This window comes from Alishewanella sp. SMS8, assembly GCF_030737935.1.
Taxonomy (GTDB): domain Bacteria; phylum Pseudomonadota; class Gammaproteobacteria; order Enterobacterales; family Alteromonadaceae; genus Alishewanella; species Alishewanella maricola.
This window is the reverse complement of record NZ_JAPJEA010000001.1, coordinates 1-230,686: the sequence shown is the minus strand read 5'-3', so window position 1 is coordinate 230,686 and position 230,686 is coordinate 1. Positions and strand designations below refer to the sequence as shown.

The 230,686-nt window shown below is 46.0% G+C and carries 210 protein-coding genes, 8 tRNA genes, 2 pseudogenes and 3 riboswitches (1 of these 223 cut by a window edge); of the genes and pseudogenes, 109 read left to right on the top strand and 111 right to left on the bottom strand.

All coding sequences use genetic code 11. From position 1 onward, the window contains the following. The 5 genes from ORJ01_RS01095 to ORJ01_RS01075 all read left to right on the top strand — a co-directional run. A protein-coding gene (locus tag ORJ01_RS01095; RefSeq protein WP_306176653.1) for a S9 family peptidase crosses the window boundary here: on the top strand, positions 1-969 show its final stretch. 1,251 nt of this gene lie to the left of the window's left edge; the window shows 969 of its 2,220 coding nt (coding positions 1,252-2,220); its start codon lies off the left edge, out of view; the stop codon is at positions 967-969. A 252-nt stretch (positions 970-1,221) separates the two neighbouring features. Continuing rightward, positions 1,222-1,896, top strand: coding sequence for a TetR/AcrR family transcriptional regulator (locus ORJ01_RS01090; RefSeq protein WP_226750922.1), 675 nt, complete (start codon positions 1,222-1,224; stop codon positions 1,894-1,896). A gap of 18 nt (positions 1,897-1,914) precedes the next feature. Continuing rightward, complete coding sequence (locus tag ORJ01_RS01085) at positions 1,915-4,230, top strand: acyl-CoA dehydrogenase (RefSeq protein WP_306176652.1); 2,316 nt, start codon at positions 1,915-1,917, stop codon at positions 4,228-4,230. A gap of 115 nt (positions 4,231-4,345) precedes the next feature. Beyond that, the gene (locus ORJ01_RS01080) at positions 4,346-4,840 is read left to right on the top strand and encodes a GNAT family N-acetyltransferase (RefSeq protein WP_306176651.1); all 495 of its coding nucleotides are present in this window, start codon (positions 4,346-4,348) and stop codon (positions 4,838-4,840) included. Positions 4,841-4,879: 39 nt separating this feature from the next. Next, entirely contained in the window at positions 4,880-5,083 is a 204-nt protein-coding gene (locus tag ORJ01_RS01075) for a hypothetical protein (protein WP_226750925.1), read from the top strand. A gap of 333 nt (positions 5,084-5,416) precedes the next feature. Here ORJ01_RS01075 and ORJ01_RS01070 read toward each other — a convergent pair whose 3' ends face one another. Continuing rightward, positions 5,417-6,463: a Glu/Leu/Phe/Val dehydrogenase gene (locus ORJ01_RS01070; protein ID WP_306176650.1), complete on the bottom strand. Its 1,047-nt coding sequence runs from the start codon at positions 6,461-6,463 to the stop codon at positions 5,417-5,419. 383 nt (positions 6,464-6,846) lie between these two features. Between ORJ01_RS01070 and ORJ01_RS01065 the strand changes: the two genes are divergently transcribed. Beyond that, entirely contained in the window at positions 6,847-7,272 is a 426-nt protein-coding gene (locus ORJ01_RS01065; RefSeq protein WP_226750926.1) for a DUF4826 family protein, read from the top strand. 77 nt (positions 7,273-7,349) lie between these two features. Here the strand turns inward: ORJ01_RS01065 and ORJ01_RS01060 are convergent, their stop codons facing one another. The 6 genes from ORJ01_RS01060 to ORJ01_RS01035 all read right to left on the bottom strand — a co-directional run bounded on the left by ORJ01_RS01060 (position 7,350) and on the right by ORJ01_RS01035 (position 13,040). After that, entirely contained in the window at positions 7,350-8,504 is a 1,155-nt protein-coding gene (locus ORJ01_RS01060; protein WP_306176649.1) for a cupin domain-containing protein, read from the bottom strand. Positions 8,505-8,682: 178 nt separating this feature from the next. Continuing rightward, entirely contained in the window at positions 8,683-10,053 is a 1,371-nt protein-coding gene (purB, locus tag ORJ01_RS01055) for an adenylosuccinate lyase (protein ID WP_306176648.1), read from the bottom strand. A gap of 26 nt (positions 10,054-10,079) precedes the next feature. Then, on the bottom strand, positions 10,080-10,703 hold the full coding sequence (hflD, locus tag ORJ01_RS01050) for a high frequency lysogenization protein HflD (RefSeq protein WP_226750929.1): 624 nt from the start codon (positions 10,701-10,703) through the stop codon (positions 10,080-10,082). After that, positions 10,704-11,807 (bottom strand): tRNA 2-thiouridine(34) synthase MnmA, encoded by a 1,104-nt coding sequence (gene mnmA / locus ORJ01_RS01045; protein ID WP_306176647.1) that lies wholly within the window; start codon positions 11,805-11,807, stop codon positions 10,704-10,706. It lies immediately after the preceding gene. Between the two features lie 69 nt (positions 11,808-11,876). After that, positions 11,877-12,332: an NUDIX domain-containing protein gene (locus tag ORJ01_RS01040; protein WP_226750931.1), complete on the bottom strand. Its 456-nt coding sequence runs from the start codon at positions 12,330-12,332 to the stop codon at positions 11,877-11,879. Between the two features lie 42 nt (positions 12,333-12,374). Then, the gene (locus ORJ01_RS01035) at positions 12,375-13,040 is read right to left on the bottom strand and encodes an rRNA large subunit pseudouridine synthase E (protein ID WP_371930703.1); all 666 of its coding nucleotides are present in this window, start codon (positions 13,038-13,040) and stop codon (positions 12,375-12,377) included. Between the two features lie 181 nt (positions 13,041-13,221). Between ORJ01_RS01035 and ORJ01_RS01030 the strand changes: the two genes are divergently transcribed. Then, positions 13,222-15,450: an NADP-dependent isocitrate dehydrogenase gene (locus tag ORJ01_RS01030; RefSeq protein ID WP_306176645.1), complete on the top strand. Its 2,229-nt coding sequence runs from the start codon at positions 13,222-13,224 to the stop codon at positions 15,448-15,450. Between the two features lie 231 nt (positions 15,451-15,681). Here the strand turns inward: ORJ01_RS01030 and cspD are convergent, their stop codons facing one another. Beyond that, positions 15,682-15,894: a cold shock domain-containing protein CspD gene (gene cspD, locus ORJ01_RS01025; protein ID WP_226750933.1), complete on the bottom strand. Its 213-nt coding sequence runs from the start codon at positions 15,892-15,894 to the stop codon at positions 15,682-15,684. Between the two features lie 201 nt (positions 15,895-16,095). On the opposite strand from cspD, the gene clpS reads away from it, so the two are divergent. Continuing rightward, entirely contained in the window at positions 16,096-16,416 is a 321-nt protein-coding gene (gene clpS / locus ORJ01_RS01020; RefSeq protein ID WP_226750934.1) for an ATP-dependent Clp protease adapter ClpS, read from the top strand. A 62-nt stretch (positions 16,417-16,478) separates the two neighbouring features. Further along, on the top strand, positions 16,479-18,743 hold the full coding sequence (gene clpA / locus ORJ01_RS01015; RefSeq protein ID WP_306176644.1) for an ATP-dependent Clp protease ATP-binding subunit ClpA: 2,265 nt from the start codon (positions 16,479-16,481) through the stop codon (positions 18,741-18,743). Between the two features lie 135 nt (positions 18,744-18,878). Here clpA and infA read toward each other — a convergent pair whose 3' ends face one another. The 4 genes from infA to trxB all read right to left on the bottom strand — a co-directional run bounded on the left by infA (position 18,879) and on the right by trxB (position 21,791). After that, positions 18,879-19,097, bottom strand: coding sequence for a translation initiation factor IF-1 (infA, locus tag ORJ01_RS01010; protein ID WP_008610216.1), 219 nt, complete (start codon positions 19,095-19,097; stop codon positions 18,879-18,881). Between the two features lie 95 nt (positions 19,098-19,192). Next, entirely contained in the window at positions 19,193-19,918 is a 726-nt protein-coding gene (locus ORJ01_RS01005) for an arginyltransferase (protein WP_306176642.1), read from the bottom strand. 8 nt (positions 19,919-19,926) lie between these two features. After that, complete coding sequence (gene aat, locus ORJ01_RS01000) at positions 19,927-20,640, bottom strand: leucyl/phenylalanyl-tRNA--protein transferase (protein ID WP_306176641.1); 714 nt, start codon at positions 20,638-20,640, stop codon at positions 19,927-19,929. Positions 20,641-20,834: 194 nt separating this feature from the next. Next, positions 20,835-21,791: a thioredoxin-disulfide reductase gene (gene trxB, locus ORJ01_RS00995; RefSeq protein ID WP_306176640.1), complete on the bottom strand. Its 957-nt coding sequence runs from the start codon at positions 21,789-21,791 to the stop codon at positions 20,835-20,837. A gap of 202 nt (positions 21,792-21,993) precedes the next feature. Between trxB and ORJ01_RS00990 the strand changes: the two genes are divergently transcribed. Next, positions 21,994-22,632, top strand: coding sequence for a hemolysin III family protein (locus ORJ01_RS00990; RefSeq protein WP_306176639.1), 639 nt, complete (start codon positions 21,994-21,996; stop codon positions 22,630-22,632). A gap of 13 nt (positions 22,633-22,645) precedes the next feature. Here ORJ01_RS00990 and ORJ01_RS00985 read toward each other — a convergent pair whose 3' ends face one another. Next, complete coding sequence (locus ORJ01_RS00985) at positions 22,646-23,413, bottom strand: mechanosensitive ion channel family protein (RefSeq protein ID WP_306177507.1); 768 nt, start codon at positions 23,411-23,413, stop codon at positions 22,646-22,648. A 79-nt stretch (positions 23,414-23,492) separates the two neighbouring features. Here ORJ01_RS00985 and ORJ01_RS00980 point away from each other — a divergent pair, with 79 nt between their 5' ends. From ORJ01_RS00980 to ORJ01_RS00970, 3 genes are read left to right on the top strand one after another with little or no spacing between them, the layout of a single operon-like run. Further along, on the top strand, positions 23,493-24,728 hold the full coding sequence (locus ORJ01_RS00980; protein WP_306176638.1) for a glycosyltransferase: 1,236 nt from the start codon (positions 23,493-23,495) through the stop codon (positions 24,726-24,728). After that, the gene (locus ORJ01_RS00975; protein WP_306176637.1) at positions 24,725-25,483 is read left to right on the top strand and encodes a Nif3-like dinuclear metal center hexameric protein; all 759 of its coding nucleotides are present in this window, start codon (positions 24,725-24,727) and stop codon (positions 25,481-25,483) included. The genes ORJ01_RS00980 and ORJ01_RS00975 overlap by 4 nt, the downstream gene beginning before the upstream one ends. A gap of 20 nt (positions 25,484-25,503) precedes the next feature. Beyond that, positions 25,504-26,277, top strand: a complete 774-nt coding sequence (locus ORJ01_RS00970) for a methyltransferase (RefSeq protein ID WP_306176636.1) — start codon at positions 25,504-25,506, stop codon at positions 26,275-26,277. A 334-nt stretch (positions 26,278-26,611) separates the two neighbouring features. On the opposite strand, the gene ORJ01_RS00965 is transcribed toward ORJ01_RS00970, so the two are convergent. Together ORJ01_RS00965 and ORJ01_RS00960 are read right to left on the bottom strand one after the other, a co-directional pair. Continuing rightward, positions 26,612-30,346 (bottom strand): translocation/assembly module TamB domain-containing protein, encoded by a 3,735-nt coding sequence (locus ORJ01_RS00965; protein WP_306176635.1) that lies wholly within the window; start codon positions 30,344-30,346, stop codon positions 26,612-26,614. A gap of 31 nt (positions 30,347-30,377) precedes the next feature. Continuing rightward, positions 30,378-32,081 (bottom strand): autotransporter assembly complex family protein, encoded by a 1,704-nt coding sequence (locus tag ORJ01_RS00960; protein ID WP_306176634.1) that lies wholly within the window; start codon positions 32,079-32,081, stop codon positions 30,378-30,380. Positions 32,082-32,316: 235 nt separating this feature from the next. Here ORJ01_RS00960 and ORJ01_RS00955 point away from each other — a divergent pair, with 235 nt between their 5' ends. Continuing rightward, positions 32,317-33,435: a beta-ketoacyl-ACP synthase III gene (locus ORJ01_RS00955; RefSeq protein ID WP_306176633.1), complete on the top strand. Its 1,119-nt coding sequence runs from the start codon at positions 32,317-32,319 to the stop codon at positions 33,433-33,435. A gap of 91 nt (positions 33,436-33,526) precedes the next feature. Here the strand turns inward: ORJ01_RS00955 and ORJ01_RS00950 are convergent, their stop codons facing one another. Then, on the bottom strand, positions 33,527-33,835 hold the full coding sequence (locus ORJ01_RS00950) for an isoamylase early set domain-containing protein (protein ID WP_306176632.1): 309 nt from the start codon (positions 33,833-33,835) through the stop codon (positions 33,527-33,529). A gap of 395 nt (positions 33,836-34,230) precedes the next feature. Between ORJ01_RS00950 and ORJ01_RS00945 the strand changes: the two genes are divergently transcribed. The 5 genes from ORJ01_RS00945 (at position 34,231) to ORJ01_RS00925 (ending at position 41,393) form a co-directional block, all read left to right on the top strand. After that, entirely contained in the window at positions 34,231-35,463 is a 1,233-nt protein-coding gene (locus tag ORJ01_RS00945; protein ID WP_306176631.1) for an efflux RND transporter periplasmic adaptor subunit, read from the top strand. Beyond that, the gene (locus tag ORJ01_RS00940; protein ID WP_306176630.1) at positions 35,456-38,923 is read left to right on the top strand and encodes an efflux RND transporter permease subunit; all 3,468 of its coding nucleotides are present in this window, start codon (positions 35,456-35,458) and stop codon (positions 38,921-38,923) included. The genes ORJ01_RS00945 and ORJ01_RS00940 overlap by 8 nt, the downstream gene beginning before the upstream one ends. A gap of 19 nt (positions 38,924-38,942) precedes the next feature. Next, positions 38,943-40,523 carry an L-lactate permease gene (locus ORJ01_RS00935; RefSeq protein ID WP_306176629.1) on the top strand — a complete coding sequence of 527 codons (1,581 nt, stop codon included), beginning with the start codon at positions 38,943-38,945 and terminating at the stop codon, positions 40,521-40,523. Positions 40,524-40,544: 21 nt separating this feature from the next. Further along, complete coding sequence (locus ORJ01_RS00930; RefSeq protein WP_306176628.1) at positions 40,545-40,811, top strand: DUF2007 domain-containing protein; 267 nt, start codon at positions 40,545-40,547, stop codon at positions 40,809-40,811. Between the two features lie 105 nt (positions 40,812-40,916). Further along, complete coding sequence (locus ORJ01_RS00925) at positions 40,917-41,393, top strand: hypothetical protein (RefSeq protein ID WP_306176627.1); 477 nt, start codon at positions 40,917-40,919, stop codon at positions 41,391-41,393. 72 nt (positions 41,394-41,465) lie between these two features. Here the strand turns inward: ORJ01_RS00925 and ORJ01_RS00920 are convergent, their stop codons facing one another. From ORJ01_RS00920 to pabB, 3 genes are all read right to left on the bottom strand, one after another. Further along, positions 41,466-42,845: an L-serine ammonia-lyase gene (locus ORJ01_RS00920; protein ID WP_226751001.1), complete on the bottom strand. Its 1,380-nt coding sequence runs from the start codon at positions 42,843-42,845 to the stop codon at positions 41,466-41,468. A 249-nt stretch (positions 42,846-43,094) separates the two neighbouring features. Further along, the gene (locus tag ORJ01_RS00915; protein WP_306176625.1) at positions 43,095-43,673 is read right to left on the bottom strand and encodes a CoA pyrophosphatase; all 579 of its coding nucleotides are present in this window, start codon (positions 43,671-43,673) and stop codon (positions 43,095-43,097) included. Further along, positions 43,651-45,063, bottom strand: a complete 1,413-nt coding sequence (gene pabB / locus ORJ01_RS00910) for an aminodeoxychorismate synthase component I (RefSeq protein WP_306176624.1) — start codon at positions 45,061-45,063, stop codon at positions 43,651-43,653. Before pabB ends, ORJ01_RS00915 begins: the two co-directional genes overlap by 23 nt. 99 nt (positions 45,064-45,162) lie before the next feature. On the opposite strand from pabB, the gene ORJ01_RS00905 reads away from it, so the two are divergent. Further along, a complete protein-coding gene (locus ORJ01_RS00905; RefSeq protein WP_226750955.1) occupies positions 45,163-46,701 on the top strand; it encodes a fumarate hydratase in 1,539 nt (512 codons plus the stop codon). Between the two features lie 51 nt (positions 46,702-46,752). After that, the gene (locus ORJ01_RS00900) at positions 46,753-48,771 is read left to right on the top strand and encodes a S9 family peptidase (protein WP_306176623.1); all 2,019 of its coding nucleotides are present in this window, start codon (positions 46,753-46,755) and stop codon (positions 48,769-48,771) included. Between the two features lie 200 nt (positions 48,772-48,971). Here the strand turns inward: ORJ01_RS00900 and ORJ01_RS00895 are convergent, their stop codons facing one another. Further along, the gene (locus ORJ01_RS00895; RefSeq protein ID WP_306176622.1) at positions 48,972-49,712 is read right to left on the bottom strand and encodes an ABC transporter substrate-binding protein; all 741 of its coding nucleotides are present in this window, start codon (positions 49,710-49,712) and stop codon (positions 48,972-48,974) included. A 150-nt stretch (positions 49,713-49,862) separates the two neighbouring features. Next, a complete protein-coding gene (locus ORJ01_RS00890) occupies positions 49,863-50,414 on the bottom strand; it encodes an NADPH-dependent FMN reductase (RefSeq protein WP_226750958.1) in 552 nt (183 codons plus the stop codon). A 220-nt stretch (positions 50,415-50,634) separates the two neighbouring features. After that, positions 50,635-50,806: riboswitch (cobalamin riboswitch) on the top strand. A gap of 83 nt (positions 50,807-50,889) precedes the next feature. Here ORJ01_RS00890 and ORJ01_RS00885 point away from each other — a divergent pair. The 4 genes from ORJ01_RS00885 to ORJ01_RS00870 are packed head-to-tail and all read left to right on the top strand — an operon-like array spanning position 50,890 to position 54,174. Continuing rightward, positions 50,890-51,717: an ABC transporter ATP-binding protein gene (locus ORJ01_RS00885; RefSeq protein WP_306176621.1), complete on the top strand. Its 828-nt coding sequence runs from the start codon at positions 50,890-50,892 to the stop codon at positions 51,715-51,717. Continuing rightward, positions 51,711-52,721, top strand: coding sequence for an iron ABC transporter permease (locus ORJ01_RS00880; protein WP_306176620.1), 1,011 nt, complete (start codon positions 51,711-51,713; stop codon positions 52,719-52,721). The genes ORJ01_RS00885 and ORJ01_RS00880 overlap by 7 nt, the downstream gene beginning before the upstream one ends. Before the next feature lies 1 nt (position 52,722). Then, positions 52,723-53,328 (top strand): cob(I)yrinic acid a,c-diamide adenosyltransferase, encoded by a 606-nt coding sequence (cobO, locus tag ORJ01_RS00875; RefSeq protein ID WP_226750961.1) that lies wholly within the window; start codon positions 52,723-52,725, stop codon positions 53,326-53,328. Then, positions 53,329-54,174: a cobalamin-binding protein gene (locus ORJ01_RS00870; RefSeq protein WP_306176619.1), complete on the top strand. Its 846-nt coding sequence runs from the start codon at positions 53,329-53,331 to the stop codon at positions 54,172-54,174. Here the strand turns inward: ORJ01_RS00870 and ORJ01_RS00865 are convergent. From ORJ01_RS00865 to ORJ01_RS00855, 3 genes are all read right to left on the bottom strand, one after another. Next, complete coding sequence (locus ORJ01_RS00865; RefSeq protein ID WP_226750963.1) at positions 54,157-54,480, bottom strand: hypothetical protein; 324 nt, start codon at positions 54,478-54,480, stop codon at positions 54,157-54,159. The two genes, ORJ01_RS00870 and ORJ01_RS00865, sit on opposite strands and share 18 nt — an antisense overlap. Positions 54,481-54,571: 91 nt before the next feature. After that, complete coding sequence (locus tag ORJ01_RS00860) at positions 54,572-55,612, bottom strand: patatin-like phospholipase family protein (RefSeq protein ID WP_226750964.1); 1,041 nt, start codon at positions 55,610-55,612, stop codon at positions 54,572-54,574. A gap of 15 nt (positions 55,613-55,627) precedes the next feature. Further along, a complete protein-coding gene (locus ORJ01_RS00855; protein WP_306176618.1) occupies positions 55,628-56,908 on the bottom strand; it encodes an anti-phage deoxyguanosine triphosphatase in 1,281 nt (426 codons plus the stop codon). A gap of 127 nt (positions 56,909-57,035) precedes the next feature. On the opposite strand from ORJ01_RS00855, the gene ORJ01_RS00850 reads away from it, so the two are divergent. Next, positions 57,036-57,374: a YebG family protein gene (locus tag ORJ01_RS00850; protein ID WP_226750966.1), complete on the top strand. Its 339-nt coding sequence runs from the start codon at positions 57,036-57,038 to the stop codon at positions 57,372-57,374. A 146-nt stretch (positions 57,375-57,520) separates the two neighbouring features. Here ORJ01_RS00850 and ORJ01_RS00845 read toward each other — a convergent pair whose 3' ends face one another. Beyond that, entirely contained in the window at positions 57,521-58,915 is a 1,395-nt protein-coding gene (locus tag ORJ01_RS00845) for a sodium:alanine symporter family protein (protein WP_306176617.1), read from the bottom strand. A gap of 114 nt (positions 58,916-59,029) precedes the next feature. Beyond that, complete coding sequence (locus ORJ01_RS00840; protein ID WP_226750968.1) at positions 59,030-60,247, bottom strand: pyridoxal phosphate-dependent aminotransferase; 1,218 nt, start codon at positions 60,245-60,247, stop codon at positions 59,030-59,032. Between the two features lie 226 nt (positions 60,248-60,473). Between ORJ01_RS00840 and ORJ01_RS00835 the strand changes: the two genes are divergently transcribed. Beyond that, entirely contained in the window at positions 60,474-61,349 is an 876-nt protein-coding gene (locus tag ORJ01_RS00835; protein WP_306176616.1) for a glucosaminidase domain-containing protein, read from the top strand. Positions 61,350-61,549: 200 nt separating this feature from the next. On the opposite strand, the gene ttcA is transcribed toward ORJ01_RS00835, so the two are convergent. From ttcA to ccoN, 11 genes are all read right to left on the bottom strand, one after another. After that, on the bottom strand, positions 61,550-62,470 hold the full coding sequence (ttcA, locus tag ORJ01_RS00830) for a tRNA 2-thiocytidine(32) synthetase TtcA (protein ID WP_226750970.1): 921 nt from the start codon (positions 62,468-62,470) through the stop codon (positions 61,550-61,552). A 68-nt stretch (positions 62,471-62,538) separates the two neighbouring features. Next, positions 62,539-63,471, bottom strand: a complete 933-nt coding sequence (uspE, locus tag ORJ01_RS00825; protein ID WP_306176615.1) for a universal stress protein UspE — start codon at positions 63,469-63,471, stop codon at positions 62,539-62,541. Between the two features lie 97 nt (positions 63,472-63,568). Further along, positions 63,569-64,273 (bottom strand): fumarate/nitrate reduction transcriptional regulator Fnr, encoded by a 705-nt coding sequence (gene fnr / locus ORJ01_RS00820; protein WP_226750972.1) that lies wholly within the window; start codon positions 64,271-64,273, stop codon positions 63,569-63,571. 35 nt (positions 64,274-64,308) lie between these two features. Then, positions 64,309-64,983 (bottom strand): sulfite exporter TauE/SafE family protein, encoded by a 675-nt coding sequence (locus ORJ01_RS00815; RefSeq protein ID WP_306176614.1) that lies wholly within the window; start codon positions 64,981-64,983, stop codon positions 64,309-64,311. Beyond that, entirely contained in the window at positions 64,973-65,152 is a 180-nt protein-coding gene (ccoS, locus tag ORJ01_RS00810; RefSeq protein WP_306176613.1) for a cbb3-type cytochrome oxidase assembly protein CcoS, read from the bottom strand. The genes ORJ01_RS00815 and ccoS overlap by 11 nt, the downstream gene beginning before the upstream one ends. Then, the gene (locus tag ORJ01_RS00805) at positions 65,149-67,536 is read right to left on the bottom strand and encodes a heavy metal translocating P-type ATPase (protein ID WP_306176612.1); all 2,388 of its coding nucleotides are present in this window, start codon (positions 67,534-67,536) and stop codon (positions 65,149-65,151) included. The genes ccoS and ORJ01_RS00805 overlap by 4 nt, the downstream gene beginning before the upstream one ends. 8 nt (positions 67,537-67,544) lie before the next feature. Further along, positions 67,545-68,030 (bottom strand): FixH family protein, encoded by a 486-nt coding sequence (locus tag ORJ01_RS00800; protein WP_226750976.1) that lies wholly within the window; start codon positions 68,028-68,030, stop codon positions 67,545-67,547. A gap of 66 nt (positions 68,031-68,096) precedes the next feature. Continuing rightward, positions 68,097-69,071, bottom strand: a complete 975-nt coding sequence (gene ccoP, locus ORJ01_RS00795; protein WP_306176611.1) for a cytochrome-c oxidase, cbb3-type subunit III — start codon at positions 69,069-69,071, stop codon at positions 68,097-68,099. After that, positions 69,064-69,246, bottom strand: a complete 183-nt coding sequence (locus ORJ01_RS00790) for a cbb3-type cytochrome c oxidase subunit 3 (RefSeq protein WP_226750978.1) — start codon at positions 69,244-69,246, stop codon at positions 69,064-69,066. The genes ccoP and ORJ01_RS00790 overlap by 8 nt, the downstream gene beginning before the upstream one ends. A gap of 5 nt (positions 69,247-69,251) precedes the next feature. Continuing rightward, positions 69,252-69,860, bottom strand: a complete 609-nt coding sequence (gene ccoO / locus ORJ01_RS00785; protein ID WP_226750979.1) for a cytochrome-c oxidase, cbb3-type subunit II — start codon at positions 69,858-69,860, stop codon at positions 69,252-69,254. A gap of 11 nt (positions 69,861-69,871) precedes the next feature. Further along, the gene (ccoN, locus tag ORJ01_RS00780) at positions 69,872-71,299 is read right to left on the bottom strand and encodes a cytochrome-c oxidase, cbb3-type subunit I (protein ID WP_226750980.1); all 1,428 of its coding nucleotides are present in this window, start codon (positions 71,297-71,299) and stop codon (positions 69,872-69,874) included. A gap of 284 nt (positions 71,300-71,583) precedes the next feature. Here ccoN and ORJ01_RS00775 point away from each other — a divergent pair, with 284 nt between their 5' ends. Next, positions 71,584-72,009 (top strand): hypothetical protein, encoded by a 426-nt coding sequence (locus ORJ01_RS00775; RefSeq protein ID WP_306176610.1) that lies wholly within the window; start codon positions 71,584-71,586, stop codon positions 72,007-72,009. 84 nt (positions 72,010-72,093) lie between these two features. Here the strand turns inward: ORJ01_RS00775 and ORJ01_RS00770 are convergent, their stop codons facing one another. Together ORJ01_RS00770 and gap are read right to left on the bottom strand one after the other, a co-directional pair. Beyond that, a complete protein-coding gene (locus ORJ01_RS00770; protein WP_306176609.1) occupies positions 72,094-72,945 on the bottom strand; it encodes a D-hexose-6-phosphate mutarotase in 852 nt (283 codons plus the stop codon). Between the two features lie 98 nt (positions 72,946-73,043). Beyond that, positions 73,044-74,051: a type I glyceraldehyde-3-phosphate dehydrogenase gene (gene gap / locus ORJ01_RS00765; protein WP_226750983.1), complete on the bottom strand. Its 1,008-nt coding sequence runs from the start codon at positions 74,049-74,051 to the stop codon at positions 73,044-73,046. A 208-nt stretch (positions 74,052-74,259) separates the two neighbouring features. On the opposite strand from gap, the gene malQ reads away from it, so the two are divergent. The 5 genes from malQ to purT all read left to right on the top strand — a co-directional run bounded on the left by malQ (position 74,260) and on the right by purT (position 83,548). Further along, positions 74,260-76,452 (top strand): 4-alpha-glucanotransferase, encoded by a 2,193-nt coding sequence (malQ, locus tag ORJ01_RS00760; RefSeq protein ID WP_306176608.1) that lies wholly within the window; start codon positions 74,260-74,262, stop codon positions 76,450-76,452. Positions 76,453-76,500: 48 nt separating this feature from the next. After that, positions 76,501-78,690, top strand: coding sequence for a 1,4-alpha-glucan branching protein GlgB (gene glgB / locus ORJ01_RS00755; protein WP_306176607.1), 2,190 nt, complete (start codon positions 76,501-76,503; stop codon positions 78,688-78,690). Between the two features lie 9 nt (positions 78,691-78,699). After that, positions 78,700-80,748, top strand: coding sequence for a glycogen debranching protein GlgX (gene glgX, locus ORJ01_RS00750; RefSeq protein ID WP_306176605.1), 2,049 nt, complete (start codon positions 78,700-78,702; stop codon positions 80,746-80,748). 86 nt (positions 80,749-80,834) lie between these two features. Beyond that, a complete protein-coding gene (gene gndA, locus ORJ01_RS00745; RefSeq protein WP_226750987.1) occupies positions 80,835-82,364 on the top strand; it encodes an NADP-dependent phosphogluconate dehydrogenase in 1,530 nt (509 codons plus the stop codon). Further along, complete coding sequence (gene purT, locus ORJ01_RS00740; protein WP_306176604.1) at positions 82,361-83,548, top strand: formate-dependent phosphoribosylglycinamide formyltransferase; 1,188 nt, start codon at positions 82,361-82,363, stop codon at positions 83,546-83,548. The genes gndA and purT overlap by 4 nt, the downstream gene beginning before the upstream one ends. Positions 83,549-83,650: 102 nt before the next feature. Here the strand turns inward: purT and ORJ01_RS00735 are convergent, their stop codons facing one another. After that, entirely contained in the window at positions 83,651-85,090 is a 1,440-nt protein-coding gene (locus ORJ01_RS00735) for a DASS family sodium-coupled anion symporter (protein ID WP_306176603.1), read from the bottom strand. A 594-nt stretch (positions 85,091-85,684) separates the two neighbouring features. Here ORJ01_RS00735 and msrB point away from each other — a divergent pair. From msrB to ORJ01_RS00720, 3 genes are all read left to right on the top strand, one after another. Further along, entirely contained in the window at positions 85,685-86,068 is a 384-nt protein-coding gene (gene msrB / locus ORJ01_RS00730; RefSeq protein ID WP_226750989.1) for a peptide-methionine (R)-S-oxide reductase MsrB, read from the top strand. Positions 86,069-86,208: 140 nt separating this feature from the next. After that, the gene (locus tag ORJ01_RS00725; RefSeq protein ID WP_306176602.1) at positions 86,209-87,660 is read left to right on the top strand and encodes a glyceraldehyde-3-phosphate dehydrogenase; all 1,452 of its coding nucleotides are present in this window, start codon (positions 86,209-86,211) and stop codon (positions 87,658-87,660) included. A 355-nt stretch (positions 87,661-88,015) separates the two neighbouring features. Next, positions 88,016-88,312, top strand: coding sequence for a hypothetical protein (locus tag ORJ01_RS00720; protein ID WP_306176601.1), 297 nt, complete (start codon positions 88,016-88,018; stop codon positions 88,310-88,312). A gap of 912 nt (positions 88,313-89,224) precedes the next feature. Here ORJ01_RS00720 and ORJ01_RS00715 read toward each other — a convergent pair. Further along, positions 89,225-89,434 (bottom strand): cold-shock protein, encoded by a 210-nt coding sequence (locus tag ORJ01_RS00715; protein WP_027670166.1) that lies wholly within the window; start codon positions 89,432-89,434, stop codon positions 89,225-89,227. Between the two features lie 294 nt (positions 89,435-89,728). Continuing rightward, positions 89,729-90,847, bottom strand: coding sequence for an alanine dehydrogenase (gene ald / locus ORJ01_RS00710; RefSeq protein ID WP_226751454.1), 1,119 nt, complete (start codon positions 90,845-90,847; stop codon positions 89,729-89,731). Positions 90,848-90,981: 134 nt separating this feature from the next. Here ald and lrp point away from each other — a divergent pair, with 134 nt between their 5' ends. The 6 genes and pseudogenes from lrp to serS all read left to right on the top strand — a co-directional run bounded on the left by lrp (position 90,982) and on the right by serS (position 97,663). Next, positions 90,982-91,467, top strand: a complete 486-nt coding sequence (gene lrp / locus ORJ01_RS00705; RefSeq protein ID WP_226751455.1) for a leucine-responsive transcriptional regulator Lrp — start codon at positions 90,982-90,984, stop codon at positions 91,465-91,467. A gap of 177 nt (positions 91,468-91,644) precedes the next feature. Beyond that, positions 91,645-93,946: pseudogene (locus tag ORJ01_RS00700) on the top strand (DNA translocase FtsK 4TM domain-containing protein); the annotation flags it as partial. A 29-nt stretch (positions 93,947-93,975) separates the two neighbouring features. Continuing rightward, the gene (locus tag ORJ01_RS16175; RefSeq protein ID WP_371930714.1) at positions 93,976-94,218 is read left to right on the top strand and encodes a DNA translocase FtsK; all 243 of its coding nucleotides are present in this window, start codon (positions 93,976-93,978) and stop codon (positions 94,216-94,218) included. Then, the gene (gene lolA / locus ORJ01_RS00695; protein ID WP_306176600.1) at positions 94,218-94,922 is read left to right on the top strand and encodes an outer membrane lipoprotein chaperone LolA; all 705 of its coding nucleotides are present in this window, start codon (positions 94,218-94,220) and stop codon (positions 94,920-94,922) included. Before ORJ01_RS16175 ends, lolA begins: the two co-directional genes overlap by 1 nt. A gap of 20 nt (positions 94,923-94,942) precedes the next feature. Then, the gene (locus tag ORJ01_RS00690; protein ID WP_306176599.1) at positions 94,943-96,271 is read left to right on the top strand and encodes a replication-associated recombination protein A; all 1,329 of its coding nucleotides are present in this window, start codon (positions 94,943-94,945) and stop codon (positions 96,269-96,271) included. 102 nt (positions 96,272-96,373) lie between these two features. After that, a complete protein-coding gene (gene serS / locus ORJ01_RS00685; protein WP_306176598.1) occupies positions 96,374-97,663 on the top strand; it encodes a serine--tRNA ligase in 1,290 nt (429 codons plus the stop codon). Between the two features lie 9 nt (positions 97,664-97,672). Here the strand turns inward: serS and ORJ01_RS00680 are convergent, their stop codons facing one another. The 5 genes from ORJ01_RS00680 to ORJ01_RS00660 all read right to left on the bottom strand — a co-directional run bounded on the left by ORJ01_RS00680 (position 97,673) and on the right by ORJ01_RS00660 (position 99,804). Next, positions 97,673-98,014, bottom strand: a complete 342-nt coding sequence (locus ORJ01_RS00680; protein ID WP_267867490.1) for a TusE/DsrC/DsvC family sulfur relay protein — start codon at positions 98,012-98,014, stop codon at positions 97,673-97,675. 31 nt (positions 98,015-98,045) lie between these two features. Further along, the gene (locus ORJ01_RS00675) at positions 98,046-98,309 is read right to left on the bottom strand and encodes a DsrH/TusB family sulfur metabolism protein (RefSeq protein WP_306176597.1); all 264 of its coding nucleotides are present in this window, start codon (positions 98,307-98,309) and stop codon (positions 98,046-98,048) included. A gap of 3 nt (positions 98,310-98,312) precedes the next feature. Next, entirely contained in the window at positions 98,313-98,669 is a 357-nt protein-coding gene (gene tusC / locus ORJ01_RS00670) for a sulfurtransferase complex subunit TusC (RefSeq protein ID WP_306176596.1), read from the bottom strand. Then, complete coding sequence (locus tag ORJ01_RS00665; protein WP_306176595.1) at positions 98,669-99,043, bottom strand: DsrE/DsrF/TusD sulfur relay family protein; 375 nt, start codon at positions 99,041-99,043, stop codon at positions 98,669-98,671. Before ORJ01_RS00665 ends, tusC begins: the two co-directional genes overlap by 1 nt. Positions 99,044-99,135: 92 nt before the next feature. After that, positions 99,136-99,804 (bottom strand): Bax inhibitor-1/YccA family protein, encoded by a 669-nt coding sequence (locus ORJ01_RS00660; protein WP_226751464.1) that lies wholly within the window; start codon positions 99,802-99,804, stop codon positions 99,136-99,138. A gap of 159 nt (positions 99,805-99,963) precedes the next feature. On the opposite strand from ORJ01_RS00660, the gene ORJ01_RS00655 reads away from it, so the two are divergent. From ORJ01_RS00655 to ORJ01_RS00615, 9 genes are all read left to right on the top strand, one after another. Continuing rightward, positions 99,964-100,054, top strand: a tRNA-Ser gene (locus ORJ01_RS00655). A 228-nt stretch (positions 100,055-100,282) separates the two neighbouring features. Beyond that, positions 100,283-100,373, top strand: a tRNA-Ser gene (locus ORJ01_RS00650). A 332-nt stretch (positions 100,374-100,705) separates the two neighbouring features. Then, the gene (gene uvrY, locus ORJ01_RS00645) at positions 100,706-101,356 is read left to right on the top strand and encodes a UvrY/SirA/GacA family response regulator transcription factor (protein ID WP_226751465.1); all 651 of its coding nucleotides are present in this window, start codon (positions 100,706-100,708) and stop codon (positions 101,354-101,356) included. Positions 101,357-101,367: 11 nt separating this feature from the next. Next, positions 101,368-103,185, top strand: a complete 1,818-nt coding sequence (gene uvrC, locus ORJ01_RS00640) for an excinuclease ABC subunit UvrC (RefSeq protein WP_306176594.1) — start codon at positions 101,368-101,370, stop codon at positions 103,183-103,185. Between the two features lie 32 nt (positions 103,186-103,217). Then, a complete protein-coding gene (pgsA, locus tag ORJ01_RS00635; RefSeq protein ID WP_229585985.1) occupies positions 103,218-103,775 on the top strand; it encodes a CDP-diacylglycerol--glycerol-3-phosphate 3-phosphatidyltransferase in 558 nt (185 codons plus the stop codon). Positions 103,776-103,917: 142 nt separating this feature from the next. Beyond that, positions 103,918-103,993, top strand: a tRNA-Gly gene (locus ORJ01_RS00630). A 25-nt stretch (positions 103,994-104,018) separates the two neighbouring features. After that, positions 104,019-104,092, top strand: a tRNA-Cys gene (locus ORJ01_RS00625). A gap of 34 nt (positions 104,093-104,126) precedes the next feature. Next, positions 104,127-104,213: transfer RNA gene (locus tag ORJ01_RS00620), tRNA-Leu, on the top strand. Between the two features lie 35 nt (positions 104,214-104,248). Then, positions 104,249-104,324 (top strand) — tRNA-Gly (locus ORJ01_RS00615). A 174-nt stretch (positions 104,325-104,498) separates the two neighbouring features. Here the strand turns inward: ORJ01_RS00615 and ORJ01_RS00610 are convergent. Continuing rightward, positions 104,499-105,836, bottom strand: coding sequence for a hypothetical protein (locus ORJ01_RS00610; protein WP_306176593.1), 1,338 nt, complete (start codon positions 105,834-105,836; stop codon positions 104,499-104,501). A 219-nt stretch (positions 105,837-106,055) separates the two neighbouring features. On the opposite strand from ORJ01_RS00610, the gene ORJ01_RS00605 reads away from it, so the two are divergent. After that, a tRNA-Gly gene (locus tag ORJ01_RS00605) sits at positions 106,056-106,131 on the top strand. Positions 106,132-106,201: 70 nt separating this feature from the next. Here ORJ01_RS00605 and ORJ01_RS00600 read toward each other — a convergent pair. Then, positions 106,202-106,417, bottom strand: a complete 216-nt coding sequence (locus tag ORJ01_RS00600) for a hypothetical protein (RefSeq protein ID WP_306176592.1) — start codon at positions 106,415-106,417, stop codon at positions 106,202-106,204. Positions 106,418-106,881: 464 nt separating this feature from the next. On the opposite strand from ORJ01_RS00600, the gene ORJ01_RS00595 reads away from it, so the two are divergent. The 3 genes from ORJ01_RS00595 to ORJ01_RS00585 are packed head-to-tail and all read left to right on the top strand — an operon-like array spanning position 106,882 to position 109,770. Then, positions 106,882-108,006: an NAD(P) transhydrogenase subunit alpha gene (locus ORJ01_RS00595; protein WP_306176591.1), complete on the top strand. Its 1,125-nt coding sequence runs from the start codon at positions 106,882-106,884 to the stop codon at positions 108,004-108,006. 21 nt (positions 108,007-108,027) lie between these two features. After that, positions 108,028-108,348, top strand: coding sequence for an NAD(P) transhydrogenase subunit alpha (locus ORJ01_RS00590; RefSeq protein ID WP_226751470.1), 321 nt, complete (start codon positions 108,028-108,030; stop codon positions 108,346-108,348). Between the two features lie 3 nt (positions 108,349-108,351). Continuing rightward, complete coding sequence (locus ORJ01_RS00585; RefSeq protein WP_306176590.1) at positions 108,352-109,770, top strand: NAD(P)(+) transhydrogenase (Re/Si-specific) subunit beta; 1,419 nt, start codon at positions 108,352-108,354, stop codon at positions 109,768-109,770. Positions 109,771-109,929: 159 nt separating this feature from the next. Here ORJ01_RS00585 and ORJ01_RS00580 read toward each other — a convergent pair whose 3' ends face one another. Continuing rightward, positions 109,930-110,100: a hypothetical protein gene (locus ORJ01_RS00580; protein ID WP_306176589.1), complete on the bottom strand. Its 171-nt coding sequence runs from the start codon at positions 110,098-110,100 to the stop codon at positions 109,930-109,932. A 269-nt stretch (positions 110,101-110,369) separates the two neighbouring features. On the opposite strand from ORJ01_RS00580, the gene ORJ01_RS00575 reads away from it, so the two are divergent. Then, positions 110,370-111,449 carry an AI-2E family transporter gene (locus ORJ01_RS00575; protein ID WP_306176588.1) on the top strand — a complete coding sequence of 360 codons (1,080 nt, stop codon included), beginning with the start codon at positions 110,370-110,372 and terminating at the stop codon, positions 111,447-111,449. Between the two features lie 311 nt (positions 111,450-111,760). Here ORJ01_RS00575 and ORJ01_RS00570 read toward each other — a convergent pair whose 3' ends face one another. Then, entirely contained in the window at positions 111,761-113,698 is a 1,938-nt protein-coding gene (locus tag ORJ01_RS00570) for an exoribonuclease II (protein ID WP_306176587.1), read from the bottom strand. Between the two features lie 231 nt (positions 113,699-113,929). On the opposite strand from ORJ01_RS00570, the gene ORJ01_RS00565 reads away from it, so the two are divergent. Next, positions 113,930-116,641, top strand: coding sequence for a bifunctional diguanylate cyclase/phosphodiesterase (locus ORJ01_RS00565; protein ID WP_306176586.1), 2,712 nt, complete (start codon positions 113,930-113,932; stop codon positions 116,639-116,641). 69 nt (positions 116,642-116,710) lie between these two features. Here ORJ01_RS00565 and ORJ01_RS00560 read toward each other — a convergent pair. Then, positions 116,711-117,430: pseudogene (locus ORJ01_RS00560) on the bottom strand (pseudouridine synthase); the annotation flags it as partial. A 133-nt stretch (positions 117,431-117,563) separates the two neighbouring features. Between ORJ01_RS00560 and ORJ01_RS00555 the strand changes: the two are divergent. Beyond that, positions 117,564-118,529, top strand: coding sequence for an aldo/keto reductase family oxidoreductase (locus ORJ01_RS00555; protein ID WP_306176585.1), 966 nt, complete (start codon positions 117,564-117,566; stop codon positions 118,527-118,529). A 67-nt stretch (positions 118,530-118,596) separates the two neighbouring features. Here ORJ01_RS00555 and ORJ01_RS00550 read toward each other — a convergent pair whose 3' ends face one another. Beyond that, entirely contained in the window at positions 118,597-120,243 is a 1,647-nt protein-coding gene (locus ORJ01_RS00550) for an electron transfer flavoprotein-ubiquinone oxidoreductase (RefSeq protein WP_306176584.1), read from the bottom strand. Positions 120,244-120,490: 247 nt separating this feature from the next. Here ORJ01_RS00550 and ORJ01_RS00545 point away from each other — a divergent pair, with 247 nt between their 5' ends. The 3 genes from ORJ01_RS00545 to ORJ01_RS00535 all read left to right on the top strand — a co-directional run bounded on the left by ORJ01_RS00545 (position 120,491) and on the right by ORJ01_RS00535 (position 122,856). Continuing rightward, on the top strand, positions 120,491-121,240 hold the full coding sequence (locus ORJ01_RS00545; protein WP_226751479.1) for an electron transfer flavoprotein subunit beta/FixA family protein: 750 nt from the start codon (positions 120,491-120,493) through the stop codon (positions 121,238-121,240). Then, positions 121,240-122,166 carry an electron transfer flavoprotein subunit alpha/FixB family protein gene (locus tag ORJ01_RS00540; RefSeq protein WP_306176583.1) on the top strand — a complete coding sequence of 309 codons (927 nt, stop codon included), beginning with the start codon at positions 121,240-121,242 and terminating at the stop codon, positions 122,164-122,166. Before ORJ01_RS00545 ends, ORJ01_RS00540 begins: the two co-directional genes overlap by 1 nt. Before the next feature lie 195 nt (positions 122,167-122,361). Continuing rightward, complete coding sequence (locus ORJ01_RS00535; protein WP_306176582.1) at positions 122,362-122,856, top strand: GNAT family N-acetyltransferase; 495 nt, start codon at positions 122,362-122,364, stop codon at positions 122,854-122,856. Positions 122,857-122,919: 63 nt separating this feature from the next. Here ORJ01_RS00535 and ORJ01_RS00530 read toward each other — a convergent pair whose 3' ends face one another. Further along, complete coding sequence (locus ORJ01_RS00530) at positions 122,920-123,945, bottom strand: CNNM domain-containing protein (RefSeq protein ID WP_306176581.1); 1,026 nt, start codon at positions 123,943-123,945, stop codon at positions 122,920-122,922. Between the two features lie 141 nt (positions 123,946-124,086). Beyond that, a complete protein-coding gene (gene fur, locus ORJ01_RS00525; protein WP_226751483.1) occupies positions 124,087-124,527 on the bottom strand; it encodes a ferric iron uptake transcriptional regulator in 441 nt (146 codons plus the stop codon). 152 nt (positions 124,528-124,679) lie between these two features. Here fur and ORJ01_RS00520 point away from each other — a divergent pair, with 152 nt between their 5' ends. Then, positions 124,680-125,150 carry a DUF4442 domain-containing protein gene (locus tag ORJ01_RS00520; protein ID WP_229585883.1) on the top strand — a complete coding sequence of 157 codons (471 nt, stop codon included), beginning with the start codon at positions 124,680-124,682 and terminating at the stop codon, positions 125,148-125,150. Positions 125,151-125,214: 64 nt separating this feature from the next. On the opposite strand, the gene fldA is transcribed toward ORJ01_RS00520, so the two are convergent. The 4 genes from fldA to ORJ01_RS00500 form a co-directional block, all read right to left on the bottom strand. Then, positions 125,215-125,745: a flavodoxin FldA gene (gene fldA / locus ORJ01_RS00515; RefSeq protein WP_226751485.1), complete on the bottom strand. Its 531-nt coding sequence runs from the start codon at positions 125,743-125,745 to the stop codon at positions 125,215-125,217. Between the two features lie 13 nt (positions 125,746-125,758). Then, positions 125,759-126,031, bottom strand: coding sequence for a LexA regulated protein (gene ybfE, locus ORJ01_RS00510; protein ID WP_226751486.1), 273 nt, complete (start codon positions 126,029-126,031; stop codon positions 125,759-125,761). Between the two features lie 15 nt (positions 126,032-126,046). Further along, positions 126,047-126,244 (bottom strand): DUF2788 domain-containing protein, encoded by a 198-nt coding sequence (locus ORJ01_RS00505; protein WP_226751487.1) that lies wholly within the window; start codon positions 126,242-126,244, stop codon positions 126,047-126,049. Positions 126,245-126,308: 64 nt separating this feature from the next. Next, positions 126,309-127,070 carry an alpha/beta fold hydrolase gene (locus ORJ01_RS00500; protein ID WP_226751488.1) on the bottom strand — a complete coding sequence of 254 codons (762 nt, stop codon included), beginning with the start codon at positions 127,068-127,070 and terminating at the stop codon, positions 126,309-126,311. Positions 127,071-127,176: 106 nt separating this feature from the next. Between ORJ01_RS00500 and seqA the strand changes: the two genes are divergently transcribed. The 11 genes from seqA to ORJ01_RS00445 all read left to right on the top strand — a co-directional run bounded on the left by seqA (position 127,177) and on the right by ORJ01_RS00445 (position 141,151). After that, positions 127,177-127,740 (top strand): replication initiation negative regulator SeqA, encoded by a 564-nt coding sequence (seqA, locus tag ORJ01_RS00495; RefSeq protein ID WP_226751489.1) that lies wholly within the window; start codon positions 127,177-127,179, stop codon positions 127,738-127,740. A 16-nt stretch (positions 127,741-127,756) separates the two neighbouring features. Further along, a complete protein-coding gene (pgm, locus tag ORJ01_RS00490) occupies positions 127,757-129,406 on the top strand; it encodes a phosphoglucomutase (alpha-D-glucose-1,6-bisphosphate-dependent) (RefSeq protein WP_306176580.1) in 1,650 nt (549 codons plus the stop codon). 205 nt (positions 129,407-129,611) lie between these two features. Then, the gene (locus ORJ01_RS00485; RefSeq protein ID WP_306176579.1) at positions 129,612-132,092 is read left to right on the top strand and encodes a glycogen/starch/alpha-glucan phosphorylase; all 2,481 of its coding nucleotides are present in this window, start codon (positions 129,612-129,614) and stop codon (positions 132,090-132,092) included. A 132-nt stretch (positions 132,093-132,224) separates the two neighbouring features. Further along, positions 132,225-133,094 carry an ABC transporter substrate-binding protein gene (locus tag ORJ01_RS00480; protein WP_306176578.1) on the top strand — a complete coding sequence of 290 codons (870 nt, stop codon included), beginning with the start codon at positions 132,225-132,227 and terminating at the stop codon, positions 133,092-133,094. Positions 133,095-133,198: 104 nt separating this feature from the next. Then, a complete protein-coding gene (gene astE, locus ORJ01_RS00475) occupies positions 133,199-134,236 on the top strand; it encodes a succinylglutamate desuccinylase (protein WP_306176577.1) in 1,038 nt (345 codons plus the stop codon). Between the two features lie 144 nt (positions 134,237-134,380). Then, entirely contained in the window at positions 134,381-135,565 is a 1,185-nt protein-coding gene (locus ORJ01_RS00470; RefSeq protein WP_226751494.1) for a thiamine pyrophosphate-dependent dehydrogenase E1 component subunit alpha, read from the top strand. Beyond that, positions 135,565-136,542 (top strand): alpha-ketoacid dehydrogenase subunit beta, encoded by a 978-nt coding sequence (locus tag ORJ01_RS00465; protein WP_226751495.1) that lies wholly within the window; start codon positions 135,565-135,567, stop codon positions 136,540-136,542. The genes ORJ01_RS00470 and ORJ01_RS00465 overlap by 1 nt, the downstream gene beginning before the upstream one ends. 10 nt (positions 136,543-136,552) lie before the next feature. Beyond that, a complete protein-coding gene (locus tag ORJ01_RS00460; RefSeq protein ID WP_306176576.1) occupies positions 136,553-138,160 on the top strand; it encodes a dihydrolipoyllysine-residue acetyltransferase in 1,608 nt (535 codons plus the stop codon). 188 nt (positions 138,161-138,348) lie between these two features. Continuing rightward, positions 138,349-138,855 (top strand): energy transducer TonB, encoded by a 507-nt coding sequence (locus ORJ01_RS00455; RefSeq protein ID WP_306176575.1) that lies wholly within the window; start codon positions 138,349-138,351, stop codon positions 138,853-138,855. A gap of 89 nt (positions 138,856-138,944) precedes the next feature. After that, positions 138,945-140,204 (top strand): S1C family serine protease, encoded by a 1,260-nt coding sequence (locus ORJ01_RS00450; protein ID WP_306176574.1) that lies wholly within the window; start codon positions 138,945-138,947, stop codon positions 140,202-140,204. Next, on the top strand, positions 140,195-141,151 hold the full coding sequence (locus ORJ01_RS00445; protein ID WP_306176573.1) for an FHA domain-containing protein: 957 nt from the start codon (positions 140,195-140,197) through the stop codon (positions 141,149-141,151). The genes ORJ01_RS00450 and ORJ01_RS00445 overlap by 10 nt, the downstream gene beginning before the upstream one ends. Before the next feature lie 9 nt (positions 141,152-141,160). On the opposite strand, the gene ORJ01_RS00440 is transcribed toward ORJ01_RS00445, so the two are convergent. The 4 genes from ORJ01_RS00440 to ORJ01_RS00425 all read right to left on the bottom strand — a co-directional run bounded on the left by ORJ01_RS00440 (position 141,161) and on the right by ORJ01_RS00425 (position 147,090). After that, the gene (locus ORJ01_RS00440; protein WP_306176572.1) at positions 141,161-144,244 is read right to left on the bottom strand and encodes an efflux RND transporter permease subunit; all 3,084 of its coding nucleotides are present in this window, start codon (positions 144,242-144,244) and stop codon (positions 141,161-141,163) included. Continuing rightward, positions 144,241-145,317 (bottom strand): efflux RND transporter periplasmic adaptor subunit, encoded by a 1,077-nt coding sequence (locus ORJ01_RS00435; RefSeq protein ID WP_306176571.1) that lies wholly within the window; start codon positions 145,315-145,317, stop codon positions 144,241-144,243. The genes ORJ01_RS00440 and ORJ01_RS00435 overlap by 4 nt, the downstream gene beginning before the upstream one ends. Positions 145,318-145,495: 178 nt before the next feature. Then, positions 145,496-146,143, bottom strand: coding sequence for a DsbA family oxidoreductase (locus ORJ01_RS00430; RefSeq protein WP_306176570.1), 648 nt, complete (start codon positions 146,141-146,143; stop codon positions 145,496-145,498). A gap of 77 nt (positions 146,144-146,220) precedes the next feature. Further along, positions 146,221-147,090, bottom strand: a complete 870-nt coding sequence (locus tag ORJ01_RS00425; protein WP_306176569.1) for a LysR family transcriptional regulator — start codon at positions 147,088-147,090, stop codon at positions 146,221-146,223. Between the two features lie 210 nt (positions 147,091-147,300). Here ORJ01_RS00425 and ORJ01_RS00420 point away from each other — a divergent pair, with 210 nt between their 5' ends. The 5 genes from ORJ01_RS00420 to ORJ01_RS00400 all read left to right on the top strand — a co-directional run bounded on the left by ORJ01_RS00420 (position 147,301) and on the right by ORJ01_RS00400 (position 153,363). Further along, complete coding sequence (locus ORJ01_RS00420; protein WP_306176568.1) at positions 147,301-148,419, top strand: S-(hydroxymethyl)glutathione dehydrogenase/class III alcohol dehydrogenase; 1,119 nt, start codon at positions 147,301-147,303, stop codon at positions 148,417-148,419. Positions 148,420-148,506: 87 nt separating this feature from the next. Then, the gene (gene fghA, locus ORJ01_RS00415) at positions 148,507-149,370 is read left to right on the top strand and encodes an S-formylglutathione hydrolase (protein WP_306176567.1); all 864 of its coding nucleotides are present in this window, start codon (positions 148,507-148,509) and stop codon (positions 149,368-149,370) included. Between the two features lie 249 nt (positions 149,371-149,619). Continuing rightward, positions 149,620-150,039, top strand: a complete 420-nt coding sequence (locus tag ORJ01_RS00410) for an HIT family protein (protein ID WP_226751506.1) — start codon at positions 149,620-149,622, stop codon at positions 150,037-150,039. A gap of 71 nt (positions 150,040-150,110) precedes the next feature. Continuing rightward, a complete protein-coding gene (locus ORJ01_RS00405; protein WP_306176566.1) occupies positions 150,111-152,105 on the top strand; it encodes a bifunctional UDP-sugar hydrolase/5'-nucleotidase in 1,995 nt (664 codons plus the stop codon). Between the two features lie 193 nt (positions 152,106-152,298). Then, on the top strand, positions 152,299-153,363 hold the full coding sequence (locus tag ORJ01_RS00400; RefSeq protein ID WP_306176565.1) for a sulfate/molybdate ABC transporter ATP-binding protein: 1,065 nt from the start codon (positions 152,299-152,301) through the stop codon (positions 153,361-153,363). Positions 153,364-153,386: 23 nt separating this feature from the next. On the opposite strand, the gene mnhG is transcribed toward ORJ01_RS00400, so the two are convergent. From mnhG to cysP, 9 genes are all read right to left on the bottom strand, one after another. Beyond that, entirely contained in the window at positions 153,387-153,761 is a 375-nt protein-coding gene (gene mnhG / locus ORJ01_RS00395; protein WP_306176564.1) for a monovalent cation/H(+) antiporter subunit G, read from the bottom strand. After that, positions 153,758-154,036, bottom strand: coding sequence for a K+/H+ antiporter subunit F (locus ORJ01_RS00390; RefSeq protein WP_229585912.1), 279 nt, complete (start codon positions 154,034-154,036; stop codon positions 153,758-153,760). Before ORJ01_RS00390 ends, mnhG begins: the two co-directional genes overlap by 4 nt. Continuing rightward, complete coding sequence (locus tag ORJ01_RS00385; protein ID WP_306176563.1) at positions 154,033-154,533, bottom strand: Na+/H+ antiporter subunit E; 501 nt, start codon at positions 154,531-154,533, stop codon at positions 154,033-154,035. The genes ORJ01_RS00390 and ORJ01_RS00385 overlap by 4 nt, the downstream gene beginning before the upstream one ends. Next, entirely contained in the window at positions 154,530-156,125 is a 1,596-nt protein-coding gene (locus tag ORJ01_RS00380; RefSeq protein WP_306176562.1) for a monovalent cation/H+ antiporter subunit D, read from the bottom strand. Before ORJ01_RS00380 ends, ORJ01_RS00385 begins: the two co-directional genes overlap by 4 nt. Beyond that, the gene (locus ORJ01_RS00375) at positions 156,122-156,472 is read right to left on the bottom strand and encodes a Na+/H+ antiporter subunit C (RefSeq protein ID WP_226751513.1); all 351 of its coding nucleotides are present in this window, start codon (positions 156,470-156,472) and stop codon (positions 156,122-156,124) included. The genes ORJ01_RS00380 and ORJ01_RS00375 overlap by 4 nt, the downstream gene beginning before the upstream one ends. After that, on the bottom strand, positions 156,472-159,366 hold the full coding sequence (locus ORJ01_RS00370) for a monovalent cation/H+ antiporter subunit A (protein ID WP_306176561.1): 2,895 nt from the start codon (positions 159,364-159,366) through the stop codon (positions 156,472-156,474). Before ORJ01_RS00370 ends, ORJ01_RS00375 begins: the two co-directional genes overlap by 1 nt. 219 nt (positions 159,367-159,585) lie before the next feature. Then, complete coding sequence (gene cysW / locus ORJ01_RS00365) at positions 159,586-160,401, bottom strand: sulfate/thiosulfate ABC transporter permease CysW (protein ID WP_306176560.1); 816 nt, start codon at positions 160,399-160,401, stop codon at positions 159,586-159,588. Further along, positions 160,398-161,234, bottom strand: a complete 837-nt coding sequence (cysT, locus tag ORJ01_RS00360; RefSeq protein ID WP_306176559.1) for a sulfate/thiosulfate ABC transporter permease CysT — start codon at positions 161,232-161,234, stop codon at positions 160,398-160,400. The genes cysW and cysT overlap by 4 nt, the downstream gene beginning before the upstream one ends. Beyond that, positions 161,234-162,235 carry a thiosulfate ABC transporter substrate-binding protein CysP gene (gene cysP / locus ORJ01_RS00355; protein ID WP_226751517.1) on the bottom strand — a complete coding sequence of 334 codons (1,002 nt, stop codon included), beginning with the start codon at positions 162,233-162,235 and terminating at the stop codon, positions 161,234-161,236. Before cysP ends, cysT begins: the two co-directional genes overlap by 1 nt. 343 nt (positions 162,236-162,578) lie before the next feature. Here cysP and ORJ01_RS00350 point away from each other — a divergent pair, with 343 nt between their 5' ends. After that, complete coding sequence (locus tag ORJ01_RS00350) at positions 162,579-162,893, top strand: hypothetical protein (RefSeq protein WP_306176558.1); 315 nt, start codon at positions 162,579-162,581, stop codon at positions 162,891-162,893. Positions 162,894-162,982: 89 nt separating this feature from the next. On the opposite strand, the gene ORJ01_RS00345 is transcribed toward ORJ01_RS00350, so the two are convergent. Together ORJ01_RS00345 and ORJ01_RS00340 are read right to left on the bottom strand one after the other, a co-directional pair. Further along, a complete protein-coding gene (locus ORJ01_RS00345) occupies positions 162,983-164,296 on the bottom strand; it encodes a M20/M25/M40 family metallo-hydrolase (protein WP_306176557.1) in 1,314 nt (437 codons plus the stop codon). A 361-nt stretch (positions 164,297-164,657) separates the two neighbouring features. Further along, entirely contained in the window at positions 164,658-165,632 is a 975-nt protein-coding gene (locus ORJ01_RS00340; RefSeq protein ID WP_306176556.1) for a GGDEF domain-containing protein, read from the bottom strand. A 461-nt stretch (positions 165,633-166,093) separates the two neighbouring features. Here ORJ01_RS00340 and ORJ01_RS00335 point away from each other — a divergent pair, with 461 nt between their 5' ends. Continuing rightward, entirely contained in the window at positions 166,094-166,567 is a 474-nt protein-coding gene (locus tag ORJ01_RS00335) for an energy transducer TonB (RefSeq protein ID WP_306176555.1), read from the top strand. Positions 166,568-166,664: 97 nt separating this feature from the next. Here the strand turns inward: ORJ01_RS00335 and ORJ01_RS00330 are convergent, their stop codons facing one another. From ORJ01_RS00330 to ORJ01_RS00320, 3 genes are all read right to left on the bottom strand, one after another. Further along, the gene (locus ORJ01_RS00330; RefSeq protein WP_306176554.1) at positions 166,665-167,063 is read right to left on the bottom strand and encodes a glutaredoxin domain-containing protein; all 399 of its coding nucleotides are present in this window, start codon (positions 167,061-167,063) and stop codon (positions 166,665-166,667) included. 70 nt (positions 167,064-167,133) lie between these two features. Continuing rightward, on the bottom strand, positions 167,134-168,456 hold the full coding sequence (dinF, locus tag ORJ01_RS00325) for an MATE family efflux transporter DinF (RefSeq protein WP_306176553.1): 1,323 nt from the start codon (positions 168,454-168,456) through the stop codon (positions 167,134-167,136). Between the two features lie 55 nt (positions 168,457-168,511). Continuing rightward, positions 168,512-168,949, bottom strand: a complete 438-nt coding sequence (locus ORJ01_RS00320; RefSeq protein WP_226751524.1) for an Lrp/AsnC family transcriptional regulator — start codon at positions 168,947-168,949, stop codon at positions 168,512-168,514. 138 nt (positions 168,950-169,087) lie between these two features. On the opposite strand from ORJ01_RS00320, the gene astA reads away from it, so the two are divergent. From astA to ORJ01_RS00300, 4 genes are all read left to right on the top strand, one after another. Then, positions 169,088-170,110 (top strand): arginine N-succinyltransferase, encoded by a 1,023-nt coding sequence (gene astA / locus ORJ01_RS00315; protein WP_229585929.1) that lies wholly within the window; start codon positions 169,088-169,090, stop codon positions 170,108-170,110. Between the two features lie 71 nt (positions 170,111-170,181). After that, entirely contained in the window at positions 170,182-170,985 is an 804-nt protein-coding gene (locus tag ORJ01_RS00310; RefSeq protein WP_306176552.1) for a DUF1338 domain-containing protein, read from the top strand. A 167-nt stretch (positions 170,986-171,152) separates the two neighbouring features. Next, complete coding sequence (locus tag ORJ01_RS00305; RefSeq protein ID WP_306176551.1) at positions 171,153-171,710, top strand: sugar O-acetyltransferase; 558 nt, start codon at positions 171,153-171,155, stop codon at positions 171,708-171,710. 66 nt (positions 171,711-171,776) lie between these two features. Continuing rightward, positions 171,777-173,261 (top strand): VCBS repeat-containing protein, encoded by a 1,485-nt coding sequence (locus ORJ01_RS00300; RefSeq protein ID WP_306176550.1) that lies wholly within the window; start codon positions 171,777-171,779, stop codon positions 173,259-173,261. 505 nt (positions 173,262-173,766) lie between these two features. Here ORJ01_RS00300 and ORJ01_RS00295 read toward each other — a convergent pair. The 10 genes from ORJ01_RS00295 to ORJ01_RS00250 all read right to left on the bottom strand — a co-directional run bounded on the left by ORJ01_RS00295 (position 173,767) and on the right by ORJ01_RS00250 (position 187,166). Then, complete coding sequence (locus ORJ01_RS00295; protein ID WP_306176549.1) at positions 173,767-176,937, bottom strand: amidohydrolase family protein; 3,171 nt, start codon at positions 176,935-176,937, stop codon at positions 173,767-173,769. A gap of 479 nt (positions 176,938-177,416) precedes the next feature. Continuing rightward, a complete protein-coding gene (locus ORJ01_RS00290; protein WP_226751530.1) occupies positions 177,417-177,788 on the bottom strand; it encodes a DUF3718 domain-containing protein in 372 nt (123 codons plus the stop codon). Between the two features lie 103 nt (positions 177,789-177,891). Further along, positions 177,892-177,977, bottom strand: a riboswitch (cyclic di-GMP riboswitch). A gap of 162 nt (positions 177,978-178,139) precedes the next feature. Then, the gene (locus ORJ01_RS00285; protein WP_306176548.1) at positions 178,140-179,147 is read right to left on the bottom strand and encodes an ArsA family ATPase; all 1,008 of its coding nucleotides are present in this window, start codon (positions 179,145-179,147) and stop codon (positions 178,140-178,142) included. Then, positions 179,138-179,410: a cory-CC-star protein gene (locus ORJ01_RS00280; RefSeq protein ID WP_229585939.1), complete on the bottom strand. Its 273-nt coding sequence runs from the start codon at positions 179,408-179,410 to the stop codon at positions 179,138-179,140. Before ORJ01_RS00280 ends, ORJ01_RS00285 begins: the two co-directional genes overlap by 10 nt. Continuing rightward, a complete protein-coding gene (locus tag ORJ01_RS00275; protein WP_306176547.1) occupies positions 179,407-181,086 on the bottom strand; it encodes a carbon starvation protein A in 1,680 nt (559 codons plus the stop codon). Before ORJ01_RS00275 ends, ORJ01_RS00280 begins: the two co-directional genes overlap by 4 nt. A gap of 127 nt (positions 181,087-181,213) precedes the next feature. After that, positions 181,214-181,585: a YdbL family protein gene (locus tag ORJ01_RS00270; protein ID WP_226751534.1), complete on the bottom strand. Its 372-nt coding sequence runs from the start codon at positions 181,583-181,585 to the stop codon at positions 181,214-181,216. Positions 181,586-181,595: 10 nt separating this feature from the next. Further along, positions 181,596-181,784 (bottom strand): YnbE family lipoprotein, encoded by a 189-nt coding sequence (locus tag ORJ01_RS00265; protein ID WP_226751535.1) that lies wholly within the window; start codon positions 181,782-181,784, stop codon positions 181,596-181,598. Beyond that, complete coding sequence (locus ORJ01_RS00260) at positions 181,781-184,357, bottom strand: YdbH domain-containing protein (protein WP_306176546.1); 2,577 nt, start codon at positions 184,355-184,357, stop codon at positions 181,781-181,783. Before ORJ01_RS00260 ends, ORJ01_RS00265 begins: the two co-directional genes overlap by 4 nt. 176 nt (positions 184,358-184,533) lie before the next feature. Then, positions 184,534-186,480, bottom strand: a complete 1,947-nt coding sequence (locus ORJ01_RS00255; RefSeq protein ID WP_306176545.1) for a M28 family metallopeptidase — start codon at positions 186,478-186,480, stop codon at positions 184,534-184,536. Positions 186,481-186,569: 89 nt separating this feature from the next. Then, positions 186,570-187,166, bottom strand: coding sequence for a hypothetical protein (locus ORJ01_RS00250; protein WP_226751538.1), 597 nt, complete (start codon positions 187,164-187,166; stop codon positions 186,570-186,572). 76 nt (positions 187,167-187,242) lie between these two features. On the opposite strand from ORJ01_RS00250, the gene ORJ01_RS00245 reads away from it, so the two are divergent. Both ORJ01_RS00245 and lysC read left to right on the top strand, forming a co-directional pair. After that, positions 187,243-187,512: a DUF3081 family protein gene (locus tag ORJ01_RS00245; RefSeq protein ID WP_306176544.1), complete on the top strand. Its 270-nt coding sequence runs from the start codon at positions 187,243-187,245 to the stop codon at positions 187,510-187,512. Positions 187,513-187,630: 118 nt separating this feature from the next. Continuing rightward, a riboswitch (Lysine riboswitch) is annotated at positions 187,631-187,803 on the top strand. Between the two features lie 92 nt (positions 187,804-187,895). Then, positions 187,896-189,245 (top strand): lysine-sensitive aspartokinase 3, encoded by a 1,350-nt coding sequence (lysC, locus tag ORJ01_RS00240; RefSeq protein WP_226751540.1) that lies wholly within the window; start codon positions 187,896-187,898, stop codon positions 189,243-189,245. Positions 189,246-189,383: 138 nt separating this feature from the next. Here lysC and ORJ01_RS00235 read toward each other — a convergent pair whose 3' ends face one another. Then, a complete protein-coding gene (locus ORJ01_RS00235; protein WP_226751541.1) occupies positions 189,384-189,809 on the bottom strand; it encodes a hypothetical protein in 426 nt (141 codons plus the stop codon). Positions 189,810-189,858: 49 nt separating this feature from the next. Continuing rightward, entirely contained in the window at positions 189,859-190,515 is a 657-nt protein-coding gene (queC, locus tag ORJ01_RS00230) for a 7-cyano-7-deazaguanine synthase QueC (RefSeq protein ID WP_306176543.1), read from the bottom strand. Between the two features lie 113 nt (positions 190,516-190,628). On the opposite strand from queC, the gene queE reads away from it, so the two are divergent. Further along, positions 190,629-191,294: a 7-carboxy-7-deazaguanine synthase QueE gene (gene queE, locus ORJ01_RS00225; protein WP_306176542.1), complete on the top strand. Its 666-nt coding sequence runs from the start codon at positions 190,629-190,631 to the stop codon at positions 191,292-191,294. A gap of 30 nt (positions 191,295-191,324) precedes the next feature. Here the strand turns inward: queE and ORJ01_RS00220 are convergent, their stop codons facing one another. The 5 genes from ORJ01_RS00220 to ORJ01_RS00200 all read right to left on the bottom strand — a co-directional run bounded on the left by ORJ01_RS00220 (position 191,325) and on the right by ORJ01_RS00200 (position 194,793). Then, on the bottom strand, positions 191,325-191,903 hold the full coding sequence (locus ORJ01_RS00220) for an LON peptidase substrate-binding domain-containing protein (protein ID WP_226751544.1): 579 nt from the start codon (positions 191,901-191,903) through the stop codon (positions 191,325-191,327). Between the two features lie 113 nt (positions 191,904-192,016). Further along, positions 192,017-192,472 (bottom strand): DUF2069 domain-containing protein, encoded by a 456-nt coding sequence (locus ORJ01_RS00215; protein WP_306176541.1) that lies wholly within the window; start codon positions 192,470-192,472, stop codon positions 192,017-192,019. Next, positions 192,472-193,056, bottom strand: a complete 585-nt coding sequence (wrbA, locus tag ORJ01_RS00210; protein ID WP_226751546.1) for an NAD(P)H:quinone oxidoreductase — start codon at positions 193,054-193,056, stop codon at positions 192,472-192,474. The genes ORJ01_RS00215 and wrbA overlap by 1 nt, the downstream gene beginning before the upstream one ends. After that, positions 193,053-193,397 carry an arsenate reductase (glutaredoxin) gene (gene arsC, locus ORJ01_RS00205; protein ID WP_306176540.1) on the bottom strand — a complete coding sequence of 115 codons (345 nt, stop codon included), beginning with the start codon at positions 193,395-193,397 and terminating at the stop codon, positions 193,053-193,055. The genes wrbA and arsC overlap by 4 nt, the downstream gene beginning before the upstream one ends. Before the next feature lie 19 nt (positions 193,398-193,416). Further along, entirely contained in the window at positions 193,417-194,793 is a 1,377-nt protein-coding gene (locus ORJ01_RS00200; RefSeq protein ID WP_306176539.1) for a M48 family metalloprotease, read from the bottom strand. Positions 194,794-195,111: 318 nt separating this feature from the next. Here ORJ01_RS00200 and ORJ01_RS00195 point away from each other — a divergent pair, with 318 nt between their 5' ends. Beyond that, complete coding sequence (locus ORJ01_RS00195; RefSeq protein WP_306176538.1) at positions 195,112-196,182, top strand: AI-2E family transporter; 1,071 nt, start codon at positions 195,112-195,114, stop codon at positions 196,180-196,182. Positions 196,183-196,184: 2 nt separating this feature from the next. Here the strand turns inward: ORJ01_RS00195 and ORJ01_RS00190 are convergent, their stop codons facing one another. From ORJ01_RS00190 to ORJ01_RS00175, 4 genes are all read right to left on the bottom strand, one after another. Continuing rightward, a complete protein-coding gene (locus ORJ01_RS00190) occupies positions 196,185-198,209 on the bottom strand; it encodes a TonB-dependent receptor domain-containing protein (RefSeq protein WP_306176537.1) in 2,025 nt (674 codons plus the stop codon). Positions 198,210-198,211: 2 nt separating this feature from the next. Then, entirely contained in the window at positions 198,212-199,327 is a 1,116-nt protein-coding gene (locus tag ORJ01_RS00185) for a PQQ-dependent sugar dehydrogenase (protein ID WP_306176536.1), read from the bottom strand. A 112-nt stretch (positions 199,328-199,439) separates the two neighbouring features. Continuing rightward, complete coding sequence (gene bcp, locus ORJ01_RS00180) at positions 199,440-199,907, bottom strand: thioredoxin-dependent thiol peroxidase (RefSeq protein ID WP_306176535.1); 468 nt, start codon at positions 199,905-199,907, stop codon at positions 199,440-199,442. A 9-nt stretch (positions 199,908-199,916) separates the two neighbouring features. Next, on the bottom strand, positions 199,917-200,438 hold the full coding sequence (locus ORJ01_RS00175; RefSeq protein WP_229585957.1) for a glycine cleavage system protein R: 522 nt from the start codon (positions 200,436-200,438) through the stop codon (positions 199,917-199,919). Positions 200,439-200,626: 188 nt separating this feature from the next. Between ORJ01_RS00175 and dapA the strand changes: the two genes are divergently transcribed. The 13 genes from dapA to ORJ01_RS00110 all read left to right on the top strand — a co-directional run bounded on the left by dapA (position 200,627) and on the right by ORJ01_RS00110 (position 214,474). Beyond that, positions 200,627-201,514, top strand: coding sequence for a 4-hydroxy-tetrahydrodipicolinate synthase (gene dapA, locus ORJ01_RS00170; protein ID WP_306176534.1), 888 nt, complete (start codon positions 200,627-200,629; stop codon positions 201,512-201,514). 5 nt (positions 201,515-201,519) lie between these two features. Continuing rightward, on the top strand, positions 201,520-202,587 hold the full coding sequence (gene bamC / locus ORJ01_RS00165; protein ID WP_306176533.1) for an outer membrane protein assembly factor BamC: 1,068 nt from the start codon (positions 201,520-201,522) through the stop codon (positions 202,585-202,587). A gap of 84 nt (positions 202,588-202,671) precedes the next feature. Beyond that, positions 202,672-203,388 (top strand): phosphoribosylaminoimidazolesuccinocarboxamide synthase, encoded by a 717-nt coding sequence (gene purC / locus ORJ01_RS00160; protein ID WP_306176532.1) that lies wholly within the window; start codon positions 202,672-202,674, stop codon positions 203,386-203,388. An 84-nt stretch (positions 203,389-203,472) separates the two neighbouring features. Further along, a complete protein-coding gene (locus ORJ01_RS00155; protein WP_306176531.1) occupies positions 203,473-204,558 on the top strand; it encodes a DUF2066 domain-containing protein in 1,086 nt (361 codons plus the stop codon). After that, positions 204,559-205,251: a DnaA regulatory inactivator Hda gene (gene hda / locus ORJ01_RS00150; RefSeq protein ID WP_226751558.1), complete on the top strand. Its 693-nt coding sequence runs from the start codon at positions 204,559-204,561 to the stop codon at positions 205,249-205,251. It abuts the gene before it with no gap. A gap of 121 nt (positions 205,252-205,372) precedes the next feature. Then, on the top strand, positions 205,373-206,353 hold the full coding sequence (gene pheS, locus ORJ01_RS00145; protein ID WP_226751559.1) for a phenylalanine--tRNA ligase subunit alpha: 981 nt from the start codon (positions 205,373-205,375) through the stop codon (positions 206,351-206,353). A gap of 15 nt (positions 206,354-206,368) precedes the next feature. Further along, a complete protein-coding gene (gene pheT / locus ORJ01_RS00140) occupies positions 206,369-208,756 on the top strand; it encodes a phenylalanine--tRNA ligase subunit beta (protein WP_306176530.1) in 2,388 nt (795 codons plus the stop codon). Between the two features lie 2 nt (positions 208,757-208,758). Continuing rightward, positions 208,759-209,055, top strand: a complete 297-nt coding sequence (gene ihfA / locus ORJ01_RS00135; RefSeq protein ID WP_226751561.1) for an integration host factor subunit alpha — start codon at positions 208,759-208,761, stop codon at positions 209,053-209,055. A gap of 266 nt (positions 209,056-209,321) precedes the next feature. Then, the gene (phrB, locus tag ORJ01_RS00130; RefSeq protein ID WP_306176529.1) at positions 209,322-210,761 is read left to right on the top strand and encodes a deoxyribodipyrimidine photo-lyase; all 1,440 of its coding nucleotides are present in this window, start codon (positions 209,322-209,324) and stop codon (positions 210,759-210,761) included. Continuing rightward, positions 210,754-211,185, top strand: a complete 432-nt coding sequence (locus ORJ01_RS00125) for a nuclear transport factor 2 family protein (RefSeq protein ID WP_226751563.1) — start codon at positions 210,754-210,756, stop codon at positions 211,183-211,185. Before phrB ends, ORJ01_RS00125 begins: the two co-directional genes overlap by 8 nt. Before the next feature lie 45 nt (positions 211,186-211,230). Further along, positions 211,231-212,484: an NAD(P)/FAD-dependent oxidoreductase gene (locus ORJ01_RS00120; RefSeq protein ID WP_306176528.1), complete on the top strand. Its 1,254-nt coding sequence runs from the start codon at positions 211,231-211,233 to the stop codon at positions 212,482-212,484. Next, positions 212,484-213,233 carry a DUF1365 domain-containing protein gene (locus ORJ01_RS00115; RefSeq protein WP_226751565.1) on the top strand — a complete coding sequence of 250 codons (750 nt, stop codon included), beginning with the start codon at positions 212,484-212,486 and terminating at the stop codon, positions 213,231-213,233. The genes ORJ01_RS00120 and ORJ01_RS00115 overlap by 1 nt, the downstream gene beginning before the upstream one ends. Further along, positions 213,230-214,474 carry a cyclopropane-fatty-acyl-phospholipid synthase family protein gene (locus ORJ01_RS00110; protein WP_306176527.1) on the top strand — a complete coding sequence of 415 codons (1,245 nt, stop codon included), beginning with the start codon at positions 213,230-213,232 and terminating at the stop codon, positions 214,472-214,474. Before ORJ01_RS00115 ends, ORJ01_RS00110 begins: the two co-directional genes overlap by 4 nt. Before the next feature lie 149 nt (positions 214,475-214,623). Here ORJ01_RS00110 and ORJ01_RS00105 read toward each other — a convergent pair whose 3' ends face one another. Next, entirely contained in the window at positions 214,624-215,463 is an 840-nt protein-coding gene (locus tag ORJ01_RS00105) for a S1 RNA-binding domain-containing protein (RefSeq protein WP_226751567.1), read from the bottom strand. A gap of 102 nt (positions 215,464-215,565) precedes the next feature. Beyond that, a complete protein-coding gene (locus ORJ01_RS00100) occupies positions 215,566-215,757 on the bottom strand; it encodes a DUF2061 domain-containing protein (RefSeq protein WP_306176526.1) in 192 nt (63 codons plus the stop codon). A 213-nt stretch (positions 215,758-215,970) separates the two neighbouring features. Here ORJ01_RS00100 and ORJ01_RS00095 point away from each other — a divergent pair, with 213 nt between their 5' ends. Then, positions 215,971-216,261, top strand: a complete 291-nt coding sequence (locus ORJ01_RS00095) for a hypothetical protein (RefSeq protein ID WP_306176525.1) — start codon at positions 215,971-215,973, stop codon at positions 216,259-216,261. Positions 216,262-216,275: 14 nt separating this feature from the next. On the opposite strand, the gene ORJ01_RS00090 is transcribed toward ORJ01_RS00095, so the two are convergent. Both ORJ01_RS00090 and ORJ01_RS00085 read right to left on the bottom strand, forming a co-directional pair. Then, entirely contained in the window at positions 216,276-217,784 is a 1,509-nt protein-coding gene (locus ORJ01_RS00090) for a DUF3413 domain-containing protein (protein WP_306176524.1), read from the bottom strand. Between the two features lie 7 nt (positions 217,785-217,791). Beyond that, a complete protein-coding gene (locus ORJ01_RS00085) occupies positions 217,792-218,016 on the bottom strand; it encodes a DUF1414 domain-containing protein (RefSeq protein ID WP_226751571.1) in 225 nt (74 codons plus the stop codon). A 69-nt stretch (positions 218,017-218,085) separates the two neighbouring features. Between ORJ01_RS00085 and yejK the strand changes: the two genes are divergently transcribed. Next, complete coding sequence (gene yejK / locus ORJ01_RS00080) at positions 218,086-219,123, top strand: nucleoid-associated protein YejK (protein WP_226751572.1); 1,038 nt, start codon at positions 218,086-218,088, stop codon at positions 219,121-219,123. Here yejK and ORJ01_RS00075 read toward each other — a convergent pair. Genes ORJ01_RS00075 through ORJ01_RS00055 form a run of 5 tightly spaced genes read right to left on the bottom strand, consistent with a single transcriptional unit; the run spans position 219,083 to position 222,034 of the window. Beyond that, positions 219,083-219,304, bottom strand: a complete 222-nt coding sequence (locus ORJ01_RS00075) for a DUF2897 family protein (RefSeq protein ID WP_306176523.1) — start codon at positions 219,302-219,304, stop codon at positions 219,083-219,085. The two genes, yejK and ORJ01_RS00075, sit on opposite strands and share 41 nt — an antisense overlap. Then, a complete protein-coding gene (locus ORJ01_RS00070; protein ID WP_306176522.1) occupies positions 219,301-219,993 on the bottom strand; it encodes a M15 family metallopeptidase in 693 nt (230 codons plus the stop codon). The genes ORJ01_RS00075 and ORJ01_RS00070 overlap by 4 nt, the downstream gene beginning before the upstream one ends. Further along, on the bottom strand, positions 219,990-221,153 hold the full coding sequence (gene dapE / locus ORJ01_RS00065) for a succinyl-diaminopimelate desuccinylase (protein ID WP_306176521.1): 1,164 nt from the start codon (positions 221,151-221,153) through the stop codon (positions 219,990-219,992). Before dapE ends, ORJ01_RS00070 begins: the two co-directional genes overlap by 4 nt. 11 nt (positions 221,154-221,164) lie before the next feature. After that, positions 221,165-221,521 (bottom strand): ArsC family reductase, encoded by a 357-nt coding sequence (locus ORJ01_RS00060; protein ID WP_306176520.1) that lies wholly within the window; start codon positions 221,519-221,521, stop codon positions 221,165-221,167. 6 nt (positions 221,522-221,527) lie between these two features. Then, positions 221,528-222,034 carry a PTS glucose transporter subunit IIA gene (locus ORJ01_RS00055; RefSeq protein ID WP_226751577.1) on the bottom strand — a complete coding sequence of 169 codons (507 nt, stop codon included), beginning with the start codon at positions 222,032-222,034 and terminating at the stop codon, positions 221,528-221,530. A 528-nt stretch (positions 222,035-222,562) separates the two neighbouring features. On the opposite strand from ORJ01_RS00055, the gene yfbV reads away from it, so the two are divergent. Further along, on the top strand, positions 222,563-223,003 hold the full coding sequence (gene yfbV / locus ORJ01_RS00050) for a terminus macrodomain insulation protein YfbV (protein WP_306176519.1): 441 nt from the start codon (positions 222,563-222,565) through the stop codon (positions 223,001-223,003). Positions 223,004-223,031: 28 nt separating this feature from the next. Here yfbV and xthA read toward each other — a convergent pair whose 3' ends face one another. Then, positions 223,032-223,847, bottom strand: coding sequence for an exodeoxyribonuclease III (gene xthA / locus ORJ01_RS00045; RefSeq protein ID WP_229585975.1), 816 nt, complete (start codon positions 223,845-223,847; stop codon positions 223,032-223,034). Between the two features lie 97 nt (positions 223,848-223,944). On the opposite strand from xthA, the gene ORJ01_RS00040 reads away from it, so the two are divergent. Both ORJ01_RS00040 and deoC read left to right on the top strand, forming a co-directional pair. Continuing rightward, complete coding sequence (locus ORJ01_RS00040; RefSeq protein ID WP_306176518.1) at positions 223,945-224,652, top strand: M48 family metallopeptidase; 708 nt, start codon at positions 223,945-223,947, stop codon at positions 224,650-224,652. Between the two features lie 234 nt (positions 224,653-224,886). Beyond that, positions 224,887-225,618: a deoxyribose-phosphate aldolase gene (gene deoC, locus ORJ01_RS00035; protein WP_306176517.1), complete on the top strand. Its 732-nt coding sequence runs from the start codon at positions 224,887-224,889 to the stop codon at positions 225,616-225,618. A 341-nt stretch (positions 225,619-225,959) separates the two neighbouring features. Here the strand turns inward: deoC and ORJ01_RS00030 are convergent. Further along, positions 225,960-226,044, bottom strand: a tRNA-Tyr gene (locus ORJ01_RS00030). Between the two features lie 108 nt (positions 226,045-226,152). Here ORJ01_RS00030 and ORJ01_RS00025 point away from each other — a divergent pair. After that, positions 226,153-226,629, top strand: coding sequence for a VC2046/SO_2500 family protein (locus tag ORJ01_RS00025; RefSeq protein ID WP_306176516.1), 477 nt, complete (start codon positions 226,153-226,155; stop codon positions 226,627-226,629). A gap of 12 nt (positions 226,630-226,641) precedes the next feature. Here the strand turns inward: ORJ01_RS00025 and ORJ01_RS00020 are convergent, their stop codons facing one another. Continuing rightward, the gene (locus ORJ01_RS00020; RefSeq protein ID WP_306176515.1) at positions 226,642-227,118 is read right to left on the bottom strand and encodes a YchJ family protein; all 477 of its coding nucleotides are present in this window, start codon (positions 227,116-227,118) and stop codon (positions 226,642-226,644) included. A gap of 155 nt (positions 227,119-227,273) precedes the next feature. Next, positions 227,274-227,708, bottom strand: a complete 435-nt coding sequence (locus ORJ01_RS00015) for a SulA-like leucine-rich domain-containing protein (protein ID WP_306176514.1) — start codon at positions 227,706-227,708, stop codon at positions 227,274-227,276. A 152-nt stretch (positions 227,709-227,860) separates the two neighbouring features. On the opposite strand from ORJ01_RS00015, the gene ORJ01_RS00010 reads away from it, so the two are divergent. Both ORJ01_RS00010 and ORJ01_RS00005 read left to right on the top strand, forming a co-directional pair. Continuing rightward, positions 227,861-229,645: a bifunctional diguanylate cyclase/phosphodiesterase gene (locus ORJ01_RS00010; RefSeq protein WP_306176513.1), complete on the top strand. Its 1,785-nt coding sequence runs from the start codon at positions 227,861-227,863 to the stop codon at positions 229,643-229,645. Between the two features lie 49 nt (positions 229,646-229,694). After that, the gene (locus ORJ01_RS00005) at positions 229,695-230,414 is read left to right on the top strand and encodes a DUF3581 family protein (RefSeq protein ID WP_306176512.1); all 720 of its coding nucleotides are present in this window, start codon (positions 229,695-229,697) and stop codon (positions 230,412-230,414) included. Positions 230,415-230,686: the final 272 nt, after the last annotated feature.

The window sequence follows — 230,686 nt, the reverse complement described above, 5'->3', positions numbered from 1 at the left end:
GGCAATATTAAACGCATCACAGAAGCCGGTTATGATCATGCCGTGGTTGTGGCCAAAGATGGCAGCAGTTTTATAGATAGCTTCTCAAATGTCACAACGCCCGATAAAGTAGCGCTGCGTGCCATGGATGGTCAGGTACTCACCTGGTTAGCGCAAAACACCTTGAACGCAGATCATCCGTTAAGCCCTTATCATAGCGAGCTGAATGCCCCGCGTTTTGGCACGTTACAGGCCGAAGATGGTCAAACCTTACATTACCGTATATTTGAACCCAAAAATATCGTGCCAGGCAAACAATACCCTGTGGTCGTCAGTGTCTACGGCGGGCCTCATGCTCAGCGTGTGACGAACAGTTGGAGTCAGCGCAATTTGTATTTGCATTACCTCGCGCAACAAGGCTATCTGGTATTTCAATTAGATAATCGTGGTTCGTACAACCGTGGTAAAGCCTTTGAAGATCCGATCTATAAAAAACTCGGTGAGGTCGAAGTGGATGATCAAATCACCGGTGTTAAGTACCTGCGAACTTTGCCTCATGTCAACCCGCAGAAAATAGCGATTTATGGCCATAGTTATGGCGGTTATATGGCCATCATGACCCTGTTTAAAGCCGGTGATTATTTCACCGCCGGCGTTGCGGGCGCGCCCGTTACTGACTGGGCCTTGTATGATACCCATTACACTGAGCGTTACTTAGGGCACCCACAACAAAACGCCGAGGGTTATCGTGATAGCGCGGTCTTCCCTTATGCCGACGGGCTAAAAGGCGATTTGCTGATTTATCATGGTATGGCTGATGATAATGTGTTGTTTACCCACAGTACTAAGCTGTATAAACACTTACAGGATAAAGGCCTGTTGTTTGAAATGATTGACTACCCAGGCAGTAAACACTCGATGTTTGGTCAGCCGGTTCAAACGCATTTACATAAAAGCATTACGCGCTTTTTTGAGCGTACTCTGAAGTAAAAACCACGCTAACAGGTCGGCGGTTCAGTCGGCCTGTTACTTTGCCTACCAAAAAAAGCGATAACTTGGCGAGATCAACGCGCTAAAACACCGCTATAGAGCGAATGGCAAACTTAACCGCCTGCCTAAAACCCATCATCTTACTCACGCAACATCTCGGCATTACTTACATTCATTGCAGAATGTCACTTGACAGACCAGTGATTCAAACGTACATTTCAAACAGGTGTTTAAAAAGCATGTTTGAATAAAATGAGTGTGAAAGTGAATACACAATTAAAAATTTTGGATGCGGCGCAAAACCTGTTTGCCGAAGCCGGCTTCAATGATACTTCACTGCGCCAGATCACAACCAAAGCGGAAGTGAATCTGGCCTCGGTTAATTATCACTTTGGCTCTAAAAAAGAACTGATCCAAGCGGTGCTACAGCGTTATTTGCAAGTGTTGATGCCGCGGTTAGATCATGAGTTTGTTCAATTACTGGCGAAAACCCAGCCGAATAGCTTACCGGATATCCTCGCTGTTTTCGTAAAGCCCTTGTTAGAGCTTAACCATGTGCAGCGCAAAGGCACCCGTACTTTTTTGCAACTGTTAGGGCGCGGTTATACCGATGTGCAAGGCCACTTGCGTTGGTTTATTAATCATCATTATGGTCAAACCCTAGATAAGTTTGTGTTACTTGTGCAACAAAGCTGCCCACATTTGCCTGCGAGCGTGTTGTTTTGGCGGTTGCATTTTTCATTGGGTTCTATTGTTTTTACCATGGCATCCAACGATGCGTTGGCAGAAATTGCCTTAGCCGATTTTAACGAGTCGGTTGATATCGAAGGCGTGATAGCACGCTTGATCCCTTATTTGGCGGCAGCCATTGCTGCGCCTGTGTTGACGAATGTTATGCCGACAGGCGTAACACAAACCGTAGCCTGATGCTGGAAGGAAGCTGAAATGGTCTTTTTATTATTAATTATCGTTATTCTGGTGGTGGTATTCGGTGTCACCTCTATTCGACGCAGTCTGATCACCAAACCGGTGTTTGGTATTTTCAAAAAAATCTTACCGCCTCTTTCAGATACTGAACGTGAAGCGATGGAAGCCGGTGATGTGTGGTGGGATGGTGAACTGTTCAAAGGTAAACCAGACTGGCAAAAACTGCACAGCATTCCTAAAGCCGAGTTATCGGCCGATGAGCAAGCCTTTATGGATAATCAAGTTGAAACCTTGCTGAAAATGCTGGATGACTACAAGATCGTGCAAGAAGAGCGAGACCTGCCTAAAGCCGTGTGGGATTACATTAAAAGCGAAGGTTTCTTCGCCATGATTATTCCGAAGAGCTATGGTGGGCGTGAGTTTTCAGCGATAGCCAACTCGACAATCGTATCGCGTATTGCGACGCGCAGCTTAACAGCTGCCGTGACCATTATGGTGCCTAACTCTTTAGGCCCCGGTGAATTGTTAATGCACTACGGTACAGAAGAGCAAAAGAACCGCTGGTTGCCACCCTTAGCCAATGGTACTGATGTGCCGTGTTTTGCTTTAACCGGCCCTGAGGCGGGCTCTGATGCGGGCGGTATTCCTGATACCGGCGTGGTGTGTAAAGGCGAATTTGAAGGTAAAGAAGTACTGGGTATTCGTTTGAACTGGGATAAGCGCTATATCACCTTAGCACCTGTGGCAACGGTGTTGGGCTTGGCGTTCAAATTATCTGATCCTGATAAGTTACTGGGTGATAAAGAAGAATTAGGCATCACCTGTGCGTTAATTCCGACCAGCCATCCTGGCGTGCAAATTGGTGATCGCCATTTCCCTATGAATATGGCTTTTATGAACGGTACCACTTACGGTAAAGACGTATTTATCCCGATAGATTGGATTATCGGTGGGCCAGAATATGCCGGTCGCGGCTGGCGTATGCTGGTAGAGTGCTTGTCGGCAGGTCGCGGTATTTCATTACCGGCGCTGGCCACCGCAACGGGTCACTTAGCGGCTCGGATGACGGGCGCTTATGGTTATGTGCGTCAGCAGTTTGGTTTATCAATTGGTAAATTTGAAGGTGTGCAAGAAGGCTTAGCGCGTATCGGTGGCTTAACTTACACATTAGAAGCCATGCGCGTGATGACCGCGGGTGCGATTGATCAAAAACTTAGCCCTGCCGTCGTCACCGCCATTGCCAAATATCACATGACTGAGATGTCACGTATTTTATTAAACGATGCGTTTGATATTCATGCCGGTAAAGCCATTCAGTGCGGACCGATGAACTATTTAGCACACGGTTATATGGGCGTGCCTATTTCGATTACCGTTGAAGGTGCGAACATTTTAACGCGCAACTTGATGATCTTTGGTCAAGGTGCCACGCGTTGTCACCCTTATGTGTTAGCGGAGTTAGAAGCTGCGGCCAACCCGAATGCCGATGAAGGTTTAGCACAGTTTGATAAGCTATTAATGGCGCATGTTGGTTTTGCGGTAGGCAATACGTTTTCAGCGTTATGGCAGGGCTTAACGGCCGGTGCCTTTAACACTGCACCGGTGTCGGGTGACACGGCTCGTTATTACAAGCAATTAAGCCGTATGAGCCGTGCCTTAGCGCTAAGTGCCGATGTATCTATGTTGATGCTGGGCGGTGATTTAAAACGCAAAGAAATGCTTTCAGCGCGTTTAGGAGATGTGTTAAGCCAGTTGTATATTGCTTCAGCCGTATTGAAGTTTTACGAAGATAACGGCCGTCAGCAAGCGGATCTGCCTTTTGTACATTACAGTGTGGCACGTGCTTTATATGAAATTGGTAAAGCCTTTGATGGTTTCTTTGCTAACTTTCCAAATCGCATTGTGGCACGCACATTACGTACCTTGGTGTTTCCATTTGGTATCGGCTACAAACTGCCAACCGATGAAGTGGCGCAGCAAATTTGCGAGACACTGTCTAAACCCAATGTGGTGCGCGATCGCTTAACGCATCTGTGTTATGTCGGCGAAGACGCGGATGATGCTACAGGCCTAATGGAAGCGGCTTTTGTTGCGATGCATGAAGCTCAGCCATTATTGAAGAAAATAGCTCAGGGGCAAAAGTCTGGTCAGTTAGCGCGTAAGCAACCGATGGTGGATACCATTAAGCAAGCGTTAGCGGCGAAGATTATTTCAGAAGCTGAAGCTGCATCGCTGCATAAAATGAATGAATTACGCTTTAAAGCTATCAGTGTGGATAGTTTTAAACCCGGTGAACTAGAAAAATTCAGTTTACCGAGTAAAGATGCAGCGTAATCGCTAACGCTTTAAGAAACCGGAGTATACTCCGGTTTTTTTTCGCCATAACGCAGGCTATAGTAGTATCTTATTTTGAGCCTAGCCTGACATTTTATGATCCCAAAGGTATTTTATGAATAATCACAGCACGATCCGTTTAGCAACCGAGGCTGATTGCGCCTTAATTTTAGCTTTTATTCAGGGCTTAGCTGAGTATGAGAAAATGGCAGATCACGTGGTCGCCACCACTGAAAAGTTACAACAGAGCTTGTTTGGCGAGAAGCCCGCAGCCGAAGTGGTGATTGCTGAGTATCAAGGGCAGCCGGCGGGCTTTGCTTTGTTTTTTCATAATTACTCCACATTTTTAGCGCAACCTGGACTGTATCTGGAAGATTTATTTGTTCTACCTGAATATCGGGGTAAGGGTTTAGGTAAATTATTATTAAGCTATTTAGCAAAATTGGCCGTAAAACGTGGCTGTGGTCGTTTTGAATGGTCAGTGCTGGATTGGAATCAACCGGCAATCGATTTTTATCAAGCGCAAGGTGCCAGTCTTATGCATGACTGGCGGATCACTCGTGTTGCCGGTGCGGAATTACAGGCCCTAGCTGCCTCTTATCCGAATTAATGAGTGGCGTTAACATTTTCTGAAGGATTGCTGTTGAAAATGTCTCAAGTGAAAAAAGCGTCAGCAACGGCCGGGGCGGTGGTTTCCTCTGGTCGTAAGCAACAGACTAAGGTTGTGATCAAACAGCGAGTGAGCAAGGCAAAGCCGCAATCGATGTTTTGGCTACATGTGAGTATTTTTCTATTGATTATTTTATCAATCTTACTAATAGCTTGGGATTTAATCGTTAAGTTTATCTTGTAGGGCTTGAGCTGTTGCGGCGTTGTTTTGTCTTGAAATGGCTAGGCTGGAATGGTGTGGGTTGTCTGTAATAATGAGCCACAAAGAGCACATCAGCGTGGTACTGTGCAGTTAAGTGTGCAAGATTACGCGCTTAAGCTTGTTAACACGCCAAACAGAGAGTTAAATTTTAGCTGCGGTCTACCGTGAAGCACTGAAGGTTAGTGCTGCACGGTCGATTCGAGTAAAGTGCTGCGTTTGCCAGCCATGGCCTTGATGGCTTAAAGCAAACCGCGGTTCATTAACCGCGTCGCCTTAAGCCATCATTTCCTTCATACATTGCTGCACTAAAAAGCGTTATAACAGTTTACCGCGAGCAATAATTTCTTGCGCCATCAAATCCGCTACGGTGCTGGTGGGTAAATTTTCTGCATCAGCACGTTCAAAAATAGTCAGCAAGGTGTCGTAGATTTGCTTCACTTTTGCCGTTGACTCAGAGCTACTATAGCCTTGTGGCCGCATCTCAAAGGCGACATTGATAATGCCACCGGCGTTAATCACATAGTCTGGTGCATATAAAATACCCATTTGACGTAACTTCTGGCCATGCTCTGCGCGCTTTAATTGGTTGTTGGCACAACCTGCGATAATTTTTACTTTTAACTGTGGCAAGGTGTCGTCATTTAATGTGGCACCGAGTGCACAGGGGGCATAGATATCAGCATCAACCGCATAGATGTCATTTAAGCCTACAGCTGTTGCGCCAAATTGATTCACCGCCCGAGTGATGGCGTCTTCATTGATATCAGTAACAATCAGTTTCGCGCCTTCAGCGTGTAAATATTCACACAGGTAAAAACCCACGCTACCTAAACCTTGCACCGCGACAACTTTACCATTCAGATCGGCCGAGCCAAACTGATGCATCGCGGCGGCTTTAATACCTTGGTAGGTGCCTAGCGCAGTAAAGGGAGCAGGGTTACCGCTTTTACCTTCTAAACCGGCCACGAAAGGCGTTTCCTGGTTCACTTGCATAATATCGTGTGTGGTAATGTTCACATCTTCAGCACTGTAATAGCTGCCATTTAAGCGATGGACCATTCGACCAAAGGCACGGAACAAGGCTTCAGACTTGATGGTTTTAGCATTACCGATAATCACAGACTTACCACCACCTAATGGCAAACCGGCCATAGCGTTTTTGTAAGTCATGCCGCGAGATAAGCGTAGTACATCGACCAGTGCATCTTCATCTGAGACATAATCCCACATGCGGCAACCACCGACAGCCGGGCCTAAGCGGGTACTGTGCACAGCAATGATGGCTTTTAAGCCAGATTCCTGATCACTGCAATAAACCACTTGTTCGTGTTGATCAAATTCAGGATGATTAAATACAGCCACAATGAACTCCATTGGAATAAAAGCGGATAAAGCGCTACCGTTTACGTTTACGTAAACTGTAGCCGATGTTTGTGGCGCGGAATTTACCATTTAGTCCTACTTTATGCCAGCTTTCCCACGAAATAATGACTGGTCAGACCGCACTCAGAGACACGTCTGATCTGTCTATTGCCAGCAAAGCATCATTCAGCTCTAAATTGTCTCAGCGTGTGGTCAAATGAGTCTCAGAGTGTGGTCGGACCGGTGTCTGAGTGTGGTCGGAGCTGATAGGGCGTTGATAGGTGAACTTTTTGGATGGGGTGGGCTGATTCTGCGCTATCAAGACTTGATTGTCGGCAGCGAGTCACCTAAAGTAGCGGCAACTACAACATAGGAAGCCGTTTATGAGTGAGTCGTTAACTCAGAATAATGCTGAAATCAGTGATGCGGAGCGCACAGAATGGGTGCGAACGCAGTTTCAAAAAGCCAACGAATACCTTGCCACTAAAGGTATTATCCCCGATAACGTTGCCGTGAGTGAAAGCCGTTACTTACCGCCTTATGTGGCTATTTGGAAACTGAATACCCGCGAGAAAAAATCCTTTTGGGTGATCAGTGGCGACTTACCAACAGACCATATGGCCATCGGCGCAGCACCTAATGCACGTGAAGCGATCCGTGCTTTTGCGTTGCATTGGCAGTTAAAGGCCGAGCAAATTATTCAAGCGGGTGTGTCTGATAAAACTCAGCAAGATTTTGCTAATTTATTGGTTGCTCGTGCGCACGGTTTATATGACTTGTTTGATGACGAACAATTGTGGCAAAGCTAGCACAAGCGCCACTCAAATCTGTATTTTAATCTTTACAAAAAAACCGCTGTTAAGCGGTTTTTTTCTGGGCAGAGAGCTTACTCAACAAAGTACCACAAGCCTTGATTGATCAAATCGGTGAGCAGCAGCAAACGCTCTTCGCGGGCAATAAAATGCATACAGTCTTGCTGACTAATGTTGGGGCTCTGTGTCAGCAGTTGCGCGGTGTGTAATTCCTCTGAGGGTAACACGATTTTCTCACCATCAATAAACAACAAAATATCACAGTCAGGTTTTTGCTGATAATAACTGCAGCGTAAACCGCCGATACTGGCCAGTACGGAGCCTTCTTCTAGGTATTCCGCAATTTCTTCGGCTTGATAATGCGGATCAGGCTCTTGCTGATCTAATTCATGCTTAGCTTGAGTAATGTATTGGCCAAACCATTGCGGGAGTAATTGTCGATCACTAATCAGTTGTAGTAACAATTGCTGCACCTGATCTAAATCTTGTTCACTGATCGCGCCGTTTTGCGGAGTTAATTGCCGAGCAGGATCGGTGAAACGTTTACCAACAATCTCGTGGTCAATTAAATAATCGGTTAAACCGGTAAGTAGATCTTTTTGTGCTGGCGCTCGAAAACCCACAGAGTAATTCAAGCTGTTATCAATAGAGATGCCATCGTGCGGACAACCTGGTGGAATATATAAAATATCACCTGGCTCTAAAATGGCATCAATACAGGCTGTAAAAGGGCTAACTTGTAATAAGCGTGGGTGCGGGCAATGTTGCTTCAGGGAAGCATCGGGCATACCCACGCGCCAATGGCGTTTACCTTCGCCTTGGATAATAAAAACATCGTATTGATCCAAATGCGGGCCAACACCACCACCTGGCGTGGAAAAGCTGACCATCAAATCATCTATCCGCCAATTCGGGATAAAACGAAACGGCTCTAATAACGCCGCCGCAGGCGGATGCCAATGATCGACGGCTTGAACTAACACCGTCCAATCACGTTCACCGTAGCGATTAAAATCTTCAAAGGGGCCGGTTTCTAATTGCCAGTTGCCCGCATGACATTGCACCAGACGTGACTCGACATCTTCATCTAAGGCCAAGCCCGCCAATTCATCGGCGGATAAAGGATCTTTAAATTCTTGAAAACCTTGCTTGATCAGCAGCGGCTTTTTTTGCCAATACTGCTGCATAAAGTCTGCAAGGCTAAGCTGTCCGAGGTGTAATGTGTACATATTTGGGCACCGAATAAAGGATCGAAAGGGTTAGCACAATTGGCCGGTTAGCGTTGAAACGTAAAGCCGCTAACTTAACGTTTCAACGCTTTGCAGCTTGCCAGCTTAAAACGAATAAAGGCGAGTTGCTCGCCTTTATTCGTCAATGCCACATCAAGCTGCAGTGACAACTAAGTGGTTAGTCTAATAACTCAACTAACCGTATCGCATCACCAATATAACCGGCTGGGCTAAGCTGTTTCATTTCCGCTTTAGCCTGCGCCGGTAAGTCTAGGCCATCAATAAACAAGGCGAGATCATTGGCGCTGATCCGCTTACCGCGAGTCAGTTCTTTTAACTTCTCGTAAGGTTTCTCGATGCCATATTTACGCATAACAGTTTGCACCGGCTCGGCCAGTAATTCCCAGTTAGCGTCTAATTCGGCTCGTAAATTGGCTTCGTTCACTTCTAACTTACTGATGCCTTTTAACGTGGCTTGATAAGCAATTAAAGTATAACCAAAACCGACGCCAAGGTTACGTAATACGGTTGAGTCAGTCAGATCGCGCTGCCAACGAGACACCGGTAATTTGGCTGAAAGATGGTTAAACAGCGCGTTAGCAATACCTAAGTTACCTTCTGAGTTTTCAAAATCGATCGGGTTTACTTTATGCGGCATGGTCGATGAACCAATTTCACCGGCAATCGTTCTTTGTTTGAAGTGACCCAAGGCAATGTAACCCCAGACATCACGATCAAAATCCAGCAAAATGGTATTGAACCGCGCAATGGCATCAAATAATTCGGCAATGTAATCATGCGGTTCGATTTGTGTGGTGTACGGGTTCCACGTAATGCCCAGCGAGCTGACAAAACGCTCCGCAAATTGATGCCAATCGATATCCGGATAAGCCGATAAGTGGGCGTTGTAGTTACCGACAGCGCCATTTATTTTACCCAGTAGGCTGATCGCTGCGATTTGTTCACGCTGACGCTTTAAGCGCATGTAAACATTGGCCATCTCTTTACCCATGGTGGTTGGCGAGGCTGGCTGACCATGCGTTCTGGCCATCATAGGAACGGCTTTTAAATCAACCGCTAGCGTTTTCAGTGCGCTAAGCAGTGCATCACACTCAGGTAATAAGACTTGGCTGCGCGCATCGTGTAGCATTAACGCGTGTGATAAGTTGTTGATGTCTTCAGACGTACAGGCAAAGTGGATAAATTCACTGATGGCCGCTAATTCGCTGTTGTTAACAACTTTTTCTTTTAACAGATATTCTACCGCTTTAACGTCATGGTTCGTTGTGCGCTCAATATCTTTAACACGCTGGGCATCGGCTAAACTAAATTCGCTGACAATCTTATCTAAAATGGCATTTGCTTCGGCAGATAACGCCGGTACTTCAGCAATTTTTGGCTCTGCCGCCAGTTGTTGTAACCAACGCACTTCGACAGTGACCCGGTATTTAATTAAACCGAATTCGCTGAAAATTGGGCGTAGGGCAGCCGCTTTGCTACCGTAGCGACCATCCACCGGCGAAATTGCGGTAAGGGCATTAAGTTCCATGAAATCTCCTGAGGTATCGTGCTTAGTTAGATACTGTTTAATGCGGCTTCTGCCGCAGCCAATAATTTACGTCGCTTAAAAACAAAATGCAGCCGGCTTCCACCTGCTTGACGCCAAAGCACTGCTGCTCGCACAGCGGCTAGCAGTAATGCTCGTACCTTATGCTGCACACTGTTTTGACTGAGTAAGTCGGGTTGACCGTAAATTTGAATACGGGCCCCCAAGCTGCTGATACATTCGGTATAGATGTCTGCTAACTTAGCGATTATGTTTTCGTCTGTTACGGTAAAGTGCTGTAACTGACGGTCCATCTGCTGTAACTGATTGCCGAGCTGCTGCATATTCTTGCTGTTTTTATTCAGACGGCGCTCTAGCGCTAATACGCCGACTAAATAGCGGGTTAATTCGACATCTTTTTTTGGTTTATCAGCAAGTTGTTCGATAATGAGTTCAAAACCCTGCCGCAAGTTTTGCATCTCACCGCCATAAATATCGAGCGGCTCAGCCGGGTTAAGATTAACAACACTACCAAGCGCAATGGCTAATTGACCTTGTTGCGATTCGCTGCTGCGAGCAACCGTTTGCACCAATTTTACTGCTTGGCACAGGCCCGCTAAAGCAATTAATTGAGTTTGTAACGATGCTTCCATTTAGTTTAACGCCTCATCAATAATGCCGCCGCCCAAACAGACTTCATTTAAATAAAATACGGCAGACTGACCTGGAGTAACGGCCTTTTGTGGCTGATCAAATTCGACTTTTAACCGACCTTCAGACAACGGCGTAACCAAACAAGCAATGTCGGTTTGACGGTAACGAGTTTTCACCGTTAAGCGCTGCGGTTGTTGCGGCCCCGTGCGATCAACCCAGTCTAATTGCGTGGCAATTAAGCCGCTAGACAACAGGGCCGGATGGTCATGGCCTTGTGCCACTAATAAATGATTTTTCTGAAGATCTTTACCCACCACATACCAAGGTTCGTCGCTGCCATCACGTAGCCCGCCAATACGCAAGCCTTTACGTTGGCCAAGGGTGTGATACATCAAGCCATCATGTTGCCCAATCACTTTCTGATCATCAATACTGACAATATCGCCTGGTTGTGCCGGTAAATATTGTTGTAGAAAATCTTTAAATTTGCGTTCGCCAATAAAACAAATACCGGTGGAATCTTTTTTGTCGTGGGTGATCAAGCCTTGTTGTTCTGCAATAGCACGCACGGCCGGCTTTTCTAGCTCACCTACCGGAAACAACGTTTGCGCAATATGCTGTTCAGCGAGTGTGTATAAAAAGTAACTTTGATCTTTATTTTGATCTAAACCACGCAGCATTTGCCAATGGCCGTCTTGAAAGCGGCGGCGCACATAATGACCGGTAGCAATATAATCGGCTTGCAAGGCTTCAGCGGCAAATTCAAGAAAGGCTTTAAATTTGATTTCTTTGTTGCACATGATATCGGGATTTGGCGTGCGACCGGCTTGGTATTCAGCCAAAAAGTACTCAAACACGTTATCCCAATATTCAGCGGCGAAGTTGACTTTGTGCAGCTTAATGCCGAGCTTATCGCACACGGCTTGCGCGTCGGCCATATCTTCGGCGGCAGCACAGTATTCGTCATTATCGTCTTCTTCCCAGTTTTTCATAAACAGGCCTTCAACCTGATAACCCTGTTGTATAAGTAACCAGGCTGATACTGAGGAATCTACGCCGCCAGACATTCCGACGATGACTTTTTTACTGCTGTTATCTGACATGACACCGCACTTAACTTAGCTGAAAATTAAAGGCGCGGATTATACCACCAAATTTAGTCGGGCAAAATGCTAACGCAGCGGCTCAATCAGATTAAGTGCCAACCGAGTGCCTTGTAAGTAGCTATTGATGGCATCATGCACCAGTCGACTGCGTGCTGGAACGGGGTGCTGGCGTAATTCGTCGGCGCTTAGCCAATGCAAGGCGAGTATATCGTTATCTTGCGGTTGGTAGTGTTGCGGTAGCGAGTCGGGTTCAAATAAAAAGTTAATCCGCACATAAGTATGACCGTTACTTGCCGCTAATTGTGAGATGCCAAGCCAAGCAGTAGGCGTGAGTATTAAACCGGTTTCTTCTGTCACTTCGCGACATACTGCACTGAGTACATCTTCATCTTCTTCCATATGTCCAGCTGGCTGATTCAGTACTTTATGACCGTGTTGCTTGTCTTGCTCTTCCACAAATAAAAAACGGCCTTGATACTGAATAACCGCAGCCACGGTCAAATGTAATCGATTTCTACTCATGCAGTGTCATCCTGTAAAGCAAATAGCCCTTAACAGAGCCGTTTAACGGGTTAGCGGGATAGTACGGCTCATACCCGGTGCTAGATCGGCCAGTTGCCAATCACCAATTTGCCAGCGCACTAAGCGCAGCGTAGGAAAGCCGACCGCAGCGGTCATCCGTCTAACTTGCCTATTACGGCCCTCGCTAATGGTTAAACTTAGCCAACTGGTTGGAATATTAGCGCGATAACGCACGGCTGGGGTGCGAGGCCACAGCTCGGGCTCGGCCATCCGTTGTGCTTGGGCGGGCAGGGTGAGGCCATCTTTGAGTTGCACACCTTGGCGCAATTGCTGCAGTGCCTGTTCGCTAATGTCACCTTCAACTTGTACCCAATAGGTTTTAGGGGCTTTAAATTTCGGATCGCTGATGCGTTGCTGGGTTTTACCGCAGTTGGTCAGTAATAACAGGCCTTCACTATCTCGATCTAAGCGACCTGCCGCATACACATCTGGAATATCAATATAGTCTGCCAGCGTAGCGCGCGGTGGGGTACTGTTGTCGGTAAACTGGCTTAACACATCAAAAGGCTTATTAAAAAGCACTAAGATCGGTGTTGTAACACTCTCGCCATTGTTTTTTTTGAAAAAGCCCTTATGTTTGGATTGGGCTGCTGATGTTGATTTTTTCACACAAATTCTCGACGTTAATCTGGGGCAAACCGCCGCCATTACCAGTAAGCATCCTAACGCGTGAATTAGAACATTTACTGGTCGGTCATACTGCGCCTGTTTTAATCTGATTGATGCTGATATAATCAGTCGGTTTTTTGGCTGCGTTTAAAACAATTTCCACACTCGGGTGGCAATGGCCCTGTCAATGCGATCCGTCGATTACAATACAGGAACTAACATGTCGAATGAAAGTGCAAAAATTATTTACACCATAACTGACGAAGCGCCAGCACTGGCGACCCAGTCTTTATTGCCAATTATCGAGGCGTTCTCTGCCGCTGCCGGCGTAGTGGTTGAAACCCGCGACATTTCATTGTCAGGTCGGATTATTGCCAGCTTCCCTGAGTTTTTGACACCAGAGCAACGGATCAACGACGACTTAGCTGAGTTGGGTGAATTAGCTAAACAGCCAGACGCAAACATTATTAAATTACCGAATATTAGCGCTTCATTACCGCAATTAAAAGCAGCGATAAAAGAATTACAAGCGCAAGGTTATGCTTTACCTGATTACACAGAAGAGCCAAAAACCGAGCAAGAACGTGATGTTAAAGCGCGTTATGACAAGATCAAAGGCTCAGCCGTAAACCCGGTTTTACGTGAAGGTAACTCGGATCGTCGTGCGCCGGCTTCGGTTAAGCAGTATGCGCGTAAAAACCCTCACAGCATGGGTGCTTGGAGCAGCAGCTCAAAATCACACGTTGCCCACATGAGTGCCGGCGATTTTTATGGCTCTGAATTATCTACCACTATGGCGGCAGCGGATGTGTTAAAAATCAGCCTGCAGCAAGCCGATGGCAGCGTACAAGTACTTAAAGAAAAAGTGCCAGTATTAGCCGGTGAAGTAGTTGATGCTACCATGATGAGCGTAGCCGCCTTACGCGAGTTTTACGCCGCTGAGATTGAAGATGCCAAAGCGCAGGACGTGTTGTTCTCGTTACACTTAAAAGCCACCATGATGAAAGTGTCGGATCCAATCTTGTTCGGTCATGCGGTTAAAGTATTCTACAAAGAAATTTTCGCAAAATACGCCACAACCTTTACTCAATTGGGTTTAGATGTTAACAACGGTATCGGCGATTTATACGCCAAGTTACCGCAGTTACCTCAAGCTGAACAAGACGCGATTAAAGCTGATATTGCCGCGCTGTATGCGGATAAACCCGCCATGGCGATGGTAAACTCTGATAAAGGTATCACCAACCTGCACGTGCCAAGCGATGTGATTATCGATGCATCTATGCCAGCGATGATCCGTAGCTCAGGTCAAATGTGGGGTCCAGATGGTCAATTAAAAGATACCAAAGCGGTCATCCCTGATCGTTGCTATGCCGGTGTTTATCAAGAGACTATTGCCTTCTGTAAGCAAAACGGTGCTTTTGATCCTCGTACCATGGGCTCAGTGCCTAACGTTGGCTTAATGGCGCAAAAAGCCGAAGAATACGGTTCACACGATAAAACGTTTGAAATCGCCGCGGCAGGTACTGTTGTGGTAACCAACAGCAAAGGCGAAACCGTGTTCAGCCATAAAGTTGCGGCCGGTGATATTTGGCGTATGTGCCAAGTAAAAGATGAGCCGATCCGTGATTGGGTTAAATTAGCGGTTAATCGCTCACGTTTAAGCAACACGCCAGCCATTTTCTGGTTAGACAACCAACGTGCTCACGATGCTGAATTGATCAAGAAAGTGCATGCTTATTTAGCGGATCACGACACTGATGGTTTAGATATTCAAATCATGTCGCCGGTAGAGGCAACCCGTCATACCTTAGCGCGTATGAAACAAGGTTTAGACACGATTTCGGTAACCGGTAACGTATTACGCGATTACTTAACCGATTTATTTCCGATCCTTGAGCTGGGTACCAGTGCCAAGATGTTATCCATAGTGCCATTGATGAACGGTGGTGGTTTATTTGAAACGGGTGCAGGCGGTTCAGCACCGAAGCACGTTGAGCAATTCGTGCAAGAAAACCACTTACGTTGGGATTCATTGGGTGAGTTTTTAGCGTTAGCGGCGTCGTTAGAACATTTAGCCCAAGTTGCTGATAACAAGGTTGCGCAGATCTTAGCGGATACGTTAGATAAAGCCACCGCTCAGTTTTTAGATAACGACAAATCACCACGCCGTAAAGCGGGTGAGTTAGATAACCGTGGTAGCCATTTCTATTTAGCCATGTACTGGGCACAAGCGATGGCGCAACAAACTGCGGATGCTGCTTTAGCCAGCCGTTTTGCTAAGCTAGCCGACGCTCTGCAGTCTGGCGAGCAGCAAATATTGGCCGAGTTAAACGGTGTGCAAGGTCGTGAAGTGGATATCGGTGGTTACTACCGTCCGGATCAAAGCAAGGCTGCAGCGGCCATGCGTCCAAGTTCAACACTAAACGCTGCCTTAACTGCCCTGTAAGCATTTGGGCAAGTTGTTTGGTTAAGCAAAAAGGCGCAACCCTCGGGTTAGCGCCTTTTTTCTGCCTGTAGTCACTGTAATGTAGAGAGAACAGCCAACGTTGTGAACCTGAAACAGCTCAGCAAGCTTGTGGATTGTACTCGGGCAGTTTAGTAAGCCACATCGGTTATTGGGGCAAGCTAACATTATGGCTAATGAACTTACCGAAATAACCGTAACGTGTTCGCTTACTTATTCTTCGCCAGGAAGTTTGATATTAACTGCATGTAAGCCCTTAGGCCCTTCAGACAAGTCAAACTCGACATCCTGACCCGCTTTTAGCGTGCGGTAGCCGTCCATGGTGATGGTTGAATAATGCGCGAAGATATCTTCGTCGCGCCCATCTTCCCGGATAAATCCAAATCCTTTTGCATTATTGAACCATTTTACTTTACCGGTAGCCATACTACTTACATCCTTCTCTAAGTTTAGCTATATTCTGTATGCTTGAGCTTCATGTTAGAGGAGCTTTTTGGTTGCTCCACTATCTAATGTAGATAATTTGTACAGACAGTCAAGGTATTTGCTGAAATATGCTAAATACTTTTACGCAATTTTAATTGAAGCGCCTTTGCTGGATGGCGCGCGCATGGCTATAGTTTATTTATGAGCGGTAATAACAATCCAAACGTACACTTTGATGACATTGCAGAATTAACGCGGCAACGACTGGCGCCACCCCCTATGTACAAGGTGGTTTTGCACAATGACGATTTCACGCCTATGGATTTTGTTATTGATGTGCTGTCACGGTTTTTTAACCTGCAGTACGAGCAGGCAACAGAAATTATGCTGAAAGTTCATTATGAGGGTAAAGCTGTTTGTGGCATCTACACGGCAGAAATAGCAGAAACTCGCGTACAGCAGGTCAGTGATTATGCCAAGGAGCATCAGCATCCGCTGTTATGCACCATGGAGCGAGCATAATCCAATGGGAACACCGACTGTGGTCGGAGAATTATCTAACTCAGGTGGATTAGGAGTAGTGCATGTTAAATAAAGATCTTGAGTTGACACTGAATGCGGCTTTCAGGTTCGCGCGTGACCGTCGTCATGAATTCATGACAGTAGAACATCTGCTGTTGTCCTTACTCGATAACCCTGCAGCAGGAGCAGCGTTAAAATCCTGCGGGGCTAATATTGATAAATTGCGCCACGAATTGGCCAGCTTTATTGACTCCACTACACCCGTATTACCCGAAGGCGAACTCGAGCGGGATACCCAACCTACTTTAGGTTTTCAACGTGTTTTACAGCGCGCGGTATTTCACGTGCAGTCTTCAGGTAAGTCAGAAGTCACCGGCGCCAATGTGTTGGTGGCGATTTTCTCAGAACAAGAGTCTCAGGCGGTGTATCTTCTGAAAAAAATCGATATCACACGCTTAGATGTAGTCAATTACATTTCACACGGCATCGCTAAAACCGAAAAGCTGGAGCAGCATGACGATACGCCCCCTGAAGATATGGGCGAATCCTCGACTGATGAGCATCGTTATTTAGAAAACTTCACGGCAAACTTAAATCAATTAGCGAAAAATGGTCAAATTGATCCGTTAATTGGCCGTGATGCCGAAGTCGAGCGGGCGGTACAAATTTTATGTCGGCGTAAAAAGAATAACCCTTTACTGGTTGGTGAAGCCGGGGTGGGCAAAACCGCCATTGCCGAGGGCCTAGCGTGGCGTATTGTGCAACAACAAGTGCCTGAGGTGATTGCTGACGCAACGATTTACTCATTAGATATGGGCGCGTTACTGGCCGGTACCAAATACCGTGGCGACTTTGAGAAACGCTTAAAATCGCTACTAAAAGAAGTGGAACAAGAAAAAAATGCCATCTTATTTATTGATGAAATTCATACCGTAATTGGTGCTGGTGCCGCCTCTGGTGGCGTTATGGATGCCTCGAATTTAATTAAACCGTTATTATCCAGTGGGCGTTTACGCTGCATGGGTTCAACAACCTATCAAGAATTTAAAAGTATCTTTGAAAAAGATACTGCCTTGGTACGTCGTTTCCAAAAAATTGATGTGTTAGAACCGAGTGTTGACGACACGACGCGTATTTTAATTGGTTTAAAAGAGCGTTATGAAAAACATCACAACGTTAAATATACCCAAAAAGCGTTGCGTGCGGCAGCGGAGTTATCGGCAAAATACATTAACGAACGGCATTTACCAGACAAAGCCATCGATGTCATAGATGAAGCCGGCGCGTCACAACGCTTATTACCGGCCTCTAAGCGCCGTAAAACGATTAACGTGGCAGAGATTGAACAAGTTATTGCCAAAATTGCGCGCATCCCTGAGAAGTCGGTATCGGCTTCAGATAAAGATGTGTTAGCCAATTTAGATCGTAATCTAAAAATGGTGGTGTTTGGTCAGAACGAACCGATTGATGTATTAACCTCGGCCATTCGTTTATCTCGCTCAGGTTTGGGCAATGAAGAAAAGCCGATTGGTAATTTCTTATTTGCGGGGCCAACCGGTGTGGGTAAAACCGAAGTGACCAAGCAATTGGCAAAAGTGATGGGCGTAGAGTTATTACGCTTTGATATGTCTGAATATATGGAACGCCATGCGGTGAGCCGCTTAATTGGCGCGCCGCCAGGCTATGTCGGGTTTGAACAAGGCGGCATGTTAACCGATGCCGTGTCTAAGCATCCCTATTCGGTGGTGTTGTTAGATGAAATTGAGAAAGCGCACTCCGATATCTACAACATTCTGCTGCAGGTCATGGATCATGGCACCCTAACCGATAATAATGGCCGGAAGATTGATTTTAGAAACGTGGTGTTGGTGATGACCACCAATGCGGGTGTACAAGAAACCATCCGTAAAACCATTGGCTTTAAGCAACAAGATCATAGCCATGATGCGTTAGCCGAAATTAACCGGACTTTTAGCCCTGAGTTTCGTAACCGCTTAGATGGCATTATTTGGTTTAAGCATTTAGATCCTGACATTATTTTGCAAATCGTTGATAAGTTTATCTGTGATCTGCAAGTGCAGTTAGATAAAAAACAGGTGTCGTTAGAGTTAACTGCCGAAGCAAGACAATGGTTAGCAGACAAAGGCTATGATCCGGCAATGGGCGCACGGCCGATGGCGCGGGTAATTCAAGAGCATTTGAAAAAGCCGTTAGCGAACGAAATCTTATTTGGTAGTTTAAGCAGTGGCGGCGACGTGAAAGTCAGCTTAGTTGCTGATGCGCTGCAGTTTGATTATCAATCGAGCCAAGCTTTAGCAGATGCCTGATGAGTAAGCAGTTGCTGCCTAATCGGGTAGTGGCTGCTTGTTTAATTACTCGTCATCAAAAATGATTTAACGCAAAAACCCGGCGAATGCCGGGTTTGTCCAATAAACGAAAGCGTGTTCGTTTTTGGCTAATGCTTAACGCTGACGGAAAACGATCCGGCCTTTGGTTAAGTCGTACGGCGTCAGTTCAACCGTGACTTTGTCGCCCGTTAAGATGCGGATATAGTTCTTACGCATTTTGCCAGAGATATGAGCGATCACAACGTGACCGTTTTCTAGTTCAACTTTGAACATCGTATTTGGCAGGGTATCCAAAATGGTACCTTGCATCTCAATTACATCTTCTTTCGCCATTCAGCGTACTCGCCTCTATAAAAAATTGGGTGCCTTCGAAAAACAGCGCAGATTGTGCCGAAAAGCCGTCGATAAGTAAAGCAGCAAGCGCTTTTTTACGCAAATGAATGCCAGTAACCATTAAAAAAACGCTGATGAGGTCGAAATTCGCTCTTATAGGCCATTTTTTTGCAGCCTTCAATTTGATAGCCAAGATAAACAAAACGCCGATCGGTGGTCGCTGCGAAGTCTAATAGATATAAAATCGCCAGCTTACCCGGTGAAAACCGAGCCCCTTCAGCAGCGAAAAAAGTATAAACCGCGGAAAAACTATCACTAAGATCATCAATGATACTGACTGCCATTAACACATCAGCTTGATACAGCTTTAACAAGCGGATAGGTTGCCAGTAGCTATGTAATAACGAGTGTAATTGTTCATCTGTAGCCGGAAACATCACACTGTCAGCATGTTTAAAAGCGATATAGCGGCTGAATAGGGCAAATAACTCGGTGTATTCTGCGCTATCAATTTGGGGGGCGTCACTCAGTTTATAATGCCAACGTTCGCGCTGTGCTTTATTTAATATGCGTCGCTGTGCGGCACTGGGTTGAAAATCGCTCACCAGTATCCGTAATGATTGGCAGGCACTGCAGTCTGCACAGTGCGGTCGATAAATTTGATCCCCACTGCGCCGGAAATTATAGGCGATGAGTTGGCTATAGGTATCGGCTTCAATTGGCTCAGGACCAATTAATACGGCTAATTGTTCTTGTTGTTCATGGAGATAACTGCAGGTTGTCGGCTGCGTTAAACCAAATTGTAAGGCAATATTTTCCATTCAGGACCTTAATACTGCAACGTTAAGGTTTGCGCTTGCCAATGTTTTGCCGGTGCCGGCAGAGTGCGGAGTTGTTGCAGCAATTCGAGGTAATCGGCTCTTGGCATGGTACTGGCACCTTGTTTTAATAAAAAAGGGTTGGGTAGCTGACAATCAATCCAGCCCGGTGCATAACGCTGTAAATGTTGTTGTAGCGCAACGAGCGCGAATTTAGCGCCATTGTCGATACGGTTGAACATCGATTCTCCACAAAACAACTGGCCTAATTGTACACCGTACAACCCTCCGACTAACTGCTGCTGTTGCCAGATTTCAATACTGTGCGCTAAGCCCTGTTGATGAAGCGCAATATAGGCTTGCTGAATATCAGGCAAGATCCATGTTTGTGCTTGGCTTGGTCGGGGGGCCGCGCAAAGTTTCACCACGGCAGCAAAGTCATGATTAAGGGTAATCTGCAGCTCGGATTTTTGCCATTGTTTACGCAAGGTGCGATTTAATTGCAGCGTGTTAGGAGGAAATACCGCACGCGTACCCGGGCTCCACCATAACAGCGGATCGCCATCGGCAAACCAAGGAAAAATACCAGACTGATAAGCCAACGTTAACCGTGCCACCGATAAATCCCCGCCCATCGCCAACAAACCATCCGGCTCGGTCAACGCTTGACTTACCGGGGGGAAAACAAGTGAATTAACAGTTAGCTCAGGTAAATAAATCGGCATAGCAATGTCCGGTTAAAAAGCACTAAAAACCCCGTTACAACGCCAACCTGTCTCTGAGTGAGGTCTAACCTGTCTCAGAGTGCAGTCTGACCAGTGTCTGAGTGTGGTCTAACCTGTCTCAGAGTGCGGTCTGACCAGTCTCAGAGTGTGGTTGGACCTCACTCTGAGACGTTTAAGGTGTTAACAGGGATGGCTTATTTGGCAAGGGCGTCTAGGTAGCGCTCAGCATCTAGTGCAGCCATACAGCCTGAACCGGCTGAGGTGATGGCTTGACGATAAATATGGTCGGCAACATCACCGGCAGCGAAAACGCCTTCAATACTGGTTTGTGTCGCGTTGCCTTCAGTACCACTGTGTACTTTCAGGTAGCCGCCGTTCATTTCTAGTTGGCCAGCGAAGATGTCGGTATTCGGTTTATGACCAATGGCAATAAAGACGCCTTGTAAGGCGATATCTTTAGTCGCTTTCCCTTGGGTTGAGGCTAAACGTACACCATTCACGCCCATATCATCGCCTAGCACTTCTTCTAAGGTGCGGTGCGTGTGCAGAATAATGTTACCGCTGGCCACTTTGGCCATTAAACGGTCGATTAAGATTTTTTCTGCTTTGAAGGTATCGCGGCGGTGCACTAAATGCACTTCTGCAGCGATATTGGCTAAATACAGCGCTTCTTCCACTGCGGTATTACCGCCACCGATCACTGCTACTTTTTGGTTACGATAGAAGAAACCATCGCAGGTAGCACACGCTGAAACACCACGGCCGCTGTAAGCTTGCTCTGACTCTAAACCTAGATATTTAGCCGAAGCGCCGGTACAGATTATCAGCGCATCGCAGCTGTATTGGCCGTTATCACCCGTTAAAATAAAGGGGCGCTGTTGTAATTGCACGGTATGAATATGGTCAAACACGATCTCGGTATTGAATGCTTCTGCGTGAGCCTGCATCCGTTCCATTAACGCTGGGCCTGTTAAACCATGCGCATCACCCGGCCAGTTTTCGACTTCAGTGGTGGTGGTTAATTGACCACCTTGCTGCATGCCGGTAATTAATACCGGTTGTAAGTTAGCACGGGCGGCATAAACGGCGGCCGTGTAACCGGCAGGGCCTGAGCCAAGAATAAGTAATTTGCTGTGTTTTATCTCTGACATCAGAGCGCTCCATTATCAATCATCAAAACAAGTAGGCGGATTCTACGGCAAAGGCCGAGCAAAGCGAAACCCCGTAAAGCGGATATGCGGGTGTTTTGCTGTAAATAAAGACGAACAGACAGTTAAAATTGTCGACTGTGGTTAGGCATTAGCGATAAAGCTGGTAAGATGAGTTGCATTATCGCACCTATTTTAAGATGTTATGAGTCATTACAGCCGTTTAGAAGATCAATTACACAGTTTAAGCCATGGTATTGGTGCCTTGCTGGCTTGTGTCGGTGGCTATGCCTTGTTTTCACATACCCTAGAGGGGGATGTTTGGCAGCGGGTGGCCGCGCTACTTTATGCCAGTGCTTTGGTGCTGCTGTATAGCAGTTCTTGTTTGTATCATGCGGTGGTGGATCCGGTATTAAAGTTTCGCTTTAGACAGCTAGATCACGCCGCAATTTTTATTTTAATTGCGGGTACTTACAGCCCTATAACCTTAGTCAGTTTGCGGGGGCATTGGGGCTTGGCGTTGTTTGCGCTGGTTTGGGCCATTGCCATTGGCGGCGTGTTGCTAGAATGGCTCACTGCGATGAAATACAAAAAATTGTCGCTGGCGCTTTATCTTGGCTTAGGTTGGGTGGCGGTTTTGGCGTTAAAACCGATGCTGCAGCAATTAGAGCCGGGGGCTTTAATGCTGCTGTTAGCCGGCGGCCTAAGTTATTCGTTTGGTGTCATTTTTTACGTTTGGAAAAGCTTGTACATGCATCATTTAATCTGGCATCTGTTTGTGATGGCCGGTAGTATTTTGCACTTTTTGGCGGTGTACTGGTATGTGCTACCCGCACCCCGCTAAGTGTGATTTAAGCTTATTGAGCAGGCGATTCGGCTTGTTCAACCGGGGTATCATTTAATATTTTTAGCTGGTCTTTTAGCATTTTTAGTTGCTGCTGAAGCAGTTCTTTTTGCTCATCTTTGGCATCGCCTAACCTTTGTTCACACTCGGCAATTTGTGCCTGCAAACCTGCTTTGGCGTTCTCGCGTTGCTCTGCTTCTTCGGCTTTATCAAACACGACGCTTTCTGCCACATTTTCAGTGTGACTCGTTGTAATAGGTTGGTGCCCCACAGGGATCACCTTGCCATCATCCGGCACTTTACGTTGATTCATAAAGCTGGGTGACATAATTTCGATACCCTCACCATGCAGGCCATCTAAAACCTGTTTGCGCAAATTTGAACGAGCACTGAGTAAACTTTTTACATCAACCAACATACCGCTGATTTTATAAGTAATCGCGAAATTACCCAGCTCAAGCACTTGCACAAAGGGATCGGTTAACTGGCTATTTTCCGCTGCTTGCAGCAGCAGCGTTTCAACTTGAGCATGATGCACATCATAGCCCAAAGATAAGGTTGTTGAGACAATACAACCCGAGCTGTGCGTCACAGTAACGGCGGTACTGACCAGAAGAGTATTGGGGATCGCCACCAATTCATGGTTTTCGGTTTGGATTTCGGTATCCAGTAAACCGCGTTCTACCACACGACCGAATAGCTCCCCGACTTGAATAAAATCGCCCGTCCGAAAAGGTTTGGTCACCCTTAGCATAGTGCCGGCCATAATATTCGAAAACACCAGTGAAATACGGGGGGGCAACACAGATGCTATTTACAGGCTTAGCAGGTAGAATATGGCCTTTTGAATAGGAGCCAACATGCCACTGTTAGTGATTATTGGTTACGTTTGGCCTGAACCCAATTCGTCGGCGGCGGGGAGCCGAATGCTCAGTTTACTGCAGTTATTTCAACAGCAGGGCTGGCAGGTGATCTTTGCCAGTGCGGCGGAAAAAAGCCCGCATCGCTTTGCTTTAGAAAGTATTGGTGTTACTGAGCAGAGCATTGCACTGAACGACAGCCGTTTTGATCAATGGATCGCTGAGTTACAACCTGCTGCCGTATTGTTCGATCGTTTTATGTTAGAAGAACAATTTGGCTGGCGCGTAGCCGAGGCTTGCCCAGAGGCTTTACGTTTACTTGATATGGAAGACGTGCATGCGCTGCGCCATGCCCGGCATGAAGCTGTTAAGCAGCAGCGACCGTTGCAGCTAGCTGACTTGAACAATGAACTTGCTATGCGTGAAGTGGCCGCGATTTATCGTTGTGATCTTACCTTGGTGATTTCTGAGTATGAGCTGCAATTATTACAACAGCATTATCAGCTGCCAGCCAACTTACTGGCCTATTGCCCATTTTGGCAAACTGAGCCTGTTGCTAGCGCGCCTGGCTTTGCTGAACGGCAGCACTTTATTAGTATTGGTAATTTCCGGCATTCGCCCAATTGGGATGCCGTATTGTGGTTAAAGCAGCAGTTATGGCCACAGATCCGAGCGCAGTTACCCCAAGCAGAGTTGCATATTTATGGAGCCTATCCGCCACCCAAAGCCACCGCCTTACATAATGCTCGAGAAGGCTTTTTAGTGAAAGGCTGGGTAGATAATGCCGAGCAGGTTATGCGTCAAGCCCGAGTCTGTTTAGCGCCGCTGCGCTTTGGCGCCGGTTTAAAAGGCAAGTTATTGCAAGCCATGCAATGTGGCACACCCAGTGTGACGACGCCTATTGGTGCAGAAGGGATGACCATCGACAGTGGCTGGGCCGGTCAGATTGCCCAGACTAGCAGCGAGCAGGCAGCTGCCGCCTGTCAGTTGTATCATGATGCTGCCGCTTGGCAAAGCGCGCAACAGCAAGGTTTTCACATTTTAGCTACGCGCTTTGACAGTGATCAAGCTCAGTATTTTTGGCAGCGATTACAACCGCTGCTGGTCGAAACGGCTCTAACGCGAGCAGAGCGGCGCGCCAGCAATTTTACTGGCCAGATGTTACAATCGCATGCTTATCGTAGTACCCGTTATATGGGGCAGTGGATAGAAGCGAAAAATAGGAAAATGCCATGATTGAACGCCAACAGTTAGTCGACTATTTGGATCAGTTACTCGACAGTGGGCGCATTAAAGATTATTGCCCTAATGGTTTGCAGGTAGAAGGCAAAGCACAGATCCAAACCGTGGTCACTGGTGTCACTGCCAGCATGGCGCTATTAGAGCAAGCGGCGGCCTTAAATGCCGATGCCATCCTGGTGCATCATGGTTACTTCTGGAAAAATGAAGCGCCCATGGTGGTTGGCATGAAAAAGCGCCGTTTACAGCTTTTGTTAGCGCATGACATCAATTTATTGGGCTATCATTTGCCGTTAGATGTGCACCCAACCTTAGGTAATAATGCACAATTAGCCCAAATTTTACATCTTGAAACGGCCACACCCGTGTTAGGTGTTGAGCCGCTTGGCGTATTGCAACAAGGTAAGTTAGCCAAAGCAACGCCTCTCACCGAGATCGCTGCGTTGTTAGCAGAACAATTGCAGCGTGACCTGTTGGTCGAAGATGTAGGTATTGGTGCAGTAACCAAATTAGCATGGTGTAGCGGCGGCGGCCAAGGCTATATCGAACAAGCCGCAGCGGCCGGGGCACAGCTATTTATTAGTGGTGAAGTTTCAGAGCAAACTATTCACTGTGCGCGCGAGCTGGGAATTCACTTTATTGCCGCAGGCCATCACGCCACAGAGCGTTACGGTGTAAAAGCCTTAGGTGAGCATTTAGCCTCTGAGCTGGGTTTAACCGTACATTTTGTTGATATTGCTAACCCGGCTTAACCTGCCGACAAAGAGGCGCAATGCGCGATAAATTAACCGATCGTAATTTTGATCAATTAGCTGAGCGTTTCCAGCAAAATATTTATAACACCAGCAAGGGGCAGTTGCGCCAAGCGGTGTTAATGCGCGACCTATTGGCGCTCCCGCTGTTAGCTAAGCCTTGTTCGGTGTTAGATGTCGGCGGTGGTCAGGGGCAACTCGCTTTGCGGCTAGCAGCCTTGGGGCATCAGGTGCATTTAACCGATATCTCTGCGGACATGCTGGCGATTGCAAAGGCGCAGGCTGAAGCGGTAAACTTGTTGCAACAGTTTCGCTTTACCCATAGCCCATTACAAACCCTGAGCAGTCAACTTGCCGGGCAACAGTATCCGCTGGTACTTTGTCATGCGGTATTAGAGTGGTTGGTTGATCCAGCCAGCGCAATTCAACAATTACGGCAAGTGCTGGCACCCGGTGGCATTTTGTCTCTGATGTTTTTTAATAAAGACGCGCTTCGCTTTAGTAATATTTTGTATGGCAATTTTGATTACGTAAAAGCCGATATGCGAGTGAAAAAACCGGTACGCTTAAGCCCACAGCAGCCGTTACTGCAAGCGGATGTGCTGGCGTGGTGTCAGCAAGCGGGGTTCAGCGTCATAAGTAAAAGTGGTGTACGCTGTTTTCATGATTATTTACGTGATCGTCAGCTACAAATCACTCAATACAGCGAACTTGAAGCACTCGAGTTACAATACAATCAACAAGAGCCGTATGCGTCGTTAGGGCGTTACACGCACTTATTGCTGCAAGGTTAAGCAAACCGTGATGGGTATTACAAGTGAGTAGACCCTTAATGTTTTCGCCGTTGGCGAGTAACTTTCTTTTGGCGAGACAAAAGAACGTTACTCGCCAACGGCGAAAACAGTTATTTAGATTACAAAGTTGTCTCACTTTAACAATTGAAACCGGATCCACTGGTTGGTATTTCTGTAGTTGCTCCCGCTGAAACTAACAGGTTTTTAAACCCATCACGTTTTCGCCGCATCCTGGGTCTGTAAAGTTAAGTTCATAGGTAACGTTCTTTTTGGCGAAACAAAACAACGTTACCCGTCAACGGCGAAAACGTGGTTCACTTATAATTAAGTTGCTTTAATCAAATTCAAATTTGTAGAGCACATCAACAGCGTTATCTAAGCCTGATACTGCCTCTAAAAACAGGCTGCGCATCAAGCGATAGCGCAGTGTAAACTGGCCAATTGGCTGGAAAATACCAATACCGTATTTTAGTTGTAAATCTCGGGTCAGATAACCACTGACTGTCACCTGTGAGTTATCACCGGCACCTTCTGTATCCAGAGTGAGATCACTGACCCCAAAAGCCTCACCAATTTCCCCAACCAGCTTACCGCTAGACGCGAAGCTCATGCCAATTAAGCTGGTGGTAACGCTGTTGGCGGCATTGCCTGATTCACTGTCAAGATCTCGACCCATAATTAAATAGGAAAGGGCATTGGCTTGGGGTTTAGAGGGCTCGGAGAAAATACTAATCACCGGTTGATCGGCTGGGCCAGTAACGCGAATACCGGCGATCACGTCATCTTCCATATTAATTGGGTTACGAATGGCTTCGACGTTTAAAAACGGCTGATCAGCGGGGCCACTGAACGTCATTTTGCCTTGGCGGATTAATAAGTCTTGGCCATAAGCACGAAAGGTACCGTCTTGTAAGTTCACTTCACCGCGCACGGTGGGGTTAAACTGTTGTTGTTGCACACGTAAGTCACCGTTTAAACGGGTTTTTAAGCCAAATGCGGATAAACTCACCGCTTGCCCAAGTTGCACGCGAATGTCTGTTTCAATGGCAAAAGCCGCTGCTTGCTCTTCGCTGATGGGTTTTAGGCGGCGATCTAAGAGCACCAAATCGTTGGATAAGCCCACGGCATTTTGCGGCAAGCTATCAACGATAATCGTTGCACGCGGGATCTGCACTATACCTGTTATTTTACTGCGCCCGGGTGCGGCGGTGATCTGCAGGTCGGGTTTTACAAACAGTAAGGCTTGTGGGATCTGCAGTTTTAATTCATCCCCTTTAACTTGCACCGTTAAACGCCAATCTTCACGCTGTTGCCAATTAGCATCACCGCTTAAGGTGACCCGGCCTTCAGGGGTGTTGACGATGCCGCTTAAGCTGGCTTGTTCACCGGTAAACTTCACTTGTAAATCGGCTTGCTCAATATCGGTTGGCGCTAATTTACCTTTAACCCGCAGATCGGCAAGGCGCAGCTCACCGGCAATTTGCGGCTCGGCTAAATCGCCGCTGATACTTAATTGGCTGGATAAGGTACCCGCCAGCTCGCTGTATTCATCCAGTAACGGCCGTAAAAAATCTAATGTCAGGTTTTGTAGCGTAATTTCACTGCGTAACGGTTTTTGTTCTTGGTTTAAATCACTGATCAAAGTTTGTGCCTGTAGCAGTCCGTCATTGCCAATACGCAGTTCAAGTTGGCTGCGAAGCTGATGTTGTTCGAGCGAAGCAGTGAGTGATAATGCCGACCAATCTAGAGTCACCGGCACATCCAGTTGTTGTGTAAAACTGCCCGGTTCACCGTTTAATTGTAGCGTTGCCTTGGCGGCTTTGCCTTGTTGCCAATTGGCGGCCAATTGCAGTGAAATGCCGCCTTTTAAACTCGATTGATACGGCAGTAATGGGTTTAATTGTGCTAATTGATAATCTGCTAGCGTTAAGCTGAGGTTGATCGCTTCACGGTTTAAGGTGGTTGCTTCGGTTAAACATAAGGTGGTGGGGGCTTGCTGCCAACAATGCGCGGCCAGGCTTAATTGTTGCTTGATAATATCGACGGTAATAGGCAGCGGCGCAGTTAATTGCCAAGCGCCTGCTGGGCTGGTTAAGGCCACTTGTTGCAGCTCGGCTTGCCAAAGCTGGCGATCGGTTAAGGCTCCTGATAAGTTGATATCGGTACTGAACTCATCCGCGGTCAGCGCCAGTTTTAATTGATGTGCCAACTCGGTGCCGCTTAGCTCAAGCGATAATTGCTGTAAACGTTGTTGTTGATATTGCCCCTTCGTCGCGCTCAGTTTCAATTGGCTGCGGATCGGTTGTGCCAAAGACACCTGTGCGGTTAGGTTCGCTTCGGCCAGTCGAAAATCTTCATAGTTGAGCTTGCTGGCATTAAGTGCGATTGAAATATCAGGCTGTTTCGCCAGGCCGCGTACTGATAAAGCACCGTTTATTGCACCTTTTAAACCCGGGATACTCATTGCTAATTGCGGCAGTGTGATTTCGCCATCCAATTGCCATTGTTCCGCCAGTGAACCTTGGACACTCAGCGTATTGCTGCCGTGACTTAAGGTTAAGCCCGGCGTTGTTAGCTGCCAATCGGCGTTGGTGGGTTGGCCACTTAGCGCTAATTCGCCCTGTATTTGCAGTGCTTGACCACGTAATGGGCCGCTCAAGTTTACTTGTGGTACGTGCAACTCAAGTTGTCCTGCTGTGTTATAGCTGCCTTGGGTTTGCAGCGAGCCTTGCAAGCGACCGGGGAAATCAGGCCAATATTGACCCGGCTGGATATCGCTTAAGGTTAGGGCTAATTGCCAAGCTATCTGCTGCTGTAAGTTGAGTAAACCTTCGGCACTGATCATGCCGCCTAGGGTCGTCAATTGCAGTTGGGCAAGATCAAGTTGTTGTTGCCAATGTTGCCATTGACCTTGCAGCAGCAGTTGACTGTCGGGCAGGTTGCTACCCGTGATGGCGCTGGCTAATGACAGGTTTAAAGCACTTAAACGGCCAGTCACTTTTAATTGGGTGTCTTGCAACTGCATAGTCGGTGCGCTTAACGGCCAGTTCAACTGGGGGCTTTGCAGGCTAAGTTGTAACGGTAAATCATCGGTTAACAACGCCAATTCGCTGTGTAACTCTGCAGTAATAGGCCCTGAAGCCAACAATGACAACGACAGATCCGCCAGATCGCCACCGAGTGTTAACTTTAAGCGCTGTCCTGCAAAATCGCCTTGTTTTAACGTTGCATCAAGTTGTGCTTGTAGTGGGTAGTTAGGTTTAAGCTCGACATTGGCGCTGAATTGCACAGAGGCAAGCGGATGCTCGGCGCTGACATCCAGTAGCCGGATTTGTTGCGGCGTTAACTGGGCACTCAAGGTTAACTTCGCCAGTTGCTGATGCAACGCTGCTTGCTTAAAGCTGAATTCTGTCAGTTGGAAATCTTCTATCAGGATCGATAGCGGCAGCGAAAACTCGGGTAATACTGGCGCGTGATAGCCGGGTAATGCGGCGGTTTCAGTAGCTGCAGGCGCGAGCTCAACGCTTAATTGATGCCAGCGTGTTTCGCTTAAACGCACTCGACTGCCCCAAGCAACCAAGGTGGTACTAAAAGATTGCCAAGCAAGTTGTTGAGTCGGGGTATTTAGGGCCACATCTTCTAATATGATGCGGTTAATGTTAATAGGAATAGGGAGTAAAATACGCCCTGAACCGCTGGCCTCGGCGGGGGCTGCGCTCACCGTGTCTGGGTTGGTTTCTTCTAGGCTAGCGAGATCAATCCGACTACCACGCAGTTTTAATTCAGGGATACACACACGCAACTGTATTATGCAGCGTTTTTGCAGGCGAAAGGTTAGGCTTTCAAGCTGCACATCTGCTATGGCATTTTTAAAGCGAATATCCGCTAAGCTCACCCCACTTAACCAAGCGCCCTCAGTTTTGCCGATGCTTAATTCATCGACCAAGCTATCGGCTATCCAAACGCTAAAACGTAGCCCTGGCTGCGTAAACAACAGCAAGCTGAGTAACAGTAATACCGCTAACAAGGGCAGTACCAGTGTACGGTTTAACCAGCGGCGCACGCGCATTAGACGCTGCTCCTTTGTACTGACCGAGTAATCATAATTCAGGTCCTAAAGAGAAATGGAGTTGGAAAGGGGAGTCAACGGCATCTAAACCCCACGCTAAATCGATACGGACGGCGCCAACAGGTGAGGACCAGCGCACCCCAAAGCCGACCCCGAGCTTCCAGTCTGGGGTATCTGTCCAAGCACTGCCATAATCGGTAAAGCCGGCTAACCACCAGTTCCCTTTTACCCGATATTGATATTCTAGTGAGACCGTTGTCATGTAACGACCGCCAATCAGTTCGCCTTCATCGTTAAGGGGTGAAACAGATTCATAGGCGTAGCCACGTAAGTTGTTATCGCCACCAGCGAAAAAACGGATCGATGGCGGTAAGTTATCGATATCTTCCATCAGCACGGCACCAGCGTCTAGCCGACCGACGAAACGATGATTATTGGCAAAGGTGGTAATGTAGCCCGCTCGGCCTCGTAGCCTAACAAAGCTAGCATCAGAGCCCCAACTGCTATCTGATACTTCCACGCCAAATAACAAGCGATCAGCGCGAGTTGGCATGCCTGAACCCGTTTGCCGGCTGCGCGAGAAACTCATACCGGGTATAATTAAGCTGCTGGTGTCTTGTTGATCGGCTTGGGTGTAATCCTCATACAACCAGCGTAGCGATGCCGTGCGATACCAATCGTTGCTCAGCAGCCAATGCCGTTCTAATGCCAAATTAGACTCTTTTGACAAGGTATCTTGATAATCACGGTTGCGCAGGCCGTATTGTAATTGCCAGAAATCGGTGGCCACGCTTTCTAATGGCAGTTTATAGGCCGCTTGAATACTTTGCTCCGCTCCCGACAGCGCTAATTTGCTGTCTAAGCTATGGCCACGCTTATTTAACCAAGGTTTTAACCAATTGAGCTTTAAGCGCGCGCCCACATCATCTGAGAAACCAATACCGGTCTCGATACTGTTGCGTTTGCGCGGAGCAAGCTCAACATCCACCGGTAAAATATGTTCGGTCACCTGATCGGTATTACCGGTGACTAAAATAGAAGAAAACCAACTGGTGTTGGCAATCGCTTGGTTTAATTCACCCAGTTGAGTTGCCAGATAAGGATCACCTACTTTAAACGGCACTAAACTTTGTAAGCGGGCATCTTCAATTTGATTGCCTTGAAACCTCACCGGGCCAAAACGGTAACGCGGGCCACTGTCAAACGTCAGTTGTACAAAGGCTTGTTTCAGCGCTGGCGCCACTTCTAAACGAGCAAGACTAAAATTTGCTTCAAAATAGCCTTTGCGTAGGGCTAAATTCGTTAGCGCTTTTTTAAAACTGTCATAGCGGCCATGATGCACGGTTTGACCAACTTGGGGGGCTTGTTTTAATAGTGCCAGAAAATCACTATCGTTTTGCGCTTCGCCGTTAAGCAGAATATTGGCTTTGTTGATAAGCGTAGGCTCACCGGCATCCACCTGAATGAGCAGCCGACTATTTTTACCACTGTGTTGAAGTTCAATGCTGACCGTGCTGTGGTAATAGCCCAGTGCTTGCAAAGCCGTGCCAATGTCATCTTCTAAGCGAGATTGAAAACGCAGTGCTGTGGAGATCTCGTCCGGTGTATAACGGTCGAGATAAAGTTTTACATTATCTTCCAGCTCGCCAGATAAACCCGTCAGGCGCAAGCTTGTTTGCGCTGTGGCAATGCTTGGCAGCAGCAACACCATTAAAAACATGATCAGTCGGAACATGACTCTCCTGTGAGGTCGTCGGTTAGCCAACGTTAGGTCGTTAGCAGCAAAAAACCGAACTTCTTAAGTTAAGTGTACCTGATCGCCAGCATGGCGGCAGTAAACAGCAGGTTAACTGCTGAAATATTCTGCAATAAATCAGGCTAAAGCTGAACTGAGCATCACCTCTGACCAGCAAGTTTGTTATACTGAGCCACAAAAGTGACAAAGGTTCACAATTGCACAAGGTGGCGCGATGAAAAACATAGTGATCAGCGGCTCTGGCTTATTTACGCCAGAACTAACCATTAGTAATGAAGAATTGGTACAAAGTTATAATCAGTATGCCGATCAATATAATGCGGAACATACTGAAGCGATTGCCGCAGGCGAGTTAGCGGCACTGGCGTATTCTAGTTGCGAGTTTATTGAAAAAGCCTCGGGCATTAAGTCGCGACATGTGTTGTATAAAGACGGCATTTTAGATCCTGCCGTGATGCGGCCTATTTTTCAAAAACGTGGTGAAGAACACATGCCAGAAATGGTTGAAATGGCGTTGTTTGCCGCGCATCAAGCCTTAGTTCAAGCGAATAAAACACCGGCAGATATCGATTTAATTATTTGTGCGGCGTCGAACATGCAGCGCCCTTATCCGGCTTTATCGATAGAGCTGCAACAGCAGCTAGGGGCGCGCGGTTATGCTTTTGATATGAACGTTGCCTGTTCTTCTGCCACCTTTGCTATTAGTAATGCTGCCAATGCCATTCGCGGTGGCACGGCGAAAACCGTTTTGGTGGTCAACCCCGAGTTTGCTTCGCCACAAGTCGATTATCGTAATCGCGATAGCCACTTTATTTTTGGTGATGTGTGTACTGCAACCATTATTGAAGCGGAAGAAACCGCAAACAGCCCATACGCTTTTCGTATCTTAGGCATGCGCCTGAAAACTGAATTTTCTAATAATATTCGTTGTGATATTGGCTACACCGAGCATTGCTTTGATCAGCATGATGTCAGTACGCCTTTTTTCAAACAACAAGGGCGCAAAGTCTTTAAAGAGTTATTGCCGATTGTCGCCGATGTCATTTTAGATGAGCTTGCGGCGCAGCACATTGCGCCAACTGAGCTTAAACGGCTGTGGTTACATCAAGCCAATATCAATATGAATATTTTCGCTGCGCGGAAAATTTTAGGGCGCGAGCCTTTACCTGAAGAAGCGCCGTTAGTGTTAGATACTTATGCTAATACGGCTTCAGCAGGGTCGATTATTGCTTTTCATTTGCATCAACAAGGATTGGATACGGGTGACAAAGCCATTTTATGCTCATTTGGCGCAGGATACTCTGTTGGCTGTTTAGTTTTAGAAAAGTGCTAACGCTGCGCAAAGGCAACAATAAAGCTTAACTTATTAGGTAAATTGAACGCTTAACGCTATAGGAAATAAGGGGCGATATGCCCCTTGTTAATTAAATTTTTAATACTGAGTTCTGATCATGCGACATATCGCTTTGTGCAAAGCCATCTGCATCATCGTCATTTAACCAAGTGGTACCATCGATAAGATAACGAAATTGATATTCGCTATCTTTGGGTAACGTAATACTGGCACTGAAATCACCGGCTTTACTTTTCTTCATCAAAAGGGCTGCAGGATCCCAATCGTTGAACTCCCCTAACAAAGCAACCTGTGATGCATCGGGCAAGCGGGCAGCTGCCAATTTAAAGGTCACTTTGCAAGCGGGTTTGGTTTTCAAATACTGCTTACTAATGCTCATTGCACACTCCTGTTGCGGCTTAGGGCTTATAACAAATTAATACCAAACATTATATTTGGTACCTCATAACCCTAACGCAATGTAACGATTTTGCCAATGCCTAAAAATTAAGCATGGCAGGTTTTTGGGCATCATTAGTTTGTAACAAAATGTTTTTTGCATTCAGGCGTAATAATACGGCTTGCCAAGGTCTAGCTGCCACTCGCTGTCTGGCGAACAGCGCTAAGCCCTTTGTACTAGCGCCTTTGCTTGCAACAGCGTTTTAAAAGGTATTGGGGACACGGGTTGGCGGCGTATTTTTATCGATACAAAAATTAACAGAGCAATGCAACGATCTGTCGTAATTCTGCGTATGATGGCAAATAGAAAATTTTTATTAAACTCAGGATCATCTTATGTCTTCAAAATTTATGCGGGTCGGTTTGCCGATCATCATACTGGTACTTGCCATTGCCTCCGCTTACGGTTTGTCAAAGTTGCGTAAACCCCCAGCTAAGGTGGCAGAGCAGCGTTTAGCTTTATTAGTCAATGCCGCTGAGTTACCTGCCGAAGACATTACTTATAAAATTGCTTCGCAAGGTACGGTAACGCCAAAGCTTGAAACAACCCTGATCTCTGAAGTTACCGGGCGTATTGTCGCGGTTTCTGAGCAATTTGTGGTCGGCGGTTTTTTTGAAAAAGGCGATTTATTATTTCAAGTGGATCCGGCCGATTACGAAACTGCAGTCAAGGCGGCGCAAGCCTCACTGGCGGGTGCCAAGGCACAGCTAGAAGAAGAAAAAGCCCGTGGCCGCGTGGCTGAAACCGAATGGCGCTCTTTTACCGAAGGCAAAGCCCCGGCGTTAGGTTTGCGCCAACCGCAATTGGCCAGTGCCTTAGCCAGCGTGCAAGCAGCCGAAGCCGAAGTAGAGCGGGCACAGCGTGATCTTGACAGAACACAGATCCGAGCGCCTTATGCCGGTATGGTGAATAGCCGCAGCGCCAACTTAGGGCAATTTATCACTCGCGGTTCTCAGTTAGGGATGATTTACGGCACAGAGATTGCCGAAATTCGTTTACCGTTAACGGATACCGATTTTGGTTTTTTACCGCCAGCCAGCACGCAACAAAGTTTATCTATTCCGGTGAGCTTAAGTACTGTGGTAGCAGGTCAGCCGCAGCAATGGCAAGCCACTATCGTTCGTACCGAAGGCGTGTTAGATGAGCGCAGCCGCGTCATCTATGCCGTGGCAGAAGTCGCCGATCCTTATCAGCGGCAAAATGCTGCCGGCCAGCCGCTACAATTTGGTCGTTTTGTGCAAGCTGAAATCAGTGGTATTGCCGCATCACAAGTGGTCAAAGTGGCACGGCATTTACTGCAAGCGGGAAATCGGGTGTTAATTGTCGATGAGCAAAACACTTTGCAATTTCGCCAAGTTAACCTAGCACGCGCTGATGCTAATTTTGCCTATATCAATGCGGGCTTTATGCCGAACGATCGTTTAGTGGTATCACCGGTCACCAATCCGATTGGTGGTACTGTGGTGCGCGTGGCGGGTGATACGCCCAAGGATGCGTCAGATAATGATTCGCCTGCGGTAACAACCGAGCAACTCGCAAGCGCAACTGAGGCAACCGGCAATGAATAAAGAAACAGGTATTATTGCTTGGTTTGCTCGCAATAGCGTAGCGGCCAATTTGTTGATGATTATTTTGCTGCTCGCGGGTGTTGCGGCGGTTTTAACCATTAAAAAACAAGCTTTTCCAGAAATTCAGCTAGAGCAAGTGAATATTCGAGTGCCTTATTTAGGTGCTGCGCCACAAGAAGTGGAAAGTGGCGTTATTGATAAAATCGAAGAGAGCATTCGGGGTGTTAACGGTATCAAACGTATTCGCTCAACGGCGGTTGAAGGTTTAGGCACGGTGGTGGCGGAAATTGCCTCGGGTTATGACATTACCGAGGTAATGGAAGAGATTAAAACGCAGGTGAACTCTATTTCCACTCTGCCAGAGCAAACCGAGCGGCCATTAGTCTATCGGATTCGTTTTCAAAGTAATGTGATGTTTCTATCGCTCTATGGTGCAGCCTCAGAGGCGGCATTAAAAGAACTGGCGAAAACCATTCGCGATGAAATTAAAAAACAGCCGGGTGTGAGTAAGGTTGATGTCATTTCTGCTCGAAACTACGAAATCTCTGTTGAGATCCCTGAATCACGCTTGCGTGAATACGGTTTAACCTTTGATCAAGTGGTCAGTGCCATTCGCGGCAGCTCGGTCGATTTACCCGGTGGTTCGATCCGTTCAGAAAGCGGCAATATTTTGCTGCGCACCAAAGGCCAAGCTTACGATCAAAACGATTTCGACAACATTGTTCTAGTGAAATACCCTGATGGTACTCGCTTAACATTAAGTGATATCGCGACAGTGACCGATGGTTTTATTGAACGCGCCAGTTTAGCGACCTTTAATGGTCAAAATAGCGTAACGGTGCGCATTGATGCGGTAGGTGAAGACGACACCCTACAAATTGCTGAAACAGTTAAAAAATATGTTGAAAACAAACGCAATGAGCTGCCACCGAGTATCTCGTTAGATTATTGGGGTGATTCGAGCTATTACTTGCAAGGCCGCTTGGATTTAATGACCAGCAACCTGCTGTATGGCGTGTTATTGGTGCTGCTGGCGCTCACGCTGTTCTTAGAGTTCCGCATTGCTTTTTGGGTGATGGTGGGTATTCCAATTTGTTTCTTGGGTGCCTTGGCCATGTTACCGCTGCCCTTTTTTGATGTGTCCATCAATATGATCAGTTTATTTGGTTTTATCTTGGTGCTGGGGATAGTGGTCGATGATGCGATTATCATCGGCGAGAGTGCCTATACCGAAATTGAAAAACGCGGTAAATCAACCGAAGCGGTCATTGCTGGGGCAAAAAAAGTGGCGATGCCCGCCACCTTTGGGGTGTTAACCACCGTGGCTGCCTTTGTGCCCATGCTATTGGTCGGCGGCGCACAATCGGCTATTTGGGGCTCGATTGCTTGGGTTGTGGTGTTGTGTTTATTGTTTTCGATTGTTGAATCTAAGCTGATTTTACCGGCGCACATTGCCAATATGGACACCAAACCTTGGGATCCCGATAAAGGCGGTATTTATGCCTTAGGTCGTTTTGGTAGCAATACCCTGAAAAAAATCCGTGGCGCGGTTACTCGCCACTTAAACCACTTTATTCAACAGAAATACCGGCCTTTTATTGAGAAATGCATCGAATTTCGCTATTTAACCATGGCGGTATTTTTTGCCTTGTTGATTTTAATGTTTGGGGTCATTTCGGCCGGTTTTGTGCGTTGGGTGTTTTTTCCTGATGTGCCGAATGATTTTTTACGCGCTACAGTGCAAATGGAAGAGGGCGCTTCAAACGAAGCAACGGTGCTCGCCATGAAAGAAATTGAAGCAGCGTTAATGCGGGTAGATAAAGAGCTGTTAGCAGAAGGCGAAGATTTAGTTGTTAAACATCGTTTAGTGTTCCTCAGTAGCGATACTGCGGGGCAACTGCAAGTTGAACTGGATAAAAGTGAAGGCCGTGAAGTGGACAGCAACGAGATTGGTCGACGCTGGCGTGAACAGATCCCAGAAATTCCAGGCTTAAAAGCCTTTAAACTCAGTAGCTCTGGTTTTGGTGGCGGGGCTGACATTGCGCTGCAATTACGCGGCAGCAATTTGGCTAATTTGCAATTAGCCACTGCAGAATTAAAAGAGCGTTTAGCCACTTATGAAGGGGTCTTTGATATTGAAGATAACCTGCTCGGCGGCAACGATGAAATTGTGCTGGCGCTAAAGCCCGAGGCCGATGTGTTAGGCATCACTTTAGCTGATTTAGCGCGTCAGGTGCGCTATGGTTTTTATGGTGCCGAAGCGCAGCGTATTCAGCGCAATGGCGAAGAAATTAAAGTGATGGTGCGCTACCCACAAGAAGAGCGTCGTTCAATTGGTGATTTAGAGAATATGCGTGTGCGCACCGCTAACGGCGGCGAAGTGCCATTCTCACAAATTGCCAGTTACACCTTGCAACCGAGCTTTAGTGCCATCAACCGGGTTAATGGTGAACGAGCCGTAACCATAACCGCGGCGGCTGACAAAGCGCGTATTGAACCGGGTAAAGTGGTCGCCGAAGTGCGTAAGACCCTTATTAAAGAGCTGGAACAAAAATACCCAGGTGTCACCGGTGAGCTTGATGGCGCCAGTCAGGATGAAGTGGATGCCATTCGTGATTTATTAATTGCCGGTGCCTTTGCCTTGTTCTGTATTTATGCCTTGATGGCGGTACCGCTAAAGTCTTATGCGCAACCGTTAATTATTATGAGCGTGATCCCCTTTGGTTTAGTCGGTGCGTTAATCGGCCATATGTTGTTGGGGTTAAGCTTAAGTATCATGTCCGTATTTGGTTTGGTCGCGCTGGCTGGGGTCGTGGTAAACGACAGTTTGATCATGGTTGACTTTGTGAACCGGGCACGGGCAGAAGGTATCGCGATTAAGCAAGCGGTGGTGGAAGCCGGTGCGCAACGTTTTCGCGCCATTTTGCTGACGTCATTAACCACCTTTGTGGGTTTAGTGCCGATTGTATTTGAGCGCAGCTTACAAGCAAAAATTGTGGTGCCTATGGCGGTGTCGTTGGCTTTTGGTATTTTGTTCGCTACGGTGATTACCTTAGTGTTGATCCCGGCGCTATATGTGATGCTGGAAGATGCTAAAAAGCATGTACCACAGTGGTTCCGTAACTTTATGCAGGAGTTTGGCCGTTATGCCGATTGGCGTGGTTTAACGGAACGCAAAGCATATGTGCATTTTTATATGCTGCATCTGGTGGTGATTGTCGTGTTCTTAATCATTGATGCCATTTTACGCACTAAAGGCATGGTCGCTTTGACCTATATGTTGTTTATGTATTTGCCAATCACCGCCGCCACGGTTCGTCGTTTACGCAGTATAGGCTGGAATCCGTGGTGGGTGCTTGTTAGTTTTATTCCGACCATAGGTAGATTATTTGTGTTCGTTATTTGTGCCATGCCTAGTCGGCAAGAAAAACAGCAGGCGTCTTTAGTGACCAGCCAGTAATCAGCCAAAGGAGCGTGGCATGACCCTGTGGCAAATTCTGACAGCGGCCATGCCGCTGCTCAGTGTATTTATCTTATTGGTGTTATGTCGCCTGCCAGCAAAGCAGGCGATGCCGCTCAGTTTACTGCTTAGCGCGCTATTGGCTTATAGCGTGTGGCAGATGCCGTTACAGCAATTAAGTGCTGCCGTGTTAGAAGGCTTAGTGATTGCCGCGACCATTATTTGGATTATCTTTGGCGCTATTTTACTGCTCAATGTGTTGAAGCGAAGTGGCGCTTTAGAGGTCATCAAACAGGGCTTTAGTCAGATTTCGTCGGACAAACGCGTACAACTGATCATCATTGCTTGGCTATTTGGCAGCTTTTTAGAAGGTGCAGCCGGTTTTGGTACCCCGGCTGCTATTGCCGCACCCTTACTCGTCGCTTTGGGGTTTCCACCGCTAGCGGCCGTGGTGTTGGCACTGATTGCCGATTCCAGTGCAGTCTCTTTCGGCGCAGTGGGTACGCCGGTGTTAGTGGGGATTGCGCAAGGTGTACCCGGCACTTCATCCAGCGAATTACAGCAGATAGCCCTTATTGCAATTAGTATTGATATGATGGTGGCCTCTTGGCTACCGCTGTTGATGTGTGTGCTGTATACCCGTTTTTTCAGTACGCCTGCCAGTTGGCGCGCCGGTTTTGCTATGGCGCCGTTTGCCCTGTTTTCCGGCTTAGCCTTTACGGTGCCAGCTTATTGGGTGGCGTGGGCGTTTGGTCCAGAGTTTCCCTCTGTATTAGGTGCCTTAGTGGGCTTAGCCTTGGTTTGCACCGCTGCCAAGTATCGGTTTTTACTGCCCGGCACGTTAGCAAATTCATCCCTATCAACAGCGCCAAGCATTGCACCCACCTTAAGTCTTTGGCGTGCCTGGTTACCCTATCTAATGGTCGCGTTGTTGCTGGTGCTAAGCCGCGTGCCGGCTTTACCCTTTAAAAGCGGGTTACAACAAGTGAGTTGGCAATGGCAGGGTATTATCGGTTCCAGCTTAAACGTCAGTGTTGCGCCCTTGTATTTACCGGGCACAATTTTTGTGATCACGGCCATGTTAGCCTGTTTCATGTTGGCGGCACCGCGCCAGACGTTGCACCATGCCTTTAAAGACAGTTACAAGATGTTGCTTCCTTCCGTGATTGCCTTAGCCGCTGCCGTGCCCATGGTGCGGATTTTTTTACACTCTGATTTGAATGACGCGGGTTTACCGGCGATGCCGATGGCCTTAGCCCAGCTAGCCGCAGGCAGTTTAGCAGAGAGTTGGTTATGGCTAGCGCCTTTTGTTGGCGCCTTAGGTTCATTTATCGCAGGCTCTGCAACCTTTTCTAATCTGATGTTTGGCAGTTTTCAGCACGCCATGGCGGTAGAAGCTGACGTGAATAGCCAGTTGGTGCTGGCCTTACAAATGCTTGGCGCCAATGCCGGGAATATGATTTGTGTGGTGAACGTGGTGGCGGCGGCCAGTGTGGTTAATTTAAATGGCCGTGAAGGTGAGATCATCCGCTATACCCTGTGGCCAATGCTGTTTTATTGCTTTGGTGCGGTGCTGGTGGCAAACTGGTTATTCAACTAAGCTCAAAGAAAAGGATGAAGTATGCAAATAGTCTTTCGAGCGCATGAAATAATCGAAGCCCATATCGTTGCCGGTATGTTACAAGCGCATGATATCCCTGCACATGTTGGTGGGCATTATTTACAAGGCGCTGTTGGCGATATTGGCACAATGGGCTTTGCAAATGTATTTGTGGCTGATGAAGACATGCCACGGGCCGAGCAGTTATTAAAAGATTATCAAGCGGCGGAAATCGTTGAGCCTACTGCAGCAGACTGGGATGAAACAGGTTTGCAAGGCGCTAAATAACACCAGACGGTTTAAGAGAGATAAATTAAGCCGCGACAACCGGCTGGTAATCTATCATTGTATGGCATGGGCCGCAGTTATCGCGTTTTATTAACGAACGCGCAAATGAATAAGGACGTTAGCAGTAAAATGACCAAGTTAAGTACGATACCATCGGCTGTGAAGGCTAAAGCTTTTTACCAACAACCGCGCATGATGTTTGCAATCTGGTTGTTATTGAGCATCCTCTACTTAGCGTATCGCTATATAACTGACCAGTTTTGGCTGTTCGAAACGCTCTATGGTTTACTTTTACTGAGTTATCCTTTTTGGCTACCGTCGTTATTTAAAGCACCAAAACCATTGCTGATCAACGATCCGAAGAATTATGTGCGCTTTAATGCTGAGCAAATGCTGATTGGCGAGGCGAATATAGAAATAAAGAAAGTACAAAAAGTGGCGCTAGATGTGGTGGAGCAGCAAGTGTATTTTTCGTTACCTTTTAATAGCAACAAATTACCGAGCTTTGTCTTTGCTTTAGAACAGCTTGAAGATTTTAAAACGCACTTGGTTAAGGGGTTAGGCAAGATTGAGTATGTTTAACTTGCTTAGCAAAGTCAGTGAGGCATAGGCCTTACTGACTTCACTTGAACAAGCAGGGATATTATAAAGCGATTAACACTCAATAATATTAACCGCTAAACCACCACGTGACGTTTCTTTGTACTTGGTTTGCATATCTTTACCCGTATCCCACATGGTCTTAATTACTTTATCTAACGAGACTTTGTGATCGCCACTACCACGGATCGCCAAGCGTGAAGCGTTAATGGCTTTAATAGCACCCATCGCGTTACGTTCAATGCAAGGTACTTGCACTAAACCCCCAACCGGATCGCAAGTTAACCCTAGATTATGCTCCATACCAATTTCGGCGGCGTTCTCGACATGTGAGGGGCTGCCTCCAAGAATTTCCGTTAAGGCGGCGGCGGCCATGGAACACGCAACCCCAACTTCGCCCTGACAGCCCACTTCAGCGCCAGAGATTGAGGCGTTTTTCTTGTATAAAATACCTATAGCCGCCGCCGTTAATAGATAACGCGAGGCGATTTCTGGGGTTACCGGTTGAATAAATTTATCGTAGTACATCAACACCGCGGGGATAATACCGGCAGCACCATTGGTCGGCGCCGTTACGACACGGCCACCGGCGGCGTTTTCTTCGTTGACGGCTAAAGCAAACAGGTTAACCCAGTCCATCACTTGCAGCGGATCATTGCTTTTTTCAGCGATTAAACGTTTATAAAGCCCTGGCGCGCGCCGCCGCACTTTCAGGCCGCCGGGTAAGATGCCTTCAGTTCGAATACCCCGTTCGATACAGGCGCGCATCGTTAGCCAGATATTATTTAACTCACTTTCAATTTGCTGGGTGCTGCGCAGTACTTTTTCGTTTTCTTGCATTAAACCGGCAATACAAAAGCCGTGTTCTTTACATAGCGCGAGTAATTCGGCACCAGATTCAAACGGAAAGGGAGGCGGGTTATCGGCGGCAAATTGGCTGGCCGCTTCTTTTTCTTTGGCAAAATCGCTGGCTTTAACAATAAAGCCACCGCCAATCGAAAAGTAGATTTCGCGCAGCAAGACATTTTTCTCGGCATCAAAAGCAATCAGCTCCATGCCGTTAGAGTGTTCTTTTAACGTTTTACGCCGATGAAACATAATGGCGCCTTCGCGGGCAAAACTGACCGAGTGTTGCTGTGCCAATTGTAAACGCTGGCTGTCGTGTACTTGTTTTAAAATACCGTCAACGGCATCAGGATCAATGGTTTCTGGCAGATAGCCCGATAAGCCTAAAATAACGGCTTTGCCGGTGCCATGGCCAATACCGGTTTGGCCAAGTGAGCCATAAAGCTCTACTTTTACACTGGCTACCTGAGGTAGCATCTCATTGTGTGCTAAGTCTTCGGTAAACTTTTTAGCGGCGCGCATCGGGCCAACCGTGTGTGAGCTAGAGGGGCCGATACCGATACTAAACATATCAAATGCACTGATAATCATAATAAATCTACTTCTGAATTCTCATTGGCTGACGAACAGAGGGCAGGGCTAGCGTGTGGGCAAATCCTTGCACCCGGCCGTTTCCATTTTGGTTTATGCAGGGGTGTTGTTCAGGCCATTGTAGCTGAAGCACCGACAGACTGTAAGCTGCGAGCCGTTGAGCAGAGCTGCCGTCTCTGAGTTTGCCGAAGCAAATAGTACGCTGGTGTATTGAAAACGTTACAGGGTGGCAGGGCTTAAGCTCAGTTAGCGGATGTGTTGCAGTAATTGCGCCATGATGGCTGCGGTGGCGCCCCAAATCAGTTTGTTCTCAAAAGGCATAAAATGCAGTTGTCGAGCCTGCCCGCGCAAAGGCAGCCAAAGTTCATGGCAGTTCCGTGGGTCGAGAAAAAAAGTCAGTGGCACTTCAAACACCGCGCTGACTTCAGCCGGATCGGCAATGATCGGAGTGCCGGCAGGCAATAAGCCCACCCAGGGACTAATTTGAAAACCGGTCAGCGTATGATGTGACCCCAACTGTCCTAATAATTGAATATTGTTTGCTTTGACGCCGATTTCTTCTTCGGTTTCACGTAGCGCAGCGGCCGCATGCGTTTCAGCGTGTTCCAGTTTGCCGCCCGGGAAACTAATTTGTCCTGGGTGATGGGTTAAATGCCAGCAGCGCTGGGTAAATAACACACTGAGCCTGTCGCCATAATCAATAATCGGCACCAGCACCGCACTTTGTTTAACGTGCGTGGCTTGCTCGATAGGCAGTAACTCGCTTTGCGGCGGCAAACCAGGCTGCAGCAAAAAACGATTTTTAAACTGCGCGGCTAACATCATCGTCCTGCTCAGAGCGAGTCGCCGAGAGTACCGGTAAAATGCGGGCAACTTTATCTAAGGTTTCTTGATATTCGCTATCGGCATCAGAGTCTGCCACCAGACCGCCGCCGGCCCAGCAATGCAGTTGTCCTTGTTCGCAAACCAAGGTACGAATGGCAATATTGGTATCCATATTGCCGTTACTGCTGATATAGCCGATAGCACCACAATACACGTTACGCCGATGCGGTTCTAACTGCTCAATAATATGCATAGCACTGATTTTCGGTGCACCGGTGATCGAGCCTCCTGGAAAGGCGCCGCGTAATAAGTCACAGGCGCTGAACGGCGATGCTAAGGTGCTGGTGATAGTGCTGACTAAGTGGTGTACCGCTGGGAAGCTTTCGATAGCAAACAATGCCGGTACTTTCACTGAGCCGGCTTCACTGACTTTACCTAGATCGTTACGCAGTAAATCGACAATCATCACGTTTTCAGCGCGATCTTTTTCAGATAGGGTCAGCGCTTCGGCTTCAGCTTGATCGGTCTCAGGGCAAAGCCCACGCGGTCGAGTGCCTTTAATCGGTTTGGTTTCGATTTGTCGATCGGTAAGTTTAATAAAACGCTCAGGTGACATGCTGATCACCGCACCTTCAGGGATACGAATAAACGCCGAGAAAGGTGCGGCATTTTTCTCACGTAACAGTTTATAGGCTTGCCATTCATCCCCTTGATACGTTGCACTAAAGCGCTGCGCTAAGTTAATTTGATAGCAGTTACCGCTAAGTAACTCTTGTTGTACTTGCGCAAACTTTTTTTGATATTGCTGTTGGCTCATATTGGCTTGCCAAGCTGAGGTTAACTGAAAGTGGCGTGACGTTTGAGGTGCCGCTTGTAAGCGTTGTTGTAACTTATACCAATTTTCTTCGGCATCGCCCGTGTAGTCAGTAAACCACAATTGCTTGCTGTGCTGATCAAAGATCAGTGCCCAGCTGTAAAGCCCAAGTGCCATATCCGGAAGGTGAATGTCCGCGGCTGCCAGGCTAGGTTGTTTTTCTAGGTAACGGCCAAGATCATAAGCAAAATAGCCCAGAGCACCGCCATGAAAGGGCAATTCACTGCTGATTACCTGAGGAAAATACCGTTTTAGCGCACAGTCTAATACCTTAAACGGATCGGTTGTGTAATGATGGGCGCCGTGCTCATCTGTTAAAATTGTTTGTCCGTGCTGACTGGTCAGGGTGGCAATGGGCTCGGCAACCATAATCTGATAACGACTGTTCGGATGGCTGGCATCTGCCGAGTCAAGAAACATTGACCAAGGCTGCTCAGCAAATACCTCGAACAGGCTTAACAGAGAAAATATCGGGTCAGGAACCTTTTTCGCGTCGTAGATTAGATACTGCTGCATGATTGGGACTAGCCGCTGTTTTCGATGCACGCTATCATACCAGTACCTACATAAATAGTTAAATGTCTCGCCAAGTTTGGCGACTGAGGAAGGGTAAGCATGACGGTTATTCGCCAACAAGATTTTATTGATAGTATCGAAGATGCATTACAGTATATCTCTTACTATCACCCACTGGATTTTATCAAAGCGCTGGAAGTGGCTTACCATAAAGAGCAAAACCAAGCGGCTAAAGATGCCATCGCCCAAATTCTAATTAACTCGCGCATGTCGGCAGAAGGGCACCGGCCTATTTGCCAAGATACCGGCATCGTCACCTGTTTTGTGAAGATCGGTATGGATGTGAAGTGGGATAAAACCGACTTGACGGTACAGCAAATGGTTGATGAAGGCACACGTCGTGCTTATCTTAACCCAGACAATCCGCTACGAGCCTCTATTGTTGCTGATCCTGCTGGTCTGCGCAAAAATACCAAAGATAATACCCCAGCCGTGGTGCACATTGATTTAGTCCCAGGCCATCACGTTGAAGTGATGATTGCGGCCAAAGGCGGTGGCTCTGAAAATAAGACCAAGATGGCGATGTTAAATCCGTCAGATTCTATTGTGGATTGGGTACTTGAAACCCTGCCCAAAATGGGTGCCGGCTGGTGTCCACCAGGCATGCTAGGTATTGGTATCGGTGGTACGGCTGAAAAAGCGGCGGTATTGGCCAAAGAATCATTAATGGATCCCGTGGATATTCAAGATTTACTGGATAAAGGCGCAGAGACCGCAGAAGAGAAACTGCGGGTTGAACTGTACGAAAAAGTGAACAAATTAGGTATCGGCGCTCAAGGGTTAGGCGGTTTGACCACGGTTGTTGATATTAAGATCAAATCGGTACCGACCCACGCCGCATCTTTACCGGTAGTGATGATCCCGAACTGTGCGGCTACTCGGCATTTACATTTTCATTTAGATGGTAGCGGCCCGGCTGATATTAAGCCGCCTAAATTGGAAGACTGGCCACAAGTGACGTGGGAGCTGGGCGATAAAGTGCGACGGGTCAACCTTGATACCGTGACACCCGAGGAAGTACAAAGCTGGCAAGCCGGTGAAACAGTATTACTAAGCGGTAAAATGCTCACAGGGCGTGATGCGGCGCACAAGCGTATTGCTGATATGCTGAATAAAGGCGAAGGCTTACCCGCTGGCGTTGATTTTAAAAACAAATTTATTTATTACGTTGGCCCAGTTGATGCGGTAGGTGATGAAGTAGTAGGGCCTGCCGGTCCAACTACCGCAACACGAATGGATAAATTTACCGATATGATGTTATCGCAAACCGGTTTACTGGGCATGATTGGTAAATCTGAGCGCGGTGATAAAACCGTAGCCAGTATCAAGCAACACAAAGCAGCCTATTTAATGGCGGTAGGTGGCGCGGCATACTTAGTGTCAAAAGCGATTAAAAAAGCCCGCGTAGTGGCATTCGCAGACTTAGGTATGGAAGCGATTTACGAGTTTGATGTTGAAGATATGCCGGTGACGGTTGCTGTTGATAGCAATGGTAATAATGTGCACCAACAAGGGCCGGTGATTTGGAAAGCGAACATCGCTGAGTTAGATGCCAAGTTAAGCAAAGGCTCGAAATAATAATAACAGGCCGCAGCAACGACTGCGGCCTTTTGCTAACCGAGGGAACTGATGAAAAAACTGACGTTACTGGCTGCCTGTGTTTTAAGCAGTACGGCCATGGCAAAGGGGCCGCTGACGGTCGAGCACCTAAACCAATTTAATAAAGTGGGTAATGTGGCGTTAGCGCCAGATGGTCAAGCGGTAGTTTACAGCCAGAGCAATGGCGGTTTTGCGCCCGCCGATACCAGCCATGATTTGTATTTAATGACGCTGGGTGAAAATCGCAGTGTGAAACGCCTGACTACACACAGTAGCCGTGAAACTGCAGTGCAGTGGCATCCTAACGGCCAGAGTATTTTCTTTATTGCCAATCGTAGTGGTAGTAATCAAATTTGGCGGTTGTCGTTAGACGGTGGTGAAGCACAGCAAGTCACCCAACTGCCGGTACCTGTGAATGCATTTAAATTAGCCGCTGATGGCAAAACCCTGGCGTTAGCGTTGACCGTGAAACCGGGCTGCCAAACGTTGCATTGCACCTTGGATGCGCAAGCCAAAGACGCCGAGAAAAAAGACAGTGCCTTGGCTTATGACCAGCTTATGGTTAGACATTGGGATCACTGGCGCGATCAGTATCGTGAGCATTTGCATGTTGCTACCCTTGGTGACAAGGTATTAACGGATGCGAAAAATCTGATGGCCGATTGGAACACCGATATTGCCGGGATCAGTGAAGTATCTTTCACGCCTGATAATCAGCAACTGGTGTTTAGTGCCAAGATCCCTGCCGTCGATCAAGCCTGGCATACCAATTACGATATTTTTCAGGTACCGATTAGCGGTGGTGAAAAAGTTAATTTAACCGCCAATAACCCCGCTTGGGATGCAAAGCCAAAATTCTCCATCGATGGCCGTTTTATGGCTTATTTGGCTATGAAAAAACCCGGCGCTGAAGCCGATCGCTTTGGTTTAATGTTGTTGGATCTGGTGACCGGTGAGCAGAAAGAAGTGGCACCAAACTGGGACCGCTCGATTTCTGATTATCAGTTTGGCTTAGATAATCGTACTATTTATGTAACAACCCAAGATGTTGGGCAATATAGCATTTATGCCATCAACACCAGCTTTGGTGATGTCGTCAAAGTGTATGGTGATGGCTATGCCGGTAACTTACAGGTTGCCAGTGATAAAATTGTGTTTACCAATCATCGCTTAAATATGCCAGCAGAGATTTTTCAAACCGGGCCAGATGGTTCGCAATTACAACAATTAACCGATGTTAACGCCACTTGGCGCGAGCAGGTACAATTTGGTGAGTACGAGCAATTTAGCTTTAAAGGCGCAAACGATGCCACCGTATACGGCTATTTAGTGAAGCCGTGGAATTTTGAGCCAAGCAAAAAATACCCGATGGCCTTTTTGGTGCACGGTGGGCCACAAGGTAGCTTCGGTAATATGTTTAACGAGCGTTGGAATGCGCAAATGTATGCGGCTAAAGGCTATGCTGTGGTCATGGTCGATTTCCATGGCTCTACCGGTTATGGCCAAGCTTTTACTGATGCGATTAGCCGTGATTGGGGTGGCAAGCCCTTAATCGATTTGCAAAAAGGCTTTGAGTATATTGTGCAAGCTCAGCCTTGGATTGATGGCGAGCGTGCTTGTGCTCTGGGGGCTTCCTACGGCGGTTATATGATGAACTGGATTGCCGGTAACTGGCCAGAGGGCTTTAAATGCTTAGTGAACCATGCCGGTTTGTATGATATGCCGAGTTTTTATGGCAGTACGGAAGAGCTGTGGTTTCCTGAGTTTGATTTAGGCGGGCCAGCTTGGCAGGCTGAGTCAGATTATCAAAAATTTAATCCGGCGGCGCATGCCGCAAAGTGGCAAACGCCGATGTTGGTGATCCACGGCTTAAAAGATTTCCGTGTGCCTTATGCTCAAGGCTTAGGGGCTTTTACTAATTTACAACGTAAAGGCATTGATTCACGGTTGGTGATCTTTCCAGATGAAAATCACTGGATTTTAAACCCGGATAACAGAGTGCGTTGGTACAACGAAGTGTTTCAGTGGTTAGATAAATATACACGTTAAACATAAGCTCCGTTAAGCTAATGCGCGTGAGTTAAGCATAACACTGTTTTCGCTAAATCAACTGTTGCAGGCCATGGATGGCCGCAAAGAATCCTCAAGAAAGACTTATGGCGTGTTGGCTAAGCAAACCGCGTTATGCTTAACACTAAACTGATCGGTATGACCGCTCTGTGGGGCTTTGTTATGGAATCATGCAGCGGTTAATAGTAAGCAAAGGGTTGCTGCCCCGTTTGTAATTGTCGGCTTGGGGCGGCAATACCAAAATGTAAACGCAAATTTTCGGTGAAGCCTTCACGCTCTAATTGAAACAGCATATTTGCCAAGGGCTGTAATAAGGCGCTGTGGTCGCGATGCAGTAAATGGTAATCAGGTAAGCTAAAAATAAATTGCTCGCTAATCGGGAATTCGCTTTGTGCATTAAGCTGGTAAGCCGCAAAAATCACGGCATCGACTTTGCCGGTTAAAAATAAATTTTTGGTACTTTCGATACTGCCAGAGCTAATCACTTGGCGCGAAGGCGGCAGCTTTTTTAAGATTTCTTCCAGCACCAAAGAGCCACGGACATAAGCCAAGCTTGGCACGTCGTCTAGGCTACATTTTGCACAGCGTTGCTGATTGATATACAAATAAACCTTGGTATCAAACAACACATAGGGTACTGCGACGAGGTTAGGGTAATGCTTAGTGACATCCAGCACCCTAGCTAGCTCACCATCTAAGCTGCCTTTATTCGACTCTAATAAACTTCGGCCAAACGGAATATCAATAAAGTGTGCATCAATATTTAAACGCCGATAGGCTTCAGACAACAAAGCTTGGCTGTATTGCGCTGCAGGTGAGGTTAGCGCTTCGCGAAATTGAAGTTTTGACGGCAATGTCTCTGCCGTTTCGGCGTACGACACACTCCAGATCATTACGCTAAAAAGTAGCAGCCATTTCATCAGATCAATCCGTTTAGTCTTAGCGTTTGCACATCTTGTGAGATGCGGTTCAGCTATTTATGAGTAAATAAAGCAACGTCAGGCGAATAGTGTTACCCGTTCCGTTACAAGAGCGCTAAAAATATCCCTAACTTGCAAAGTATTATAAGTTTACGGCTGCAGTTTTTGTTGCCATGCCGCCAACGCGAGCAGTTGCTGTTTGATATTTTCTTGGATTTTACTATCAATTAAATGTCCTTCGTTGTCAAAAGCGCCGCTAAACGCATTGGCAAAAACTTCGGGTTTATTTAACGGGTGTAAATCGAGATATACACAGACTTGACGTAAATGATATTGCGCGCGCGAGCTACCCATGCCCCCTGCCGCTCCCATAATAGCCACCGCCTTGCCACGTAATAGGTAATTATCAGGTTCACGCGATGCCCAATCTAGCGCGTTTTTTAAAGCGGGGGCCAGTGAGTAATTGTACTCTGGGCAGCCCAGAATTAATGCATCTGCTTGGGCGAAATCGTTAAGTAACCGGCTGACAGCAGCAGGTTTCTCTGCTAAATCGGCGTTATAAAAGGGCACATCTAATAAGTCGGCCAGGTGGATTTTCATACCTTTTGGTGCGTGTGCTTGTGCCCATAGCAACATACCCCGATTAGTCGATTTAGCGCGTAAACTGCCGCAGATGGCCAAGACGTTGAGTGTTTTTGTCATAGTGATAGGTTGCTCCATGTCAGGTGTTTAGCCCTGAGGCTTGCAGCGTTCAGATTTTATAAATAGCTTAAGCCTAGCAGTTATCGTTAAAATTGCAGGATAAAAGTTAACCCTATGCGTAATAAATTTCACCGGTAGAGCACAATAAAGCAAAGCAGTAATCCGATATCTGCTTTAACTTTTTACTGCTACAATAGCCAGCGTTGCTATCTTATAACAAGCAACGCTTAAACGCTAAGGTGAGCTTAAAGCTTAACATAGGGAATCAGGTGCGAACCCTGAACTGTACCCGCAACTGTAAACTACGCTGTGTTTCAAGGCCACTTAACGGGAAGGCGAAACATGGGTCATCGTAGTCAGTCAGGATACCTGCCTTGGTGTAAAATGCCCCCGTGCGGGAAAACACGGTAGCGGCCTGCCACCTGTGTCAAACGGGCTGTAGGATGCTGCCTGCGAGCAATTACAGGATATCGTTTTGACAGCCGCCATTTATACTCTAGACCAGCTTTGTTTAGCGTATCCCAATTCGCGTAGCTCAGGCTCTGTGCTGGCGCTCGACCAGATTACGTTGACGATTTCCCCTAATGAAGTCGTCGGTATTATCGGCCCAAATGGCGCGGGTAAAAGTAGTTTATTACAACTACTCAATGGCCGTTATGCGCCGAATAGTGGCCGAATTTTACTTTCTGGCCAGCCGTTGCAGCAGCAGAGTGCACAGGCTTTAGCACGGCAAGTTGCCACCGTGGCACAAATCAGCAGTGCACCGCAGGGGTTGTTTTGTGAGCAAGTTGCGGCGATGGGCTTGTTACCACATAAGCGCTGGTATGAGGGCACCAGTGCCCAAGACCTGCAGCAGGTAAGGTTAGCATTGCAGCAAGTGGGTTTGGCTGATAAAGCGCAACTACGCGCCGATACTTTATCGGGGGGCGAATTACAGCGACTTTATATTGCACGCGCTTTGGTGCAGCAAGCGACTATTTTATTATTGGATGAGCCGACCAATCATTTAGATGTGAAATACCAACATCAGGTATTGCAACTGCTACAGGGGCTGAATAAAACCATTATTTGTTGTTTGCACGATCTGAATTTAGCCGCGCGTTATTGCCACAAGCTATTGTTATTGGAAAACGGTAAGGTGCGGGCCTATGGTACGCCACACGACGTTTTGCGCCCAGCATTATTACAGCAGGTTTTTGGTTTGCCTTGCGTGGTATCATCTCAAGCCGATTATGGCTGGTTGCAAGTGACCTTTATACCTGAGCTCGCGCACGCGAAAGTCGGAGTGCCAAGCCCATGCTAAAACAGTTAAAACCCCGTCAGCGAGCCTTGCTATGGCTGTTAAGCGGTTTATTGGTACTGAGTTTACTATTGAGTTTGCACATTGGCAGTGTCGCGATCAGTTGGCGTGAATTGCTGCTCGCTTTAACTGGCCAAGCAGTGAGCGAGCCGCTGACCCAGACGATTATCTGGCAAATTCGTTTACCTCGTTTATTGGTCGCCATGTTAGTGGGGGCAGGCTTGGCTGTGGCCGGTACCGTTTTACAAAACGTCAGTCGTAATCCACTGGCTGATCCTTACTTATTTGGTTTAATGGCTGGGGCTGGGTTAGGGGCGACCATTGTCAGTATTGTGCTACCCGATCAACTGATCAGCATGGCGTTGGCGGCCTTTTTAGGGGCTTTGCTTGCGGTGCTGTTGGTGTTTATTGCCTGTATGGGTAATAGGCTACAAAAAATGGAAGTGACCTTACTCGCTGGGGTGGCGGTGTCATTTATGCTCAGCGCGATAAGCAGCTTTATTCTGTATTTTGCTGAGCCTTTTGCCGCTAATCGGGTTATTTTTTGGATGATGGGAAGCTTAAGTCGAACCGATTGGCACAGTGTGGCATTAATTGCGCCCGCCGTGCTGCTATTACTGGTGGTGGCATTGGCGGTCAGGCGGCAATTGGATGCCTTGTTATTATCAGACGACAGTGCCCGCAGCTTGGGCGTGAATACACAGCGTCTGCGGCTGGTGTTATTACTGCTTACCGCGTTAGTCACTGCCTGTATTGTGGCGCAGTGTGGTGGTATCGCCTTTGTGGGCTTAATGGTGCCGCATATGGTGCGTTATTTTATGGGGGTAACCGCAGTGCCATTATTGCTGGGCTCGGCGCTATTTGGGGCCATCTTTATGATGTGGGTGGATAATGCCGCGCGTAGCCTGTTAGCGATGCAAGAAATTCCATTAGGGGTGATCACCTCGGTGCTTGGCAGTGTATTCTTTCTGATTATTTTACGGCGACAGTTACAACAAGGTGGATAGCATGAGTGCAGATGAATTAAAACAACAACGCCATCAGGCACGGCAACAACGCTTAAAAGAGTACGTTGATGCCGCCGTAACACGAGCCAATATTGAAAAAGGTTTGTTGTTAGTCATAACCGGCAACGGCAAAGGTAAATCAACTGCCGGTTTTGGCACCGTGGCTCGTGCGGTCGGCCATGGCCTAAATGCGGCAGTGGTGCAATTTATTAAAGGCAGTTGGGCTTGTGGTGAACGTAATTTACTGCAACAACATGGTGTTGAGTTCTCAGTGATGGCAACGGGCTTTACCTGGGATACGCAAGACAAAGCGGCAGATATCGAAGCGGCCGAGCGGGTGTGGCAAGATGCCGAGCGCTTTTTAGCCGACGATACGCTCGATTTGGTGTTACTAGACGAGCTTACCTACATGCTCAGTTATCATTATTTACCACTAGAACGCATTGAAAAAGCGCTGATGCAGCGCCCAGCTAAACAACATGTGGTGATAACCGGTCGCGCTTGCCATCGACGTATCTTGGAATTAGCCGATACCGTTAGCGAGATCCAAGCAGTAAAACATGCGTTTGACGCTGGTGTGAAAGCACAACAAGGTTTGGATTGGTAAATGCGATTATTACACCGTATGTCGCGGCTTTGGCTTAGTGGGGTTATTTTAACACTACTCGCTTTGCCGCTTGCTGCCGCGCCGCAGCGGGTGATCAGTCTGGCGCCGCATATTACGGAATTAGTGTATGCGGTGGGGGCGGGCGAGCAATTAATTGCCGTGAGTGATTACAGTGATTATCCTGAAGCTGCCTTAGCATTGCCGCGGGTGAACAGTTTTGCGGCCTTAAATATTGAGGTTATTTTAGCGTTAAAACCGGATCTAGTGCTGGCCTGGCGCAGTGGTAATCCGGCGCAGGATCTTGAACGCTTGCAGCAATTTGGTATTCAGGTGGCTTATTCTGATCCAGTCACGCTTGATGATATTGCACTGGAGTTAAAGCAGCTCGGTGCTTTACTCGGGCATGCACAGTTAGGTCAGCAACAAGCGGCAGCGTTTCAGCAACGCTTAACCACGTTGCGTAAAGCCTATGCGCATAAACCGCGGCCAAGGGTGTTTTATGCCATGGGGGTGGCCCCGTTAACGACGGTCGCCAATTCGGCTTGGCCTGCGCAACTATTACGTGAGTGTGCCAGTGATAACATTTTCGCTGATGCTAAAGGCGATTATCCGCAGCCGTTGTTAGAGCAGTTATTAGTCCGCCAACCCACGGTAATTATTCAACCACAGCAGGCAGCAACAGCAGCGTTTTGGCAGCGCTATCCCAACCTGCCTGCGGTAAAAAATCAGGCTTTTGTTAGTTTAAATGCGGATTGGGTGTATCGAGCAGGCCCACGTATGCTCGATGCTATGCAGGCCTTGTGCGAAGGGCTAGAACCTTATCGTGGCTCAGTCGATAATATCTGAGCGTTGCTTACCGAGCGGTCGGCATTCGTTGAAGTGACCGTTGTGCTTGCAAATTTCTTTTGGCTGCTCGTCTTTGCCGAGCTTTTTCACGCCTTCAATCACTGCACTATCTAGCGCAATGCCCAGCTCAGTTAACAGTAAAGGCGGCTCAACGGTTTTGCTTTGCCCTGTTTGTTGATCTTGCACCACGCGCCTGTTGTCGCTTCGTAGCTGACTATCACCGAGCATCCCTAACGCGGTACAACCCGATAACAGGTTACCAAGCAGCAAGCAGCCGCCTAAAACTATCCATTTAGTTGATAACATTGTGCCGCTCCATTTGTGAAACATCCTTTTTGTTGCTGATAAGGTGACAAAAATACAACCTCGGCTAACAAAAAGTCAATTAAAAAGAACGTTACAGCCGCTCTAACTGATAGTGGCCACTGGCAAAGGCGTCGGCGAGTTCATGTGAACGACTTAGCACCGTTTGCCAGGCTTGGATGCGCTGTGCCTCGTTGAGTTTAAAGTCTTTACGATCAGGAATTTTGCCGTGAGGTAAGCTGCTGATCCAAGCCGGACTAGGACAGAGAATCACCACATTATCAAGATAAGCACGATTGGCTCTGCGCCATTTTAAACCTTTATCAAACCAGCCTGGCGTTAAGTCGGGGTAGAAATGCGGATAGAGTACCAAGCCTTCGCTGCTAAATTGCTGATTGAAGTGATAATCGGTGATACCACCATCAAAGTAGTGTCCTTGGCCCGCACCTTGAATATCCAAAACGGGCTCTAATACCATGGGAATAGCGCCACTGGCGATCACCGCGGCGGATAAATTGTGTTCATTCAGTAATACGTGTTCGGTTGGTAAATCAGCACTGTGGAAAAAAGGCGCCGCTTCTCCGGCGACATGAAAATGAATACGCTGAAAAAAATGCCTTAACAATCGTCGATTTAATAAATTCGCCCCTGCAGCGAGCATCAACCCCGTGCCTTGCAGCCAAGGGCGGTTGCTGCGGTTTAAGCCTTTAGCGCGGTCAACTATTAAATTTAACTTCATAACCGGGTGCTGCAATACCTGTTGAATACTGTCGTTATCCGGCAGGATCTGCTTAATAATATTTTGTGAGATCTGCGTGATCAGTTTAATGTCGGCCTGCGGGGGAAAACGAATTTCGGAGTAGGCTTTAGCAAAGCGGCTTGATGCAGCTGCACCATCTTGCTGGGCATAACAAGTAAAGCGCCAAGCACCGGCAGAACTGCCCAGCAGGTGCAATGGCTTGCTGCGGTTTTTAAAAAATTGTGTAAGTAGATACTGATCAAGCCCATACAGGCAAAACCATTTAGGGCCACCGCTGGCGCCAATCATCACGCTGATATCATCAGCGTGTAAGCCCTGTTGTTGGATCTGTGTAAAGGCGCGTTGGCCTGCGAGAACCCGAAGTGGTTTTTGCACTTTTACACCCTCAGTTTAACTACCAAATAAGCTGCTATACATCCGCTCGGCATAATCATCGGTCATGCCTGAAATATAATCGCAAATTACTCGCTGCTTGGCAGTTTTATCTGCGGCAACTAGCCAACGTTGCTGCGTATTAAGCGGCAACAAACGTTGGGGATCAGAGGCAAAAGCATCGAATAATTTCAGTAACATATTTTGACTACGAAAGCGTGATTGTTGAATGGTCGGTTGTTGGATCACACACCGATAGACCAGTTGTTTCAGCGTTTGTAAGATGTGTTGCTCGGCTTCAGCTAGGCAGGCATTAAAACGAATTAGCGGCTCTTCGCAGCGTGGTAGGCTTTCATATAAAGATACCGAAGTAATTAACTGATTTACCAAGGAGCCAATCGCATCTTTGCGCAAGTGATGCGCCTTAGCAAACAACTTAACGCCAACGGCCTGCAATGCTTGTTGTTGCTCGTGGCTCAGTGCAGCAAAGGGCTCAGCAGTAAACTGTTGCCATTGGCTAAAGCTAATATTACCTAGCACGATAGCATCTTCAAGATCATGCACACCGTAAGCGATGTCATCGGCCAGTTCCATAATCGACGCATCTAAGGATTTATAGCGTGATTTTTGCCACGGTGAGTCATCCAGTACTTGAGTTTGTTGAAATGCTTGGCGATCGGTTGCGCTTAGTGGCGCTAAGATCCAATCTAAAATAGCACTGTCAGCCGCAAATACCGCCTTTGCGGGTTTCCACGGCGCTAAACTTAACGGGTTATCGAGCTGGGTTGGTGCTGTCAGCATCGGTTGTAGCACCGGATATTTTAATAATCCCAGTAAGGTGCGGCGTGTTAAATCCATACCGTGATGTTCGGTATAAGGTTCTAATTTACTGACAATACGTAAGGTTTGGCCGTTACCTTCAAAGCCACCGTAGGCCAGCATTTTGTAATTAAGTGCCGTTTCGCCACCATGCCCAAAAGGGGGGTGACCTAAGTCATGCGCTAAACACAGCGCTTCCATTAAGTTGTCTTCGGGTAAGAAGGCGCGTACGGTATCATCCGCGTTTAGGCGTAATTGATTGAGTAAACCGGTGCCAATTTGTGCGGTTTCTAAAGAATGGGTTAACCGTGTGCGGTAAAAGTCATTTTGACCAATACCAAGAATTTGCGTTTTAGACTGCAAGCGACGAAAGGCGGCTGAATGTAACACACGAGCCCGATCTCGTTGCCATGGCGTACGATGGTCTAAGGGGCGACTACCGGGGGCCGCCGACCGACGTTCTGACCAGACTGAACCCATAAATCCTCCACTGAAATCGCTATAGTTCAATTACTTATAGTAATGTAAATAACAGTGAGATGCGAGCGCTGGACAGGGTCTTATTTATACTGTATAAATAAACAGTTTTCTAGCAGAGGGTAAAACGATGGCGGTAATCACCAAATATGTTGTAGAGCGAAATGGAGTAGAAAAAATGACGTTTACCTCAAAAGCTGAGGCGGATGCCTATGACAAAATGCTCGATACGGCAGATGCTTTGCAACTATTACTTCAAGACAGCGCTTTAATCGCTGACGAACAACAAACTGAAACCTTGGCGTTATATTTAGCGCAGCAAAAAGACGCGGTATTAATTGCCTTAGGTGCCAAAAAAGCGCCAGCAAAAACGGCAGAGAAAGAGCCTAAAGTCAGCGAGAAGTCGCAGCTAAACACAGCAGAGTTAACGGCCGTAAAGAAAAGCAGTAAAACCGAGCAAGCGGCTTAACCCTCAGTTCAGCCTTCCTAGCTAATACGGCTAAGGCAACACCTTGTCTGCGCGCGTGAAGCGCCAAAGGCAAGGTGTTGCTCTTAATCTTAATTTGCAGTACAAATCTCAGTTGCGCTACAAGGCTCAGCCTACCTCAACACCATCTAGTGCTTAACGCGGTTTTGCCAATAACGATTTAAATCGGCTTTTACCTCTGGCAACAGTAAATACAGGGCCAGAATATTCGGGATCGCCATTAAGAAAATCATTGAATCGATAAAATCAAACACTGCCATAATGCTGGGTACTGCGCCCATCGATACCATGCCACAGAATAAAATCTTATACAGCGTGGTCATTTTGGGGCCGGTACCCATAATGTAACGCCAGCCGGTTAAGCCATAATAAGACCAGCTAAGCACGGTTGAAAAACCAAACAGCAACAACGCCACCATCAAGACTATCGGAAACCAATCAAATACCGTAGCAAAGGCACCCGAGGTAATTTGTACGCCATCCAGCCCTTGTAATTGATAAGCCCCAGTTAAAATAATCACCAAAGCCGTAATGGTACAAATCACCACTGTATCAATAAAAGGCTCGAGCAAGCCGACAAAGCCTTGCGAGATAGGATCTTTGGTTCGGGCTGCCGCATGCGCGATAGGCGACGAGCCGATGCCCGCTTCATTCGAGTAAGCGGCGCGCCGAAAACCTTGGATCAACACGCCAATAAAACCACCATAGGCCGCATCGGGCGCAAAGGCACTATGTACGATTAACAGCAAGGCGCTAGGCACGGCAGGTAAATGCTGTGCAATCACCACAAAGGCAGCCAGCAAGTAAATGGCACACATAAAAGGCACCAGTTTACTGGTGACATTGGCAATACTTTTGATACCGCCAATAATCACTGCGCCAATTAGCGCCGCGTAAATCACCCCAAACAGCCAAGGTTGATCAAAGCCCGTTACACTTTCTACTTGCACAAAGCCTTGGTTTACATGCACAAAGCCGGCCGAGCCAAAGATAACAGCAATAGAAAAAAAGATGGCCAAAGCGGAGCCCAAGCGGGGTAAATGATATTTATCTAGCGCGGCTTTAATGTAGAACATTGGGCCACCCGAGATACTGCCGTCGGCGTTTTGCTGACGATACTTCACAGCCAAGGTACATTCGACAAACTTGGTCGACATACCCAATAAACCGGCCATGATCATCCAAAACGTCGCGCCCGGGCCGCCAAGGCTGATAGCAATCGCCACACCTGCAATATTACCTGTACCCACCGTACCAGAGAGGGCGGTGGTTAGGGCTTTATAAGGGGAGATTTCACCGGCGCTATCACGTTCTGGTTTGGCGAATAAGCGGCTAATCGCATAGCGAAAGCCACGGATATTAATAAATCCGAGGTATAGGGTAAAAATGATGGCACCGCTGATCAGCCAAATCATGACCAAGGGAATATCCACGCCATTAAAGGAAAAGGCGTAAAATACGACTGCAGCAAGTTGCGTCGTAAAAGCTTCAAACAGAGATTGGAAAGAGTATTCAGCAGACATTTTGCTATCCAGATGGCTACAACCTGGCCGAGCATACCTGCTTGACGCCGTGCTGACAACAGTGATGTGTCAAACACGGCATTTTTACAGATGAAGTTCTTAAAGCGTCATGTTTTATTCTTGGCTATAGCTGGGTAAAAATTGTGCAAGCTTACTAATTGCCTGTCGTAATTGATCTTTATGCGGCAGTGTAACGATCCTAAAGTGATCCGGTTCTGGCCAGTTAAAGGCGCGACCATGCACTAACAGCACTTTGTGTTGCCGTAAAAAATCTAACACAAACAGTTCGTCATCTTTAATATGATATTTCTTTAAATCAATTTTGGGGAAGAGATACATGGCGCCTTTTGGGCGCATGCAGCTTACTCCATCAATCTCATTGACCAACTTGTGCGCCAAATCCATTTGATCGTATAAACGGCCACCAGGAACGGTAAGCTCATTAATGCTTTGATAGCCGCCCAGTGCCGTTTGTACGGCGTGCTGGCAGGGCACATTGGCACATAACCGCATCGAGGCCAGGATATTTAAACCCTCGATATAGTTTTTGGCGAGCTTTTTTGCACCAGAGATAAACAACCAACCGATGCGAAAACCGGCTATGCGGTAATTTTTAGATAAGCCACCAAAGGTCAGCATTACTAAATCATCTGCTAATGCTGCCGTGCTGACATGCTCTGTACCGTCGTATAAGACTTTGTCGTAGATCTCATCACTCATCACCACCAGCTTATGTTGCCGGGCGATTTCAAGCAGTTCACGTAAGAATTCAGGGCTGTACACCGCACCGGTTGGGTTATTCGGGTTGATTAACACGATAGCACGGGTTTTTTTGCTGATCTTCGCTTTAATATCCTCAAGCGAAGGATACCAGTCTTGCTGTTCATCACATAAATAATGTACCGCTTTGCCCCCCGCTAAATTAACTGCGGCAGTCCATAGCGGATAATCGGGCATCGGCACTAACACTTCATCGGCGGTATTCAATAAACCTTGTAAGGCCATCAATATCAATTCAGAGACGCCATTACCGATATAAACATCATCGGCATCGGCACCACGAATACCCCGTTGTTGATAATATTGCGCGACAGCCACTCGCGCCGGATAGATACCTTGTGAATCAGAATAGCCCTGTGCCGTTGGCAAATTATGAATAACGTGCTTGAGAATTTCATCGGGTGCTTCAAAACCAAATGGGGCAGGGTTACCAATATTGAGTTTTAGGATCCGATGACCTTCTTCTTCCATGCGCTTGGCTTCTCGAGCAACTGGCCCACGGATGTCATAACATACCCCATCTAACTTAGTTGAACGTTCAATTGGTTTCATATCTTCGCCATTTACCCCGTTATATCCATCCAGACAGCTAAATCTTACCAAGCCAGTTTTTATCAGACAGACTAAATTTGCAATGATTTCAGCATAAAATGCGTAAAAAAACCCAGCGTGGCAACTTTTGGTCGAATCTAGCAGACTAAGGCGGTAGAATGGCAGGCTAAATAATAATAATACGTTCTAATAGTGTTGAATTGTTGTTTCATGACAAAGGTGGTTAATGCTGTTTTTCCGAAAATTATTGCTGGTATTGTTTTGGTTAGGGGTGCTGATTGCCACGTTAAGCCCTTTTAGCCAACTCGAACCATTAAAAGAAAGCGATTCGCTCGAGTCTTTCGAGCAATGGCAGATCCCAACTCGGCTGTCTGCATTATCGCAGGCTGATCAGAAAAAACTGCTACAGCGGTTGGCTTATCCTCGCTCTGAAATTCCCGCTCGGCCGTTACCCGACTTTAATGCCATTACGGATGTCCGTAAAAAGAAAAAAGCTTTTTTTGATTATTTGCGCCCTCACGTGCGTCGCGAAAATCAACGCTTGCTGTTATTGCGCGAGCAATTATTAGAAATTGAAGATAAAAAGCGTAAGAATATGCGCTTACATATCGACGAATATGCCTTTCTTTATAGTTTGTATGATGAGTTCCGCTTAGATATTACTGAAACGGATATGGCATCGCTGCAAGAATTACTGTTGCGCGTGGATATTATTCCGGAGAGTTTAGTCTTAATGCAGGCAGCCAATGAGTCGGCTTGGGGCACTAGTCGTTTTGCCGTGGAAGGCTATAACTTTTTTGGGCAATGGTGCTTTCGGGAGGGCTGTGGCCTCGTGCCATTAAATCGTGCTGAAGATCAGTTTCACGAAGTGGCCCGATTTGAAGATGCCGCCGCAGCGATTAGCAGTTATTTTTATAATCTGAATACTTTTCATACCTATGAGTCGTTACGCCAAATCCGCTGGAAGTTGCGTGAAGAGGATCGCCCCATACGTGGTGAAGCATTGGCGCATGGGTTGCATGCTTATTCTGAACGTGGTGAAGAGTACATCGAAGAGATAACCGCCATGATCCGTTATAATCGACGTTTTTTAGAAGATTAAGCTGATTGCTATTTCCTGCGCTGCGATGTGCTGTTGGGTATGGTTTTAGCTGGACATCACAGCTAAGAAGCCAAGTGCGCATAAGCCAAGGTGCAGCATGGTTATCAAAGGCAGGCTGGCATATCGCGCTGCAATGCCGATGTGAAAAGCTGCGCTCTAACAGCATGATGCCAAGTTAAAGCGCAGAGATAATCAAGGAGCTAGTTTAACTCGACCGCTTGTAGCAGCGGCTGCTCATCTTCGTTATCTATTTCTAAGCCAACCGGAATGCTGGGGATGGTCGCTTTATCAAATGCTAAATCACCCTCAGTCGCTAAAGCGTCACCCTTCGTCAGCCCTGCGAAATTAAACAGCGATTTATCTGCTAAATGTGATGGCACGATGTTTTGCATGGCTTGAAACATGGTCTCGATGCGCCCAGGAAAGCGTTTATCCCAATCTTGCAGCATTTCTTTGACCACTTGGCGCTGCAGGCCGTCTTGTGAGCCACAAAGGTTACAAGGGATGATCGGAAACTCACGCGCGACAGCGTATTTTTCAATGTCTTTTTCTTTGCAATAAGCTAAAGGTCGGATCACGATATGTTCACCGTTGTCACTGACCAGTTTAGGCGGCATCGATTTCATCTTGCCACCATAAAACATGTTTAAAAACAGGGTTTCAAGCATATCATCACGATGATGGCCTAATGCAATTTTAGTGGCGCCCAGCTCTTTTGCAGTACGATATAAAATGCCCCGGCGCAAACGTGAACACAGCGAACAGGTGGTTTTACCCTCTGGAATTTTATCTTTGACTATCGAGTAGGTATCTTCAGTAACAATCAGATATTCAATACCCAGCTGGTTTAAATACTGAGGTAATACCTCAGCAGGGAAGCCAGGTTGTTTTTGATCGAGGTTAACGGCAATAAGGCTAAAATTTACCGGCGCGGATTGCTGTAAATTCATCAGGATATCGAGCATGGTGTAAGAGTCTTTGCCGCCAGAAAGGCAGACCATGATCTTATCACCTTCTTCAATCATGCCGAAATCAGCAATGGCTTGACCCACACCCCGGCGCAATCTTTTGTGTAATTTGTTCAGATTGTATTGAGCTTTTGCTTGTGCTGCGTGCGACATCAGTAACTACCCGCCAGAAAAAAGGCGCTCATTATACCCAACCTCGCGCCTTTACCAAAGTCTGATAATTAGCTTTTTTCAAGCGGACAAATAAAGTCAGCCGGTTTCATGGCTAATACATCGCAATCTAGGCGGTCGATGACATGTTCAGCGGTATTACCAATGATCGCCGCGGATAAGCCCGTACGCCCAATAGTGCCGATAATGACCATTTCGGCATCCAGCTTTTTGGCCAGTTTCGGGATCACGTCTTCGGGCATACCTTCTAACACATGACATTGCTCGTTACTAATTTGATGTTTTTCGGCCAGACTTAATATCGCATCTTTATGATGGCGGCGAAGGGTGTCATTGTATTCTTGTGGATTAAACTCGGGGATCTCAATCGCGATATTCACCGGGGTGCCGGGATAGGCATTGACTAAATGCACCTTAGCATCGAGTAATTGCGACATTTGTTGTGCTTTGTGGATCACCCGTTGATTTAATGACAGGTGATGTTCTTGCTCACTACCCGCATTAACGGCAGCAATGATATTGCCTTTAGCAGGCCATGCATGATCTTTAACTAACAATACTGGGCAAGGACATTTACGCAAAATATGCCAATCGGTCGGCGTAAAAATCATCGATTTTAAAACATCATGATCATGCGTCCCTTTGATCACCAGATCATAATCATTATCTAAGACGGTTTTCACCACGGCTTCAAAGGGGCGATTGTGCCAAACCACGTGCATTTTGATGTTTAAACCCAAGGCGCTGGGTTGTTCTAAAAAGGTTTTGACCCAAAGCTCGCGATCTTTAATCACCGACTGTTTCATCGATTCGCGCTCGTCACCCGATAACATGGTGGTCATCTCGTAAGAGAATTCATAAACACTAAGAAAAGCGGTCAGTTGACAGCCTTGTTTGCGGGCAAGTTCGATGGCTCTATCGAGCGCTTTTTGCTCATCAGCGCTCGGATCTAAAACCACTAACACATTATTGTAAATAGACATTAAAGCTTCCCTCTTAAGTCAATCAGCTTATCTAAGTGTAGACCAAGATAAGCGATTAATAGGGATTTATGTTTGTGCTATATCAAGTTAAAGGGAGTTAACATTGGCCTGAAAGCGCGGTTAAGCTGGGGGCATCCAAAATGGTGATAAGCTTGCCATCAACTTGAATGATTTCATCTTTGTGCATTTTACTCAGCAAACGGCTGATGGTTTCTACGGTCAAGCCCAAATAATTACCAATGTCGCTGCGGGTCATACTGAGCCGGAAGGCTTTTTCAGAAAAACCACGATTGCCATAACGAGAAGCCAAATGATTTAAAAAAGTTGCCAATTTTTGCTCTGCGGTTTTACGATTTAACAGCAACATCATTTGTTGATCAGATTGAATATCTTGGCTCATTAAACGCATCATTTGCTGGCGTAGTTTAGGTAATTGACTTAACAGATTTTCAAGGTTTTGATAGGGTATTTCACAAATCATACCGGTTTCTAAGGCTTCAGCATAGCTGGCATGTTTTTCAGTATTGATGGCGTCAAAACCAATGACATCGCCAGGTAAATGAAAGCCGGTGATTTGCTGCTCACCTTGTGAGGTGAGCGTGAAGGTTTTAAAAGAGCCCGTGCGGATGGCATATAGCGATTTAAGCTCGTTACCGCTTTCAAACAACATATCGCCTTTGTGCAAAGGGCGCTTTCGCTGAATGATATCATCAAGTTTGCTCATTTCTTGCTCACTGAGCGAAAACGGTAAACACAGCTGACTAAAACCGCAATCCTGACAATTTATAGCTGAACGTTGCATCACACACACCCTTTTACCCTTAATAGGGTAACAGCTTAAAAAACTAGTCTATGCAAAGCAAGCCATATCGTGTAAAAACCATAAACCGCTAACAGTAATGCCGCACTGTAACGAAACCATAGTTGGTTTTTTAGTTTGACTAGGCTATTAGCCGCGGAGCCAAATACCAGTAACGCAGGTAAGGTGCCGACGCCAAAAAGTAACATGATCAGTGCACCGCTACTGGCACTGCCGCTGGCTAAACTCCAACTAAGGGTTGAATAAACCAAACCACAAGGCAAAAAGCCCCATAACATGCCATAGCTTAGGGCTTTAACACTGCTATCAAGCGGTAATAAGCGCTTCGTATAAGGTTGGATAAAGCGCCACAAACCTTGCCCTGCGCGCTCTAAACGCGTTAAACCAAACCAAAGCCGGGCAATATACAGCGCCATTGCCAGTAATAATAAGCCGGCCAATAAACGCAACCCAATAAAAGTGGCTCCGGTAATGCCCATGGCGGTCGCACCAAAATAACCGACCAAGCCACCAAAGCAGGTATAGGTAATCAAGCGGCCAAGGCTTAACAACAATTGTAAGCGAAACTTTTGCCAAGCACTTTGGGCCGGCATGGCAAATTGCAAGGCGGCAACAATACCACCGCACATGACTAAACAATGGCTGCTGCCTAAAAAACCAATCAGCAGCGCCGCGACATAATCAATGTTCATCAGGCTTGTTCGGTGGTATCACTTTGGGCTTATCTTCGTCGAACAAGATACTTAAGCCTTCTTTTTCTAAATCTTCAAATTGCTTTGAGCGCACCGCCCAAAAGAAGATACCGATGCCAATAGCCACAAACAGGATGGCAATCGGGATCAGTACATAGATAATGCTCATTTTTTCAGTAACCTCAATGAATTGGATACCACTAACAGCGAGCTAAACGACATGCCAATCACGGCAATGTAAGGGGAAACAAAACCCGCAACGGCTAAAGGGATAATAACCAGATTGTAGCCCACTGACCAGCCAAGGTTCTGCTTGATCACCCGGGAGGTTTGTTTGCCACCTTGAAGAAGGTTTTGTAATAAGCGTAAATCGGCTTTTAAAAATACCACATCTGCTTGGTTTTTCGATAAATCGGTGCCAGATTGCACCGCAACTGAAATATGCGCAGCGTTAAAGCTCGGACTATCGTTAATACCGTCACCCAGCATCAGCACTTTGGCACCTGTTGCGATTAATTGTTGGATCTCGGTGACTTTATCTTCAGGGCTGCAGCCTTTGTGCATAAAGTCGAGTTTTAATGCTGCGGTTAATTGTTCTGCTTGTACCGAGTGATCACCGGTTAACATCCCCAGTTTATAGCCTTGCTGCTGAAGTTGCTGAATTAACGCCGTCGCTTCTTCGCGTAATTTATCTACAAGTTTTAACTTAGCTTGCAGTTGGTTATCAAGAGTAAAATACACCTGCCATTCTGGCTCTGCTGGTACGCCACAAAATTGTGCGCTGCCCACTTTGAGTTGCTGGCCTTGCCAACGAGCACGAATACCGGCGCCAATGGCTACCTGTACGTCGTTTAATGTTAGGGGCTGCGTTAAATACGGCGCAAAGGCCCGGGCAATCGGATGCTCAGAATATTGTTCTAAATTGGCCACTAAGTTAAGTAAATCGGTTTCAGCTAGGGTAGGGTTGACCCTGTGCACCTGTTGTAAGCTAAATTTACCTTCAGTTAAGGTGCCGGTTTTATCTACCACGATATGGCTAATGTTGGGTAAAACCTCAAGCACTTGAGCATTTTTAATCAGCACGCCTTGTCGATTTAATCTGGCCAAGGCACAGGTTATCGCCGTGGGGGTCGCTAAGCTAAGGGCGCAAGGGCAGGTGGCAACTAACACCGATAGGGTGACCCAAAATGCGCGGCTAGGATCCCACCAGAAATACCAAAGTAAGAAAGTGAGCAGGGCGATCACCAATAAACGCTCGACAAAATACTTGGCTAATTGGTCGGTTTTTTCGACTAGTTTCGGTTTTTGGCTCAGCGTCAGTTGTTGTAATTGAATGATTTGACCCAAGCGCGAATGGGCTAAAACTCGGCTTACTTGAACCTGTAATAAACCATCGTGATTAACGCTACCGGCCAATACTGTATCGCCAATTGTTTTACTGATCGCGCGATATTCACCGGTTAACATCGACTCATCAACTGAGCTTTGCCCGTCTTTTACTATGCCATCGGCGGGCAGGGTTTCACCGGCTTTAACTAAGATGATATCGCCCGTTTGTAAGCGCCGAGCCGATGTGGGCTGTGGCCCTTGCTCGGTGTGTAGGGTGGCCGTAACCGGCATGATTTTTAATAAATTACTGGTCGCTTCGCGGGCTTGCGCACGGGCGCGGAATTCAAAGAATTTGCCTAATTGCAGCAAGAAGGTAAACATGCAAACGGATTCAAAATACACTTCGCCGGTTTGCATCGCGGTGGCATACGCAGATGCAAAAAAGGTGTAATACAGGGCCAGCGTAACCGGCACGTCCATATTCATTTGTCGTGCCTTAATACTGCGCCAAGCACTGACTACAAAAGGTTTAGCGGCATACAGCACCACAGGGATCGTTAAAAGCAAACTGATCCAACGCAGATAGCCTTCATGGGCTGTTTCAATGCCAGTGTATTCACCAAAATACAGCGCAAAAGCCAGCATCATCACTTGCATAGTTAAAATGCCGGATACCGCGAGCCGCTTGAGATAACGATTAAGCTCGAGTTTGAATTTGTGCTCTTCTTGATCGGCCACAAAGGGACTGGCTTGATAACCAATATCGTTGATACGTTGTAAAATAGCGCTGAGTGACAGCTGTTTACTATCAAATCGCAGCAACGCTCGCTGGGTTGAGGCATTAATGCTCACACTGTGGAGCTGAGGTAGTTTGCGAAGTTGTTTTTCGATAAGCCAAGCACAAGCTGCACAGCTCATACCACTGATGGACAATTCAATATCGGTTAGCTCATTATGCTGCTGACTAATATCGGCTAACACCGCCTCGTTATCAAATTGGCTTAATTCGGCGCTGAGATCCAAAGGTAGAGCATCGATCTTAGTGGCTGCAGCCGTTCGAAAACGATAATAATCGGCAAGACCATTACTAAAGATAGTATCAGCGACGGCTTGGCAGCCAGCACAGCAAAAATAATGTTCTTGCCCGTCAACGTTTAAAGTAAAACGATCGCCAGTGTGTACCGTTTCATGGCAATGAAAACACCTCACTGCTGCCACAGCCATTATCCTTCTTAATAACCCAGTTTAATTTCTTGTTCTGCCGGCAGTGTTAAGTTGGCGCGCAGTCGCCATTCTTCGGATTTGTCTGATACGGTTAAACGCCAGCGGCCGTTTGGCGTGATCGGTAATGTTGCCACATACAGTAGCTCGCCACTGCGTTCGGCATCAACCGCAAAATCATGTGCGCCTAGGGTAGGGTGGTAAAAATCAAGATGAATAGTTTCACCCAATACTTGGTTTTCAGTAAATCGAATGACCGCCCGGTTACCGGCGACTAAAATACGTGCATCCATATTGCGCAGGGCGGCTTCGCGATATTTCGCCAGTTGCATATTGATACTTTTACCGGCTTGATAATAGTCGTCAATGACGATCTCAGGCTTATGCTGCTGCATCACCACAACGGTGTGAACGGCTTTTAATGCGGTAACCACAGGGATGGCGATTAACACCCAGGTCCAAGCGTATTTATACCAGGGTTTAGTATCTTCTTGCATAACTCACCTCGTTCATAAAACTAAGCCCCTTTACGGGGCTTAGTGCGCTTCGGATTGCTGTGCGGTTTAGCGCAAGTCTTCCGGATTTGACAGTCGGTACACATAAGCCGTTAGGATATGCACCTTGTCTTCGCCTAACGTTGTTTTAAAGGCTGGCATAACACCGTAACGACCTAAACGCAGTGTTTCTTCGATAGTGGCTGAAGAACCGCCATACAACCAAATGTTATCCGTTAGGTTAGGGGCACCGAAAGGTAAGTTGTGCGCAACGCTACCACGACCATCAACACCGTGACAGGCAGCACACATACCAAATTTCGCTTTACCGGCTTCGGCATCTTTTTCGTTAACAGCACGACCTGATAACTGCAGAACATAAGCAGTCATCTCTTTGATGCCTTGGTCACCTAGTGCGGCTTCCCAACCCGGCATGGCGGCTTTACGACCGTGCAATAAGGTTTCTTTGATCTTGTCTGCTGTGCCACCATATAACCAATCGTTGTCGGTTAAATTTGGGAAGCCACGTTGGCCGCGCCCATCAGAACCATGACATAAGGCACAGTTTTGTAAGAACAAGCGCTGGCCAATCTTTAAGGCTTCTGGATCGTAGGCTAGGTCCAACACGTCGCGCTGAGCAAATTGTTGAAATACGGGGCCATAAACTTCATCAGCTTTAACCACTTCCATATCTAACTGTACGTTACGGCCTTCAGCTTGCGCTTGTAATACCGCTTGGCGAGATTCTTCCAAAGATTTGATACCTTGGTTAGAGCTGGTCCAACCTAAGAAACCTTTGTAATTACCTAAACCTGGATAGGCGGCTAAGTAAAACACCGACCAGACTAAGGTGGCAAGGAACATGTAAGTCCACCATTTTGGTAGTGGGTTGTTAAATTCCTTTAAGCCATCCACTTCGTGATCAGTGGTCTCATCTTCAGGCACACCGACATAGTTTTTTAAGTTCCACATGATCAGGACTAAACACAGCACCAATACTGGGATGGTTAGTACCCAAATCCAAAGACTCCAGAAGCTACTCATGCTCCGACTCCCGTTTAGAATGTTGTTTTTTTGATTCTGGCTCGTCATCAAAAACAAGGTTGGCTGCTTCATCGAAATCGGACTTACGTTTTTTACTGTAAGCCCAAATAACGAAAGCAACAAACGCGACGAACAGAATCACTGTCAGAATGCTATGAACTGTTGCAAATTCCATGGCGATTACTTTAAGGCTGTGCCCAGTGATTGCAGATACGCAATCAGGGCTTCCATTTCAGTTTTACCTTGCACTGCTTCAGCTGCACCAGCGATATCTTCATCCGTGTACGGCACGCCGAACTTACGGAATATTTCTAATTTTTTCGCGGTATACTTGCCATCAAGCAGGTTAGCATCTAACCACGGGTAACCTGGCATATTTGACTGTGGCACCACTGAACGTGGATCCATTAAGTGAGCATAATGCCAGTCGTCGCTATACCGTTGACCCACACGAGCTAAGTCTGGACCCGTCCGCTTGGAACCCCACAAGAATGGGTGTTCCCAAACACTTTCACCGGCAACAGAGTAGTGACCATAACGTTCTACTTCAGCACGGAATGGACGCACCATCTGGCTGTGACAGTTGGTACAACCTTCACGAATGAAGATATCACGACCTTCCATCTGCAGCGCTGTATAAGGCTTTAAGCCATCAATCGGTTGCGTGGTTTCTTCCATAAACATCAAAGGCGTAATTTGTACTAGGGTACCGAAGCTGATGGCGACGATAGTTAACACCCCTAACAAGCCCACGCTTTTTTCGACTTTTTCATGATGATTCTTTTGCATGGTCAGTCTCCTTAAGCCGTTGCAACTGCAGGCTGTGCAGCGGGATGTTTACTACTTACCGTTTTGTAGACGTTGTAGGCCATGATTAACATACCTGTTACAACGAATACACCACCGATAAAACGCATCAGATAGAAGGGCATAGAGGCTTCAAGGCTTTGTACAAAACTGTAAGTCAGGGTGCCGTCAGTGTTCACTGCACGCCACATCATGCCCTGCATAATACCGCTGATCCACATAGCAACGATGTAAAGTACCACACCGATAGTGTGTAACCAGAAGTGAGTGTTGACCAGTTTTACGCTGTACATACCGGCTTTATTAAAGACAGTAGGGATTAAGTGGTACATCGCGCCGATTGAAATCATCGCAACCCAACCCAAAGCACCTGAGTGCACGTGGCCGATAGTCCAATCAGTATAGTGCGATAATGCATTAACTGATTTGATTGCCATCATTGGGCCTTCAAACGTCGACATACCATAGAATGATAAGGAAACGATTAAGAAGCGTAAGATAGGGTCGGTTTTCAGTTTATGCCATGCGCCTGACAGGGTCATGATACCGTTGATCATACCGCCCCAGCTTGGTACGAATAAAATCACTGACATCACCATACCTAAAGACTGGGTCCAGTCTGGCAGGGCAGTGTAATGTAAGTGGTGTGGGCCTGCCCAAATATATAACGCAATCAGTGCCCAGAAGTGCACAATCGATAAGCGGTATGAGTAAACAGGGCGGCCTGATTGTTTAGGTACGAAGTAATACATCATCCCTAAGAAGCCTGCGGTTAATAGGAAGCCGACCGCATTGTGACCATACCACCACTGCACCATGGCATCGACGGCACCGGCATAAATGGAATAAGACTTAACTAAATTAAGTGGGATAACCATGCTGTTGACAATGTGCAGCGCAGCAACCGTGATAATAAAACCACCGTAGAACCAGTTAGCCACATAGATATGGCTGGTTTTACGTTTGGCTAAAGTACCAAAGAAAACAATCGCGAACGACACCCAAACGACAGTAATTAAAATATCGATTGGCCATTCTAGCTCGGCATATTCTTTACTTTGGCTAATACCCATCGGTAAGGTAACTGCCGCGGCAACAATAACCGCTTGCCAGCCCCAAAATGTAAACATGGCCAGCTTTTCAGCAAACAAACGGACCTGACAGGTGCGTTGCACAACATAATAACAAGTGGCGAACAAAGCACTGGTTCCGAACGCGAAGATAACCGCATTGGTGTGTAAGGGACGAAGACGGCTGTAGGTCAGCCACGGGGTGTCGAAGTTAAGCGCTGGCCAGTATAACTGGGCTGCAAGTAATACACCCACCACCATGCCAACAATACCCCATAATACGGTAGTGATGGCAAAGAGGCGGACAACGCTATAGTTGTATTCAACATTTAACGGTTTGGTCTGGCTCATGTTGAGTTCCGCTGCAGTTTTGCTGGTTACTAAATATACCACCTTGAGGTGGCCCTTCTTGTGATAGGTAGGTAGTATCGGCACACTATTCATTGTACCTAATCTTACCTACTATATTTGGCTCGAATGATACGAGTTTTACCGGTCAAAAGATAGGTAAAACAACCGTTTTTATGATGTAGAACAAAGTCACTGTTCAATTTATCATCGCTTTTCGGTTGCGCTGGTTTTTTTTATGCTGTTACGGTTAAAATAGTGTTTTAGCACAATCTAGTGGCAATAAATTGTTGATACGAACTGCGCTTAACGTTGTTATTTCTTTACTCTTTTTATTGGCGTTCACAGCTTGTCAACCACCTGCCAAGGATACCAGTCAGCTACTGTTGCTGCAAACCGCGACGCTGCAACTCACGCTCTCTCCAGAGCATGCACCTGTAGAAACCCCTTTACAGCTCCGTTTACAAAGCCAAAAGCCTTTACGAGCCATTAGTGGTGAGCTCCAAGGTATTTCCATGTATATGGGGCGCATTCCGCTAGTCTGGCGCCAGCAAGCAGCAGAACAGCCTGAGGCGTTAACCACTTGGCAGGCCGAGCTGTTCTTGGGCGCTTGTAGCGATCCAAATATGCAGTGGCAATTACAATTGATTTTGGATTATCAAGATGGTGAACGTGAACTGCATCAGCTGCAGTTCACCTCAAGTTGGCGCTAACGCTGTGACTCTGTCTTTGTTAACTTGCAGTGGGTTAGGGTTATCAATCTGCAGTTGTGCCGATTTAATTTGGCGCTAGTGCCGTTACTCTGTTTTTGTTAGCTGCAATGTCTGTGTTAACTGCAATGGGCTAGGGGTAGCAATCTGCAGTTGTGCCGTTTCCACGCAGACAAATTCTTGATAACCGTGATCAGGCAAATCCGCCATCGCTTTGCTACGTTCTGCTGCCGGGTTCCACAGCACGGTGCTGTCATGCCCTTGTTGGTCAATAAGTAGCTGATAGTGACCGCTTTGCATGCTTAATTGCGCTGCTGGCTCAAGATACACCCGATCAATTTCTTGATTAAACACGACGGGTTCCGCTTCAATAAAATGTTGTTGCCTAACCTTATCCATAAAACGCTGACCCAAACCCTGCACAGTGCAAGCGTTCAGGGAGGGCACTTGGAAATAGCTGTGTAAAGCCGCTTGTTGTAACATGGGTTCGTCACATTCGAGTGTGATACTCAGCTTATCGGCATAAAGTCGCAAGCAAAGCGTTAAGCTGAGTGTTTTAGCCCGATGTCCAGGCATATCATCGATACTGATGCTTAAGGTTAGGCTATTAAAGTCGCTGTGCGCTTGGCTGTCGATATAGGTCCACATTCTATTGCGCACTAACCCATGATTGGGTACGGCTTGCTGCTCTGGGTTTAATTTGGCTTCAATTGGACCAAACCAAGGCCAGCAAATCGGTACCCCCCCGCGTAGCGGTTGTTGTTGACGCCAGCTTGCAAGTGGCGATAACCACAGCGTTTCTTGCCCAGGTTGCGGTTGATAAGACAGTAAATGCCCACCATAAAGTGACACCACTAAACTGGCTTGCTGAAACTGTAAGCGATAACAGGGTAGATCGGTCAGATGGGCAAAACCCAATTGTGCGCTTGCGATTGACATGCTATTCCCCAACAACGGTGCTGTGATTATTAAAACGTTATTATAGGCTTAAACGCAAACAGCCAGCAAAGGCTGGCTGTTGTTGAAAAGCGTAAGGCTTAGAACTTCATTAATTCAACGGTGTTATCTAGCATACGGTTGCTAAAGCCCCACTCATTGTCATACCAGCTCATCACTTTGACTAAACGACCCAATACGCGTGTTTCAGTGGCATCAAAGATAGATGACATGGGGTTGTGGTTAAAGTCGATTGATACCAAAGGTAAATCGTTAACATGCAATACCTGATTCATCGGGCTGCTCGCAGCAGCTTGGCGAATAATATTATTCACTTCTTCCGCGTCGGTTTCACGACCGGCGATAAAGGTTAAATCAACCAACGACACATTTAACGTCGGTACCCGTACCGCTAAACCGTCAAATTTGCCTTTTAATTCAGGTACCACTAAACCCACGGCAGCTGCCGCACCGGTTTTAGTTGGGATCATAGACATGGCCGCTGCGCGAGCACGACGCAAGTCAGTGTGATACACATCACTTAAACGTTGATCGTTAGTATAAGCATGGATAGTGGTCATTAAACCTGACTCAATACCCAGCGCCTCATATAAAGGTTTAGCAATCGGCGCTAAACAGTTAGTGGTACAAGATGCGTTAGAAATAATGTTCATCTCTGGCGTTAAAATCTGATGGTTAACACCATAGACAACCGTTGCATCGACATCTTTACCAGGTGCAGAAATAATCACTTTCTTGGCACCTGCGGTTAAATGCGCGCCAGCCGTTTTACGATCGGTAAACAGGCCAGTACATTCTAGTACGACATCTACTTTCAGCTCAGCCCAAGGTAAATCGGCAGGGTTACGAACGCTTAACGTGCGGATCTCATCGTTATTAACATAGATAGCCCGCTCATCATGCTTAACGTCAGCTGCGAAAATGCCATGGGCAGTATCATATTTTAATAAATGTGCATTAATTGACGCATCACCTAAGTCGTTAATAGCAACCACTTTAATATCGTAATTTTTGCTGCTCTCATAGAGTGCGCGTAGTACATTACGACCGATACGGCCGAAACCGTTAATAGCAACACGAATTGACATAAGAACCCCGCTGTTAAGTGCTAGACTAAGTTTTAAAAAGTAATATCAATATAATATGTAGTAAAATTACATTTTTTGCCACATTTTTCAAGCTTGAAAACTGTTTTGTTGGCTTTTTTGTAATTTTATGACATAAATTAGCTCATGACATCGGCATCTATGCCGCTTAGAATGCTTTATATTAGTTCTAATTTGCCAAGGAATTCCAATGGACGCAGCTTTACGGGCACAACTTATCGCTTTTAATGGTATCGAAACACATTTTAATGATGCCTGGGGCCAGCCGACAGAAGTCAGCGAAGTCAATCAATTAGCCTTATTAGCCGCAATGGGTTACCCGGTTGCAGATGATGACGCGACCCGCACAGAATTACTTGAACGACAACTCGATTTTTGGCAGCAGTTAATTGCCCCTGTTTCTGTCCAGCCGGTCGCGGAGCAATGGCAACTTGAAGTGCAAGTGCCATTAGCCTTGGCTAACACAGATTTTGTTTTGCAACTGATCACCGAGCAGGGCAAGGTAACGGAGTATCCGTTAACGCCAGTTAATGGTGAGCTAACGCAAGTGACCGTGCTGCAAGAGGAAGAATATCAGCAATATTTACATGTCTTCGATGGGGCATTGCCGTTAGGTTATCATCAGTTGCTCTTAACCTGCGCGGGCACAGAATTGTCAGTTAGCCAAAAACTGATTATTGCGCCTGAGCGCTGTTATCAACCGCCTGCCTTTACTGAACAAAAACAGTGGGGCACGGCAATCCAATTATATGCGCTGCGTTCAGCGCGAAATTGGGGCATTGGTGATTTTACTGATCTGAATAATTTAGTGCGTTATCTTGGGGCGCATGGTGCTGATTTTGTTGGTTTAAATCCTATTCATGCGCTTTATCCCGCTGTTGCCGATAATGCCAGCCCTTATAGCCCGTCTTCGCGGCGTTGGTTAAATATTATTTATCTTGATGTTACCGCTGTACCGGGCTACGCCCAATGTGCTGTTGCACAACAGCAAGTTAATAACACCGCGTTTCAGACGAAATTAAAAGCGGTGCGTGCCGCAGACTGGGTGGATTACCCCACCGTAATGATGTTAAAACTGCCTGTATTAAAAAGCTTATATCAGTGGCTGCAAACACAAAGCAAAAATCAGTCAAAACTACTGGCTGCGTTTGCACAGTTTAAAGCCGATGGCGGTGAGAGCTTACAGCAGCTAGCCTTGTATGATGCGCTACATGCTTGGCTGTATCAGCAAGACTCACAATATTGGGGTTGGCCAAACTGGCCAGAGCAATACCGTGATCCTAACGATGCCGCAGTACTACAATTTGCCCAAGATCACGCGGCGGAACTCGATTTTTATTGTTACCTGCAATTCCTGGCCACAGAGCAATTAGCGCAGGCGCAGCAACTGGCTAAAGACAGTGGCATGTTGCTAGGTTTATATCGCGATCTCGCCGTGGGCGTAAGCGAGGCATCTACTGAGATCTGGGGCAACCCTGAGTTATATTGTCGTGATGCCAGTGTAGGTGCTCCGCCTGATCCATTAGGGCCGGCCGGACAAAACTGGGGGCTGCCACCAATGAAGCCTTATCAGTTATATCAGCAAGCTTACCAGCCGATGATTGATTTATTTCGCAGTAATATGCAAAACGCGGGGGCGCTGCGCATTGACCATGTGATGGCGCTTCTGCGGTTGTGGTGGGTACCTAAGGCCGCAACTAATGCCGGTGGCGGTGCTTATGTGTATTATCCTATTATGGATTTGCTCGGGATCTTAGCCTTAGAAAGTCAGCGGCAACAGGCGGTAATTATTGGTGAAGACCTAGGTACGGTGCCAGACGGTATTCGCGAGTTATTGCAGCAATTTGGCATGTACTCTTATCGGGTATTCTTTTTTGAAACGGCTGCCGATGGTGGTTATATTTCGCCAGCACACTACCCGCAACAAGCAATGGCGACACTCAGTACGCATGACTTGCCTACCTTAATTGGTTTTTGGCATTGTGAAGATTTAAAACTGGGCAAAGCACTGGGGTTATATCAAGATGAAGCGCAATTAGAGCAGCTTTATCATCAGCGTCATCATAATAAACAACGTATTTTAGATTCTTTGCATGGCCATAACTTGCTACCTGCTGATTACCCCCGTAGTGTTGATCAGCTAGCCATGGACAGGGTACTCAATTTTGCCTTACAGCAACATTTAGCCAGCGGTCGCTCACAATTATTATGTTTACAAATCGAAGACTGGTTAGAAATGACGCAACCAGTCAATGTGCCTGGCACCAGTAACGAATATCCAAACTGGCGACGTAAATTAAGCCGTGATCTGGAGCAATGGACCACCGAAGCACCGATCAATGATTTATTAAAGCAACTCGCACTTCGCCGTAAAGGCCAGTAATTGTGTTGACTCTGGATTAAGCAACAATAATAAGATAAGGACAAGGTAATGAACTTAACGTTTTTTGCGCAAGCGCGCTGCAGACAGCCCTTTAGTGTTTTAGGTTGGCAGTTAATGCAACCAGACAATAAAAATAAAGGCTTAGTGTTACGCTGCTATCTACCTCATGCGAGTGAAGTTGAAGCTTTTGACGCTAAGACTGATAAAAGCTTAGGACAATTAGCTGCAGTGATAGGCTGTCCGGGGGTGTTTGAACTGGCGCAGCCCAGAAAACGTAAAGCCGTGCCTTATTATTTTCAAGTAAGGCAAGGACAACACCAATACCGTTTAGTTGATCCCTATCAGTTTTCTGATCAAGCTTACTACGCTGTGCATTTTGTGCATTCCCAGCCAGAAAATTTATACCGCCAGTTAGGCGCTCAGCTGATCACTTTAGATTTTGCTGGTAAAAGCCTTCCGGCGACTCGCTTTGCCGTATACGCGCCGGATGCCAGCACCGTCAGTTTGGTTGGGGATATGAACCATTGGGATGGCCGTTGTCATCCGATGGAGCGCACCGAATGCGGGCATTGGGTATTAGTGATACCTGAAATCGCCACTGGTACTCGTTATAAGTTTGAAGTTAAAAACAAACATGGCGATTTATTACCGCATAAAGCCGATCCGCTGGCGTTTTATGCTGAGCAATATCCGTCACATGCATCCTTAGTTTATGATCATGCTGCTTATCAGTGGCAAGATCAGAACTGGACAACACGAAAGGCTGGCAATGTCTATCAAAGTGCGATGAGCATCTATGAGGTGCATCCAGGCTCTTGGCGTCGTGACAGCGACAATGCCCCGCTGAGTTATCAAGCGCTTGCTGCACAGTTAATTCCTTATGTACTTGAGATGGGATATACCCACATCGAACTGATGCCGATTATGGAACACCCCTTTGATGGTTCTTGGGGCTACCAGCCATTGGGCTTATTTGCGCCGACTTCTCGCTTTGGTCATCCAGATGACTTTAAAGCCTTTGTCGATGCTTGCCATCAGGCCGGTATTGGCGTGATTTTAGATTGGGTTCCGGCGCACTTCCCTGAAGACGGCCATGGCTTAGCACGGTTTGATGGCAGTTGTTTATACGAATACGAAGATCCGCGTCGTGGCTGGCACCCAGATTGGAATTCCTGCATTTATGACTTTGGTAAAGACTATGTGCGACAGTTTTTAGTGGCCAGTGCTCTTTATTGGCTCGAACACTTCCACATTGATGGGATCCGTGTCGATGCCGTGGCCTCGATGTTGTATTGGGATTATTCTCGAAATGCGGGAGAGTGGGTGCCAAACATTGATGGGGGTAATCATAACTATGAAGCCATTAGTTTGTTTCAATGGCTTAACCGTGAAGTGTATAGCAAGTTCCCTTTAGCGATGACCATTGCGGAAGAGTCAACCTCGTTTCCTCAAGTATCACGCCCCACTGATAGTGGTGGCTTAGGCTTTGGCTTCAAGTGGAATATGGGCTGGATGAATGACAGCTTGCGCTATATCAGTAAAGATCCGGCTTATCGGCAGTATCATCATGGCGATCTGACGTTTTCAATGGTTTATGCCTATAACGAAAACTTCATTTTACCGTTATCGCATGATGAAGTCGTGCATGGTAAAGGCAGTTTGTTAGAAAAAATGCCGGGTGATGAATGGCAAAAAGCGGCCAATATGCGTGCCTTTTTAGCCTTTATGTTTGCCCATCCGGGTAAGAAAATGAATTTTATGGGCATTGAGTTTGCGCAAGCGCGAGAATGGTCGCACTCACAAAGCTTGGATTGGCACTTACTGAGCTTTGATAAGCATCGCGGTATGCAACAACTTTTTCGTGATTTAAACCATACCTATCGCGGTCATACGCCCTTGTACCAATTAGATTATGACACTGCCGGTTTTGGTTGGTTAGATCATCAGGATGCCGCACACAGTACCGTAAGCTTGTTTCGGCAAGATGCCGCAGGCGAGCGGGTTTATGTGGTCAGTAATTTTACCCCGATCCCACGCAATGATTTTTGTTTAGGTGTGGCACAGGCCGGTGAATACGAAATCATTTTAAATACCGATAGCGAACATTACTGGGGCAGTAACTATCCGGTGCAGCAAGCACCTTTGCTAGCGCTTGAGCAGGCTATGCACGGTCAGGCTTGTAGTATCGTGTTAAATTTACCGCCATTATCGACGTTATACATTCGACAAAAAATCTAAGGAAATACCATGACCGCCGTCATTGGGTTGTTAAAAATGTCTGCTGGCCAGCCGAGTTCGTTAGGGGCGAGTCTAGTGCAAGCAGAAACGTGGAATTTTGCTGTGTATGCTCCAGATGCCAGTGAACTGACCTTGTGTTTGTTTCTGCCCGATACCGAAGAGTTGCTTGCCGAGATCCCCTTTCAAGGCCGCACTGGTGAAATTTGGCATGTGGCGGTCAGTGGTATTGAACAAGGCTCTTTATATGCGCTAAAAGCGGCTGGCCCCAATATTCCAGATGCAGGTTTACGTTTTGATAAAGAGCGTTTATTACTTGACCCGTACTGTCGTAAGTTAAATCGGCCGCAAATGTGGCAAGAACGTCAGTACGCTAGCCACAGTCATTATTCTTTAGCGAAAGGGGTGTTAGAACAGGCTCCATTTGACTGGCAAGATAGTTTTAAACCTGCGATCCCTCGGGAAAAAACCGTCATTTATGAAGCCCATGTCAAAGGCATGACCATGCAACATCCCGATGTGCCTGAGCATTTGCGCGGGACCTATTTGGGCTTGTGTCATCCGGCGATTATTGAACATCTGTTAGCGCTCGGCATTACCACGGTGCAATTATTGCCGGTGGCTTCTTTTATGGCCGAGCCGCGGCTCAGTGCGTTACGTTTAACCAATTATTGGGGTTATAACCCGTTGAATTTTTTTGCACCGGAACCGCGTTATCAGTATGAAGATGCAGTAGCCGAGTTCAAAACCATGGTGCGCACCTTGCATCAACATGGCTTAGAAGTCATTTTAGATGTGGTGTTTAATCACACGGCTGAAGCGGGTGAAGATGGCCCAGTGCTTAGTTTTCGTGGTTTAGCGAATCGGCAGTATTATCTGTTTCATAGCCATGGTGAAATGATTGATTACCAAAATTATTGTAATTTTACGGGGTGTGGCAATACCTTGAATGTGTCGCATCCGATGATGCAGCGTATGATAATGGATGCCTTGCGTTATTGGTTAACCGAGATGCAGGTAGATGGTTTTCGCTTTGATTTAGCCGTGACACTGGGCCGGGAGTTTAAACGCTACAATCCGTTTGCGGCTTTCTTTCAAATCGTTGCGCAAGATCCGGTGATCAGTAAAGCTAAGCTGATTGCGGAGCCTTGGGATGTCGGGCCTTTTGGCTATCATTTGGGGCAATTTCCGGCGCACTGGTCTGAGCTTAATGATAAATGTCGTGATACTTTTCGGGCGTTTTGGCGTGGCGATCAAGGGGTGCTCCCCGAATTTGCTACACGTTTATTAGGCTCGCGCGATATTTTTCAAAAACATCATAAGCCCGCCAGTTGCAGTGTGAACTATATTAGCTATCACGATGGCTTTACGCTAAGAGATTTAGTCAGTTACAACGACAAACACAATTGGCTAAACGGTGAAGAAAACCGTGATGGCCACGGCCATAATCTGAGTAAGAATCATGGTGCGGAAGGTGTGACCTCGGATGAAGCCATTATTAATGCCCGTAATCAACATCGACGTAATTTGGTTGCCACTTTAGTACTTAGCCAAGGGATGATCCATTGGTTAGGCGGCGACGAGCTAAGTCATACTCAGCATGGCAATAACAATGCGTACTGCCAAGATAATCCGATTTCTTGGTTAAATTGGCAGTTAGATGGGCCCGCCACTAAGTTTCTGAAATTCGTACAACAAATGCTGAAAATGCGCCAGTCATTATGTTGTTTACAGCAAATCAGCTTATTAGACGATAACTACCAAAAACATGGTGATAAACACCACGTGCATTGGTATTTAATGGATGGCACCGATATGAGCGAACCGAATTGGCATGAATCTGATCGGCACAGTTGCATGGTGGATATTGTTAATGACAATAGCGGTCAACGTTTGTTATGCATCCTAAATGCATCGGATAAAAATCAAGCGGTTAGCATTCCTGCGCCCTTGCGCAACTTATTGTTTGACACGTCAGTGAATGACGGTTTAACGCCCACTACAGCGGTGCGTAAAGATAAGTGGTTGCAAAGCGCTTATAGCTTATCGGTCTGGCAGTAGGTTTATGCTGGCATATAGCCTATAATGCGCGGCATTTTTCGACCCGCGCCAGTTTGCGCGCTTTCAACGTTGTTAAGGATCGTTAGATGACAGACAGCACAACTCTGTGTGAAATTGGTTTTGTTGGGGCAGGGGTAATGGGTAAAAACCTTATTCTCAACCTGGCAGATAACGGCTATCGAGTGGCGGCTTTTGACCTTGATAACCAGAAATTAGAGGCTGTACTAGCACAAGATGCGGCAGAGCAAGGCGATAAAGGCCCCCGAGTTGTCGGGTGTAGCTCTTACACCGAATTGTTATCACGCTTATCTGCGCCTCACCTAATAGTGTTATCCGTGCCTGCGGGCAAAGCCGTTGACGATGTGTGTCATAAATTGATCGATGCCGGTATTCAAGCCGATGACATCGTAGTCGATACTGGTAACAGTCTGTGGACGGATACTGTCGCGCGAGAAAAAAGCTACGAAGGTAAATTTATCTTTTTCTCCACGGCCGTGTCAGGTGGTGAAGTGGGTGCCCGGTTTGGCCCTTCTTTAATGCCCAGTGGCGATCCTTACGCGTGGACCCGCATTAAACCGATGTGGCAAGCGATTGCCGCCAAAGTTGATCCTGCTACCGGTAAACCCATCGAACGCTTCGAGCCGGGTAATCCAGTGACAGAAGGTGAACCTTGTGCGGCCTATATTGGCCCCAGTGGTTCTGGCCATTATGTCAAAATGGTGCACAACGGTATCGAATATGCCGATATGCAGCTGATTTGCGAAGCCTATCAAGTGATGCGAGATGTGTTAGGCATGTCGGCGGCGGCCATTGGTGAGATTTTCGTGCAATGGAATGATGGCCCACTGCACAGTTATTTAATGGATATCAGTGCCCAAGTCTTAGCCACTAAAGACAGCGAAACCGGCTTACCGCTGGTTGATGTTATTTTAGATAAAGCTGGTCAAAAAGGCACGGGCCTGTGGACTGCCGTCAGCAGTTTACAATTAGGTAGCCCCGCGCCCACCATCGCTGAAGCGGTATATGCCCGCGCGATTTCTGGTTTAAAAGCTGAACGGGTGAAAGCTGCAACGGTACTGGCCGGTCCTGCTCAAAATTTATTTTCAGAAGAACAGCAAGCCGACATGATCCAAGCACTGCATGATGCTTTGTATTGTGCCAAAATTTGCGTGTATGCACAGGGCTTTCATCTTATGAAAACGGCTGCGGCCGAGCATGGTTGGCAGTTAAATTTTGCCGAAATCGCTAAGATTTGGCGTGCGGGCTGTATTATTCGAGCGGTGTTTTTACAATCGATCACTGAAGCTTACGAGCGAAACGACGAGTTGGAAAACCTGCTGTTGGATCCGTTTTTCTCAAAGCAAATTTCAGTGTATCAACAAAACTGGCGCAAAGCCGTGGCCAACGCATCGCTGGCGGGGATCCCCGTGGCCGCGTTAAGTTCAGCTTTAAGTTACTACGATGCTTATCGCACTGCGGTATTACCGGCTAATTTATTGCAAGGCCAGCGTGATTTCTTTGGTGCTCATACCTTTGAGCGCACGGATAAAACCAAGGGTAAAACCTATCATGTTGATTGGAGTCGTCCTGAACGGCCAATGGTGAAAGTAAAATGAGCGTTGTCATTGGAACACCCGGCACAAGCAGCAGCACTAAGGTATTGTTATTAGGCGCTGGTGAATTAGGTAAAGAATTGTGTTTAGAATTAAAGCGTTATGGCTGTGAAGTGGTAGCGGTTGATCGTTATCCTAATGCTCCTGCCATGCAAGTTGCCGATAAAGCGGTGGTGATCTCGATGCTCGACAATGCCGCACTGCGACAGTTGGTGATCACGGAAAAACCGGCGTTAATTGTGCCAGAGCTAGAGGCGATAGCGACGTCGGTGTTGCTGGAACTGGAAGCCGCAGGTTTTAATGTGGTTCCCAGTGCTCAAGCGGTTAATTTAACCATGAACCGCGAAGGGATCCGCCGTTTAGCTGCAGAAACTTTGCAGTTGCCTACTTCCAATTATCAATTTGCCAGCGATAAAGCCGGTTATCTGGCTGCGGTGGCTGCGATAGGTTATCCCTGTGTGGTCAAACCGATTATGTCTTCTTCTGGCAAAGGGCAAAGCGTATTACGCAGCGATGCCGATGTTGAAGCAGCATGGGTTCATGCGCAAGAAGGCGGCCGCGCCGGTAAAGGCCGTATCATTGTCGAAGGGTTTGTTGATTTTGATTATGAAATTACCTTACTGACGGTAAATTCTATTTCAGGCATTCAGTTCTGCGATCCGATTGGCCACCGGCAAGAGCAAGGCGATTATCGTGAAAGCTGGCAACCGCAACAGATGTCGGTTGTTGCTGCGCAAAAAGCTCAACAGTATGCTACCGCTGTGGTGCAAGCCTTGGGGGGTAAAGGCTTATTTGGCGTTGAGCTTTTTGTTAAAGGCGATGAAGTATGGTTTAGCGAAGTGTCACCGCGGCCACACGATACCGGTATGGTGACCTTGATTTCACAGCAGTTAAGTGAATTTGCACTGCACGCTCGTGCGATCTTGGGTTTACCTATTCCTAGCATTAAACACTACGGCCCAGCTGCCTCGGCGGTATTATTGGTGCCTGGGCACAGCCAAAATATTCAATATCATATTGGTGCGGCGGCATTAATGCAGCCCGATACGGAACTGCGTATTTTTGGTAAGCCCGAAGTACAAGGCGAGCGGCGCATGGGGGTGGCATTAGCTTTGGCTGACGATACTGATAAAGCCTGTGCTAAAGCCTTAGCCGTTATCGCTGAATTAAAAGTTGAATTAAGCTAGTTTATCGCGGTTTTCATCACCCATAACAAAGAAAAACCCACTGCAGTTTGTTCGCTGCAGTGGGTTTTTTTATGGTGATAAATAAGGTTGCGTAAAAACGGATTAAAACGCAAACACCCAACGCGCTAAAAATAAGCTGGTTAAGCTCACCAACAAGACGGCAAAGAGATTTAAAGCAAAACCGGCTTTAACCATGTCCGCAATGCGTAAATGACCAGATGAAAAGACAATGGCATTGGGCGGGGTGGCTACCGGCATCATAAAGGCACAGCTGGCTGCAATGGCAGCCGGGATCACCAAGGTCATTGGCGAGCCTGACATGGCTAACGATATGGGCGCTAGCAAGGGTAAAAAGCCTGCTGCTGTCGCGGTATTACTGGTGACTTCGGTCAAAAATACGATAACAGTCGTCACGAGCACCACCATCAGCCACAGCGGCATGTTGTCGAGTAACATCACTTGCTCAGCGATATAACTGGCTAAACCACTTTTACTGATCAGCGCGGCGAGGCTTAAACCGCCACCAAACAACATTAGGATCCCCCAAGGCAACTGCTTGGTTTCTTCCCAAGTTAAAATGCGGGTGTTTTTACTGTCCAAAGGCAATACTAAGATTAATACCGCTGCAAGCATCGCAATGATAGTGTCATCTAACGGTAAACCGATGAGTTTGACTAAAAACGGACGTGTGATCCATAGTAAGGCAGTCAGGGCGAAAATAATCAGTACCGCTTTTTCACCTCGCTGCATCTTACCCTGCACAATCAACTTTTGGTGGAATAAGTTACGGGTGTTGGCAATCTTAACTTGGTCGAGTTTATAAGCAAATTTGGTTAGCCATAACCAACAACCGAACAACATGGCAACGGACAGCGGTAATCCCACAATCATCCACTCAACAAAACCAATCCGAATGCCGTAGGTATCTTGTAAAAACGCGGCCATAAAAGCGTTAGGAGGTGTACCAATTAAGGTTGCTAAACCGCCAATCGAGGCAGCATAAGCCACGGCTAATAAAATAGCCTTGCTAAAGTCATTTTCGCTAGGTTGTTTATCTTGCTCTAACATGCGAGTAATAGACAGTGCAATGGGTAACATCATTACCGCGGTTGCCGTGTTCGACATCCACATTGATAAGAACGCCGTGACTAACATAATACCGCCAATTTGCTGGCTTGGTTTACTGCCCACAATCAGCATGGTATGCAAGGCGATACGGGTATGCAAAGACCAACGTTCCATGGCAATCGAGATTATAAATCCGCCCAAGAATAAAAAAATCAATGGATGGGCATAAGACTGTGCCACGGCGCTTAAACTATTTAAATCGAGTAAGGGAGCCACGAGTAAAGGTAAAAAAGCTGTGGCAGGGATGGGAACAGCTTCACTGATCCACCAACTGGCCATCCAAACGGTTAAACCTATGACTAACCAGCTAGGTTCATTCATACCAAAAGGTGCGGGTAACACTAAGGTGATTAGCATCAACAATGGGCCAATCAGCAGCGCCAAAAATGGGGTTTTCGTTTCGTTAACTGTCATGATGAGCTCCTAGAAATGGTATTGCAGAATTAACGCGATCGAGGTGTCAGTCTCATCGGTCAACGCTTACTGGTTAACAAAGAAATACGCTCTTCTCTGGCTATTAAACAGCTAATCGACACCTGCAGTATAGTCATTTGCAGCGCTCTGTTGTCTAATTTCTGAAGTATCATGGCCAAGTTGTAGCTTCGGTGGCAAATCGCCAGTGGCATACTGCAGGCTGATATAACCGCCTGTAACTTTACGTTAGCCCTCACTTTGTTCAGTGTATTAAGTATGATGACTAATTTACCTTAAGGTCAGTCGATGGGCTACCTGTTAGTATTGATTTACCTCAACAAATAGCTAGCTAGCGCATCGATAAGTGCTATGGTTAAGTGTTGTTATTACGGCGGATTAATGTTGGCTAAGCCCCTTTACACGATGCTAACAGCTAGCCAGTTTTGTTGATTCATTTTGCTATAAGCTTGTTTTAAAGCCAAAGCCATTAGCAATCGTTACGCTTTTAGCTAGGCCAGAGACAAACTGATTGAGCCAAGCACAGCGCGCAGCGTATATTGATGTTAGCGTTAAAAGATAATACAGGAGCATCAAATGAAATTATCAGAAGCAGAATGGCGGCAGCGTTTAACCGAAGAGCAATTTCGGGTAACGCGCTTAAAAGGCACAGAATATCCATTTACGGGTGAATTATTACACCATACCGCAGCAGGCACTTATCACTGTGTCTGTTGCGGTACAGAATTATTTAATGCCAGCACGAAGTTTGATGCCGGTTGCGGCTGGCCCAGTTTTTATCAATCGTTAGCGGGGAAGGTGCGTTATGAAGAAGACCACAGTCATGGTATGCAACGCATTGAAATTGTTTGTAATAATTGCGATGCCCACTTAGGCCATGTGTTTGAAGACGGGCCTGCGCCAACCGGGCAGCGCTACTGTGTTAATTCAGCTTCATTAACATTCACCCATAAGACTTAAGCCTATATTTAAGCTGTAAGTGTTGTGGTAGGGTTTCATAATCAATTACAATAGGCCGCCTTATAAAAACCGCTGTATCCTACAGAAAAGCGGCTTAGGCACACCGATTAATTCATTTTATTGAAGTAAAAGGCCTAATAATGACCCTATCACACGCAGAACAGTATCAAAAAAGCTGGCAGGAACGCCAGGAATACGCCGAAAACATGTTACCTATCATTGGTCGGCTTTATCGTAATAAAGGCATTGAGGTGGTTATCTATGGGCGGCCTCTGGTTAACGCTACCACCATTGATATTATTAAAGCGCATAAAACAGTAGAGCGGTTCGAAGGTCAAAAATTACGCCTTCGCGAGAGTTTTCCGTTATTAGAAGCCATCAGTAAAATGAATTTGGCACCCGGTCGGGTAGATATTGGTAAATTGGCGTACGCCTATTTATATAAAGACAATGCATCAGGCCTAACGCTTGAGCAATATTTAGCTCAAGAACTAGCGGATATTCTTGATCATGAAGATCAAGTGACACCCGTTGATGTTGTGCTCTATGGTTTTGGTCGAATTGGCCGCTTAGTTGCCCGCTTAATGTTAGAGCGCTCAGGCCCTAGCAGTAAATTACGTTTAAAAGCGATAGTGGTACGTGGCGGTAAAAAAGGTGACTTAGAAAAACGCGCCAGCTTATTACGTCGCGATTCTATTCATGGCCCTTTCAATGGCAGCATTACGGTCGATGAAGAGAACCAAGGCATTAAAGCTAACGGTACTTTTATCAAAGTGATTTATGCCAATTCGCCAGAGCAAGTTGATTACACGCAATACGGTATTGATAACGCGCTAATCGTCGATAACACCGGTATATTTAAAGACGATAAAGAATTATCCATTCACTTGCAAAGCAAAGGTGCGGCTCGCGTGTTAATTACCGCACCGGCTAAAGGTGAAGTACCGAACGTGGTATATGGTGTTAACCAGCATATGATCACGCCAGAGCATAAAATTGTTTCTGCAGCCAGTTGTACCACCAATGCCATTACGCCAGTATTAAAAGCACTGCAAGATGAGTACGGTATTCGCAATGGTCACGTAGAAACCGTGCACTCTTATACCAACGATCAAAACTTGATTGATAACTTCCACAAAGCCGATCGCCGTGGCCGTGCTGCGCCGTTAAATATGGTATTAACCTCAACGGGTGCCGCCAGTGCGGTGGCTAAAGCTTTGCCTGAATTAAAAGGTAAGTTAACCGGTAATGCGATTCGTGTGCCAACGCCTAACGTGTCAATGGCGATATTATCGTTAAACTTGAATCGCGAAACCAACAAAGATGAGTTAAACGATTTCTTGCAGCGCACGTCACTGTTCTCTGAGTTGCAAGATCAAATCGATTTTACCAGTTCAACCGAAATCGTTTCTTCTGACTTAGTGGGCTCGCGCTACGCAGGTGTGGTTGACTCACAAGCCACTATCGTTGATGGCGACCGTTGCGTGTTATACGTGTGGTATGACAACGAGTTTGGTTACAGTGTGCAGGTTACTCGCGTAATGAATGAAATGGCGGGTATTAAATACCCAACTTTACCTATCGCGAAATAATTTTTCGCCATTTTGAAAGCCCGCTGTTTGCGGGCTTTTTTATGCCTGTTGTTTGCTGTTGTGTAGAAATATGTTAGCTAGTAGCGCTGTTTAGTGATGGCGGCAGGATACTTTACTCGTAGTGCACACCTTTTCGCCGTTGGCGAATAACTTTCTTTTGTTTTGACAACGGCGAAAACGTTAAGGGTCTTGGTATCTGAACACGAAGCTAGTAAATTAAAAGTGAATTAAGTGCTTAATCGGCTTCTCAAGTCATTGATTTTCGGTAAACTCATAGGTATGAATTAATTCTACCTTTCTGATGTTACTGAAAGGCCTGCATAACAACTGTTATAAATCACAATAGGAATATCTGATGGACAAGGATAAAGTTGAAGCTCATTCGCTTTTTAATAGCATGCAAAAGAAGCAAGCACTTTTAGATGAGTTTGAAAAACTCCGCCCAAATTGGAAAGGCAGTATCATTAGATTTGCAAGCATGGTGATTGCAATGGCCTTTATTCTATTCATCTATCCAGAAGTTGCTCAGCAACCTGTTTCGTATGTTTTTTTAATTCTTATATTTGGTATGAGTTCAGAATTGCATGCTGAAAGTAAAAGAATTAATAAGCGAATAGATGCGCTTCATAAGTTGTTAAAAGATGATGTATAACAAGGCGCATCACTCGTGGCCTGCGGCCACTGGGAAGTCAAACGCTAACGCGTTTTTCCGCCCGTGTGCTTTGTGTTAAGCGTTATTATGAAAAGTCGCACTGAGTTGGGCGCTCTAGATGCCCGTCTAATTTTGTTGATTATCATGGGGCCGCCCTTTGGAGCCGCTCATTTGGTATTTCGTCACGAGTTAGTTTGGTCGCTTATAGTCTTTTCAGCTTGGCTAGTAGCGTGTTTTCCATTGATGCAATGGCTAAATCGTAAAAACTTGGCTCGTAAACGGTATGTATTATTAATAATTGTAATAATGTCCGGCTTCTTTGGAGTGGTTTTTTATGCTAGTGCAACCGCTTAACAATACGCATCACTCGCTCCCGTTGGTCGCTGGGACGCGAACCCGCTGCGCGGCTCCTCGCCAGTGTGCTTTGCGTTCTGCTAACACCTAAAAGCGGACTTTAAAACCTTAAAGTTGAAATGTCTGCAATTGGCACTAACAAGCTATTCAGCTAGGCGAATACCGCTCTGGCTTTTATTCCCCTTAGAGCGAGCTGACTGATCATCGTTGGCCAAGGTTTTAAGAAAACGGGCGTTTGAGTGCAGCGACGAAGCATAACACGAGTGATGTTTTCGCCTTGGACAACGCATGAGCAGCTGGGCTTTCGAGTGGCAGTGGGGCGCAATTTCTTTGGATACGTTCTTTGGCGATGCAAAAGAAAGTCTCTCGCCAACGGCGAAAACGTGAATGCGATTTACCAGCAGAATGCGAGAATGCAGAACAGGGCAATATAAAATATCAGAGGAAACAACAGCATACAAAAGAGTAAAGTAGAAACAGGAATGGCAGAAACAAAAAAGGCCAGCAAGCTGACCTTTTATACTATCTCAAATCGAGAAGCGCTTTATAAAAGTACTATTACAGTACAGTTACGTTAGCAGCTTGTGGGCCTTTTTGGCCTTGTTCGATTTCGAAGGCAACACGTTGGCCTTCGTTTAAGGTTTTGTAACCTTCAGTTTGGATAGCACGGAAGTGAACGAAAGCGTCAGCGCCGCCGTTGTCTTGAGTGATGAAACCGAAACCTTTATCTGCGTTGAACCACTTTACTACACCAGTTACTTTAGCCATGAGAGACTCCTAAAAATTTTAAAAAGTTATTTAACGCGAAATGCGCTTTTAGCCTGACTGTTACTTATGTGGCCAAACGTGCGTGAATCTTCAGGACATGACTTACAAGCGAAGCTGTGTAGCGAAGTTTTCAAAAACAAGTTGTTACATAGGTCTGTACTACAGGCCGGAAAGCACTATAACAGGTCTGAGCGGAATGTATAGCTTTATCGGATAATAAATCGTTAAAACAAGCAGAAATAAAAAAGCCGGTAAAAAATACCGGCTGTTTGCTCAGATTAAAGGTAACGCTAATTAGGCACCAATAGCGGTTTCTGGCGCTACGTAAGCCAGTTTTAACGCGTCAGCAACACTTTCGTTAGTCACTAAGCCACGGTACACGTTTAGACCCGCTAACAGATGCTTGTCATCTTGTAAGGCTTTTTTGTAGCCTTTGTTCGCCAAACGAATAATGAAAGGCAGGGTGGCATTGTTCAAGGCGAAAGTAGAGGTACGTGGCACCGCACCTGGCATGTTCGCAACACAGTAATGCACAACTTCATCAATAATATAAGTTGGATCGGCATGGGTAGTGGGTTTTGAGGTTTCCACACAACCGCCTTGGTCAATCGCCACATCAACAATAGCTGAGCCTGGCTTCATGCGTTTGATATGGTCACGGGTAATCAGCTTAGGCGCGGCTGCGCCTGGTACTAATACACCACCAATCACTAAATCAGCGGCTAAGACTTCTTGCTCTAAGGCATCAGCCGTTGAGTAAATGGCTTTAACTGCGCCGTTGAACTGAGCGTTAATGCGGCGTAACACATCTACATTACGATCCAGTACGGTAACATCTGCACCTAAACCTAAGGCCATTTGCGCCGCGTTAGTACCCACCATACCGCCACCGACAACCACGACTTTAGCGGGTGCTACACCAGGTACACCGCCTAATAACATACCGCGACCAGCACAAGATTTTTCTAAAGCACGAGCACCGGCTTGAATTGACATGCGGCCAGCCACTTCTGACATAGGCGCTAATAACGGTAAACCGCCTTTATTATCGGTGACAGTTTCATAAGCGATACAAACCGCTTTTGAATTGATTAAATCAGCAGTTTGTTCTGGATCCGGCGCTAAGTGCAGGTAAGTGAACAGAATTTGGCCATCACGTAACATGGCACGTTCAACAGCTTGTGGCTCTTTTACTTTTACAATCATGTCTGCTTGTGCAAACACGTCAGCCGCAGTCGCTAATACAGAAGCACCGGCAGCTTGATAATCTTCATCGGTAAAACCGATACCCATACCGGCTTGCTGTTCAACCAACACGCTGTGGCCATGGCCAATCAGTTCGCGAACGCTTGCTGGCGTCATGCCGACACGGTATTCATGGTTTTTGATTTCTTTAGGTACACCGATAATCATATGTTTCACCTTGGTTCAGTTGAGTAATATTTTTAGGAAGTATAGCGGCAAAAAACCAGAATTACTGCTTGTTTTAAGTTTGCTAAATAGTGCAATATGCTGTTTATGGTTACAAGTCGGGATTTTATGCTGCTATGTATTCTTTAAGTAAGAGTATCAAGAAGTTAGATAGGATTGATCGAAAAATATTAGTCGAATTACAACTCGATGGTCGTTTAGCCAATGTGGAATTGGCCAGAAGGGTAGGGCTTAGTCCTACGCCCTGTTTAGAGCGAGTGCGAAAGCTAGAATCTGAAGGTTATATCTTGGGCTATACCGCACAAGTTGACCCACACAAAGTGGGAGCCGCATTATTGGTTTTTGTTGAAATAACGCTAAGCAAAACCTCGCCGGAAGATTTTGATGAGTTCAGTAAAGCGGTGCAAAAGTTATCAGAGATCCAAGAGTGTCATTTGGTATCGGGAAGCTTCGATTTTTTACTGAAAACCCGTGTTGCTAATATGGCGGCATACCGCGAGTTATTAGGGGAAACCTTACTCCGTTTACCCAGTGTGCGCGAAAGCCGTACCTATGTGGTGATGGAAGAGGTGAAACAAAGTAGTTTTGTGCCGATGGTTTAAGCTAAGTTATTGGCTTTATACAGCTATCATTCAGCGAAAAGCCGTTACGCTATGCCGGACATAGATGCACTTTTACCCCAGCTCTGGTAACCTAGTCGCGTCAGTGGCGACAGGCAGTCGTGACTGAGCGCTAGTGGCAATTCATGGTATGAAACCGGCGTTGCGTAGCCAAGTGTGATGACGAATTTAGGGGCCTTTCTTTTGCAAAGCAAAGTGTTTTTCACGTTAAATGGGGTACAGCGATTATTAGAAGTGGGGCTGATTGTTTTTTCTGGCCTGGCACTTTTTATGTTGCTGTCACTGTTGTCTTTTGACCCAGCCGATCCGAGCTGGTCACAAACAGGCTATCATCAACAAATTAATAATTATGCTGGGCGCAGTGGCGCTTGGTTAGCCGATGTGTTGTTGGTCAGTTTTGGCTGGGTAGCCTATTTGCTGCCTTTTGTGGTGGCGTTAACCGGTTATCTGTTGTTTAAGCGCTACCATGACTTATTACAACTCGATTATTTAATTCTAGGCTTACGTTTATTTGGTGTGTTGTTGACACTGTGTGCGGCAACAGCCATTAGCAGCATGAATTTCAATGATATTTATTATTTCTCTTCCGGTGGCGTGTTAGGCGATCGGATCAGCGGTAATTTGCTGCCGTATTTTAATTTTATTGGCACCAGCCTGTTATTACTGTGCGCCTTTGCCACCGGCTTGACTTTATTAACCGGTATTTCTTGGCTAACCGTGGCGGATTATTTAGGCGCACAATGTTTTGCCCTGTTTAATCTTGTGCTGAATTTTCCTCAATTCTTGGCCGAGCGGCGAGCGGCTAATGCCGAGCGCAAAGCTGAACTGGAACCAGAAGAAGAGCTCGCACCACCTACCAAAGCCATCGCCAAACGCGCGCGTATAACTCGGATGCCTGAGCCGATTGACGATGATATTGATTTTAGCGAGCCGCCAGAAAGTGTCGATCCGCATTTCTCTTTTAGTGACGATGATGTGCCAGCCATTAAACGCAAAGAGCCGCTGCCAATTCGGCCATTGAATGAACGAACTGAAAGCAAAGCCTATTACAGTGTTGACACCTTGGCGGATGATCAATTGTCTTTTAGTGCGGTGGATGAGCCCTTTGATGCAGAGCATGTTACTAGCACCTTCAAATATATGCAGCAAGAGGAAGAACTGGATCCGTTGATGCAGTTCCCGCCAGACGAGGATGACACGGTTGATGACAGTGAAGAAGTCGCGCACTCGCTGGAAGAGTTACCGTCTTTAGCCTTATTGGATCGCCCCGATAAAGCGATTAATCCGATTGACCCCGCCGATTTAGAGCGTGTGTCGCGCTTAGTTGAAGCCAAGCTATTAGATTTTAATGTTGAAGCGCAAGTGGTCGGTGTTCACCCTGGCCCAGTCGTCACCCGTTTTGAATTAGACTTAGCCCCTGGGGTTAAAGTGAGTAAAATTACGGGTTTAGCCAAAGATTTAGCACGCTCATTATCCGCAATCAGTGTCCGTGTTGTGGAAGTTATCCCAGGTAAAAGCTTTATCGGTTTAGAGTTACCGAACCAGCATCGGGAAATTGTGCGTTTATCTGAAGTAATTGGTGATGAGATTTTCACGGAGTCCAAATCAGCGCTTACCATGGTATTAGGCAAAGATATCGCTGGTAAATCAGTGGTGGCCGACTTAGCCAAAATGCCGCATTTGTTAGTGGCCGGTACAACCGGTTCGGGTAAATCAGTAGGGGTTAACGTGATGATTTGTAGTTTATTATACAAATCGACCCCTGATGATGTGCGCTTCTTGATGATTGATCCCAAAATGTTGGAACTGTCGATTTACGAAGGTATTCCGCATTTATTAACCGAAGTGGTTACCGACATGAAAGACGCCGCCAATGGCCTGCGTTGGTGTGTGGGTGAAATGGAACGTCGCTATAAATTAATGTCAGCTTTAGGTGTGCGTAACTTAAAAGGCTACAACCTTAAAGTTAAAGAAGCGGCTGCCGAAGGCGAGCCACTGAAAGATCCGCTATGGAAACCCTCTGATGATATGCGCACTGAAGCGCCATTATTAGAGAAATTACCGGCTATTGTTGTGGTAATCGATGAATTCGCCGACATGATGATGATCGTCGGTAAAAAAGTGGAAGAGCTGATTGCACGTATTGCGCAAAAAGCCCGAGCCGCGGGGATCCATTTAATCCTGGCGACGCAGCGTCCTTCTGTGGATGTGATCACCGGCTTAATTAAAGCCAATATTCCTACGCGAATAGCCTTTCAGGTGTCGTCAAAAATTGACTCGCGTACCATTCTGGATCAGCAAGGGGCCGAAAGCTTATTAGGGCAGGGCGATATGTTGTATTTACCGCCTGGCTCTGGTGTGCCAACACGGGTGCATGGTGCTTTTGTTGATGATCATGAAGTTCATGCGGTGGTTGCAGATTGGAAAAAACGCGGTAAACCTCAATATATTGCTGAAATTTTAAGTGGCGAAACAACCGAAGAAAACCTCTTGCCTGGTGAAACTCTCGAAACGGAAGACGGCGAATCGGATCCTTTATATGATCAGGCGGTTGCCTTCGTTATCGAATCGCGTCGAGCTTCTGTTTCTGGCGTACAGCGCAAGTTTCGGATCGGTTATAACCGTGCTGCACGTTTAGTAGAACAAATGGAAAGTAGTGGCGTTGTCAGTGCGCCGGGACACAATGGTAATCGCGAAGTCGTGGTACCTGCGCCAAATAATAGAGGGTATTAATGAAAAAAAGTGCAGTGGTCGTTTTGCTCTTAACCAGTTTAAACGCAGCAGGGTTAACCTCTACGTTATCAGCGCAAACGGTAGAAGTCGTGGCACGACCTGATTTTGCGCCACATATGCAGGCATTACGGCAACAGCGCATGGCGAGCGAAGATGCCAGTCAGCCCTTGATGCAGCAACTGGCGAAAATTAAGAGTTTTTCCGCAGATTATCAACAGCGAGTTTATGATATTCAGCAGCAATTGTTGCAAGAAGGTCAGGGCAAGTTGGCGTTAAAACAACATGCGCGTTTTCGTTTTGAAAGTGAAACGCCAGAGCAATCATTGTTAGTCAGTGATGGTAAAACTTTGTGGTTTTACAACGAGTTGCTTGAACAAGTCAGTATTTATGATGCCAACAGTGAAGTGGGACAAACGCCTTTTGCACTGCTCACCTCAACGGATAAAGCGTTATGGCAGCAGTATCAAGTCACGCAGCAGCAACAGAGCTTTTTTATACATCCTCTCGATGCCGGTAATCCGGTGCAGCAACTGATGTTGACCTTTAAAGATGACCAGTTAGTTGAAATGCAAGTTATTGATATCAACCAACAACAAAGCGTTTATTTGTTTAGTAAGATCAAGGTTAATAGCAGTATTGCCGATAAGCTGTTTACTTTTACCGTGAGCAAAAATTTAGATGTTGATGATCAACGTCAGCGTTAATTTCTACAGTTGCTTGCCTGATGAGTAGCTTACCTTTCGATTTTAATGACAACTTGATGCCGTTGGCCGCGCGAATGCGGCCACGTACATTAGAGCATTATGTTGGGCAGCAGCATATCGTGGCGCCGGGTACACCGCTTTATCAAGCGATCCTTGCTGGACGCGTTTTTTCGTTGATCTTGTGGGGGCCGCCAGGCACCGGTAAAACCACCCTGGCTGAAATTATTGCCAGTCATGCCAAGGCTAGCATGCAGCGACTTTCTGCGGTAACTGCCGGTGTGAAAGAGATCCGTGACGCCATTAGCGAAGCGAAATTACGCCAGCAGCAGTATCAACAGCGCACCTTATTGTTTGTTGATGAAGTACATCGTTTTAACAAAGCCCAGCAAGACGCTTTTTTACCCTTTATCGAAGATGGCACTATTATCTTCATCGGTGCGACCACCGAAAACCCCGCCTTTGCGTTAAATAACGCTGTATTATCTCGCACTCGGGTGTGCGTGTTAAAACCGTTAACCGATGCAGATTTAAAGACGGTATTAACACGTACCTTGCACAGTCACCCTGAGGGATTGGCTGCGCTTAAACTCAGCTTAAGCCCTGCTGCTGAGCAGCTATTAATTCAATTAAGTGCCGGCGATGCGCGGCGTTTATTAAACATTTTAGAGCAATTAGCTGAGCTGGTGCAGAATGCCACCATCAGTGTGGAGCAAGTACGGCAAATTGTGCCGCAACAATTACCGGGTTTTGATCGTGAAGGTGAATTATTTTACGACCTGATTTCTGCTTTTCATAAATCCGTACGCGGCTCCGATCCGGATGCCGCCTTGTATTGGTATTGCCGTATTTTGGCCGGTGGCGGCGATCCACTTTACGTTGCCAGACGTTTGCTGGCCATTGCCAGTGAAGATATTGGTAATGCCGATCCTCGCGCGCTGACCTTGGCTAAGGATGCTTGGGATACCTTTCAGCGGGTGGGGCCAGCCGAGGGAGAGCGGGCTATCGCACAAGCCGCGGTGTATTTAGCGCTAGCACCAAAAAGTAATGCGGTTTATCAAGCCTTCAATGACATGAAGCAGGTAGTGGCTAGCCAAAGAGATTATCCCGTGCCGCTACACCTGCGTAACGCGCCCACTCAGTTACAAAAACAATTGGGGCATGGGGCGGAGTATCGCTATGCCCATAACGAACCTGGTGCCTATGCGGCGGGCGAGCGCTATTTACCTGCAGAGCTTTGGGGAGAACAATTTTATCACCCCTCTGATCGTGGCATGGAAAAACAATTGGCAGAAAAGCTACGCTATTTACGTGAATTAGACGCCAACAGTAAAAACAAGCGTCAGCCTTGAGGAAAATCAAGGAAAAGCATTTCAATTTGCCGCGACGCTGGTTAATATTCTGACCTATTCGATTAATTGCCACCCTCGGGTTGGCCACAAGAAGTTATTACTATGTTAGATCCAAAATTTCTTCGCGCTGAGCTAGCGCAAACTGCCGAACGTTTAGCAACGCGTGGTTTAACGCTAGATGTTGCCACCTTAACTGCTTTGGAAGAACAACGTCGCGAATTGCAGATGCAAACGCAAGATCTGCAAAGCTTACGTAACACTAAATCAAAAGGCATTGGTCAAGCTAAAGGCCGCGGTGAAGACATTACGCCACTGTTAGCTGAAGTGGATGGTTTAGGCGCACAATTAGATGCAGCCAAGTTACGTTTGGATGCGGTGTTAGCCGAATTAGACAAAATTGCCTTAAGTTTGCCAAATTTACCGGATGCATCCGTACCGATCGGCGCCGATGAGCAAGCCAATGTTGAAGTACGACGTGTCGGTGAGCCGGCAACATTTGCTTTTCCGGTCAAAGATCATGTGGCCTTAGGTGAGGCCTATGCTGAAGGCTTAGATTTTGAAAGTGCCGTAAAACTTTCAGGCTCGCGCTTTGTGGTGATGAAAGGGCAAATGGCCAAACTGCATCGTGCTTTAGCGCAATTTATGTTAGATGTGCATACTGAACAGCATGCCTACACCGAGTTGTACGTGCCTTATTTAGTGAATCACGACAGTTTATATGGCACCGGCCAGTTACCCAAATTCAGTGCCGATTTATTTCATACTCAACCGGCGACCGAGGAAGGTCAAGGTATGGCGTTGATCCCTACAGCAGAAGTACCGGTGACCAACTTGGCGCGTGACAGCATTGTCGATGTAAACGAGTTACCGATTAAATATACGGCGCATACCCCTTGTTTTCGTAGTGAAGCCGGCTCATATGGTCGTGATACGCGAGGCCTGATCCGCCAACACCAATTTGATAAAGTAGAATTGGTGCAGTTGGTACATCCTGAACTATCAATGGCCGCATTAGAAGAGCTGACGGGCCATGCCGAGAAAATCTTACAACTGCTCGGCTTACCGTATCGGGTCATGCTGCTTTGTACTGGCGATATGGGTTTTGGTGCCTGTAAAACCTATGATTTAGAAGTGTGGTTACCGGCGCAAAATACTTATCGTGAAATTTCGTCTTGCTCAAACATGGGCGATTTCCAAGCTCGTCGCATGCAAGCACGTTTCCGTTCAGCCGAAGGTAAAAAGCCCGAGTTGCTGCATACTTTAAATGGCTCAGGTTTAGCGGTAGGTCGCACCTTGGTAGCGATATTAGAAAACTATCAACAAGCCGACGGCTCAGTGGCTATTCCTGCCGTGTTACAGCCTTATATGGGGGGTAAAACGCACCTGCGTTAAACCGACTTGTTATAAGCACTTGGCTGGTTTGGGTAAACCGGCTAGCCGAGTGGCTTGTTTAGCAGGGCCTTCAGGAAACAACATAAATAAATATTTACTACTGCCTTTCTCAGGGCCAAATTTGGCTGCCATGGCTTTGACTAACATCCGCACTGCGGGTGAGGTATTAAATTCCTGATAAAACTCTCGCACAAAGCGGATCACCTCCCAGTGCGCCTCGGTTAAGGTTATCTGCTCTAATTCTGCAAAACGCTCTGCTACCGACGGCTGCCAATCAGACATCTGCGCTAAATAACCGTGTTTGTCTAATGCGAGCTGCTGATCGCCTACTGTCAAAAATGTCATGCTCATACTGAGGTTCGATCCTTAATAAAACTTGGCGTTATCGCCATAAGATGCTTTTATTCGCGGCTGCCGTTAATTGCACCCATTCTTGTGTGTTGATCAGCTGAATATGTGCTGGCTTGGCCAGATTGCGCCATGCTAGATCACTCGATAAAGCCAGCACCCGACACGTAAAAGGTAATGACGGCTGTAATACTAGGTAAACGGCATCTTGGCGTAAAAGTACAGTATCAGCTGGGGTACAGAGCTGGGCTAATTCGGTTAAATCTGCTGCGGGGTTAATAAGATTAAACAGTATCATGGCTTAGCACCTTATTACCTGATCGGCCGCGCGTATCAGGGCGGTTATGGCTGTCGGCGTAATAGTTTGAAATCCGGGAGGCAGCGGCAAAGCGGTCAGACCGCGTTGTGTTAATGCTTGCTGGCAGACGAAGCACTGTTCAATGTCGTATAAACCAAATAAACCAAAACTTTTATACACCGGCTTGATGGGAGGTGCTTTTAACTCAGCAGGGCTTACTAATTGAAATACGGCATCCGCCATAAAGACGACACTGAGCTGATAATCCACGGCGGCTAAAGCCAAGGTTAAATCGAGCGCTTCACGAGCGCGGGCTTGATTAAACGGCGACTGCGTTTGCAGTATCAGGATATGTTGCATCAGAATTGCACCAATTTACTGTTGGCCAAACGCATAGCAAACTCGGCCAAGCCAGCTGCTTGAAAAAGGCTATCATTCGCTGCTTGCACACCGCGTTTCTCTGCCGCGGTAATGCAATATAACAAAGGCAGCTGTTGCTGCTGACAAAATTTGGCTAATTCCGCTGCCAAACTACGTTCATCTGTGGGTAAGTCGATCGTCGCTGCGGCTGCGAATACGGCATCTTCATATAAAAACACCTGCTCAATGCTGTAGCCTGCGGCTAAAGCCGCTTTGGCAAATTGCAAAGCACTATCAAAGCTTTGAGAAGCAAAGGGGTTTTGAGTCAACAATAAACTAAAATGAGCCACGGTAGTTTCTCTTAATAACGGCATTAGTGCACTGGGCACAGCACAGTAGGGCGCGGCTAAAAAAATACCCCGCTTAGCGGGGTATTTTAACTAAATTACGACTGAGCAGCAAAAGCTTAGTCGTCACCACCCATAATGCCTAATAAGCTTAACAGGTGCACAAAGATGTTGAACACGTTTAGGTATAACGAAACGGTTGCACGGATATAATTTGTTTCACCACCGTTGATGATACGGCTGGTATCAAACAAGATTAAACCTGACATAATCAAAATAACCACGGCACTGATGGTTAGGCTTAACGCTGGGATAGCTAAAAATATATTTGCTAAAGCAGCAACCAACACCACGATTAAACCAATCATTAAGAAACCGCCCATAAAAGAGAAGTCTTTACGTGTGGTTAAAACATAAGCCGATAAACTAAAGAAGATCAGCGCAGTACCGGCTAAGGCTTGCATAATTAACGCTGGGCCATTGGCTAAGCCAGCATACATTGACAACATTGGGCCAAGTGACGCGCCCATGGCGCCTGCAAAACCAAATACCCAGAAAATGCCGCTAGCAGAGTCTGCTTTTTTGTTAACAACAAATAGCATAATAAAGCCTGCGATCATGCAGACTAAAGAAGCCATCGGCGAAATGTTCATGGCCATGGCGGTAACGGCGGTTACCGCGCTAAAGGCTAAGGTTAAACCTAGCAAAAAGTAGGTGTTGCGCAATACCTTGTTGATTTCAACACCATGACTGAGTGTGTTGATATTACTGGTTTCTCTGTATGACATAAATGTCTCCTATTACCGAGTTTTGTAAAGTTACTGAGTGCATAATACTGTTAAAGTTCCGTTATAACTAGAGCTGGCTGCACGAAAAAACGGCAGTTAGAATTATTTTAAATTTTTTGCTTTATTTTCCAGAGCAAAGTGATTAGTATACGCAGCGCTGGAGGGATGGCAGAGCGGTTTAATGCACCGGTCTTGAAAACCGGCGTAGGTTAATAGCCTACCGAGAGTTCGAATCTCTCTCCCTCCGCCATTATTCTAAAAAGCCACCCTAGGGTGGCTTTTTGCTTTCTTACGTTGCAGTTTAACGTTAGGTTCAACATCACGCTGTTGCAAACCTGAATAAGCTGCGACGACAATATAGCGTTAGGTTTGTAACGTTTGCCCGCCATTTGCTGAAATTGTCGGCAGTTAGTTTAGCGAAGTAAAATTAACGCTTTACAAAGTGCAGCCAAGTTTTTAATATGCCGTTCTGTAACGCGGAGGGGTGGCAGAGCGGTTTAATGCACCGGTCTTGAAAACCGGCGTAGGTTAATAGCCTACCGAGAGTTCGAATCTCTCCCCCTCCGCCACGCAACTTCCTATACCTGTCTAGCTAAATACCTCATTATTTTTTCATTTAACTACACTCGCTAAATAAACTTAATCGCTATATAGTAGTTTTTGCGCTAAAAGCCTTTGATTTCGCTTGTTAATTTGCACCGATTTTAGAAACATTTAATGGTTTGCAGATGCAACGCTTTCTGGCACACTAAGCAGCTGCTTTGCTGGTCATTGTTAATTTGACGCAAAGCGATGACACCGTAGTTAGCTCTTAAGCGGTTAACTGGAAAATTAATATAGCGCCTAGCTGTGGACAAATCCGCCAGCTACAGGTGATAACCCGCATAACGGAGAAGCCAAGTTGATTAACGTGCTGTTAGTTGATGATCACGAGCTTGTTCGGACTGGTATAAGTCGCATACTAATGGATGAGCGCGGTATCAAGGTGATAGGCGAGGCCAGCTCCGGCGAAGAAGCCTTACAGTTTTGTCGTCAAAACGAACCTGATGTCGTGTTGATGGACATGAATATGCCCGGTATGGGTGGCATGACCGCGACCAAGCGCATTCTGCATTATTGCCCAGATGTTAAAGTATTGGCCTTATCTATTTCTTGTGAAGAGCCGGTACCGACTAAAGTGATGCAATTAGGTGCCGCCGGTTTTATCTCAAAAAATACGCCACCCAAAGAAATGGTAATGGCGATTAAAAAAGTGTATTCCGGTGTGCGACATATCTCTGATGAAGTGGCGCAAAAAATGGCCTTGGCTAAGGTCAATAATTTGCAACCTAATCCTTTTGAAGGGTTATCTGATCGTGAATTACAAATCATGATGATGATCACCCGTGGTCAAAAGGTAACCGATATCGCTGATCAGTTAAATGTCAGTGCAAAAACGGTAAATTCATATCGTTATCGCATGTTTGAAAAACTGGCGATTAATGGTGATGTTGAACTTACTCATCTAGCGTTTCGACATGGCATGATAGATATCGCTAAGATTGCGCATTAACAAGTCCTATTATGTTTGATTCAAAAGCGTTTTTGGCCACAGTGCCGCAACAACCTGGCGTGTATCGCATGTTTAACCAGGGCGGCATTGTTATTTATGTGGGTAAAGCAAAAGATCTGAAGAAAAGGCTAAGTAGCTATTTTCGAACCACGGTCGACAGTGTGAAAACCCGTGCCTTGGTTGGGCAAATTGCGAGTATCGAATTCACTCTGACGCACAGTGAAACCGAAGCACTGATTTTAGAAAACAACCTGATAAAACAGTACTTACCCAAATACAATATTTTACTGCGTGATGATAAGTCTTATCCGTATATCTTATTAACTTCTCATCGTCATCCGCGGATTAGTTCACATCGCGGCCCGCGAAAAGTGGTGGGCCAGTATTTTGGGCCTTACCCGAATGCTGGTGCGGTGTGGCAAAGTTTAAAAAGTTTGCAGAAAATTTTCCCGATCCGTCAATGCGAAGATGGTTTCTACCGTGCTCGCACTCGGCCCTGTTTGCAATATCAATTAAAGCTGTGCAGTGCGCCCTGCGTGGGTAAAATTAGCGATGAAGATTACGCAGAGCAAGTGCGTTTAGCGGCGCTATTTTTAGCCGGTAAAAACCAACAAGTTATTGATGATTTAGTGCAGAAAATGGCTGCAGCCAGTGAGAGCTGGCAATTTGAAGCTGCCGCTGCATTTCGCGATCAAATTAGTGCCTTGCGCAAAGTGCAAGAACAGCAATATGTGAGCGGTGATCATGAAGAGCTTGATGCCATCGGCTTTAGCTTGCATGGTCAAACCGCGGTAGTGCATGTGCTGTTTATTCGTGATCGGAAAATTCTCGGTAGCAAATCCTATTATCCGAAAGTGCCGTTGGATATGAGTGCGGCCGAGGTATTATCTGCTTTTATTCTACAATTTTATCTCAATGGTCACAGCGAACAGCAGATCCCTAAAGAGATCGTGTTACCGATGGCACTTGAAAATGCGGATAGTTTAGCCGAAGCGATAAGTAATATTGCTGAGTTCAAAGTGCGGTTAACTGCCGCTAAACGCGGCGAGAAAGCCCAGTATTTGAGTTTAGCGCAGAAAAATGCGCAAATTGCCTTAGACAGCAGGCAGTCATTAACGCAAAAAATGCGGGTACGCTATCAAGCATTACAACAATTATTACAATTACCAGATGATATTGGCCGTATGGAATGTTTTGATATTAGTCATACCATGGGGCAGGCCACCATCGCATCTTGCGTGGTGTTTGATGGTGAAGGCCCTTACAAGCAAGAATACCGCCGTTACAATGTCACCGGTATCACCGGGGGGGACGATTATGCCGCGATGCGCTTTGCGTTAGATAAGCGCTACAGCAAGCTAAGCGAAGTCAGTAAAATCCCTGATATTATTTTTATCGATGGTGGTATCGGGCAACTGAACATCGCACTGGAACAATTTAGCGCTTGGCCACATGCGAAAAAGCCCTTACTGATTGGTGTGGCTAAAGGCGTCAGTCGTAAAGCGGGCTTAGAAACCTTAATTTTGTGGGATAGTGGGCGGAGTATTAACTTACCGGAAGATAGCCCCGCCTTGCATTTGATCCAGCAGATCCGTGATGAGGCGCACCGTTTTGCGATAACCGGTCATCGAAATAAACGCGGTAAAGCTTTATTAAAAAGTCCGCTTGAAAACATTTCAGGTATTGGTGAAAAACGCCGGCAAGCCTTGTTACAATACTTAGGTGGCTTACAAGGTGTATTAAAAGCATCCGTTACTGAACTGTGTTCTGTGCCTGGAATTTCAAAACAACAAGCAGAAAAGATTTACCAAGCCTGTCAGAACAAGTAGCATTAAGGCATTAAGTGCCTGAGAACTCTGTTATGTGGAATATTCCCAACCTGTTAACGCTGTTTCGTTTACTGCTCATCCCAGTATTTATCTATTTTTTCTACTCTGGTTTGGAAAATGCCCGTTTTTGGTCTGCTCTGGTGTTTTGCTTAGCGGCAATTACCGATGCGTTAGACGGCTATTTAGCCAGAAAACTGGAGCAATTTACCCCGTTCGGTGCTTTTTTAGATCCGGTCGCCGATAAGGTGATGGTGGCCACCGCTTTGGTATTAGTTGCCGTAGACATTAAAACCCTCTGGGTGATCATTCCTACTATTATTATTATTAGTCGTGAAATCTTTATTTCGGCGTTACGTGAATGGATGGCAAGCCTAGGCAAACGCGCGAATGTTGCGGTATCGAATTTAGGCAAATACAAAACTATTGCGCAAATGTTAGCGTTAATCGCTTTAATTTGGCAGCCAACATTAAGCTTATTGAGCTGGTTTACACCCGTTGGTATGTTAATGTTGTACATTGCAACTATCCTAACTGTGTGGTCGATGTATGAATATTTGCGTTCAGCTTGGGCGGATTTGTCAACAGTGTAGCCAAGTCGCTTTAATTGTCAGCAAGTCAGTTACTTTTTAAGCAAACAGACATAAAACTAAAAATTTAATATTGACGGATTTATTTAAAACAGTAGAATGCGTCACGTGTTAAGGCAGATGGCCACGAAACGGTCATAGCAACGCGAGTTTAGCTCAGCTGGTAGAGCGCGACCTTGCCAAGGTCGAGGTCACGAGTTCGAATCTCGTAACTCGCTCCAATTCTTTAGAGTTGGTAGCAACAGTGGCGGGTTGGCAGAGTGGCCATGCAGCGGATTGCAAATCCGTCCACCTCGGTTCGACTCCGGGACCCGCCTCCACAACATGCTGTTTTAATACGTTTGAAAGTTGTCTGCCCGGGTGGTGAAATCGGTAGACACAAGGGATTTAAAATCCCTCGAGGGAAACCTCGTGCCGGTTCAAGTCCGGCCCCGGGCACCATTTAATATTGACCAGCAATATTAAAGCAATACATTGCGAGTTTAGCTCAGCTGGTAGAGCGCGACCTTGCCAAGGTCGAGGTCACGAGTTCGAATCTCGTAACTCGCTCCAGATTAAAAAAAAAGCCGCTTTTAAAGCGGCTTTTTTGCATCTGTGGTATCGCTTTTAGCATAGCCTTCCTTACTAGGTTCTGAAGCACTTTCACGTTATTCAGTTCTATCTTAGAATCTAATATCTCATACTTACCCATAGTAGGTTGGAACGATTAGCTTAAACAGCAGTGCTTCAATCTACTTTAGGTGCTGAGCCTGACGATACGAGTAATTGACGTTGTAGTTGATAATGAAAAACCGGCACATCAGCTGCACATTCTGCGGGCCCTGTTGTGTTACAAAGCGTGGTGCGGTTAAGGAGTAGAACACCTCGAGTATCGGGTTGAGGCGTAAAGCCGGCAATCACCTCCTGAAATTCTGCGCCATCAAGCAGCATACAATCTTGGCTCTGATCAGCTTGGCAAGGCGCTTGTGAGTAATGCACTGCTATTAACCGCGTGTCGCCAGCTACCGCAGGGATTAGATGCTCGGGATAGCTTAGCCCTGCTATGACACAACGCTTGCCAAGGCCAGGTCTGATCTTAGATAAAGACTTATCAATACGAGGCTCTCCCCCCGAGGCTAAGCAGCTACCCTCAAAGCTATTTTTGCTACTGTGATTCTCATCTAAGGCTCTATTGGGCCCAAAAACCATTATGATTAAAAGCAGCAAACTGGATAAGATTGTTAGTGGGTGCTTTTTTAGTCGTTTGTGAAGGAACGTCAATAGGTCGCTTAGTATTTTTGCGGCGACAGTCTTGAGGCTTTGTCTAAAGCGATACTTCGCGATCAGTTCAAAGTCGTCGATATCAGCAGTATAGTCAGGTAATACCACAGCAAACTGATCGCGCAGAGTGATATGTGCATTACGGAAAATAAGATTAGGTGGCACGGTGTTAGAAGATGACCAGAGTGTTTTAAAAACTACTAGATTGCCAATTAATCCTTCAACATAGCGATGAAAGGGGCAAAGCATTATCGGTGTGTTAGGTAACTTTTGTGCTTGGTAAGTAAGATACTCGTAAACCTCGATTCTGTTTATGTCCATTTCTTTATCGCTGACATACATAGTCGTAATGTGGCTATCAACCGCAAATGCTTCTGCGCGGGTCAGCTGGCGAATTTCTTCTGTATAGCATCCAAAACGTAGCAACTTAAGCTCGCCGTGTTCAGCCACGGCAACAAAATCACTCTCTTCATCATCACTATATGAGGAAAGTACTTGAGTGTTAAACATTTGACTAAGAAATATCGCCTCATGCAAGATTTCTCTGTAAATTTGAAAAGAGTCAAATTTGTTGGGGTGTTCAGCTAAAAATGCTTCAAATTCTGGGCAAATAATGTCGGGTATTTTGATAAGGCTATCATAATGCGCGCCGAGACTGGGTGGTGCGCCTTCAGGTGCGAAGGCATCAAGAAACCATGCGGATTTATCTTTTACATGGTACAAACGCCAGCTTGTTGTACTCATTTCCCGCAGCAAGCTTATCTCGGGTTTATCTTTAAAAACCGTTAGGCGTTGTCGCCACATGGCGGTTACTCCAGTTCGCGGAATATTTCAGGCTAATTGGTTAAAAGTAGAGAGTTAGCCAGAATTCGTCAATCTGTACGCAGAGCAATTTATGCTCTGTGCTACCTTGGTTCTGCGCATCAGAATGGATTTATAATCCCTCGAGGGAAACCTCGTGCCGGTTCAAGTCCGGCCCCGGGCACCATTTAATATTGACCAGCAATATTAAAGCAATACATTGCGAGTTTAGCTCAGCTGGTAGAGCGCGACCTTGCCAAGGTCGAGGTCACGAGTTCGAATCTCGTAACTCGCTCCAAATTCAAAAAAAACCGCTTATCTAAGCGGTTTTTTTGTATCCGAAATATCGCCTTTTATATTAAGGCGTTTTAACGTTTACCTTCCAAAATTCGTACTATTTCTCTGCTGTGTTCAAATAATTCAATGATGGTGCCTTCAATTTGGATAGTGATAATGCCATCAGCATTCGGTCTTTTTAATACCGTACTACGACGATAATAATCATCATGTAAAAACTGACCAGCCGATAGTTTTTTTTGCCAACCCGGTGGTAAAGGTTGACCTTTTTCTAATTTTTTTTCCAAGCCCGGTGGTAAGCCTTTTTCGTGCTCGGGTTGGCCATAGTCGAATGACTTAACAGTAAGGTAGAGATGGATAAGGCGAACATTAACGTTTTCATTTGAATGTACCTTTCAACGTGTGAACTTTATTTATAACACCCCGTGCTTAACGCTACATTAACCACTGTCGCGGCTGTTTCGTGTTTGTTTGTCGAATGAGGGATAAACAAAAGGGTTGTTAAGCTGTTATTTGATTAAATATAACTGAACATCTGATGCTAAGTGCTGAGTGACATGGCAAGGATTTCAGCGAACAACCGCGACATACATTCGTATCCTGTTGGCGTTTTTAGGCAACGAGGTTGTTGAGTTTTGCAGCGTTATGACAAAAGATAACCTAAACCTCAAAAACTTTTAATGCTGAAACACCGGTAAGTTTCTAAGTAAAGACTATACTCCTCAGACAGTTATCATTAGGAGTAAAGGATATGCCGATAAAGGTTGCCGTGTTGTTTGAGCGCAGGCCGCATGAGAAACGGGTCGCGATGGTGCCTGCAGTGGCGGATAAGCTCGCGAAACTGGGTTGCAGTATCAGTATGCTAAGCGGGGCGGGTTTAGCCAGTAAGCTGCCAGACACGGCCTTCAGTGCTGTGACTTTTGCCCAGAGTGAACAAGCATTACTCGCGGATGCAGCTATTGTGTTAGCGGTGCAAGCGCCCAGCGCTGAACTCATTACCTTGCTGCAACCCGGCACGATCTTAATTAGTTTTATTTATCCCCATAAAGAAGCGGCATTAACCCGCTTATTACGTGATAAACAGATCACCTGTTTCGCCATGGAACAAGTACCGCGCATTAGCCGCGCCCAAGCTATGGATGCATTATCTTCACAAGCTGCACTCGCCGGTTATTATGCCGCCTTAATGGGCGCGACTAAGCTTTCCCGTATTTTACCGATGATGACCACTGCGGTTGGCTCTATTCGCCCGGCACGCTGTTTAGTGATGGGGCTTGGGGTTGCCGGTTTGCAAGCGTTGGCCACCGCTAGACGCTTAGGTGCGATAACCGAAGGTTATGACGTTAGGCCTGAAACCAAAGAGCAGGCCGAATCTTTAGGGGCTAAATTTGTGGATACCGGCGTTGATGCTCGCGGTGAAGGCGGTTATGCCCGAGAATTAGCTGCAGCAGAAAAAGACAAGATTGCTGCGGTCGTCACCAAACATATTCAACAAGCCGATATTGTGATCACCACTGCAGCCATTCCGGGGCGACCTTCGCCCAAATTGATCAGTAAAGCGCAAGTTGATGGCATGAAACTGGGCGCCGTAATCATTGACCTTGCAGCCGAGGGCGGCGGTAATTGCGAATACAGCGTGCCGGGTGAAACCGTACTGCAAGGTCAAATTACTATCGCGGCCCCTTTAAATGTCCCCTCGATGTTGGCGGAGCATGCTTCTGAGTTGTACGCCAAAAACGTACTGAATTTACTGCAACTGTTTATTGTTGACGGTGAAATCGCCCTGAACTGGGAAGATGAAGTGTTAGCCAAAACGGTACTGACGCACGCGGGCGAGATCAAACCCGCTGCGATTAAAACCGCACTAGAACAATAAATACAGGCTTTGGGAGTTTTTATGGAATACAGCACCACTATTTTAACGGGCTTTGTCGCCTTATACATTTTTATGCTGGCTGCCTTTACCGGCTTTGAAATTATCGGCCGTGTACCGGCTATTTTGCATACGCCGTTAATGTCTGGCTCGAATTTTATTCATGGCATCGTGGTAGTGGGGGCGCTCTGGGCATTACTTAATGCGAGTTCATTACCTGAGCAGATTATTGGTTTTTTAGGCGTGTTATTGGGGGCCGGCAATGCTGCGGGCGGTTATGTCGTCACAGAGCGTATGCTGCAGATGTTTAAACCCTCAAGTAAAAGCCCTAAAGCCAAGGAGTAACACATGAATGCAGCTTTGTTGATTGATGCCAGTTATTTCGTTGCGGCGTTTTTGTTTATCTATGGTTTAAAGCGCATGTCATCACCCTTAACGGCACGCTCAGGCATTGTGGTAGCCGGTGCCGGTATGGTGTTAGCGGTGTTGGCGAGCTTTCTCTACACGTTAGACGTGAACGAAGCCGCAAAACCGCATTTAAGTACCAACTTAACCTTGGCATTCCTCGCGCTGGCGATCGGTTTAGGCTGGGCTTGGCGCAGTGGTAAAAAAGTGGCCATGACCGAAATGCCACAAATGGTGGCGCTTTATAATGGCATGGGCGGCGGTGCAGCAGCGGCCATTGCTGCTATTGAGCTAATTGGCTATAAAACGCACGGCAGTATTTCACTGAGCCTAGCGGTGCTGGGTGGGGTGATTGGTGCGGTGTCGTTGTCCGGCTCATTAATTGCCTGGGCAAAACTCGATGGACGAATTAATGGCACCTTGCGTTTTAGCGCGCTACAGCTGGTCAACGGCAGTTTGTTGCTAGTGTTGTTAGCCATGGGTGCTTATATCGTTTGGCAGGGCGGTGCGGTCAGCATGCCGGTGTTTGCGGTGTTTTTTGCCTTAGCGCTGGTTTACGGTGTGATGATGACCATGCCTATTGGCGGTGCCGACATGCCTGTCGTAATCTCACTGTACAACGCCTTTACTGGCTTAGCGGTTGGCTTTGAAGGCTATGTGCTGAATAACCCAGCGTTGATGATTGCCGGTATGGTGGTTGGCTCTGCTGGCTCTTTATTAACCTTATTAATGGCTAAAGCGATGAATCGCTCTGTGGCTAATGTGCTATTTTCAAACTTCGGGGCAGCGGGCGATGAAGAACAAGGCGAAATGGCGGGTAGCCAAAAACCGATTGATGCAGGCGATGCCGGTATCAATATGCGGTATGCCACTAAAGTGATTATTGCCCCAGGCTACGGTTTAGCGGTGGCACAAGCACAACATAAATTGTATGAATTAGTGAAGTTACTGCAAGACGCCGATGTGGAAGTGAAATTTGCCATTCATCCGGTAGCGGGCCGTATGCCCGGACACATGAACGTGTTACTGGCAGAAGCCGGTGTGCCTTATGACATTATTTATGATATGGAAGACATTAATAATGAGTTTAAAGATGCGGATGTCGCCATCGTGATCGGCGCTAACGATACGGTCAATCCTGCCGCGCGCAGTAACAAAAGCTCACCGATTTACGGTATGCCTATTTTGAACGTCGACATGGCTAAGCAGGTGTATGTAGTGAAGCGTGGTCAGGGTAAAGGGTATTCTGGTGTTGAAAACGCGTTGTTTTATGCCGATAACACGCAAATGGTGTACGGTGATGCGCAAAAGGTCATGGTGTCGATGATCCAAGCTATTAAGTCTTTAGGTGGCGGTCATTAAACGCTGCTGACATTACACTGGGTTACTGATAGCGATGCCAGTTGTTTAATGTAAAGAACAAGCATCCACCGCTTAGGTGGGTGCCTTTTGGTCATTAAAGCCGCAACAAGTTGTTATTTTGACAGCGGCAGGGTAAGGGATTAACGAGCGCGCAGCAGGCTAAGACTTGGGTATCAGCTTGTTGCTGAACAAGCCCAACCAAAACCCCAATTCTAATACCATGCCTAGCACCACAAAAATTACTGTGCCACTCGAAAAACCATAGCCATAGCAGATCAAAGCAGCGAGCAATAAGCCGATAATCATTAAGGTTCTGTAGAGAGTTTTCATTCATTCTCGCTCTTGCAATAGTGTTGCTGTTTAACTTTAGAGGCTAGGTGTGTTTTCGTCAAATGGACAGCTGTTGCCCCTTATTTTGGGACGTGAAGAGGGGGAAGTTGCACCGTCGCGCGACAAGTCGCAAAACTTTAGTCGCAAGCAGCTGCTTGTCAGTGCTATTTCACCCGTAAAGCAGTAAAGTAGCGCCATTATTGTGGCTAGGATCAAGGCTGCATTTCTAGGTGTCGTCAGCCCCTTGCGGGCAGTCAAAGGTGGTAAGCATGGCACAAATTTTTAGTAATGAAGCGATCAGTCGCGTTTTGCTGTTGTTGATTTTAGCCTCAGGGGTGTTTTTCTTTATTGGTTTTTTGGTGCCAGTATTAGCCGCGCTGATTATCTGCTTTGCCAGCTGGCCGCTTTATCAAAAATTGGTGCAGCGCTGCGCTGAAAACGTGATCTTAGCGGCATCACTGGCGTTAACGATGATAGTGTTAGGGTTAGTGGTGCCTTTAACATTGGTGTTTTCTTTTGCGCTGCAAGAAGCCAAAACCTGGCTGCAATGGCTGGTGCATGCCAACCAATTTGGTGAGCCGGTACCGGCATGGTTAGCTGCCTTGCCCTTAGCGGGAGAGTGGTTAGCAGAGTTATGGCAGGCGCACCTTAGTGCGCCTAATCAGTTGGGGCAATTTATCAGTGTGGTCACGGGAGAACATCTTGGTGGTATTTCCCGTACCATTTTAACCATGGGCTGGCATACCGCAGGGTTTTTACTGTCACTGTTGTTTATGTTGATTACGCTGTTTTTTTTGTATAAAGACGGCGATAAATTAGCGCTGCAATTAGATACCGTGGGCGAGGGTATTTTGCCACAGCGTTGGCAGCGTTTTTCGCGGGTGGTACCGGCTACCGTAACCTCAACCGTGCTGGGGATGTCAATTATTGCCGTGGGTGAAGGCGTGGTACTGGGCGTTGCTTACTGGGTGGCAGGGGTGCCTTCGCCGGTCGCTTTTGGTGTGTTAACGGGCTTTATGGCGCTGGTGCCCGGTGGCGCACCGCTGGCCTTTAGTTTGATTTCGTTATACCTCGTTGGCACCGGTGCTACCACCGCAGGGATTGGCTTATTTTTATGGGGCAGTATCGAGCTATTTATTGTCGATAAAACCATTCGGCCAACCTTGGTGGGAGGGCGAATTAAACTGCCGTTTTTACCCACATTTTTTGGTTTAATTGGTGGCGTGAAAACGATGGGTTTAGTGGGGTTATTTATTGGCCCGGTATTAATGGCATTGTTGGTGGCGATTTGGCGCGAATGGATCCGCGATGAAACCCAAAAAGCTCAAGCAGAAGAGCGTAATAACTAGGGCTTGTTGACGCTTGCTGGTTGTTTTTGCAGCTGAGTGGCTGGTATTTATACAAGGCAGAGCTTGTGCCGTGTAGTTATTCTACATAAACAAGCGATAACGCAGTAGAAATGCCAGCCACACGCTGCCCGAAGGGTTCGTCTGGCGATGCTTTGCTCTTTGTCTCTCGTCGTTTATTTAGAATAACTAAATTACACTCCTCGTTTCGCGATCAAAACATCGCCAAACGAACAAAATCTAAACAGCAAACGTCAACAGGCCCTGATCTAAATGAGCCTTTGGGCCCGTTAGCAAATCAGCTGACGGGCGCTTTACTCTGCGCTTTGCAAAGGTTTGACTAAAATATTACCAGGTTCATTCAGCTCATGTAACTGCACCTGCAGTTGCTGGCCTAACTCGTACAAGGCTTGCTCGGCAAGATAGCAACGGCCTTCTTCCCAATTTAATTTAACCGTTTCGCTACCCTGAGCAATTAAGCTGGCAGGAATAAAGGCCGCCGCGCCGTTTTCTAATAAACGCACACGGATCCCCGCTCGGTTAATATCAAATATCTCAGCGGTAAATGCTTGAGCTGCACCGAGTTGCGGCTGTAGATACAGATGATACAACCAATCGGCGATATCCCGTTCGGCTTTGCGCTGTACTTTGCGTTGATCGGCCAGATGTTGCGTCAGCTGTTCGGGGATCTCCGGCGCAGGCTGTTGCTGTAAAATGGCTTTTAACAAACGTTGATTGACCAGATCGCCATATTTACGGATTGGTGAAGTCCAGGTTGCATATTGCGTTAAGCCCATACCAAAATGCGGTGCAGGCGTAATACTCATGCCAGCATAGGCTTGAAAACGACGTAAACGGCTTTCTAAATAGCGCGTATCTTGTTGCGTTAACCAGCGACGTAATTGGCAATAACCGCTCAATTCAGCCAGTTCCTCGTGTGCAACGGGTGCGGTATGCTGTTGCAGTAATTCAGCCAGTGCGCTGAGTTTGTTGCTGTCAAAGCCTTGATGCACGTTAAATAAACCAAAGCCCAAACGATTGGCCAGTAAATCACCACAGGCTTGGTTAGCGGCGATCATCGCCTCTTCTACCATTTGATTAGCGATGCGCCGATGTTCGGTATGAATATGCACCACTTGACCGGCTTCATCTAATTCAAAGCGGTAATCCGGTTTATCTTGAAACACAATGGCGTGTTGCTGACGCCATTGTTGTCTGGCTTGCGTTAATAACTGCAGTTGCTGTAATTGCTCGGCCATGTCGCTATTATCGGGTTGCCAATCACCTTGTTGTTCTAAAAAGTCGGAAACCTGCTGATAATTAAGTCGCGCCTGCGAGCAAATCCAGGCCAACGTAAACTCAGCCGGGCTTTGCAAAGCACCGTCTGTTGTAACGTGCATCGTGGCGACAATGGCTGGGCGCTTCACCCCTTGTTGTAGCGAGCATAAATCATCTGCGAGTTCGCGCGGTAACATGGGGATATTACGCCCAGGCAAATAGGTGGTAAAAGCCCGTTGCTGTGCTTGTTGATCTAAGGTAGAGCCGGCGGCTATGTAAGCGTCTGGATCGGCAACAGCAACTTGTAATTGCCAGCCATCAGCCTCGGCTCGAACACTGATCGCATCGTCCATATCTTGAGTTGAGGCGTTATCAATTGTCAAAAACGGTATCGTAGTAAAGTCTGTACGAGGCTGAGTGTCTAGTAACGGCCATTGCTGAAGAGCAACTGGCGCTCTTTTCGGTAATTCGTGTCGTGCTAACACAACCCACCAAGGCGCTTCTGGATCATCGGCTTTTGCCACTAACTCGGTAATTGTCACAATAAAACTCTCAGCGCTAAGCGCATGCTGGCTTAGCGTAGCAATAACCCAATCACCATTTTGTAACTCAGCGGCATTAATGCCCTCAGCTACTGTCGCTTTAAAAGCGTCTCGTAACAGTGGGTTGGCGGCCTCTACACTGAGTTTGTTTTTTTGACGTTTAATCTGGCCGACAAAACTGCTTATGGCACTTTCTAACAATGCTTCAGGTTCAGCTTGGCTTTTTTCGCCTTCGGTGCGGATCACTGCGCGGATACGATCACCATGCAGTACCTTTTTCATTTGGGGTGGCGCGATAAAAACACTTTCTTTGTCGCTGATTTCTAAAAAGCCGTAGCTTTTTGCTGTTGCGCGAACGATACCTTCTTTTGTAGGTAACGTTTCTTTAAGTTGTTGTTTTAATTGAGCCAAAAGCGGATTGTTTTGCAGCATAAATAAGAACCTAAGAAATTAACCGCGCCACTATACGGTGTTAGGGCGCAGAAGCCAAGTTAAGCCCAAGCTATAGGCATCATTATGGCAGTGCTTTTGCGGGTTAACGGGTTAAATCTTTAGCATATCCATAAATATCCTTGTTGCACCCTGTCAGGCACTGTGGTTACATGTGCTACACGTGTTTTATAGGCTAAACTCATATGCCTATGCAGTTAAATGGTGTTAAGAGTGCCAGAAACTTGGAAAGTAAACGATAGTATAAGCCGTGCTTCGGCTGCCGTATTTTATCTGCTGACTGCCGGCTTTTACACTATTATTGCGTTATTAGGACTGGTCGAGCACCTGTTTTTAGCTAAGCTTATTCTGCCTTTACTGTCATTTAATTTAGTTCTCGCCACCGCTTTAGCCAGCTTGGGGTTAACCGCTTTACTCTTCAACCGCCGCAAACTGCAAATATTCTGCAGCCTATTGATATTAAGTTTTATCAGTTATCTGTGGTTAGCTACTCATCGAGGCCAGCTGCAAGACTTAAGTGGTATGCCATTATCCTTGTTGTCAGTGCTGCTATTGTTAGCGGCGGCGATATTAGTCTGTTCGCATACGACGCGTGTTGGCCATTATCTTTGGCGTATTATGGCTTTCATTTGTCTTGTGTATGGCTGCTACGCGCAGCTAAGCTTGTGGTTTCCGCAACTGCCTTGGCAAAATACCACGCCCTTTAGCTCATCTTTATTACCCATTATGCTGATTATGGTCGGGATTTCGCTTTGGCTAAAACAGCATTTTCAGTTGCAGGTCACCCGGCCATTAAGCCATAGCGCTATTGCTGCTATGTTAATGTTTCAAGCCGGATATGGCATCTGGTTTGCCCTAAGCGTGTTTGATGTGCGCTATGAAACACACTTAGCCGAGCAAAAAGTGACTCGGGTGGTCAGCCAAGTACAAGCCCAGTTAGCGTTTTCTGAAGAATTATTTCAGCGTGCTCGTACAAGATGGCAGCGAGTTAATCCTGCTGAACGTTTACAATTTATCACAGAAGATCTGTCTGCCATTACGGCTGCCTACGATGTGGTCTATGGTGCTGTCATTTTTGATCAGCAACAGCAAGCCGTGTTAATGACGGGTAAAGCCGCTTCGTTTCAAGAACAAGGTTTGTTTAGTAGCGAGGGTACTCGGTCGTGGCTGTTTTCTGGCTCGGATCAGGAAGCCATGGCCATCAATCGTGCTTCGTTAGACAGTGATTTACCCATTATGATGTTGCGCTTGGCTTTGCCTGTTACAGACGCTTCGCCAGAATTTTTACTGGTGCTGATTAATTTACAACAAGCGTTATTAGTCGATAACTCTGTGGGCGCGGCAAAAATTCAAATTTACCTGGAAGTATTACCCCAGTTGCTGTTTACCGCTGATGCCAGTGGCTTTAAGCGGGCGACCTTACCTGATTTACAACGCCGTTATCCGTATCATCAACAAATTCAACCCGATCAAGCTAATTGGGGTAGTATTCCTTTTTATGTTTTTATTACCGATCTCACCGAGTTGCAAGCGCGCAGTCGATTACATCAAATCATATTATGGGTATCGCTACTGTTCTGCTGCACCTTTATTTTAGCTGCTGATCGCACGCGTTTGTTGCGCCACGAAAAAGTGAAACTGTCGACCCTCGCTAAGTTTGATGATATTACCGGCTTATTGCGCCGCGATGCCTTTTATCAAGCAGTCGAGCAGGTTGTGATCCGTGAAAAGACGGCACCCGAAGTGATTATATTTATTGATTTAGACGGTTTTAAACCGATAAACGACAGTTTTGGGCATGATGTTGGCGATAAATTGCTCTCAGAAATGGCGCTGCGTATCCGTTTACTTTGTGGAGAACAGGCTTTATTAGCGCGTTTTAGTGGTGATGAGTTTTTAGTGTACTTACCTGAATCTCCCTTTGAGGCCACTGAACAGTTAGCGAATGCGTTGTTACGCGCTTTATCTCAACCTAGCGCAGTGACCGGGTTTGATGTGTATTTGTCAGCCAGTATTGGTATTGTGCAAAATCAAGAAGCCCATTGCAGCTCGCAATTATTAACCCAGCTTGCAGATGTGGCGATGAGTAATGCCAAACAGGCAGGGGGAAATACTTACCGTTTTTATCAAGATACCATGGCTGATAACTACCGCAATATTGTGGCTATGCGTAACAAGTTACAAGCGGCCCTCGATGCAGAGCAATTACAGGTGTACTACCAGCCGGTGATGGAGTTCAGTACAGGTAAAACCGTTGCTATTGAAAGTTTAGTGCGTTGGCAGCATCAGGGGAGCTTTATCTCGCCTGTTTCTTTTATCCCGATTGCTGAACAAACCGGACAAATCATTCAAATAGGCGAACAAGTCATGAAGATGGTGCTGCGTGATCTGGTTGAAAATCCGGGTTTAGCCAAACTTAGCGTGGCGATTAATGTGTCAGCACAGCAGCTTAGGCGTTATGATTTTGTACAATTCTTAGACGCAGTATTAGCAGAATATCAGATTGACCCTGCGCGAATTTGTATTGAGTTGACCGAAAGTGCTTTATTAGAGGAGCAAGGCCATACGCTGGCGCTGCCTAATCAGATTAAAGCCTTAGGCTGTCAGCTAGCCATTGATGATTTTGGTACCGGCTATTCTAGTTTGTCTTATCTTTATCGGTTGCCGGCAGATATTGTGAAATTAGATCGCTCCTTTACCCGTGATCTTACCCACGATCTTAAGCAACGTAAAATTGTTGAAATGTTGGTCAGTACCTGCAATCAAATTGGTAAAACCGTGGTAATTGAAGGTGTCGAAACCGCAGAAATGAGTGAATTGTGTCAACAACTCGGTTGTGATCGGGCGCAAGGTTATTATTATGCGCGGCCGATGCCGTTAGCAGAGTTACTGACGTTTTTAAATCGCCCTGCAGAGCAGGGCTAGGTATACAAGAATATGACCGTTGCTGCTGCTCGGTTATTCTTCGTGATCATGCTGGGCGCTAGCGGCCACTTTGCTGGAATCTTGAACCAGTTGGTCCAGCATTTTAATTTCGATCGGATCGAGTAAGCGCCATTTGCCGGGTTTAAGCTCGGCTAAACGAATATGCATAATGCGGATGCGTTTTAGCTTAACCACTTCATAGCCTAAAAACTCTGCCATACGGCGAATTTGCCGATTGAGCCCCTGCGTTAAAATGATCTTAAACGTATTACGTGAGATCTGGGTCACCTGACAGGGAAGGGTAACCGTGCCTAAAATAGGCACTCCCTGTGACATTTTCTTAATAAAGTAATCTGATATCGGTTTATTCACGCTGACCACGTACTCTTTCTCATGGGCATTGCCGGCACGCAATACTTTATTGACGATATCACCGTCATTCGTTAAAAAGATTAAACCTTCAGAGGGTTTGTCTAAGCGGCCAATCGGGAAGATCCGCTCGGGGTACTTCACCGCATCAATAATATTGCCGGCAATATGCCGCTCGGTGGTACAGGTAATGCCTACCGGCTTATGATAAGCCAGATAAACCCGTTTGGGTTTTTCCTTTAAGGGTTGCCCCTTAATTAAAACAGTGTCAGCATAAGATACTTTCAGGCCCATTTCTGCCAGTTGACCATTTACGGTGACATCACCGGCAGCAATGTGGGCATCGGCCTGACGGCGCGAGCAAAAACCGGTATCACTGATAAATTTATTTAAACGGTATAAGGTAGCTTCTTCGGTCATAGCGTTGTCAGTAAACAGTATTAAAAGTTATCTAGCGCGCTAGTGTAAGTGTCTGGCTTGGTTTGTACAAGGTTTTCACCGCCGCGCGTTCAGCTTGATTTAGCATAAGCCTTCAATTAATTGAGAATTCAGCATGACATTACCAATACATGACATTTTACCGCAAGCCAGCCGCATCAGTATGGGGTGTATGGGATTAGGCGGTGGTTGGAATGAAACCGAGGTAAGCCTCGCGGCTGAGCAGCAGGCCTTTGCCGTAATAGAGACCGCACTGGAGAATGGTATTAATTTCTTCGACCATGCGGATATTTATAGTCATGGTAAAGCTGAAACGGTGTTTGGTCGTTATTTAAACGCCCATCCTCAGCAACGGGAGCAACTGTATATTCAGTCTAAATGCGCTATTCGCTTACCGCAGACGGGACAAGTGGGGTTATACGATTGTTCTAAAACCGCTATTTTGCGCGCTGTTGAAGAATCGTTACAACGTTTACAAACTGAGTATCTCGATCTGCTGTTACTACATCGGCCGGATCCTTTATGTCAACCTGAAGAAGTAGCTGAAGCTTTTAACCAGTTACAACAGCAAGGTAAGGTAAGACACTTTGGTGTATCGAATATGGGCTGGGCACAATTGCAACTGTTGCAGCAAGCCGTGACACAGCCGCTACGTGCGAATCAGTTAGAAATGAGTTTAGCCGCGCACAATTGGCTGGAAGAGGGCGTGATGGTAGGAATGCCTGCTGCGGCAAATAGACACTTTGGTTATGGCACCATTGAATACTGTCAGTTACATAAAATTCAAATTCAAAGCTGGGGAAGCCTAGCACAAGGGCGGTTTAGCGTCGGTTATCCTGGGCAGACGGAAGCAGAAAATGCGGTCTGTCAGCTACTGCAACAATTTGCAGCAGAATATCAATGCAGTACTGAAGCGATTATCCTCGCTTGGTTGATGCGCCATCCGGCACAGGTACAGCCGGTGATCGGCACCACCAATTTACAGCGCATTCGTGCTTGTGCCGAAGCGAGCCGTATTTTATTAAATCGCGAGCACTGGTATCAATTATATATTGCGGCTCGCGGCGAACGATTGCCTTAACAGCCTAAAGTTGCATCAAGCAAAACGCCGCGTTTCACGCGGCGTTTTTTAAGAGCTACAAACATGCTTACATATTTGGGTAGTTCGGCCCGCCGCCCCCTTCTGGTGTCACCCAAGTAATATTCTGACTGGGATCTTTAATGTCACAGGTTTTACAGTGAATGCAGTTCTGCGCATTAATTTGTAGCTTAGGATTAGCGTGTTCGTCTTCGATAATTTCATAGACTCCTGCCGGACAATAACGCTGTGCTGGTTCGGCATATTTGGCTAAATTAACCGTGATGGGAATGCTGGTATCTTTTAAACGTAGATGACAAGGCTGTTCTTCCTCATGGTTGGTATTGGACAAATACACTGAACTTAAGCGATCAAAACTGAGCTGGTTATCTGGTTTCGGATAACTGATTGGCTGACACTCGCTGGCCAGTTTTAAACAGGCGTGATCCGGCGTGGTATCGTGTAGGGTAAAGGGTAATTTACCCTGAAACAGGTTTTGATCCAGCGTGTTATAGACACCACCAAAAAAGGTTCCAAATTTATGGATGGCAGCACCAAAGTTTCGCGCGCTATAAAGCTCTGTATAGAGCCAGCTATTTTTAATATTACTGGCGTAAGCCGTTAAATCTTCTCCACCCAAATCACCATTAAATAAGGCATCCGCAACGGTTTCGGCAGCCAACATACCCGATTTCATGGCTGTGTGATTACCTTTAATTTTGGCAAAGTTTAAGGTACCGGCATTACAACCGAGCAGTAAACCACCTTTGAAGCTCATTTTTGGTAAGCTGTGCAAGCCGCCTTTGGCAATAGCACGGGCACCGTAAGTCACGCGTTTGCCGCCACTAAGATATTGACGAATGACCGGATGTTGCTTATAGCGTTGAAACTCCTCAAACGGGTTCAGATACGGGTTTTGATAATTTAAATCGACAATTAATCCGACCACAACTTGCTGATCTTCGCTGTGGTATAAATAACCGCCACCGCTGGCATCATTTAAAGGCCAGCCAGCAGAATGCACGACTAAACCTGGATGATGTTGATCGGCAGGCACATCCCAAATTTCTTTAAAGCCAATAGCATAATGTTGTGGCGCGCTGTCTAGATCCAATTTAAATTGGCTAATCAGTTGTTTGCCTAAATGTCCGCGGCAACCTTCAGCAAACAACGTATATTTTGCCTTTAACTCCATGCCGGGTGTGTAACTGTCTTTGGGTTGACCTTGGCGATCAACACCCATATCACCAATGATTATGCCAGCAACGGCACCGTCGTTTATCAGTAATTCGCTGGCGGCAAAACCGGGGAAAATATCGACACCTAAACCTTCAGCTTGTTCGGCTAACCAACGACACAAATTGGCTGCAGAGATAATAAAATTGCCGCTGTTATGCATGGTTTTAGGTGTGGCTATACCTGGTATTTTTCGAGCCTGCTCGGCGTTATTAAACCAGTAGATATCATCATGGGTTACCGGTGTATTGAGTGGTGCGCCAAGTGTTTGCCAGTCAGGTAATAATTCATTTAATGCTCTGGGTTCAAACACGGCACCCGATAGGATATGAGCGCCCACTTCAGAGCCTTTTTCCACCACACAAACAGACAGTTCTTGAGCTGCGGCTTGCGCGCGTTGCATCAAACGGATAGCAGCTGATAAACCAGCTGGACCTGCACCGACGATGACAACGTCGTACTCCATTGCTTCTCTTTCCACTGAATACCTCTCTTGCTGCGTTGGGGGTGGCGGTCGCCAGAGTCTTAATGAAATTAACGCATTAAGTCACTCAGTAAACCGACGTTGGATGCTATAGTTTACATAATTGTCGCATCTAATACCGCTATCAGAATATTGCAGGTTGACGTTAACGTCAACAGGAAGTAGATTGGCAGGCATTCGACAAGTTAAACTTTACCTTCACGTAAAGCAGCCTGCAAAAGGCTGGCATTAATATGAGGCCATTATGAAGCTATTAGTACCGGTAAAACGGGTAATTGATTATAACGTGAAAGTTCGGGTTAAACCGGATCAATCTGGTGTGGATTTAGCAAATGTCAAAATGGCATTAAACCCGTTCTGCGAAATTGCTGTTGAAGAAGCGGTACGCTTAAAAGAAGCCGGTAGCGCTAGCGAAGTGATCGTGGTGTCTATTGGTGCAAAAGCGGTTCAAGAACAGCTGCGTACAGCCTTAGCTTTAGGTGCGGACCGTGCTATTCATATCGAAACTGACCTTACGCTTGATTCGTTACAAGTGGCTAAATTATTAGCCAAAGTGGTGGCAGAAGAACAACCACAGTTAGTGATTCTGGGTAAACAAGCGATCGATTCTGATAATAACCAAACCGCTCAGATGTTAGCTGCGCTAACCGGTATGGGGCAGGGTACTTTTGCCTCAAAAGTGGTTGTGGCTAATGATAAAGTGCAAGTGACGCGTGAAATTGACGGTGGCTTGCAAACAGTAGAACTGAGTTTACCTGCGGTAGTATCAACCGATCTACGCTTAAATGAACCGCGCTACGCTTCACTGCCGAACATTATGAAAGCGAAAAAGAAACCTTTAGATGTGAAAGCTGCAGACAGTTTCGGTGTCGGCTTAAGCTCAGAAGTTCAGACTTTAAAAGTCACGGCACCACAAAGCCGTAAAGCCGGGGTCATTGTCGAGTCAGTGGCCGAGTTGGTCAGCAAGTTAAAAGATGAAGCGAAGGTGATCTGATGACGATTTTAGTAATTGCAGAACATAATAACGCGGCGTTAAAAGCGGATACATTCAAAACAGTACAAGCAGCCACATTAATTGGTCAAGACATCCATCTGTTAGTGGCGGGGTCAGATTGCCAAGCCTCAGCTAACGAAGCCGCGACCATCGCGGGGGTCAGTAAAGTGTTGCACGCAGATGCGCCTGCTTATGGCCATCAACTGGCTGAAAATGTCGCTGCACTGGTGGCCGAGCTTGGCGCGAGTTACAGCCATATTCTGGCGGCCGCGACCACCACCGGTAAAAATATGCTGCCACGCGTAGCGGCTTTACTTGACGTGGCACAGCTTTCCGATGTGATTGCGATTGAAAGTGCCGATACCTTTGTCAGACCGATCTATGCAGGTAACGCTATCGCTACCGTGCACTCGACTGCTAAGATTAAAGTATTAACAGTGCGTAGTTCCGTTTTTGCCGCTGCTGCAACCGGCAATGCTGCAGCCATTGAAGCGGTGTCGGTGGTTAAAGATCTCGGTGTATCTCGTTTTGTCGCAGAAGAGTTAACCAAATCAGAGCGTCCTGAACTGACCGCCGCTAAAGTCATTATTTCTGGTGGCCGTGGTATGCAAAATGGTGAAAATTTTGCGCTGCTAAATGGGATTGCCGATAAGTTGAATGCGGCGATTGGTGCGTCTCGCGCAGCAGTGGATGCCGGCTTTGTGCCAAATGATATGCAAGTGGGTCAAACCGGTAAAATTGTGGCTCCTGATTTATATATTGCTGTCGGTATTTCTGGTGCTATTCAACACTTAGCCGGTATGAAAGACTCGAAAGTGATTGTTGCAATTAACAAAGACGCTGAAGCGCCAATCTTCCAAGTAGCGGATTACGGTATTGTTGGCGATTTGTTCAATGTGCTTCCTGAGCTTGACGCTGCACTGTAACCGCTGGCGTTAATAGCAACTCGTTATGAAAAACGGAGTGGCCAAGCCACTCCGTTTTTTTAGGCAACGACAAAAACTTTTACCTGCATCACTCCACTTTTAGCATAATCTGCTGGCTTTTCTTTAGGCGCAACTTTACTATTCGCAGCTATTATTTATCTTATATGGTCTGGTTCGTCTTTAGGGAGAAAGGTCATGTTACCGCTTATTCGACATGCAGAGCCGGCAGATATTGCGGCAGTGAAAGCCATTTATGATACCCCCTTAGTCTATGCCAACACCTTACAATTGCCGTTTCAGCCGATGGCAAAATGGCAAAGTTTATTTGAACCGCAAGCCGGTTTTTATAATTTGGTGGCGGAGTTAGAAGGTGAAGTCATTGGTCAATTAGGTTTACAGGTGATGCAGAATCCACGGCGACGCCATGCAGCGGATATTGGTATGGCAGTAGCTGAAGCGTATCAAGGGCAGGGTGTGGGGTCGTCACTGCTTCGTGCCGCCTTAGATTTAGCGGATAACTGGTTAGCATTGCGGCGTATTGAATTACTGGTGTATAGCAATAACGACTCAGCGATTGCATTGTATGAACGTTTTGGTTTTGAAGTTGAGGCGGAATTAACAGATTATGCCTTTCAATATGGCAACTATATCAATGCGCTGCAAATGGTGCGGATTAATGCTGACCTTTAATCAAAGCGTACCGCCGTTTTAAGACGATTTAGGGTGAAACCTTAGATTTCACCCTAATATTTGTTATTTCATCTCTTCCAGTTGTTTTTGCTTGTTTTCCCAACGGCGTTTCGCAAAACGACGCAGGTTAGGAATGTTATCGGTTTCATCCATAATAGGTTGGCCGATAATCGCTTCAAACACATCTTCCATGGTTACTAAACCCATCCAGCTGCCGTACTCGTCATAAACCAGCGCCATATGTTGCTGCTCGCGGATCAGCTGCGACATTAATTGCTCAACATTCATTTTATCCGAAATGACTTTAACCGGTTTTTTGATGTCTGAGGCCGTCTGTCCACTTTGATAATCCAACATGTCATAACGAAACACGATGCCGATGGGGGCTTCTTCGTGATCTAAAATAGGATAACGGGAATACTGACCTTTTTTGGCGCGTTTCACTAAATCGGCTAACAATTCATCCGGTTTGGCATAATCACAAACGGTGCGCGGCGTCATAATATCGCGTACTTTGATTTCATGCAGATCCAAAATATTACTGATCACGCGTTGCTCATTTTCATCTAGCTTATTTAACTCGCGGCCCAAAATGGTTAGGGCTTTAATTTCTTGTCTTAAATCAAGTTCATGCTGGCCGCCCCCAAATAATTTCATTACCTGATCCGACATCCAGATAAAAGGTTTTAGCAGCAGAATCATCGTGTTTAACACGGTAGGCAACACTGGCACTAGGCTTGGCCAATAACGGGCACCGATGGTTTTTGGCACGATCTCTGAAAGAATCAAGATCAATAATGTCATTACCGCAGAAGCGATACCCAAATAACCATCGCCAAATACAATAGTCACTTGCGCACCGACACCGGTAGCACCCACGGTATGTGCCACGGTATTGAGCGTTAAAATAGCCGCTAAGGGTTGGTCAATTTTTTCTTTCAGTTGTTTTAGTTTTTCGTATAGCTTTGGCTTGAGCAATTTTTGCTGCGCAATATAGCTCGGTGTGATGGAGAGTAGGGCGGCTTCAAGAATAGAGCAAATGAAGGAAACGCTGATAGACAAAACCACAAACGCGATCAGTAGACTCATAAAATTTAGCTTTAACACCTCTTTTTGCCAAGACAGCAACATTATATCAAGCGTATTTAACAATAGCTTCAAAATTATTGCTGATGTTGAGCAGCGATATGAATAAAAAACCTTCACAAGGAAGGTTTTTAAGATTTCAATTTACTGATTTTGCGCGTAAAGCTTACATTTTGCCGTATCTTCGCACTCACCATACAAATACAAACTGTGATGGGTGAGTTTGATACCATTGCTGTTAGCAATTTCTAATTGGCGTCTTTCGATAATATCATCTTCAAATTCGACAACCTTACCGCATTTTAAACAAACTAAATGATCATGATGGTTAGCACCGGTGAGCTCAAACACCGATTTTCCGCCTTCAAAATGGTGGCGCGTTAAAATGCCTGCATCATCAAATTGGTTAAGTACTCGATAAACTGTGGCTAAACCGATATCTTCACCCAACTCCAACAGGATTTTATACACATCTTCAGCACTGATATGCTGATTTTTTGGATCTTGTAGGATCTCAAGGATTTTTACTCGAGGCAGCGTGACTTTAAGACCCGCTTTGCGTAATTCGGTATTGTGATCGTTCATAAGTACTCTTTTTTAACGTGAACTTGCCAAGGATTATAAAGAGATCAGGTTTATATTCAAATGCTTTATGTAGATTGCTTTTTTAAGAGCCACTCTTGTACTGTTAACGGCAATCGGTAGAATGCGCTAAACAGGTCTTACCAGGGGAACTTATGCGTTGGGCATTTAAGCCATCGGTGCTGCGGCATTTACTTAATTTTTGGCCGCCGTTTTTATTTTGTGGTATCAGAGTAACGGTATTAAGTGATGATTATCGCTATTGTAAAGTAGAGCTAAAATCACGGCCTTGGACCAAAAACATTAATCGCAGTCAATTTGGCGGTTCTATGTTTGCGATGACCGATCCCATTTATCCCTTGATGTTAATGGGCGCCTTAGGTAAAGAGTACCACGTTTGGGATAAACAAGCAGACATCAACTTTATTAGTCCTGGCTACAGTAAGTTGGTGGCTGAGTTTTGGTTATCGGATGACACCGTGACCGACATCAAGCAACACACAGCGCAAGGCGACAAATATTTTCCACAATTTTTGGTGCACATTCATGATGCAAAACATCAGGTGGTGTGTGAGGTCAATCGTACCTTGTATGTGCGAAAGAAAGCACAATATCGCGCTGGCTAAGCATCAAAAGCACAAAGGCTGCCCATGGCAGCCTTTGTTTGAATAGCCTAAGCGCTGGCTGAAATTACAGCGAGGCAAATTCAGCTAGACTCATTTCATCATAAACTTGCTTACACCACTGCTTAACCCTTTTTTCGGTTAATTCAGGTTGACGATCTTCGTCAACCCCTAAACCGATAAAGTGGTTATCATCTACTAAGGCTTTTGAAGCCACAAAGTTGTAGCCTGCGGTTGGCCAGTGTCCAACGATGATGGCGCCTTTAGGTTCGATGATGTCACGTAATGTGCCCATCGCATCGAGGAAATACTCCGCGTAATCTTCCTGATCACCACAACCAAAGATACCAACCAGTTTATTATTAAAGTCGATGCCTTCAAGTTCTGGGAAGAAATCGTCCCAGTCACATTGTGCTTCGCCATAATACCAAGTAGGAATGCCCAGCAGCAGTAAATCAAAATTCGCTATATCTTCTTTACTGCTTTTAGCGATATCCCGTACTTCTATTAACTGTTTACCCAGTTCTTTCTGGATCATTTTGGCGATATGTTCAGTGTTACCTGTATCGCTACCAAAAAAAATGCCAACTGTTGCCATGTTTTAAGCCTTCTTACCCGGCCAAAGCCTGTTCTAAAAGATGTTCAATAAAGTGACTACGTGTCATATTTGCTTGTGCAGCGGCCAAATCAAGCTTTTCACAAAGCTGTTCTGGCACTTTACACTCAATACGCTTTAAGCCCTTAACACGATCGCGTTTAATTTGATTACGTTTGTTTTGTTTCAGTTGTTCTTCCCGTGGCAACAAATTGGTTTTGGGCCGACCAGGACGCTTATCCAAAGCAAACAAATCAATAGTTGTGCGATCAGTGGCTATTTTCGCCATTAATCTGTAACCCTCTTATTCGAAAAAATACTGCACAATACTTTTCACGATAAACACCAGAGGTGATAAAAACAGCACTAGCCAAACAAAGATATGTCCGATTCTTGGTGCTTCACTTTTCTTCAAGACGTCTCGGATAGCTAGTACGATAAAGAAGTACAATCCGCCAAGTCCTAACCATAATCCAATGGTTTCAAACTGTTCTATGCTCATTGACATCGTTCGCCTCTGAAAAAAGTGCGCGCATCATAGCATATTTAGTGAAAAGTTTTCTGCGTTACGTCAATAAAAAGTCAGATACCAGCTTATTAAATGCACTGGGTTTTTCGGCATGTAACCAATGCCCTGTGCCTTGAATGATCTTCGCTTGTGCCTTTGGAAATAAGCCTAAGATAGTTTCGCGATGTTCTGGCAAAATATAATCCGATTCGGCGCCCTTGATAAACAAGACTTTACCATTGAATTGGCCCCCGGCTTGTGGCGCGCTTATCAGCTGCGGATACTGCTGCTGCAAGGCGGCTAAGTTAAAGCGCCAACGAAATACGTTGTCTGTTTTTTCTAAGCTCTTCAGTAAAAACTGCCGCACACCAGGTTCAACAATGTGCTGCGCCATTTGTTGGTCTGCCTCACCGCGATTGGCGATGTGCAAAAGATCAACCTGATTTAAGCCGGCAAAAACCGAGTTATGCCGAGCGCTGTAACTGACCGGAGCAATATCCGCCACAATTAAGCGGTCGAGTTGCTCAGGGTAACGCAGCGCAAATTCCATCGCCAATTTACCGCCCATCGAGTGTCCTAACACTGCAAAAGGTCGCAGCCCTAAACCCTCTAAGGTTTCAGACAGATCGGCTGCCATCAGCGAATAGTTCATTTCATCACTGTGTGCAGAGCGGCCATGATTACGTACATCAATGTTGAGTACCTGAAAATGCTCGCTTAACGCACGCGCTACACCGCCTAAATTTTCTAAGCTACCGAATAAACCGTGGACTAACACCACTAAGGGGCCTTGGCCTGTTAATTGATAATGTAAAATCATAATTATCCTATCTGCGTAATTGCTGCTATTTTAACAAAACAGCGAACTGGCGTCAGTGGCAAAGCCTTTATATAATGAGCTGAATTTGAGGTAACGGATTAAATCTATGAAAACCATTGAAATTGACGACGATTTGTATCAATACATTGCGGCACAGACATTACAGATTGGCGAAAGTGCGTCGGATATACTGCGTCGTTTATTGCCTGGTGCCCCGCTAAAAACTTCCACGGCATCCCTTGACAGCTCGTCAGAGCTCAACAAAGCTAAATCTGAAGCGCCAGTGGTTCCGGTTGCAACGGTTAGCGAGCAGCCAAAGCGTACCGAGAAACAAGGCAATATTTTTGATCTGGTCACACCGGCTGATTTACAAGCCGAGCACAATATTGTTGGCCGTTTTCTGTATTTGTTGTCGGTGTTAGCCCGAGTACACAAAAAAGACTTCCCCAATGTGTTGGAAATTAAAGGACGCAATCGACTGTATTTTGCTAAATCAGCAGCTGAATTGTCTGAAAGTGGCAGTAGTACAAACCCTAAGCAAATTCCGAATACGGATTTTTGGGTGATTACTAACTCAAACACAACTCGCAAGAAAATGATGTTGACAGAAACGGCAAGCAAACTGGGTTATAGCGCTGAAGACGCAGAACGTATTCGCGATTTATTATAATAATTAAGGAATGGTTATGTCATTACATCCGCTGGCAGGTCAGCCGGTACCTAACGAACTTATCCCGAATGTTTGCCGCTTAATGACGGCCTATTATGTCCTAGAACCCGATATTCATAGCCATGCCACTCACCGCGTTAGCTTTGGGACTTCTGGGCATCGTGGTAGCGCATTAAGCTGCTCTTTCAACGAGCCGCACGTTTTAGCCATTTGCCAAGCAGTCGCTGATTATCGTAAAGCACAGGGGATTACGGGTCCGTTGTTTTTAGGTAAAGATACGCATGCCTTATCTGAAGCCGCCTTTGCCAGTGCCTTGGAGGTGTTAATTGCTAACAACATTCAGGTTTGTATTCAAGAAGGCCTTGGCTATACGCCTACGCCGGTTATTTCGCATGCCATTTTAACGCAAAATAAAGGCGCTACTGGCCAACTTGCCGATGGTATTGTTATTACACCGTCGCACAATCCACCTGAAGATGGCGGTATTAAGTACAATCCACCGCACGGTGGCCCAGCGGATACCGATGCGACAGACTGGATTGAGCAACGCGCTAATGAATTACTGGCTAATGAATTAGAGGGTGTTCGGATGATGCCCTACGCCTTGGCCATACAATCAGGCTATTGCCAGCATATTGATTATATCCAGCACTATGTTGATGACCTTGAAAACGTGATCGATATGGCCGCGATTGCCAAAGCCGGGATACGGATCGGGGTGGATCCTTTAGGGGGTTCCGGTATTGCCTATTGGCCCCGTATTGCTGAACGTTACGGTTTAAATATTACCGTAGTAAACAACAAAGTTGACCCATCATTCTCTTTTATGTCGTTAGATAAAGACGGCAAGATCCGTATGGATTGTTCCTCTGCTTATGCCATGGCGAATTTAATTAAACTCAAAGATCAGTTTGATGTGGCCATTGGTAATGATCCAGATTTTGACCGTCATGGCATCGTGACACGCAGTGGTGGCTTGATGAATCCAAACCATTACTTGGCGGTGGCGATCAATTATTTACTGGCGAATCGACCGCAGTGGGATGACAAACTGGCCATCGGTAAAACCTTGGTATCCAGTGCGCTAATTGACCGAGTCGTTGCAGCACAAGGCCGTATTTTAAAAGAAGTACCGGTTGGCTTTAAATGGTTTGTTGAAGGTTTACACCAAGGCACTATTGCTTTTGGTGGCGAAGAGAGCGCCGGTGCCAGTTTTTTACGCCATGATGGTTCCGCTTGGTCTACCGATAAAGACGGTTTTATCCTAGGCTTATTAGCCGCTGAAATGCTGGCAAAAACCGGTGTTGACCCTTATCAGCAATACCAAGCATTAACACGTGAGCTGGGCTCGCCGTTGTATCGTCGTTTAGATGCGCCGGCGGATGCCAAGCAAAAAGCGGCATTGAAGAATCTGGATACCAGCAGTGTCAGTGCCACCCATTTAGCGGGTGATGCCATCTTAGCGGTATTAACGAAGGCACCCGGTAACGATGCCAGTATTGGTGGCGTAAAAGTCGTGACAAAGAATGGCTGGTTTGCTGCGCGGCCATCGGGTACCGAAAATGCCTACAAAATTTACTTAGAGAGTTTTGTTGATCAGGCCCACTTAGAGCAGTTAGAAACTGATGCAAAAGCCTTTGTGGCTGATGTGTTCAGTAAAATGTAGTGTTATACCCTTTTGGCAGTTAAACACGCTTATGTCACGCGTTTGCCTGCCTTTTGCGTTTTAGATAAAAATCATGGTTGTGTAATTTAATTACAAAACGCACTATTTTTTTTGCCAAAACGACCTTTATAGGCTATTGTTTTGGTAATTTTTCAACAAATGTGCATTGAAATCGTGAGATACGCGTAAAACTTTAGGATTGGCAATGAAAAAAAACACTACATCTAAAGCGGCCTCGTCTGCCGCAACTGCCACAGAGCAGTTGAAAGAACGCATTGTTAAACATTTACACTCCACCTTAGGAACCGATCTTAATAAAGCCAATCATCAGGCTTGGTGGCGCGCGACCTGTGCGGCTGTCAACGAACAAATCTACGACGGTTTAAGAACTACACAACGTACCCATTATGAAAAAGATACCCGGGCACTCCACTATTTCAGTTTAGAGTACCTGATGGGACGTATGTTCAGTAATAACCTGCATAACCTTGGGTTATACGAGCAAGCAAAACAAGCCTTATCTGAATTGGGCTTAGACATTGCCGATTTGGAAGATCAAGAAGAAGATATGGCACTGGGTAACGGTGGTTTAGGGCGCTTAGCCGCGTGCTTTATCGAATCGTTAGCCACCTTAAATTATCCGGCCATTGGATATGGTATTCATTACGAAAACGGTTTATTCCAGCAAAGTTTTCAAGATGGCCGGCAAATTGAACGTCCAGACAGCTGGCGCGAATACGGTAACCCTTGGGAGATTTGTCGCCCAGAATCAGTACAAGAAATTGCTGTTTATGGTTATGTCGAAACGGTATTTGATTTACAAGGCCAAATGCAAAAAGTCTGGCACCCGGGACGGATCATCAAAGGTGTGCCTTGGGATATTCCTATCGTGGGTTACGAAGGCAGCTCAGTTAACGTGCTGCGTTTATGGGAAAGCCGTGCTTCAGACTTTTTTAACTGGGACGTATTTAATTCCGGTGGTTATATTGATGCGGCACGGGAAAACGTGGAAGCAGAAAACATTTCCAAGGTGTTATACCCCAATGATGAAACGGATGCCGGTAAAGAATTACGGTTAATTCAACAGTATTTCTTTTGTTCTTGTTCATTAAAAGACATTATCCGTCGTTATAAACGTCGGCATGGTGATGATTGGAGCCACTTTGGAAAACAAGTGGTCATTCAATTAAACGATACTCACCCTGCGGTAGCGATTCCTGAATTAATGCGCATTTTAGTCGACCGAGCGCAAATGGCTTGGGATGATGCATGGGCGATTTGTCAGCAGGTTTTTGCCTACACCAACCATACCCTCTTGCCAGAAGCACTAGAGCGTTGGCCGGTAAGATTGTTTGAAAAAGTCCTACCACGACATATTGAGATCATTTATGAAATCAACCGTCGTTTCTTGTTAGAGCAGGTAGACGTATTGTGGCCTGGCGATAACGAGAAAAAACGTAAATTGTCTATTATCGAAGAAGGCCATGAGCCGATGGTTCGGATGGGGCATTTATCGGTGGTGGGTTCATTTAAAGTAAATGGTGTTGCCGAAGTACACTCTAAATTAGTGCAATCCGATCTGTTCCCAGAAATGGTGGCATTATGGCCGGATAAATTTACCAACATTACTAACGGTGTCACGCCACGACGTTGGTTAAAGTCATGTAACCCGCGTTTAGCTAAGTTACTGGATTCGGTGGTTGGCACTGACTGGCCACGAGAGCTGAATAAGTTACAAAAACTGGTTGAGCATGCCAAAGATCCGCAGTTTCAAGAAAACTTTATGACGATTAAACAGCAAAATAAAGCTGATTTAGCCGAAGTGATTAAGAAGCTGACGCGCATCGATGTTGATCCTACCGCGATGTTTGACGTGCAAATTAAACGTTTACATGAATACAAACGGCAACATCTGAATTTACTGCACATTTTGGCGTTATATCGTCGCATTTTGCAAAATCCAGACTACGATATGGTGCCTCGCGTGTTCTTGTTTGGTGCTAAAGCCGCACCCGGCTACAAGCTGGCTAAAGACATAATTTATGCCATCAATAAAGTCGCAGAGAAAATCAACAACGATAAACGAGTTAAAAACCGTATCAAAGTGGTATTTATGCCGAACTATCGGGTTACTTTGGCTGAAAAACTGATCCCTGCAGCAGATATTTCTGAGCAAATTTCTACTGCTGGTAAAGAAGCGTCGGGTACCGGTAATATGAAACTGGCGTTAAATGGTGCCATTACAGTGGGAACCTTGGATGGGGCTAATATTGAAATTGCCGAAGAAGTTGGTGAAGACAATATCGCGATCTTCGGTTTAACAGTAGATGAAGTGAAAGCGTTGCATCAGAAGGGTTATCATAGCAGTGAGTATTACCACAATAACCCTGAGTTGAAAGCGATTCTGGATTGGTTAGAAACCGATTACTTTACGCCGGGCAAACCCGGTGAGTTAGCGGCAATTAAACGCAGCTTGTTAGATGACAACGATCCATACTTAGTATTGGCTGATTTTGAGTCTTACTTAGCGGCGCAGCAAAAAGTCGATACATGGTATCGCGACCCAGCACTTTGGGCTGAGAAAGCCATTATTAATACCGCATCGGTTGGGAAATTTACCTCTGATCGTTCTATCAACGATTATGTTGCACGGGTGTGGGATTTGAAATCCTGTGACGTGACGTAAAAAGTAAACGTCTGCTTACGTTTTGTCATCGTCTAGACGGCAGCGCTTGCGCTGCCGTTTTATTTAATGCTCGAAACTTGTCTTACTTTATTCTAAGCTGATGTCAAATTCGAGAGTGTAGAGTAACAGTGTATGCGTTTTCTTTGTGTGGTATTAAGCGTATTCTGCTTAAGCAAAATAGCCAGTGCTAACGAGGCAAAAGTTAACGTTTTGAATTGGGCTATTAATGATGCACCGCCGTTTCATATTATTGACGGGCCTTATCAAGGATTAGGCTTATGTGATAGTTTAATGGATGCGGTACATCGCGCCTTGCCAGATAAACAACGTTCAGTGTGGTTAATGCCACAAGCGCGCATCAGTAGTTTGCTACGCCAACAAGTTGATGTATGCTTTCCTTGTATGATTTATCATGGCCGACATGATGAGCGAGCCTATTTCAGTTTACCGACCCATGTCTATTACCCCTATCAATTGATCACCACTAAAGTCAAAGCGGCACAGATACAATTGCGCTATGGTAATCCATTAGCTTTTACCGCCTTATTAGCTGACAAACACTACCGCTTAGGTTATCCGGCGGGGCGGCGCTATAGTATTTTGCAGCCCTTGTTAGATAAAACCCCACCGTTTCTCGCGCGAACTGGCAGTGGCGGTGCTATTGCGATCCTGCAGATGATTGTGGCAGATCGCTTAGATTACACGATGGATTATCCGATTATTGCCAATTATTTTCATAAAGTGTTTGACAGCGAGTTAACGTTAACCCCACTGCAAGAAAACGATCAAACGCACATGCCTGGTGCCATTGGCTGTGCTAAAACGGCATGGGGCCAAGCGGTCTTAGCCGAAATCAACGCGGTAATGCCACAAATAAGACAAGATCCCGCCTTTCTAAATGTTCTGGAATTGTGGGCAGGGCAAGATCCTGCTGCTTACCTAGAGTTTAATAAACGGCATTTGGCCAATCCTGCTTATAATGCCAGCCCCTTACAACCTTGAATAGCTTCGTGCTAACTGCGGCGTTTGGTGATCAGGCTTTCTCGGGTTACTATCAGAAAAAAAAACGACTAAGCATTAACATTTTATCGACAGGAGTAACATCAATGATGATGGAGCAGTTTCGTCATAGCGGCGATTTTTTAGCTTTTACCTTAGCCAATCCTAATGGTTTAGCCCCTTGTCAGTTTGAATTAGGCTCAGGCGTTACTGTAGAGATCTGGGATACTGGCGTGATCTGTTTTCAGCCCGCCCAAGCCGCTCGACAACATATTATTCTCAGTTGTGGTGTGCATGGTAATGAAACGGCTCCCATCGAACTGTGTGACGCTATCGTGCAAGATATTTTACAGGGGCATTTAACACCTACTGAGCGGGTATTAGTGCTATTCGCTAATCCTGCCGCCATAAATTTAGGCCGTCGTGAAGTGACTGAGAATTTAAATCGGTTATTTTCGGGGCATCATAGTAAGGGGGCGGGTTTAATCAACGCCGAGCGGCAACGCGCCCAAGCGTTAGAGCAGTATGTTACACGATTTTATGAAGGCGCCCCGGCCAATGAGCCGCGTTGTTTATATGATTTACACACCGCCATTCGTGGCTCTCGTTTTGAGAAGTTCGCCGTGTATCCTTTTTTACATGGTAAGCCTTGGCGCAAACAACAGTTACAATTTCTGGCGGCTTGCGATGTGCACACGGTGCTGATGATGCAAACGCCGGCCAGTACCTTTAGCTATTATGCGTCGCACAGCCATGGCGCGGATGCCTTTACCATAGAGCTGGGTAAAGTGCAGCCGTTTGGCCAAAATGATATGTCACGTTTTGCCCAAGCAGACAGTGCCTTACGTGCACTGATTACTAACCGTTTACTTGCGCCGAAACCTTTTGCGGCAGAAGATTTTCATCTTTATGAAGTGTATCGCGCCATTAACAAGCAAACTCAAGATTTCAAGTTGCATTTTGCTGACGATGTCCAGAATTTCACCAGTTATCCGTTAGGTAGCTTATTGGCCACCGATGGTGACTTAGAGTATCGGGTAGAGCGCGAGGGGGAGGCGTTAATTTTCCCGAACGCTAAAGTGGCCATTGGGCAGCGTGCTATGCTGATGGTGGTACCCACAGACATTCAACATAACCTGATCTAACGTCTTAACGGCTTTAGCCAGTAAATATAACCTGACAGTACTGTGTGCTGTCAGGTTTTTTTATGCCAGCGCGCGGTTGCATTGCAGTTTACGTAAAGGTAAAGTCTAGCGGAAAAACGAGTCATTACAACCAAGAGAGTCCTTATGACCAATCCAAATAACGCCACCATTACTACGGTGCATCGCGCAGAGTTTACTGCCAGTGACGCGTTAAAAATCCCTACCTTAAGGATCCTGAAAGACGATGGTAGCCTTTATGCAGAAGCAGAGGCACCCACGTTAGACAAGGCAACCGCGTTAAAAATGTATGACACTATGGTGTTTATCCGAGTGTTAGATGAAAGGATGTTGGCTGCACAGCGCCAAGGTCGTATCAGTTTTTACATGCAATGCTTAGGCGAAGAGGCAACCACTGTCGGCAGTGCGGCAGCGTTAACGGATCTTGACATGATTATGGCGCAATACCGCGAACAAGGTGCTTTGCGCTATCGCGGCTTTACGCTTGAACAATTTATGAACCAGTTGTTCTCCAACGAGAAAGACTTGGGTAAAGGCCGGCAGATGCCGGTGCATTATGGAAGCAATGCCATCAACTATATGACGATTTCGTCACCCTTAGGCACCCAGATCCCACAGGCCAGTGGTTATGCTTATGCGCAAAAGTTGCGAGGATTGGACGCCGTGACAATTTGTTATTTTGGTGAAGGCGCGGCTTCTGAAGGCGACTTCCATGCCGGTTTAAATATGGCAGCGGTGCACAAAGCACCGGTGATTTTCTTCTGCCGAAACAATGGCTATGCCATTTCTACGCCAGCGAATGAGCAGTTTGTCGGTGACGGTATTGCCTGTCGCGCGGTAGGTTATGGCATGAAGTCGATTCGAGTTGACGGTGCCGATATTCTGGCGGTGTTTAAGGCAACGCAAATGGCCCGTGAATATGCGTTAAAGCATAACGAGCCGGTATTAATTGAGTCGATGGCATACCGTTTAGGTGCCCATTCTTCTTCTGATGATCCAAGCGGCTATCGTTCTAAGGAAGAAGAAGCCTTGTGGCGCAAGAACGACCCTATTGCCCGTTACAAAGCCTGGTTATTACAGCAAGGTTGGCTGGATGAAGCGGCTGACAAAGCGCAAACTGAGCAGTTACGTATTGATATCTTAGATGCCCTTAAAGTGGCTGAAAAAGTGGCGAAGCCTGGTATCGAACACTTAATTTCTGATGTTTATGCCGAGCCTATTCCTGCATTACAGCAACAATTAGACGAATTAAAACAGCATATCCGGAAATATCCAGATGCGTATCCGATCACGGCGGGGAGATTAGACTAATGGCAAAAATGAACATGTTGCAGGCCATTAACAATGCCCTCGATTTGGCAATGGCTAAAGATGATGGCGTGGTCTGTTTTGGTGAAGATGTTGGCCACTTTGGTGGTGTATTTCGTGCAACCAGTAAACTGCAAGAAAAATATGGTAAAGCCCGTTGTTTCAACACGCCACTGACTGAGCAAGGTATCGCTGGTTTTGCCAATGGTATGGCGGCACAGGGCATGAAGCCGGTCGCTGAAATTCAATTTGCGGATTATATCTTCCCCGCCTTTGACCAAATCGTCAATGAAACCGCCAAGTTTCGCTACCGCTCAGGTAATGAATTTAATGTCGGTGGCTTGGTGTTTCGTACGCCTTACGGCGGCGGCATTGCTGGTGGACATTACCACAGCCAAAGCCCAGAGGCCTATTTTGCGCACACCCCGGGTTTAAAAATCGTGGTACCTCGTGACCCTTATCAAGCGAAAGGCTTACTCTTAGCCTCGATTGCTTGCCCGGATCCGGTGATCTTTTTTGAACCGAAGAAACTGTATCGTGCCTCCATTGGTGAAGTTCCAGAAGAGTATTACGAGTTACCTATCGGTAAAGCTGAGATCCTGCAACAAGGTAAGGATGTCACAGTACTCGGCTGGGGCGCGCAAATGGAAATTATTCAAAAAGCCGTTGAGATGGCCGCTGCCGAAGGTATTTCTTGTGAAGTGATTGACTTGCGCAGCATTCTGCCATGGGATGCGGATACCGTTGCCGCATCCGTGAAAAAAACTGGCCGTTTAGTGATTAACCATGAAGCGCCATTAACCGGTGGTTTCGCTGGTGAAATTGCCGCGACCATTCAAGGCAGCTGTTTCTTGCACCTCGAAAGTCCCATCGAACGGGTGTGCGGTATGGATACACCTTATCCGCTGGCGCTAGAAAAAGAATATGTCGCCGATCATCTGAAAACCTTCGAAGCGATTAAACGCTCGGTTAACTTCTAAGGAGCCTTGGATGAAACAGGATTTTATTCTGCCAGATATTGGCGAAGGTATTGTTGAGTGTGAAATCGTGGAATGGCTGGTTGCTGAGGGCGATACCATCAGTGAAGACCAACCGGTTTGTGATGTGATGACCGACAAAGCTTTAGTGCAGATCCCCGCGGTTTATAACGGTGTGGTCAGTAAATTGTATTATGCCAAAGGCGAGATTGCTAAGGTACATGCGCCATTATTTGCAATGGAGATTGCCGACGATGGCAATACCGCTGCCCATGTTGAACCCGCGAAGGCCACCCAAGTAGCGGCCCCAGCTCAGCCTGCTGCTGCGCCACAAGCCAATGGCATGATCAGTGAAGACTTTATTTTACCGGATATCGGTGAGGGTATTGTCGAGTGTGAAATCGTAGAATGGTTAGTTGCTGAAGGTGAGACCATCAGCGAAGATCAACCGGTTTGTGATGTGATGACTGATAAAGCCTTAGTGCAGATCCCAGCAAAACACTCGGGTGTTGTCAGTAAACTGTATTATGCCAAAGGTGAAATTGCCAAGGTGCATGCGCCGTTATTTGCCATCAGTCTTGCAGTGGATGCGCCATCTGACAGCAACAATGCGGTTACCGCAGCCCCCGCAGCCATCGCGAGCAGCACCGTAAATGCTCAGCCTCAAGCCAGTAATCATGCTGCGGTAAATCGTCAGGCGCCACAAGGTAAAGCCTTAGCTAGCCCTGCGGTGCGGCGCTTAGCACGTGAACTGGGTGTGGATATTCATTTGGTACCAGGCTCTGGTGATAAAGGCCGAGTGTTTAAAGACGATGTCCGTGCCTTTACTGCCGGTGAGGCGAAGCCCACGACGCAAGCAACTGCCAGCAGCGTGAGCAACACGACAGCTTCTGCAGCGCCAGCTGCAGCATCAGCGACTCATCGCGTTGAAGCCATTCGGGGGATTAAAGCAGCCATGGCTCGGCAAATGACCGAGTCGGTATCGACTATTCCGCATTTTACTTATTGCGAAGAAATCGATTTAACGGAATTGATTGCCCTGCGCAGCCAGTTAAAAGATCACTATGCCAAGCAAGGCGTGAAACTGACCATGATGCCGTTCTTTATGAAAGCCTTATCGCTGGCGATCAATGAGTTTCCGGTAATGAACAGTCAGCCGAATGCCGACTGCACTGAGTTAACTTATTTTAGTGCGCACAATATTGGCATTGCGGTTGACTCTAAAGTTGGTTTGTTAGTGCCAAATATTAAAGGGTGTGAGCAAAAGTCCATTGTGGAAATTGCTAATGCCTTAACTAAATTAACGGATGCTGCTCGCGAAGGCCGAGTGAGTCCAGCTGATTTAAAAGGCGGCACGATTACCATCAGTAATATTGGCGCCATTGGTGGCACAGTAGCGACACCCATCATCAATAAACCGGAAGTGGCGATTGTCGCCCTAGGTAAGGTACAGTCTTTACCGCGCTTTGATGCCAAAGGCCAAGTGGTCGCTCGGCAAATTATGCAAGTGAGCTGGTCAGGCGATCACCGCGTTATTGATGGCGGTACCATTGCACGCTTTACTAATTTGTGGAAACAGTATTTAGAGCAGCCAAACAGTATGCTGGTGGCTATGCGCTAAACCGTGCATTTTAAGTCGCTGTAAAACCCCAGCTTGCTGGGGTTTTGTTTTTGGTGAATTGAAACTGAAATGTAAACTTTATTTTTTTGCGATGTTGCGTTAAATTGCTGACTGTTTATGTTTTATCCATCAGTCGTTATCACAGCGTGTTGTCAGTGTTTATTTGAATTTAATCTAAAGGAACTAGAATGGTTATTGTTAGCAACCCCCAGTATGGTATCAAGCTCAGCATCATACTCGCGGCACTCATGCTCAGTGCTTGCCAAACCCCAGCGCCTTCAGCCTATTCTGATTTACCGTTAACGCCAGGTTTGCTGAATCAGCCGTCGTGGCAGGTGGTCAAGCCGATTGAACCGCTTTATCCGGTCGAAGAAGCCATAGAGGGTACCGAGGGTTGTGCCAGCCTTTCTTATGTGGTGACGCCCACTAATCAATTAACGGATGTGCAGGTGTTGCATGCGTCCTCACATCGATTTGCCCGTGAAGCTCGCAAAGCCATCGCTAAGTGGCAATGGCAACATTTACCGGCAGGGTTGCTCAATGCACCGGTGAAAAGCGCTGTGCGTTTTGAATTTTGTTTAGAAGATAACAGTGGGCACTGCAATGACGCCTTTTTTGCTGCGCCATCGACATGCCCAGGCGAGGATGTACTTCCGGTCATTGGTTATCGGATCACGAATCTCAAAAGAGAATAGCCGTGTTTAGCGTGATGACCGGCAGATTAAGCTTGTAAAAAAAACAGGGAGTGCTAAGGTCAAATCTTGTTATGTCGGGAGTTATCAGGATGTTTTATAGGCGTTTTTTCATTAGCATGGCGTGTTGTTTCGGCTTGGCAGCCCTTCAGGTACAAGCGGACAATGCGCAACAGGTCTTTAGCCAATATCAAGATGCCTTACTGCAGGTGCAGGTTGTTGAAAAACAAACTCAGCACAAAACCTCAATTGGCAGCGGTTTTTATATTGCGCCCGAGTTGGTGATCACCAATTATCATGTGGTTGCAAGCCGCGTTGCCACCCCAGATAGCTATCAATTAATGGCAAAGTTTGGGGATGATGGCTTACAGCCATTAGAGATTTTAGCCCTAGATGTGGTAAACGATTTAGCCTTGTTAAAAGCGCCAGCCAGAGTAGGGCATTTTTTTGCGTTAGCCGATGCCTTACCGGAGCAGGGCGCGGAGGTGTTCAGTTTAGGAAATCCGCATGATTTAGGCATGGTTGTGGTGCCGGGTACCTATAATGGTTTGAAGCAACAAAGCTTTTATCCACGCTTACATGTCACGGGCTCGATTAATCCGGGCATGAGTGGTGGCCCTAGTGTTAACGAGCTTGGCCAAGTGGTGGGTGTGAATGTGTCAACGGGCGGTAATCAATTAGGTTTTGTGGTGCCGATGGCGCAAGTTAAAGCCCTGGTTAAGGCACAGCCTGCCGAGGTCCCTGCGGTTGAGCTATTAAAAACACAAATTGGCCAACAGTTATTGGCTAACCAACAACAAATGCTCGAGCCATTATTAAACGCTAACTGGCAAATGAAAGCTTTAGGCCGCGGTTTAGTGCCAGAGAGCATCGCGCCTTATATCACTTGTTGGGCTCGTACTAATCCTCCTCGCGTAGAGCAAGAAATTCGCGCTTCTGCCGCGTTTTGTGGGTTGTCGGAAGAGGTGTTTATTAGTCATCAATTCACCACCGGCAAAATTCAAATGCAATTTGAGTGGTTTGATGGCTCGGCGTTAGCCATGACTAAATTCGTGCATCATTACGCGAACAAACTCAAGCAAATGCGTCCAGACAATCGTGCTTCGGTGCGTGATGTCGGCGAGTATAGCTGTTTAAGTGACATTGTCGGCGACAAACACGTTGCAGCTCGCACCATTTATTGTGTGCGTGCCTACAAAGATTACCCCGAGTTATTTGATGTGTTGTTTTTAGCTGGAACCGTGCCTGCTGAGCAGCAAGGTTTTGTGAGTCACTTTTCGTTAGCGGGCGTTAGTAAACAAAATGCCGATGCGTTTACCCGTAAGTTTATGGAGACAGTGAAATGGCAGTAATTATTGAGCTGTTAAATAATCAGGGAAAAAGTATTGGGATCCATAAATTTACTCAAAACGATATCCGGATTGGTCGTAGTTATGACAACGATGTTATCTTATTGGATCCGCATAGCTGCGCTGAGCATGCCATACTCAGTTGCGATGAGCAGGGGCTGTGGCAGTTGCGCGATCTGGATTCGGCAAATGGTACTTTAAATAGCGCAGGGCAGCGTATTCAGCAAACAGCGATCCCGCATTCTGGCCAAGAATTTATCTTAGGCAAGCAACGTTTACGTGTATTTTTTGCTGCGGCCAGTGTGGCGCCAACGCGCATACTTGCTAAGGGCTGGCACAGTTTACAGTTATTATCGTCCGTACCTTTGCTGATCTTATTATTGTTGTTGGTTTCTGCGTACTTTTCTTATGAAATGTGGCTGGGTGCCATCGGTGAGGCGGCTGAGAATTGGCATCGACAGTTATTAAGTATTCCGTTTATTTTATTGGCTTTGCTGCTGTGGCCTGCACTGTTAGCGTTATGGGCGCGGCTGCGCTCGCAAGAGTCAAACTTTCGACCGCAGGTGACACTGATCCTGCTCATTACCGCAATTTGGTTGCTTTGGTCAGAATTGAGCCGCTGGTTAAGTTTTAACTTTAGTCAGGCGATGTTGGTCGAGGTGTTGCAGTTAACCCTGCCTGCAGTACTGCTTGTAGTGTTGTTTTGGAATGGCTTTAAACTGGCGGGAATGCAACGTAAAAGTTTGCAGCTAGTGTTAACAATTGTCTTAGCGAGTACTTATTGGTTAGTGCCCTACATGCAAGCGGCTGGGCCGCAAATAATGCCGCAGTATCAAGCGGAATTATTGTCACAACCTATGCTTATTAGTACGCCCAAAAATCCAGAAGTGTTTTTAACCGACAGTGCCAGCTTGTTTGACAAAGCGACACAGTCGGCGAAACAACCTTAAGCGTTAAGTCTATTCTTTTGCAGTGGTTGCTATTGCTGGGTTGCGGCGAAATTTATCGCCCAACACCAGCAGTGCAGGGGTCAAAAACAGCGTTAATATCGTGGCAAAGGTTAAACCTCCGGCGATGGCACTCGATAGCTGAGTCCACCACATGGTAGAGGGTGCACCAAAACCTAAACTGGGTTCCAGTAAATTTACATTCACCGATAGCACCATCGGCATTAAGCCCAGCACCGTAGTAATTGACGTCAATAACACCGGCCTTAGACGTAAACAGCCTGTCTCTAACGCCGCACTGACCGCAGTATGGCCTTGTGCGCGAAATTGGTTGTAGGTATCAATTAACACAATATTGTTGTTTACCACGATACCGGCCAAACCAATAATTCCCATGCCCACCATCACAATACCAAAACTTTGGCCATTGATCAGCAAACCCAGCAAAACGCCTGCGGTAGATAGAACAATGGCGGATAAAATCAGTAAACTTTGATACCAACTATTAAATTGCGCCAGCAAAATCATCAGCATGATAAAGATAGCAATCACAAAAGCGCCGAGTAAAAAACTCATGGTTTCTTGTTGATCGGCATCTTCACCTGCGGTTTGAATCATCACCCCGTCGGGAAGCGTAATGTCGGCAGAGCGAAGTGTATTTAAACGTTCTGTTAACTGATAACCTTCTGCCAAATCGCTTTTGATGGTGATGGCTCGGTTACTGTCAACGCGTTTAATCACACTGGTTTTGGGGGAGGGCACCACATTGACAAAGTTACTCAGCGGCACCTGACCTGAGGTGGTTGCCACGGTTAATCGTGATAACTGGCTGAGCGAGCGTTCGTTATGAGGAAAGCGTACCCGAATATCGACTTCATCACTGGCGTATTCCGGACGAAACCGAGCCAGTAATAAACCATTGCTGACCAATTGAATGGCATTGCCGACGGTTAATACATCTGCGCCAAAACGGGCGGCCTCGGCGCGGTTCACTTCTACTCGCCATTCGATACCCGGTAAATTACGATCATCTTCAATATCGACAAAACCACCGAGTTGCTGCATGTTAGCAATGACCAACGCGGTTGCCGCATCAATTTGCGATGGATCTTGTGATGTAATTAATAACTCCACCGGTTTACCCGCAGCAGGGCCTTCTTGCTGTTGGCGAAACTCCAGCATAATGCCGGGGATATCGGCGGTCAGTTGCCGCATATCGTGTAATATGGCCGCCGCAGGGCGGCGTTGATCCCAATCAATAAATTGAAACTGTAAGGTGCCTACAACATCTGCCGTTAGCTCGCCACCCGCACTGGCCATTGAGCGCGCATATAAGGCTTTCACTTCAGGTAAATGCAATAAACGCTGCTCCACTTTTTGCAGCAAAGCATCTTTTTCAAAAATGGACATGTCACCGCGAGCCCGTACCCAGACTTGCGCCGATTCTGGCTCTACGGCCGGAAAAAATTCAGTACCATAGTTAAATTTGGCATAAGCAAAATACACCAAAATAATCGCCGATAGCGTAAAAGCCAAGCTGCGACCGGGCCAATGTAATACTACGCTTAACGCACGACGATAGCCCGCGCTAAAACGGTTTGCCGGTTCAGCAATATCGGGTGCCGGTGGTCGATAACGGCCAAGGCTACCCATCACCGGTAAGAAAATGAGCGCCATCACCATGGATGCAAGTAAACAGACAATCACGGTCGCCGGTAGGTATTTCATAAATTGCCCGACCATGCCTGGCCAAAATAATAAAGGCACAAACACCGCAAGGGTGGTGCAGGTAGAGGCGATGATAGGCCATGCCATTCTATCGGCGGCATTGAGCCAAGCAGTCTTGCGATCTTGCCCTTCTTTACTGAAACGGTCAGCTAATTCAGATACGACAATCGCGCCATCAACTAACATACCTGCCACTAAGATTAGCGCGAACAACACGATAATATTCATGGTAAAACCCAGTGCCCAGATCAGCATGATGCCCGCAAAAAAAGCGCCTGGGATAGTGATGCCCACCAATAAGGCACTGCGCAGCCCCATGGTAGCGATAATCAAAATTAACACTAACACCACGGCGGTCAGCACGTTGTTAAGCAAATCCGACAGCATGGTTTCAACCTGCACAGATTGATCCATGATGTAGTCTATTTGCAGCCCTTCTGGAAATTGTTTGCTGGCCTCGGTTAATAACGCCTTGGTTTGCTCAATACTGGAGATAATATTGGCACCACTGCGTTTTTTTACTTCGAGTACGACGGCGGGCTGGCCATTGATCCGGGCAAAGCCTTGTGGATCTTTAAAGCTACGATTGACGGTCGCAACATCGCCAAAGGTGATGACCGTATCGCCACTGACTTTGATGGGCATCGCCAGTACATCGGTAAGATCTTCAATGATCCCTGGCACTTTTAATGCCATACGCCCCGCACCGGTATCTAAACTGCCGGCGGCGACTAAGCGGTTATTGTTGCTGACTAACGAGAATAGCTGTTGATAATCTAGGCCATAGCTTTGCAATACTTGTGGATCGACGACAATCTCCAGTAAATCTTCTCGATCACCGCCAATGTCGACTTCTAACACTTCCGGAATGGCTTCAATTTGTTCTTTTAATGCACGGGCAATGCGCACCAAAACTTCTTCGGCGATGGGCCCCGATAAGCCAACTGACAGCACCGGAAATAACGCCACATTGATTTCGTTGACCGTGGGCTCTTTGGCTTCTGCTGGCAGTTTCGCGCGAGCGGCATCTACTTTAACTCGAACATCCGCCAAGGCTTTATCTGGATCAAAACCTGCGTCAAACTCTAGCATTACCGAGGCATGACCTTCGCTGGCGGTGGAGGTCATTTTTTTTATGCCCTCTAACGAGCGTAATTCGTGCTCCATCGGCCGCACCAGTAATCGCTCACCGTCTTCTGGGCTGATGCCATCGAGCGACATCGACACATACATCATCGGAATGGCAACATCGGGGTTGGCTTCTTTTGGGATGACGATATAGGCGGTTAGGCCTGCAGCAAAAATAAACAGCAGCAACATAATGCTGGCTCGACTGCGGTCAATCGCCGCGGCGATTAACGCTCTCATTCGCTGACTCCGCGCTGCACTGTCACGGCTTGGCCGACCGCAACAAAGCCTGCGCCTTGTGTGATCAATTCCGCTTGCGCTGGCAGACCTGTGACCCAAGCGCTATTGTTGTCGGTGCTTAATAAACTGATGGGGTAAAACTGCACTACATCGTTTTCTACCGTGTAAAGACCAAGCCGTCCTTGTGGGTCAAGCCGCAATAACGCCGGTGAGATCTGATGAGCTTCGACCGCCGACAAGGCAATCACTAAGGTCGCACTGGCACCAGCGAGAGGCTGTAACTGAGGATTCGCCACGGTAGCTTCAATATAATAACTGCGGCTTTGTGCATCAGCGACGGGGCTAATAAAACTGAGGCTGCCGTTAAGCTGTTGGCCGTTCATTAAATGGACTGCCACGGTTTGACCCAGCGATAACTCTGCTACGCGTTGTTGTGGCACTTGCGCTGTTACGCGTAATTGACTGATATCCACTAATTGAAACAGTGTATCGCCAATTTGCACTCGGCTACCCGGATCGCTGTAACGACGTGCCAGCACACCATTAAAGGGAGCCGTAGGCTGCGTGTGGGCAACATTTAATTCCGCCTCGGCTAAATTGGCTTCTGCACTGGCTAAGTCACTTTGTAAGCGTGCTAATTCGGTTTTACTCACAAATTGTTGGCGGGTTAATTGTTGAGCGCTTTGCAGTTCACTTTGTCGTAAATGATACAATGCTTTGGCTTGCTGTAAGCGGGCTGTGCGTCCTTCATCACTTAATTGCAGCAGCGTTGTCCCTTGTTTGACCTTATCGCCTTGCTCGACGTTTAATTGCAGTAGCTGTCCGGCAACTTGGGCTTTTATGTCAATACTGTGCCAAGCCATTATTTGCCCCTGTAACTGCTGCGTTGCAGGGTAGGCTGAGGCATTCGACAACTGTGTTTGCACGGTAAAAGCAGCAGCGGGGGCAGGCGCTGCGGCTTCTGGCGCTTGCTGGGAGGCTTGGCGATGATCTGCAAAAATTAACCAGAGCGCTAAAAGCAGAGTTAGTAAGATAGCTAAGAATAACGGTGACTTAACGCGAGATAACAGCATAAATAGCTCTTTATAACAATATTACCGCTAATTTAATCAGTTTTAAGCTGTTTACACAAAAGGTAAATGTAATAAAACGTATAGCATAGCGGTTTTTTCTTCAGCAAATAACCAAGCGCAGCGCATAGGCTCAATACTACAGTGACTAAATAGTCTGGCGGTAATGAGCGCAAAGTGATTATTTTATGCTTTCGCTGGCAATTTGACGCAGTGAAGCGGCTAATTGCTGTGGCTCTTGTGCGCCAGAAATCAGGTATTTGTTATTAATGATAAAGGCCGGAACTGAGGAAATACCGGCTTGTTGGTACTTAGCGATATCAGCAGATACGATATCGGCGAAGTCATTACTGGCTAAGATCTGTTCTGCTTGCGTTTGATCTAAACCGGCATTTTTCGCGCATTCTGCCAGTACTGATCTATCAGCCACATTGGCTGCTTCACCAAAATATGCATCAAACAGTGCCAGCTTCATGGCGGTGGCTTTTTGTTGTGTGTCGGCCCATTTGACCAAGCGATGCGCATCAAAGGTATTACAGGTTTTGCGCTGCTGTAACTGGCTAAAATTGATGCCGAGGCCGCTGGCGATCTGCATCATATTGGCTTGCGCTTGGCGCATTTCTTCTTCACTTTTACCGTATTTACGGCTAAGTGCCGGTAATATCGCTTCCTGTGGCGCGTTTTTATCCGGATTTAATTCAAAGGCGTGCCACTCTAAGGTGACGGCTAATTCCGGTGCCAGTGTTAATGCCTGCTCTAAGCGGGCATAGCCGATAGCGCACCATGGGCAGGCAATATCAGAAACTAAATCGATTTTTAACGGCGTCATGCAGCTAGATCCTTGTGATGTTTAAAGCCAGTGAAACAATGTGTATAACAGAACGATGAGGGCGACAGGCGCGCGTTTCAACTCAGCTTTGATGCTAAATAGTCCACGAGTACCCGCACTTTGGCGGATAAATGCCGATTTTGTGGATAGATAGCCCAAATACCCTCATCCGGTTGCCGCAGTTCACTAAGAACCGCCACCAACTCGCCTTGCTGCAAATTGTCACTGACATAGTAGTCAGGTAATTGCACTAAACCCAGCCCTTTAAGGGCGGCATCGCGCAGTGCCACGCCACTATTGCAAACAATACGGCCTTGTGGCTTAAACTGAACGATTTTTCCTTGCTGCATAAAGCGCCAATTCGCTACTGTGCCGGTGAGGCATTGATGCTGCGCTAAGGCTGTTAGGCTAGTGGGTGTGCCATGCTGAGCTAAATATGCCGGAGATGCCACCACATATTGTGTGCGGCTGGCCAGCTTGCGGGCAATCAAACTCGAGCTTTCTAAAGTGCCAAGTCGAATAGCCAGATCATAGCCGCCTTGAACTAAATCCAGTTTGTTGTTGCTAAGCTGCAAATCTAATTCAGTGTCGGGGTAGCGCAGCATAAAATCATGTAGCAGTGGGGCAATTCGGGTTTCACCATAAAAAACCGGTGCGGTCAGTTTAATTTGGCCGCGAGGCGTTACTTTTAGGTTGGCCAGTGTGCGGTTTGCTTCATCTAAACTGGCCACCAAATGCCGACAATGCTGTAAATACAATAAGCCCTCTTCAGTCAGGCTGACACTGCGGGTACTGCGATACAGCAGTTTAATGGCAAGACTCGCCTCTAATTCAGCAATGTTACGACTGACTTGTGCGACCGAAATGCCTAACTGTTTAGCGGCCTTAGTAAAACTCTGTTGCTCAGCCACGGCCACAAACTCACTAATGCCGATCCATTGTTTCATTAAAATGCCATTGTTATTGTTACTCGCCAGAACGCTTGTCACTTTTTGCGTTAATCGCCTTGATCATAGTACAAAGTGCTGCATTATTGCAAAAATGAAAAACTGATTTGCATTTTAATGCTATTCAACCTGATATGGAAAAAATCAAAATCAGGTTACACTTAACCCCATAGTAAAATCTTCCTGTGTAACTTTTATAAGGATCAACAGATGAACATGATTAAAACGCGTGCGGCCGTCGCTTGGGGCCCAGGTCAACCGTTAACCATTGAAGAAGTCGATTTAATGCCGCCACAAAAAGGTGAAGTGTTAGTACGTATCGTGGCTACCGGTGTGTGCCATACCGATGCCTTTACTTTGTCTGGTGAAGATCCTGAAGGCATTTTTCCGGCTATTTTAGGGCACGAGGGGGGTGGTATTGTTGAAGCCGTCGGTGAAGGCGTCACTTCAGTGGCGGTAGGCGATCATGTGATCCCACTGTACACCCCAGAGTGTGGTAAATGTAAATTCTGTTTATCGGGCAAAACTAACCTGTGCCAAGCCATTCGTGCTACTCAAGGCAAAGGCTTGATGCCAGATGGCACCACTCGGTTTTCAAAAGACGGTAAGCCAATTTATCACTATATGGGCACGTCCACCTTTTCTGAGTACACGGTATTACCAGAAATTTCACTGGCTAAAATTAATAAAGAAGCCCCGCTGGAAAAAGTCTGCTTACTCGGCTGTGGCGTCACTACCGGCATGGGTGCGGTAATGAATACCGCCAAAGTAAAAGAAGGCGATACCGTCGCAGTGTTTGGTTTAGGTGGCATCGGCTTATCGGCGATCATTGGTGCAGTTATGGCTAAAGCCAGCCGCATTATTGCCATTGATATTAACGAAGATAAATTTGCGATCGCCAAACAATTGGGCGCGACTGATGTGATAAACCCGAAGCATTTCGACAAACCGATCCAAGAGGTGATTGTTGAGATGACCGATGGTGGCGTGGATTTCTCGTTTGAATGTATTGGTAACGTCAACGTGATGCGTTCCGCTTTAGAATGTTGTCATAAAGGCTGGGGCGAATCGGTGATTATTGGTGTGGCGGGTGCCGGACAAGAGATCTCAACCCGGCCATTCCAGTTGGTTACTGGTCGTGTATGGCGCGGTACGGCCTTTGGTGGCGTAAAAGGTCGCAGCGAATTACCGGATTATGTTGAGCGTTATTTAAACGGTGAGTTTGAACTTGATACTTTTATTACGCATACCATGCCGTTAGAGGACATCAACAAAGCCTTTGATTTAATGCATGAAGGCAAGTCGATCCGCACCGTAATCCACTTCTAAAGCTTATCACTAACACGCCTTAGCGCTTTTGCTTTGGCGTGTTAGGCCGATAGGCATCTTGCGTTTTTCGATATTAAGAGGCCGCGTATGACAACTTCTTCTGCACTTATCGCTGTAAGCGAACAACGCTGTTTTGGTGGCAAACAACTGCGATTTAAACATCAATCTGCGGTGCTGCACTGCGAAATGCAATTTTCAGTATTTTTACCGCCGCAAGCAGAGCTACACAAGGTACCTGCACTGTATTGGTTATCAGGTTTAACCTGTACCGATGAGAATTTTTCCAGCAAAGCCGGGGCGCAGCGTGTGGCTGCAGAGCTTGGACTGGCGCTAATCATGCCCGATACCAGCCCTCGTGGAGCCGATGTTGCTGATGATCCAGATGGGGCTTATGACTTTGGCTTAGGGGCCGGCTTTTATGTTAATGCCACTGAAGCGCCTTTTGCTGCGCATTATCAGATGTATGATTATATTTTGCAGGAATTACCGGCACTGCTGCAGGCAGAATTGCCACTGAGCGCGGCTAAAGCAATCAGTGGTCACTCGATGGGGGGGCACGGTGCTCTGGTCATTGGCCTGCGTAACAATGCCGAGTATCGCAGTATTTCTGCTTTTTCACCCATTTGTCACCCGATGAATTGTACTTGGGGCCAAAAAGCGCTGCGCGGTTATCTCGGGGACGATGAAACAAAATGGCAGCAATACGACGCCGCTTATTTGCTGGCGAAGCAGGGCAGTCAGCTGCCGATTTTGGTTGATCAGGGACTCAGTGATAACTTTTATCCGGCACAGTTGCAAACTGACAACCTGGTTAAAGCCGCAGAGCAAGCAGGCGTTGCCGCTGAAATCCGTTTGCAAGCAGGCTATGATCACAGCTACTACTTTATCGCCAGTTTTATCGAGAAGCATTTGCGCTTTCATGCCCGTCATTTAGGCTTAACTAGCGCTTAGCGAGCTTTGTTTTATGAGCAGTGACGGTATCTTGTTATGCCGTCGCCCTCACTGGCTTCTTGTGCTAGTGGTTTCTAGTTAACCCCCACCGTTAATGTGCCTTGCACACAGGGTATTAGCAACAACATGTCGTCACTGTACCGGCTATTTTTCAGGCTAGTGCATAACAAAGCGCAGTGCACTGCTACCTTGTTGCCGTTCATGCTGGCATAATCGGTAAATGTTAACAACCCCAGCCTGGAGCACCTTATGAGCTATCAAGATAACAACGTTTTCGCCAAAATTTTACGTGGTGAATTACCCTGTTTTAAAATTTATGAGGATGAACACAGCTTAGCCTTTATGGATATTATGCCGCAGGCGGATGGTCATGCTTTAGTGATCCCCAAATACCCGGCAGAAACATTGGCTGAACTTCCTTTAGATTATGCCGCTCCTCTGCTAGCGACGGTGCAAAAAGTGATGGCTGCGCAAAAAAGTCTGCTAAAAGTGGAAGGCATCGTCTTAATGCAACTCAATGGTACTGCTGCGGGACAAACGGTGCCGCATTTGCATTTTCATCTGATCCCAACGCATTTAAGCGAATTAAAACGCCACGGTGCTGAGCAAGGTGATATGGGGCATATCAAATCGCAAGCAGTTGAATTGGCAAAGTTATTGACGCAATAAGCGCAGATTAACCGCAGTGGCCATCGGCAAGGTAAGCGGCTAACTCAGGTGTAAAAATACGGAAACCACTGATGCAAAAGCAAACGGGCATACTACTGGCTTTAACGCTGCTGTTAGGCAGTTGTACTCTTCAAACTGAACGGCTGACAACAGCAACGGCAACAACGGGCTTGCAGCTGCAAATTATTCATATTAATGATACCCACTCACAATTTGATGCCTCACCCGCTAAGTTATTTGGGGCGGCAGAGCAGCCGCTTTATACCTTTATTGGTGGTCATCCTCGGGTACTCAGCCATGCGCGCACGTTACGCCAGCAAGCTGCCAATGAGGGGTTGAGTAGTTTGTTTTTACATGGTGGTGATGCCTTTAAAGGCAGTGCATATTTTGAATTGTTTGAGCATGAAATTAATATCGACATTCTTAATCGCATGCAGCTGGATGCGATGGCGCTGGGAAATCATGAATTTGATATCGGTCTTGAGAAATTAGCGCAATTTGCCAGCCAAGTTAATTTCCCGGTATTAGCCGCTAATGTCGATAGCCGCGCCGAGCCGCGTTTAGCCAAGGTCGAGAATTTAAAGCCGTTTCAATTATTTCGTTTAGTGGATCAGCAATGGCAACCGACCTCTTTACCGATTAACCCTGCTGAACCGGTGCTGGCGGTATTTGGCCTCGCGCTTGAGGATATGCGCGCCATGGTGCCTGATACCGGCGCCTTAGTGTTTGCCGATGAAGTCGCGTCTGCCCAACAAACGGTAGATTATTTACAACAACAGGGTGTCAAACATATCGTAGCGTTAACCCATTTAGGGCATCAGCGTGATCGTACCTTGGCCGCTAAAGTGAATGGTATTGATGTGATTGTTGGCGGGCATTCGCATACCTTACTGGGTGATTTTCGGCAGTGGTCGCTAGGTCAGCAAGCGCCGTACGCCGAGCAAATTCGTAATGCTGATGGAAAGGCCATCACCTGCGTAGTGCAAGCCGGACAGTTTGCGCAAGCCGTCGGTGCTTTAACGGTGAGCTTTGATCGGCAAGGCCAAATCAATCGTTGCGATGGGCAAAACACCTTACTGGCCAGTAAACAGTTATATCACTCGGCTTTGCGCCAAGCCGATAGCCAGCTACAGGGCGAGCCACTAGCCAAGCAATTAGGTTTTATTGCCGCGTTAGCGCGCACGGCCATTACTGAAGAAGATGCTAACTTACGCCAAGTGCTGGATGAGGTTTATTTACCTGCCGTGCAACAAGCCTATGGGAAGCAAATCAGTGCACTGGAGCAAACCCTTTCCCATGTGCGTTTACCGGGTACGGGTGGCAGTGACCAACATGGTTCGCTTTTAGCGGCGCATATTACCGATGGTATTCAATATTGGTTAAATAGCCGTGCGCGCGCGGAGTTGGGGCAACCGGTTGATTTTACTTTGCTGGGGGCGGGCAATATTCGCAGTGATTTAACCGCTGGTGCCGTGTTCGAAGGGCATATTCGTTTAGAAGTATTACCCTTTGCTTCTGCGCTCAGCGTTTTAACCGTGAGCGGAGCCGATGTGCTGGCATTATTGCAGCAAACCATCAGCGCTACCTTACCTGCCGGTGCGCATGCGGGGAAGTTTCCGTATAGCAGTCATTTACGATATACCGCAATAGAGCAAGCGGATGGCCGTTTAGTGCTTACAGATGTTGCGGTATTACAACAAGGGCAATGGCAAGCACTGCTGCCCGAGCGGCAGTATCGTCTTGCTACAACGGATTATTTAGCCAATGGCAATGATGGCTGGCATAAGCTGCAACAAGTACAACAAAACGGCAGCGATCGGCGTGATATTATTTTGCTGAACGGTCAGCCAAAAGCGTTTGCGGTAACACGGGTGCGCGCCGAGCAAGATGCCAGTGGTAAAACAGCTTATGTACCGGAATACGCACAAGTGGCTGGCTTACCTTGTCAGCAAACTAATGCGGATTGTAAAGTACCGGCCGAGGCGTTTATTCGTTATCTGCAAGCTTATCCGGCGCTATGGCAACAGACACGGCCTGCAACGGTAACGCTGCAGCGCGCGCCATAGGGCGCTTCGCTTGATAGTTGCGCAGAACGATGGCCTAAACTGAGCGCTCTTATTCCAACTTGGAATAGCGAAGAAGAAAATCGAACTTTATTGTTATTGAGTTTTCGCCGTAAGATACGCTTTTAGGCGTAGCTTAACCTACTGCGCTTGCTAGGGCTTGTCCAGCTGCAGAGCTGGCCGCGAAGAGGCTGCAATGAGTATCCATATTGAACAGATCAGTAAACGTTTTGGGCAATTTCAGGCGTTAAACCAGATTAATCTGCAACTAAATACCGGTGAGCTCACGGCGCTACTGGGCCCGTCTGGCTCGGGTAAAACCACCTTATTACGAATTATTGCGGGCTTAGAGCAGGCCGATAGCGGCCTTATTCGCTTTAATCAGCAAGATATTAGTCAGCAGCATGTCTCTGAGCGGGGCGTCGGTTTTGTGTTTCAACATTACGCCTTATTCAAACATATGACGGTGTTTGAAAACGTGGCTTATGGTTTAACGGTGAAACCGAAAAAACTGCGGCCAAGCAAAGCCGACATTGCAAAAAAAGTGCATAACCTGCTCGAGTTAGTGCAACTAGGCTGGACTGCCGACCGCTATCCAGCGCAATTATCCGGCGGGCAACGCCAACGCATTGCGTTAGCGCGAGCACTCGCGGTAGAACCCAAAATGTTATTATTAGACGAACCTTTTGGTGCGCTCGATGCCAAGGTGCGTGCTGAGTTACGACGTTGGCTGCGCCGTTTACACGATGAGATCCATGTAACCAGCGTGTTTGTTACGCACGATCAGGAAGAAGCCTTAGAGGTTGCGGATCGTATCGTTGTGATGAATCAAGGCCAAATTGAGCAGCACGGTACGCCTGAGCAAGTGTATGATCATCCGGCCAATCCGTTTGTGTATGAGTTTTTGGGTAATGTCAATTTGTTCCATGCCAGGGTTAATCAAGGTCAAACCCATATCGGTAAAGCCGCGATGCCCGCGCCAGAGCATAGCAGTGCTGCTGAGCAGGCCGGTTTAGCGTATGTCAGGCCGCATGAAATTGACGTTTTTAATTGTCCGCAAACTGATGCGATACCGGTTACCATTGATTTAATTACGGTGGTAGGGCCAACAGTGCGCTTAGAAGTACAAGCGACAGAGCTTGCACAGCTGGTGCATATTGAACTGCCCAAAGCGCAATTTAATACGCTGAATTTAGTTGCCGGAGCGCCAGCTTGGATCCGACCTCGGTATAGTAAAGTGTTTTTAGGCGAAGGTATTTAATACCTTAGCAACACTAAGGCCTGCTAGGTTGATGGGGGTTGGCTAGATTTTGCGCTGTCGTGCTGTGCTTGTTTGTGGGTGTTGCGTAAATCTCGATAAACCGCTGCGCGCATTAACAACATGGCACTGACCGGGGCCGTTAGCAGTACAAAAGCACTGATTAACAATTCATGTAGCACAGGTCGCAGCCCTAAACCGCTAAAATACAGCATCGACGCCAGCACAAAACAGGTGGTGCCAAAAGTAATGCTGATCGCCGGGCCATGGATGCGCTGATAAAAATGGGGTAGACGCACTAAGCCTAAGGTACCAATTAAGGTGATCAGGCTACCGGCAATTAACAGCAAGGCCACCGGTACTGCGATCCACGCTGGGATTGACTCGGCTAATTCAATCATTCGATCACCTCTCCACGTAATAAAAACTTCGCTAAGGCCAACGTAGAAACAAAGCCAATTAAGGCAATTAACAATGCGATTTCGAAATACAACACGCTGCCAAAACTGATACCGAGCACCAGAATAAATAGCATTGCTACCATCCATAAAGTGTCTAAGGCTAACACCCGATCCTGAGCGGCGGGGCCACGGATCAAGCGAATACCACAGCAGAGCATGGCAAGCAGTAAACAAAATTGGCTAAAATATAATGCCACTGTCAGCAACAGGCTCATTGGCTTTCCCCTTCAAAAATCTCGATCAAAGGTTGTTCATAGCGCTGTTTAATGGTGTCTATCCACCAAGCTTCATCATGTAAATCAAATACATGCAAAGATAACTCATGTGTATCTGGCAAAATTTCTACCCAAACCGTGCCGGGAGTAGAATTAATAATACACGATAAAACGGCAAGCCCAGTGACATCCCTTAAATGCAATGGCACACGAATAAATTGCGAATTCAGTTGATGTTGGCGCCGAAATAAAATGATGCGGCTGACATTAAGACAAGAACGGACAATTTCAGTAGCCGACCATGCCAGTAAACGAAATAGTACCCAAGGCTTGCGAATTCGCGAACCTTTAATAGCTAACGGCGCACAATACATAGGAATAACCCATGCGAGCAGGCCGCCTAAAAGCAGTTGAGAAAGGGCCAATGATTGGTTAAGTAGTAGCCATATCACGATTAAGCTAACCGACAACAATGGACTAGGCAGCAGTTTATTCATGGTGCCTCCTTTCGTGTTGGTAAAGTGCTTAAGACCTGCTCGATATAACGTTGTGGATGTTGTAAGTCAGCAGTAATACGCTCCAGTAAGTTATGTAGTGACTCAGCAAAAAAAGCTAAGCTGATACAAAGCGCTAACAGCAGTAGCACGGGGCCTGCTTCATTTAATTTCAAGCGCGGGCTGGTGGTGGCTTGTGCTGTCCAAAAGCTGCGCACGCCAAAGCGCATAAAGGCAATAATAGCGGTTAACCCTGCCAGCATGAGCAAAATAAGCAACAGCCAATGGCTTAAGCTAAAGGGTAGCTGCAACAGATGATGCAAGATATTAAACTTGGCGATAAAGCCCGATAGCGGTGGTAAGCCTGCAATAATAAGCGCGCAGGCTACAAAACTCATACCTAAAAAGGCCATTGCCGCAGGGATCGCCACGCCAGCGGACTCCTGCTTTTCTTCCTCAGGGGCAAAAAACTCCATACTCAATGCAAACACGCTATCGGCCGGCGTGTAGATCCGTTCAATCAATTCAGTTAACAACACAAAAGCGGTTACTGCTAAGGTAGAGCTGATCAAATAAAACAGCATGGCACTGAGCATACTCGGCTCGGCTAAGCCTAATAAGGTGAGCAATAAGCCTGAAGATATCACCGCACTGTAACTGGCTATGCGACTGGACTCCTGTGACGCGAGTAAACCCAGCGCGCCAAAAGCCATGGTCATTAAGCCGGCATAAAGTAGGAAATCAGCAGCAAAACCGGCCGAGGCACCGCTATTGGCACCAAATAAAAGGTAATATAGCCGCAGCAGAACATAAATCCCCATTTTGGTTAAAAAGACCAACATGGCGGCCACTGGCGGGGATGCGGCCGAGTAGGTCGTCGGCAACCAAAACCCAAGAGGCCAAATGGCACTTTTTGTTAAAAAAGCCACCGCCAGCATAGCAGCACCCGCGTGCAGTAATTGCCGTGGTTCGTCCGCTAATGCGGGCATTTTCGCCGCTAAATCGGCAAAGTTTAATGTGCCAGTTGCAGAATAGACTAAAGCAATACCCAGTAAGAAAAACACCGCCGCCAGCAGATTCACCACGATATATTGCATACCGGCGCGGATCCGGGTGATGTTGTAGCCGTGTAATAACAGCCCATAAGATGCGGCGAGCATCACTTCAAAAAACACGAATAAGTTAAACAGATCGCCGGTGAGTAAGGCGCCATTAATACCCATTAATAAAAACTGGAACAAAGTATGAAAATGCACACCTAAACGCGCCCAGCGACTATAAGAAAATATTAACGCGGCATTGGCCAGTAATGCCCCGACTAATAAAAATAGCGTAGCCAAACGATCACCGACTAGCACAATACCGAAGGGCGCAGCCCAGTTAGCGGACAATACTACCAGTAAGCCTTCTTCGGCGGGGGCGCTATCGGTGATAACCAACAGCAGAATGGCCAGTAAAAATAGCAGTAGGGTACTGGTTTGATTAATAAAAAACTTAAGCTTGTGATGGCGTTCGTTTATGAGCAGCAGCAAGGCACCGGTGAATAACGGCAACACGATCGGTAATACGATGATCTCGGCTAAAAGCAAACTCATTCGTCATGCTCCTGCTCTTTACCATCGACGTGATCGGTACCGGTTAAACCACGAGAGCCTAATAACACCACCAGATATAACGCCGAGGTCGCAAAGCCAATCACAATGGCGGTGAGTACCAAGGCTTGCGGCAACGGATCGGCATAGAGCCCTTCGATAAAACTGACGGCGTCGCTGGCAAAAGCGGGACGATTGACCTGAATTTTGCCGGTAATAAACAGAAATAAATTCACTGCATAAGACAACAGTAACAGGCCAATAATCACCTGAAAGCTCCGTGGACGTAATATTAACCAAATACCTGAAGCGAACAAAATGCCGATGCTAGTTGCTAAAATCAGTTCCATTAACGGCGCTCCTCTGCGGTGTCTGTCTCTGTTTTGATACCCGGGATACGATGACTGCGCACAGTTTGGTGGGCGATAGCGATTAAGATCAGCATGGTGGTGCCAACCACTACTGCAAAGATGCCCAGATCAAAAAACATCGCACTGGGTAAATGCAGCTTGCCCAGCAGAGGTAAATCGAGGTGCAAGGTATGCGTGGTTAAAAACGGATGGTCAAAATACCAAGCCATAGCCCCGGTTAGTGCCGCTAGCACTAAGCCAAAACTGAGCCAGCGGTGCGGTTGTAGTTTGAAGCGGGCTTCAACCCAGGCCGTGCCAGACAGCATATATTGAATAATTAACCCTACTGAGAAAATCAGCCCAGCAATAAAACCGCCGCCGGGCAGGTTGTGGCCTCGTAAAAAGAAGTAGGCGACCACCAGCAAAATAATAGGTAACAGCAAGCGTAAATAGACGCCTGGGATCTGTAAGTAACCGCTGATTGCTTGTTCACTGGGCAGTTGTGAATAAGCCGGGTCCAGAGGATTGCGTTGTTGCGGTGGGATCTTAATGCTCTCAATAGCAGGGCGAAAACGTCGCAGTAGGGCATAGACGGTTAAAGCCACGATGCTTAATACCGCAATCTCGCCCAGCGTATCTAAACTTCGATAATCCACTAATAGTAAATTGACAACGTTGCTGCCGCCGCCTTCAGGTATGGCTTTTTCTAAGTAAAAACGACTTAAGGTGGCGTTATCTGGCTGGCGCAAAATAATATAACTGATAACAGCTAAAGCTGAACCAGCACTGATGGCAATGATTAAATCGCGAATGCGGCGTAACCGATCGCGTGCCGATGCCTGTAAATTCAGTTTTTTCGCCGCAATACGCGCCGGTAGCCAGCGTAAACCAAGCAGTAATAATACCGTGGTGACGGTTTCCACCATCAGTTGTGTTAAGGCTAAATCGGGTGCCGATAACCACAAAAACGTGACACTGGTGGCGATACCGGTACCCCCCACTAAAATAAGGGCGGCTAAACGGTGAAATTTTGCCTGCCAGGCCGCCGCAATGGCACAGCTACAGCCCACTAACCATAACAATGCAAAAGCCAAACTGAGCGTGTCGTTTGGCCAACTGACACTGAGTGTTGGCCAAGCCGATAACAGCCATATCGATGCCGCTAACCCCGCTAAAATCATCCATATTAGTTGCGGTTGTAAGCGGCGGGTACTAAGCTGCCGCTCTAAGCGTGCGGCGCTGGCAGCGAGGATCAACATGGTGGTTTCGTAAGCGGCTTTACCATTTAAGCGATGTAATAATGGCACCCGATCACGTTGATGCAATTGGCAATAACGGCTGAGCCAAAAATAAAAACTGATACCGCCAACAAAGGCCAATACACTCATGACTAGCGGCAAGTTAACGCCATGCCAAATGGCTAACGAGTATGCGGGTAGGGCTTGACCCAAGACTGATTGTGCGGCGCCGTGTAACACCGGCCCGATACTCAATTCAGGTAAGACCCCCACCACAAAACAGCACAGCACTAAAAACTCGACCGGAAAGCGCATCCAGCGTGGCGGTTCATGCGGGTTGGCTTTAACCGTTTGCACTGGGCCAAAAAACACCTGAATAAAGCGTAGCGAATAAGCCACGCCAAAGATCCCCATTAACACCGCCGCGGCCGACATCCACCAATTTGAGCTTGAGCCGACTAACAACGCCTCGGCAAAGAACATTTCTTTGGATAAAAAGCCATTTAACAACGGCACACCCGCCATCGCTGCGCTGGCCACGATGGCTAACGTGGCAGTGTAGGGTAACACCTGGCGTAAGCCACTGAGCGCGCGCATATCACGACTGCCGCTTTCATGGTCAATGATACCCACGGCCATAAATAACGAGGCTTTAAAGATGGCATGATTTAAGGTGTGAAAGATAGCCGCCACCATGGCTAAAGGCGTACCGATGCCTAATAAGCACACAATCAGGCCAAGATGACTAATAGTAGAGTAGGCCAGTAAGCCTTTTAAATCATGTTGAAAAATCGCCAAAAAAGCACCGACCAACATGGTACATACCCCAGCAGTGCCGATGATCCATGTCCATTCTGGTGTGCCCGCGAGCACCGGCCACAGTAACATCAATAAAAAGATGCCTGCTTTAACCATGGTAGCCGAATGTAAAAAGGCCGAAACCGGCGTGGGGGCGGCCATGGCATGCGGTAACCAAAAGTGAAATGGAAATTGTGCGCTTTTACTTAAGGCTCCTATTGCCACTAACAGCACAATAGCTAAGTACCAAGGATGAGCTTGAATGGTTGTACTGGCTTGGCGCACTTGATCCAAGTCGTAGCTGCCTGCGACATGGCCAAGTAATAACATGCCAATAAATAAACACAAGCCACCAAAGGCGGTAACGGTAAAAGCCATTCGAGCACCACGGCGTGCGTCGGGTCGATGATGCCAATAACCAATTAATAAAAAGGAGGTAAGACTGGTTAACTCCCAAAACATCACTAGCTGTATTAAGTTACCAGATAACACGATACCTTGCATCGCGCCCATAAAGGCCAACAGAAAAGCGAAAAACCGCGGTACCGGATCTTTAGGTGACATATAGTAGCGAGCGTAAACCACCACGAGTAAACAGATCCCTTGGATCAAGGCAGTAAACAGCCAGGCTAAACCATCAAGCCGAAACACCAAGTTTAAATCGATAGCCGTGAACCAACGGATCTCTTGGCGTAAGCTCAGTCCTTCGGAAATAACCGGATATTGAGAAAAGGTCAGCAGCAAACCACTCAGTGCAATCAGTGCGGCAAACCAGGCTTCGCGGTTTCGCGCATGTGCAGGCATAAAGGCCGCGATAAGTGCGCCGACAAAGGGCAGTAAAATCAGTAACAGTAGCATTTCGCTCCTTGCAAATATCTGCTGTTAAATAAAGAGTATAGAGGGTAGATATTTACGCCCGCAAAGGCATTGACCTGTCTTTGCCACTAAGGTGTTGCCATCTTAGCATTACTGGCTGTCTTTTCAGCTTAGCAATGTTTAAAAATACCGATAAAAAGCCTGAACCTAAAGGTATTAACGACAATTTCGTATTTAGCTTTGCCATTTTAACTGAACCGCTTATACAGCCCGTTGCAGGCGCCATTGTAAAACGGCTTTGACGATGAGCGTGGCAATTGCCATCAAGGTTAATAAAGCGGCGGCAATAAAGGCTCCTGTCGTATTGTAATCTTGCTGCAATAACTCGATATGCAAGGGTAAGGTATTAGTTTGGCCGCGTATCGTACCTGAAACGACGGAGACCGCACCAAACTCACCGACCGCACGCGCGTTAGTGAGGATCACGCCATATAACAGTGCCCAACGAATATTCGGAAAGGTAATATGCCAAAACACTTGCCAGCCACTGGCACCGAGTAACACTGCCGCTTCTTCCTGTTCGGTGCCCAGAGTAGACATTAAAGGTACGAGTTCTTTCACCACAAAAGGGCAAGACACAAACACGGTGACCATCACTAAGCCTGGCCATGCAAACATCAGCTGCATATCGGCGGCGTCTAGCCACTGGGCAAAAGGACCGTTACTGCCATAAAGCAATAAATACAATAAACCGGCTACCACAGGAGACACCGCAAACGGAATATCAATCAGTGTTAGCAATAAGCGGCGGCCAGGAAAGGTAAAGCGAGTGACACACCAAGCAATTAAGGTACCAAACAGCACATTAATGGGCACGGTTAAACCTGCCACTAATAAGGTTAGACCGATGGCATGCAGCATATCCGCGTCTTGCAAGTTCTGCCAAACACCGCCAACACCGGCAGCAAAAGCGGCGATAAAGATAAAGATCAGTGGCACCAACAACAGCAGCACACTTAAGGTCATGCCGGTACCAATTAGCCACCATTTTAAGGGCTGTTTTAGCCGAGCCGTCATTTTAATGCTCCAGTAATGTGTTGATAGCGCTGCTGAATACCATTAATAATAAATAACAATAGTAATGAGCTCAGTAATACCACACTCGCAATCGCTGCGGCAGCAGCATAATCAAACTCTTGTAAGCGTACAAAGATCATCAAAGAGGTCACTTCTGTCTGCCAGGGTAAATTACCTGCAATAAAAATAACCGCGCCAAATTCTCCTAAGCTGCGGGTAAACGACAAGGCGGTACCGGTTAATAAAGCGGGTTTAATTTCCGGTAAGATCACCCGAGTAAAAGTTTGTAATGGGCTTGCCCCCAGCGTCGCCGAGGCTTCTTCGTATTCAGGGCCAAACTCTTCTAAAACGGGCTGAACGGTGCGTACCACAAAAGGCACGCTGGTAAACAGCATGGCGATGACAATACCCAACCAGGTATAAGACACCTTGATATCCCATAGCGCAAAATACTGGCCATACCAACCTTGAGTAGCAAACAATGCTGCCAAGGTTAAGCCGGCTACCGCCGTGGGTAAGGCGAAGGGTAAGTCCATTAAGCCATCAAGTAACAGCCGCCCAGGAAAGCGATAGCGCGTTAAGATCCAAGCCATCAGCAAGCCAAAAAACAAATTCAGTATGCTGGCCACTAAAGCAGCCGACAGTGTGACTTGGTATGTGGCCACCACGCGGGGATCGCTAATAATTGCCCAGTATTCGGCTAGGCTCAGTTGCGCTACTTCCATTACCAAGCCGGTTAATGGCAATAAAATAACCAAACCGATAAAAAATAAACTGCTGCCCAAGCTAATGGAAAAACCCGGTAACACTCTTTTGGTTTGGTAAGCAGCCATTAGTTACGGCGTCCTTCAGCTAAAATTTTATCCAGTTCTGCGTTACTGCCAAAGTGCTGCTTATTCACTTGCTCCCAGCTGCCAAATTGTTGCTCAACGGTGAACAATTCCGTTGCTGGAAATTGTGCTTGGCTGCTAGCTTGCACTTTTGGGTGATGTACTCGATAGAAGTAGCTCGCTAACACCTGCTGGGCTGGCTCAGAATATAAAAAGTTTAAGTAAGCTTTTGCTTGTGCAGTGGTGCCATTACGCTCAACATTTTTGTCGATCCACGCTACCGGGAACTCCGCTAAAATATTGGTTTTCGGTACCACGCGTTCCAGTTGTAACTCGGGGTATTGCTTGATGATGTTGTTCACTTCCGATTCAAACGTAATCAGCACATCGCCTAATTGCCGCTCAACAAAAGAGGTTGTGGCGCCGCGACCGCCGGTATCAAACACCACCACGCGGCTTAAAAAATCGACCATCCAATTTCGCGCGGCTTGATCATCAGCAAGCCGCAACTTGGCTGCACCGTAGGCCCCTAAATAAGTGTAACGGGCATTGCCAGAGGTTTTTGGGTTAGGAAAGACTAAGGCGACATCGTCTTTAGTGAGGTCGGCCCAATCTTGAATATGCTTTGGGTTTCCCTTCCGAACCAAAAAAGCCATGGTGGAGTAGTAAGGTGAGCTGTTATTGGCCAGCCGTTCACGCCAATTCTGCGGCAGTAACTTACCGCGCTGATACAAAATATCGATGTCGGTACTTTGGTTAAAGGTGACGACATCCGCCCGCAGCCCTTGAATAATGGCTTGCGCTTGGCGTGAAGAACCGCCATGCGATTGGTTAATGGTTAGTGTTTCACCGCTTTCAGCTTGCCAGTGTGCTACAAACAACGGGTTAATTTCAGCAAAGAGTTCGCGGGCGATATCGTAGCTGCTATTGAGCAACTCTTTAGCCACTAAGGCCGGACTTAATAAACTACTGCTAAGCACCACAGCCAATAATAGGTTACGCATTGTCATTCACTCCTTCATGATCAGATGTGTTAGTTTAATATGCGTATTGGTTACTACAAGAGAGTTAGTAATGCCATTTTGTTATATAGCATAGTTAGAAGCTATATGCTGATGGTGGTATAGCTTTTGTCTGAGCACTTTTCAGAGCTGTAATTGTTTAAATGACCGTCTATTTTTGTTGTTTCATTAATGAGATGGTAAAAAAATAGCATTCAGCTATATTATTTACATTGTTAACTAAAAACCAACAGTCGAGTCGATCTGTTGGCTTTAACGGGTAACATTAAATTGCGAGTTCAACAATTAGTACTTAGTCGCAAGTTATGATTTCTGAGGCATCAGCATGAAAATATACTGGTCATTTAATCATATTCCGGAGCTTTCCCATTTATCAGCTAGTGAAAAAAAACGGTTATGGCAAAAAGCTTCCTCGAGATGTTTGCGTAGTTGGCTCGGGTGGCTTGGGCTGATTTTCTGTGGTCTTAGTGGATCTTTAGGCGCTGATATAGGGGAAATATATGAATTAAAAATGCTTGGTACTGCTCTAGGTGGCGCCACCGGTGGTCTTATTTATTCTCAAATTGTTACCTATTTTGCGGTAAAGCATTATAAAGAACTTTTGGCAGAGCCACGTTCTTCACATGACCCTGAAACTTAACCAGACGCTGTTGTTGTCAACGCTAGCCCTTCGTGAGGCGGTTTATCTGCACTGTGAGCCGCAGTGATAATTTGGCTATTTAGGAATGGTTATAACTGCCCTAATCGATAAATAAGCAAGGCTGAATTTTCGATGTTTTTGCTTAAACTCGTTAGATCTGCCGTTTCATTTTGAGTGTGAGCACCCGCGCCCATTAAACCTAGCCCATCAAGTGCCATGTCTACATGGTTTGCAGCAAATGAGATATCGGCAGCACCGGCATTGCGTGGGTTGGCTGCCAACACTTTGTTGTAGCCTAAATCTTCACTGGCTTTGCTATACATGGCCAATAATTTTTGATTGCCTTCAGTCATTGCCATGGCGGGGTAGCCGTCTGCAAATTCAAGCGTCGCTTTGCTGCCATTTAAGTTATGACTAACAATACGTTGCATTGTTTTTTTGGCATCTTCTTCTTGTGTGGGAGACAGCGCACGTAGATCACCGGCAACATAGACTTTTTGGGCGATAACATTACTTTTCCCGAACGCCGTTGCGGTAGAATGGGCATTGTCGAAATCGGCATGAGTGCCGCCAACTATCAGTCCTGGGTTAAAGGTTAAATTAGGCTGCGAAGCGAGTTGTTCTCTAAAGCTATTTAAAATGCGAGAGGCTTCATAAATAGCGCCAAAACCCACGGTGTCACTAAATATTTGTGACGAATGAGCAGCTTGTGCTTCCACGGTAAGTGTCCAGTCGATATAGCCTCGCCGCGCGACCATAGCGGTTTCAATATTGTTATCCGCATTCTCATAGCCCAGAGCTACATCTGCCCAGATTGCCGCATCGACTATGGCTTGCTTCGATAAATTCAATGGCTGGCCGCTGCTTTCCTCATCGCCGGTGAGTAACACCTTAATGCTGACATTGTTAAGCAAATTGAGTTCGTGCAGGCTTTTAAGGGCAGTAATAATAATCGTATTGCCGCCCTTCATGTCGGCAACACCCGGACCGGATGCTAAAGTCGGACTAAGTTGTGTGTAGGTGTTAAAATTATCGTTTTCGGCGAATACGGTATCAAGATGGCCAATCATCAGTATTTTAATGGCATTTGGATTGTTGCTTTCGCGTGTTGCAAGCACATGGCCCGCGCGGTTAAAAGCGCTGCCATCCAGCCATTCTACTTTAAAACCAATAGCGGTTAATTGTGCAGTGGCTAACTGTCCAACCTTTTTAACACCCGCAAGATTCAGCGAGCCACTATTGATATTGACGGCTTGTTCTATCTCTTGTAATGCCTGAGGCAGATGTTGTGCAACCTGTATAACGATTTGTTGTTCGTTTTTATCAAGCTTAGCGTAGCTGGTTAAAGGAAATGTCGTGGCAAGCGCAATGATAAGTACATAGCTTAATTTTAAGAATGACATGGCAGCCTAATTAATCTGCAAGAATGAACTGAATATGCAGTAAAACGACATCATATTCAATACGAAAAAACTGCAGTGTGCCATCTCGCGTTAGGAGTAACCGTTAGGCAATGTTAAAGATGGAGCCGCCCATAACTCAGCTTTTGCTAAAGGTTTCTGGCCTTTTATGCTTTGTCATGAATACAACCTGTTATGTAGGCTCTGGATATTTTACAAAGTTTGACGTTACCAAGTTAAGTTGTTAACAAAATTATCCCATGTATCGAGATAGGTTGAAATCACTGCACATTAGGAGTTTTACGAATTGCACCAGATGTAAGGTGTATAATTAGCGACTAACAAAATATGTAATGCAGCGTATTTACTCATCACTAAATATGGCACGATCTCGCCCACTGTTTTTAGCTAAATATAACGCTTTATCGGCACGTTTTAACCAGCTATCCTCTGTGGTGCCTGGCAACCAAGGTGCTACGCCAAATGACACGGTGATTTCTTTACCATCAGGTGTTTTTAATGCGCTTTTAATCGCCGTTCTCAGATGTTGAATAAAGGTGTGATAATGTTCATTGATTTGCGGGACCAAAAGCACAAATTCTTCACCACCGAACCGATACAGCCGATCATATTGCCTTATCTGCGAGGTAGTAATGGCCACAAAATCTTTGAGCACCTGATCGCCGACCGCATGGCCAAAGTTATCATTAATGGCTTTGAAATAGTCCAGATCGAGAATAGCTAACAAAGGTTTGCCACCGTTACGCTCTGCGGTTGCTAGGGCGGCTTTTATATCAACGCTCATGGCTCGGCGATTAAAGGCGCCGGTAAGTGCATCGACTGTATTGAGGGTTTCCAGTAAACTAAACTGCTTAGCGCTATGGCTAGCATAAACAAAGGAGCATAGAGACAACATTAAGATGGAAATAATATAAGAGTCGAGTGACACAATGACAAAAATGTCGGAGAGCAGCGCCAGTGCAATACCAGCTAGTGTATTAATGATAAAGGCTTCAACTGGCTTAACTAAAATAAAAGTACTGACGAAAACCGGGTAGATCCATAAAAAACTGTCTATACCATTAGCACTGCCAATAACGACGACACCTGTATTAATAAAGATGGCAATTACAATGCTGACCACACGGATATGCAGGCTTAAATAGGCATAAACAACTAACATTATAATGCCCAAAACCAGCGTGATATCGATGACCGCTGCTATCAAGTTGCCTTCTAAGTAACGTATTACGGCGAAAGGTAAAACACCCAGCACAGCAACCACACCAAGTAACAACAGCAATGACAGTTGATATTTTTGCTGTAACTGATTAATCATAACCGTCTCGTTTGAATGAAATGAGTATATTTATCACTTTACATATTAACATGACCAAAACGTTATTATTATTTTATCTTTCTTCAATTTGTGCAGTGCGGTTATCAATATTTTTTTATTTAATCAATGCAAAAACCTGCGCCAGTTGGCTATTACGATTAATCTAGTTTTAACAGAAAAGCAGAGCTTTGAAACCTACCGAGTTGTTAAAGGATTATATTGTTGCATTTGCAATCCTTAACTGTTATTTATTGTTAATAAATTTTTACAGTAGTTCAGAGTAAGCTCGATCCCCGCGATAGTTCGGCCGGCAACTCTGTGTTTATGTGTGCAGCAAGCCACTTTCAGATTGCTTTGTTTTGCGTCGGTAAAACGCAGGCAACCTTCATCATAAAGCATAACGGTGAAACAATCTTAGCCGAAGTATGGTGTCATAAATCAAAAACTAGAGGGAATTAGTGATGAAAAAAATCGTGTGTATAAGCGTGTTAGGTGTGCTTTTAATCGGTTGTAAAGCCAATGATTCGGTACAAGGTACTGATCACGCCGCGGCACTGGCTGGGCTGGATTATCTTAATCTTACGGCTGAAGATAAAAAAGATTTATTAGACGAATATTGGATAGCCGAAAAAAAACAAGAACCACGTTATCCGCTTGATGCTGCGTTTAACCAGCTATCAGGTTGTGTCGATATGCTTGTGGGTATTGATAAAGACGGCAAAGCTACAGCAGTATCGATTATTACATCTTTTCCTAAGGGCATTTTTGATGCAAACGCAATAGAAGCGTTATCGCATTGGCAATGGGTCGCCAGTGCTAAAAACAGTGCTAAACAACCGGTGTTAACTTCAATCCAATTTGATTTTACGGTCAGTGGTTCTAAAAACCTGACTAAGGCTGAGCAGCAATGCAATTATGTGCATACAGTTGATTAGCCTTTAAAACCGTCGTGTTAGCAATGCCCAGTAGGGTCATCGTCAGCGCATCACATTGGGGATTTCAAAATAGCGCATATTCGATGCGCTATGATCATTAAGAACGGCTGGCGGTCACTAGGCTTTGTAAGTGTAAGATAATCGCCTCAGATTCATACAGCCACTGCGTTTCACCCAAGTCATCTTTGATCTGCAAACAAGGTACTTTCACTTTACCGCCACCGCTAAGCAGTTGTTGCCGGTACTCGGCATGGTGCTGTGCGTCACGTTTTTGGATGTTTAAGCCTAAACGGGCCATCTCTTTGCGCACTTTAATGCAAAAAGGGCAGGCGGCAAATTGATACAGTGCCAATTGCTGGCAGGCTTGAGATAATTGCTGTTGTTGCTCGGCGCTATGAGCCATCGGGCTTGGGGTGCTGAGTTTTTCAGCCAGTAACATAACAGGGGTTAATACCAAACGAATAAAGCGAAAAAATAAACGGATGATCACACGCATAAACAACTCTGCTGCTCGTCATTGAATAAAAATAGTGGCGCAGCATAGCACAATTTAGCGGTTTTTTGCTTTAACGAAATAGCACCACGATACCTTGGCGATACAGCGGCCATGCTAAACTTAAACCGCGTAATAACATAAATAGCGACAAGGCTAGCCAAAGCGCATGATTATTTAAATTTTGTAGCAGCAGGTAGCACAGCGCAAAGCCACTAAAGGCAAGCAACATACTGTTTCTCATCGCGCGTGCTTGTGTTGCCCCAATATATATGCCATCAAGCAAGTAGCCCCAAACGGCTAACAGCGGTAGTCCAATTAACCAAGGCAAATACAGGTTTGCTTGCTGTTGCACCGCGGTAATAGAGGTTAAGCTGCTAATAATTGTCGAGCCTGCCAGCCAAAACAGCGCGCTGAATAGCCCCCCTAATAACCATCCCCAGCCCGCCAAGATCTTAAGCAGTAGCCGCAATTCGCTTTGATCTTTTGCACCAACCGCTTTACCCGTCAGAGCTTCTGCGGCATAGGCAAAGCCATCTAAGGCATAAGATACCAGCATTAAAAAGGTGATCAGCACCGCATTTGCAGCGACTACAGTATCGCCAAAACTGGCACCGCGAAAAGCGATAAATACAAACACCAATTGTAGGCACAGGCTGCGAATAAAAATATCGCGGTTTAAAGCAAAGAGTCGGCTATAACCGTCGGCTGAGAATAGCTGTGGCCATTTAACAGGCCCCAGTTGTTGTTGTCGCCATAAGCGGCGCACCAAGTAAAGCCCAACGGCAAGCGTACTGTAATCGGCCAAGACCGACGCCGCCGCGACACCACTGACTTTCCAGTCAAAGCCTAAGACAAATAACAGATCAAGTAAGATGTTAATGGTTTGATTCAGCAGGAGTAGCCACATGGGATAACGGGCGTTTTGCAGGCCCAAAAACCAACCGAGTAATACCATATTCAGCAGGGCAGCAGGAGCGCTCCAAATACGGATCTGAAAATAGATCTCAGCCTGTGTTAACACTTCCGTGCTCGCACTGCTGAGCTTATAGACGATTGGCATTACCCATGGATGCACGATTAACAAAAGTAACGCTAAGCAGAGCGCCACTAAGCCCGCTTGCAGTAAACTTTGGCGTAAGGCTTGTTGGTTATTGCGGCCTAAAGCTTGTGCAGTCAAACCGGTGGTGCTCATACGTAAAAAGCCGAGTAACAAAAACACTAAGCTAATTAAACTGCTCCCCAGCGCCACACCGCCTAAATACCACGCCTGTGCTAAATGCCCTACCACGGCGGTATCGACCAACGACAGTAATGGGATGGTGAGGTTGGAGGCAATCATGGGCAGTGCAATCAATAGCACTTGCTTTTGTTTAGGATGCTGTAAAGTTAACAACGCTAAGGCAACTTGCTGCTGTTCATTTTAAGGCCGTTTCTCTCATGTATATGACTTAAAACGCTTGGCGTTTAAATTTGGTTTCTAAAATGACCGACGAGGTGGTGCGTTCAACCCCTTCTAAATTACCAATATCATCAAGTAAATGACTCAGTTGCTCAGTACTCTGAGCTTGCACAATCGCAATTAAATCGTACTCGCCACTAATGGCATAAAGAGCGGCTATTTGCGGTATTTGCTTTAATTCATTATTGGTGCGGGCCGTCAACTTTTGTTTCACTTTGATACTAACGTGCGCTGCCACTAAACTGGCTAACCAGCTTTCGCCCACTTCAACGGTATAGCCTTTGATCACGCCAGTTTCTTGCAATTTTTGCAAACGATTTTGCACCGTGGCGCGAGACAAGGATAAGGCTCGTGCCAGATCGGAAATACTCGCACGTGCATCTTTTTGCAACAGTGCGAGCAGTTTTTCATCTTCTTTGCTTATCACTTTGTATTATGTCCTTAGCAAATTGCAATATAACTCTTTTATTCTGTTAAAAATGATACTGCAAAATGTCAGCTATGGCGAATATAATGGTATTACGACGAGTTACTGTTTTCTCGCTTATTCGCTGAGGCTTTGTGTATGTTATTGATCCGACCGATTACGACGGCTGATTTTGCCGCCTTAAAACAAATTGCGGTGGAATCCGGCCCTGGCTTTACCTCTTTACCGGTGCATGATGAGCGTTTACAACACAAAATTGCCCATGCTTCGCACAGTTTTAATGTGGATGTTTCTGCACCAGGCGATCACGGCTATTTATTTGTGTTAGAAGACTGCAGCACAGGTGAAATTGTCGGTACCACCGGTATTGAAGCGGCCGTTGGCTTGCATACGCCGCTGTATCACTTTCAACAAAACACCGTGATCCATCACAGCGCAGAGTTGAATGTATTAAACCAATTAAAAACCTTGACGCTATGTAACGACTATACCGGTGCATCAGAAATTTGTACTTTATTTTTACGTGAAAGTTATCGGCGTAATCATGCTGGGCGCTTTTTGTCTAAGGTGCGGTTTTTATTTATGGCCGAGCATCCGCAGCGCTTTTCTGACATCGTGATTGCCGAAATGCGTGGTGCCACCAATGCCGAGGGCAAACCGCCTTTTTGGAATTGGTTGCAAAACTTGTTTTTAACCATCGACTTTCCTACGGCCGATAAACTGATTGGTGTCGGCAAAAAGGCTTTTATTGCTGAGTTGATGCCGCGTCATCCTATTTATGTGGGCTTACTGCCTACTGAGGCGCAGCAAGTGATTGGTCAGGTGCATGAAAATACTAAGCCAGCCCTAAAAATGCTGGAAAAAGAAGGCTTTAAGCATCGGGGGTACATTGATTTGTTTGATGCCGGCCCAACGGTAGAAGCCCGCTTACAAGATATTCGTTCTGTCGCGTTAAGTCGCCGTGTACCGGTGACCATTAAAGAAGTGCGTGGTGAGCGCACTTTAGCTGTGGCGAATACTGCCCTGAGTGAGTTTAGAGCCAGTTTTGGTAAAAATGCCCAGTTTGATGAACAACAACAACAGTTACAGATCAGCGCAGAGTTAGCCGCAGCCTTGCAATTGGCCGAAGGTGATTTTGCACGTTTTATTAATTTAGATTAATGTCGGCGTAGCGGTGTTTGTTAATATAAACACATGCGGCTGTGCCAGCCTAGCCATTAGTGGGAGTTGCAATGCATACTTGTGTAAAAAGCTTATTTGAAAATTTATGGCAAAATTACCTGACGGTAACGCCATCAGCTCGTCAAGTGCACCAGTTGTTGGGTTCATCACAAAATGATGATGTGATTAATGACCATATTGCGCTACGTACCTTTAATTTACCGAAAGTCAATTTAGATAAGCTGGCAGCGCATTTTCTGGCGCTGGGCTATACCGAGTGTGGTGAATATCATTTTGAAGCTAAAAAGCTTTATGCCAAGCATTTTGAACATGCAGATACCAGCCTACCGAAAGTGTTTATTTCTGAATTGTTATTAGATAAGTGTTCTGCTTCGCTGCGTGAGACGATCACCGCATTAGTAGCACAGATCCCTGACGATGCTGTAACGGCGGATAACTTTTTATACTCGGGTACGCATTGGCAAATTGACAGCGCCACCTATGCTGCTTTATTAGCTGAGAGCGAATACGCAGCATGGACCGCCGCTTGGGGTTATCGCGCAAATCATTTTACGGTTAACGTGAATGATTTACAGAAGTTCACTAGCCTAGAACAAGTGAATGAAGCGTTAAAAAGCGCGGGCTTTTTATTGAATACGTCTGGTGGTGAAATTAAAGGTACGCCAGAGGTGTATTTAGAGCAATCCTCAACGTTAGCCGATATTGTGCCGGTACAGTTTAGCGATGGTGAAGCGCAGATCCCAAGCTGTTTCTATGAATTTGCTCGCCGTTATACACTGCCCAATGGCAAGCTTTACACCGGTTTTGTCGCGGCTTCAGCCGACAAGATTTTTGAAAGCACCAACGCCCGCTAAGCATCGTATTTACGAATAAGGCCCCGCACTATGCTCTGTAGTGCGGGGCTTTTTTTAGCGCGGTGCAAAGCCTGACGGTTTGTTAATTTTACTGGGTAAATTCAAATAACTTTGTTAGTCTAGGCCTTTGTAATAGTGAGATGGCCGCTGTGACTGAATATGAGAAAATGCTTAACGCTCAATGGTATAACCCATTAGATAAAACTTTACGTGAATTGCGTTTAGCCACTCGACAGTTGTTATATAAATTTAACAAAACCTCGCCTGAACAAGTGAAAATTCGACGCACGCTGCAACAGGATTTATTTGCTGAAGTGGGCCGTGATGTCTTTATTGAACCGCCTTTTTTCTGTGATTATGGTCAGCACATTCGACTGGGCGATAAGGTGTTTTTTAACTTTAACTGCGTGGTGCTGGATGTCGGTTGGGTGACAATTGGTAACAACGTGTTTTTCGGTCCTGCAGTGCAAATTTATACAGTGAATCATCCTTTAGGGGCTGATGAGCGGCGCAGCGGTATCGAGCAAGCGTTACCCATTAACATTGCCGATGATGTATGGATCGGTGGGGGCGTGATTATTTGTCCTGGCGTGAGCATTGGAGCAAGAAGCGTTATTGCTGCAGGCAGCGTTGTTACTCAAGATGTACCTGCTGATGTTGTTGTGGCAGGCAATCCCGGAAGAGTGTTGCGCCGTTTAAATGCTGACACAACCGCTGATACCTAGGTACACAGCTAAACTTTTTGGTTCTATGACACGTAGTTAACGCAGATTATTTAAGGGAAGAACATTATGCGCTTTATTACCGCGTTGGGTATATGGATCACACTTGCTATCCCGGGTATTTATGCCCCTTTTAGTGCAGCGTTTGAAATGGATCGGGTACACGTGGCCCTAAGCCACCCAGCAAATGGCAGTATCATGATGCTGCAAGGCCAAAATCAATTACTGGTGTCTGGCTTTAGTCAATTCGAGCGTTGGTTAACCCTCGTAGAACTAGATCAATATCAAACGTTAGCCGTGCCTATTCCAACCAACGCGCAGTTTTTCAGTAAAGCGCGATTAGTTGGCTATGAGGCCGAGCAGTTGGTCTTTTTAACCGCTGACGGCATTGTGCATTACCAACAAGCCAGTGCCGGTTCATTATCCGCTGGGCGCTTTCAACCTTTGCTGGCCAGCAGTTCAATGTTTCGAGTGATTGATGAAGTGCGTTTACGCGAACGTAATTTTGCCCTTGATTTGGGCTCGGGACGAAGCGACTTTTTAATTGCCGATTTTCAGCATATGCACCTTTATCGCCAGCAAGCGGATGGGCAGTTTGTGCATTATGCGTTACCCGTTAGCGCAAGAATACAAACCTGGGGTAACAATCGAGCCGATTACTCAGGCCGCAGTCATTATGCGATAGATGTGGATCAAGATGGTTTATTAGATCTGGTGTTTGTGCATCAAGGCCGTTTTAGTGTATTTTTGCAGCAAACGGATGGCAGCTTCGCACTAGAGCCTTATTATCCCGGTTGGCCGGTATTGCTATCAACCGAGCGCCAAGCAGACCAACGCTCGGATGCGGGTCGCAGCTACTCGGGCCAAAATATCACCACCTTAGAAGATATCACCGATTTAGACGGTGATGGGCTGCCCGATTTGGTACTAAATGTGGAGCAAATAGCCGATGCCTTAGAGCGCAGCAGTCGCTTTCAAATCTTCTTTGGGCGAGCAGCGGATGATGGTGTCACTTATCCAACCGTTGCCGATACCGAAATCAGTATTGATTCAGTGCCTACCGAAGTGGTGATTGACGATTTTAATGGTGATGGTCGAAAAGACTTTTATATTCCGACTACCAAGATTGGTGTCGGCACCATTGTGCGAGTGCTGCTGCGCGGCAGTGCTAATTTAGATGTCGATTTTTATTTGTTATCTGAAAATCGAAGCTATGCGGCAAAAGCCGATTTTCGACAACAAGCCAAGATTGATGTCAGCATCAGTAATCTGCGCTTCGACATGCCGTTATTTAAACTGATTGATGTGAATGGCGATGGTCGTAAATCGTTGTTACTAGGCGAGGGGGGTAATGAATTACGCTTTTTTGCACCTGATGGCAGCGGGTTGTTTAAGCGTAATAGCGATAAAGTACAGATGCCCTTACCTCGTGATGCCAGCCGGGTACAGGTTGTTGATCTTAACAAAGATAACAAAGAAGATTTGGTTTTACCTTTCGATAGCTTAGATGATGCCGAGTTACGCAATCAACTGATTTTACTATTCAGCCGTTGAGCGCGGCTGACCTTTTTTGGGGCAAGCGTGCTTGCCCCTTATCTATAATCTGTGCACGAACCTCTTGCCAACAGTCTTAATCTAATAAGCTAAAAATACCACTGATCACATTATTGATGGTGATCAGCCAAACTAACTATGCGTTGGCTCTGCTGGAATGATTTGGAATATAACTCATTGTAACTATATTAGAATTGAAATCCGATGTATATGGCATCGACTTATAATGTCAAAAGTTGTAACAAGGCGACGGAGTAATAATTATCTGTAAATCGTTAAACTGAGGTTTAATGACAAGTAATGTGGTCTTTTGCAGAAAAGAACCAAGTTAATAGAGGGTTTTATTCAATGACGTTAAGCATAGTTTCTATAGCGTGAGGCTAAGTTTCTGTTACCGTGGCATTTAGACGTGTCTTGCAAGCGATAACGCTAAAGGTATTGTTGAACATTAATAGCATGCATATGATTAGCGGAGTGTGATCCACACACTCCGCTAAAAGCTAACTTAACGTGGTTCGAAGAAGAATGGCTGACGTTTGCGCTCACGCAGACCAATTTCATTCATGCTTGCGGCATCAAATAACCGGCCATTGACCATGGTGTAGACCACTTTATCGGTCACGCGGATATTTTCTAGTGGATTACCGTCGATGACGATTAAGTCAGCCAATTTTCCTGGTTCAATACTGCCAAGTTGATGATCCATACCAAAGGTTTTAGCAGGGTTTAACGTGGCGGTGCGTAAGGCTTCTAACGGTGTCATACCGCCTTGCGCAAACATCCAAATTTCCCAGTGTGCGCCCAAACCTTCACGTTGCCCATGGGCACCGATATTCGCAATCACCCCGACGTCTTTCAGCTCATTTGCCGTTTTTACCACATTAAAGTGGTTATAGTGATGCTCTGGTGCTGTTGGCCGGCGCATACTGCGCGGCGCTAAACGGTCCATCGGGACATATTGACTTAACCGAGGGTGTTTCCAAACCTCAGTTTTATCGTACCAATAATTTTCGCCCCAGATACCGCCATAAGCCACGTTTAATGTTGGTGTATAAGCGGTGCCACTGGCTTGCCACAATTGTTTAATATCATCATAAACTTTTGCTGCAGGTAAAGCGTGTTCAATAGTGGTATGGCCATCGACAATCATCGTTAGATTGTGCTGCATCAATGAACCGCCTTCAGGTACTACCATCATGTTCAATTCACGCGCGGCTTGGATCACTTGCTGGCGCTGATTACGGCGTGGCTGGTTGTAACTTTTCACACTAAAGGCGCCGACTTTTTGTAAGCGCGTTAAGTGAAACTTCGCATCCTCTAGGCTATCGATATGCGAGGTATAACCTGCGCCTTCCGCACCGTAAAGAATCGTACCCGTAGAGAAAATACGTGGGCCAACAATTTGACCGCTGCGTTGTAACTCGCTGGCACTGAAGATCTCACGGGTATCATTAGACGGATCATGAATACTGGTTACACCAAAGGTTAAGCCAGCATAGTTTTCCCAGTTTTGCTGCGGGGTAATTTGCTGCACACCTTGGCTGCCGTGAGCATGAGCATCAAAAATACCGGGCATCAACGTTTTACCGGTAATGTCGAACACTTTGGCGCCTTTGGGAATAGCGATATCCGCACGGCTTCCTACGGCTTGGATTTTGTTGTTTTCAACTAAAACTACCGCGTCTTGTAACACTTGATCGCCGTTCATGGTAATCACTTGGCCACCAACAAACGCTACGATCCCACGAGGCATATCAACGGGCATTTTAAAACCTAAGGATACGGCTTGCTCGGTGGGGCTGTGTTGCTGTGCATTTGGAGCGAATAGGCCATCGATGCTAGCTTGATATAACTCAGGGCCTAACGTCCAATACAGTTTGTCACTGTCGCCATTCCAGCTGATGTACTCACCTGCGCGTACCGACAATTGTTTCACTGGGAATTGCTTATCGTTGGCGCCAATCGCGATAGCGCTGCCACGTTCAGTAAACGGCGTAACAAACACTTTAAAACGGTCGGCAAAGGCTAAATGTTTGCCATCTGGCGAGATTTTAAATTCTGTACCAAATTTTGCGGTGTACAGTGTTTGTTGCGTGTGTTTTTGCAGGTCAATGCTGATTAAGCTAGGGGCACTGCCATAATCCATCGCATACACTTTGTCATTGTTGGCGCCAAACATGGGGCTGCGACCATTACGAGCGATCAAAGTGGCATCGCCGCCGCGATTGCTGATTTTATATAAACCGGTTTGTAGCGACCATTGCAGTGGCAAAATACCGCCAGCACCGATTTTACGATACACCACGGTTTTGCCATCTGGGCTAAACGTCGGTTCGATATACTTGCCTGGCTCATTGGTCAGTTTGGTCACGCGGTTGTTGCGCAAGTTGATAATATTAACAGCACCTTGCGTTTGGTCATTCCAGCTCACAAAAACCAGCTCCCGGCCGTCGCGAGAAAATTGCGGATATAGCTCAAAATCGGTCGTTTGTCGGGTTAAACGACGTGGTTTAGGATCGCTAATATCGGTGATGTAGAGATGGCCAAGCGCGGTAAAGACCGCTTGTTTACCATCAGGCGAAATTTGAGTAAAACGTAACATTTTTACATCAAATTCGTCTTGGTCTAAGTTTTGTTTAACCCGTACTGCCGTTTGAATTTGTTTGCTGGTATTCACTTCAAAGGGAATAGTGCTCACTTTTTTATCGCTAAGCGCTAAGCGTTTAATTTCGCCTCCCGCCCAAAAGACCAGATGTTTATTATCAGGTGTCCAGCTGACGGTAGGGTAAACACCGTGTATGGCCCAGGTTTCTTGCATGTCGCGATCTAATCCATCATAGAGTTTGATGTGTTCGCCACTGGTTAAATCATATAAAAACAGCGTGCTTTGAAAATCGACACGACGAATGTATGCCAAATATTTGCCATCAGGTGAGGGAGTTGGCCTAATTGCACCGCCCGGACCTGTTAAAATGACATCCATTTTACCGGTTTCACGTTCAAAACGTTTGATGGTGTAAATACCCGACTCTGAGTCTTTGCTGTAGTGAAAGGTTTTGCCTGGCGTATCATCTTGTGAAAAATAAATATAGCGGCCATCGGGTGAGAAGGCGGGCTCACCCAGATCTTTTTGATCATCAGGTCGCTCGGTTAACATCACACCGCTACCGCCACTGATATGGTATTGCCATACTTCACCCGCGCCTAAAGAACGGCTGGCGGTAAAATGTTTACGCGCCACAATAAATTGGCTATCTGGGCTCCAAGCGGGGCTGTTGAGTAAGCGAAAGGTTTCGTTGGTAACGGCCCGAGGCGCTGAGCCATCGCTGCCCATGATCCAAATGTTGTCTCCACCATCGCGATCTGAGGTAAAAGCGATGTATTTACCATCGGGGCTAAATACTGGCTGCATATTCCAAGCGATATCGTTGGTCAGCGGCGTGGCTTTACCACCGCTAATCGGCATAGTGTAAATGTCACCCAGTAAATCAAATACCACGGTTTTACCGTCTGGGCTGACGTTAACGTTCATCCAGCTACCTTGTTGTACCTTAATATCAACACTGCTGAATTGACCAATAGGAGCATTAACCTGCCAGGTAGCAGGTTCTGTTTCGGCATAACTAAAAAAGCTACTGATGGCTAACGCGAGTAAGGTTGGAGACTGAATACGCATAAGGATCCTTATTATTGTATTTTTTGTAATTTCGTTAGATTGTCACACTCTATATGATTAGTTAAGAGGCTAGCGCAGTTGCTGCGTTAAATCACCCTTAGCGTCAGATAAAAACCGCTAGCGAAAGGCTTTTTTGTATCAATAGCACAACAGCATCAATAGCAAAGCGCGTGGCGGTAAAATAAGCGATAAAAAAAGCCTGTCAGCAGCAGCGACAGGCTTTGTCTTAGTCATAGAATATTAGCAAAAGCATAGAGGTGCTAGTTTTTTAAAAACATCAATCTGCATAGGGATACAACGAATGAGGCCTTGAGTTGCTTTGTTGCTAGAATAAATCAAAATGCTCAATGCTTCGCTGGAGGCTGCGAGATAAAAGCATATGTATTAACAGATTTAGAAGTGGATTTTGATTAGGCCAAAATGAAAAAAGCCAGTCAAATTGACTGGCTAAAAGGAGAGGGAGTGTTAATTTTTAGCGGTTAGCCACCTGCGCGAGCAACTAAAACTTCGACAACAGGTGAGTCAGCAAAGCCATTACCTTTAGCCCAATCAATGTCACCTGATGAGGCAACGATGCTGCCTGGTAATTGCTTGATGATAAATTCAGCGGTGTCATTTGCGTTGTTTTTGATTGCAAAACGGACCAAGGGTAAGCTGTCACATACTATGCCTTCGTACACATTGCTTAAACGTAAACGATTATCAGATAAGGTTTTACGTAACTGGTTACGGTTATCTGCAGCGACGTAAGAGCAAATTGATTGTGCTAACTGTTCGTCAGCAGCAACAGGAGTACTGATAAAAGCTGATGTAGCAACTAAAGCGACAAATGTAATGATGGTCTTAGTCATGGTGTGCTCCTGCGTGTGCCATAGGCGATCACTGTAAAGTAAATTGGTTAAGTGATAGGCAAATCATGCGGGAAGCGTGATCATTAATTAACATGGGTTAATTAATGGCAGCTCGGCTATCATAGGGAAAACCCGTTAGATCCGTAGCTTTGCGTGTTCATCCTTTCGGATGACTTGCCTGTCAATGAAACAATACTAATCAATGGTTATTAAATGTGCAAGAATTAAATGGTTCATTTTTTAAATTCTTTTTTTGAGCGCTGTATTTTCGCCAGTGTTTCTCAATCTTTGCAATAACTACATGAGTGCTTGCTGAAGGGCAGATTTGTGCAGACGAAAAAAAACTGGGCCTTAAAGCCCAGCGTTGTTAAGCAAGTTAGCCATTATTTCTAAAGCGGCTAAGCCTTGAATATCAGTAGCTTGTAACGGGATCTTAAAGCGCGGTAGCTGGCTAAAATCCTGTTCAATTTGCTGTAAATGACTTTGTTCTTGGTTGCGTCTTTTCGCTAAAAACGCGCCATCCGCTTCAGCAGGTAAAATACGATTAACGATTAAACCGGCTAACGGTAATTTTTCGTGCTGTAAACTTTGCACCGCACGTCCTGTTTCTAAGATAGGCAATTTCTCGGGCGTTAATACAAAGAGTAAAGCCGTACGCTTTTTATCAAGCAATAACTCACGGGTGCGTTGCAATAAACGTTGCCGAGTTAATAGGGTTTCGGTAATGGCTTTATTGCGATCATCCATGCCAGATGTCGCCAGCTCGGCGGGATCAACCAGCGGATTATCAATATCACGGCCGCCTTTAGGGGTAAGATGTCCAAGCACTTCACCGAGTTTTTCCGAGCGTTTATTGGCACTGAGTAAGCCTTGCGTCCACGCGGCCATGGCTTCAGGCAAGCTGAGTAAGCGCAAAGTATGGCCTGTTGGTGCCGTATCGAATATGACTAAATCATAATCGGTTAAACCCAGTTCAATCGTATGCGCAATCCTTTCCAGCATGGCCGCTTCTTGTGCCCCAGGTGATTGCCGTGTTAAACGCATTTGCCGTTCAATTTCAGCGTACATTTCAGGACGAGTAAAACGCTTTAATTGCGCGCTAACTTTGGCTAAGTGTTGATTGACTTCCTCGTCAGGATCGAGTTCTAACGCATCCAGATTTGCAGCTAAGCGAGTAATCTTATCGCCTATTTTTTCACGACCAAAGGCATCGGCCAAGCTATGCGCCGGATCGGTTGAAACCAATAACACTTTTTTACCGCGTTGGCTGGCTAATACCGCTAAGGCGGAAGACATGGTCGTTTTACCGACTCCGCCTTTGCCACCAATTAGCAATACTTTTTTGTCGGTTAACAACATTTGAAATTATCCAGTGGTGAGTGCTCCATACCCATTCGGGTATGCCAATCATGAAATCGCTCCATTAACAGTGGCTGCAATTCTAAGGTGTAATAACTGGCAGGGTTGGGGACACCCATCATTTCAGAAAAAATCAGCAGCATGAAGAGGTCATTTTGTTCCCGTTGCGCTCGGGCAATAGCCGAGCGGTAGGGGGCATTATAAGCCTCTTCAGCATAAAAACTGGCCTGGCGAAACCAGGCCTTAATGGTATCGAGCTTCATACTTTATCGTTGGCAAGCTTATTGGCTTTGATTTGTCGGGTAAGCGTCCCCACAGATTCAAGGATCACTAAGATTGCTGCGATTAAGATAACTAAGTCTAGAGTGAATAAGAACCAATCTTGCTTGTCATAAAAGCTTTTGAGTTGAATTAACAGACCTAGAGTGGTCATTGTTAATAAGAAGATTAATGGTGCCAGCGTGTACCACATTGGACGGCCCAGTTTTACTAACATAACCGTAATCACTAGCAAGGTTAAACCTGCTAATAGTTGGTTAGTGGTACCAAACAATGGCCAAATCATCATACCGCCTGAACCATCACCGCCGGCACCAAAAGCCAGCAGTAAACAAGAACCTACCGCTAACAGCGTGGCGGGTGCAGCTTTTTGCATCCAAGTAATATTATAAATACTGCCCCATTCTTGGAAAATGTAGCGTTGTAAGCGTAAGCCGGTATCCATCGTGGTACCTGCAAACAAAACCACCATTACCGTTAACAAGGTCTGAGATAAAACCGCGTCTAAACCAATACCATTTTCCAAGATATTGGCACCGCCGCGGATAAAGGCACTTACGCCACCTTGGCCAAAGCTATGATAAATCGCCTGCCAATCAGCAAGGGTAGCAAAACCGGCAGTGGCAGCAATGATGGCGGCTAAAGCCAATGAACCTTCACCAATGGCGCCGAAGTAACCAACAAAACGTACATCGGGTTCTTTATCAAGCTGTTTAGAAGTTGTACCGCTAGAGACTAAACCATGGAAACCGGAGATAGCACCACAGGCGATAGTCACGAACAATAATGGGATCAGCGAAGGTGTGCCTTCCGGTACATCATGATTAAAGGCTGGAGCAACAATATCTGGGCTGGCAAAAATAACGGCAGCGTATAATAAACCTAGACCGATAAATAATTGGATGCCGTTAATGTAATCACGTGGTTGTAATAAGGCCCATACCGGTAATAATGAGGCGATAGCTGCGTAAACAAACAGTAAGACAATCCAGCCTTGACGATCAGATAAACCCATGACGGTTTCTGGTAACGACAGCGGGAACATTGGGCCGGCATAAATCATCGCATAGAGCGCGACGACACCAATAATGGTCACCATTAACAAACCAATCAGCTTGCGATAAATTAACTGACCGATAATTAAGGCAACCACAATGGCGCCCCAGACAGGCACGGTGGCACTTGGAAAGTTAATTAACTGACCGGCAATAACCACGGCAAATACCGCGTTGACCATCAGCAATACCAAGAAAATAACGATCATAAAGATACTGCGGGCGCGATTACCGACGATATCACCTGTTAAGGCACCGATAGATTTTGCTTTGTTACGGCTACTGGCCCAAATTGCGCCTGCATCGTGCACACCTGCAAAGAAAATAGTACCAAAAACAACCCATAAAAAAGCGGGTACCCAACCCCAGATCACCGCAATAGCAGGGCCGATGATGGGAGCTGCTCCTGCTACGGAAGTAAAGTGATGCCCCCATAAGATATACTTGTTGGTTGGCACATAATCGATACCGTCTTGCATTTCATGAGCGGGTGTACGGAAATTTGGATCTACTTTGAATATTTTTTCGCAAATAAACTTTGAGTATACAAAGTAACCCAGCGCCATGGCGGCTAGGCCCATTACCATCAAATAAATAGCATTCATGCTATAACCTCTTAGTGGGTGTTAAAATCAACCTTAAATAATACAGTAAGGCTTGATGTTCAAGTATGCGACTAAAGTCTAATTACTTGTTCCCGCTATCGGTCAAGCTGCCATTTTGTTGTAAAAATCAGCGTTTTTGTACCCATTTACCTTCAAGTAAAATAAAATGCCCTCGCTGCGTGCGTTCGATAGCCTTTTGACCTGCCAAGGCTTCAACATCTGCAACGGCGATGTTGTTGTCTTTTGCTAGGCGCGTATATTCGGCACGGCGTGCATCATTAATCAGTTTAGCGATGGTGTCGGCTTCACTATTGGCGTTGATCACCCCAAGATAACCATTCAGTTGTTCACCCACTAAACCTTGTGTTTTGGCGTTAGGTAAAGCGGCCATTGCTTGTTGTAATGTCATGGCCATAATTGGCAAACTGACAGCCATTAATACACTCAGTACTAACAGTTTAAGTGAGCTAAAAGCGGTAAAACGTGATAAAAAAGTCATGGTGTTCTCCTTAGAATAACCCGCTGGCATCACTGAATAAATCGTCGAGTTGCTTATCTACTTTAATATAGATCTCATGTTGGATTTTTACATTAAGGTTAATGTTAATAGGCTCATTGGCTAGTGCGACTTCCACCTTTGGGGTGCAAGCAGCAAGGGCGAAAACTAAGCCTAGCCCTAGCAACGCATGTCGTTTCATCGTTTTTCTCCTGCAGCAGCTTTCGCAGCTTGTTGTCGTTGAATATATTGTTGGACCCGTTTGGTCAATGTATCGTTCAGTTTGTTGGCCAACTGCAAGCTCGCGAGCATGGCCGGTAAATCTTCCTCTAAGTTAATATTTAAATTAATCGCTCTGCCTTGTTGTAAAGCCGGATTGGCGCCTTTTAGCTGTAGCGCCAACGTCAGTTTGCCATCGGTTGCATAATTAAGTTCAGAGTTCAGTACACTAAATTGAAAGTTTTCTAATGCATCAAAGACGATTTTCATACCGCCAGTCTTCGCTGAGGCAGCACTGGCGGCACTGCGATACTGTAAAGTACCGCCTGGCGCTTCTGCGGCTAATTGACCTTGTTGCACACTAAATTGTTTGTTGTTGATAGTTAATGGAATACGCCCGCTTAGTTTACCATTGGCTTTTAATTCTGTAGTGGGGTGCTGACGCACCAGCTCTGCTAAATCAAGTTGGTTGATTATTAATACCAGTTGTTGGCTTGGCTGTTTTAGTGCCATTAATTGCGGTTCAACAGACAACTCACCTTGCATAAAGCCAAGACGAGCGTCTAACAGTTGTAAATTACCTAAAATAGGTTCTGCTAGCGTCGCTTGATACTGCGCCTTCAGCTGTAACGGGCCCATCTGTAAGCCATGGTTAAGCTGCGCCAGCTGTAATTCAGGCACCTCGATTGTGAATTGCTGGGCTTTTAAATTCACTAAAAACGCAGAGGTTAAGCCAGTAAACAGGGTACGATTATAAAGCCCTGTTAATTCTCGAAAATTCACTTGTGCATTAGCTACAAGTTGTTGCTGATAGCTAAGCTGGCCATAGGCGTTAATGCGACCACGAGTTAAATTAAGTAAACTTGGCCAAGCTTGGAAGCTTGTGGCTAAAGGGTTGCCTGCCAGTAAAAACAAGTCCTCTAGTTGCCAATCCATTTGCAGTTGCGCGGGGGCTTGCCACGCGGTTTGTTGTTTAACGATTAAGCCACTGTCGTTGCTTAACACCCCGTCAACGTCAAGCTTTACGAGGGAACCACTGGCGTTGCCTTGCCATTGCCAGTTTTGTGTTAACAGTTGAGCATGTTGCAGTTGTTGTACCAACAGTTGCAGTTGGCTGCTCAGTGTGACATCGGCGTCTGTTGCTTGGCTAATTGTGGTGCCATTAAGGGCTAGTTTCACTTGACCTTTCGCGTCGGGATGCGTCACTTTGGCCGCTAAGCTGGAGTTATCGGCTAGTTGTAATTGCCAATACTTGGCCTGCCAAGCGCCATGAAAACGGCTTTGCAATGTCACATCTTGCAGTTTTAATTGGTACGCTTTGACTTGCAGTTGCTTGGTTTTTAGCATGAGCTCAGCTTGATTGAGCGTGATGGCTAACTCTGGCGTTAAACTTAACATCGCTTGTGCATTAAAGCTGCTTTGTACTGGGCTGGCTGAACTAAGTTGAAGTTTTAGCGGCAGTTGCGTTAATGACGGGCTGCTGGCGCTTTGACTATCAATTTTAATCAGCAGTGGCGCTAGCGGATCCGCGAAATAAGCTTTCAGGCCAAAATCAGGATAATGACTTAATGCCAGATCAGCGGCTAATTGCCACTTCGCCACATGCTGATCGGTAATCTGGAGCTGTGCTTTTAATTCTCCTTTTAACCAGCCGATATTGGGAATAATAAATGCGTCTGGGGCTCTGGCAATAATATCTATCTCGGCATTAACCAAGGGTAACGCGTTGGTTGCTAGCCTTGCCTCAGGCCATAGCTCGGGTAATTGCCAACGGGCGACAAGATGTAATTGTACTGGTTGAGTAAATTGCTCGCGCCATTCATCAGGTAGCTGCAGATCCCACTCGTTAAGCCAAGCTAATAAGGCCGGTGAAGGCGGCGAAATGGCTAAGGCTAACTCGGTACTGGCAGCACGATCGACAGCAAGCTGTTGTTTAAAACTTAACGCCAGTTGCTGATCTAGGAGCAAGGTCGCTTGAATGGCCAGTGCATCAGGACCTTGCTGCAATTGCCAATCAGTTTTGACGGTTTGCTGATACTGTGGGCTTTTGAACGATAAACTGGCTTGCCAAGCTTGCTGCTCATCCGCACTGGCCACTAGACTAGCTTGCAAGGCACATTGGCCGCTGGCACAGGGCAGCAATAAATCGATTTGGTCTAGTTTAATCAGCTTTGGCAACCATGTAGGTAAGCGCCAATCCGCTGATAGCGCCACAGGGAGCCGAGCGGCGGTGTCTGCAACGTGCTCGCCGGTTTGCTGCACAGTGATGGTGGCACTGGCCAGTTGGATGCTATGTGCTTGAATTCGAAAAAAGCCTGGCCATGACCAGCGCAGTTTTAAGTCGTGAAAGCTCACTTCGCTACGATAGTGGTCGTTTTCATAAACGAGATCTAATTGGTTTAAGTTGGCTTGATGCCAAGAAAGGTGTGCCAGTTGCAGCGACCAGCTACTGATCCCAGCCATTTTTAATTGAGTATGCAGGTAAAACCAAGCGATAAACAGTAACACCGGTAATGCTAACAGCAGCATAGCTAAGATTTTTAGCAATCGACGCATGCAGGCTCCTTGTTAGTTTACCGCCAAAGGTGAGTGTGCTTTAGCCTAACTGAATTGATTCTGAATTTATAGCGATAAAAAAAGCAGCCGAAGCTGCTTTATATTGCTACCAAAGTACTAATTTTCTAGGCAGTTAGTAATATAAACTAATAAAATCTGTTAGATTAAATTAATAATCATAAGAACGTTTTGATTGCAGTTTTTAAGATGTCTTCATCACATCCATTTGATTTATATTTTAGTAGTTCGTCATCTAATTTGTAAAATGGATCAAAGTTTTTACTAACGTTATAATTTACTCTTGCTGCAATTTCAACTGCGTGCAGCTTGCAATCAGTTGAGTTGCTATTTCTACTGCAATTCGGTGCAACTGCTTTTTTCTCAGCATGCTGAGATGATTGCCGTTCGGAAACTTTTTGAGTTTGACGATCGGTTGCTGAGGCGTCTCGTATGGCACGGAATTCGTTACCCTGATACCAGTTTGGCCACTGCCGACTGTTGGCCAGTTCGTTGCCAACGCGGTAGTACAAAAACAGATCTTGTTGAGCACCACGTAGGTCCCAATTGTCATCCCATTCATCGCCTACTTTATGGTAACAACAGCTGTTGTATTCGGCACGCTGGGCAGCTCCCCATTCTGAACCGTTTTGGTAATGATCATTACCGCCTTTGGCATACAAGATCGGGACGCCTTTCTTCGACAGGCTAAAATGGTCAGAGCGATAAGCAATACCGGCTTCTGGGTTCGGCTCTTTGACCGCATAGCGATTTTGCTCTTTGGTGTATTTGACCAAGAGTTCTTCTAACTCGGTGTTGCCTAACCCGACAACAACCATATCTTTCATTGGGCCATAGACGTTCATCACATCCATATTGATGGCTGCTACTGTTTTCTCTAATGGGAATACTGGATTAGCAGCATACCAAGCAGAGCCAAGTAAGCCACGTTCTTCCGCCGTCACTAACACAAATACCACTGAGCGCTCTGGCTGGGCGTGTTGTTTAAAGTATTCTGCTAGGGCAATAACAGCACCGGTGCCGCTGGCATTATCTTGCGCACCATTGAAGACTTTATTGGTTGGGTTAGAGAAGTCCATGCCAAGGTGGTCCCAATGCGCCATGTAAAGTACGTATTCATCGGGGTATTTGCTACCTTCAATGTAACCGACCACATTACTTGAGTTGAGCTCACGTAAGTTGTTATCGATGGAAACCGACGCTTTCACATTTAGTGGCACCGGTTTGAAATCACCTGATAAAGCTTGTGCACGCATGCTTTCAATATTTTGATCAATGTTGCTAAATAGCTTTTCAGCGGTTTCAGCGGTGATCCAACCTTCCACTTGTGCACGATCACTGTTTTTGTTTTCTTTGATTAAATCAAATTTAATCGGCGAGCCATGCGCAACCACGCCCCAACCATAGCTAGCAGGTGCAGTTTCGTGAATGATCAAGACCATTGCCGCACCTTGACGCGCCGCTTCTTCATATTTGTAAGTCCAACGACCGTAATAAGTCATGGCATTACCATTGAACAATTCAGGATCCTGGGTAGCATAGCCGGGATCGTTAACAAACATCACGACGGTTTTGCCTTTAACATCCAAACCTTCGTAGTCGTTCCAGTTATATTCCGGCGCAACAATACCGTAACCAACAAACACCATGTCACTTTCTTTAACGTTAATTTTTTCAACGACTTGTGTAGTCCAAGCGATCATGTCATCACGGTATGTTAAGCTGGCAGGAACTGAATCACCACCGCCGGTAAGGGTCATCGCTGTGACATTTTTTGGATCGATTTGCACTAACGATACCGGTTGCTTGTAACTTTCGCCATTGATGGAATTTAAACCGATACGGCAAAAGTTTTCCTCAATATATGCCACTGTAAGCTCTTCGCCTTTAGTGGCTGGAGCGCGCCCTTGAAATTCATCCGAAGACAGGGTTTTGATGTATTCAGCGAGTTTAGGGTTAAAGTCGGTATCGACTAACGCAGGGGCTTCGGTGGTTGCCGTAGCCGCCGCCGCGTTACTAGGGGCCTCGGCAGGTTTATCGCAAGCACTGAGGAATAGTGCAGAGGCTAAACTTAACCAGATAGCAGGTTTAACAGTATCTTTCATTAGAACTTCCTTGGATGTGTTAGGCTATATTCTTAGTGTATGAGTCGACGACACATTTGCCTAGTGCTGCCGTCGCGAAATTAGGGCGGTTAATCGGCATAACCCCAAGGTACAGGCGGTAAAGACACCGGTTGAGTCAAATCAAAGTCGACCCGAAATTCGCGGCCTTCGCGCACTAGCCGATAAGTAAATTGTTCTGGATAGACATACATTTGCCAGGTATTGCCAATGGATTGTGCAGAGCCATTGGCGGCAAATAACTCTTTAGAGTATTGATCGGCAGGAAACGACTGCACGTTTGGCCAACCGGCATCAACAGTATGGCCCCCATACATGGTTTGCTCGTCATGCGAACCATCTTTATGGCGATGATCGTGTTTTAAGGAGAGTCCTGAACCCGTTTTAGTGATAATCCAAGTACGCGAATGATTGTCACCGACATGAAACGGTATTTGTAATTCTGTATCGGTGCAGCGGCGTACATGCATAATTAATGCACCTTCAAAACCCGGTGCAGCGGGCGTATCAACGACGGTTTTACCGGCAAAGGCTTTTCCGCACAGTGCTTTTAATTGATTAAAAAAACTATCATGCGTGGCAATAGAAACGAGCGGTGCGGGTTGGACAATGTTGGCGTGAGCTGCAAAGATGCTGAGTAAACTGGCAGCAGCAAAGGCTATTTTCATTATTTTTCTCCTTTAAAGACAATCGAACTATACCGATAAAGCGTAACTGGTTCAAACCGAACAAACTGGAGTCATTATGCAAAACGAAATTGATGGCAAGTTCCTACTGAATTTGTACAGTAAAATTGAAAAATCAGGTCAAGCCGTGAACACCGAGCACGGGGCGGGCTTTGAATTAGAAGGCATAACCGTAAGCCAAGGTTTTGATGGTTATGAAGTCTACTTTACCGATGGGCAAGTGCAACTCACCTTGGGTTTTCATAATAAATGGCATGCCGATGCCGCTGAAGAAAAAACCATGGAACGTTTTTTAGAACGGTTAAAATATATTCAAACACATTATTAATGTCTCGTTGGCGCTTGACGGTTCAAGAAAATAATTGCATTCTTACATCTAGATGGCTAAAAGGCTATTGCAAGTCTGCAGAAATCTTGGTAAAGTCCGCGCCGTCAATCGTATTCGATAGACCAGAAGAGGCGCGCTAGCCAGGTATTCTATGTCAGAGCACTATCACTCGTAGCATAGTTGAGGGGGTTTAGCGCCGAGAGTGAGTAACGAGATAGACATTACTTACTCGGTCGCTAAGGCTGAATCCTTAGGACTGTCACCTGTAATCGGTGGAGAGCTTCTGGCCTTTGTTACTTTCAGCAACGGTCTGTTTCTATTCTCGTTTTGCCTGCTAGCAAATGCCATGCTCTGCTTATCTAATTTGTTAAGGAGAGACCCCAGTGTCTAAATTTATTATTGCCAAATTTGGTGGCACCAGTGTCGCTGACTTCGATGCTATGTCTCGTTGTGCCGATATCATTCTGGCAGATGACAATATCCGTGTGGTAGTGGTTAGCGCAAGCTCTGGCGTAACCAACTTGTTAGTGGATATTACCAAAACTACTGATGTCAGTTCCCGTCACGATGCCTTTGCTGGCATTGAGCGTATTACTTTAAATGTGTTGAATCGCTTACAGCAACCGCAAGCGGTAGCCGAGCCTATTGAGTTGTTGTTGGCTGAACTTAGAGCGATGATTGAAAATGGCGGTGCGGTATATAGCAGCGCACATAAAGATCTGATCCAATCCTTTGGTGAGCGTTTAAGTTCAGTGCTGTTTGCACAAGTTTTAGTTGAGCGTGGTGCGGCCTCACTGTGTTTTGATATTCGCCGTGTTATGCGCACCGACAGTCGCTTTGGCAAAGCTGAGCCGCAATTAGCGATGATCGCTGAGCTTGCTCAAGTGCATTTAACACCGTTGTTAGCCGATTATCGTGTTGTTACCCAAGGCTTTATTGGCGCAGATGATTTTGAACAAACCACAACCTTAGGCCGTGGCGGTTCCGATTACAGTGCCGCCTTATTAGCTGAAGCGATCCAAGCGGCAACGGTACAAATATGGACCGACGTTGTGGGTATCTTCACCACCGATCCGCGTTTAACCAGTGATGCGCGTTGTATCCGCGAAATCAGTTTTGACGAAGCAGCAGAAATGGCCACTTTTGGTGCTAAAGTGTTACATCCTGCCACCTTGTTGCCGGCAATGCGGCAAAATATCGCGGTGTTTGTTGGTTCAAGCCGTGAACCGGCTGCCGGTGGAACGTGGATTGCGAAGACCGTGCAAGAACGGCCACCTTATCGTGCTATCGCTTTGCGTAAATCACAAACCTTGATCACAGTAAAAAGCCCTGCCATGTTGCATGCCGCGGGTTTTTTAACACGGGTGTTTGATACGCTTAGCCGTCATCAGATCTCGGTCGATTTGGTCACAACATCCGAGATCAGTGTGGCGCTAACGCTGGATGAGGGCGGCATGACCAGTGCCTTTTCTAATAGCGTTGAACCCGCGTTAGATGAGCTTAAAACCTTTTGTGAAGTCACCGTTGAGCAAGGTTTAAGTTTAGTGGCGGTAATTGGTAACCATTTACATAGCAGTAAAGGGGTAGCCGGCGCGTTATTCCATGCGCTTGAGCGTATTAATATGCGGCTGATTTGTCACGGCGCTTCAAAGCATAATCTGTGTTTCTTAATCCAAGATCAGGATGGCCCTGCTGTCGTTAAGCAACTGCATCAAAGCTTGTTTAGCAGTTAACACGGCCTCATTTCGCCACTGAGCTAGCGTAAAAAAACCGGTTTTAACTTAAGATAACCTACTTAAGCCTAACCGGTTTTTTTGTGCCTGACGGGCTCGTTTTAGTGTGATGTTGGTGTAAGCCAACGAGCTGAGCTGTTAACGATAAGCCAGCACACTGGCGTGCAGTTCGCCACAGCAATTGAGGGGTTGGCCAACGCACAGCTGCTGCGTATCGCTGAGCCAAACCGACAAAGGTTCAGCGCTATCTGTAAGACGCAGTAATAGCTGCTCATCACTAAGGATCTGCTGTACGACGCCACTAACCTTAACTTGCGGCAAGCTGGCAACAATGGCTTGTAACGATGGGTTTGCTTGGATGTCGTCATCGCTCAGCCGTTTGGCCTCCCACAAACTACAACGCAGCGTAATCGTCTGTTGACGCCGTTCTGCTATGGCATCAAAATCGTCTTCATCACCATCAATGATCAGTGCTTTTAATCCTGTATAGCTACACTGGGCCAACTCTGCACCGGCAGTGTAGGGCAGGCGACTCAGTTTAGTGATCTGAGTGTCTATTTGCATGGCGCTTCGCTCCTATTTAGCAAAAGACAGGATTAAACAGACAGCGCCGTTATTCATATACCAACGGATCGCTGGTGTGATTAAGTGCAAAGGCTTCTAAGCGCTCCTGACAAGAACCGCATTTACCACAAGCATGTTCACGACCGTTGTAGCATGTCCAGGTTTTGCTGTAATCCAAGCCCATTGCTAAACCATCTCGTAAGATCTCAATTTTTGTTTGATATAAATACGGGCTGACAATGTCGACGGGTTGATAATTAGCGATCTGACAAACATCATTCATTTTTTCAACAAATTCAGGTCGGCAATCTGGGTAGATAAAGTGATCACCTGAATGTGCACCATAATATACCACGCGCGCACCAAGAGAGTCGGCATAACCGACCGCAAGCGACAATAAAATCATATTGCGGTTGGGCACTATGGTCGATTTCATGGTATCAGCAGCATAATGGCCTTCAGGTACATCAATGTCACTAGTCAGTGAAGAGCCGCTAATTAATTGGTTAATCGCGGTAATATCAACAATTTTATGGTCGATATGTAATTCCTGGCAAACTTGCTCTGCACATTTTAGCTCTTTAACGTGGCGTTGGCCGTAATTAAAAGACAGTGCATATACCTGATGGCCGGCATGAATGGCATTGTGCAGCACCGTGAAGGAGTCCATACCGCCAGAATAAATAACCACAACTTTTTGCGTCATTCGCGCCTCTCTCTAGTATAATGCCGGAAAATTTGGCCGCGTAGTATAGTGCAAAAGCGGCTAGGGCGCACTAATTGCGTCGGTTACTTTGATTTAGAGGATTAACAAAGCGGGTGTATAAGGTTAACGAAGTTTTTCAAACCATTCAGGGCGAAGGTAGTTTTACCGGTATGCCAGCGATTTTCGTGCGATTGCAGGGCTGTCCTGTGGGCTGTGCTTGGTGTGATACCAAGCACACTTGGGCCATCAATCTGGAGCAACAAGTCGATTTGGCCCAGGTCAGTGCGAAACAAGCCGATAGTGAATTTTGGGCAAATGTCACACCGAAAGCCTTGTTAGCACTGTTTGCCGAGCGTGGTTATCAAGCCCGGCATGTGGTGATTACTGGGGGGGAACCTTGCATGTATGATCTCGTCCCATTATGCCAAGCGTTAAGCGAGCAAGGTTACAGTAGCCAAATTGAAACCAGCGGCACGTTTGAAATAAAAGCCCCTGCTGATTGTTGGGTGACGGTATCACCAAAATTGAATATGGCGGGGGGCTATAAAATTTTAGCTAGCGCTTTGCAGCGCGCTGATGAAATTAAACACCCGGTGGCCATGCAAAAACACGTTGATGAGCTTGTGACGTTATTAACCGAGCATCAAATTTTAAATAAGTTAGTGTATTTACAACCGATTAGCCAGCAAAAGCGCGCCACTGAACTCGCCATCGCCAGCTGTATTCAGCATAACTGGCGGTTGAGTGTGCAAGTGCATAAATACTTGGGTATTGAATAAGAATACAACATCAGCTTTCAGCTCTGAGGCTTAGGCGTTATGTTCGAACCAGCTTTCAAGTTGCTCTAAGCAATAGGCAGGATCACTTTGCGCTAAGCTCACCTTAAGTGCCGGTTGCATTGGCAGTAATTCTAACCAGCGCCCGGCCAGCCAAGCGCCATCATCCAGTTTAGGCTCTGGGTATAATTCCGCTAACAGCGGGTATTCGTCTAAGAGCGCCGCAAAGGATTGCGCAAAGCCATGCTGAGCTGCCGGCAGCAGTGTATCAGCCCAATCTGCTTGTGCTTCTACTTCGGCGATGTGCAAATTATCACTCTCTTGCCAACGGTGGCAGATATGATAACGACTTACGCCACGCAAGGTGATGCCTAAGAGACCATCTGGCAATGCTTCAAAATCTTCTATTTTCACCTTACAGACTAGTGGCAATATCCGATCAGGGTGTTGTTGACTGACGAATGGATTTAACGTGGCCATTGCAAAATCACGTTTTTCACTTAGCGATTCTTTGACCAACCGGACATAGCGTGGCTCAAATACCCGCAATTTCATTCTGCCACCGGGTAACAGAAAACTGCTTAATGGAAATAGTGCCAATTGCTCGCTCATAACTACTGCATATGTTTATTCAAGATAGTGAATATTACGGACTCAATGAGCAAGCAGATTGCTCGCATAAAAAAAACTGCAAGATACTGAGGGTAAATTGCAGTTTTGCTGGATTAACGACCCGAGATTTTGCGCTCAGGATCATCTTTTAATTTGGGGATTTTTAAACCGAGTTCTTGGCCGCGATTGCGGGCAAAGTAGGTGCAGCCATAAAACATGACGCAAGATAACACTAACTCAACTGCAGACAAGGCTTGATATAAGCCGCTGCTGACCCATAAGTTGGTTAAACTGTGTAAAAAATAGATAATGACAATAAAATTAGCCCAAGCAAAGGTATATGCTTTGGCTTTGATGATGCCTATCATCGGTAACCATAACGGTAGCCACAAAAAAAGGAGTGTACTAAGCGTGCTGGGTTGCAAATTTTGATCTTCACCATAACTCACTGGGGCCAACCAAAGATGCCACAGCGGGATCAATAGCCATAAGCCCCAATAGCCAAGCCTACCCAATAACAGAAAACGTTGGGTTTGCGCAGACATGGGCACTGCAGAAGTTGCTGTCATTAACTTGTAAATCCTTTGTTTTTCAATGCAATACTAAGCTGACCTAGGCGTTTGCCAAAAGCCAAGGCTAATCGCTGTTCGTCAACCGATAACTGGGTATCATGGTTTAAACCACTCACATGGCTTGGGCCGTAAGGAGTGCCGCCACTCTGGGTTTTATGCAGCTCAGGCTCGCTGTAAGGCACGCCCATCAATACCATGCCGTGATGTAGCAAAGGTAACATCATACTGAGTAGGTTGGCTTCGTTGCCGCCATGCAAACTGCCTGAGGACGTAAAGACCCCCGCGGCTTTGTTAATTAGCTCGCCTTTAAGCCAACAACTGCTGGTGGAATCCCAAAAAGCTTTTGCTTCAGCGGCCATATTACCAAAACGTACTGGGCTACCAAAGGCTAAACCATCACATTCTCGTAACTCTGCTAATTCAGCGACGGGGTGCTTAGGCACGCTGGTTTTATCAAAACCAGCGATACAGCGAACCTTTGCTTCGGCACCGGCTTGTTGGATGCCGCTAGCGATTTTCTCAGCCAAAGCGGCGACTGAGCCATGACGTGAGTAATAGAGGACTAAAACACTGCAAGTCATGCTAACAACGCTTCAATATTAGCTAACGGCCGGCCAATCGCCGCTTGCTCACCTTTAACTACGATAGGGCGCTCCATTAAACGGGGATGCGCAACTACGGCCTCGATAATCTGCTGTTCGCTGAGCGACGGATCTGCCAAGTTCAAACTTTGATATTCTGGCTCTTTACTGCGTAAAATCTGCCGTGCAGGTAATTTTAACTTCGACAATAAATCAACGATAGCTGGGTAATCGAGTGGCGTTTTTAAGTATTCAACAACTTGATACGATTGGCCGCTATCGGCCAGAAGCGCTAGGGCGTCACGGCTTTTTGAGCAACGTGGGTTATGGTAAATAATCATAATAGGTCCTAATCGTCAGTTACATGCGTTGCAAGCGCTCAAATTCAGCTTGCAGTTGACGTTTTTTGGCTTCAATTCGCCGGTTTTCTAAACGGGCATCGGGTTTAAGACTGTTCAACGCTTCATTCAAATCATCGATGGCTTTTGGATAATTAGCCAATTGATAAAACAGATCCGAGCGAGTTTCATAATATTTGGCGAAATCTTCTTGTGCTTTATAAGCTTCTGACAGCAAATCATAGGCTAAGATATTATCGTCTTTGTAATACAATAAGTTACGAAGCAAATGTACGGCTAAACCGTAGTTAGCTGATTTCACGGCCACATTAGCATAGTTTAGCGTTACCACTTGGTTGTTCGGCCGCAGTAAATAGGCTTGTTGTAAAAACTCTTTTGCTTGTTCGTATTTCTTTTCAGCTATCAAGATATCCGTATAAACATCAAGGTAATACAGGTTGTACGGATCTTGTTTTAGTAAGTCTTCTATAAGAACTAGGGCTTCTTCATAGTTTTTGTTATCCAGCTTGGCAATGGCTAAACCGTAATGATTCGCACGGGTATTGCCACCGGGTTCAGTTAGCATACGTTCGAAGATGATTAACGCGTCTTTGGTACTGTAATGATAACGGGCTAAAATGCGAGATTTAGTTAAAGTGAAATCCTGGCTATCCGGCACAAAACGTTGTGGAAACTGTTGAGCTCGTAAGCGGGTGTCGCTGACTCGAGCTTGCGAAAGAGGATGCGTTTGTAAAAAGGCTAATTGCTGATTAACAAACCGGCTTTGTTGACTTAATCGGCTGAAAAATATCGGTACGGCATTAGGATCAAAACCCGCTTCGGCTAGGATAGTCATCCCTATACGATCGGCTTCTTGCTCGTTACTGCGGGTAAAATTAATGGCACTTTGCTGTGCCGCGCCCTGTGAGGCGGCCATCGCAGCCATGCCCGCTTCAGGGTTGATGGTCGCTAAAATAATCGAACCCAACAAACTGGCAATGGTGAGAGGCGAGCGTTGGTTTTGCGCTTCGACAAAACGGGCGATATGTCGTTGTGTCACGTGGGCAACTTCATGGGCGATCACCGACGCAAACTCACTTTCACTTTCAGAGACCGCTAAAGTACCCGTATGAGAAACGATATTGCCGCCTAAAGAGGCAAAAGCATTAATCTCTTGGTTATTGACCCAATAAAATTTAAAGGGAAATTTTACATCATTCGAGCGAGCGACTAAACGATTACCCAGTGCATTAAGGTACTCATCGAGTAAAGGATCGTACACCATGGGTAAACGAGCACGGGTTTGTCGGATCAGTACATCACCGATTTGTTTTTCTTTTTCAGGCGTTAAAGTTGAAAAAGCGTTGCCGCCGATATCGGGCAGGGTATTTAAAGCCATAGCGGATGGCGTCTGCAAACTTAATGTGAGCAGAGAGAGCAAAATTGTCTTTCTTACTGCAAAGCGTATCATAAATCACTGACCTGTTTGATGCTGCAAATTAAGCTACATTTCTGCTGGTTTGGCTCTGTTAAACGCTGTAAGTTCAGTAAAGTTTAACGAAGCGTCACTGATTGTAGCTTTTTAAAACAATCAGTAAGCTAACGGCTCAATACGGCACTAATTTACCACATTCAGCACCCTGTCTAACAGTGAGTCGTTACTTTTATGCTGATGTTGGTATACTGCAAAATCGTTTACATTTACGCGAGACATCACATGCTAGACTGGTTGCAAAAATGGTACAAAAACAAATTCTCTGATCCGCAGGTTGTTACGCTGTTTTTGATGCTGCTGACCGGTTTTTTTGCCATTTATTGGCTCAGTGGTATGTTAGCGCCTGTGTTGGTCGCCATTGTATTTGCCTACTTATTAGAATGGCCTGTTGCACGTCTAACGCGCTTTGGTTTTAATCGAACAATCAGTACCAGCTTGGTGGTGCTTGGTTTTATGAGCATTTTGATCCTGCTGTTGATGTGGGTGGTACCGATTGCTTGGTATCAGGGCCGAAACTTATTACGCGATTTGCCACAAATGATTGCACTCGGTCGCACTTACTTACTCGAATTACCTGAACTGTTACCCGGCATGGTCGGCGAAGATCAGATTTTATTGCTGATGCAATCAGTTGATGAGCGAGTCATGACGTTTGGTCGCACCGTGCTGTCGTTATCACTGGGATCTATTGTGGATTTAGTCGCGCTGCTGATTTATCTGGTATTAGTACCTGTCATGGTTTTCTTTATGCTAAAAGATAAAACCGAGCTGTCTAATGGCTTTGTGCAGTTTTTACCCGATGAACGCAAATTAATTACTCAAGTTTGGCACGAAATGAACGTGCAGATCATGAATTATATTCGGGGCAAAGTGCTGGAGATTGTCATTGTTGGTACGGTGAGTTACGCGGTATTTTCGTTATTTGGGTTAAATTATGCGATGTTATTGGGCTTACTGGTCGGTTTCTCGGTACTTATCCCCTACATTGGGGCGGCCGTGGTCACGCTGCCGGTGGCCACGGTAGGCTTGTTTCAGTTGGGTTTAACACCTGAATTTGGTTACTTACTGTTGGCGTATGGCATTATTCAAGCCTTAGATGGTAATGTATTGGTGCCGCTGTTATTTTCAGAAGTGGTCGACTTAAACCCCGTTTACATCATCATTGCGGTATTGTTTTTCGGAGGGTTATTTGGTTTCTGGGGGATTTTCTTCGCCATACCTTTAGCTTCACTGGTAAAAGCAACAGCGAAAGCGTGGTCAACGAGAGTTCATCCCGCTGACCTTGCAGATTAATATTACCAGCGATAATTTAGGTTCACACCCGCACTAAAATAGCGTCCAGGTGCGGGTTCAAAAGCGCGGCCATTACTTTGATTAACCACCACCGCACCCACATTTTTCCGATCGGTCAAATTGTTCACTTTTAGCCAATAACGCACTTGCCATTTTGCTAACACCTGCTCGCTGCTGATAGCGGCATCAAAAGTAACGGCGCTTGGCGCAAAATCACTATTCTCATCATCGGTTGCAATTTTACTACGATAGCTGCTGATCCATTCTAAATACAATGGCAGCGCTAAGCGGGGTTGATAGCGTAATTGCGAATAAGCATCTGTTTTTGCTACGCCGGGTAAGCGTTTTCCCGATAGTGCTGTAGACGCAAAGGTCGCATCAAGTAGAGTTAAGCTAAAGTCGTGTTGCAAATGCGCGGATAACTCGGTGCGCATTGCCAGCTCAATACCATCGCGCGAAGTATCACCGGCATTACGATAACTGGTGCGGCCGTTATTGCTACTGGCAACCAACAATTCATCGCTGCTGCGGATACTGAACACACTCAAGCTCAAGCGGCTTGAAGCATCTTGGTACTTTACACCTGTTTCCCACTGTCGATTTTCACTGGCTTCTAAGCCTAAATTTAAGCCACTGCCTTCAGTTTTATAGGCAAGCTCGCTTAATGTGGGGGCTTCAAAACCCTGACCTGTGCTCATAAACCAAGCCCAGTTGGCGGCAAACTGATAATTCATACCGATGGCGCCAGCATGTTGGTAATAATTGCGCTCACCACTGTCATCTGGATTTGCGCCTTGGATAAAATTATCGCGAATAGCATAGTACAGTTCGGTGTAGCGTAACCCCCCATTAAAGCTCAATTTATCGGTCGGTTGATAATTGACACGCCAGTAAAGATCCCGGTTTTCGGCGAGATTGGTTTCGTCGCGTCGCAAGTCACCCCGCTGTCCGAATTGATTGACATAACCCTGGCGAGCATCATCACTTTTTGCAAAAGCCGCGCCAACCAGAGTACTCAGCTCAGGGTGCAGCTGCCATTGCTTTTGTGCATTAGCGCCTTGGAAATCGCGGTCTAGTTCGATGACACCGCCTGATGAGGTGATGGCAGAGCCGGTGAAGGCTAAGTTTTGCGCCACTTCACGATTACCTTGCCAAATAGCAACTTGCCAAGGATGCTGACCACTGTGCGCTAAGGCGAGGCTGGCTTGATGTTGTTGGGTGCTTTTAGTGGTATCAAACAAACTGGCTTGAGCCGCTGTTTGCTCAGGATCTTCTCGCCATTGCTCTGCGGATAAACTCAGCGGATCTTGCAGCAGGGGATCATTCGAGCCATCAATACGCAGGCGCAGAGTCAGCTCGTCTGTTAATAAGCTTTGCCAACCAAATTGAATTTGTTGCTTACGCGCGCTGGAACGCTCTCGAAAGCCCTCTGTTTCAAAGTGTTTAGCGGCTAACTGCCAACTATTATTTAATGAGCGTTGGCTAATTTGCAGTTGGTATTGCTGATGCATAGAACTTAACGCGAGATCACTGCTCACCCCACTGGGTTGTTGCTCATTAGTGTATAACGAAATCACGCCACCGGCGCCATTGCCATACAATACGGCCATCGGGCCACGTAATACTTCGGCATAAGCAATGTTATCGAGTAAAACGCTGGAAAGTTGGCCTTGGCCATCGGGTGCCGAGATGGGTATACCGTCTTGTTGTAAGTAAATACCACGAATACCAAAAGCGCTGCGGCTACCAAAACCACGTAAACTGAGCCGTGTGTCTTGCGCAAAATTGGCACGGCTATCAACTTGCAAGCCGGGGATCCCTTGCAAGAGCTCCGCGCTATCGATTAACAGACCGTGTTCATTGCGCCTGGCAATATCGATACTCGCAGGCGTACTGAGCCAAGATTGTTGTTGCTGACTGGCTGTAACCATAATAATTTCTGTGGGTTCAGCCGCGAATGCCGAGTAGGGCAACAAGCTGGTGGCAACAAGGCCACCGGCTAGTGTAAATCGAGGAAGTATTGACATGTTTAATTGGCAGCTTTTAATCGAAGAATTTGGCCATTAATTTGATCGGTCAGCAGATACACTGCACCATCAGGGCCTTGGCGGACATCACGGATCCGCTGGCCAATCATAATACGTTCTTCATGACTGACTTTTTCACCGTTGAGTTCTAAGCGCACGAGTTGACCAAATTTCAGTGATCCAACCAATAAGCTGTCTTTCCACCCAGGAATGGCGTCAGATAAGTAGAAGCTCATACCGCTGGGTGCAATGGATGGCACCCAATAGTGCATTGGCTGCTCTAAGCCGGCTTTTTTGGTTTGACCAATATTGCCGCCGCCATATTCTTCACCATAAGTAATCATCGGCCAGCCATAATTAAGTGTGGCACGAGTGACGTTAATTTCATCACCGCCTTGCGGGCCGTGTTCATGCGTCCACAATTCACCCGTTGCAGGATGCAGAGCTGCACCTTGAATATTACGATGACCATAAGACCAAATATCATCTAAGACTGCAGCATCTTTCACATAAGGGTTATCGGTAGGTACGCTACCATCTAAATGTAAGCGGATCACTTTACCGTGATGGTTATCTAAGGTTTGTGCATCATCACGGCGCTGCCCTCGATCGCCCAGCGTGATAAATAAGTAATTATTATCTTGGATTACTAAGCGCCCGCCAAAGTGATGGCGGCTTTCAAATTTAGGATTAGCACTAAACACAATTTTTAAATCGCTGATCGCCGTGTCGCTCAAAGTTGCCAGTGCGACTGCTGTACTGCTGCCATTTTCGCCAGGCTGATTAAAACTGAAATAGAACTGCTTATTCGATGCGAAATCGGGGTGCAACACGACATCGAGTAATCCCCCTTGACCGTTGACAACGATGTCGGGTAAGCCCTGTAACGGTGCGCTAAGGCTACCGTCTGTATTGACTAAACGCAGCTTGCCAGCGCGTTCTGTTACTAACATCCGACCATCGGGTAAAAATGCTAGGCCCCAAGGGTGCTCTAAGCCTTCGGCCACTTTTTCAATAGACAAGACTGATTTTTCTGATTGTATGGTTTGTGCATTCACAACAGGTGAGGCAAACAATAGGGCCGAAGCCAAGGCAGAAAATGATATTAATTTATTCATCGGGTGCTCCAAATAGGGAAAAAGCTAGGCGTAATCGCTGGATATGATGCTAGCAGTTCTGCCGTTATTTAGTATAACGACAGGCTAAAATGCGAGTCTGGCAAGATGAATGCTAGCCTTTTAAGTAGCTGAGTACGACTTCGTGGTGATCTTTGGTTTTAAATTTATCGAAGACTTTTGCAATGCTACCGTCTTGATTGATAAGAAAGCTTAAACGATGCAAACCATCATACTCTTTACCCATGAATTTTTTTAAGCCCCAAACACCAAAAGCTTCTGCAACCTTATGGTCTTCATCGCCAAGCAAGGTAAAATTCAATTGATCGCGTTCAGCGAATTTGGCTAAGCGTGTCGGTGCGTCAGTGCTAATGCCTACCACTTTAACGCCTAACTGTTCAAGTTCAGCCATGCTGTCACGCAGCGCACAGGCTTGCACAGTGCAACCTGGCGTCATGGCTTTTGGGTAAAAGTAAACAAGTACGCGCTGCTGTTTAAGCAAAGCACTAAGATTGACGGGCTGTTGTTGTTGATCGGGCAACGTAAAATCAGGGGCGATTTGTCCGGCGGTTAGTGTTTGCATAGCGTTTCCTTATTGTTGTGCTTGAAAAGTACCTTGTAAGCCGAGTTGTTGCATCAAGGCAAAGAGTTCTACAGAAATGTGTTCAGCATCAATTCCTTCCGCTAACTCCAGCGTCATTTGCGTATGCATCATTACGCCGTTTGCGCTGGGGCTGGTAGCCGATTGCAAAGAGCCAATGTAAATATTGTGACTGGCTAACAATCCTGTAATTGCACCAAGCGTACCGACTTTGTCTGGGCCCGCATAGTCCAGTACATAATGCGACACAACCTGAGTTTGCGATTGGCCACTAGTACGTTTACTCATCGTGGTTAGATCAAGTTCTAATCCTAGCGCTGGTAACAGGTGCTCAATACGGCTGATGGCCGGTAAATCGCCAGAAAGCAGCATAATAAAGGTGAATTCACTGCCGAAAATAGCCATACGGCTATCAATAATGTTGCAATTACATTCGGTCACCAAGCGGGCTAGCTTACTGACGATGCCGGTGCGATCTGGGCCTATCGCGGTAACCACAAGTTGAAGAGGCATAGCACTTCCTATAAAGGTCTAAAAACAGCAGTTTTTTTGCCAACATGATACGGCGCGCAGTTTAGCATATTGCAAATGAATGTCATCTGCCCTTACGCATCAGCAATCAGGGTGAAAGCTTGCTTGTGTTTACTGGCTGCTGTCTTTAACATAGGCGCCCTTAATACAAAATGTGGAGCCACAGTAGCATGTTCAAAGGTAGTATCGTTGCCCTGGTGACGCCGATGACCGATGAGGGTCAGGTTGATTATGAGAGCTTAGCGCAATTAGTGGCTTTTCACTTGGCGCAAGGTAGTGCCGGTCTGGTGATAATGGGCACTACAGCAGAAGCTGCTACCTTAACCATGGCAGAACAACATGCAGTGATGGCTAAGGTATGCGAGCAAGTGGCGGGGAAGATCCCGGTCATTGCGGGTAATGGTGCAATGTCGACCAGTGAAACCATTGCTAAAACGCAATTTTTTGCTGATCTGCCCATTGATGGCTACCTAACAGTGACACCGTTTTACAATAAGCCAATGCAAAAGGGCATGCTGGCGCATTTTACTTCGGTAGCGGCGGCAACTGACAAGCCGATCATTTTATACAATGTGCCGGGCAGAACTGGCGTTGATTTACTACCGGAAACGGTAGCGGCATTAGCGAAAGTTAATAATATCGTCGGTATAAAAGAAGCGACCGGTTCACTTGCTCGTTTAGCCGAGCTTAAAGCGCTATGTCCTGCTGATTTTTTATTGTTAAGTGGCGACGATGCGAGCTTTGCACAGTTTATGTTAGCGGGGGGGCATGGTGTCATCTCGGTGTCAGCTAATGTCGTTCCCGCGGCCATGAGCCAAGTGTGTCAGGCTGCTTTTGCCGGACAAAATGCAGCAGCCTTAGCCATGGATGCAAAGCTTCAAGCGCTTCACCAAGATTTATTTATCGAATCCAATCCAATTCCAACAAAGTGGGCATTAAAGCGCATGGGCTTAATCAAGTCCGATTTTTTGCGCTTACCGTTAACCCAGTTGGAACCAATTCATGAAAAACGAATCGAACAGGCATTACAACAAGCCGGAATTTTAGAGCAGGAGTAGTTTAGGTGCAAAAGTGGGCAAATGGTATTATCGCTGTCAGCGTCTTAGTAAGTGGCTGTTCAGTTTTTGACAAAACACCAACAGAAAGCACTGAGCTGAAGAAAGTTAACCTGCAGATCCCCGCAGGTATGGCCACACCCAATCAGCCAGCAATCTATGATATTCCAGCCAATCAGCCGGTGCAAACCGCCTCAAAAGAGCAAATCAGTAAGCGTTCTCCTACCTTAGTTCTTGCCACTGCAACTAGCAGTCGCCTAGAGGAAGAAGAAAAACTTGCTCGGGTATGGTTTGAACGTAATGACTTAACCGGTGAGTTAACGCCTTTTGTGACTGAGCAATTGCAGGCGTTTTTTCAACAGCAAGCCATTGAATTAAAGCAAACTGACGATGCCGGCTTACGGTATGAAACGGGTTGGATCAAGCGCTCTGAGACTTCTGGCTTTCTGTTTTGGAAATCTGAAGATGCTGTGGACCAAGTACGTTTTCAAATTGAGTTAGCACCTCGGCCGCATGGTCGCAGTTTAAGTATGACGGTGACCTTGTTAGAGCATCAGTATTTTGTGCCAGGTGAACAGCTCAATGCGGTTCAAATTAAAGCCAACGAAGTGAATTTACTTAACCGAGTGATTAATCAAGTGGCTGTAACCGAGGTTGCCAAAACGCTTGAGTTACGTGCACAAGTGGCGGAAGTTTCTTTAGAAACCGGTATCGATAAAGCCGGCAATGCCGCTTTAATCACTGAACAGCCGTTAGATGTAACATGGTCACAGTTAGAGTTATTATTTAATGATTTAAATTTATCGGTAACAGATTTTGACCGTTCTGTTTATACCTATTATTTGAATTACACCAAACCCGAACGAGGTTTTTGGCGCACCGTTACGTTACGTGATGCCCCTTTACAGTTACCCATAGAAAATGGCGATTACCGGATTGTGTTATCACGTTTAGCCAACAACCATACTGCGATTGCTTGGTTAGACAAAACAGGTGAGCCATTATCTGCTGATATTGTGAACAGTATTTACGAGCCGATGGTCACTGCCATCCGTGCAGCCGGTGCTGAGTTATAATCTACGGTAAAAAGTCATTTGCGATCAGGCCAAAGCCCTTTATACTTTGCGCCTGATTTTAGTGCCTGCCGATCGGAGTTTAAAATGGTCCAAAAGACAACTGAGCTGTACCGTGGAAAAGCCAAAACAGTGTATAACACCACAGATAATTCTCTGCTCGTGTTACACTTTCGTAATGATACCTCTGCTTTTGATGGTGAGCGTATTGAACAGCTTGATCGTAAAGGCATGATCAACAACAAATTTAACTTTTTCATTATGCAAAAGTTGCAAGAAGCCGGTATTCCAACGCAAGTTGAGAAATTGCTCAGCGATGATGAAGTGCTGGTGAAAAAGTTAAACATGATCCCGGTAGAGTGCGTTATTCGTAATTATGCTGCTGGATCATTGGTGCGTCGTCTTGGTGTTACCGAGGGGATGGCTTTAACGCCTGCCACCTTTGAATTGTTCTTAAAAAATGATGCGTTACACGATCCGATGGTGAATGAATCGTTAGCAGTGTCTTTTGGCTGGGCAACAGCTGAGCAATTAGCGGAAATGAAGCGTCTGACATTTAAAGCGAATGAAGTATTAAATGCTTTGTTTGACGCAGCCGGGATGTTGTTAGTTGACTTCAAATTAGAATTTGGTGTTTTTAACGGCCAAGTGGTGTTAGGTGATGAATTCTCACCGGATGGCTGCCGTTTATGGGATAAAGCAACCCGTAAAAAACTGGATAAAGATCGCTTCCGTCAAGGTTTAGGTGGCGTGGTAGAAGCTTATGAAGAAGTGGCCAATCGTTTAGGTGTTCATTTAGGCTAATCGTTTGCTTGTTTTAGTGAAGCCACCTGCGGGTGGCTTTGTTATAATAAGGCGTAATCACGCGAGCAGCGCAAAGGAGAAAGCATGGTCTTGGCTAAATGGCTGGGGTTAGCATTAATATTGTTGTTTAGCAATGTACTGTGTAGCGCAGAGCGTCCGCCTTTGTATCAGGCTGAAGTGAGTGCAGAGCAAACGCAACAGCAATGGCAACGTGAAGCCTTACAGCAAGTGTTAATGCGTGTGACTGGTCGCCCAGATATTATGCAACAAGCCGAGCTTCGAAATGAATTAGCGAATGCCGCAAGCTACGTTAAGCAGTTTGAAGCGATCCGAACCGAGCAGGGCAATAAGGTTCGTGTTGTCTTAGACAGCCAGCGTATTCAACAATTACTTAAATCTTACCAAATACCAGTTTGGGGTGGGCAAAGACCTGAGATTTTATTTTGGATTGTTGAACAACAACAGTTGCACCGTAATTTTGTGCGCCGTGCTGATAGCGTCTGGCTAACCAGCTTAAGCAGCGCTTTGCAGCAACAAGCCTTGCCTTTTACTTTACCCTTGTATGATATCGACGACTTAATGCTGTTAACTGAAACTGATGTGTGGGCTGGGTTTTGGCAACAAATTGACGCCGCCAGCGCACGCTATCAAGCAGATGAAGTGGTGGTGTTATTACTCGAAACCACAAGCGATAACCCTGAATTACCCTGGCGTTTAACCGCGTTGCGACAGCAAGAAGGGCGGGTATTACGACATGAATATCAAGCGGCCAATGAAACCGAATTAATGCAGCAGTATGCGGCTAGCTTAGGTCAAGAACTGGCGCAACAATTCGCTATTTTACTTAACCCTGCAGCAGAGCAACATCTGGTACTGCAAGTCGGTGGTATGCAAAGTTTGGCCGAGGTGGTCAGTGTTGAGCGTAACCTAGCGAGTTTACTGGGGGTCAGCAAAGTTCAGATCGTGCAACAAAGCGCGCAATTTACTCGTTTTCAGCTAACTATCCAAATGAGTACCGAGCAATTATTGCAAAGCTTGCAGTTTGAACCGACTATTCAAAAAATCGATACCCTTGAACCTTCTTTCGGTGCCTATCCTGGGGTACCGATGCTGCAAACGGATCCTAATCCATCGGATGTGTTAGCGGTATTTCAATTTGTTAGGCGTTAAATGCAACTGACTTTAGCTGTTACTTTGCCTGAAGATGAAACCTTAGATAGTTTTTATGCCGCCGAACATAGTGCGGCAGTGAGCTTTTTAAAGCAGTATTTAGCTGATCCTACTGGGCAAGCACCGGTATATTTATTCGGTGCCAGTGGTAGCGGTAAATCGCATTTATTATATGCTGCCTGCGTGCAGGCGCATGAGCAAGGCCGCACTAGCCAGTTAGTGGCGTTGCAAGATTGTGAGCAATTAACTCCGCGGATCTTAGATAACCTTGAGCAACTCGATCTGGTTTGTTTAGACAATATTCAGGCGGTGGCGGGCGATCTCAACTGGCAGGTGGCGGTGTTTGATTTATATAATCGTCTGGTTGAGCAAGGTAAGGCACTGATTATTGTTGCTAATCAAGCACCACAACAGCTGGGGATCACCTTACCGGATTTAGTGTCACGCTTGCATGCCTGCACCAGTTTTCAGTTACGGTTGTTAAGTGATGACGATAAACAGGGTTTGTTACAACAAAAAGCGCGACTCAAGGGCATTGAACTGCCTGCTGAGGCGGCGCGTTATTTATTAAACCACCATAATCGTGATATCCGTTCGCTGGTGGCTATTTTAGATCGACTTGATAAAGCCTCTATTGTGCATCAGCGCAAACTCACTATCCCATTCATCCGTGAAATTCTGCAACAAGCCTAAAATAATCAGAAAAATCTGCTTCTAAACGAAAAAATCTGCTGCTAAAACTGCGTGCTAGCCATTTCTGGTGTATTATTGGCGGCTTTGAATCTAGGCAATCCTGGTGACGTTGAGGACAACAATGAACCTGACAGCGATATTAAATGAGGCTCTGGCTGCGGTAGCAACCGCGAGCGATATTCCTGCTTTAGAAGAGGTTCGCGTAACCTTTATGGGCAAAAAAGGCAGTATTACCGATCTGCTGAAATCCTTAGGGGCGATGGACCCAGAGCAGCGTAAAATCGCTGGTCAACAAATAAACGAATTAAAGCAGCAAGTGCAAGACGCGCTAAATCAAAAACGTGATTTGTTACAACAAGCGCAACTTGCCGCTAAGTTGGCACAAGAGCGGATTGATGTCACCTTACCCGGCCGTGCTATTGAAAGCGGTGGTTTACACCCGGTCAGTCGCACTATTGCGCGAATTGAAAGTTTTTTTGCTGAGTTAGGTTTTGAAACCAAGCACGGGCCAGAAATCGAAGACGACTTTCATAACTTTGATGCGCTGAATATTCCTGAGCACCATCCTGCCAGAGCAGATCATGACACCTTTTATTTCAATCCTAAGCTGATGTTGCGCACGCAAACCTCTGGCGTGCAAATTCGCACTATGGAAAAAGAACAACCGCCACTGCGCATTATTTCGCCAGGTCGGGTGTATCGGAATGATTATGATCAAACACACACGCCAATGTTTCATCAAGTTGAAGGCTTAATGGTCGATAAAAATGTCAACTTTGCTGAGCTAAAAGGCATTTTGCATGACTTCTTGCAAAACTTTTTTGAAGAAGACTTACAGGTTCGCTTTAGACCGTCGTTCTTCCCATTTACAGAACCTTCTGCTGAAGTGGATGTGATGGGTAAAAACGGAAAATGGTTAGAAGTACTCGGCTGTGGCATGGTGCACCCGAATGTGCTGCGCTCTGTCGGCATCGATCCTGACGTGTACAGTGGCTTTGCCTTTGGTATGGGCGTTGAGCGTTTAACGATGTTGCGTTACGGCGTAACCGATTTACGCTCATTTTTTGAAAATGATGTGCGCTTCTTAAAGCAGTTCAGATAAGCGGAGTAGAACAAGATGAAATTTAGCGAATCCTGGTTACGTGAATGGGTTAGCCCTAAGCTGGATACTCAAGCTTTATCTGAACAATTATCCATGGCCGGTTTAGAAGTCGATGGTATTGCTGCGGTGGCCGGTGAGTTTAGTGGCGTAGTCGTCGGTGAAGTCGTGGCTTGTGAGCAACATCCTGATGCTGATAAATTGCAAATTACCAAAGTGTCTATTGGTTCTGCGGAGTTATTAGACATTGTTTGTGGCGCAAAGAATTGCCGTTTAGGGCTAAAAGTTGCGGTAGCTACCGTGGGTGCGGTATTACCGGGTAATTTTCAAATTAAAAAAGCCAAATTGCGTGGACAGCCTTCACACGGTATGTTGTGTTCATTCTCAGAATTAGGCATGGCAGATGACTCTGACGGTATTATGGAATTACCAACAGATGCGCCAGTGGGCACTGATCTTCGTCAATATTTAGCTTTAGACGATGTGACTATCGAAGTTGATTTAACGCCAAACCGTGCTGACTGTTTAGGGATTAAAGGCTTAGCGCGTGAAGTGGCCGCGTTAAATAAACTTGAGGTTTGCCAGCCTGAATTTACGCCAGTTGCTGCGACCATCGATGAACAAAAAGCCATCAACCTTAAAGCCCCGAGTGCCTGCCCACGCTATTTAGGTCGTGTCATTCGCAACGTTAATGTGCAAGCGCCCAGCCCATTATGGCTAACTGAAAAATTACGGCGCTGCGGTGTTCGTAGTATCGATGCCATTGTTGATGTTACCAACTATGTTTTATTAGAACTGGGGCATCCAATGCATGCCTTTGATTTAGCAAAAATCAACGGTGATATTCAAGTACGAATGGCCACAGCCGGCGAGAAACTGGTGTTATTAGATGGCGAAGAAGTGACTTTGCAGGCTGATACCTTATTAATCGCCGATGCGGATAAAGCGTTAGCGATGGCAGGTATTTTTGGTGGTTTAGACAGTGGTGTTACAAAAAACACTACGGATATTTTCCTAGAAAGTGCCTTTTTTGCCCCTCTAGCCATTGCCGGTAAAGCGCGTCAGTATGGTTTACACACGGATGCCTCGCATCGTTATGAGCGCGGTGTTGATCCTCAATTACAACGTACCGCCATGGAACGAGCTACCGCCTTGTTGTTGCAAATAGTCGGCGGTGAAGCAGGCCCGATCACCGAAGCGGTTGCTGCAGACTGTTTACCGGTAAAAGCACCTATCGTGTTGACTGAGCAAAAGTTAAAACGCATTGTTGGTCATGATATTGCACGCAGCGAAGTGACTGATATTTTTCAACGCCTAGGCTTAGGTGTCACAGATTCCGCAGAAGGTTGGCAAGTGACGGTGCCAGGTTATCGTTTTGATATCAGTATCGCCGAAGATTTGATTGAAGAAGTGGCTCGGGTGTATGGTTATAACAATATCCCAAACCAAGCGCCCATCGCAGCCTTAAAAATGCGCCGTTTTAATGAAGCCAGTTTAAGTGTGTCGCAAATGCGTCAGGTGTTGGTGGATCGTGGTTATCAAGAAGCGATTACTTACAGCTTTGTTGATCCTAAAGTGCAGCAAGCTTTGTTTGCCGATCAGCCTGCCTTAGTGTTACCGAATCCGATTTCGGCAGATATGTCTGCCATGCGTTTAAATAGCTGGCCAGGCTTATTACAAGCGGTGCAATACAATCAAAATCGCCAGCATAATCGGTTACGTCTATTTGAATATGGCCTAAAATTTATTCCTGATGCTGCTGCCGAAAACGGTGTACGTCAAGTACCGGTGATCGGCGGCGTGGTCGTGGGCTCTTATGCCAATGAGCATTGGACGATCGCAGAGCGTCCGGCTGATTTTTACGATGTGAAAGGTGATGTTGAAGCCCTGTTGGCATTATTGTCAGCGTCAGCTCGTGTACATTTTGCTGCGGCAGAGCACAGTGCACTTCATCCTGGGCAAACTGCAGCTGTGTATGCTGATGGCGAGGTAGTGGGCTATTTAGGTGCTTTGCATCCCGAAGCTGAACGTAAGTTAGGTATTAAAGGTAAAGCTTTCTTGTTTGAGCTTGAAGTGGCCGCTTTAGGCCTTCGTCAAATAGTGCAAGCGCAAGATTTATCAAAATACCCGGCAAATCGCCGAGATTTAGCGGTTGTTGTTAGATCAGATGTGCATTTTGCTGATATTGTTGCTAGTATAAAAAAAGTTGGCGTAAATCAGTTAGTTGACCTAAAATTATTTGACGTATACACCGGTCAGGGCGTTGCGGAAGGGTTTAAGTCATTAGCGATTGCTCTGACCTTACAGGATAAAGCGCGTACGCTTGAGGATAAAGCTATCCAAGAGGTTATAAATCAAGTGGTTAGCGTGCTTAAAAATGATTTCGACGCAACGTTGAGGGAATAAAGATGGCGCTTACCAAAGCTGATTTAGCAGAACGTTTGTTTACCAAGTTTGGCGTAAGTAAACGAGATGCCAAACTAATAGTGGAAGCTTTTTTTGAAGAGATCCGTGCTGCGCTAGAGTCTGGTGAGCAGGTTAAGTTATCGGGTTTTGGTAATTTTGATTTGCGCACTAAAAACGAGCGACCAGGCCGAAATCCAAAAACAGGTGAAGATATTCCCATTTCTGCTCGCTGTGTAGTCACGTTTCGGCCAGGCCAGAAACTGAAATCACGAGTAGAAAGCGGTACCAGTAAAGGTTAGATAAACATTAAACCTTAAAACGGCAGTTACAAAGTAACTGCCGTTTTTTTTTGATTTTTTTTAAAGGGTTGATCCGAATGAATAGGCGTACTGTAAAGAAGAGTGTTCACTACCGAGCAAAATGCTGACAGCAGTAACGTCAGGATCAGTGCTGCCGTGCTTTCTATTGGTAGGATCCTTAAATAATCGTGTTTAGGCAATTTAGGTAAACTAATTGCTGGAATTATTTTGACGTGCAAGCACGTCTAATTTGGATACAAAGCCTTATGAAAACACCCTCTGTCCATTTAGTCTGGTTTCGACATGATTTACGTTGTCATGACAACGAAGCATTGCATGCGGCCTTTAACGCGGCGGCGGCAGACAACGGTGTGGTTATCGCTGTGTTTATTGCTACCGCTAAAAGCTGGCAACAACACCATATGGCCGCTATACGTCAAGATTTATTGCGCCGTCGTGTCAAAGCATTAGAGAGCGAGCTGGCAGATTTAAATATTCCGTTAGTGATGGTGGAAGGTGTGGACTATGCTAGTTGCGCTAAGACGATTGCTGCCTTTATTCCTAAAGGGCTGGTGGCTTTGTATGCACATCGTGAGTACGAAGTGCGTGAGCAGCAACGCGATGAGCAGGTTAGCGCACTATTACAACAGCATCAGATTGATTGTCATTGGTTCGACAGGCTTTGCATTATGCCCCCTGGCTCAGTGTTAACCCAGCAGGGGGATGTCTATAAAGTTTTTACACCATTCAAACGTAATTGGTTAGCAAAATATGCTGAACAAGGTGTGCATTGCTTTGCTAAGCCAAAGCCACAAGCGCGAACCTTTACTGACTTACCAACTTTTACCGTGATGCAAGAGGGGGATAACAGTTCATCGGCGTGGCCAGTGGCAGAGGCAGAAGTACTGCAGCAGATGCGCCTATTTTGTCAGCAAAAGGTGCAAGATTACACTTTGCAACGTGACCTACCAGCCGTGGATGGCACGTCACAGGTTTCACCTTACTTGGCGATCGGCGTGCTGTCAGCACAACAATGCGTCGCTCGCTTGCAATTAGAAGCCGGAGCTTCAATTTGGCAAGAGAAAAGTGGTGCTGCAGTCTGGTTATCTGAACTGATTTGGCGTGATTTTTACAAACAGATCATGCTGGCATTTCCAAAATTAATTAAGCATAAAGCGTTTCAAGCGGAAACCGATCTTATTCAATGGCCGAATAACGCTGCCTTATTTGAAGCGTGGTGTCAGGGTAAAACCGGTTATCCGATTGTGGATGCTGCCATGCGGCAATTAAATCAAACGGGCTGGATGCATAATCGTTTACGTATGATCACGGCCAGTTTTTTAGTCAAAGATTTGCATATAGATTGGCGCTGGGGCGAGCAATACTTTATGTCGAAGCTCATTGATGGTGATTTTGCGGCGAACAATGGCGGCTGGCAGTGGGCCGCATCAACCGGTACAGATGCAGCACCGTATTTCCGTATTTTTAATCCAGTAACACAAAGCCAACGTTTTGATGCCAATGGTGACTTTATCCGTAAATTTATTCCTGAATTGGCGGCTAAATCGGCTAAAGACATTCATTGGCCGCATAAACCGATTACGCCTAAAGGTTATGCTGCTCCTGTGGTTGCACATGATCAAGTTCGAAAAATTATCTTAGCGCTGTTTTCAGCAGTAAAAAATCAGGAGAACCAGCATGCTTGAACCGCGCCTACAGGCCTTTTTAGATTATTTTAATCAGATCTCAGGGCAACATACTATTGCACCAACAGCGCTCTATCATAAAGACGTCTGTTTTATTGATCCGGTGCAACAAATTCAAGGCGCAACTGCGTTACAAGTATACTTGAATCATGGTTATCAACGGTTGAACTATGCACGCTTTATGCCGGTATCTGGTTCTTGTTCGGGTGATGTCGGTTTTTTAAGTTGGGTGATGACGTACAGCCATCCTGCCATCGCTAAGGGTAAAGAAATTAGTGTTAAGGGCTGTTCAGAATTACGTTGGCAAGGTGAGCAAATTATCTATCATCGTGATTATTATGATATGACCGAAATGGTTTATCAGCAGATCCCAGTATTAGGTTGGTTAACCAGCCAAGTTAAACGTAAAATGGCTGCGGGTTAACCCGCTGTTTAAGCAGGCGTTTAGCCTGCCATTATAAGGAAAGTTATGCGCATAGCAGTAATAGGCGGCGGAATTTCTGGCATGTTAAGCTGGTATCTGTTGCAACATAAATATGATGTTACTTTGTTAGAAGCAAATGATTATCTTGGCGGTCACACTGCCACTGTTGATGTTGAAGTGCAAGGCAAGCACTATGCCATTGATACCGGTTTTATTGTTTTCAATAACTGGACCTATCCCATCTTCAATAAATTTATTGCTGAGCTTGCTGTACCTGCGTTACCAACAGAGATGAGCTTTTCAGTCAAAAATACACAAAACAATCTGGAATATAATGGCAACACTTTAACCAGCTTGTTTGCACAAAAACGTAATGTGTTTCGACCGTCTTTTTGGTTAATGTTGCGGCAAATCGTGCGTTTTAACAAATTGGGTAAGCAACTGGTTGCTGAAGATCATGCCGATCTGGATTTAGAATTGGGCGTTTTTTTAGACAAACATGGCTTTGGCCAAGGCATTCGTGATAATTATTTAATGCCGATGGGCGCAGCAATCTGGTCAGCCGGTTTAACCGATATGCCAAAATTTCCGGTGCGTTTTTTCCTTCGCTTTTTTAATAACCACGGTTTGTTAAATATTAATGATCGGCCACAATGGTCAGTGATAAAAGGAGGGTCTAAGCGCTACGTGGAGGCACTGTTACAAAAGGTCGATGCTGCTAAATTACGCTTAAAGCAAAACATCAGTGGCGTGTCGCGCGATGCTATGGGTGCAACCATTCATTTTGCCGATGGCACAACCGAGCAATTTGATAAAGTGATCTTTGCTTGTCACAGCGATCAAGCGCTGGCTTTATTAAAAGATGCCACAGCACAAGAGCGGGAGATTTTGGGGGGAATTGCTTATCAACAAAACGAAGTTGTGCTGCATACCGACACGAATTTACTGCCGGTTCGCCAAGCGGCTTGGGCGTCTTGGAACTACAATCTTGATAGCCAGCAAAGTAATCAAGCGACACTGACTTATAATATGAATATTTTACAGCGCTTAGAAGCCCCCGTGACTTTTTGCGTGACGTTAAACAACAGCGCCAGTATCGCCAAAGATAAGGTATTAGGGGTTTATCACTATGCACATCCCGTGTATAACCATAGTACTATCGCCAGCCAGCAGCGGCGTCACGAGATCAATGGTGTGAATAATAGTTTCTTTTGTGGTGCCTATTGGTATAACGGTTTTCATGAAGACGGCGCTCGTAGTGCTGTCGATGTTGCCGCCTTATTAGGTGTAGATTACTGATGCAAGCAGGCCATGCGGTATATTGTGGTCGTGTAGGGCATAAGCGCTTTCTACCCAAGGTGCATGGCTTTAGCTATCCTTATGCGGCTTATTGGCTGGATTGCAGCCAGCTAAACCAAGCTAGTTTATCTGCTGTAGGCATCGGTTTTGAGCGGTTTGCTGCGATTAGTTTTCGACGTAAAGATTTTCTCGAGGGTGATAGCGACTTGGGGCAAGCTGTTCGCGCCAAAGTACAGCAGTTAGGCGGTAATGTGGCGATTAACCAGGTTTTCTTGGTATCGCCATTGGCAGGCTGGGGCGTCTATTTTAGCCCACTTAATTTATACTATTGTTACGATGAAAGCGGTCGTTGCTGTTATTTGCTCGCGGAGGTCAGTAATACGCCTTGGAACGAACGGCATTACTATTTGCAGCAATTGCAAGAAAACGCCAAGTTCTATGAACATGACAAAGTGTTTCATGTTTCACCGTTTAATCCATTGGATATGCAATATCGATGGCAAATTCCCCAGCCTAGCGAGCAATTGTTTTGCAGTATTACGAATATCAAGCAAGCCCAAGCGGTGTTTAGTGCGTGGTTTACCCTACGACGTTTTGAGCTGACAGCCGCAGTACGCCGTAAGATATTGATCCGTCAGCCATGGCAAAGCGTACAGATCATGACTCGAATTTATTGGCAGGCTTTAAAACTAGTGTTTAAAAGGATGCCTATCTATGGCCATCCTAAATCCAGAGGAACTGATGTATGAGTTTGTCGCTTAGTGAAAAAGCGGTGTTTGACAATCTTGGTTGGTTTGACCGGTTATGTCGTAAATTTACTTTGAATTTCCTCAGCCAATTACGTCACGGTGCCATCACGGTGATTGAAGCAGGGGTAGAACAACAATTTGGTGAAACGGGTGCTGAGTTACACGCCACGATAACAGTGGTTGATCCTGCCTTTTACCAAAAACTGGTGTTAGCTGGCTCGGTTGGTGGCGGTGAAGCTTATATTCATGGCCATTGGCGCTGCGACAACTTAACTGCCCTAGTACAAATTTTTGCCCGTAATTTAGCTGTGCTCGATAAGATGGACTCTACTTGGGCACGTTTGAGCCGTCCAGTATTAAAGCTGCTAAATTACCGCAATCGTAATACGGTCAGTCAGTCTAAACGCAACATTTCTGCGCATTATGACTTAGGCAACGCGATGTATAAGCTGTTCTTAGATCCTAGCATGATGTATTCCAGTGCGGTTTATCCCTCTGTTGATAGCAGTTTAGCCGAAGCGCAGCAGCATAAGTTGCAACAAATTTGTGAGCGTCTGCAATTACAAGCCAGTGATCATGTGATTGAGATTGGTACTGGTTGGGGCAGTATGGCTATTTATGCTGCACAGCATTATGGTTGTAAAGTGACTACCACCACGATTTCACAACAGCAATTTGATTACACCCAAGACCGTATAAAAGCATTAGGTTTAGAGGGACAAATTACCCTGTTGTTTAAAGATTATCGCGAGCTTGAGGGTAGCTACGATAAGCTGGTGTCTATTGAGATGATTGAAGCGGTAGGCGATGATTTTCTCGATAATTACTTTGCCAAGTGCAGCAGCTTATTAAAACCTGATGGCATTATGGTATTGCAGGCAATTACCATGGTCGATCATCGTTATGATCAATATGTTCGTGAAGTTGACTTTATTAAACGCTATATTTTTCCGGGCGGTTGTTTACCGTCCATTAGCCGGATGGCTACTGCGGTTGCGGAGCATACAGACTTAGTGATACGTCAGGTTCAGGATATCGGTTTTGATTACGCTCGTACGCTAAAAGATTGGTGTGATAATTTTATGGCACAGCGCGATGCGGTGCATAAATTAAATTATGACGATAATTTTATTCGGTTATGGCATTTTTATCTGTGCTATTGCGAAGGCGGCTTTCGTGAGCGGGCCACCAGTGCGGTGCATTTAGTTTGCACTAAACCAAATAACCGCAGCGTGATTTGAGCCAAATTTGGCTAAGAATAAAACCGGTCTGTTCAGCAAGACCGGTTTTTTGTATTTTACTCGCTGTTTTTAGCAAGAACGTCGTTTAGCGTGAAGGTCAATACCGTTTCAATGCGCCTCGTTTTGCACGAAGCACAGGTGTTATTTATTCAAACTGACTTTTCAACCAGCAGCAAACCGGCAGGTGTGATAACAATTAGCTTGTCTTTATACAGGGCGCCAATGGCTTGTTTAAAAGTTTTTTTGCTAACACCAAAGGCATCGGCAATCAATTCTGGCGAACTTTTATCCGTTAAAGCCAGCTTGCCGTCGTTTTGGCGTAAACGCTGTAAAATCTTTTCAGTTAACGCCTGAGCTTGCTGATAAGTGGCTTGATTTAGGCGTAAATCAATTTTGCCATCATCGCGAACTTTGGTGATCAGGGCGGTGTGGCGTTCACCTCGTTTTAGTGGGCGAAAAACTTCATTTTTATACAATACACCCCAATGTTGATGTTCAATAATCGCTTTGTATCCAATATCGGTTTGCTCACTGATCATCACTTGCACCTTATCACCTGTTTGGTAAGGCACAGGTGTTTTATGTAAATGACGATCTAATTTAGTCGAAGCAACAATACGATTACTTAAATCGACATAACAATACACTAGATAGTGCTGGCCCACTTTCAGCGGGATTTGCTGCTCGCTAAAGGGCACTAATAAGTCTTTCTTTAAACCCCAATCTAAGAAAGCACCCACCTTAGTACTGGCAACCACAGCTAAAGAGGCCACCTGGCCAACCATAATTTTCGGTTGCTCAGTGGTGGCAATCAGTTGATCTTCAGAATCTAAATATAAAAATACAGACAAGGGCTCGCCGATAACAATATCTGCGGGCGCCACGTTGTTCGGCAGTAGGATCTCACCCCAGCTTAATCCGTCCAGGTAATAACCAAACTTAACCTGTTTTTTTACGGTTAATGTATTCAGGGTACCTAATGCTATCATTTGTGCCTCATTATTCATTGTTTAAGTTGAATATTGTAACGGCTTTTTGCGGTGTGTGCTGTGCTAATTTCAACGGGTATGCTGCTTTCGTTGCTTATTAGTTTAAGCCGCAAAGCCTTGCGGTGTATTAGCCAGTTTAGACCAGATTTTTTCATGGAAAAAATAACCTACCGTATTTACCGCCGGTTCAACAATAGCAACCAAGCCACCGAGGATGAGATCGCCGGTAATTAAATAGGTCACTACAAAAGCAATGGTAAAGTGCATTAGCGCGAAGGTGAGTGTCTTAATCATCAGTTACATCCTATCTCAATACGATAATCAAATGGTAACACCTCTCATTTGCATTTAAAGTGAATTTTATTGCTTAGCATAAACAATAAAATTAATCAGCTTGGTAAGTCAATTGACGCCCGTGTTGCGTATACCTTATCTTGGCATGAGCGAAAGGCTGTATAGCCTAAGTGATTTTCATTATCGCAGGGCAGAATATTTCGGAGAAACCTTATGGATTGCCGTGAATGGCTGGATATCAAGCAGTATGAGTTCCTGATGAACTATTTTATGCGTCGTCAACAACAACACGCTATGGCTGATTTGAATGAGCCTTACAGTTATGATGGTTTTAGTACCTATGATCAGCTGTACCAGCAAATTGTTAAAGAAGCAGAAGTGGCGTTTATTGAATGTTTTGGTGAACCGGCGCCGCCCATTGTGTTTACCAATTTATTTCATCTCGCCGAGCTTGAGTTAGCAGGTAAGCGGCCCCGCTTAAAAGGGCCGAAGATTATACAATAAGCAGTAAAGTGCAGTTAATCTTCTAAGCGCTTTAACGCATCGATAAGCATCGGTACGTCCAGTTTGTCATTCAGCGGCACTAAGGTGCCTGCTGACCAGACGCCATAGCTGCCATCTTGACGTAAGATCAGCATCTTATCTTTTCGGATACTAATAATATCTTGCTGGCTGATATTCAGTTTGGGTAAGGCTTTAGGTGCGAGCAAATTATCGCTAAGCCAGCGTTGCTGGCCATCACAGCCGGCCGCAGCAACCAAGGTGGGTAACCAGTCCAGCTGTTGGCTATTATGCTGTTTTAATTGTTGACTCAGTGCTGGCCAGCGGGTCAGAGCGGTGACGGGAGCCAGTTGGAACTTAGTATTATTGCTGTGTAACGGCACAATGACAATTTGGGCATATTGTTGATAGTCAGCCCAATTTTGCGTGGGATCCGCGTCAAATACCATACTAAAAGGCGTGAAAGTGGTCGACTCTGATGCCCAAGGAAGCAACGCGCTGAGCTTAGGGTCGCGATTCACTACCGAAAACGCCTGGCTGTGAGAGGGTGATAACCAGCTCGGCCGCTGTTTAAGCGCTTCGGTGTCGCTTGCTTCTACCATAAATTGGCCATACAACACATTGAGCAGTGCTTCAGGGGCATTATTGGGGGCAAAATGTTGTTCGTGTAATCGAAATTGCTGCTGACGGAAAAAGTTAATCTGCGACTCGGTTAAGGGTTGGCTAAACAGCAGTAGTGTCGACTGTTGTGCCGGCAAAGTACAACGTAACTCACCGGTAAGTGGCAAACTAGTTTCTAAACTTAGCCGCTCGGCTTGGCGCTGTGCGCGTTGTGTTAAATCAACTAACTGATAGCGGGCTAACAAACTTTTTGCCGTAGCGGGATAAGAAAACGGTAAAACATTATCTTGGCGGGTAATGTCCCACTGCAACTTCGCGTCAGCATAAATATGTAAAACATGGCTTAACATAAAACTGCCGAAAAACAGCATAAGTGCAGGTTTACCAATGCCTGATTGCCCTAAGCGGGTGATCTTTTTCCAGCAAAAGTTACTGATGGTCAGTTCTATGGCAAACAACATACTGCCGACTACGGCCACGATCAGCAAAAAGTTACGTAGGTTGGTGACTATTTGCTGGCGTAATAAATCAATCGTTTGATCATAAGATGCACTGCCTAGATGATACCCAAGCTGGTTATAAACGTAGGCGTCAAAGATTAATAGTACTAATCCAATACTGGCGAGCGCTGCGGCCAGGCCGCGAATATGGCGCTGATAGGGAAAAATTAACGACAATGGAAAGATGGTTAAAATAAAAAACATAAAGCAGATAAATGCGGTATGTCCTAGCCAGGTTAATACAAGATAACTCCAGCCAAGGAATGTCACAGGTAAGGGTTCTGCCCACCAGAAAGAAGCCGTAATCACTAAAGCCAGCAGCATGTTAAAAAAGCTGAACCAGTGACCCCAATTCAGCAAGCGATTGACTTTTTTTACCAGTGACAGATTTTGTTCTAACACCATGTTAAGTTTACTGACGATTTACGTTGATGGCATCCGCTAATGCCCGATTAAATGATTCAGTGACCGCAGCGCGTTGTTTGGCGGGTACTGATGTATTAATAACATGGCTGACGGCATTGCCTAAACACATTAAGCTCAGCTCGGTAGTCGCCTGCTCATTTTGCAGGGTGTCGATAAGTTGATTTACCAGCTTTTCAATTTGGCTAGTCGAATATTTTGATACAATAGGCATGGATTACTCAGATAAACAAAGCTTAAACAGATAGAATAGTAACAGAATTCAGAAAAAACAGGAAAATTTATGTCGGTAGATATGCAACATCTGGCTATTAATTACATTGCGTTGACCGATAGTGGCGAACATCAAGCGCATTATCGTGACGGTTTGATCAGCAGTAACGTCGCCGTTGCCAACTTGGTAGAAACCTTACATCTGGCCTATAACGGCAAACCAGCTAAAGGATATGCCAGTTTTAATCCAGAGAAGTCCGCACGAGTGCCACAAGCATTAGCCGATTGGCAGGCTGATCAAACAGACTTTTTGGGTTTTGCCAAAGCCACTACGGATGCATTAGTGGTGGAATTAAGCCAACATCAATTACCTGAAACAGGTTATGTGTTACTGGCACATTATCGTTATTTAGCCAGCGATTACCTTTTGGTCTGCCTGTTAGGCAGTAAAGATCACTTTGAATTGTCGGAGCAACTCGAGTTAGCAACTTCACGGCATTTAGATATTGGCCGGATGCAACTGGCCGCACGTTTAGATTTAACGGAGTATGCTGTTAATGCGGCTAAAGGCAATTACATCAGTTTTATTCGTGGACGTGCAGGGCGAAAAGTGGCCGATTTCTTTTTAGATTTTTTAGGCTGTACCGAGGGCGCAGATGCACGAGTGAATAGCCAAAAAGTGTTGGCTTCAGTTGAAGAATACCTGGGTGCGGCAGAATTTGATGCCTCTGAAAAAACCAGCGCTCGGCGTCAGGTGTTTGACTACTGTGAAGAGCGCGCCAAGAGCGGGCAAGATGTGGTACTCACTGAGTTATCGGCGGTCGTTGATCCTGAGCAAAGTAATGGTTTCTTACATTATTGTGCGGAACAACAGCTCGATGTCGCTGAACAATTTCCAGTCGAAGTGAAAGAGCTGAAAAAAATGGTCAAGTTTAATGGTGCGGGTGGCGGCTTATCGCTTAGCTTCGATGAAAAGCTACTCGGGGAGCGGATAAAGTACGATATCAAAACCGATACTTTAGTTATTACGGGCACACCACCTAACTTACGAGACCAGTTACAACGCTTTAGTCAGGGCTATTCGGCTTTTGATCAGGGCTCGGAGTAACCGGTTTACTTTGTGTTTGCTTGGCAGCGTCAGTTTGACTGGCGTTGTCAGGCTTGGCTTGCGGATCGGCTAGATCTTTTAAACTGGGCATTTTCATTTTAGCTGAATGTTTAATGAGCATGATATTGCCGATGATTACGCCAAAAGCGAGTGCGATGCCCCAAAATAACGGCCAATTCATATTTCTGCCTCACAAATGTTAGTGATAAAACGAGGATATAACTCCGGTAACATTTGCAACACTGTGGCTTGCTCGGCAATCGGATTATCCATCAAGGTTTGTTGTAATTGTTCTAGGGTTAGCGCTGCCTGACATGCACTGGCCAGCGGTTGATAGCTCAAATGCCAAGGCTCTGCCGCTACACCACCGCGAAATGCGCGATAAGGTAAAAAGAAGCCATAGTCAGCAGCATTCTGTTGTAACCACTGCGCTAAAGTGGCGAAAGGCCCATCGCCTTGATATTCGTCTGTACTTAACTGTACTTGATAATCTATTGGCACAGCCGCGGCATCATAAACATCTATTTCTGTTCCCCAGTGATGTCGACTTGCACCAGGTAGTGCCGAATAAAGCATAATCGCTTCAATACGTGCCTGCGCTGACAGTGAAGTCACATCAACCCGTTGTTGAGCATGATTAAAAACCGGACGTTGCCCCAAGCATTTTGCTTGCCAGATACGAGCTTGACGCTCGAAACTGCGCCAAGCCGATACCACGGCTAAATCAAAACCTTCATTAGCCAAGGCCGCTTTGAGTTGCAGAAATGCAGCCATGGCCTCTTGGTGAAGCCACTGCTGATTGCCGATATGTTGCATGGCTGAATTATCAAGCCCCGTTAACAGGGCACGGTTCAGTATCGCGCGGCTCATGCGGTTAAGCGTTGCTGCAAATTAATCAATAATTGCAGGTACACTTCAGTTAATTGGCTAAGATCGGCAATCGCCACACATTCATTTACTTTGTGGATAGTGGCATTGCAGGGGCCTAGTTCAATCACTTGAGCGCCAGTTGGGGCAATAAAACGGCCATCTGAGGTGCCACCTGTGGTTTCAAGCCGTGGCGTAATACCTCGTACTTTTTCAATCGCGGCCACCGTTGAGTCAACTAAATCGCCTTGCTCGGTTAAAAACGGTAAGCCATTTAACGTCCACTCTAGCTGATAATGTAGACCAAATTTGTCGAGTAGGGCATAGACTCGACTTTGCAGCTGCTCGGCATCCACTTCCGTGCTGTAGCGGAAGTTAAACATGACGTTTAATTCTCCCGGGATCACATTTGATGCACCGGTGCCACCTTGAATATTGGCGATTTGAAAACTGGTTGCTGGAAAATAAGCGTTACCGTTATCCCAAATCTCTGTTGCTAAGGCGGCCAATGCCGGTGCCGCTTTATGAATAGGATTATCAGCTAAGTGTGGGTAGGCGACATGGCCTTGAATACCTTTTACGGTTAAGTGCCCTGTTAACGAACCTCGCCGACCGTTTTTTATCACATCACCCACTTGCAGATGGCTAGAGGGTTCGCCCACTAAACACCAACGAATTTTTTCTTGGCGTGCTTCTAAAGTTTCAATCACTTTGACCGTACCATTGATAAAGGGGCCTTCTTCATCGCTGGTAATTAAGTAAGCTAAATTAAAAGCCGGTGACGGTTCTTTTGCTAAAAATTGCTCAGTCGCAACAACCATCGCAGCTAAACTGCCTTTCATATCGGCAGCACCGCGACCAAATAAGGTATCGCCAATGATGGTTGGCTGAAACGGGGGGGTGTGCCATGCATCGACAGGACCGCTCGGTACTACATCGGTGTGACCGGCAAAACAAAATAACGGTTTGCCTTGACCATGGCGTGCCCACATATTGAGCGTATCTGCAAACGGCATCATCTCAATATTAAAGCCCACTTTAGCTAAACGTGCCGCCATCAGTTGCTGACAACCTGCATCTTCAGGTGTCACTGACGCCCGTTCAATTAACGCCATGGTGAGCGCTAATGTTGGGTTGCTGGCCGGATTGGTGAGATCAGTCATAAATGAATTACCTATTTTTCAGAAGAGGCAGATAAAGCAAGATAAGCTTGCTCATCAAAGCCCAGTAACAGTTGTTCGTTATGTTGTAATACTGGCCGTTTGATTAGCGCAGGTTGTTCTAGCATTAAGGCTAAAGCACGTGTTTCGTTGATCTCCGCTTTATCGCTGTCAGCTAACTTACGCCAAGTTGTTCCACGTGTATTAAGTAAATTTTTCCAGCCTAATTCCGCGGCGAAACGCGCTAGCAGTTCAGCGTCCAAGCCATCGGTGCGATAATCGTGAAATTGATAGGCTAACGCTTGTTGCTCTAAACAACGTCGGGCTTTTTTGATGGTGTCACAGTTTTTGATGCCGTATAAGGTAATCATAGTTTTTTACTTTTTAAATTGCAGAACAAAAAGAGGATCTTGGTTGGCTAGCACTTGAGCTTGTCGGCTGAGTAACTTATCGAGTTTGCTCGGTAAAGATAAGCTCGCGACACAATACAATTCATCGAGCACTAATTGCCAATACGCTAAGTCGATTTGCAGTATCGGTGTACCTGCCTTGACTTCACGTGGTGCTCGGCACAGCCAATGTAAGCCTTTGCCGTGATCGATGCTAATAGCAAAAGGCAAATCGACGGTCAGCGTTAGCCCCGAAGTATGAGTAAAGATTAAACGACGCTCACCGGCTCTGGCTGTTGTAAAGTGGCCACTGAATGGAGCATAAAGCGTACCTTGTTGTAATTTACAGCATAAGGTCGCCGGAAAAATATCCTGCTGATACAGTAATTCAGGATGCATGCTGATCGGTAAGACCTGACCACTAAACGGGCTTTTAATAATAAAACCTTCTAGTGTGGTCCAATCTTGTTGCCAGATGATGACTGATTGCTGCACTGTTGCTCTCCAAGATCATGAAGCTTTGATGATAGCTTAAAGTTTTTGCAATATCAGCATCTTTCACTGCCTTATGTAGCCCAGCATTAAAGCGATAGCAGCGCTTTTGGCCATAAAACTGCTGCTTTTGCCGTATTTGCTCAAATTTGTAGCTTAATTAACGATTTCTACTAGCAAAAAAACAGTGGTTAAGCCATTAAACCGTTATTAACAAGCCTCATGTTGTCCACAGATTCTGTGAATAACATTGTGAATAACACGGTTTATCTTGTTTATCGTTCTGTATTTTATTGGATTTTTATTTTGGCATATTCTTTGTTTAGTCTGTCATGATCGAAAAAGTACAGAGAACGTAAAAAAAGCAGACTTTTGCTATCAATTTGGTTTAAATATCTTGTTGTTTATATTTTGTTAAATCTGAGGCGTCACTGTGTCTTTCATTAACGTTTCAATGGCATTTTTATTTTGTTTAGAACAATTAAAAGTATGCTAAAGTTATCAAACTAGGCCAGCACGGGAGTAGAGTAATTGCAGCTGATTCGTATTCTAAGCCAAGGTATTCGTTATAGTCGTACTTGGCCGACTAAACCAGAATTAAATGCTATTTTCCCTGAAAATAAAGTCATTTTCTTAACGCGTAAAGGCGTTCATTTTTTGCCGGTATTATCGGTAATTACGGCTTTAGTCCAATTCAAATTGCTTGGTGCAGAACATCTCGGTCAGATTATTGCCATGATGTTGTTTTTAGCCGCGTTACCATTGCAGGGTTTTTATTGGCTAGGCATACGAGCTGACAACAGTTTACCTCCAGCGCTGATAAATTGGGGAAGCGAAATTCGTGAGCAAATCATCAAGCATGGCCAATTACAAAGCCAGCCTGGCTCGTTAAAAAGCTATTTCGATCTGGCTAAACTACTTCAACAGGCTTATCAGCAGTTAGACAATACGGTAATGCGCCGTTGGTTTTAACAAGACGCATTCATGACAGTGGCTCAAGCTAAGCTAAATTAAATACTGACCAAACAGGGGCGTGGTCAGATGGGCGTTCAATACCCCTGAGTTCATAATCGATGCCTGACTCAATACACTTAGCCGCCAGCAACGGGGTAGCCATAACCACGTCTATGCGTAATCCACGATTATCATCAAAACCCTTCGAGCGATAATCAAACCAACTGTATTGTGCGCCAGTTTCTGGATGCAGTGCACGGAAAGTGTCGATCAAGCCCCAATCTTTCAATTGTTGTAGCCAAGCACGTTCTTCCGGCAAAAAAGAGGTCTTACCTTCACGTAACCAACGTTTGGCATTGGCTTCGCCGATGCCGATATCTAAGTCGATAGGCGAGATGTTAATATCACCTATTACGGCCACATAGTCCTTTTCGCTGTTATGCGAAGTTTCTAGGTAATGTTGCAAATCAGCGTAAAACTGAGTTTTGGCTGGGAATTTTATCGGGTGCTCGCGGTTTTCCCCCTGCGGGAAATAGCCGTTTAGCACAGTTAGGCGTTTGCCATCGGCTAAATCGAATTGTCCAATTAGCATTCGACGTTGAGCATCTTCAGCATCGCCGGGAAAACCATATTGCATTTCGCTGGCCGGTTGCTTACTCATGATGGCAACGCCATAATGTCCTTTTTGGCCAAAATGATAAACGTGATAACCCATTGCTTGAACATCAGCTAATGGGAATTCACTATCATGTACTTTGATTTCCTGTAAACCAATAATGTCAGGTTGATGTTTTTCAATTAATGCTTGAAGTTGATGCAGCCTGGCGCGAATACCATTAATATTAAAAGAAATTATTTTCATACACTATCCGAATTAAGACCTGTTAACGCTTATTGTTGATCATACCATGTAATCCAGATCAGCACGACCTGTGACAAACTCGGATCCGGAGCAATCTTTGGCAATATTATCTGGGCAAACAGCTTTTCCTTTTAACTATCAAGTCATCTACAGTCGGCGACGTTCTGTGCAATTGGCCATTAAGGCAGGGCAATTGACCATTCGAGCACCAAAAGGCACTTCAAGTCAGTTCATCTCTGCGTTATTAGCGCGCAAACAACAATGGATCTTGTTACACCTTGCTCGAACGGAAGCCGAAGCTGATAGCGCCGTGGCAGCGTTGGATCGTCATGAAATTTTAGTGTCAGGGCAATCGATACCATTTTGTTGGCAGTTAGCGGCCAAAGCCGATGTGGTAATGACGGAACGTCAGTGTAAAATATCGATCCCAACGCGGGTGAAGCCAGAACGACGTGCTTTATACCTGAATCAACAACTGCAAAAATATTTTGTGCCGCTTGCTGAACAGTATTTTCAGCAAGCGGTAGCGTCTCAAGCTCAGCTTATGGGGTGTAAGCCAAAGGCAATCCGTATTGGTAACTGGCAGCGTAAATGGGGGTTTTGCAATAGTTTGTCTGAGGTAGGGTTTAATTGGCGCTTGATGCAAGCGCCTACTTGGGTAGCAGAGTATGTTGTTGTGCACGAATTAGCACATTTAACCCACATGAATCATTCAAACGCTTTTTGGCAACGCGTAGCGAAGTTTTCTGCTGATTACAGGTTAGCGGAGCAGTGGCTAAAGCAACATCAGCGGTTGTTGTTATAAAAAAACCGACCTTTGCAGGTCGGTATCAAGATAAATTGATTAAAAGGAGAATACATCCAGGGATAACACACCTTTTAAGACCCTCTGATTATAAAAAGATTCCATTGCGGCATAATTATTTATTAGATTTTGCATTAAATCGCTATTTTAGTTTAATCTCTGCCCTCACTAGGTGAGCATACCGCGATTAATTAGTCGGTAATTAGTAATAATGAAACAGACAGGCAACTAACCATGATGAATCCCCTTCGTTTATTGCAACTGCTTAAACTTTTAGATGTAACACGCTTACAAGATAACGATGATCAGCGTCAAATGACCGATTGGTTAGCCCAATTACCGGTAACTCCCGCGCCGGTGGCCGCATTCTGTGTGTATCCTGAATTTTTAGCCGAGGCCCGTAAACATATTACGCAGTCTAATGAAACTGTGGCACTGGCGACGGTTGTTAACTTTCCAACTGGCGATCAACCCTTATCTACCGTACTAGCTGACATCGCTACAGCACGCCAAGCCAGTGCGACGGAAATTGATTGTGTTTTACCTTATCAAACCTTACTCAGCGGCAAAGAAACCGAAGTCGCTCAGTTTTTAGCTGCGGTGCGCGAAGCAAGCCAAGGTCTGTGTTTAAAAATCATTATCGAATCAGGTGAGCTATTAACCGCACAACAAATTACTAAAGCCAGTGAATTGGTTATAGATAGTGGTGCCGAGTTTATTAAAACATCAACCGGTAAAGTGCCGGTTGGCGTTACCTTGGAAGCGGCTAAAATCATCTTAACCAGTATAGCTGCCGCAGATCGCTCGGTAGGATTTAAAGCATCAGGTGGTGTCAAAACCGTTGAGCAAGCATTAGAGATAGTCAGTTTATATGAGCAAGTGACGGGTAAAACGGCGCAAAGCGAAGGGCTACGTATTGGTGCCAGTACCTTATTAACTGAGCTATGTCAGCAACTTGCCAGTTAGTTACGGCCTTTTAACCAAAGACAACGTTATAGTCATTATCAATAAGTACGAGCAAGTACTGGCTGTTATGCCATTATTTGCTTTTGCTTATAAAGACAGCATTAATTAATCGCGACAATGAGTCAGTCGTAACAGCATTTTTTGCTGATAACACGATGAATTGAATATGAAAGAGGCTGCTGAAGAAGAAATTGCTTGCGTTGCTTGCCTTTCAGGCAAGCGCCATGTTGTTCCGCTGTTCAATGCTGCGCATTGTTAAACCTGCTGAAGGTTCTCACCTTGCCCTAAGAGGGTTTTAAAGCGTTTTGATTTAAATTGAAGAAATTAGGCATAAAGAGAAATGGTGGAGGGGGAAGGATTCGAACCTTCGAAGGCAGTGCCGGCAGATTTACAGTCTGATCCCTTTGGCCACTCGGGAACCCCTCCACAAGTGCAGGCGCATATTATCAAATTCAGTTTTTAAGTAAAGCACTTTACTAAAGTTTTTTGACTGTTTGCCGATAAAGCAAACAGTTAGGCTAAAAAGTGTAGATAATGCAAGCAATCATTAACGAATGGCAACTGGGTACAACGCTTAACCAAGCACTGCAACAACAGCATCGTGCTGATTTTGCGTTGTGGTTAGCGGTGTTGTCTCCGGCGGTACAAGAAATGGCGGCTTTTTATACGCCATTACCTAAAAGCGCTGAGGTTAACGCAACGCTCTATCAGCAATTATCTGTGCGTCAACGCCGCAGTTTTGCATGGCAAGAAACTGATGCGGCTGTGTTAGCGCAACTTAATCGATCTGCGCAAACGAGTTTACGCCAATTGAAATTACAAAGCGCTTTAACCCCTGAGCCTTGGGTTAGAAAAGATGATGCCAAAAAATTAGATGGTCGCTTGATGAGTAATTTAGATCAGCATGCTATACGTCGTCTAAGTGGCAAGGAACCACCGCTCCAAGAAGGGGACGAAACCGTGTTATATGAAATGCTGCAAGAACTGAATGCTAACCCTTTACCGCTTTAGTGCTTCTTGATCTTATGCTTGACCGCTTATTAGATGAGTTTGACAATGTTTCACTTTTATCAATGAACCACACGGGCAAAGCTCATTACGTTTTAACTTATGGCTTGGTGTGGCTGACAGTTTGCCACTGTGGTAATACCATTTATCAATAAATTCAAAAAATGACTGTTCTGTGATCACTTCAACGGTGTTATCGATAATAAAGTAGGCTTTGAAACTTACTTCACCTTTATGCATATTCTGGTTGCTCTCGCTGATCGCTAACTTAAAAAAATGCACACTATCAGCAAACTGTTGAATTTCTTCTATCAATTCAGCTGAAAGTTGTGTTGGATGCGTAGTCTGGTAAACATAGTCAATCTGACCAAGACAATAGGCCGTGTAACGTGAACGCATTAGGGCTTCACAATTTGGTGCTAATTCACCTTCTAATACATAAGGGGCACAGCATTCAATAAACGGTTTTTTTGAACAGCAATAACACAGCATCGTTATCTCCACATTAATGCGTGCTAGTTTACCCCTAAGCCAGCTCAGGGTGTTTCACTTTATTGATGATTTATCGTTTTTTGTTAAGTATTGTGATGCATAGCTTAGATAAAGTATGTCACTTGTCACTTGTCACTTGTCACTGATATAGAGTTTTAATGTTGTTTCACCATTGCCTGTGTTAAGGGATACAACGCAGTTTGCTGCTTCTCTGCTAATTGCGCTAATTGCGTTGCTTCCTCATCAGTTAATTCACCACCATGCAACACAACTTTACAGCTAGCACTGTTTATCGCGCGTTGTACTGTTTTCGCTAAATCCTTAACCTGGTGCGGATGAATCATTAAGATTTTTTCTAGAGGGATCTGGCAGCTTGCCCAAAAATTTTTATTAGGTTTCACTTTCGGTGCAATTAATACAATCCAGCCGTCCACATCGCGGTGTTGCTGTAACAATTTTAAGAGTTGGAGTTCAGTGTTATTGCGCTGCAATAAGGTGAGTGGCGGTATTGTTCCAGTATGACTCGTGTTTAACGTTTTGCTGGCACGAGATAGGGTATCGGAATGTAAAAGTTTGGTGGTAGTAAGCATGTAAACCTCTAACTGGTTATTTATACAGTGTATGGTTATACAGTAGTTTTTGTTCAAATAAAAAGCAAGTGTTTTGTGTTTGTTTTTTTAGTCATATCGCTGTCATACAACCTGCATATTCTTTTCATTGTTGTTAATTTTGGATTTGATGTATGGCAACTTCAGAACAGTCTTGTATTGAGCTAAAAAGTATTTTGCAGGCCCGAGCGCTACAACCGCTATTTCAACCTATAGTTGCTTTAAATTCGGCGCAGATCTTCGGTTATGAGGCGTTAATTCGTGGCCCATCGAACAGCCCGCTGCATTCGCCCTTGCAACTTTTTAAAACTGCGCTTTCTTGTAATGCCTTAGCCGAGTTAGAACTGCTGTGTCGAGAGTTGAGTATTGCAGCCTTTGCTATTGCTGGCGTCACTAGTAAATTATTCTTAAACGTTAACCCACTATTATTACTGACCGCTGATCATCCTAGCGGCCTAACCAAGGCGATGTTACAAAAAGCCGGTTTAGATCCGTCACAGGTAGTGATTGAGATTTCTGAACAATATCAAGTAGAAGAGGCGAGTTTATTAATTAAAGCCGTTAAGCATTATCGCGATCTAGGTTTTTTAATTGCCATTGATGATTTGGGCAGCGGTTTTTCGGGTCTGAAACTATGGTCAGAGTTGCAGCCAGATTTTGTTAAAATTGATCGTTATTTCATTAGTGAGATTCATCGTGATCCAACCAAAAAAGCCTTTGTTAAAAATATTATCAGTTTAGCAAAAGCTACCGGCGCGTTGATTATTGCCGAAGGAATTGAAACTCAGGAAGAACTCTTTCAGTGTAAAGAATTAGGCGCTGATTTTGCTCAAGGTTATTTGCTCGGACGGCCAAATGTTAGTTTTATGCAGAATCTCGCGAACAAACTCTTACTTGAAGTTAAGCCTACTTTGCAAAGTCAGGTTAATATCTTACAACTATTGTCGACGGTTGCGCCGATTTCAGCATCATTAACCGCGCTGCAAGTTGCTACAAGGTTTGAACAAGATCACCGCTTACAAACTCTCGCGGTGGTAAATAATAATAATAAGCCTGTAGGTTTAATTTGTCGCTCTGAGTTACAAGCACTTTTCTCGCAAAACTTTGGTCGAGCGCTGAATGAAAAAAGGACGATTGCTCAGATCATGAATACGAAAGCGGTCATTGTCGATGCCGGATGTAGTTTAGATGAAGTTAGCAACATTGTTGCTGAAGATGAGCACAGTGCCGCGAGTTGGTACTTTATTATATGCCGTGATGGTCATTATCTTGGTTTAGGATCGGTACGGCAATTACTGAAAAAAGTCAGTGAAGCGAAACTGCAGCATGCGCGTTATGCCAATCCGCTAACTTTTTTACCAGGCAATGTGCCTATTTACCAAGAAATCGATAAATTATTGGCCAAGGGTACAGACTTTGCGGTGGCGTATTTAGATTTGAATCACTTTAAACCCTTTAACGACATCTATGGTTACAGTAAAGGGGATGCAGTTTTGCAATTATTAGCTGAAATTATTCAGCATAAAACAGCAGGTTTATCCTGTTTTATTGGTCATATTGGTGGTGATGATTTTGTGTTGATCAGTACTCAAGTCGCCATTGAACCTCTGTGTAATGGTATTTTGATAGAATTTGCAAACCGTATAAAAGCTTATTATGAGCCTGAACATCAGGAACAACAGGGGATCCATGCGTTAAATCGCATGGGCGAGTCTTGCTTTTATCCAATGCTTTCTTTATCAATCGGCGTGGCCTTTCCCGATCCTACTTTATGTCATACACATCATGACGTAGCCGCTTTAAGTACCGCCGCGAAGTTTAATGCTAAACAAATGGGTGGTAACGCGCTATTCTTATCAAGACGTCGCGGGCCTGCTCAACTGCATTCCAACTTACTGGCTAGACCATCTGCAGATTGATTTAGGCTAGAATATCCCATCGATATGTTATTAAGGTAATTCAGAAGTAATGATTTTAGATGCATTTGTCAGTCGTCATGGCGACGCCTTTAGTTTTACACGTCAGCACTCCTGTAATTTTGCCAAGAAGATCGCGGGTGATTTTAATCCTATTCATGATGTTGACGCTAAACGGTTCTGTGTCCCAGGTGATTTGTTATTTAGTTATTTACTTACCCGCTATGGAGTAAGCCAACAACTGAATTGTCAATTCTCCGGTATGGTCAGCGCCGATGTCCTTTTACACTGCGAGTTGTCTGAAGGACAAATCCAAGTATGTGATGAACAGGGCCGCGTTTACCTTACGGTACAGTTTTCTGGTGAGCACACCCATGATATCGGGGTGATCGAACCGTTGTTTCAAGATTATGTGCAATTTTCAGGTCAAAACTTCCCGCATATTCTGCAACCGTTAATGGAGCAGCAAGGTGTGATGATTCATCCACTGCGTCCTTTAGTTATTTATGAAAGTATGGCATTAAGCTTCACGACGTTACCCACAAGTAAAGTCGAACTCAGTCTTGCCAGCAGTAAATTAGATATAGAGGGTAAAAGAGGTAACGTTACGCTTAACTTTATATTGACTGCAAACGGTGTGCAGATTGGTAAGGGTGTGAAGAAAATGATTTTAAGTAATCTTCAGCCTTATGATGCTACAGAGATGCAGCGTATGGTTGATGAATATAATAATCGTAAGACCTCTGCGGGTTGTGGCAATTTCGATTTATAAGCCCTACAACAGCTAAAAAGTGTCAATTTTAGCTGTTTAGTTCAAAAAATAGCCGAACAAACTCTTTTTTTAAAATTATGCTTGCAGGCTAAATTAAACTCCCTATAATGCGCATCCACAGACAGGGACAACGGCAACGACATCCGGTCTGTGAAGCGAAAGCTAACTGAGGCAAACGCCTCGCTCTGAATGCAGAGCACGCTCTTTAACAATTCGCAATCAATTATCTGTGTGGGCACTTATGATGATGTTCGTTAAAACGAAATAATCAG

What these genes read in the sequence shown, in the direction of transcription:
- ORJ01_RS01090 (WP_226750922.1), top strand. Translation starts at nt 1,222, where the DNA reads ATGAGTGTGAAAGTGAATACACAATTAAAAATTTTGGATGCGGCGCAA.
- ORJ01_RS01085 (WP_306176652.1), top strand. Translation starts at nt 1,915, where the DNA reads ATGGTCTTTTTATTATTAATTATCGTTATTCTGGTGGTGGTATTCGGT.
- ORJ01_RS01080 (WP_306176651.1), top strand. Translation starts at nt 4,346, where the DNA reads ATGAATAATCACAGCACGATCCGTTTAGCAACCGAGGCTGATTGCGCC.
- ORJ01_RS01075 (WP_226750925.1), top strand. Translation starts at nt 4,880, where the DNA reads ATGTCTCAAGTGAAAAAAGCGTCAGCAACGGCCGGGGCGGTGGTTTCC.
- ORJ01_RS01065 (WP_226750926.1), top strand. Translation starts at nt 6,847, where the DNA reads ATGAGTGAGTCGTTAACTCAGAATAATGCTGAAATCAGTGATGCGGAG.
- ORJ01_RS01060 (WP_306176649.1), bottom strand. Translation starts at nt 8,504, where the DNA reads ATGTACACATTACACCTCGGACAGCTTAGCCTTGCAGACTTTATGCAG.
- purB (WP_306176648.1), bottom strand. Translation starts at nt 10,053, where the DNA reads ATGGAACTTAATGCCCTTACCGCAATTTCGCCGGTGGATGGTCGCTAC.
- hflD (WP_226750929.1), bottom strand. Translation starts at nt 10,703, where the DNA reads ATGGAAGCATCGTTACAAACTCAATTAATTGCTTTAGCGGGCCTGTGC.
- mnmA (WP_306176647.1), bottom strand. Translation starts at nt 11,807, where the DNA reads ATGTCAGATAACAGCAGTAAAAAAGTCATCGTCGGAATGTCTGGCGGC.
- ORJ01_RS01040 (WP_226750931.1), bottom strand. Translation starts at nt 12,332, where the DNA reads ATGAGTAGAAATCGATTACATTTGACCGTGGCTGCGGTTATTCAGTAT.
- ORJ01_RS01035 (WP_371930703.1), bottom strand. Translation starts at nt 13,040, where the DNA reads ATGGCGGCGGTTTGCCCCAGATTAACGTCGAGAATTTGTGTGAAAAAA.
- ORJ01_RS01030 (WP_306176645.1), top strand. Translation starts at nt 13,222, where the DNA reads ATGTCGAATGAAAGTGCAAAAATTATTTACACCATAACTGACGAAGCG.
- cspD (WP_226750933.1), bottom strand. Translation starts at nt 15,894, where the DNA reads ATGGCTACCGGTAAAGTAAAATGGTTCAATAATGCAAAAGGATTTGGA.
- clpS (WP_226750934.1), top strand. Translation starts at nt 16,096, where the DNA reads ATGAGCGGTAATAACAATCCAAACGTACACTTTGATGACATTGCAGAA.
- clpA (WP_306176644.1), top strand. Translation starts at nt 16,479, where the DNA reads ATGTTAAATAAAGATCTTGAGTTGACACTGAATGCGGCTTTCAGGTTC.
- infA (WP_008610216.1), bottom strand. Translation starts at nt 19,097, where the DNA reads ATGGCGAAAGAAGATGTAATTGAGATGCAAGGTACCATTTTGGATACC.
- ORJ01_RS01005 (WP_306176642.1), bottom strand. Translation starts at nt 19,918, where the DNA reads ATGGAAAATATTGCCTTACAATTTGGTTTAACGCAGCCGACAACCTGC.
- aat (WP_306176641.1), bottom strand. Translation starts at nt 20,640, where the DNA reads ATGCCGATTTATTTACCTGAGCTAACTGTTAATTCACTTGTTTTCCCC.
- trxB (WP_306176640.1), bottom strand. Translation starts at nt 21,791, where the DNA reads ATGTCAGAGATAAAACACAGCAAATTACTTATTCTTGGCTCAGGCCCT.
- ORJ01_RS00990 (WP_306176639.1), top strand. Translation starts at nt 21,994, where the DNA reads ATGAGTCATTACAGCCGTTTAGAAGATCAATTACACAGTTTAAGCCAT.
- ORJ01_RS00980 (WP_306176638.1), top strand. Translation starts at nt 23,493, where the DNA reads ATGCCACTGTTAGTGATTATTGGTTACGTTTGGCCTGAACCCAATTCG.
- ORJ01_RS00975 (WP_306176637.1), top strand. Translation starts at nt 24,725, where the DNA reads ATGATTGAACGCCAACAGTTAGTCGACTATTTGGATCAGTTACTCGAC.
- ORJ01_RS00970 (WP_306176636.1), top strand. Translation starts at nt 25,504, where the DNA reads ATGCGCGATAAATTAACCGATCGTAATTTTGATCAATTAGCTGAGCGT.
- ORJ01_RS00965 (WP_306176635.1), bottom strand. Translation starts at nt 30,346, where the DNA reads ATGCGCGTGCGCCGCTGGTTAAACCGTACACTGGTACTGCCCTTGTTA.
- ORJ01_RS00960 (WP_306176634.1), bottom strand. Translation starts at nt 32,081, where the DNA reads ATGTTCCGACTGATCATGTTTTTAATGGTGTTGCTGCTGCCAAGCATT.
- ORJ01_RS00955 (WP_306176633.1), top strand. Translation starts at nt 32,317, where the DNA reads ATGAAAAACATAGTGATCAGCGGCTCTGGCTTATTTACGCCAGAACTA.
- ORJ01_RS00950 (WP_306176632.1), bottom strand. Translation starts at nt 33,835, where the DNA reads ATGAGCATTAGTAAGCAGTATTTGAAAACCAAACCCGCTTGCAAAGTG.
- ORJ01_RS00945 (WP_306176631.1), top strand. Translation starts at nt 34,231, where the DNA reads ATGTCTTCAAAATTTATGCGGGTCGGTTTGCCGATCATCATACTGGTA.
- ORJ01_RS00940 (WP_306176630.1), top strand. Translation starts at nt 35,456, where the DNA reads ATGAATAAAGAAACAGGTATTATTGCTTGGTTTGCTCGCAATAGCGTA.
- ORJ01_RS00935 (WP_306176629.1), top strand. Translation starts at nt 38,943, where the DNA reads ATGACCCTGTGGCAAATTCTGACAGCGGCCATGCCGCTGCTCAGTGTA.
- ORJ01_RS00930 (WP_306176628.1), top strand. Translation starts at nt 40,545, where the DNA reads ATGCAAATAGTCTTTCGAGCGCATGAAATAATCGAAGCCCATATCGTT.
- ORJ01_RS00925 (WP_306176627.1), top strand. Translation starts at nt 40,917, where the DNA reads ATGAATAAGGACGTTAGCAGTAAAATGACCAAGTTAAGTACGATACCA.
- ORJ01_RS00915 (WP_306176625.1), bottom strand. Translation starts at nt 43,673, where the DNA reads ATGATGTTAGCCGCGCAGTTTAAAAATCGTTTTTTGCTGCAGCCTGGT.
- pabB (WP_306176624.1), bottom strand. Translation starts at nt 45,063, where the DNA reads ATGCAGCAGTATCTAATCTACGACGCGAAAAAGGTTCCTGACCCGATA.
- ORJ01_RS00905 (WP_226750955.1), top strand. Translation starts at nt 45,163, where the DNA reads ATGACGGTTATTCGCCAACAAGATTTTATTGATAGTATCGAAGATGCA.
- ORJ01_RS00900 (WP_306176623.1), top strand. Translation starts at nt 46,753, where the DNA reads ATGAAAAAACTGACGTTACTGGCTGCCTGTGTTTTAAGCAGTACGGCC.
- ORJ01_RS00895 (WP_306176622.1), bottom strand. Translation starts at nt 49,712, where the DNA reads ATGAAATGGCTGCTACTTTTTAGCGTAATGATCTGGAGTGTGTCGTAC.
- ORJ01_RS00890 (WP_226750958.1), bottom strand. Translation starts at nt 50,414, where the DNA reads ATGACAAAAACACTCAACGTCTTGGCCATCTGCGGCAGTTTACGCGCT.
- ORJ01_RS00880 (WP_306176620.1), top strand. Translation starts at nt 51,711, where the DNA reads ATGCTAAAACAGTTAAAACCCCGTCAGCGAGCCTTGCTATGGCTGTTA.
- cobO (WP_226750961.1), top strand. Translation starts at nt 52,723, where the DNA reads ATGAGTGCAGATGAATTAAAACAACAACGCCATCAGGCACGGCAACAA.
- ORJ01_RS00870 (WP_306176619.1), top strand. Translation starts at nt 53,329, where the DNA reads ATGCGATTATTACACCGTATGTCGCGGCTTTGGCTTAGTGGGGTTATT.
- ORJ01_RS00865 (WP_226750963.1), bottom strand. Translation starts at nt 54,480, where the DNA reads ATGTTATCAACTAAATGGATAGTTTTAGGCGGCTGCTTGCTGCTTGGT.
- ORJ01_RS00855 (WP_306176618.1), bottom strand. Translation starts at nt 56,908, where the DNA reads ATGGGTTCAGTCTGGTCAGAACGTCGGTCGGCGGCCCCCGGTAGTCGC.
- ORJ01_RS00850 (WP_226750966.1), top strand. Translation starts at nt 57,036, where the DNA reads ATGGCGGTAATCACCAAATATGTTGTAGAGCGAAATGGAGTAGAAAAA.
- ORJ01_RS00845 (WP_306176617.1), bottom strand. Translation starts at nt 58,915, where the DNA reads ATGTCTGCTGAATACTCTTTCCAATCTCTGTTTGAAGCTTTTACGACG.
- ORJ01_RS00840 (WP_226750968.1), bottom strand. Translation starts at nt 60,247, where the DNA reads ATGAAACCAATTGAACGTTCAACTAAGTTAGATGGGGTATGTTATGAC.
- ORJ01_RS00835 (WP_306176616.1), top strand. Translation starts at nt 60,474, where the DNA reads ATGCTGTTTTTCCGAAAATTATTGCTGGTATTGTTTTGGTTAGGGGTG.
- ttcA (WP_226750970.1), bottom strand. Translation starts at nt 62,470, where the DNA reads ATGTCGCACGCAGCACAAGCAAAAGCTCAATACAATCTGAACAAATTA.
- uspE (WP_306176615.1), bottom strand. Translation starts at nt 63,471, where the DNA reads ATGTCTATTTACAATAATGTGTTAGTGGTTTTAGATCCGAGCGCTGAT.
- fnr (WP_226750972.1), bottom strand. Translation starts at nt 64,273, where the DNA reads ATGCAACGTTCAGCTATAAATTGTCAGGATTGCGGTTTTAGTCAGCTG.
- ORJ01_RS00815 (WP_306176614.1), bottom strand. Translation starts at nt 64,983, where the DNA reads ATGAACATTGATTATGTCGCGGCGCTGCTGATTGGTTTTTTAGGCAGC.
- ccoS (WP_306176613.1), bottom strand. Translation starts at nt 65,152, where the DNA reads ATGAGCATTATCTATGTACTGATCCCGATTGCCATCCTGTTTGTGGCT.
- ORJ01_RS00805 (WP_306176612.1), bottom strand. Translation starts at nt 67,536, where the DNA reads ATGGCTGTGGCAGCAGTGAGGTGTTTTCATTGCCATGAAACGGTACAC.
- ORJ01_RS00800 (WP_226750976.1), bottom strand. Translation starts at nt 68,030, where the DNA reads ATGCAAGAAGATACTAAACCCTGGTATAAATACGCTTGGACCTGGGTG.
- ccoP (WP_306176611.1), bottom strand. Translation starts at nt 69,071, where the DNA reads ATGAGTAGCTTCTGGAGTCTTTGGATTTGGGTACTAACCATCCCAGTA.
- ORJ01_RS00790 (WP_226750978.1), bottom strand. Translation starts at nt 69,246, where the DNA reads ATGGAATTTGCAACAGTTCATAGCATTCTGACAGTGATTCTGTTCGTC.
- ccoO (WP_226750979.1), bottom strand. Translation starts at nt 69,860, where the DNA reads ATGCAAAAGAATCATCATGAAAAAGTCGAAAAAAGCGTGGGCTTGTTA.
- ccoN (WP_226750980.1), bottom strand. Translation starts at nt 71,299, where the DNA reads ATGAGCCAGACCAAACCGTTAAATGTTGAATACAACTATAGCGTTGTC.
- ORJ01_RS00770 (WP_306176609.1), bottom strand. Translation starts at nt 72,945, where the DNA reads ATGTCAATCGCAAGCGCACAATTGGGTTTTGCCCATCTGACCGATCTA.
- gap (WP_226750983.1), bottom strand. Translation starts at nt 74,051, where the DNA reads ATGTCAATTCGTGTTGCTATTAACGGTTTCGGCCGTATCGGTCGTAAT.
- malQ (WP_306176608.1), top strand. Translation starts at nt 74,260, where the DNA reads ATGGACGCAGCTTTACGGGCACAACTTATCGCTTTTAATGGTATCGAA.
- glgB (WP_306176607.1), top strand. Translation starts at nt 76,501, where the DNA reads ATGAACTTAACGTTTTTTGCGCAAGCGCGCTGCAGACAGCCCTTTAGT.
- glgX (WP_306176605.1), top strand. Translation starts at nt 78,700, where the DNA reads ATGACCGCCGTCATTGGGTTGTTAAAAATGTCTGCTGGCCAGCCGAGT.
- gndA (WP_226750987.1), top strand. Translation starts at nt 80,835, where the DNA reads ATGACAGACAGCACAACTCTGTGTGAAATTGGTTTTGTTGGGGCAGGG.
- purT (WP_306176604.1), top strand. Translation starts at nt 82,361, where the DNA reads ATGAGCGTTGTCATTGGAACACCCGGCACAAGCAGCAGCACTAAGGTA.
- ORJ01_RS00735 (WP_306176603.1), bottom strand. Translation starts at nt 85,090, where the DNA reads ATGACAGTTAACGAAACGAAAACCCCATTTTTGGCGCTGCTGATTGGC.
- msrB (WP_226750989.1), top strand. Translation starts at nt 85,685, where the DNA reads ATGAAATTATCAGAAGCAGAATGGCGGCAGCGTTTAACCGAAGAGCAA.
- ORJ01_RS00725 (WP_306176602.1), top strand. Translation starts at nt 86,209, where the DNA reads ATGACCCTATCACACGCAGAACAGTATCAAAAAAGCTGGCAGGAACGC.
- ORJ01_RS00720 (WP_306176601.1), top strand. Translation starts at nt 88,016, where the DNA reads ATGGACAAGGATAAAGTTGAAGCTCATTCGCTTTTTAATAGCATGCAA.
- ORJ01_RS00715 (WP_027670166.1), bottom strand. Translation starts at nt 89,434, where the DNA reads ATGGCTAAAGTAACTGGTGTAGTAAAGTGGTTCAACGCAGATAAAGGT.
- ald (WP_226751454.1), bottom strand. Translation starts at nt 90,847, where the DNA reads ATGATTATCGGTGTACCTAAAGAAATCAAAAACCATGAATACCGTGTC.
- lrp (WP_226751455.1), top strand. Translation starts at nt 90,982, where the DNA reads ATGTATTCTTTAAGTAAGAGTATCAAGAAGTTAGATAGGATTGATCGA.
- lolA (WP_306176600.1), top strand. Translation starts at nt 94,218, where the DNA reads ATGAAAAAAAGTGCAGTGGTCGTTTTGCTCTTAACCAGTTTAAACGCA.
- ORJ01_RS00690 (WP_306176599.1), top strand. Translation starts at nt 94,943, where the DNA reads ATGAGTAGCTTACCTTTCGATTTTAATGACAACTTGATGCCGTTGGCC.
- serS (WP_306176598.1), top strand. Translation starts at nt 96,374, where the DNA reads ATGTTAGATCCAAAATTTCTTCGCGCTGAGCTAGCGCAAACTGCCGAA.
- ORJ01_RS00680 (WP_267867490.1), bottom strand. Translation starts at nt 98,014, where the DNA reads ATGAGCATGACATTTTTGACAGTAGGCGATCAGCAGCTCGCATTAGAC.
- ORJ01_RS00675 (WP_306176597.1), bottom strand. Translation starts at nt 98,309, where the DNA reads ATGATACTGTTTAATCTTATTAACCCCGCAGCAGATTTAACCGAATTA.
- tusC (WP_306176596.1), bottom strand. Translation starts at nt 98,669, where the DNA reads ATGCAACATATCCTGATACTGCAAACGCAGTCGCCGTTTAATCAAGCC.
- ORJ01_RS00665 (WP_306176595.1), bottom strand. Translation starts at nt 99,043, where the DNA reads ATGCCGTTATTAAGAGAAACTACCGTGGCTCATTTTAGTTTATTGTTG.
- ORJ01_RS00660 (WP_226751464.1), bottom strand. Translation starts at nt 99,804, where the DNA reads ATGTCATACAGAGAAACCAGTAATATCAACACACTCAGTCATGGTGTT.
- uvrC (WP_306176594.1), top strand. Translation starts at nt 101,368, where the DNA reads ATGTTTGATTCAAAAGCGTTTTTGGCCACAGTGCCGCAACAACCTGGC.
- pgsA (WP_229585985.1), top strand. Translation starts at nt 103,218, where the DNA reads ATGTGGAATATTCCCAACCTGTTAACGCTGTTTCGTTTACTGCTCATC.
- ORJ01_RS00610 (WP_306176593.1), bottom strand. Translation starts at nt 105,836, where the DNA reads ATGTGGCGACAACGCCTAACGGTTTTTAAAGATAAACCCGAGATAAGC.
- ORJ01_RS00595 (WP_306176591.1), top strand. Translation starts at nt 106,882, where the DNA reads ATGCCGATAAAGGTTGCCGTGTTGTTTGAGCGCAGGCCGCATGAGAAA.
- ORJ01_RS00590 (WP_226751470.1), top strand. Translation starts at nt 108,028, where the DNA reads ATGGAATACAGCACCACTATTTTAACGGGCTTTGTCGCCTTATACATT.
- ORJ01_RS00585 (WP_306176590.1), top strand. Translation starts at nt 108,352, where the DNA reads ATGAATGCAGCTTTGTTGATTGATGCCAGTTATTTCGTTGCGGCGTTT.
- ORJ01_RS00580 (WP_306176589.1), bottom strand. Translation starts at nt 110,100, where the DNA reads ATGAAAACTCTCTACAGAACCTTAATGATTATCGGCTTATTGCTCGCT.
- ORJ01_RS00575 (WP_306176588.1), top strand. Translation starts at nt 110,370, where the DNA reads ATGGCACAAATTTTTAGTAATGAAGCGATCAGTCGCGTTTTGCTGTTG.
- ORJ01_RS00570 (WP_306176587.1), bottom strand. Translation starts at nt 113,698, where the DNA reads ATGCTGCAAAACAATCCGCTTTTGGCTCAATTAAAACAACAACTTAAA.
- ORJ01_RS00555 (WP_306176585.1), top strand. Translation starts at nt 117,564, where the DNA reads ATGACATTACCAATACATGACATTTTACCGCAAGCCAGCCGCATCAGT.
- ORJ01_RS00545 (WP_226751479.1), top strand. Translation starts at nt 120,491, where the DNA reads ATGAAGCTATTAGTACCGGTAAAACGGGTAATTGATTATAACGTGAAA.
- ORJ01_RS00540 (WP_306176583.1), top strand. Translation starts at nt 121,240, where the DNA reads ATGACGATTTTAGTAATTGCAGAACATAATAACGCGGCGTTAAAAGCG.
- ORJ01_RS00535 (WP_306176582.1), top strand. Translation starts at nt 122,362, where the DNA reads ATGTTACCGCTTATTCGACATGCAGAGCCGGCAGATATTGCGGCAGTG.
- ORJ01_RS00530 (WP_306176581.1), bottom strand. Translation starts at nt 123,945, where the DNA reads ATGAGTCTACTGATCGCGTTTGTGGTTTTGTCTATCAGCGTTTCCTTC.
- fur (WP_226751483.1), bottom strand. Translation starts at nt 124,527, where the DNA reads ATGAACGATCACAATACCGAATTACGCAAAGCGGGTCTTAAAGTCACG.
- ORJ01_RS00520 (WP_229585883.1), top strand. Translation starts at nt 124,680, where the DNA reads ATGCGTTGGGCATTTAAGCCATCGGTGCTGCGGCATTTACTTAATTTT.
- fldA (WP_226751485.1), bottom strand. Translation starts at nt 125,745, where the DNA reads ATGGCAACAGTTGGCATTTTTTTTGGTAGCGATACAGGTAACACTGAA.
- ybfE (WP_226751486.1), bottom strand. Translation starts at nt 126,031, where the DNA reads ATGGCGAAAATAGCCACTGATCGCACAACTATTGATTTGTTTGCTTTG.
- ORJ01_RS00505 (WP_226751487.1), bottom strand. Translation starts at nt 126,244, where the DNA reads ATGAGCATAGAACAGTTTGAAACCATTGGATTATGGTTAGGACTTGGC.
- ORJ01_RS00500 (WP_226751488.1), bottom strand. Translation starts at nt 127,070, where the DNA reads ATGATTTTACATTATCAATTAACAGGCCAAGGCCCCTTAGTGGTGTTA.
- seqA (WP_226751489.1), top strand. Translation starts at nt 127,177, where the DNA reads ATGAAAACCATTGAAATTGACGACGATTTGTATCAATACATTGCGGCA.
- pgm (WP_306176580.1), top strand. Translation starts at nt 127,757, where the DNA reads ATGTCATTACATCCGCTGGCAGGTCAGCCGGTACCTAACGAACTTATC.
- ORJ01_RS00485 (WP_306176579.1), top strand. Translation starts at nt 129,612, where the DNA reads ATGAAAAAAAACACTACATCTAAAGCGGCCTCGTCTGCCGCAACTGCC.
- ORJ01_RS00480 (WP_306176578.1), top strand. Translation starts at nt 132,225, where the DNA reads ATGCGTTTTCTTTGTGTGGTATTAAGCGTATTCTGCTTAAGCAAAATA.
- astE (WP_306176577.1), top strand. Translation starts at nt 133,199, where the DNA reads ATGATGATGGAGCAGTTTCGTCATAGCGGCGATTTTTTAGCTTTTACC.
- ORJ01_RS00470 (WP_226751494.1), top strand. Translation starts at nt 134,381, where the DNA reads ATGACCAATCCAAATAACGCCACCATTACTACGGTGCATCGCGCAGAG.
- ORJ01_RS00465 (WP_226751495.1), top strand. Translation starts at nt 135,565, where the DNA reads ATGGCAAAAATGAACATGTTGCAGGCCATTAACAATGCCCTCGATTTG.
- ORJ01_RS00460 (WP_306176576.1), top strand. Translation starts at nt 136,553, where the DNA reads ATGAAACAGGATTTTATTCTGCCAGATATTGGCGAAGGTATTGTTGAG.
- ORJ01_RS00455 (WP_306176575.1), top strand. Translation starts at nt 138,349, where the DNA reads ATGGTTATTGTTAGCAACCCCCAGTATGGTATCAAGCTCAGCATCATA.
- ORJ01_RS00450 (WP_306176574.1), top strand. Translation starts at nt 138,945, where the DNA reads ATGTTTTATAGGCGTTTTTTCATTAGCATGGCGTGTTGTTTCGGCTTG.
- ORJ01_RS00445 (WP_306176573.1), top strand. Translation starts at nt 140,195, where the DNA reads ATGGCAGTAATTATTGAGCTGTTAAATAATCAGGGAAAAAGTATTGGG.
- ORJ01_RS00440 (WP_306176572.1), bottom strand. Translation starts at nt 144,244, where the DNA reads ATGAGAGCGTTAATCGCCGCGGCGATTGACCGCAGTCGAGCCAGCATT.
- ORJ01_RS00435 (WP_306176571.1), bottom strand. Translation starts at nt 145,317, where the DNA reads ATGCTGTTATCTCGCGTTAAGTCACCGTTATTCTTAGCTATCTTACTA.
- ORJ01_RS00430 (WP_306176570.1), bottom strand. Translation starts at nt 146,143, where the DNA reads ATGACGCCGTTAAAAATCGATTTAGTTTCTGATATTGCCTGCCCATGG.
- ORJ01_RS00425 (WP_306176569.1), bottom strand. Translation starts at nt 147,090, where the DNA reads ATGAAACAATGGATCGGCATTAGTGAGTTTGTGGCCGTGGCTGAGCAA.
- ORJ01_RS00420 (WP_306176568.1), top strand. Translation starts at nt 147,301, where the DNA reads ATGAACATGATTAAAACGCGTGCGGCCGTCGCTTGGGGCCCAGGTCAA.
- fghA (WP_306176567.1), top strand. Translation starts at nt 148,507, where the DNA reads ATGACAACTTCTTCTGCACTTATCGCTGTAAGCGAACAACGCTGTTTT.
- ORJ01_RS00410 (WP_226751506.1), top strand. Translation starts at nt 149,620, where the DNA reads ATGAGCTATCAAGATAACAACGTTTTCGCCAAAATTTTACGTGGTGAA.
- ORJ01_RS00405 (WP_306176566.1), top strand. Translation starts at nt 150,111, where the DNA reads ATGCAAAAGCAAACGGGCATACTACTGGCTTTAACGCTGCTGTTAGGC.
- ORJ01_RS00400 (WP_306176565.1), top strand. Translation starts at nt 152,299, where the DNA reads ATGAGTATCCATATTGAACAGATCAGTAAACGTTTTGGGCAATTTCAG.
- mnhG (WP_306176564.1), bottom strand. Translation starts at nt 153,761, where the DNA reads ATGATTGAATTAGCCGAGTCAATCCCAGCGTGGATCGCAGTACCGGTG.
- ORJ01_RS00390 (WP_229585912.1), bottom strand. Translation starts at nt 154,036, where the DNA reads ATGAGCCTGTTGCTGACAGTGGCATTATATTTTAGCCAATTTTGTTTA.
- ORJ01_RS00385 (WP_306176563.1), bottom strand. Translation starts at nt 154,533, where the DNA reads ATGAATAAACTGCTGCCTAGTCCATTGTTGTCGGTTAGCTTAATCGTG.
- ORJ01_RS00380 (WP_306176562.1), bottom strand. Translation starts at nt 156,125, where the DNA reads ATGAGTTTGCTTTTAGCCGAGATCATCGTATTACCGATCGTGTTGCCG.
- ORJ01_RS00375 (WP_226751513.1), bottom strand. Translation starts at nt 156,472, where the DNA reads ATGGAACTGATTTTAGCAACTAGCATCGGCATTTTGTTCGCTTCAGGT.
- ORJ01_RS00370 (WP_306176561.1), bottom strand. Translation starts at nt 159,366, where the DNA reads ATGCTACTGTTACTGATTTTACTGCCCTTTGTCGGCGCACTTATCGCG.
- cysW (WP_306176560.1), bottom strand. Translation starts at nt 160,401, where the DNA reads ATGACGGCTCGGCTAAAACAGCCCTTAAAATGGTGGCTAATTGGTACC.
- cysT (WP_306176559.1), bottom strand. Translation starts at nt 161,234, where the DNA reads ATGGCTGCTTACCAAACCAAAAGAGTGTTACCGGGTTTTTCCATTAGC.
- cysP (WP_226751517.1), bottom strand. Translation starts at nt 162,235, where the DNA reads ATGCGTAACCTATTATTGGCTGTGGTGCTTAGCAGTAGTTTATTAAGT.
- ORJ01_RS00350 (WP_306176558.1), top strand. Translation starts at nt 162,579, where the DNA reads ATGAAAATATACTGGTCATTTAATCATATTCCGGAGCTTTCCCATTTA.
- ORJ01_RS00345 (WP_306176557.1), bottom strand. Translation starts at nt 164,296, where the DNA reads ATGTCATTCTTAAAATTAAGCTATGTACTTATCATTGCGCTTGCCACG.
- ORJ01_RS00340 (WP_306176556.1), bottom strand. Translation starts at nt 165,632, where the DNA reads ATGATTAATCAGTTACAGCAAAAATATCAACTGTCATTGCTGTTGTTA.
- ORJ01_RS00335 (WP_306176555.1), top strand. Translation starts at nt 166,094, where the DNA reads ATGAAAAAAATCGTGTGTATAAGCGTGTTAGGTGTGCTTTTAATCGGT.
- ORJ01_RS00330 (WP_306176554.1), bottom strand. Translation starts at nt 167,063, where the DNA reads ATGCGTGTGATCATCCGTTTATTTTTTCGCTTTATTCGTTTGGTATTA.
- astA (WP_229585929.1), top strand. Translation starts at nt 169,088, where the DNA reads ATGTTATTGATCCGACCGATTACGACGGCTGATTTTGCCGCCTTAAAA.
- ORJ01_RS00310 (WP_306176552.1), top strand. Translation starts at nt 170,182, where the DNA reads ATGCATACTTGTGTAAAAAGCTTATTTGAAAATTTATGGCAAAATTAC.
- ORJ01_RS00305 (WP_306176551.1), top strand. Translation starts at nt 171,153, where the DNA reads ATGCTTAACGCTCAATGGTATAACCCATTAGATAAAACTTTACGTGAA.
- ORJ01_RS00300 (WP_306176550.1), top strand. Translation starts at nt 171,777, where the DNA reads ATGCGCTTTATTACCGCGTTGGGTATATGGATCACACTTGCTATCCCG.
- ORJ01_RS00295 (WP_306176549.1), bottom strand. Translation starts at nt 176,937, where the DNA reads ATGCGTATTCAGTCTCCAACCTTACTCGCGTTAGCCATCAGTAGCTTT.
- ORJ01_RS00290 (WP_226751530.1), bottom strand. Translation starts at nt 177,788, where the DNA reads ATGACTAAGACCATCATTACATTTGTCGCTTTAGTTGCTACATCAGCT.
- ORJ01_RS00285 (WP_306176548.1), bottom strand. Translation starts at nt 179,147, where the DNA reads ATGTTGTTAACCGACAAAAAAGTATTGCTAATTGGTGGCAAAGGCGGA.
- ORJ01_RS00280 (WP_229585939.1), bottom strand. Translation starts at nt 179,410, where the DNA reads ATGAAGCTCGATACCATTAAGGCCTGGTTTCGCCAGGCCAGTTTTTAT.
- ORJ01_RS00275 (WP_306176547.1), bottom strand. Translation starts at nt 181,086, where the DNA reads ATGAATGCTATTTATTTGATGGTAATGGGCCTAGCCGCCATGGCGCTG.
- ORJ01_RS00270 (WP_226751534.1), bottom strand. Translation starts at nt 181,585, where the DNA reads ATGACTTTTTTATCACGTTTTACCGCTTTTAGCTCACTTAAACTGTTA.
- ORJ01_RS00265 (WP_226751535.1), bottom strand. Translation starts at nt 181,784, where the DNA reads ATGAAACGACATGCGTTGCTAGGGCTAGGCTTAGTTTTCGCCCTTGCT.
- ORJ01_RS00260 (WP_306176546.1), bottom strand. Translation starts at nt 184,357, where the DNA reads ATGCGTCGATTGCTAAAAATCTTAGCTATGCTGCTGTTAGCATTACCG.
- ORJ01_RS00255 (WP_306176545.1), bottom strand. Translation starts at nt 186,480, where the DNA reads ATGAAAGATACTGTTAAACCTGCTATCTGGTTAAGTTTAGCCTCTGCA.
- ORJ01_RS00250 (WP_226751538.1), bottom strand. Translation starts at nt 187,166, where the DNA reads ATGAAAATAGCCTTTGCTGCTGCCAGTTTACTCAGCATCTTTGCAGCT.
- ORJ01_RS00245 (WP_306176544.1), top strand. Translation starts at nt 187,243, where the DNA reads ATGCAAAACGAAATTGATGGCAAGTTCCTACTGAATTTGTACAGTAAA.
- ORJ01_RS00235 (WP_226751541.1), bottom strand. Translation starts at nt 189,809, where the DNA reads ATGCAAATAGACACTCAGATCACTAAACTGAGTCGCCTGCCCTACACT.
- queC (WP_306176543.1), bottom strand. Translation starts at nt 190,515, where the DNA reads ATGACGCAAAAAGTTGTGGTTATTTATTCTGGCGGTATGGACTCCTTC.
- ORJ01_RS00220 (WP_226751544.1), bottom strand. Translation starts at nt 191,903, where the DNA reads ATGAGCGAGCAATTGGCACTATTTCCATTAAGCAGTTTTCTGTTACCC.
- ORJ01_RS00215 (WP_306176541.1), bottom strand. Translation starts at nt 192,472, where the DNA reads ATGACAGCAACTTCTGCAGTGCCCATGTCTGCGCAAACCCAACGTTTT.
- wrbA (WP_226751546.1), bottom strand. Translation starts at nt 193,056, where the DNA reads ATGACTTGCAGTGTTTTAGTCCTCTATTACTCACGTCATGGCTCAGTC.
- arsC (WP_306176540.1), bottom strand. Translation starts at nt 193,397, where the DNA reads ATGATTATTTACCATAACCCACGTTGCTCAAAAAGCCGTGACGCCCTA.
- ORJ01_RS00200 (WP_306176539.1), bottom strand. Translation starts at nt 194,793, where the DNA reads ATGGCTTTAAATACCCTGCCCGATATCGGCGGCAACGCTTTTTCAACT.
- ORJ01_RS00195 (WP_306176538.1), top strand. Translation starts at nt 195,112, where the DNA reads ATGCTAGACTGGTTGCAAAAATGGTACAAAAACAAATTCTCTGATCCG.
- ORJ01_RS00190 (WP_306176537.1), bottom strand. Translation starts at nt 198,209, where the DNA reads ATGTCAATACTTCCTCGATTTACACTAGCCGGTGGCCTTGTTGCCACC.
- ORJ01_RS00185 (WP_306176536.1), bottom strand. Translation starts at nt 199,327, where the DNA reads ATGAATAAATTAATATCATTTTCTGCCTTGGCTTCGGCCCTATTGTTT.
- bcp (WP_306176535.1), bottom strand. Translation starts at nt 199,907, where the DNA reads ATGCAAACACTAACCGCCGGACAAATCGCCCCTGATTTTACGTTGCCC.
- ORJ01_RS00175 (WP_229585957.1), bottom strand. Translation starts at nt 200,438, where the DNA reads ATGCCTCTTCAACTTGTGGTTACCGCGATAGGCCCAGATCGCACCGGC.
- dapA (WP_306176534.1), top strand. Translation starts at nt 200,627, where the DNA reads ATGTTCAAAGGTAGTATCGTTGCCCTGGTGACGCCGATGACCGATGAG.
- purC (WP_306176532.1), top strand. Translation starts at nt 202,672, where the DNA reads ATGGTCCAAAAGACAACTGAGCTGTACCGTGGAAAAGCCAAAACAGTG.
- ORJ01_RS00155 (WP_306176531.1), top strand. Translation starts at nt 203,473, where the DNA reads ATGGTCTTGGCTAAATGGCTGGGGTTAGCATTAATATTGTTGTTTAGC.
- hda (WP_226751558.1), top strand. Translation starts at nt 204,559, where the DNA reads ATGCAACTGACTTTAGCTGTTACTTTGCCTGAAGATGAAACCTTAGAT.
- pheS (WP_226751559.1), top strand. Translation starts at nt 205,373, where the DNA reads ATGAACCTGACAGCGATATTAAATGAGGCTCTGGCTGCGGTAGCAACC.
- pheT (WP_306176530.1), top strand. Translation starts at nt 206,369, where the DNA reads ATGAAATTTAGCGAATCCTGGTTACGTGAATGGGTTAGCCCTAAGCTG.
- ihfA (WP_226751561.1), top strand. Translation starts at nt 208,759, where the DNA reads ATGGCGCTTACCAAAGCTGATTTAGCAGAACGTTTGTTTACCAAGTTT.
- phrB (WP_306176529.1), top strand. Translation starts at nt 209,322, where the DNA reads ATGAAAACACCCTCTGTCCATTTAGTCTGGTTTCGACATGATTTACGT.
- ORJ01_RS00125 (WP_226751563.1), top strand. Translation starts at nt 210,754, where the DNA reads ATGCTTGAACCGCGCCTACAGGCCTTTTTAGATTATTTTAATCAGATC.
- ORJ01_RS00120 (WP_306176528.1), top strand. Translation starts at nt 211,231, where the DNA reads ATGCGCATAGCAGTAATAGGCGGCGGAATTTCTGGCATGTTAAGCTGG.
- ORJ01_RS00115 (WP_226751565.1), top strand. Translation starts at nt 212,484, where the DNA reads ATGCAAGCAGGCCATGCGGTATATTGTGGTCGTGTAGGGCATAAGCGC.
- ORJ01_RS00110 (WP_306176527.1), top strand. Translation starts at nt 213,230, where the DNA reads ATGAGTTTGTCGCTTAGTGAAAAAGCGGTGTTTGACAATCTTGGTTGG.
- ORJ01_RS00105 (WP_226751567.1), bottom strand. Translation starts at nt 215,463, where the DNA reads ATGATAGCATTAGGTACCCTGAATACATTAACCGTAAAAAAACAGGTT.
- ORJ01_RS00100 (WP_306176526.1), bottom strand. Translation starts at nt 215,757, where the DNA reads ATGATTAAGACACTCACCTTCGCGCTAATGCACTTTACCATTGCTTTT.
- ORJ01_RS00095 (WP_306176525.1), top strand. Translation starts at nt 215,971, where the DNA reads ATGGATTGCCGTGAATGGCTGGATATCAAGCAGTATGAGTTCCTGATG.
- ORJ01_RS00090 (WP_306176524.1), bottom strand. Translation starts at nt 217,784, where the DNA reads ATGGTGTTAGAACAAAATCTGTCACTGGTAAAAAAAGTCAATCGCTTG.
- ORJ01_RS00085 (WP_226751571.1), bottom strand. Translation starts at nt 218,016, where the DNA reads ATGCCTATTGTATCAAAATATTCGACTAGCCAAATTGAAAAGCTGGTA.
- yejK (WP_226751572.1), top strand. Translation starts at nt 218,086, where the DNA reads ATGTCGGTAGATATGCAACATCTGGCTATTAATTACATTGCGTTGACC.
- ORJ01_RS00075 (WP_306176523.1), bottom strand. Translation starts at nt 219,304, where the DNA reads ATGAATTGGCCGTTATTTTGGGGCATCGCACTCGCTTTTGGCGTAATC.
- ORJ01_RS00070 (WP_306176522.1), bottom strand. Translation starts at nt 219,993, where the DNA reads ATGAGCCGCGCGATACTGAACCGTGCCCTGTTAACGGGGCTTGATAAT.
- dapE (WP_306176521.1), bottom strand. Translation starts at nt 221,153, where the DNA reads ATGACTGATCTCACCAATCCGGCCAGCAACCCAACATTAGCGCTCACC.
- ORJ01_RS00060 (WP_306176520.1), bottom strand. Translation starts at nt 221,521, where the DNA reads ATGATTACCTTATACGGCATCAAAAACTGTGACACCATCAAAAAAGCC.
- xthA (WP_229585975.1), bottom strand. Translation starts at nt 223,847, where the DNA reads ATGAAAATAATTTCTTTTAATATTAATGGTATTCGCGCCAGGCTGCAT.
- deoC (WP_306176517.1), top strand. Translation starts at nt 224,887, where the DNA reads ATGATGAATCCCCTTCGTTTATTGCAACTGCTTAAACTTTTAGATGTA.
- ORJ01_RS00025 (WP_306176516.1), top strand. Translation starts at nt 226,153, where the DNA reads ATGCAAGCAATCATTAACGAATGGCAACTGGGTACAACGCTTAACCAA.
- ORJ01_RS00020 (WP_306176515.1), bottom strand. Translation starts at nt 227,118, where the DNA reads ATGCTGTGTTATTGCTGTTCAAAAAAACCGTTTATTGAATGCTGTGCC.
- ORJ01_RS00015 (WP_306176514.1), bottom strand. Translation starts at nt 227,708, where the DNA reads ATGCTTACTACCACCAAACTTTTACATTCCGATACCCTATCTCGTGCC.
- ORJ01_RS00010 (WP_306176513.1), top strand. Translation starts at nt 227,861, where the DNA reads ATGGCAACTTCAGAACAGTCTTGTATTGAGCTAAAAAGTATTTTGCAG.
- ORJ01_RS00005 (WP_306176512.1), top strand. Translation starts at nt 229,695, where the DNA reads ATGATTTTAGATGCATTTGTCAGTCGTCATGGCGACGCCTTTAGTTTT.